Below are 230,686 nucleotides of genomic sequence, written 5' to 3' on the forward strand. Positions count from 1 at the left end.
GAATTGCAACCTTTATTTACAGAAAAAACTGAATTCCTTCTAGATTTTAATTTGAAATGTTTTGATGTAATTTCTGATTGTTTACAATTAGAATTAAATACATCAAAAACTGAGACTTATGAAAAAATCATAGAAGATAAAACAGATTACAGACATTTGGTAAATGCTAAAAAAGAAGTCGCTTTTAACTTTGAAAACTATACACAAGTTTTTAACAATAAACATGGCTATATTTCTAATTTAAGTATTTTGGACTTACTTTTTAATGAAGGCCCAAATGCTTTAAATTATTTAGAATCTCAAACCTTAACAGCAAAATAATGTTACAAACTTTTGCACATTATGAGTGTCACTTTTTATTGCCGCTAGTTGTTGCCTTACTATTTTTTAAATCGAATTGGAAGCGTGCATACCTAATTATGCTTGCTGGTATGCTGATTGATTTAGACCATTTATTGGCTACTCCTATATTTGATCCTAACCGCTGTAGTATTGGTTTTCATCCGCTACACTCCTACTTTGCAATTTTAGTTTATTTCTTTTTATGTTTCCCTAAGAAATCTAGATTGGTTGGTTTGGGGTTGGTAATTCATATTATTTCTGATGTAGTGGATTGTTCTTTTATGTAAATCTTATTACACAGAAATGTACAGAGGTTTTCGTCTAAAAAAGAAAACTATTTTTTTATCGCTAAGGCACTAACACGCTAATTTTAAGCTGAATACCGCGAATAAAAACTACAACCGCTTACTGTTTACCACCTACTGAAAAAGTTGACATGATAGGATAATGATCGGAATAGCGTTCGTTAAACGTTTTGTATCCATTAACATCAAGAACTTCATCAGAAAGTATAAAATCAATTCTTATTGGGAAGAATTTAAAATCGTAAGTACGCCCAAAACCATTTCCTGCTTCTTTAAAACTATCATTTAAATCGCCTTTAATTTGTCTGTAGACATAAGAGAATGCAGTATTATTAAAGTCGCCACAGATTATCATTTTATAGTTGCATCGTTCTTTATGTAATAAAAACAATTCTGCTTGAAATTGCTGCATTTTAAATGTAGTACCAATACGTTTAAACAAACGCTCAGAATCTTCTGTTTTCAAATTTTCTACTTTGGTATCAATTCGCATCGATTCTAAATGAATATTATATACACGTAGAGTATCTTTTTGAATGACAACATCAGCAAAAATCGCATTATTTGAAGTTTCAGGAAATTCAATTGAACCCGAATTTATAATTGGAAACTTAGAAAAAATAGCTTGTCCATATTTCATTTTTTTCCCTGAAAGCTTTTCATATTTATACTCAAAAAAAGACAAATCTACACCCTTATGCGGATGGTACTCTTGTAAGCTTATAATATCTGGAGCTTCGGTTTTAATAAGGTCTACCATTTTGGTTTCTATACCGTCTTCTGGAATCCATTTATAAAGATTAAATAAACGAACATTATAATTCATCACTTTAAAATTATTAGGACTTTCGACTTGTTTTGAAGAAGAAAACTTATATAGTGAACCAAAAGAAAAGTATCCAATAGCAAGCACAACCAAAGAAAGCATAAACTGTTTTCTGAGTTTCACTAACCAATACAAGAACAACAGTACATTCACTAAAATTAAAAGTGCAACACCCAGGCTTAAAACGGATAAAACAGAAAACGTTTTTGGCGGCAAAAAAGGAAGTACAAAAGACAGCAACAATAAAACAGCTAATATTCTATTGACCAACCAGAGTATTTTATCAATAAAACTTAATTTCTTCATATTACTTTCCTGCTCTAAACAAAAAATCTTTTTCTTCTGAAGTTAAACTATCATAGCCGCTTTTACTTATTTTGTCGAGAATAACATCAATCTTCTTCTGATTATTAAACTCGCTAAAATCTGCTTTAGTATAGCCGCCAACTTTACTTTTATTTTTATGAACAGTTTTTAAAGGCCCTTTCTTTTTAAATTTAAATAACCCGATAAATCCATCCATAAACTTCTCAAAACCTTTACCTATATCTTGGCCTTTGGCTAATTGTTTTGCATAAACATAACCTAATAATGCGCCTCCTAAATGTGCCAGATACCCACCTCCATTATCTCCAAAAAGTCTTAATACATCTAAACCAACAAAAGCAGCACCTATATACCATAATTTTATACTAAAGGTAAAAATTCTAACCTCTTGATTTGGCATATATGCACATAAAAAAATAAGTAGTGCTACAACAGAAGCAGAGGCACCTACTAATGGCGTTCCCATTTGACTTTTTGGTAAAAAATCATAAAATAGCAAGTAAAATATACCGCCACAAATTGCTCCCAAAAAATAAACATTCAATGCCATTTTGGGAGAAAATAAATTTGCAAACATACGCCCCACAAAGTATAACATAACCATATTGAAAAGTAGATGCAAAAAATCGTAATGCACAAAAGCATAGGTAATTATAGACCAAGGTTTTAAAATGAATTTACCAAACTCACTAGGTAATTCAAACCAACTTAATACAGAAGAAATGATTGCACCTAAAACAAAAACGATAATGTTGATTACAATAAGTTTTTCAAGAACATTTAGTCTTGACAACTTATCTTTTATGTCTTGGTTGAGCGATGTCATTAATTCCAACGGTTTCTATTAAACTGTGTTTTCTTCCAGTACCACATGATGATGGCACCAGTAATTGCGCCACCAACATGAGCGAAATGTGCAATATTTACACCACCAAAAATTGATTGTCCAGAAAGCCCTAGTATAGTTTCTAAACCTATCATTACTGGGATAAAATACTTAGCTTTTACAGGAATAGGCAAAAAAATTAACATTAATTCTGCATTTGGATTCATCATACCAAAAGCCGCCAAAACTCCCATAATACAACCAGATGCACCAACCATTGACGCATAATAAAGTTGATTAAATTCTTCCCCAATAGCAGTAAAAACTTTTCCCTCTTTAAAAATTTCTACTATCTGTTCAGTAGTAGCACCAAGGTTCATAGCTTGTGCTTCCATAGGAAGGTATCTAAAATAATATTCTCCAAGTTGAAGTGCCACAGCTCCTAAACCTGCTGAAAAATATATGAATAAAAAACGTTTAGAGCCCAATGCTTGCTCAACTGGTGTTCCGAACATCCAAAGCGCAAACATGTTTAATATTAAATGCATTGGGCCACCATGCATAAACATATGAGTTAATATTTGCCATGGCTTAAAGGCTTCATTTTTTGGAAAATGCATTGCAAACCAATCGTAAAACAAATCTTCACCAACTGCCATAGTACCAACAAACATTATCACATTAATAATAATCAAATGCTTTACTGTATCTGTAATCCTCATCATAATTTAAATAAACTTTTTATCCAATTCATCTACACCAACAGTAATAAATGTTACGCGATTAGTAGGCGACACATTGGGTTCTTTACAGGCAAACAACTTATTTACAATATGTTCTTGCTCATCTTTTTGTAACGATTGTCCTGTTTTAATCGCTAAGCTTTTCGCCATAGATTTTGCTAATAAATCTGTGGCACTAAAATTAGCTTCAGGCACTTCGTTTTGCACATCACTAATTAACTGTTCTAAAATGATAGAAATTTCGCTTTCGGGAACTATTACAGGAACACCTTTTATTTCAAGTGACTCCTTAGTAACGTTTGAAAACACAAAACCAGTATGTTCTAAATCCTCTTGCACCTGTTTTATAATCTCTAGTTCTTGTGCTGAAAAATGTAATTCTAACGGAAACAATAATTGCTGACTTACACCAACCTTAACTGTAATATCTTGTAGAAAATCTTCATATAAAATACGTTGGTGCGCTCTGTGTTGATCGATAACCAACATGCCAGATTTAATGGCACTTATGATGTATTTATTATGTAATTGATAGGTAGAACTTGTAGTTTCTGATGTGTCTTTTTCTTCAAAAAGGGAGCTAACAGATTGCTCGCTTTCAAACTGAACTTCACTAAAATTACTTTGTGATATTGTACTTTTTGATTCTAAACCAACATATAAACTTTCCCAATTATCTGTTGTTTGCTTTTTAAAAGTAGGTGTATGGTTTCCGCTTGACGATTTTGATTCTTGAAATGGATTAAAACTACTATCTACATCTATTTTTGGCGCTGGCGTTCTTGCGTTATTTTGCGTGTAAGGTGTATCTAAAGTTGCATCACGTTCAAAATCTAAAACAGGTGCAATATTAAATTGTCCTAAACTATGTTTTACTGCCGAACGCAACAATGCATACAATGTATGTTCATCATCAAACTTTATTTCGGTTTTTGTAGGATGAATATTTATATCAATGGTTTGTGGATTTACCGTTAAGTTTAAAAAGTAACCTGGGTGTGTCCCATTTTTCAATAAACCTTCAAATGCAGATAAAATGGCATGGTTGAGATAAGCGCTTTTTATAAAACGATTATTGACAAAAAAATACTGTTCGCCTCTAGTTTTTTTAGAGAATTCAGGCTTGCCAACAAATCCAGAAATTTTTAAAACTTCAGTATCTTCTTCAACTGGCACTAATTTTTCATTGGTTTTAGTCCCAAAGATGTTTACAATCCGCTGCCTGTAATTACTAACTGGCAAATTAAAACTTTCGCTGCCATTATTATATAACGCAAAACTTATATTTGGATGTGCCAATGCTACACGATGAAATTCATCAATAACATGCCGTAATTCTACCGTATCTGATTTTAAAAAATTGCGTCTCGCAGGAATATTAAAAAATAAATTTTTAACTGAAAGTGATGTTCCTTTTGGTGTTACAACCACATCTTGAGATGTAATATTACTGCCTTCAATTACGATGCAAGTGCCAACATCATCATCCTCTTGCTTAGTTTTTAGCTCCACATGAGCAATGGCAGCAATACTTGCCAAAGCCTCTCCACGAAACCCTTTTGTGTTAAGTTTAAATAAATCGTCGGCATTTCTAATTTTAGAGGTTGCATGACGCTCAAAACTTAAACGTGCATCGGTAACGCTCATTCCCTTTCCGTTATCAATTACTTGAATAAGGGTTTTACCAGCATCTTTTATAATTAATTTGATGGTATCTGCACCAGCATCAATAGCATTTTCAAGTAATTCTTTAACTACTGAGGCTGGACGTTGTACAACTTCCCCAGCGGCTATTTGATTTGCTACATGATCTGGTAAAAGTTGAATGATGTCTGCCATATATTATTTACGAAAAGAAGATAGATAAATCAAAACCAATGATAAACAAGAAAATAAGTACCAGAATAGCAACTACTATTAAAACACGACGGTTAGCGTCATGGTTTTTGTTTGTTTTATAATCGTCAATTGCATTAATAAACTTAGATTTTATACCATTATTATTTCCAACCGTAACTCTATGCTCATCAAACTTGTGTTTTATTTCAAACGGATTACCTTCCCCTTTGTAGTATTGTGGTTTGTAATCAAACTTCTTGTTTTTTCTTGTACTTAATATTCCCATGATTTCTAGCTTTTAAAAGGTTACATGTATTTCTTTTCTAATAGATACATGCAAATCAATAATAATACCAAAGCTATAATTAAGAAGCGCATAGATTTACCACCTCTCAATTTTCTTTTGCTCCCTTTTTGTTCGTTTCTCCATTTTGAAACAAATTCCTTTCTATCATTATCTGTTAGATTTCCATCACTATCTCTAGGAAGTCTAGATTTATAATCAAAGGTTTTATGTTTTCGCTGTCCGAACAAAATACAAAAGTTGTTATCTCTCAAAAATACTTAAAAATGCCTAGAAATAAGGAGTTGAACTGCTAAAAATTGTTAACAAAACGCGCAGTAAATTCTAATATTCAAAAACTAAATTCTAAATAAAAGGCACTATCACACATAGTTAAGCTGAGACTCACAGAGGATCTCTGAGAAAAGACACGAATTTTATGGGTTTTTACGCAGATTAAAAACTAAACTGAGACTGAAACTAACTATTCTCTCTTAGATTAGCCATTTTTATAGCAGCAACGGCAGCTTCTGTACCTTTATTACCGTGTTTTCCACCCGAACGTTCTTGGGCTTGTTGCATATTATTATCAGTAAGTACACAGAAAATTACTGGTGTTTCATGTATAACATTAAGGTCTTTAATACCTTGAGAAACGGCTTCACATACAAAATCAAAATGTTTGGTTTCGCCTTGAATTACGCTTCCAATAGCAATCACAGCATTTACCATCTGTTCCTGCATTTTTTTACTACCGTAAATTAATTCATAACTTCCTGGAACATCCCAACGGATAATGTTTGAAGGTTCAACGCCATTTTCAATTAGTGTATTGTAAGCACCATCATAAAGTCCCTCAGTAATGGTACCATTCCACTCTGAAACAACAATCCCAAACCGAAATTTAGTCGCGTTTGGGATTGTTGTCTTATCGTAATCGGATAAATTATTATTTACAGTTGCCATATTTACTTGCTTGCCAATACTTCTGCTTTTCCAATAAACACATCAACTGTAGATGCTTCACTAGATTTTGGATAACCTTCTTTTATGCGTTTAAAGTAAGATAACGCTTTATCGGCTTTTCCTAATTCTAAAGCTAATGCACCAGCTTTGTATAAGTACATTGGCGTAGTATAACCATTATCACGTAATGCGATTGCTTTTTCGTAATATTCTAATGCATCTTCTGGTTGATTTAATTGTACAAATGCATCTCCAATATTTCCTTTTGCTAAAGGTGCTAACACCTGATCATCGCTTTTAAATTCTCCTAAATAAGCTATTGCATTTTTGTAATCCTTCAATCTTAAATATGCAGTTCCGGCATAATAGTTTGCTAAGTTAGCAGCTGGAGTACCTCCATATTCATCAATAATATCAAGCATCCCGAATTTACCTTCGCCACCATTTAATGCTAAGTTGAATAAAGAATCTTTAGCAGTTCCGTTTACAGCTTCATTAAAGAATTTTTGTGCTTGAAACATATCGTTCATAGCATTAAGTTGCTTTGGTTTTGCAACATATTCTTTATATGCAAGCGATCCTAAAACCACCGCAGCTACAAGCCCGATGATCACAAAAATGTATTTTTGATTTTTGGCTACAAATTCTTCCGTTTTAGATGCAGTTTCATCTAGCGTATTAAAAACCTCTGCTGTAGTAGAACCTTCTTCAATATTCTGCTCCTTCTCTACTTTGTTTTTTGGTTTGTATCCTCTTTTATTATAAGTTGCCATAGCTTCAAAATTAATATCGCGCAAAAATATAATTTTTCTTCTGATTTAAAAGGCTATTTATTTGTTATTTTTCAATAATTTGCACTTCTTTTTGGTATATTTTTGAATTAAACCCGCTTTGAGTTCCTGTCTGCATGATTTTAAAATCGCTTTCGTTAGTAAACTATAAAAATTTTGAAAGTCAATCATTTGATTTCAACGAAAAAATAAATTGTTTTGTTGGGAATAATGGTGTAGGAAAAACAAATGTGCTAGATGCTATTTATCATTTATCCTTCGGAAAAAGTTATTTCAACCCAGTAGCGACTCAAAATATAAAGCATAATGAAGATTTTTTTGTTGTAAATGGCGATTATGAAAAGGATACTAAAAATGAAAAAATAATAGTAAGCCTAAAACGCGGACAAAAAAAGTAATAAAACGCAACGGAAAAGCTTACGAGAAATTTAGCGAACATATTGGGTTTTTGCCACTAGTCATTATTTCGCCAGCCGATAGAGATTTAATTATTGAAGGTAGCAGCACCCGCCGAAAGTTTATAGATAGCGTAATTTCACAAAGTGATAAAGGCTATTTATCGCAACTTATAAACTACAATAAGGTACTCGCCCAACGGAATGCATTGTTAAAATATTTTGCATTAAATCACACCTTTAATAAAGACACTTTAGAGGTTTACAACACCCAATTAACAGAATACGGTACTGTTATTTTTGAAAAACGTGATACGTTTTTAAAAGAGTTTATCCCAATTTTTAAGTCGCGTTATGAAGCCATAAGCAATGGCAATGAGGTTGTAGATTTGGTGTATGAAAGTCATTTATTTGAAGACGATTTAAATACACTTTTAAACAGAAGCATTAATAAAGATAAAGCCTTACAATACACCAGCGTTGGAATACATAAAGATGATTTGGTGTTTAATATTGAAAGCCATCCTGTTAAAAAATTTGGAAGTCAAGGGCAGCAAAAATCATTTTTAATTGCTTTAAAATTAGCACAGTTTGATTTTATAAAAGCACAATGTGGTGTGAATCCTATTTTATTGTTAGATGATATTTTTGACAAACTAGACGAACAACGTGTCGCACAAATTATTAAATTGGTTGATGATGAAAACTTCGGACAATTATTTATTAGCGATACCCATGCCGATAGAACTGAAGATGCTGTAAAGCAGGTGCATCAAAGTTATGAGGTTTTTAAGTTGTAGAGAAATAAAAGTAAAATGACAGAAAAGTTTTTAAAAGCTAAACATTGGCAACTCTTTATCTTAATGTTTGGAATTCCTTTGGTGTTTCAGTTTTTTATGATGGTTTATATGTTTTCTAATCTTAATGTGGAATCAAACCCAGATCCAAAAATCATGTTTAATATCTTAAAAATTTTTCCTGTTATCATGATGCTTAATACATCTATCTTTTTTGGATGGTTTTGGGCGATTGGTATTGGGCTTCAAAAAAAGTTCCTGAGAATATAATAATGAAGGTTAAAAAATTTAAAATATTCTTTTTTATCCCTCTCATATACATCACAGCACTTTCAATATTTATAGGACTGAGTTTTAATGGATATAGAGTTAGCAATAGTATTTTCCCAAATAAACTTGGGTTTTTAATTCCAATTATAATTCTACCGATGCATTTATTTTCGATGTTTTGCATGTTTTACATACTATATTTTTGTTCAAAAACAATAAAAACGATAGAACTACAAAGAGAAGTTAAATTTGGAGAATTTATAGGAGAGTTTTTTGGTTTATGGTTTTATCCCATAGGAATATGGTTTATACAACCCAAAATCAATAAACTAATCATAAGAGAAGTTGAAACAATAAATGATATTGGAACAACTTAACATTTAACTTTTCAAACATTCTTTCTATTTATAGGTTGAATTACTAAAAAACACAAACTAACCCGCGTTAGGGATAGCAGAGGAAAGCCCACAGCCCGACGAAGGAGCTGCGAGGACTTGTAACGCATAGCCCGACCCCTTTTCGGGGTAACGCCCAAATAATTTTTATTTTAATTGCGCTTACTTTTATACTTTTACATAAATAATTTTCACGAAAGTTAAATTTACCTCATGGCAAAACGCAACAACGAACATTTAAGCATAAGCGACGCATTAAAAGAGTTTGTAGAAACCAATAAATTAGAAAAGGGTTTAAACAAAGTTAATGTTACCGATGCTTGGGTAAAGCTTATGGGTAATGGCGTTAACAACTACACTACTGCTATAAAATTAGAGCGTGAAACACTTTTTGTACAACTAAGTTCTAGTGTGCTGAGAGAGGAATTAAGCTATGGTAAACAAAAAATTATAGCCCTACTTAATGAAGAACTTGGAAAAGAAATTGTTAAGAAATTGGTTTTAAGATAATTAAGCACTACTACTTTAGATAAAAATTTTAATAAATAATTACATTGTATTATTATTTATAGTATCTTTGTGGCTTAATTATTTTAATACAAATTACAATGAGTAAAGGTACCGTAAAATTTTTCAATGATTCTAAAGGATTTGGATTTATCGTTGAAGATGACAACAACAAAGAACATTTCGTACACATTTCAGGACTTATCGATGAAATTCGTGAAGGTGATGCAGTTGAATTCGATCTACAAGAAGGTAGAAAAGGATTAAACGCCGTAAACGTAAAAGTAATCTAAGATATATACTTTAACAATTACAATTAAAAGTCTATCATTCATTTGATAGACTTTTTTTGTGGCATAAACTTTGCTTACTATAAAGTATATTAATTTAATAATACAAATACAATGAGTACAGGAACAGTAAAATTCTTCAACGATTCTAAAGGATTCGGTTTTATAACAGAAGAAGGTTCAAACAAGGAACATTTCGTTCACATTTCAGGATTAATTGACGAAATTCGCGAAGGCGATAATGTTGAATTTGATCTTCAAGAAGGTAGAAAAGGATTAAATGCGGTTAACGTAAAAGTAATCTAAGATATAATATCATATTTTCTAAAATACAAAAAGCCCACAACTAAGTTGTGGGCTTTTTTATTCCTATCCTATAAATTTTTAAAACCTTGTAGGTATTATTTAATCAAACCTATAAGGTCAAAAAAGACCTCGCAGGTTGATAACCTTATCTAAAATTGTTCTCTACCTGAAAAGTGAAATGCACCTTCAATAGCCGCATTATCATCACTATCACTTCCGTGTACTGCATTTTCACTAATTGAATCTGCGTATAGTTTGCGGATAGTGCCTTCGGCAGCATCAGCAGGATTTGTAGCGCCAATTAATGTTCTAAAATCTGCAACTGCATTATCTTTTTCTAAGATTGCTGCTACAATTGGTCCGCGTGTCATATATTCTACTAAGTCTGCAAAAAACGGACGTTCGTTATGTATCGCATAAAACGTTTCAGCATCTGCCGTTGTCATCTGCGTTAATTTCATTGCTACAATCCTAAACCCTGAAGCTGAAATTTTTTCTAATATTGCACCAATATGCCCTTTTTCAACTGCATCTGGTTTAAGCATTGTAAATGTTCTATTTGTTGCCATTTTATTTTTTAATTTGCTGCAAAAGTAAGTCATTTCTAATTAAAAACAAGTCTATTCAATTTTAAAAAATTGTATCTTCGTTTCCTATGAATAAAAACGAAATTACGGCTATAAAACAGCTTTTAAATAGCCCAAAAAACATTGTAATTGTACCTCATAAAAATCCAGACGGCGATGCTATTGGCTCTACTCTAGGGCTTTATCATTATCTAAAAAAGTACAACCACAATGTTAGAGTCATTACACCTAACGATTACCCTAACTTCTTAAAATGGCCTCCTGGAGAGAATACCATTCTAAAATTTGATACTCAAACTCAAGAGAGCAATACGCTTATTTCTGAAGCTGATATTATTTTTACTTTAGATTTTAATGCATTTCATCGCGCAGGAAAAATGCAACCAAGTTTGGAAGCGAGTAATGCCATTAAAATTTTAATAGATCATCATCAAGAACCAGACGATTACGCTACTTATATGTATAGTGATGTAAGTATGAGTTCTACTTGTGAAATGATATATCACTTTATTGATATGTTGAACGATACTGATAAAATTGATGAGGCCATTGCAACATGTTTATACTTAGGTATCATGACAGATACAGGCTCATTTCGATTTGCTGCAACTACAAGCACAACACACCGCATAGTTGCTAAGTTAATTGATAAAGGCGCAAAAAATGCTGATGTACATAACAATGTTTATGACACTAATAGTTACAATCGTTTACAGTTATTGGGTTGCGCACTAACCAATTTAAAAGTGATTCCAAAACTTAGAACTGCATACATTACACTATCTCAAAAAGAATTACAAAAATTCGATTATAAAAAAGGAGACACTGAAGGTATAGTGAATTATGCGCTGTCTCTAAACAACATTATTTTTGCAGCCATTTTTATTGAAGATAGACAAGAAGGTATTATAAAAATATCATTACGCTCAAAAGGCAACTTTTCTGTAAATGAATTTTCTAGAACTCATTTTAATGGTGGTGGCCATAATAACGCCGCAGGTGGAAGAAGCGAAGTGTCTCTAAATAAAACAGTTGAAAAATTTATTAGTATCTTACCAAGCTACAAAGCCCCCCTAAATAATGAATAAATTACTTACTTTATTAGTTTTACTTCTCGCTTGTTTGGCTTGTAAAACTCCCGAAGCACGCAAACCAGAATCGGTAAGAACTGGTTCTTTTATTGATGCTTCTATTGAAAGAAACAAAAAATTGAATGCTAAAGAGCAGACATTACTATCAAATATAATGTCTAAGAATAGTACCAACGATTATATAGCTTCTGAAAGTGGGTTTTGGTACCATTACAATACTAAAACTGATGACGCCGCAGGTTTTACTCCTGATTATGGGGATATTGTAAACTTCTCTTATAATTTAAAAGATTTAAATGATAACTTAATATATCCTGAAACTAATTTTAAAAACCTTGATTATGCCATGGATAGACAAGAACTGTTTACTGGTTTAAGAGAAGGTTTAAAATTGATGAAATCTGGAGAAACCGTTACTTTTTTATTCCCATCTCAAAAAGCTTATGGCTACTATGGAGACGAAAATAAAATTGGTACAAATGTGCCATTAATATGTGAAGTTACAGTTAACTCAATTACCAAATCTCAAGAAAATTAATATGTCTAGATTAAATTTTTTAACTGCTAGTTTACTAGTGGTTTTAACGTTATGCCTTTTCAATTGTAAATCGCAATACCCTGACCTAGAAGATGGTATTTATGCCGAAATCATGACCACCAAAGGTACTATGGTTGCCAAATTACATTACAAAAAAGTACCCGTTACTTCTGCAAACTTCATTTCTTTAGCTGAAGGTACCAATACACTAGTTGATGATAAGTATAAAAAGAAACCATTTTATGATGGCTTAATTTTCCATCGTGTTATGGATAAATTTATGATTCAAGGTGGCGACCCAATAGGTGTTGGAACAGGAAATCCGGGATATCGTTTTATGGACGAATTCCATCCAGATTTAAAACATGATAAACCTGGAATTTTATCAATGGCAAATGGTGGTCCAGACTCAAATGGAAGTCAATTTTTTATAACTGAAGTTCCAAAACCAAACCTGGATAATGTACATAGTGTTTTTGGGGAATTGGTTATGGGTATTGATATCCAAGATTCTATTTCTAACGTTAAAACTGATGCTAGAGATAAGCCTTTAGATAGTGTCATCATCAATAAATTAAACATTATTAGAAAAGGGAAAGATGCTAAAAAATTTGACGCCCCAGAAATCTTTAAAAATCATTTTGCGATTGAGGAACAACGAAAAAAGATAAAAAAGAACGAAAAGAACGTATCTTAAAAGAGACAAAAGCAAAACATGAAACCCAAAAGAAAAATGCTACTGCACTTGCCTCTGGTTTAAAATATTACGTTTCAGAAAAAGGAGATGGAGAAGAACTCAAGGAATTCTCTCGTGTAATGACGCATTATGCTTTGTTTTTTGAAGATGGTAAACTTTTAGACACTAGCAATTTGAGTTTAGCAGAAGCATTAGAAGCTGTAAACAAACGCAAAAAAGCTGCAAATGCCTACAAGCCTATTAAAGCAGATTTAAGTCCTGATGCAAGTATGATAGCTGGCTTCAAAGAAGGCTTAAAAGAATTACGAGTTGGGGACAAGGCAACATTGTTTATTCCTTATCATTTGGGTTATGGTGAAGCGGGAAACAGAGGTATTCCTCCTAAAACTGACCTTATTTTTGAAGTTGAAATTTTAAGCCTAGCGAAATAGGTAAACAAAACTTTAACACTTAAATAGTTCTAAACGATTATATTTACACGGTAAAAATAACTTTCATGCACGCATTAAAATTCGACTGGAACCCTATTACGGGAATAGATATTGTTGGAAATTTCAAAATACACTTCTATAGCCTTATGTGGGTTGTTGCCTTTATTTTAGGTTGGTACATTATGAAGCGTATTTACACCAAAGAAAAAGTATCTCTAGACCACTTAGATCCTATGTTTATTTATGTTGTACTATCTACAATGTTAGGAGCACGTTTAGGGCATGTTTTGTTCTATCAATCTGAATTAATTAAGCAAGATTTCTGGAGTATCTTTTTGCCATTTAGTTTTAAAAATGGTGTTGAATTCACGGGTTTTCAAGGACTAGCTAGTCATGGTGCTGCTATTGGAATTATTATTGGGATGTATTTATACCGAAGAAAATATAAATACAAATCAGTATTATGGATTCTAGACCGCATTGTTATTACAGTAGCATCTGGTGCTGTTTTTATAAGAATTGGTAATTTTATTAATTCTGAAATTATAGGGAAACCATCAGGAGATTTTTCTTTGGGTGTTCGGTTTATTCAAGATTATTATAATAAGTATGAAGTAGTAAGGCAAACAGGAATTAAAAATGTGCAAGACGCTTATAATTCAGTTGCGAATAATCCTGAATTACTAGAAGCTGTTCCTTATAGGCACCCAGCGCAATTGTACGAATCTTTTTGTTACATTTTTGTATTTCTTATTCTTCTCTATTTCTATTTAAAAACTGAAAAACAAAACCAAACAGGTTTTCTTTTTGGGTTATTTTTAGTACTGCTTTGGACGATTAGATTTTTCGTTGAAAGATTTAAAGAACCTCAAGGAGACGAATACATTAACTGGTTTGGTTTAAATACAGGACAATGGCTAAGTATTCCATTCATACTCATCGGGCTGTATTTTATGTTTGTGTATAAACCTAAAACACCAATAGTGTAAATCATGAAACTGAAGTTTGGTATATTTCTTTTAAGCATTGCATTTCTTAATTTTGGTGCTGTTTCCTGTAAAAAGGAAAAGCAATCTATCAAGCAAACCGAAGTTAAGTTTAAAAAAGAAGGCGAACTTAAGATTTATAATACTGCAAACGATTCTATAAAAGTAGTATTTGATATTGAAATTGCAGATACAGATTTTGATATTCAAACAGGATTGATGTACCGTAACAGTATGGCTTCTAAAAGAGGAATGTTATTTGTTTTTGAAAATGAAACTGAACGTTTTTTCTATATGAAGAACACAAGAATCCCTTTAGATTTGGTATACATTAATGCTAATAAATCCATTGTTAGCTTTCAGAAAAATGCAAAGCCTTTTGATGAAACTTCATTACCTTCTGGTGCTCCGGCAAAATATGTCTTAGAAATTAATGCTGGTTTAGTGGATAATTTAGGGTTAACGGTTGGTGATACTGTTGCTTGGTAAACTCTTATCTATTTGGAAATATAAATTATCATGAACTCATACCCCATTATTGAATTTAATAAAGATACTTCCACAGAGCATTGGACTACTATTGATGATGGTGTTATGGGTGGAAAATCTTTAGGGAATTTTCAGATTAATTCTGATGGTACTGGTGTGTTTTCTGGAGTTGTTTCTCTCGAAAATAATGGTGGATTTTCTTCTGTTAGGTATCGTTCTAAACCCATAACTATAAATGGGTTTTCCAAAATAGTTTTACATCTAAAAGGAGATGGGCAGCGTTATCAATTTAGGATTAAACAGAATTCTGAAGACAGGCACTCATATATAACTTACTTTACTACTTCTGGTGCTTGGGAAACTATCACGATTTTATTAAAAGATTTACAACCAAAATTTAGAGGCAGGTATTTAGATTTACCAAATTTTTCTAAAAACAGCATTGAAGAATTAGGGTTTTTATTTGGGAATAAAAAAGCCGAACCGTTCAAATTAATACTAGATAGTATTTCATTACAGTAAGTAAACAAATAAGATGCTTTTTGAGAGTAATTAGGTATATACTTATCGTCTTTTACCACCAGAATATTCCATAGCCTCGCCTTTACCAAAACCATAACTAAAACCAATGGCTACAAATCTGCCACGTCTGCTCCAGCTATATGCTTCAGTATCTCCCTGAGATATAAAGCTTTCGAAAAATCTGGATTGAAAAACGTCTCTAATACTTAAATTAATAACACCTTTATCTTTTAATATTTTTTTGCGAACACCTATATCAAGAAAGGTGTTAGCACTTCTTACACCTTGCACAGTTTTAACTTTTGAGTTGTGATTTCCAACAGCCTCTAAATCGATATCCGCTGGTAAATCAAACTTTGCCATAAGCTTAGAACCCCATTGATAACCGTTAAAATCAAAAACTGCCGACTCAAAAGTACCTTTTCTATCAAATTGATTGTAGTTGAAATCAACATTGAATGTTAACCAATTAGCAGGACTATATTTTGTATTAAATTCAATACCCAAAGTGCTGTTTGTTCCAATATTTTCGGGCATACTTATATTTACATTATTTTCAAAAACTGAAATACGCTCTACGACATCTGTTGTATACCTATGAAAAACTCCAAAATTTAAAGACGTTTTTCCAATATCAAAAATACTTGTCAACTCATAAGAATCTGTAAACTCAGGCATAAGATTTGGGTTACCTTGGCGAATGTTAAAATTATTTCTAATATTAAAAAAAGGGTTTAATGAACGCATTCCGGGTCTGTTTATTCGGGCTGAATATCCTGCTTGTAATGAAACAGCATCTGATAATTTATAAGACGTATGAATGCTTGGAAAAACATTGGTGTAACGTTGATCATTAGATTCATTTGTAGTAACAAGCCTTGTTGTTAAATCTGTTTGCTCTAATCTTAAACCTGCCTTTACTCCCCAATTCTCATATTCATATCCACCAATCAAATACGCGCCTAATACTTTTTGATCAAACTCAAAATTATTGGTTAATCCTAAATCTGTTACAAACTCCCCATTAACTAAATCTTGAACTTCAAAATCATTACCAATATCGTTTATTACATATTGAGCACCAGTTTCCATGGTCCAAACCTCCGAAAATGGTTTTGTGTAATCTAGTTTAAAGGTATATGTGTTATCCGAGTAATCAGTTCTAGTATTTTGAGTATCATCTCTATCTGCACCAGAAATAGTAGTATCTTGAAATAATGATGTTAAATCTTTTCCAAAAGAATTTCCTGTGGCACTTAATAATAAATCGTGATCTTCGTGATCTGTAAAGTCACGTTTATACACAAGCTCATACTGCCATTTAGGATTAGTAGCTTCGGTTGTTTCAGTTCGATTCCATTCCGAAGTTATAACCTTATTTGCATCAAGAGCTTGAAAATTTATGTTTGAAGGTTGATCTTCAATTTCATAAGCAAAATTCCCTGATAACGTAAGAACATTATTGGCATTAATATAATAGTCTGTCCCTAAGGCAATATTATAAAATTTTTCAACTCTTAAATCTCTACCTTCACTTAATATGGATGTTCCTGTTTCTAAATCTTCATTAATATTTTCTGAATCTCGAGGGTATACGCGTCTTCCTAAACCTAGTTGGGTAAATAAATTAAACTTTTCTGAACGTCTATTTAGACTTATACCAACACTATTATTATCAGGAACTCCTGCATTTACACTTATTGCACCATTAATACCTTTGCGTTCGTCCTTTTTTATAACGATATTTATGATCCCTGAGGTACCAGCTGCATCGTATTTAGCAGAGGGGTTTGTGATGACCTCAATTCTATCAATCATATCTGCAGTAATACTTCCTAAAGCACCGCCATCATCAGTTAAAATGGATGGTTTTCCGTTAATTAGAACTTGCACACCTGAGCTGCCACGCAAACTAATAGCTCCTTCAATATCTACGTTTACTGATGGTACATTGTTTAATACTTCTAAAGCGCTTGCGCCTGTACTACTTATATCTTTGCCAATATTAAATACACGTTTATCTAGCTTAAATTGAGATGATGACACTTCCGCTTGTACCAACACTTCTCCTAATTGTGCTGCATCTTCTTTTAGAATGATAGTACCTAAATTGATTTTTTTCGGGTAACATCAAATTCTTTTATGGTTTTTGTAACAAACCCCATAAAACTGATTTGGATATAAAATTGTGATGAGTCGGTAGCTATTTTAAAAGTACCATCGTCTTTAGTAATTACACCAGTAATAGTTGATTTTGTAACACTATCAAATAATGCTACCGTAGCGTATGCCAATGGTTGCTTACTTACACCTTCAACAACTTTGCCTTTGATTTCAATGGTTTGTGCCGATAGAAGTTGCCCTAGACTAAAAATTACAGTTATAAAAAAATTTAAAGAGATATTTTAGGTTCATTCTTCTAAAATGCATTAAAATTTTATAGGACCTGTTATTGGACTTGGCTTTTATGCGAAGTTAATAAGTATTAGAAGGTTATTGTCTACCTAACCTCTTAAAGATTTCTTAAATTATTTGGCGGATGAATGTAATATGGATTTAAGTGGCATCCTTGTGTATGATTATGAAAATACTGATATCTGATAATGATACTTAAATAACTTGTGAATTCTTACATACACATGAGTGACAAAGCAAAAATATAACTGAAAACTCAACCCTAACTTAGAAGGCTAACGTCAATAAAAAAGCATAAAAAAAGGCTGCTAAATTTAATTTAGCAGCCTTTATAAAGGCATCTTAGTCAACTAACCTACAAACCGTGTAATTAAGATGTCCCTTTATCAACCAAAAGCAATATTATTTCCATATTTCGAATACAAGTATTCTTTCAATACCTCCATTAGCATTGTATTCTTTTAATTCAATTCTTTCTTGATTTATTTCTTTTACTTTCCATCTGAAATTTAGGATACTTAAAAGGTCTTCATCTTGATATTTAAGACCAAGGAATAATCCTTCTGATCTGTAGCTTAACCAAGAACCATATACGTTTCTACCATCTCCTTCTGCAAATGCTTTTCCGTTTTCATTGAAACCAAAGGCCCAATTTTTAAATGTTTCAGTCTTATCTTCATTTCCGTCTTTGTACAATGCTACTTTCCAAGTATTTTGTATGAGGATACGATCGATGTATTTCAAATCTTCATCTGTATTTGGGCAATGTCTTGCTAAAATCATTTGACTATTAGCATTAGAAAGCTTTATTAAATCTTCTTTTAAGAATGTAATTAACCATTGTAATTTTAAGTCTGGACGTCCTTCAAGATTAATTTCTAATCCAATTCCTGCGTTTCTTACTAATACTTCGTAAGTTCCTTCAACTGACTCCCCATTAATTCTAAGTTTAACTACATTGTTTGCGAAGAATTTTAAAGGAGTACCTATGTATTGTTTTTCGTTTTCGGCACCTTCAATATTTAATCGTGCAATTCTCCATAAACATTCTTTCAAGAAATTCTCAACACGTTCTTTGGTATGGTCAACAATAACTTCACAGTTTCTTTTCAAAATAATTCTATTACCGCCTTCTTGGTAAATTTTAATTTTTCCTTCTTCAAAATCGTATACAAACCATTCTAAAGTGAAATCTGCAAGAGATTCAAATTCCATTTTTAATAATGCACCACGTCTAGATATTCTAGCACTCCAAGATCCAGTTAAAATATCTCCATTTCTAGCTTTCATAATTACAACACCATCTTCTTTAAAGTTGATTGCGTATTGTCCATATTTTTCTGTGTTTACTTGATTCTCTCTTTTGAATTCAAAAACAACCCATGGACACTTAATTAAGTATTCTTCTAAACGTTCTTTTGTGAAATCATCATCATTATGATCGTTATCATCATCTTCATCACAAGCATCTTTTGCATCTTCAATTATAGCTTGTAATTCTTCATTATTATTTGCATCAAGAGTTGTTCCATCTGCTAACACCATAGTTACAGGAAAATTAAGGCTAGCAAAAACTTCAGCATTTCTTACACGTTTAATAAATTTGTGTAATTGTCTGTCGTTTTCAATTTCAACAACGTTTATTACTTGAAAGTCTCCGTTATAAACTGAAAAAGAAATTGGGTATTGAAAATCGATACATTCTATATCATCATCTTCTTCATCTTCGCCTTTACATTCGGAAACAAAAGCTGCTAATTCCTCAGCATTATTTATGACGATTTCATCATGTTCTGAATTGATGATTGTAATTGGAAAAATGATATCCAGTTTATCAATGTCATCATCAAATTCATCATAAATCTTTTCAATTAATTTGTAATCGGCTACTGAGTTGATTCTAATTTCAAGTCCGCGAACTTTTACAACTACAGGTAATTTGACTGACAAACAACTTGCGCGATCAATAATGTTGTCTTTAGAACCGTCCATTTTAGAGGCAGCACTAATAAAAGTTGTTAGTTCAGAATCTGCTACAAGAGTTTCAGCCTCATTAGGAGGAGTAATGTCTATTCTCTCCTCCTGACACGAGGTAAATACTAATAAGGCAAAAAAAGGTAATAATACTAATGTTTTAATTCTAGTTTTCATGGTATTGTATTTTTGGGTTAAACAAAGCAATTTTATTATAAAACAGTTTAACTTTAAAAACCCCTACCCCTGATTTAAAAAAAATCAAAAAATAAAGTTACATCTCGATAGTTATCAGGACTAAAAAATGCTATTTTAGTGGCACCAACTGCTAATACTTATGAGCAAACCGCTACATGAAAATATTTGTGAAGAGCGTATATTTTCTTCTATATTTAATAAACACTCTAAAGATCTACACAATTTTCTGTACTATAAATTTGGCGATTTATTAAATCCGAAGGACAAAGTACAGGAGGCTTTTGTGAAGTTATGGCAGAATTGTGCAAAAGTTTCTCCAGATAAAGCAAAGAGTTTTGTATTTACTACAGCCAATAATTTGATGTTAAATGAAGTGGCCCATCAAAAGGTAGTTTTAAAACACCAACAAACCAAGCCGAAACATTATACTAATGAAAGTCCTGAGTTTTTAATGCAGGAATCTGAGTATAATGATAAGTTACAAAAAGCATTATCTAATTTAACTGAAGCACAACGTGTTGCTTTTATGATGAACCGCGTTGAAGGCAAACGTTTTAAAGAAATTGCTGAATTGCTAGGTATTTCTACTAAAGCGGTTGAAAAACGAATTTATGGGGCTTTGGCGAAGTTGAGGAAGGATATTAAGGAGTTGTGAAAAAGTTGACTGATTATGTTTATATTTTAAAAAAGAATCAAATTGATATTTAAACCTTTAAAGTATAAAAAATACGCAAACAAAGCTTGCGAAAATTTACAAGATTATCAAGAAGTATTTAGAAATAAATACGACATTGATAATTATGATAATTGGTTTTATAATCAATCAAGTGGAATATTGAGATTTTATAGTGACAATAAAGAAATTTACTTTGAATATATTCCTATTGGAACTTTTTCATTGAATACAAGCACATGGATGTGGGCTTGGGCAAATGAAGATTCAGTTGAAACGAAAAAATTTATAACATTAAAGATTAAGGAATTTGGAGAAAAAAGAATTATGAAAATCTGACAAATGCTCACTTTAGTGGAAACAAATATACAGGTTGGGAATTAACATCTATTACATTTTATTTATTGGGTGGGGTTGGAACATATCGTGTTATTTCCAATAATCATGAAATATATTTTTTATTAACAGAACAAATATCAAAAGAAGAAGTAGAAATAATTGAAAGTGATTTAATAGAATGTAGCGTTCATGGTAAAACAAGAAAAGCATTTATTTGTCAACACTTGAACGAACAACATAAAACTGGTTTTGAAGAAGCTTTTGAAACCTATCGAGGAATGGAATTAGATGGCAATGATGATTTTCAAGCTTGGTGTAGTGAATGCGAAAAAGAGAGATTAAATACTAACGGATGGAATAATGTATCTATGGAATTTGCAAAAATAAAGTTAGTTTGTGAAATGTGCTATTATGATATAAAAGAATTGAATTCAAATTGAGAAACACAATAGTTGTTTTAAATGACCTTATTTCTAAGTGAACCTCAGCGAAACATTTTGGAATTTAGTTTTTGGAATTTGAAATTTTTATTAGGTTAAGGTAGGAAAAAACAAACTCACTTGTTATATAATTGAATAACGACATGATGAACAGAGAAGCACTCATATTAAAATGGTTAAATAACGATCTAAATGATCAAGAATTCGAGGCATTTAAAAACCTTGAAGACTATGATGATTTAGTAAAGTTAAATAAGAGCTTGCAAGGTTTTAAGGCTGGTAATTACGACACTTCTAAAGGATTAGAAAACGTTTTATCTACCATTAAAAATGAAAAAGCACAACCTAAAACACATTGGTTTAAGCCATTAATGCGTGTTGCTGCTATACTTGCTATTTGTTTTAGTGTATATTATTACACTACTACTCTAGATACTACTGTTACTACTCAGTTAGCACAAAAAACCACTATTGAGTTGCCAGATGCATCTACCGTTTCCCTCAACGCGAAGTCGTTGTTAGCTTACAATAAAAATGATTGGAAAAAAGAACGTGAAGTAGAGTTACATGGTGAAGCCTTTTTTAAAGTTGCTAAGGGCTCTACATTCAACGTTATAACAACATCAGGAACCGTAACGGTTTATGGTACTCAATTTAATGTAAAACAACGGGACAATTATTTTGAGGTTATTTGCTACGAAGGATTAGTTGGAGTAAAGCACAATACCCAAGAAACTAAATTAAAACCTGGAGACAGCTTTTTAATTATTAATGGGAAACTAATTGCTAAAGAAAAAGAAAACAGCTCCGTACCTTCGTGGTTAAATAACGAAAGTGAATTTAAAAGTATTCCGTTTAAAGAAGTTGTTTCAGAATTTGAAAGACAATATAATGTAGATATCACTTTGATTGATATTGATGCTACAAAACTATTTACAGGTTCGTTTACACACAAAAATATTGATGTTGCATTAAAATCTATTGCTGTACCTTTACAAGTAACGTACAGTAAACAAAATAATTCGATTATTTTAAAGCGTGAATAGAAAAGGACTCCTTTTTCTAATTAGTCTCCTATTTTTTTTGAATGGTATAGAAGGTTTTTCGCAAGCCAATCAAAAAACACAACCGCTTATTTCTATTTTAAAAATACTTACGGAACGCTATAACGTGAGTTTTTCATACGTTGATGAAACCATTGCAGATATCAAAACGAATATTCCCAATGCCGATTTAAGCCTAATTGATGCCCTTGTAGAAATTGAAATTGACACCAATTTAGAATTCAATGTTTTAGATATACGTTTCATTACTATAATAAGGCGAAAAGAAGCTGATAAAACAATTGTTAGGGAACAACTCAAAGAAGTGGTGGTCAGTAATTATTTAACTACTGGTATCACAAAATTAAATGATGGATCGCTTACTGTAAAACCTGAAAAATTTGGAATTCTCCCAGGTTTAATTGAACCCGATGTTTTACAAACTATTCAAGCACTTCCTGGAGTTTTCAGTATTGACGAAACAGTTTCAAACATAAATATTAGAGGCGGCACACACGATCAAAACCTCATACTTTGGGATGGTATTAAAATGTATCAATCTGGACATTTTTTCGGATTGATTTCTGCTTTTAATCCCTACACTACAAAGAATATAAATGTTTCTAAAAACGGAACACGAGCAAGATTTGGCGATGGTATTTCTAGTGTTATTGATATGCAATTATCTGATAACATTGATAATACGTTTAATGCTGGTATGGGTTTTAATTTAATTAATGCACATGGCTATGCTAAAATTCCACTAACCCATAATACAGAATTACAATTATCTACACGACGCTCTATTACCGATTTAATTGTAACACCTACTTACGACCAGTATTTTAAACGTGTGTTTCAAGATTCTGATTTTTCTAATCATCAAAAAAACGAGAACACAATTTCACAAAATGAAGACTTTTCATTTTACGATATTACTGCTAAATTTCTCTATGACATTTCAAAAAAAGATAAGCTAAGATTGCATTTTTTAAATGTAAATAATAGTTTAAAATATGAAGAACGCTTTTCTAATAACGAAAGAAGCGAAGCTTTAAATAGTAGTTTGTCTCAACAAAATTCAGCTTATGGCATTTCTTATACAAGAGATTGGAATACCGATTTCTCAACTACAGTACAAGCCTATGTTACCAATTATGATTTGGATGCTACTAACTTTGACATTATAAACAATCAGCGTTTAATTCAAAAAAATGAAGTATTTGATGGCTCTGGACGTTTAGATATAAATTACAGGATGAACCCAAATTTAAAACTAAATATTGGCTATCAATTTACAGAAGTTGGCATCAGTAATTTGGAGGATGTTAACAATCCATCTTTCAGAAGTTTTATACGAGATGTGATTAGAAGCAACTCTGCTTTTGGAGAAATTGGTTTTCTTTCAAACGATGTAAAAACAAAACTAAAAATTGGAGCAAGAGTTAATCACTTTGATAAATTTGATGATGTTTTAATTGAACCACGTTTTAATTTTAGCCAGCGTTTTTTAAATGTTTTTAGATTGGAATTGTTAGGCGAATTTAAAAGTCAGACCACCACACAGATTATCGATTTACAAAATGATTTTTTAGGTATTGAAAAACGCCGCTGGGTGCTTTCAAACGATCTTGAAGAAGTTGAAGTTATTGATGGGAAATCTTTTTATCCTGTTCCTATTTTAAAAAGCAAACAAGCCTCAGCTGGTATTCATTTTAATAAGAATAAATTACTGATTAGTGCTGAAGCATTCATAAAAAAAGTAGATGGTATTACAACAAGAAGTCAGGGTTTTCAAAACCAATTTCAATTTACTAACGCTATTGGAAGCTATCAAATAAAAGGTATTGATGTATTAATAAACAAACAGTTTCAAGATGTTTTTAGCACATGGTTAGGGTATTCATATAGTAAAAATGAGTACGTATTTCCAACACTAAATAATGGCATACCGTTTCCAAACAATGCAGATATTAGGCATGCTTTAACTTTTGCCAGTACTTATACATACAGAGATTTTAAATTAGCCATGGGCTTAAATTGGCATACTGGAAGACCTACGACTTTGCCAGATTTTGATGCTAATACTGATGAAAATAGTATTATATACAACAAACCAAATGATTCTAATTTAGATGATTATTTACGTGCCGATTGTTCTGCAACTTATTCCTTCAATATCTCAGAAGGTACAAATGCAATTATTGGTGCTTCGCTTTGGAATGTTTTAAATAAAAAAAATATACTTAATGTATACTACACTTTAGATGATGAAAACAACATCAATAAAGTAGAAAATCAGTCTTTAGGTATTACTCCAAATGTGAGTTTTAGAGTTGTTTTTTAAGAAATGAATATCTTTTCTCACAGGAGTTTACCAATCGTCTAATAAATTTTATTTTTAATGCATAAATAGTTAATTTACAGAAAAATAGAAAAAGGAATGGCATCACTAAACCCACTAAATGAAACTTTAGGTTTAAGAAGAGCAAAACATTTATTAAGAAGAGCTACTTTTAACTATACTAAAGAGCAACTTGATATTTTTGCAGCGATGAATTCAACCGCTGCTATTAATAGTATCGCAACTAGCCCTAGCAATGTACTCTCAGAACCTTTTGACCCTTTGCCAACCGCTACTCCCGATGGGTTTTGGTTGTCTTCTACAGCACACCCAAATACTTTTAGCGGACAAGGTAGAAAAAGAGCTCACATTACAGCTTGGTGGTGGTACAACGCAATAAACCAAACATCATTAAAACATAAACTATCATTCTTTTTGCATACTAGTTTTACCGTTGGAAAAGATTCTGGTGTAGGACTGTCACCTTTTTTTACGACCATATTCGGCTGCTTGATTTTTACGCACTTGGAAATATTAAAACCCTTGCAAAAAAAATAACGTTAGACAATGGAATGTTGGATTATTTAGATAACACCCAAAACAACAAAAATAATCCTAACGAAAACTATGCTAGAGAATATTTAGAATTGTTTACGATTTTAAAAGGCGAACAAATTGGAGCAGACAATTATACCAATTATACAGAATTGGATATTCAACAAGCAGCAAAAGTATTTTCAGGATTTAAAAAGAAGTATGACAGAAATGGAGATATAGATTCTGACACTAACTTACCAATTGGATATATTAATGTAAATCAACATGACACCAGTAACAAAACATTTAGTAGCGCTTTTGGAAATCAAGTTATTACTGGCAGAAATACTGTTTCGGGGATATTAGATGAGCTAGATGATTTTGTTGAAATGGTCTTTGCGCAACCAGAAACAGCAAAAGCCTATTGTAGAAAATTATATCGCTATTTTGTTAAAAGTTCTTGGGATGACACTATTGAAACTGATATTATAACTCCCTTAGCACAACAATTAATTGTTAATAATTACGAAATTTTACCAGTAGTAAAGACATTGCTTTCAAGTCAGCACTTTTATGATGCTGATGATGGCGATGCTACAGATAATATTATAGGTGCAATTATTAAAAGTCCACTTCAATTACTATCTGAAGTGTGTACCATATTTGATGTAACATTTCCTAATCCATCTACAGATGCTTACCGTTTTTATAACAATTTCTATTTAAAATTCTTACATAACACTTATTATAAATCTGCAGGAATGGAAATTTACAACCCAGATTCTGTAGCGGGATATCCTGCTTATTATCAAGAACCTAGCTTTGATAGAATTTGGTTTTCATCCAATACACTAATAGGTAGATACAAACTTGTAGAAAGCCTAATTATTGGAAGAAATACTATTACTCCCAATGCAAATATATACGCTACTTTAGATACCGTTGCCTTTGTAGAAAATAAAATTGACCCTAGTGACGCACAAAATCCCAACAAATTGGTATTTAAAATTGCTGAATTATTATATCCAGAAGCTATAGCTGATGACCGAAAAGACTATTTTAAAACATTTTTAATCGAAGATTCCAATGATTATTATTGGACGGGAGCTTGGTTACAATATATAAACACATCTAGTCAAGCTGATAAAACTGTTGTAAAACTTAGATTAGATGCATTAATTATAGGTATGGTAAACGCTGCCGAATTTCAATTAATGTAATGCCAATTATCTAGATGAAACATAAAAAAATGAACAGATGAAAAGAAGAAATTTTTTAAAACTCTCTGCTACAGCATCGGTAATTGGTTTAACACCTTTTGAATTACAAGCTGCGTTAAAATCAATATTACCCTATGCCGCATGTCCAGATATTTCTAACAGAAAACTAGTACTCATCAATCTAGCGGGTGCTAATGATGGTTTAAATACAATTATTCCAATAAGCGAATATGATACCTACAGCAATTTAAGACCTAATATTAAAATACCAAATACTGGTGCTAATAAATACATTACCCTAGATGCTGGACTATCAAGCAATCAACAAATAGGACTTAACCCTGCACTTACTGGGTTTAAATCGCTTTACGATTCTGGTTTACTTCGTATTATGCAATCTGTTGGGTATCCATCACAAAATAAAAGTCATTTTAAGTCTACCGATTTATACCATAGCGGAAATGATGGTAATAGCACATTAAATGGTGCTGAAACTGGATGGATAGGTCGCTTCATGGAGCAATTCTACGCAGATTTTCTGTTAGAAACGTATCCTTTAGCAGTTGAAATTGGTTCTAACAAAACCTCTCTTGGTTTTCATGGAGAAGAAGCTCACGGTATGTCTCTAAACATAACAGGACAAGACCCTTCTGGGTTTTATAATATATTAAATGGCTTGGGTGGTGAGCCACCTACCAATATTCCAAATTCAGATTTTGGAGATCAATTACGATTTATAAATGATACAGATGCGTTGTCTAACACTTATGCTGAAGCTATTTCAAATGCCTTTAATGGAGGACAGAACGATGTAACTTACCCAGATACAGATTTAGCAAATCAATTAAAAACCGTGGCACGATTAATTAGTGGTGACTTAGGTTCTAAAGTATATATGGTACGCATTTCTGGTTTCGATACGCATAACGCTCAAGTACAAGGCACAGGTGATGTTCTTGGAAAGCATTACAATTTACTAGACCAATTATCCGGTGCAGTTAAAGCTTTTGTAGATGATATGCAAAGTCAAAATTTAGCAGATGATGTTGTTGGATTAACCTTTTCTGAGTTTGGTAGAAAAGCTGCGGAAAACGGCAATCTAGGTACAGATCACGGAGAAATTGCTCCTATGTTTTTATTTGGGACTCCTGTTGCTGGTGGTGTTTCTGGAACAAATCCTGATTTAACAGAGGCTACAAGTGCCAACAATTGGCAAATACAAACGGTACAATATGATTACCGACAAACATTTTCCACGTTGTTACAAGACTTTTTAGGAGCCGAAAACTCTATAATTGACAATACATTCTTTAATCACAGTTTAAATGATAGTTTCACGAATTTAAAACTCCCTGAAATTTTAAAGAATCCTTTAACCAGCGATTGCTATCAAGCTCTAAGCACCGAGGAACAATTAAAAGCTGAAAGAGATTGGTTGGTATACCCAAATCCGTTTACCGATACTATTAATTTTGCGAGTATCAACGCGTATACTGATATCAGTTATAAACTATTTAATGCTTCTGGTGTTGAAATTATGAACAGAACAGATGTCATGACTAATGGAAAACTCTCATTAAATTTAATGCATTTAAGCAGCGGTGTTTATTTTTGTGCTATTAAAATTGGGAATTCACAGGAGATTCATAAACTCATAAAATTGTAGTTAAATATTCATATTTCATTTGTTCTAAAGTTGTTTCTATTTAAAGTGAATATTTTAATATCTTGGTTTTCTTTATCCAATCATTTGAAATGAAAACCAACACCTTTAAATCAATTTTTCTTATTTCTACTTTTTTGCTTGGTTTTTTATGCTGTAAAAATCCGACTAAAAATCAAAATACTAATCGCATCATAAACTATTCTAATCCTGAAATAATGTATTCTGGAAGGATAGACAGTTCCAATCAAAAAAGCGCAAAACTTTATTGGCCTGGGAGTTCAATATCTATAAATTTTGAGGGTAGCGCTATAGATGCTTTGCTAAAAGATGATTCTGGTAACAGCTATTATAACGTTATTTTAGATAAAGACAGTATTTTTATTTTACGTCCAAACAAACTAAAATCGTATCATACATTAGCAAAAAACCTAAAAAAAGGAAAACATACAATTGAAGTTTTTAAACGCACAGAACCTCACTATGGAATTACTGATTTTTATGGTTTTAAAATTAAAGGCAATAGTAAAGTTTTAGAAAAATCAGCCCAGAAAAAGAGAAAAATAGAATTTTATGGTAATTCAATTACTGCTGGTTATGCCGTGGAAGACTTGTCTGGTGCTGATTCTCCAGATGGCACATACACCAATAATTATTTGAGTTATTCAGCTATAACTGCAAGACATTTTGATGCGGAATATCGCGCTATATGTAAAAGTGGTATTGGCATTATGGTAAGTTGGCACGGAATGATTATGCCTGAAATGTATGATAAATTAAACCCGTATAACTCTGAAAGTGAATGGGATTTTTCATTGTATCAACCAGATATTGTTGTAATTAATTTATTTCAAAACGATTCTTGGTTAGTTGAACAACCAGATAATGAAAACTTCAAATTAAGATTTAAAGACAAAGAACCAACAATATCAGAGATTATCGATGCGTATAAAAGCTTTGTTAGTACTATTAGAGGCCATTATCCCGATACGAATATAATTTGCATTTTGGGTAATATGGATGTTACAAAAAATGGTTCTGAATGGCCAGGATATGTTAAAACTGCTGTAAACCAATTAAATGACACAAAAATATTTACATATTTTGCACCATATAAAAATACTGGTGGTCATCCATCAATAAAAGAACAGCAAGTTATTGCTAATGGATTGATTGAGTTTATAGAACAAAAAATTGATTGGTAGTTTAATTACATTCGCTCTGGAACTTCAATGCCTAAAACACTAAACGCATTTTTAATAGTTTGTGCTACCGTTTTTGACAACTGAACTCTAAACACTTTTTCATTCTCATTATCTGCTCCTAAAATAGATACGTTTTGATAAAATGAATTAAACTCCTTAACCAAATCATATGTATAATTAGCAATTAACGCAGGACTGTGTTGTTCTGCAGCGTTTTGAACCACTTCTGGAAATAGCTGGAGTTGTTTTATCAGTTCTTTTTCTTTATAATGAAGTTGCATTTCAACTCCACTCAACGTGACATTGGATGGCAATTCAGCTTTTCTTAAAATAGATTGAATTCTGGCATAAGTATATTGAATAAAAGGCCCTGTATTCCCTTGAAAATCTATGGAATCTTTAGGGTCAAATAAAATACGTTTTTTAGGGTCTACTTTTAAAATGTGGTACTTTAATGCACCTAAACCTATTGTTATGTATAATGCTTTTTTCTCGTCTTCAGAATAGCCATCAAGTTTTCCTAATTCTTCTGAAATTTCTTCGGCTGTTGCTGCCATTTCATCAATTAAATCGTCTGCATCAACAACAGTTCCTTCTCTACTTTTCATTTTTCCGCTAGGTAAATCTACCATACCGTAACTTAAATGAAATAAGTTTTCCGCCCAATCAAAACCAAGTTTTTTTAGAATTAAAAACAAGACTTGAAAGTGGTAATCTTGCTCATTTCCAACGGTATATACCATTCCTCCAACATCTGGATAATCCTTAATACGTTGTATTGCCGTACCAATATCTTGCGTCATATAAACAGCAGTTCCATCGGCACGTTGTACTATTTTCTTATCTAAACCTTCATCAGTTAAATCACACCAAACCGAACCATCTTCTTCTTTAAAAAACACGCCAGATTTTAAACCTTCGGTAACAAATTCCTTTCCTAATAAGTAGGTGTCACTTTCATAATATAACACATCAAAATCAACACCTAGGTTTTTATAAGTTTCATCAAAACCTTTATACACCCAACCGTTCATTGTTTCCCAAAGTGCTACAACTTCTTCATCACCTGCCTCCCATTTTAAAAGCATGTCTTGAGCTTCCAATAAAAGTGGCGCATTCTTTTTTGCGTCTTCTTCGGTCTTACCTTCAGAAACTAAATTTGCAATATCTTTTTTATACTCTTGGTCGAACTTCACATAATAATTACCAACCAATTTATCGCCTTTTAAACCAGTATTTTCAGGTGTTTCACCATTACCAAACTTCTCCCAAGCCAACATACTTTTACAAATATGAATCCCTCTGTCATTAATAATTTGAGTTTTATACACTTTCTTACCAGAAGCTTTCAAAATTTCAGCAACACTATACCCTAATAAATTATTTCTAACATGACCTAAATGCAAGGGTTTATTAGTATTTGGCGACGAATACTCGACCATAATAGCTTTTTCTCCTTCCTTTGGAATTTCAAATCCATAGGTGTTTTCATCCTTAATTTTAGAAAAAAATCTAAATAATACCCATCATTAATTTCAACATTTAAAAAACCTTTTACAACATTAAATGCTTTTACCTCAGCTACATTTTCAACTAAATAGTTACCAATGGTCTCTCCTATTTGAACAGGATTCCCTTTTATAAAACGTAACATCGGGAAAATAACCACAGTAATATCTCCAGCAAATTCTTTTCTAGTAGCCTGGAATTCAACAGATTCTAATGCAACCTTATAATGTTCAAAAACTGCCTGTTTTACGTAATTTGATATGATACTCTGAAGATTCATTTATTATGATATTATAGCTCGCAAATATAGTAAGATTTTAATCTTTTTCTAGTAATATAAAAATGTAAGATTCCTTATTTCTACTCTACAGAAAATCTTTTTACAAACATCTTAATATGACGAATTAAACCCTAAAAAAATATTTACGTTCAACCCATAAAACATACCGTTTTTCTATGTTTTATGCCGTTAATCTATTCGTCGATTTTTTCAAAAAAACCAACTCGCTTTTTATCTAATTTTTTGGTAGAAAAACCCATAAATTAGAATATAAAAAGGCTTTTGCAACTTTTGTTGACCAAAGCTATTATCAGAACATAAAAGTGGACATTTTTTTTAACCCAACCAAAGACATCTTGACTTCCCTCAACCAAGCATCTTTAAGTAATAGTTTGGTGAAAGCTATAATTTAAACATCCTATGAGGAGAATTATTACGTTAGTTATATTCTTATCTCTCTCTTTCGGTTTTTCTCAAACCAAAGAGCTGGATAGTCTCTCCATAAAATTAGCTTTTGAAACTAGTGATTCTCTCAAAGTAGACACCTCTCTAAAAATTATTGAACATCTTTTTGAGATTAAAGATTTTAATCGAGCTCTACAATACATCAAGGCTAGTGAACAATTATCTTTCAATATCGATTACCAACCTGGTAAAGCCAAAACTACGTATTACAAAGCTTTGATATATGCTGAAAAGAGCGATTATATCAATGCTATGGATGGCTACACAAAAGCAAAAGCCATGTTTAATCAATTAAGTGATACACTTAACATTGCCAAGGTTAACAATAGTATTGGTTTAATTGAAATTGAACGTGGTAATTACAGTAAAGGACTTCAGTACTCGCTGTCAGCTATTAAAGAATTAGAAAAGCGTGGTTTACAACATGAGTTAAAATCTGCTTATGCTAGTTTGGGTAAAGCATATTATAAAATTAAAAATGTTGATAAAGCTATTGAATACAATTTAAAAGCCTTAGACGTTCAAGAACAGTTAAAAGATGACATAGGAATTAGCACTTCTAGCTTGCAGTTGGCTGAATTATATTCTCAAGTGAAAGAACATAGAAAGGCTATTGAGTTTTATGAAAAAGTACTTTCTAGTGCTAAAGGAAAAACAGATTCCATTCAAAGTGAAATTTTACCAAAATTAGGTGGGGAGTATTTAAACTTCAACGATTATGAGAATGCCACAAAATACTTAATTCAAGGATTAAATTTAAATAGAAAAACTAAAAACCAAGAAAATTTATTAGTTACTCTTAACAATTTAGGAGGTTTAAATTTAAATCAGAATTACCTAAGAACTGCAGAACAACAATTACTAGAAGCTGGAAATATTGCAAGAAAACTTAAGAACCAAAACGAACTTTTGAAGAATTATGGTTTGATGAAATCTCTAGATTCATCAAAAAGAAATTTTGCTGGTGCTTTTATCTGGCAACGGCGCTATTACACACTTAAAGATAGTTTAGATAGAGAGGTTTCTAATTCCATTGTAAAAAGTATTTCTATTTCAGAAAATGATTTAGATCTAAATTTCGACAAGATTAAACCTGCAGAAAACAATAATATATCTGCAAGTTCAGAACAGAATGCACTTAATATTGAAAGTGAAGACAAACTGAAAAAATTTAAATTGTTCTTCTTTATATTGTTAGGCATTTTAGCTTTAGTTTGTGTTTTTCTGGTCCTAATTTATTTAAAACGAAACAACAGTTTAAGATACGCTCAGGAACTTGAAGAGAAAAATCTTAAAATACAACTCCAAAATGAAGCGTTTGTTGAGCAAACAAAACATTTAGAAAATATAAATAGTGTAAAAGATAAATTGTTTTCAATTATTTCTCATGATTTAAAGGACTCTTTATCTTCTATTAATGGCTTTATAGATTTATTGAGAGACGGTTCTTTATCAAGAGAAGAGTTCGATAATTTGATTCCAGAATTGAGTGAAAATGCCAATAATGCATCACTTCTTTTATTCAATTTATTGAATTGGTCTAAATCTCAAATGCAATCACTTAAACCAAGTCCAAGTTTATTTGATGTTCAAGAGGTTTTTGAGGAAAAAGCAAAACTTGTAGACCAACGCCTTGAAAGTAAAGGAATTGAATTGATAGATCACTCCCTACGTGATTTTGCTTATGCTGATAGAAGTATGATTGAAATTGTGATTCAAAACCTTTTAGCAAATGCCTTAAAATTTTCTAGAAAAGGAGATACTATTACTATTTCAAATCATATTAGTAATGGTAGTTGTATTATTAGTATTGCCGATACTGGTATTGGTATATCAAAGCACAACATCGAGAAACTTTTTAAGAGTAGTACTTACACTACTATGGGAACCAATAATGAAAAAGGTACTGGTTTAGGGCTTTCAATATGTAAAGAATTGGTAGAACTCAACGGTGGTAAAATTTGGGTAGAAAGTACCGTTAATGTTGGTAGTACTTTTTATGTTCAATTACCAAAATCTAAACCAAACGAATAAGCACTAAGCTTTTGGCAAAAATACTTCTGCCATCATACAACGGGCACTTCCGCCTCCACAAGTTTCTATAGTTTCTAATGAACTAGAAACTATTTTACAATGGGTTTCAATAGTTTGTATTTGAGATTTGGTTAATGCATCATAAGCTGCTTGACTCATAATTAAATAACGTGCTTCATTAGTTCCTTTTAGCTGCAACATGTTGCCAGCAAAACTGTTAACTTGAGCTTCGGTAATATCAATAATTTCCTTACCGTCTTCTTTTAATTGTTTGATGACATGTTTGCGCTCTTTTTTATCGTCTATACTACTCAAACAAATTACAGCAAAAGTTTCGGCAATACACATCATAACATTAGTATGGTAAATAGCTTTACGCTCGCCATTTACAGTTTGGTTTGCGGTAAAAATTACTGGTGTATATTCAAAATCCTCACAGAATTCGATGAATAAATCCTCGTCAGCTCTGGGAGATAAAGCGCAATAGGCCTTTCTATTTCTGCGATCTAAAATAACACTTCCAGTACCTTCTAGAAAAACACTTTCTTCCTCGGCACTTGTATAATCAATAATATTATGAATTTGAAAACCTTCAGCCTCTAAAGTTTCTAAAACATCCTCACGGCGTTCTAAACGTCTGTTTTCTGCAAACATGGGATACAAACCAACATCCCCATTTTCATGAAATGACACCCAGTTATTTGGAAAAATGGAATCTGGCGTATCAGTTTCTTTTCTATCATCAATCACAACAACGTTAACGCCAATACCTCTCAATTTTTCCACGTAAGCATCAAACTCTTTTTGTGCCTTGGTGTTTATGGTTTCTGGCAAAACACCATCAATTGCTTCTTGATAATAGTTATTTACCGCAGTTTGCTCGTTCATCCTGAAATTTACAGGGCGTACCATTAAAATTGTGTTTGTGGTTTGTTGCATTTTAATTGAAATTATAGTGCAAAAGTATAACTATTTGGGGTAATAGCTAGTGGCTATTTTCATTATAACTTAACGGAATCGCACTTGACTTTGTCAGAAAAAAATGATAACTTCGTCTAACAATCGATAAACTCAATTAATAACAGAGTTTATCTTTGTAGTTAAACGAACCACTAAAATCAATCCCTAACTAAAGGCATCGTAGTACATCTTAACAAGCCTTCCTGCTTGCCAATTTCGGCATAAGGCACTTCTTCAACAGTAAAGCCTTGTGCTCTTAACCAAGTATTTAATCTGGTAAAGTTTTGTTCAGAAATAATTATATCTTCAGAAATTGAAAATACATTGCTATACATCTGGTACATTTCGTCTTTAGTAATCTCAAACACATTTCCTTTTCCAAAGAAATTTACCAGCCATTCATATTCGCTCTCCACTAAAAACCCGTTTTTATGGATAATGGCTTTTCCTTTTCCTAAGGGATTAAAACAACAATCTAAATGCAATGCGTTTTCTTTAGGGTTTGTATTAGATTTTCTGAGTTCAAAAGCTTTTACTTTTTTCTTCGAAAACAACTCTTGAATCGCTTTTACAGCCTGAACATTAGTACGTGCTGTAATTAATTCTGGATAATCATCTCCTGAATAGGTTCCAATAAAAATATAATCATTCCATGGCATCACGTCTCCACCCTCTACATGACAATCTTCTGGTAAAATAATGCGTTTATCTTTTGCTACTTGATGCCATATATAATCTATAGCATGCACTTCTTTTTCTCGATGCGGTAAAATATTGGCTTCAATCATGATATCGTCAATCACAAAAGCTATGTCCCTTGAAAATATTTGATTACAATCTTTTATAACCTCTGGTCTAAAAACTTTAACATCGTACTTTTTAAAAACTCTTAATACAGCATTCATCTCTTGAATCATATCAGCTTCAGTAGGATATGTACCTGCTTTAATATGTTCAATACTTTTAGGGTCATAACAATCTTCTATTTTAGGAATTGGCCCATTACTTTCGGCTGTTCCCAAAACAACAGATCTTAACCTAGAAGTTTCGTTTTGGATATTTAATCTTAGTATGTTTTTTGACATCTTTCAGTTTAATTCAGACTCATCAAATCTAAGTATATTTTATAGTATTCTTATAAAAATAGCACAAAAAAGAAAAGCTTCATGAAAAATTCATGAAGCTTAACAATAATTTAAAAATGTATATTTGATTATCTCTTTTCTATGGATTTAAATGACCTTTGGGTTTCTCCTGTATACAATTGTCTTGGACGACCTATTGGCTCTTTATTCAAACGCATTTCACGCCATTGGGCAATCCAACCTGGTAAACGCCCTAAAGCAAACATTACGGTAAACATTTCTACTGGAATCCCCATAGCTCTGTAAATAATCCCTGAATAAAAATCTACATTAGGATACAATTTCCTATCCACAAAATATTGATCCTCCAACGCTTCTTTTTCTAAGCCTTTTGCAATATCTAAAATAGGATCTTCAACACCTAAATCTCCCAACACTTCATCAGCAGCTACTTTTATAATTTTAGCTCGAGGGTCGAAGTTTTTATAAACTCTATGTCCAAAACCCATTAAACGGAAAGGATCATTTTTATCCTTTGCTTTTGCCATATATTTTTTGGTGTCTCCACCATCTTCTTTTATAGCTTCAAGCATTTCTAAAACAGCTTGATTAGCACCACCATGTAAAGGTCCCCATAAAGCAGAAATTCCAGCAGCGATAGAAACAAATAAGCCTGCGTGAGATGATCCTGTAATTCTTACTGTAGAAGTAGAACAGTTTTGCTCATGATCTGCATGTAATATTAGCAATTTGTCTAATGCATCAACTAAAATAGGATTCTGAGTATAAACTTCCTCGTTAGGTTGTTTAAACATCATTTTCAAAAGGTTCTCTACATATCCTAACGAAGAATCTCCATAATACAATGGTAATCCTTTTTTCTTACGCATAGACCACGCTACCAAAATAGGTAGTTTTCCCATTAAACGTACAATGGCGTTGTACATATCTTCCTCAGAATCAACATTAACTGACTCTGGATTAAATGCAGTAAGCGCACTAGTTAGTGAAGACAATACTCCCATAGGGTGTGCAGACTTTGGAAAAGCATCTAAAATCTTTTTAACATCATCATCAACAACAGAGTGTTTTTTAATATCAGAATGGAATTTGTCTAATTGTTCTTGATTTGGTAAATCTCCAAAAATCAATAAATAGGCTACTTCCAAAAAATCTGCTTTTTCAGCCAATTCCTCAATTGTATATCCTCTATATCTTAAAATTCCCTTCTCACCATCTAAAAATGTAATAGCACTTTTACATGATCCTGTATTTTTATAACCAGAATCTAGAGTTATAACACCTTTAGTAGCGCCTCTTAATGTTTTTATATCTATTGCAACTTCATTCTCTGTCCCTGTGATTACAGGAAACTCATATTTTTCTCCATTTATTTCTAGAGTAGCGGTGTCTGACATGTGATGTGTATTTTATTTTTAGAAACGCTAATTTACGAAATATCTCATGATTTTGGAAGCACACAAGTAAAGGTTTTGTTAATTTATATATTGGTAAAATTGATACCATAAAAAAAGCGATTACTAAAAAAGTAACCGCTTTTTAATACTAAAATTATATAATTCTTATTACTTCACTTTAAAAGCATTTTCTCCAGGAAAATAAGCTACAGAACCTAACTCTTCTTCTATACGAAGTAATTGGTTATATTTTGCCATACGGTCACTACGAGATGCAGAACCCGTTTTAATTTGCCCAGTATTTAAAGCAACAGCTAAATCAGCGATAGTATTATCTTCAGTTTCTCCAGAACGATGAGACATTACAGAAGTATAACCAGCATTATGGGCCATGTTTACAGCAGCAATAGTTTCCGTTAAGGAACCAATTTGATTTACTTTAATTAAAATTGAATTTGCAATACCTTCCTTAATACCTCTTGCTAAGCGCTCAACATTAGTAACAAACAAATCGTCACCTACTAATTGTACTTTATCTCCAATTAACTCAGTAAGATACTTAGTACCATCCCAGTCATTTTCATCCATTCCATCTTCAATAGAAATAATTGGATACTTAGAAGCCAATTCAGCTAAATATTCAGCCTGTTCTTTTGAAGTTCTAATCATACCCTTATCACCTTCAAACTTGGTATAATCATATTTTCCGTCAACAAAAAATTCAGCAGAAGCGCAATCTAAAGCAATCTTAACTTCATCACCAAATTTATAGCCTGCGTTTTCAACAGCTTTCGCAATAGTATCTAAAGCATCTTCTGTACCACCTTCTAAGTTTGGAGCAAAACCTCCTTCATCACCTACAGCTGTACTTAAGTTTCTGTCATGTAGCACTTTCTTTAGATTATGAAAAATCTCTGTACCCATTTGCATTGCATGCGTAAAGTTTTTAGCTTTAACAGGCATAATCATAAATTCTTGAAACGCAATTGGCGCATCACTATGTGAACCTCCATTGATGATATTCATCATTGGCAATGGTAACGTATTTGCAGAAACACCTCCTACATAACGATACAAGGGCATATTTAATTCATTAGCTGCCGCTTTTGCAGCTGCCAAAGACACTCCTAAAATTGCATTAGCGCCTAATTTCGATTTATTTGGAGTCCCATCTAAATCAATCATCATTTGGTCAATCAAATTTTGTTCAAAAACTGAAACACCTAATAATTCTTCAGCTATAATTGTATTTACATTCTCAACCGCTTTTAAAACACCTTTCCCCATGTATGTATCTCCTCCATCACGTAACTCTACAGCTTCGTGTTCTCCTGTTGATGCTCCTGATGGTACAGCAGCCCTTCCTAATACACCATTTTCTGTAACTACATCTACTTCAACAGTAGGGTTACCTCTAGAATCTAGAATTTGTCTTGCGTGGATATTAATTATTATACTCATAATTGGTTTGTTTTTAATCTTTTATCAAATTTACGTTTTAATCTCTTCTTATTTACTGGCTTCTGTCATAAAATCTCAAAATAAAAGCTATAACGTTTTAGTAAGTCAGCTCAAGTATTAAGGCGTTACCCTAAAAAGGGTCGAGCTTTCACTACTCGCTCCCTCCTATCGTCGGGGAGCTTAAACATACCGTTCAATCTCTAACGCACTTATCCGGAAAATTCACTACATTTTATAAGCTAAGCCCTATTCTGAAAACACTATTCTTAAGCAGTAGTAAGCTTACTTTTCTTAATATTCTCAACAAATTGATCAAACAAATAAGAAGAATCGTGTGGTCCTGGACTTGCTTCAGGGTGGTATTGCACCGAAAAACAGTTTTTAGACTTCATAGCCAAACCTGCAACCGTATCATCATTCAAGTGAATATGTGATATTTGTAAATCTTCATTCGCTTCGGCCTCTTCTCTATTTACAGCAAAACCATGGTTTTGAGATGTAATTTCACCTTTTCCAGTAATTAAGTTTTTTACAGGATGGTTAATACCTCTGTGCCCGTTATGCATTTTATAAGTTGAAACACCATTAGCAATAGCAATTACTTGGTGTCCTAAACAAATACCGAATAATGGTAAATCACGCTTAATAATTTCTTTAGCAATAGCTTGCGCTTCTACCAAAGGCTCTGGATCTCCTGGACCGTTAGATAAAAAGTATCCATCTGGATTAAACGCCTCTAAATCTTCAAATTTAGAATTGTATGGAAATACTTTTATATAACAATCTCTACTCGCAATATTTCTAAGAATATTCTTTTTAATACCAATATCTAATGCAGCCACTTTAAAAGTTGCATTTTCGTCTCCAAAATAATAAGGTTCTGTACACGATACTTTAGATGCCAATTCCAAACCATTCATTGGCGGTACTTCAGCTAATTGCTTCTTTAAGCCTTCAATATTTTCAACCTCAGTAGAAATTACAGCATTCATAGCACCATGATCTCTAATATAACTTACCAAAGCTCTTGTATCAACATCTGAAATTGCTAAAAGATTATTTTGTTCTAAAAAATCTTCTAATGAACCATCAGCATCATCTCTAGAATACTCATAACTGAAGTTTTTTACAATTAAACCCGCTATTTTAATAGAATCAGATTCAACTTCTTCATCATTAACACCGTAGTTTCCAATGTGTGCATTAGTTGCAACCATCAGTTGTCCGTAATACGAAGGGTCAGTAAAAATCTCCTGATACCCGGTCATACCGGTGTTAAAACATACTTCTCCAAACGAAGTTCCTTGTTTGTTACCTACTGCCTTACCATAAAAAATTGTACCATCTGCAAGTAGAATAATGGCGTTTTGTCTCTTTTGATATTTCATCTAATTCATTTTGGTTTAAGTGCGCTATCTTTTCTAGAATCTCTAGTAAATATGAAAACGCTAAAAGTTTTACAAAAATTCAAAAAAAAGGATAAACTAAAAATAGTTTATCCTTTTTATATTAAATGCTTATTAACATTTATTCTTCTTCGTTTGTTGCTTGAGTTTCTACTGGAGGAGTAGCTGGTTTAGAACCACCTCTTCTACTTCTTCTAGTTGTTTTCTTCTCTTTCTTACCTGCATTGTAGATTTCGTTGTAATCAACTAATTCTATCATTGCCATATCAGCATTATCACCTAAACGATTACCCAATTTAATAATTCTTGTGTAACCTCCTGGTCTATCTCCAATTTTAGTAGCAACTTCTCTGAATAACTCAGTAACTGCTTCTTTTTGTCTTAAACGCGCCATCACAATACGTCTGTTGTGAGTAGTATCTGTTTTAGACTTAGTAATCATTGGCTCAACAAATTGCTTTAAAGCTTTTGCTTTTGCAACAGTTGTGTTAATACGTTTGTGCTCTATTAAAGAACAAGCCATATTGGCCAACATTGCTTTTCTGTGGGCAGTTTTTCTACCTAAGTGATTGATTTTTTTTCCGTGTCTCATGACATTTGTGTTATCATCTTGCTACCAAACTCGTTTATCGAGGAGCAAAATATGATTAATTAATCTTTGTCTAATTTATATTTACTTAAATCCATTCCGAAATTTAAACCTTTAACATGTACAAGCTCTTCAAGCTCAGTTAAAGATTTTTTACCAAAGTTACGGAACTTCATTAAATCGTTTTTATTGAATGATACTAAGTCTCCTAAAGTATCAACCTCTGCCGCTTTTAAACAGTTTAATGCACGTACTGATAAATCCATATCAATAAGCTTAGTTTTAAGCAACTGACGCATGTGAAGTGATTCTTCATCATAAGTTTCAGTTTGTGCAATTTCATCAGCTTCTAAAGTGATACGCTCATCAGAGAATAACATGAAGTGGTGAATTAATGTTTTAGCTGCTTCAGTTAAAGCATCCTGTGGTGTTATAGAACCATCAGTAATGATTTCGAAAACTAATTTTTCGTAATCGGTTTTTTGCTCAACACGGTAATTTTCAATGCTATACTTAACATTTTTTATTGGTGTGTAAATAGAATCTGTAAAGATAGTTCCCATTGGTGCAGAAGCTTTTTTATTCTCCTCTGCTGGCACATATCCTCTACCTTTTTCTATTGTGATTTCCATATTGAAACTTACCTTAGGATCTAAATTACAGATTACTAATTCTGAATTTAATACTTGGAATCCTGAGATAAACTTTTGAAAATCTCCAGCTAATATTTGTTCTTGTCCCGAAATAGAAATTGAGATAGACTCATTGTCTATATCTTCAATTTGTCTCTTGAAACGAACTTGTTTTAAGTTTAAAATGATTTCAGTTACATCTTCTACCACGCCAGCTATTGCTGAAAATTCGTGATCTACACCTTCTATTCTTACCGATGTGATTGCAAATCCTTCTAAAGAAGATAATAATACTCTTCTTAATGCATTTCCTACTGTTAAACCATAACCAGGTTCTAGTGGTCTGAATTCGAATTTACCTTCGAAATCAGTAGAATCTATCATGATTACTTTATCGGGTTTCTGAAAATTAAATACTGCCATGTTTTTCTTCGTTTTAATTGTTATTTAGTTGCGCGATTTAAAAGTTTGAAGAACACTAATAAATCCTTTGGCCAAATACCAATATGATTAATTTATTATTTAGAGTATAATTCTACGATGAATTGCTCGTTGATATTTTCTGGAATTTGAATTCTAGCAGGAACAGAAACATAAGTTCCTTGCTTTGTATCATTATTCCATGTAATCCATTCGTAAACTTGACTTGAGTTTGATAATGATCTCTCAATAGCTTCAAGTGATTTTGATTTTTCTCTTACAGCAACAACATCTCCTGCCTTTAAAGAATAAGAAGGAATGTTTACGATTTCACCGTTAACAGTAATATGTCTGTGAGATACTAATTGACGAGCTCCACTTCTAGAAGGAGAAACCCCCATTCTGTATACTACATTGTCTAATCTAGACTCGCAAAGTTGTAATAAAACTTCACCTGTAATACCTTGAGCAGCTCTTGCTTTTTTAAATAAACCTCTAAATTGACGCTCTAAAATACCATAAGTGTACTTTGCCTTTTGCTTTTCAGCTAATTGGATTGCGTATTCAGATTTTTTTCCACGTCGTCTAGCGTTTCCGTGTTGACCTGGAGGGTAATTTCTTTTTCAAAAGATTTATCTTCTCCGAAGATAGCTTCGCCAAATTTACGAGCTATTTTAGTTTTAGGACCAGTATATCTTGCCATTTCTTGTTGTTTTTAAGAGTGATTATGAATTAAGGTCTTAATCTTATCCTTCGATAATCGTTGATCTCTCGTTGATACTTGTTAATAATTGATTTTTTTCAGTTTGCAAATTTATGCAAAAAATTAATACCATCTAATAAACAGACGATATTAATTTTTTATTTAAAACACGTTAAAAAACGTGATTAAACTCTTCTACGTTTTGGAGGACGACATCCATTATGTGGTAGTGGTGTAACATCAACAATTTCTGTTACTTCTATACCTGCATTGTGGATAGAACGAATAGCAGATTCTCTACCATTACCTGGTCCTTTAACATATACTTTTACTTTTTTCAATCCAGCTTCTGATGCAACTCCTGCAGCATCTTCCGCAGCTAATTGAGCAGCATAAGGTGTGTTTTTCTTAGAACCTCTAAATCCCATTTTACCAGCAGAAGACCATGAAATCACATCTCCTTTTTTGTTGGTTAATGAAATGATAATGTTATTGAATGAAGCAGTTACGTGAGCTTCTCCAACAGCATCTACTATTACTTTACGTTTTTTAGTACTTGACTTTGCCATATTATTTTGTTCTAGTTGTCAGCTTTAGTTGTTAGAATCCTAAACATTGCTATTTCAAACAGATTCATCTAACGTCTAAACACTAATGACTAATGTCTAATTATTATTTAGTTGCTTTCTTTTTGTTAGCAACAGTTTTTCTTCTACCTTTTCTTGTTCTAGAGTTGTTTTTAGTACGTTGACCTCTTAAAGGTAAACCAGCTCTATGACGAATACCTCTGTAACATCCAATATCCATCAAACGTTTGATGTTTAATTGTGTTTCAGAACGTAATTCACCTTCAATAGTATAAGCTCCAACAGCGTCACGGATTGCTCCAATTTCGTCATCTGTCCAATCTTGTACTTTAGTGTTTTCGTCTACTTTAGCTGTTGCTAAAATCTCTTTTGCTCTACTTTGACCTATTCCGAAGATATAAGTTAAAGATACTGCGCCTCTCTTTTGTTTTGGTATGTCTACACCTGCAATTCTTGCCATAATTTACCCTTGTCTTTGTTTAAATCTAGGATTCTTTTTGTTTATCACGTAAAGTCTACCTTTTCTACGTACGATTTTACAATCCGCACTTCTTTTTTTAACTGATGCTCTTACTTTCATCTTTAATAGTTTAAAGTTCAAAGTTTAAAGTTTAAAGTTGAATAAACCTTCAACTTATCACTTATAACTTGTAACTTATTTTAGTATCTATAAGTTATGCGAGCCTTAGTCAAATCATAAGGACTCATTTCTAATTTTACTTTATCCCCTGGTAATAATTTAATATAATGCATACGCATTTTACCAGAAATATGTGCTGTCACAATGTGACCGTTTTCTAATTCTACACGAAACATGGCATTTGATAATGCTTCTATAATTGTTCCGTCTTGTTCTATCGCTGCTTGTTTTGCCATATATAGTGTTTTTGAATCTATAAGCAATTACCTTGCCTAATTTTCTAAACGTTATTTACATTAAGCTACTGCTTTTCTGTTTTTACCTGTTTTCATCAAGCCGTCGTAATGTCTATTTAACAAATAAGAATTTATTTGTTGCATAGTGTCAATTGCAACTCCAACCATAATTAATAGTGATGTTCCTCCAAAAAACAATGCCCATCCTGCTTGCACATTCATCAACTTCACAATAAAAGCTGGAAAAATAGCGATTAATGCTAAAAAGATAGAACCCGGTAAGGTAATCTGAGACATTATTTTATCTAAATATTCAGAAGTTTCAGAACCTGGACGAATACCAGGAATAAAACCACCACTACGTTTTAAATCGTCTGCCATTTTATTGGTAGGTACTGTAATTGCAGTATAAAAATATGTGAAAATAATAATCAACAAAGCAAATATTAAATTGTACCAAAAGCCAAACATATCAGCAAAATTAGTTTGCATCCATTGCCCTGCTGAAGTATCTTTCAAGAAAGACGAACCACCTATTAAACCAGGAACAAACATAATTGCTTGAGCAAATATAATTGGCATTACACCTGATGCATTTAACTTTAAAGGGATGTATTGTCTAGACCCACCTGCTGCGGCTTTTTCATAACCTCCAGATGCTGTTCTTCTTGCATACTGTACCGCTATTTTTCTCACAGCCATTACTAACATTATTGATAATAGAATAATTACAAACCAAACTACAAGTTCAATTAAAATCATAATTAAACCACCATTAGATTGTGTTACTCTGGCAGCATACTCTTGCACAAAAGATTGCGGAAGTGTAGCGATAATACCAACCATAATTAATAATGAAATACCATTACCTATTCCCTTATCAGTAATCTTCTCACCTAACCACATTGCGAATATACATCCAGTTACTAAGATGATTACAGAAGAAAAGTAAAATAACCCTCCAGTTCCTAATAAAAATGCTGATTGCGGAATACCTAATGCTGGTAAACTAGCTAGATAACCTGGCGCTTGCACTAAACAAATACCAATAGTTAACCAACGTGTAATTTGAGTGATTTTCTTTTGTCCACTAGCTCCTTCTTTTTGTAACTTCTGTAAATAAGGAATAGCAATACCCATTAACTGTACAACAATAGAAGCTGAAATGTAAGGCATGATACCAAGCGCAAAAACCGAAGCATTTGCAAAAGCTCCACCAGCTGAAGGCATTAAGCAAACCTAATAAACCTCCATCAGTTTTATCTGCAAGACCACCTAATTGTGAGGCGTCAATACCTGGTAAAACAACTTGAGCACCAAATCGATACACTAATAACAGACTCAAAGTAACAATGATTCTGTTTCTTAGTTCCTCAATTTTCCAAACATTTTTTATTGATTCTATAAATTTCATAAGTTAATGTAATCTTATAAAGTTATTGCTTCTCCACCAGCAGCTTCTATTGCAGCTTTTGCTGAAGCAGAAAACTTGTGAGCAGATACTTTCAATTTTGATTTTAATTCTCCTCTACCTAATACTTTAACTAAGTCATTTTTCCCAGCTAATCCATTAGAAAACAAAGATTCAAAATCTACAGTATCTTTTACTTTTTTATCATCTACTAACGCTTGTAAAGTATCTAAGTTTATAGCTTGATATTCTACACGGTTAATATTTGTAAAACCAAATTTAGGAACACGTCTTTGAAGTGGCATTTGACCACCTTCAAATCCTAATTTCTTAGAATAACCAGAACGTGACTTAGCTCCTTTGTGACCACGTGTTGCAGTACCACCTTTACCAGAACCTTGTCCTCTACCTATTCTTTTTCCTTGGTTTTTATTTGAACCTTCTGCAGGTTTTAAATTACTTAAATCCATTTTCAGTTTATATTTTAAGCTTCTTCAACAGAAACTAAATGTGAAACTTTAGCAACCATACCAAGAATATTTGGTGTAGCCTCGTGCTCTTTTACTTGTCCAATCTTTTTAAGACCTAAAGATTCTAAAACTCTTTTTTGTCTTTGCGTGCGATTGATTGCGCTTTTAACTTTTTTACTTTAATTTTTCCCATCGTTGATAGTTATTAAGCGTTAAAAACTTTTTCAAGTGAAATACCTCTATCTCTTGCAATAGCGTTTGCATCTCTTAATTGTAATAAAGCATCAAAAGTTGCTTTTACTACATTATGAGGGTTAGATGATCCTTGAGATTTTGATAATACATCATGTACACCAACTGCTTCAAGCACTGTTCTAACAGCACCACCAGCAATAACACCGGTACCAGGAGCTGCAGGAATAATATTTACTCTTGCACCACCGTATTTACCTTTTTGCTCGTGAGGTAAGGTTCCTTTTCTGATAGGGATACGTACAAGGTTTTTCTTAGCATCTTCAACAGCTTTTGCAATTGCACTAGCTACATCTTTAGATTTTCCTAAACCTTGACCTACAACACCAGCTTCATCTCCAACAACAACTATTGCTGAAAAGCCAAATGCTCTACCACCTTTTGTTACTTTAGTAACTCTTTGCACACCAACTAAACGATCTTTAAGATCTAATCCACCTGGTTTTACTAATTCTGCGCTTTTATATTTTTGATACATAATTTCTTAGAATTTAAGTCCTGCTTCTCTAGCACCTTCGGCTAATGATTTTACTCTACCATGGTATAAATAACCACCTCTATCAAAAGCTATAGTTTCAACGCCAGCTTTTAGAGCCTTTTCTGCAACAGCTTTACCTACTAAAGCAGCAACTTCACTTTTGTTACCTTTAGCTTTAGCGATAGCTTTATCTCTAGAAGATGCAGCGCTAATGGTTTTACCACTAACATCATCAACTATTTGAGCATAGATCTCTTTATTACTTCTAAAAACAGTTAATCTTGGTCTAGCTTCTGTTCCAGAAACTATCTTTCTAATTCTGCTTTTTATTCTTAATCTTCTTTGATTCTTTGTTAATACTGCCATAACTCAATTATTAAGCTGATTTACCTGCTTTTCTTCTTAATTCTTCTCCTACAAACTTAATTCCTTTTCCTTTGTAAGGTTCTGGCTTACGGAAACCACGAATTTTAGCTGCTACTTGACCAACTAATTGCTTATCAAACGAAGTTAATTTTACAATCGGGTTTTTACCTTTCTCTGATATTGTTTCAATTTTAACTTCTGGAGCTACATTTAAAACAATATTATGAGAAAATCCTAAGGCCAAATCTAATTTTTGTCCTTGGTTTGATGCTCTATAACCTACACCAACCAATTCTAATTCTTTAGTCCATCCTTTAGATACACCTTCAATCATGTTATTCATTAAAGATCTGTATAAACCATGCTTAGCTTTTTGATCTTTAGTGTCAGAAGAACGAGTAACTAAAACATTACCATCTTCTACTTTTATCTCAACAGAGTCGTAATTTTGTGTTAACTCCCCTAATTTACCTTTTACAGTTACAACGCCATCTTTAACATCTACTGTTACACCTTCTGGAATGGCTACTGGATTATTTCCTATTCTTGACATTTCTTTCTGGCTTTAATATTAGTAAACGTAACATAATACTTCACCACCTACATTGTCTCTTGTAGCTTGTTTACCAGTCATTACGCCATGAGACGTAGAAACGATGGCAATACCAAGACCATTAAGTACTCTAGGTAGTTCTTTAGCTCCAGCATACTTACGTAAACCTGGTGTACTAATACGTTGAATTTTTTTGATTACAGGTTCTTTAGTTTCTTTGTTGTACTTAAGAGCTATTTTAATAGTTCCTTGTACAGAAGAATTGTCGAACTTGTAGCTTAAAATATATCCTTGTTCGAATAATATTTTAGTGATGTCTTTCTTTAAGTTAGATGCAGGAATCTCAACCACTCTGTGGTTAGCTCTAATTGCATTTCTAACTCTAGTTAGATAATCCGCTATTGGATCTGAATACATATTTATTAATTTGCGGTGGTGGTTTTCAATACCGTCTTTCGGATTAAACCTTCTACCAATTTATAATTCTTTTTAATGCGATAAACGCTGGTCTACCAAGATGCCTTTTTTACACCTGGGATTAACCCTTGGTTTGCCATTTCTCTAAACATTACACGAGAGATACCAAATGTTCTCATATAACCTTTTGGTCTACCTGTAAGCTTACATCTGTTATGCTGACGGATAGGAGAAGCATTTTTTGGTAACTTTTGTAATGCTTCATAATCTCCAGCTTCTTTTAAAGCTTTGCGTTTTTCTGCATATTTAGCTACTGTTTTAGCTCTCTTTACCTCACGGGCTTTCATTGATTCTTTAGCCATATCTTAGTTCTTTTGAAAAGGTAACCCTAATTCAGTTAATAATGATTTTGCTTCTTTATCTGTATCAGCAGATGTTACAAATGTAATATCCATACCTGAGATTTTATTCACTTTATCAATGTTAATCTCTGGAAAGATGATTTGCTCAGTAATTCCTAAGTTATAATTACCTCTTCCATCAAAACCTTTAGCTTTAATTCCGCTAAAATCTCTAACACGTGGTAATGCTGAAGTTACTAAACGGTCTAAAAACTCATACATTTTTTCGCCACGTAAAGTTACTTTAACACCAATTGGCATTCCTTTACGTAATTTAAAAGTTGCAACATCTTTTTTAGACATAGTTGCGATAGCTTTTTGTCCAGATATAGTAGTTACTTCCTCCAATGCGTAGTCAATTAACTTCTTGTCTGCAACTGCTGCTCCAACACCTTTAGATATTATTATCTTTTGTAGTTTAGGAACTTGCATTACATTTTTATATCCAAATTCTTCTGTAAGAGCTGCAATTACTTTGCTTTTATACTCTTCTTTAAGTCTAGGTGAATATGCCATAACTATATTACTTCATTAGATTTTACTGAAAATCTTACTTTCTTATCGCCTTCTACTCTATACCCAACTCTTGTTGTTTCTCCGTTTGAAGTTAACAATGATAAGTTAGACACATGAATAGGCGCTTCTTTTTCTACGATTCCTCCTTGAGGATTTTGTGCACTTGGTTTAGTATGTTTCTTAACCATGTTTACACCCTCAACAATCGCTTTGTTCTTTTCTAATAATACCTTTTGTACCTTACCTTCAGATCCCTTATGATCTCCAGCAATTACTTTTACAGTATCTCCAGTTTTTATTTTAAGCTTTCCCATCTTAATTATTCTGTATTAAAGCACCTCTGGTGCTAATGATACAATCTTCATGAATGATTTATCACGAAGCTCTCTAGCAACAGGTCCAAATACACGTGTACCTCTCATTTCACCCGTAGGGTTTAATAAAACACAAGCATTATCGTCAAATCTTATATAAGATCCATCAGGACGTCTTACTTCTTTCTTAGTACGAACAACTACTGCTGTAGATACTGCACCTTTTTTAATGTTTCCATTAGGTGTAGCATCTTTTACAGAAACAACTATTTTGTCTCCTACAGAAGCGTATCTTCTTTTAGTACCACCTAATACACGGATAGTTAAAACTTCCTTTGCACCGGTGTTATCAGCTACTTTTAATCTTGATTCTTGTTGTACCATAATTATTTAGCTCTTTCAATTATTTCAACTAATCTCCAACATTTAGATTTACTTAAAGGTCGTGTTTCCATGATTCTTACAGTATCTCCTTCGTTACAGTCGTTTTGTTCGTCGTGTGCAACATATTTTTTTGTTTTTAACACGAACTTACCATACATAGGGTGTTTTACTTTTTTTACTTCAGCAACTACAATTGATTTTTGCATTTTGTTACTAGTAACAACTCCTATACGTTCTTTTCTTAAATTTCTTGTTTCCATTTTAAGCAGAATTATTGTAGTTCTCTTTTAGTTAATTCTGTCGCAATTCTTGCTACAGAGCGTCTTAAGCTACGTAACTGAATTGGATTTTCTAAAGGAGATATTGCGTGAGACAATTTAAGGTCTGAATAGCTCTTTTTAGTTTCACCAAGTTTTTCTTGTAACTCAGCTACAGATAATTCTTTAATTTCTGATTGTTTCATCATCTTAAATTATTATGCTTCGTAATCTCTAGCAATTATAAACTTAGTTTTAACTGGTAATTTCTGAGCTGCTAAACGTAATGCTTCTTGTGCAACGTCTAATGGTACTCCACCAACTTCAAATAAAACACGTCCTGGTTTTACTACCGCTGCCCAATATTCTACAGCACCTTTACCTTTACCCATACGTACTTCAAGAGGTTTCTTTGTAATAGGCTTGTCTGGAAATATTTTAATCCAAAGTTGTCCTTCTCTTTTCATGTAACGAGTAGCAGCAATACGTGCAGCTTCTATTTGACGCGATGTTAAAAAGTTCGAGTCTAATGATTTTATACCAAAAGTTCCACTTGAAAGTTGATGCCCTCTTCCGGCATTACCTTTCATACGTCCTTTTTGCTGTTTACGAAATTTTGTTCTTTTAGGCTGTAACATTTTTCTTTTACTTTAAAAAATTACTTTCTACGACGAGATTGATTCTTATTATCTCTTCCGCCTCTTCCACCTTTTCCTTTTTGTTTGGATAAACCAACAAGTGGAGAAAGCTCTCTTTTACCATATACTTCACCTTTCATGATCCATACTTTTACACCCAATCTACCATAAGTAGTGTGTGCCTCAACTAAAGCATAATCAATATCGGCTCTAAAGGTTGATAAAGGAATACGTCCTTCTTTGTAGTGTTCACTACGTGCCATTTCAGCACCATTTAAACGACCACTAATTTGGATTTTAATTCCTTCAGCATTCATACGCATTGTAGCAGCAATAGCCATCTTGATTGCACGACGGTATGAAATTCTATTTTCAATTTGGCGAGCAATACTTGATCCTACTAAAAATGCATCCAATTCAGGTCTCTTAATTTCAAAGATGTTAATCTGAACTTCTTTTCCAGTAAGCTTTTTAAGTTCTTCTTTTAACTTGTCTACCTCTTGACCACCTTTCCCGATAATGATACCAGGTCTAGCAGTAGTGATAGTAACGGTTACAAGTTTAAGAGTTCTCTCAATGATTACTCTACTAACACTAGCTTTAGCTAAACGTACATGAACGTACTTTCTAATTTTATCGTCTTCGGCTAGCTTATCGCCATAATCGTTTCCTCCGTACCAGTTAGATTCCCATCCTCTGATAATTCCTAAGCGATTTCCGATTGGATTTGTTTTTTGTCCCATACTTTTATTAAGCTTGTGTGTTATTGTTAGCTCCAACCACTAATGTTACGTGGTTTGAACGTTTTCTAATTCTGTGTGCACGACCTTGAGGTGCAGGACGTAATCTCTTTAACATAGATCCGCCATCAACTCTTATCTCTTTTACAATCAATTCAGCCGATTCAATATCAGCATCTTCGTTTTTAGCTTGCCAGTTTGCAATTGCAGACAATAACAATTTTTCTAAACGACCAGAAGCTTCCTTTTGGTTGAATTTTAAGATATTTAGTGCATGTTCTACTTTTTCGCCTCTTACTAAATCGGCTACTAAACGCATTTTTCTTGGTGATGTAGGACAATTATTAAGTTTAGCAAAAGCAACTTGCTTTTTAGCTTCCTTAATAGCGTCTGCCATTTGTTTTTTACGACTTCCCATAGCTTACTACTTTTTACCTTTATTTTTAGCACCTGCATGTCCACGGAATGAACGTGTTGGTGAAAATTCTCCTAACTTATGACCTACCATGTTTTCAGTTACATAAACTGGTACAAATTGACGGCCATTATGTACTGCTATAGTTTGTCCAACAAAATCTGGAGTAATCATACTTGCTCTAGACCAAGTTTTAATTACTGTTTTTTTATTAGCTTCAACATTTACAGCTACTTTTTTCTCTAATTTATAATGAACGTAAGGTCCTTTTTTTAATGATCTTGCCATGTCTTATTTCTTTCTACGTTCTACAATATATTTATTACTTGCTTTAGTCTTAGAACGGGTTCTGTAACCTTTAGCTGGAATACCGTTTCTAGAACGAGGATGTCCACCTGCAGACTTACCTTCACCTCCACCCATTGGATGATCAACAGGATTCATTACTACTGGTCTAGTACGTGGTCTTCTTCCTAACCATCTAGTTCTACCTGCTTTACCACCAACTAATAATTGGTGATCAGAGTTAGAAACAACACCTATAGTAGCCATACAGTTAGCAAGAATTAATCTTGTTTCACCTGAAGGTAATTTTACTGTAGCAAACTTACCATCTCTTGCCATTAATTGAGCAAAAGCGCCAGCACTACGCGCCATAACAGCACCTTGACCTGGACGTAACTCTACACAAGAAATAATAGTTCCTAATGGAATTTCACTTAATGGCATTGAGTTTCCAATTTCTGGAGCAATACCTGTTGTACCAGACACTACATTTTGCCCAACCTGAAGTCCATTTTGTGCAATAATGTATCTTTTCTCTCCATCTTGATAGTTCAATAATGCGATAAAAGCTGTTCTGTTTGGATCGTATTGAATAGAAGCAACTTCACCAGGAATACCTGCTTTGTCTCTTTTAAAATCGATAATACGATACTTTTTCTTATGACCTCCACCTATATAGCGCATGGTCATTTTTCCTTGACTGTTTCTACCACCAGACCTTTTGTTCGGAACGAGTAAACTCTTTTCCGGCTTATCAGTAGTAATGGCGTCATAACCATTTACTACTCTAAATCGCTGTCCTGGTGTGATTGGTTTTAATTTTCTTACTGACATTAGTCTTTAATTACATGTTACTGTATAAATCAATCATTTCACCTTCCGCCAGTTGTACAATTGCTTTTTTAACAGCATTTGTTTTACCATGTTGTATACCAGTTTTTGTAAACTTGGTACTACGATCTGGACGGACATTTATAGTACGAACTTTTTCAACAGAAACACCATAAGCAGCTTCCACCGCTTTTTTGATTTCTACCTTGTTCGCCTTTGTGTTCACCGCGAAAGTATAGCAGTTTCTCAACTCGCTATCCGCTGTCGCTTTTTCTGTGATTATAGGTTTAATTAAGATACTCATCTGTTTCTTATTTACTTAAGTTTGATTCAATTCCCTCTAGTGCTCCTTCTAAAAGCACTACTTGGTTTGCATTTAAAATTTTGTAAGTACTTATTTCTGAGCTAGTTACAACTTCAGAGCTTTTTAAATTGCGCGATGACAAATATACGTTATTATTTGACCCACCCAACACAAACAAAGATTTTTTGTTTTCTAAATCTAAAGCCTTTAAAACAGCAGTAAAGTTTTTAGTTTTTGGAGACTCAAAATTGAAATCTTCTAATACTACAATTGACTTTTCACTAGCTTTAATACTTAATGCTGATTTACGTGCTAAACGCTTCAAGTTTTTATTTAATTTGAAGCTATAGTTTCTTGGTCTTGGACCAAACATACGCCCACCACCTTTAAAAACACCAGACTTAATAGATCCTGCTCTTGCAGTACCAGTTCCTTTTTGCTTTTTAATCTTACGTGTACTTCCAGAAATCTCAGCTCTTTCTTTCGATTTATGAGTTCCTTGACGTTGGTTTGCTAAATATTGTTTAACATCCAAATATACTGCATGATTATTAGGCTCAATAGCAAACACATCTTTAGAAAGGTCTGCCTTTCTACCTGTGTCTTTTCCGTTTATATCTAAAACTGCTACTTTCATTACTTCTGAATTGTTACATAAGCGTTTTTGTGTCCAGGTACACACCCTTTAACCACAAGTAGATTCTTATCAGCAACTACTTTTAAAACCCTTAAATTTTGAACTTTCACTTTTTCACCACCCATTCTTCCGGCCATTTTCATGCCTTTAAATACGCGTGCAGGATAAGATGCAGCTCCAATAGAACCTGGCGCTCTTAAACGGTTATGTTGACCGTGAGTAGCTTGACCTACACCACCGAAACCATGACGTTTTACAACACCTTGAAATCCTTTTCCTTTAGATGTTCCTGCTACATCAACAAATTCACCCTCTGTGAAATGTTCAACAGTTATTGCATCTCCTAATTTGTACTCCTCATCAAAACTTTTGAATTCAACAACTTTGCGTTTTACAGAAGTACCCGCTTTTTTAGCATGACCTAAGTCTGCTTTAGTAGCGCTTTTTTCTGTCGCGTCATCGAAACCAAGTTGAATAGCTGAATAGCCATCAACATCTTCAGTTCTGACTTGGGTAACGATACATGGTCCAGCTTCGATTACTGTACAAGGAATATTCTTCCCGTTTTCATCAAAGATGCTGGTCATACCGATTTTCTTTCCAATTAACCCAGACATAATTATTTATTTAATTTATTACTATTTGTTATTTAAAACTCAAGGCCGAAATACATTTCAGCCTTGAATTGTATCTTTCCGTTTTTCCCGCGACCGCATCGGTGGGACATGTTATATTCCTGGACTTCACAGGAATGTCTAACTATACTTTAATCTCTACTTCTACACCACTTGGTAATTCAAGTTTCATCAAGGCATCAATTGTTTTTGATGATGAAGAGTAAATATCTAACAATCTTTTATAAGAAGATAATTGAAATTGCTCTCTTGATTTCTTGTTTACGTGTGGAGAACGTAATACAGTAAAAATTTTCTTGTGCGTTGGCAATGGAATTGGCCCAGTTACTACAGCACCAGTACTTTTTACTGTTTTTACAATCTTATCAGCAGACTTATCTACTAAGTTGTGATCGTAAGACTTAAGTTTTATTCTGATTTTTTGACTCATTTTCTTAAATTTTAAGCTTCAACGCCTTTAGCTGCTTTAATTACCTCTTCAGATATATTTGAAGGTGTTTGAGCATAGTGTGAAAATTCCATTGTTGATGTTGCACGACCAGAAGATAATGTTCTTAATGTTGTTACATATCCAAACATTTCTGATAATGGTACAGTAGCCTTTACAGTTTTTGCACCTGCTCTGTCACCCATATCACTTACTTGACCTCTTCTTCTATTTAAATCACCAACTATATCACCCATGTTTTCTTCAGGAGTAATAACTTCAAGTTTCATAATAGGCTCCATAATAACAGCTTTGGCTGCTTTTGCAACGTTTTTAAAACCTAATTTAGCTGCTAATTCGAAAGACAATTGATCCGAATCGACATCGTGATAAGAACCATCTCTTAAAGTAACTTTCATAGCGTCAACTTCAAAACCTGCTAGTGGTCCATTAACCATAGCCATTTTAAATCCTTTTTCAATTGACGGGATAAATTCTTTAGGAACATTACCACCTTTAATTACAGATTCAAACTGCAGTCCTACTTGACCTTCATCTGCAGGCTCAATAGTAAATACAATATCTGCGAATTTACCACGACCACCAGATTGCTTTTTATAAACTTCTCTATGATCTGCTGAAGCTGTAATAGCTTCTTTGTATTCAACTTGTGGTTGACCTTGATTTACTTCAACTTTGAATTCACGTTTTAAACGATCGACAATAACGTCTAAGTGAAGCTCTCCCATTCCAGAAATAATAGTCTGTCCTGAAGCTTCATCTGAACGTACTGTAAATGTAGGATCTTCTTCAGCTAATTTAGCTAAGCCCATTCCTAGTTTATCAACGTCTGCTTTAGTTTTTGGTTCAACCGCAATACCAATTACTGGATCAGGGAAGTCCATAGATTCTAAAACAATAGGATGTTTTTCAGCTGAAAGTGTATCTCCTGTTTTGATAGATTTAAATCCAACAGCAGCTCCAATATCTCCAGCTTCTATAAAATCAATTGCATTTTGTTTGTTAGCATGCATTTGATAAATACGAGAAATACGCTCTTTTTTACCTGAACGATTATTCAATACATAAGAACCAGCATCTAAACGACCAGAATACGCTCTAAAGAATGCTAAACGACCCACAAAAGGATCTGTAGCAATTTTAAACGCTAAAGCAGCGAATGGCTCCTTTACATCTGGCTTACGCAATTCTTCTTGTTCAGTCTCAGGATTAACACCTACAATACCTTCCTTATCTGTTGGAGAAGGCAAATAACGACATACAGCATCTAACAAGAACTGAACACCTTTGTTTTTAAATGCAGAACCACAAATCATTGGAATGATAGCCATATCCATTACAGCAGCTCTAAGTGCAGCATGTACCTCTTCTTCTGTAATAGAATCTTCATCTTCCATGAATTTCTCTAAAAGATCCTCATCATAGCCAGCAACTTCTTCAATAAGTAGTGCACGGTATTTACGAGCTTCTTCTTTTAAATCATCTGGAATTTCAATAACATCAAAAGTTGCCCCTTGAGTTTCATCATGCCATACAATAGCACGATTTTTTACTAAATCGATAATTCCTTTAAAATCTTCTTCGTCACCAATGTTTAAAACGATTGGCACCGCATTAGATTTTAACATATCTTTTACTTGTTGACAAACACCTAAAAAGTCAGATCCTTGACGGTCCATTTTATTAACAAAACCAATTCTAGGTACTTTATAGTTGTCAGCTAATCTCCAGTTAGTTTCAGATTGTGGTTCAACACCATCAACTGCACTAAATAAAAATACTAAACCATCCAATACACGTAACGAACGATTTACTTCTACTGTAAAATCAACGTGACCTGGTGTGTCAATTATATTAAAGTGATATCCTTTAGTTTCAGATGTTGGCTCTCCATTTTCAATAGGAAACTTCCATGTACAAGTTGTAGCAGCCGAAGTAATTGTAATACCTCTTTCTTGCTCTTGCTCCATCCAGTCCATTGTTGCAGCACCATCATGTACCTCTCCAATTTTATGAGAAACACCTGTATAATATAGAATACGCTCTGTAGTTGTAGTTTTTCCTGCATCAATATGTGCAGCAATACCTATATTTCTAGTAAATTTTAAATCTCTTGCCATTTCTTAAAATCTAAAGTGAGAGAATGCTTTATTAGCCTCTGCCATTTTATGAGTATCTACTCTTTTCTTAACCGCTGCACCTTCTTCTTTAGCTGCTGCTAAAATTTCAGAAGCTAAACGTTGTGCCATAGATTTTTCATTACGCTTTCTAGCATAACCAATTAACCATTTCATGGCTGTTGAAATCTTACGATCTGGACGAATTTGCATTGGAATTTGAAATGTTGCACCACCAACACGACGACTACGTACTTCTACGTGAGGCATTACGTTTGATAAAGCATCTTTCCATGTTTCTAAAGCTGTTTTTTCTTCGTCAGTTTTTTTAGCATCTACAATATCAATTGCATCGTAGAATACTTTAAAAGCTACAGACTTCTTACCGTCCCACATCATGTTGTTCACAAAACGTGTTACCAATTGATCGTTAAATCTTGGATCTGGTAAAAGTGGTCTTTTTTTCGCTGCTCTTTTTCTCATGTCTTCTTCTTAAAGTTTAATTACTTCTTAGGGCGTTTTGCACCGTACTTAGATCTACGTTGAGTTCTTCCAGCAACACCTGCTGTATCTAACGCACCACGAACAACGTGATATCTAACACCTGGCAAATCTTTTACCCTTCCACCTCTAACCAATACTATCGAGTGCTCTTGTAGATTGTGTCCCTCTCCACCAATGTATGCATTAACCTCGTTACCGTTTGTTAAACGAACCCTTGCTACCTTTCGCATTGCTGAGTTAGGTTTTTTAGGAGTTGTTGTGTAAACACGAGTACATACACCACGTCTTTGCGGACAAGAATCTAAAGCAGCCGATTTACTCTTCTTGGTTATTTTGGCTCTTCCTTTTCTTACTAATTGTGAAATTGTTGGCATATATTTCTATATAAAATTTTATTAACCTCTATTTAGAGGGCTGCAAAGGTAGAAATTAAAATCAATTATTCAAACCCTAATTCATTAATTTTGAAGAGTTTTTGAAATTAAATTTTTAGAGCATATTAAAAGTGCGCTTTTTCCGTTAGATTTACATGAAAAATGATGGATGATAGATGACTGAATACAGAAGAAGTAAACATGAGTTTCAAAAATAAAAAAGCAATCTTTAAGCGTGCAGAAATCTTATTTTTTAATCCTTATTATATATATACTTTTTTCTTCTGAAGTATTTAGCCAAAATTTATTATTAAATATTGAAGGGAAAACAACTCCTGAAACTGATGTGATTGACTCTCTGGGTTACACAAAGAGTCATCAAAATTATTTATCCGTTAAAAATGAAGTTGATTCTTTAAGAGTGCTTCTTAATTCAATAGGGTTTATTGAAAATAGATTGATTGAAATTAAAAAGAAAAACGATTCCCTGTTCACCGCAAACATTCATTTGAATAAAAAATTCAACACCTTATATATATACTATAATATATCTGAGATAAATGAAGCTCTTATAAATTCAATTTCAAAAGAAACATATGACGGTTATTTTACCATTAATATTAACAACCTTGAAACTACTTTAAACTATTTAAATTCTGAATTGGCAAATAATGGCTTTCCTTTTTCAAAATTAAAATTATCTAATATTGAAAAAAAGACAAAAACAATCTTAAAGCTAATTTGATAATCGTTTCAAACGATAAGAAAAGAACCATAGATGCCATTAAAATTGTTGGATACGAAAAGTTCCCGAAATCTTACCTAAAACATTATCTCAAATTAAAAACATCCCAAGTTTTTGATTTAGCAACCATAAAAAATAAAACCGAACAACTAAATAATTTAAGATTTGCAAACCAAGTAAAGTCTCCCGAAGTGTTATTTCAAAAAGATTCCACGTCCTTATATATATATGTAGAAAAATCTAAAAGCAATAACTTTGATGGATTTTTAGGTTTTGGGACAAATGAAGACACCAATAAATTAGAGTTTGATGGTTTTTTAAACTTAAAGCTTAATAATAATTTGAATTTTGGAGAAACTTTTGGCCTACTTTACAAAAGTGACGAAAATGATCAAGATACTTTTGATGCCAGTTTAAACCTTCCCTATTTATTTAACACCCCTATTGGTATTGATTTAAATCTAAGAATTTTTAAAAAAGATTCTTCCTTTACAACTATTGATCAAAAGGCAAAGATTAATTATCAAATAAATGCATTACATAAAGTTTCTGCTGGAGTTTCTGGTATTGAATCTAATAATTTGCTTTCTACAAATACAGTTACCTCACTTCAGGATTACAAATCAAATTACTTTTCAATCTCCTATGAATATTTAAAACCTCAATATTTTGATGTATTATTTCCAATAAAATCAAACTTTTACTTAGAAACCAATTTTGGAAATAGAAATACTGATACTAAGAAAACAAAACAATCGCTTTTAACCCTAAAGACATTTAATAGTTTCAACCTTAACAGAAAAAACAGCATTTTTATCAATATTGATGCTACAACTTTGACTTCAGATAATTATTTTGACAATGAACTATTACGTTTTGGAGGCATTAATTCTATCAGAGGATTTGAAGAAAATAGCCTATTTGCTTCATTATTTGGAGTTCTTAACACAGAGTATCGCTACAGGCTAAGCAATTCTATTTATATACACTCTATTATTGATTTAGCTTATTTTGAAAATAAATCTACAAACATTAAAGAAAAACTATTTGGTTATGGTTTCGGATTCGGGATTCTCACTAATTCTGGATTATTGAAGTTTAATTATGCTAATGGTAAAAATGAAAACCAGACGTTTAAGCTCTCTAACTCCAAAATACACATTAGTTTAGTAGCTAGATTTTAATGTTTATATAATTACATCTTTTAATATGAGTAAATGAATTATATTTTTTTAAAACACTCGAAGAGTAATACCAAAATTACGCTCAAAAACCCCTATTTCAAGGTGCTATGCATGCATAATTAAATAAACCTTAAATAAAAGGATTCCTAGAAAATCCAAAAAATCACTAAATTTTATTGTAACATTTTATCCTTTTTTTGCAAAAAACACAATCAATTTCGAATTAAAAAGTAAAATTTAACGAGAAATTATTGTTTAATTAACTTTATTTTATGATTTTTGACGTGACTAATTCAAATAATTATAAAATGAAAACAAAGTTTAGTGGAATTCTAACGCTACTACTAGCGTTTGTCGTGCAACTAACATTTGCACAAGAAAAGACAATTTCAGGTACGGTATCTGACCAAAGTGGTTTACCATTACCAGGAACAACTGTCTTAGTAAAAGGTACAAGTAATGGTACATCAACAGATTTTGATGGAAAGTATTCAATAAAGACTGCACAGGGGGCTACTCTTGTTTTTAGTTTTGTTGGTTACACCTCACAGCAAATAACTGTGGGTAGTTCGAACACAATTGATGTATCCATGAAAGAAGATGCTTCAGCACTTGAAGAAGTTGTTGTTGTTGCTTATGGTACTACAACCAAAGAAGCTTTTACTGGTTCAGCAAGTGTTATCAGTTCTGATGATCTTGCTCTAAGGCCTGCAACCTCTCCAATTGCTGCAATTGAAGGTAAAACTACAGGTGTTCAATTTATTTCGGCTAACGGGGCCCCAGGTTCATCACCTAGCATTGTTATTAGAGGTGTAGGAACACTTAATGGGTCTACAGATCCATTATATATTGTGGATGGTGTTCAATTTGAAGGAGCTTTAACATTATTAAATCAGGATGACATCGAGTCAATGACTGTTTTAAAAGATGCTGCATCTACTTCCTTATATGGAAATAGAGCTGCAAATGGTGTTATCATCATTACTACTAAATCTGGAAAAAAAGGTGCACTTAGAGTTAATGCAAGAAGTCAGTATGGTCTTATAGACAATGCTATTCCTGCATACAAAACTGTAAACGCTGGTCAATATTATGAATTGATGTGGGAAGGTTACAAAAACACACTAAGTGGTCCAAACGCAGCAGCAGAAGCTTCTGCTTCTATATACAACAGGCTTGGATACAACCCTTTTAATGTTCCTAATGATCAAATTGTAGATACAAATGGTAATATAAATCCAAATGCAGAATTTATTTATCAAACAACTGATTGGAGAGATTACATAGAAAGAACTGGTACTCGAACTAATCATTCTGTTAACGTTGCTGGTGGTGGTGAAAATCATAATATATTCTTTTCAACATCTTACCTTGGAGAAGATGGTTACGTAATTGATAGTAAATTTGATCGTGTTACTACAAGATTGAATGGTGATTTTCAAATTACAGACTGGTTAGAAGTTGGTGGTAATGCCAATTTTGTAACTTCTAAATCTGATGGACCTGCTAGTACTGGTACAAATAGTATTGTGAATGTTTTTAGCTGGGCAAGAGATTTAGCGCCAATTTACCCTGTAAACCAATTAGATGCAAACGGAAATTTTGTTCTAGATGCTGCTGGCCAAAGACAATGGGATTTTGGTACAGGTAATTTAGATTATAATCAATTATCTAGACCATACAATCCTGACAGACATGGTATTGCGGAGTTGGTTCTTAATCAAGATATTGTGAAACAAAACAATTACGGCTTTAGAAACTATGCAAACATGCAAATTATTGATGGTTTAAAACTTAAATTAGATTATAATTTACAAGTTCAAGATTACATTGAGAAAAATTATGAAAATAATATTGTTGGTGATGGTGCTCCAGGTGGTAGATACCAAGAGACACGATTTAGAAGAAATGTAGAGAATTTTAATCAAATTATCTCATATAACAAATCATTCAATGATGTTCACAATTTTGATGTAACGCTTGGTCACGAAAGCCTTAAACGTAATTATTCAGAATTAAACGGTATTGCAAATACTCAAACTGCTACAGGAATTTCTGAGTTTGACAACTTTTCTGCTGGTGATAATGTAGGTGGTTTTAGTACAGATTATAAGTTAGAAGGTTATTTTGCAAGGCTAAACTACAACTTCAATAATAAATATTACTTAAGTGGTTCTATAAGAAGAGATGGAACATCTGTTTTTAGCTCTGATGTACGCTGGGGTAATTTTTATTCTGTAGGTGCATCTTGGAGAATCGACCAAGAAGGCTTTATGGAAAATGTTTCATTTATTAACAGATTAAAATTAAGAGGATCTTATGGTGAGGTAGGTAATGACAACTTACTAAACGATGATTTAACTCGAAATTTCTACATATCGCAAGCATTATATACCATCCATCCTAATGCTGGAGCTCCAGGAATTGTTTGGACGAGTACTGGTAATACACTATTAACATGGGAAAACCAAGTAAGCTGGGATTTAGCTCTAGAGTTTGGTCTGTTTAATAATGTTATTGATGGTACTGTAGAGTATTTTAAAAAGTCTACTAATGGATTACTTTTTAACAGACCTATCCCAATATCTGAAGGTTTAAACGAAGCTCCTGAAAACATTGGAGACATGTATAACTCTGGTTTTGAAGTCTCATTAAACGCTAATATAGTAAATAATGACACTTTCAGATGGAATTTAGGTTTGCAGTTTACCACACTTAAAAATGAAATAACGGAATTATTAGAACCAGCTGATAACGGTACTAAACGTTGGGAAGAAGGTCGCTCAAGATATGATTATTATATTTATCATTATGCTGGTGTTGATCCTGGAACTGGAGATGCATTGTATTACATGTGGGAAGATGGTACTGATGAGTTTGAAGGGCAAAGACTTCCTGTTTTAAATGCTAATGGCACACAAGCGACTTCTAATGATTTTCAAGAAGCAGGTGAAGCTTTTACAGGCGACAGTAGTTTACCAGACTTTATTGGATCTATTTCAAACTCTTTCAAATACAAAAATGTATCTTTAGACTTTCTATTTGTTTATGGTATTGGAGGTAAAGTCTTAGATAGAGGTTATGCTACATTAATGCACGAAGGAGAGTATGGTACAAATTTACATGTTGATGCTCTAAATGCATGGCGTTCTCCAGGAGATATTACTAATGTGCCTAGACTTGAAAACGGAAACCCAAATCAAACGGTTCAAAATTCAACTAGATTCTTGACAGATGCTTCTTATTTAGCATTAAGAAATGTGAATTTATCATACAGCTTAAATGACACTATTACTGAAAAAATAGGAGCTAACAATTTAAGCATCTTTGTATCTGCTGAAAACTTAGCATTATTTTCTAAAAGAAAAGGAATGAATCCACAGTATGGTTTATCAGGGGTACAGGACGGTGATGACTTTAATCCTGGAAGAGTTATTTCTATAGGAGTAAACGCATCTTTTTAAAAAAATTGAAATAAAAAATAAAAATTATGTTACAAAAAATTAACAAAATAATTGTTGTGCTATTTCTGGCAGCTTTTACAGTTACCAGTTGTACAGAAGATTTTCTTGAAACAACACCTACGGATGCAATTTCAGAAGCAGCAGCTTTTGCAAGTCCAGATAATATGTTTTTGGTGTTAAATGGAATGCATAGAAATATGTATGGTCATGGAGATGTTTTACCTGGAGGTTCTTTCCAAAGAACAGGTGAAAGCCATTATTTACCATCACTAGATGCCATAGGTGGAAATATTATTCATTCTTCGCCTGGTAATGGTTGGATGAGAGCTGACTTACAATGGTTGATGCATACTAATGCTAATGCCACAACTGTAAGAAACCACTGGTACCAACGCTATAATTTAATAGCAACGGCGAATAACTTAATTAATAAAGTTGATGAAGGTGGTTACCCTAAAGCTGACCCACAAATAGCAAATATTTTAGCACAAGCTTATACTTACAGAGCTTGGGCTTACTGGAGATTAGTTACTACTTATGCTAAAGGTTACCTTATTGGCAGTCCTAGTACTGATCCTGGCGTACCACTTAGTACTGTTGCTGGTGCTCCATACACAAGTAGTGCTAGAGCTACCGTACAAGAAGTTTACGATCAAATTCAAAGTGATATTAACGCATCTTTTGGGCATTTCGCAAATGCTTCTGCTCCAGCTGATAAGTCTCACTTATCTGTAAATACTGCTCATGGTATTAATGCTAGAATAGCATTATCTAAAGGAGATTGGTCTACTGCTGCTACAGAAGCTGCATTAGCAAGAGATGGTTACCCATTAATGGATGAATCGAAATGGTTATCTGGGTTTAATGATGCTGAAGGGAATAGTGAAGTTATTTGGGGTGCTACTATGATTGAATCCGAAACGAATTTCTTTGCTTCTTATTTTTACTATGTTTCTCCTACATTTAATGGTAGTCAAAACAGAACGAATCCAAAACTAATTAGCACAACGCTATATGATGCGCTTCCTGATACTGACTTCCGTACAAAAGCATGGTTACCAGACGCACCAAATACATATTCGTCTGCTGCCAATGATCTAGGTGGAGATTGGGAAGCTCAAGGTTATGCTAGTGAAGATGAGTTTGATGATGCTAAAGCTGCAGTAATTACTGAGTATGGAATGACTTCAGGTCATAATACACACCAATACATGAACGTTAAGTTTTTACAAAAAAACCCTGGAACTATAGACGTTGACGATTTAATATTTATGCGTTCATCAGAAATGTACTTAATTGAGGCTGAAGCAAAAGCAATGATGCCCGATGTTACAGGAGCACAAACTGTGTTACAAGAATTTGGAAGTGCAAGAGATTCTGCTTATGATTCTAGTGTATATACTACAAAAGAAGCCTTAATGGCACATATTAAATGGCAAAGAAGAGTTGAACTACATGGTGAAGGTTTTAGCTACCATGATCAAATAAGATGGGATGAAGGTCTTGACCAATCTAATTCTGGAGCTTCGTTCTCATTGTACAGAAATGGTTTTATGGTAGACAAACCTAGTATAAATGACGATTGGGTTTGGAAAATACCTCAGGATGAGATTAATGCGAATCCAAATATAAATGAGGCTGACCAAAACTAATCGGTCAATGTTTAATTAATAATATTATAAATTATGAAAAAAATAATAAATATCTTTTTGATATTATTCTCAGTTATACTTTTACAAAATTGTGATGAAGAACAATTTGAGCCTTCTCTTAATTATGTAGCTTTTGGTGGGTCAACCTACTCTACTGGTGTAGATGAAAATGGTAGTGCTACACTTGATGTAGAAGTTTTTACATCTACTATAGCTAGTTCAGATATTACTTTCAATATTGGAGTAGATTCTGATGGTGCGGCAGCTGGTTCTTTTACAGTCCCTACAACTGTAACTATTCCTAGTGGTTCTAATAAAGGAACAGTAAGTGTTGCATTAACAGATACTAACTTAGGCATAGGAATAAACAAACTTGTTTTAAGTTTTACTGATGTTGCTACTGGTTTTGATAATGGTGCTGCTACAACTGTAGAGTATTTTCAAAATTGTACTGAAGTTAATGCAACTGTTAGTTTAACTTTTGATAGATGGGGTAGTGAAGTAAGTTGGAACATAAAAGATGCTTTAGGAGGCGTAGTTGCTTCTGGTGGTGGTTATTCGGATACTGGTGCCGGTACTTCTACCTCAGACACTATAATGTTTACTTTATGTTCTGGTAGGTCATACACCTTTACCGCTGTAGATGCCTTTGGTGATGGATGGGGAGCAGTTGGAAATTTTTCATTAGAAGTTGGAGGAACTGTTAAAGCTTCTGGACCAGAAGCTACATTTGAATCTAGTGAATCAATTGAATTTGATACAAATTAAAATAATTGATTAATAATACTTAATTTCTAAAGAGGCTATATAACTTATATAGCCTCTTTTTACTATTATGCAAGACCAAACCCAAATATTCGGTATTAGAGCCATTATAGAAGCTATAAGTTCAGGAGAAACTATAGATAAAGTTTTTTTACAAAAAGGGCTTAAAGGTGAACTTTTTACGGAATTAGAATCTGTTTTGAGAAAGAATTCTATCAACTCGTCCTATGTACCTGTTGAAAAATTGAATCGGTTAACTAAAAAGAATCATCAAGGAGCAGTAGCACAAATATCGCCAATTGCTTTTCATGATATGGAAACTCTGATTTTGAATGTTATTGAATCTGGCAAAACGCCTTTGTTTTTATTACTAGACCAATTAAGCGATGTTAGAAACTTTGGTGCTATAATTAGAACTGCAGAATGTACGGGTGTAGATGGTATTATTATTCAAAAAAAGGTGGTGCTCCTGTTAATGGAGATACTATAAAAACAAGTGCTGGTGCGGTTTTTAAAATACCAATTTGTAAAGTAGACCATATTAAGGATGCTGTGTTTTATATGCAAGCTTCTGGTATAAAAGTTATTGCTGCTACTGAAAAAACAGATAACAATCTATATGATGTTTCGTTTGCAGCACCTTGTGCAATTATAATGGGGTCTGAAGGTAGAGGTATTAATCCTTCTACATTAAAAGTTGTGGACGAAAAAGCCAAACTACCTTTATTAGGTGATATTGAATCTTTAAATGTTTCTGTGGCTTGTGGTGCTTTTCTATATGAAGTTGTTAGACAAAGGCTGTAGATTGATGATTTCAGATTAACGAATTTGGAATTTAAATATATTGTATTAATCGTTCCCTTTTTCCCCTCCTTTATAGGTATAGTTTATTGAGGGTTGTTCCTCCTCTATGTCGGGTTCAATAGTTTCTATAAAATTTCCGTTTTCATCAAAATGTTTGAGGAATGGGTCATCATCTTCATTGAAGTTTTCTTGTTCCCAGACGTACTTTTTAGGTTTTGCGACTTGTTTTTTAAAGATTAACGCAAACAATAATCCTGTTATTAAACCTGACAAATGGCCTTCCCAAGAAATACCTTTTTCTATGGGTAAGGTGTACCAAATCATACTTCCGTAAAGAAAAACTACCAATAAGGATAGTGCTATTAATCTGAAATGTTTTGCAAACACACCCTTAAAAAAAGTAAAACTTACCAAAACATAAATGAGTCCGCTTGATCCTATATGATATGAGGGTCGGCCAATACACCAAGTTAAAAAACCAGAGAGTAAAATTCCAAAAAATAATACTTTCCAAGCTATTGGTTTATAGAAATAAAAAAGTGCTGATGATAATACAAATAACGGAATACTATTATGATATATGTGCTTAATATCGCCATGTAAAAACGGACTTAACACCACACCCCTTAGTCCTTTTAATGTTTGGGGAAATACACCAAACTTTGAGAAATTAAAACCAAAACGTACTTCAAACCAAAATACTAGCCAAATTATTAGCAGAAATATTAATGGATAAGCAATAACTCCTGTTGAGTATTTAAACTGTTCTTGTGATTTCATTGTGTACTAAATATAGCAAATAGTTAACCAATCTAGGTTTAGTGCTAAATTGGCAGATAGGTGCTTGAGGGATTGGAGAGGAAAGCCCACAGCGAAGCACGAGCGAGGACTTGCAACGCAAAGCCCGACCCCTTTTTGGTGGCACGCCCAAAAAATAAAATTCTATTTTAACATATTATTTTATGAATTACTTAATTTTACATTTATGAATGCCAATGTACCTTTAGCGGAACGATTACGCCCAAAAACCTTAAACGATTATGTGAGTCAATCACATTTGGTTGGGGAAAATGGTGCTTTGACGCAGCAATTAAAACTGGGATTAATAGCATCAATGATATTTTGGGGACCGCCAGGAACAGGAAAAACCACGTTGGCAAACATTATTGCTTCAGAATCTGGTAGGCCATTTTACACCTTGAGTGCCATAAATTCTGGAGTGAAAGACATACGAGATGTTATTGAAAAAGCAAAACAAAGCGGCGGTTTGTTTACTACTAAAAACCCTATTTTGTTTATTGACGAAATACATAGATTTAGTAAATCGCAACAAGACTCCTTGTTACAGGCTGTTGAAAAAGGTTGGATTACATTGATTGGTGCTACTACCGAAAATCCTAGTTTTGAAGTTATTTCTGCACTTTTATCGCGTTGCCAAGTTTATATTTTGAATGCTTTCTCAAAAAGTGATTTAGAGACACTTTTAACGCGTGCTATTGAGAAAGACAATATTATTTCTCAAAAAAATGTAAAACTTAAAGAAACCGATGCCCTTTTGCGACTTTCTGGTGGAGATGCCAGAAAATTGTTAAATATTTTTGAGTTACTTGTAAATTCTACAACTGAAGATAAAATTACAATTACCAACGATTTCGTTCTTGATAAAATACAAAACAATACCGTAAGGTATGATAAAACTGGAGAGCAGCATTATGATATTATTTCGGCGTTTATTAAATCTATTCGTGGTAGTGACCCAAATGGCGCGGTGTATTGGTTAGCCAGAATGATTGAAGGCGGCGAGGATGTAAAATTTATTGCGAGACGCTTATTAATTTCGGCAAGCGAAGATATTGGCAATGCAAACCCCACAGCTTTAGTAATTGCAAACAACACATTTCAAGCGGTGTCTACCATTGGGTTTCCAGAGTCTAGAATTATTTTGAGTCAATGTGCCACGTATTTAGCCTGTTCCCCAAAAAGTAATGCGGCCTATTCGGCTATTAATAGTGCACAACAATTGGTTAAGGAAACTGGTGATTTATCGGTGCCTTTAGAAATTAGAAATGCGCCAACCAAATTAATGAAAGAGTTAGGTTATGGCGAAAACTACAAGTACGCCCATAATTATAAAAATAATTTTGCTGCTCAAGAGTTTCTACCTGACGAGATTAATGGCACTAAATTATACGACCCAAGCAATAATACTAGAGAAAATGCCCAACGCGATTTTTTGAAACAACGTTGGAAGGATAAATATAATTATTGATTTTTGGGGGGTTACCCGAAAAGGGGTCGGGCTTTCAATACTCAATCCCTAACGCAAAGTCAATTTTGGATTAAACACTAATTATTTAGAATTTTATATTTAATTCTTCGAGTTTTTTAGTATTGTTATCATAATACTCTAAAAACCAAATATCACCGTTTTTATAAATTATAGCACTTTTGCCTTCTACTAAATATAAATCTTTTAATCCTGTATTTTTTAGCCTATACACTACTTTTGGAGTGCTATCAACCAATTGAAACCCATTATCGATTGCTTGAGCATATAAAACACTTGACGGTATTTCAGTTGATTTTTTTGCTATGTTCTTAACTTCAGTTTTAACTTCTTTAACTGATTCCTGAATTGATTCTTTTACAGCGGTTGGTTCTTTTACTTGAGCTACTTCTTTTTGCTCCTTCGCTTTAAGTGATTGAATTTCTTCTTTTAATTTTTGAATTTCTTGTGACACTTCATTTTTTGCTTCTCCTACCTTTTGAGTTTTAATTACCATTATTTCAGTAGGTTCATATTTGTAGTTTAGAGTTGCAAAAGATTTAAAAGTCTCACGTAAAGCAGCTGTATATGCTGATTTATATTCTTTTTCTCTACTCTCTCCAGTTTGAGAAGTATACACTACTTTATCATTACAGTCTTTTAATTGAGCATGAAGCTTGGTTTTAAACATCCCAGATTCTCTGTATACATCTGAACGTAATGCTAGACATCTATTAAGTTTTAAATCTTCTGGGTATTCGCTGCCTGCCATAACTGTTTCAAATCCATACTTTTTAAATAAAAATTGAGCTAGTTCATTTAAACGGTATTCATTTTCATTTTTTAAAAAATCAAATTTTTTGGGAACTATGACGTATTTGTAATTGTTTAGATTTGCTTGTGCAAAAACACTAGAAACTATAAAAAAAGCTACAAGAGCGGTAAATATTTTAGTCTTCATTTTTAAAGATATAATTTAATCCTAATTGTAAAGATACACTTTGTGCATCATATATGTTTTTATATTGTAAAAAATTATCTGCCATGATATACATATTTACACCACCTATATGGGCAGAAACTCCTAGTCCAATATTATTAAAAGAATAAGAATCTACAGTATATGTTGCTTTGGCTCTCAATCCTTTAAAGAGACGTCTATAATAGTATGCAGTTAATGCCAGTTGTGGCCCTCTAGGCCTATTTATTGCATATAACTGACCCCCTACTGCATTTAGGTATCCACCTTCATCAAATAAACAATCACAATCTTTACTTTTTTTCTTTCCAAAGGCATAGTTAAGAGATGCATTAAATTTTGCAGGACGCCAAGTGGTGTATTTGGCAGTTGTTGTATCCAAAGTAAAAAGTTCTTCGAAGTCTTCTTCTATTTCACTCCAATATTCATCGGCTGTTTGATTGCCATTAGATTCTGGAAAAATGGGGTCTACACCCTCAAAAACAAAATCATTCTTCAATTCGTAATTTTCAATATCTTTTGTGTGCCGTATAAAACCAATATCAATTAGACTAGCATCAAAAGTCCATTGATCAGTTATTTTATAGGTAATTCCAAAATCAATACCTAAACCAAGATTTCCACCAAATAAAACCCGCTTACGCAATGTTTTTATGTCTTTATCAAAATCTGAATTATCATCATTAATTAAACTAGCAATTCCTGAAGTTCGCGCACTTAAATTCAAATCAAAAACATGTTGATATATATTATTACCTCCGCGAATAGTTGTAAATCGTCCTTCGTTTTTTGTAGAATTAATATTTGCAATACTGGAATAAATTTTTCCTCGAAATCCATAAGTAAACTTTGAGTTTACTTTTTTATTATAGCCAACATGAAAAACGGAAATTACTTCGGTACTAAAATTTAAATGGTTTAGTTTAAAAGGTCTACCAATATTACTTTGATTACCTTCTAAAGCCAAAATAGCATAATCCTTAGGAAAATATCCAATAAAATCAAGCTCTTGATATAATCCAAAACTTAAATATTCATTTTGTTCATAAGTTTTTCCAAATCTAAAACCTCCAGAAAATAGTTCTAACTGTTGCGTAACAGTCATAAAATCGTTAGGCTTTAAATTATTTACTGCTAGTCTGATTTTCGCATTAAAATCTACGCCATCATCAGCAAACAAATCATAAGCAGAAATACCTGATGAACCTGCATTAATGTGAAAATGAGATAGTAATGGAATTCCAAAGTAACCTTTGTTATGTACTTTCCCTCCGGGGTTCAACATTAAAGATTGAGGTATTTCTGAAAACCCATAAAGAATCTGCTTGTTTTGAGAAAAGCATATCCCAACCATGAAAACTAATAAATAAGGTGTTTTTTTTAGATTCATTCCCCTAAACTTAAATGAAATATCCCTTTAGACTTTAAATCTATTTCTCCAGGGGAATTTGGATTAATTGGAGATCCAGGAAGCATTGCCAAAGTAAATACCAATATTCTTGATTGTTTTATATTATCTAGAGCTTCGCCCTCAAAAATTTCAGAATGTTCTGTAGTAATAACTTCGTTATTTGGCGATGCCGAGGAACGTATGTTAAACGACTCTAATAACACACTACTGTCATCTAAAAAATCTAATTGTAAATTATATGCTCTATTTATTGAGTTTTTGGTTTCAAATACAAATTCTGCTTTTACTAAATTATCTTGAACAAAACTGTTATTAAAAACATCAATAAAAACAAAATCTTGAGCAAGGTTTTCTTCTACACCGCCAACAAAAAAATCTCCTGCGCTTGCATTGTAAAAAATAATACTAGACTCTATAACTGGCAACAAGGTTAAATCTTCAATTTGATTAAAATCTATAGGTTTTGTACATCCAATTATTAAAAGTAGTATTACTCCATAACTTAAATATTTTAATATTTTTTGAATCATAGTTTAATAAAAACGTATTGATTTTAATTCTTATTGCTTTATAGTAATTCCTTAAGTTGGATTAAACTTGATATTCTTTTTACCTCAGTTTCTATTTCAGATGGTTTGGGTTCATAAAAAATAGCATCCATTCCAATGTTTATTGCACCTTGTATATCAGCTTCAAAACTATCTCCAATCATTATACTATTTTTAGCTTCTACATTAGCTTGAGTTAATGCAAAATGAAAAATTTTAGGGTTTGGTTTTTTAACACCAGCAATTTCAGAATTTGTAACAGTTTTAAAATATTTTGAAATATTTGACTTATCTAACTTTCCTTGTTGTACCTCATCAAATCCGTTAGTAACAATATGTAATCTATACTTCTGATTTAAATACTCTAAAACTTCAATAGTATGCTCAATTAAAAAATTAGAAACCGTTAAATGAGCAATATAATCTTCTGAAAGTTTGTTTATTATTTCCTTTGAAATTGATTGATTTAATGCTGTAAACGTTTCATTTAATCTTGCAAATCTCAACGCTTCTTTTTCAATACGTTCTTCACGATATAACTTCCAATATTCAAAGTTAATGGGAATATAGTACTCTAAAAACTCATCCAAATCAACATCAACTTGGTTAATTTTAAAAATATACTTAAAAGTCAATGCTGAGTTTTTCTCAAAATCCCAAAGTGTATGGTCTAAATCAAAAAACACATCGGTTATCCCGTTAATTTTCTTCATTTGTTGAGTCTAAAATAATATTAAAAAGTTCTTTGAATCCTTTCCATAGAGAATTACTACTAAATGTATAATTATGAAATATTGGGACAAATGTGCCATTTACATTCTTAATTTCATGTATAATAGTATTTAGGGCTTTCTTTTTATCTAATAATGATGTGTGTTTTAATAAAGTAAAATCCATCATATGAAACGGACAAATCTTTAGTGGAGTTTGCACTTCATAATCCAAATCATAGAATAAAAAAGGGGTACAAGAACCTGCTCTAAAACCTATATGATTCACATATCCCATTGTATAATCCTCCATGATTTCAAGTTGTACCATATTCCGATAAGATTCTGGCAGGTTAAATTTTGAAAAAGAATAACGTGAAGCTTTTAATGATGTATTAATAACCTCTTCCATTTGGCGTTTTTCTTTTTTTAAAAGTTCTACGTCGTTAACAGAAAAATAAGAAGCTTTAAGGCCTACATCACAATAATCAGCAATGTGTTTTATAAGAGATGTAAAACCTCGCTTATTGATGTTTATACCTTTATCAAATGTTGAATATGCACCAATATAAAAGAATACTAAAAACTTAAATTCGGAATGTTTTTGTCTGTTAATAATATATTTAAACGTATCGTAAGGGTCATGTTTAAAACCAAAAAGCACAACAAATCTAATATAAAATTGTTTTAGTCTAAGCCTAAAAAAGTCCTTAGTTAACCCCCTAAAGTTCTCATAACACCTTTCATTTTATAGGCATACGGACTTGGAACATCAATTATAGGCTTGATACTAAAGCTTCTTTCTGGAAAAATAAAATCGGGAAATTGTTTCTGTAAAGCGTCCTTAAATTTATAAGCCCAAATATCAACTACTGGTTGGTGCAAAAAATCATGTTTAAAGCCTAAACTTTGGGTTGCTAAAAACCGTCCATACTCGTCTTTTACCTGTGGCAAATACTCTTCATATCTAGACAGCATATAAAATGATGCCGCAAAAATATCAAAAGACATTGCGCTCTTATCTCCATTGAAAAAAAGCATTTGGTATTTTCCCATTTTTGAATGCTAATTTCTACATCAGACAATCCTTGTTCAAATAAAATTTCATGACTTTTGATAAAAAACTCATTACCCAAATGCTGTTTGGTGTAAGACATTTTTAAACTATCGTGGGCAATAAATTCTTCTATTTTTGTGGTAAACTCAACTTTAATTCCTAGTACACGAGTGCAAATATGCTTAAAAACATATTTTATTCTTGGTGATATTTTATGAGTATATACTAGTAACATCTTAAAAATAAATTCCAATATAAAAATTCCAAATTCCAATATGGACCATTTTGGAATTTAGTTTCTAATTTTTGGAATTTTATAATAATGATTCATCTGCAAAACTAAAATAAGCCTTTTCGGTAATTATGAGATGATCTAGCACCTTTATATCTAAACTTTGTGCTGCAGTTTTTAATTTTTGAGTAATTTGTTTATCGGCTTCACTTGGTTTTAAAGTACCTGACGGATGATTATGCGCTAATACTAAACCTACTGCTCCAACTTCTAAGGCATTTTTTAAAACCAGCCTAACATCTACTAAAGTTCCAGTAATACCTCCTTTACTTAATTGATTTTTTTGAATGATTTTATTGGAATTATTTAAATAAATAATCCAAAACTCCTCATGTGCTAACTCCCCTATTACCGGTTGCATCAATTCAAAAACCGAAGTACTAGAAGTGATTTTTTTCTTTTCGAGAGCTGCTTCTCCTCTTCGTCTTCGTCCCAATTCCATGGCAGCTGCTATAGTAATCGCTTTAGCTTCACCAATACCTTTAAACTCCATTAATTGCTTAATAGAAAGTTTACCTAAATCGTTTAAGTTATTATCTGCACTAGCAAGAATACGTTTACATAAAGCTACTGCACTTTCATTTCTATTCCCTGAACCTATTAAAATAGCTACCAATTCAGCATCACTTAAAGCTGCTTTACCTTTATATAACAACTTTTCACGAGGTTGATCGTCTTGACTCCAATTTTTTATTGAAAACGAGGTGGATTTTTCTTGCATTGGCTAAAGATAAATATTGTAATCAGAAAAAAGAACAGATTTATCATTCAAAATCTTAATTCTAAAAAAAGAAAACGATCCAAGCCATAATTTATCTCAATTACTTTTTAGGATATTGTTGCCTTATATTTCGAATTAATTCTTCTAAGCCATTCAATTTTAACTCATAAACTTGGGTAAGCATATCTCCCAATTTACCTTTTGGAAAACCCTTATTATGATACCAAACCACATAATATTCTGGTAAATCAATCAAGTATCGATCTTTATATTTACCATACGGCATTTTAGTATGAGCCAAGTCTATCAAAAATTGTTTATCTGGAAGCATTCGTTTAATCAACTGATTTAAAAGCATCGAGTTTATTGAGTTCTTCCTCGATATACAATTGCCATTTTAATTGCGCTTCTGCTTGTCTAGAAAAATCTGTTTCGGAATCGTACTTATTCTGAAAGGCAGCCAATTCTTTGTTAATCGTTTTATGCAAACTATTTAATTCTTTTTTGATTTGCTGTGATACTTTTAATTGACTAATTCTCTTTCTGAATTTCCGGACATGCAATTCGGTAATATCAAAATGCAATTGTTCGTGCCCTAAAATATGGTTATCGGCTCTTTCTATTTTATACCACGATTGCTCTGGATAAAAATGAGCATAAATTTCAGTAGTAAAACTAACAATACGTGTATCACTTTGCCGTATCGAAAACCCAAATGTTATTCCTGATGCTGTGGTTGCTACTGCATTTACATTTTGTCTAGGCTTTCCTTTAAAGTCATTCCAAGATAATTTATACGATTGGTTCCAAGAAATTACTGGTTCATTAGAATTCTGAACACATAAAAATAGACATAATAACCCTAAGTAAATTTTAAGCACTCTTTCTATTAATTTGAAATTTATTCGGTAAAACTATAGAACGCTCAGATATTATGCTTATTACTCAATTTCAACAATTTTTAAATCATCGTATTTGACAAGATAAACAGCATCATTAAAATATCCGCCAAAAAGCTTCTTCTTGTAAGCAAATTTATTTTCTACATACGCTGTTAAAGGCGCATTGTTTACAGACATAAATAAATCATCAGAAGTTACCATACGTAACACTACATCCATTGTTAAATCAAAACCTTTTACGGCGCGTCTGCTTGGAGTTACATTATAAATTCGGTCATAGTTTTTAACAAAAATATTGTTATCGTCTTCGCTATAGCTCTTAGTAGATGTTGCAAAATGAAACTGTAATTTAGAAAGGTGCGTATTATTAATTTCATCTCCTTCAAATGCACCATTAAATCTTGTAGTGGCTAAAACAATATTAATTTCTTCCTCTTCTTCTTCTTTATTTTCTTTTTGAATTGAAGATGCTAAAATACTTGTTGCGTTAGATGCAAAACCTTCATTTTGAGTTTCTAGAAACACGATATTATCTCCTGGTTTTAAAGCAGCTTCTATATCTTCTTTTGTAACAAAATACTCATCTTTGCCTTCTTTATTTTTTCTAGAATACACAATTGTGCTTGAATTAAATTCTCTTTTTAACTCATTTGCAATAGTCATATTCTTAGAGTCAGCTATAATAACTATGTTTTTTTGTAAACTGTCTTGCTTCACAAAATTGATGATTTTACTTTTCAATAAACCATCTGATGGTCTAGACTGAAATACATTTTCATGCAATTTCAATTTCGTTCCAATTGGAGATACTACTGGAATATTAAACTTTCTTAATTCACTAGAAACTACATCAAAATTCTTAGTAGTCAATGGTCCGATAACAGCATCAAGATTCTCAAAATCGTTATCAGTTAAAATTCTTGATACAGCTGTGGTTTGATATTTTGTATCGTAAACATCTAGTTTAAGAGATACTCCTAATTTTTTTAAAGAATCTACCGCCATAAGTACACCTGAATAAAAATCAAGAGATGCGTCTAGATATGGATCTTTTTCAATGCTTTTTTTAGTTGCCGAAATCGTATCAAACTCTACACGATTTAATCTAAATGGTAACATTAATGCGATGTGCTTTGTCTCAGAATTATTAATTTTACTGCTAAGATTTGTGAGTTCAATTTCTTCATCAATAACTCCTTCAGCTTCAGTAAAAGGTATTTTTAAAATCATACCAACTTTTAAACCACTCTCTTTTAAATCAGGGTTTAAAGTTTCTAATTCGTTTTGCTCTAATCCTAATTTTAACTTCAGCCTATAAAAACCTTCTTTTGGTAAAACCTTATAATAACTATATTGTTCGTCTACTTGTTTCTCTTCTGCTTTATCAATATTTGGCACATTAATTTGTTGTCCTTCTTGTAAAACGTCTCCCATTTTTGGGTTTAGTGCTTCTAATTCTTCAACAGTAATTCCAAATTTATAGGCTACTCGCCATTTTCCTTCTTTTGGTTGAACAATGTATATTTGATTCTCATCAACTTCTTCAACTTTAGTAATCTTAAAAACCGGAATTTGTAGCTTATCTCCTTTTCGAAGATTATTGGCATATAAAAACGTATTGTATTTTTTAATATCATCTTCTTTAACGCCATACTTTTTTGAAATACCATATAAAGTTTCTTTGCGTTTGGTTTTATGTTTCTTAAAGCCTTGTAGTTCCTTAACCTCTGTAACCTTTGGCTTATTAGCTTTAGAAATAGGAATTATTAAAATAGTATTTGGCTTTAGCTCCTTTTTAGCATCAGGATTTAAACTGTAAATATCAAACGGCGTCACAAAATAACGTTTAGCAATCTGTTCAATTGTTTCTCCCTTTTTAACCTGATGTGTACTGTAGTTTTGTGCATTAACTGATGTTAAACCAAACATTAATGTAATGACAAGGACTAAAAAAATCTATTCATTCTTGTTGTTGTTTTATTACTAAACTACTATTAAATAGTCTATATACGTCGCTTTTTAGTGTTTAGGATGTACTATTCGGTTACAATACAGCAAACATTCAAAATGTTAAGTACACATAACATGCCAAAATCTAACTATATAACTAAATAGACACGTTTTTATTCTAAAAAACACATACGTTTATTCCCACTCAATTGTTGCAGGTGGTTTGGAGCTAATATCGTAAACTACTCTATTAACGCCTTTTACTTTGTTTATGATATCGTTTGATGTTTTTTGTAAGAATTCATAGGGTAAGTTTACCCAATCCGCAGTCATACCATCAGTACTTTCAACAGCTCTAAGCGCGACACATTTTTCGTAAGTACGCTCATCTCCCATAACACCCACACTATTTACAGGTAGTAACATAGCACCCGCTTGCCAAACCTTATCGTAAAGTCCCCATTCTTTTAATCCATTAATAAAAATAGCGTCAACATCTTGAAGCATACTTACTTTTTCAGCAGTAATATCTCCTAAAATACGAATTCCTAAACCTGGACCTGGAAATGGATGGCGTCCTAATAACTCTGGATCAATCCCTAATGTTGCACCAACACGTCTTACCTCATCTTTAAAAATAGCACGCAATGGTTCTACAATTTTCAATTTCATGAAATCAGGCAATCCTCCAACATTATGATGACTTTTAATAGTTGCCGATGGTCCCCCAGTTGCCGAAACACTTTCAATCACATCTGGATAAATAGTACCCTGTGCTAACCACTTTACATCATCAAGTTTATGTGCTTCATCATCAAAAACTTCAATAAACGCATTACCAATAGCTTTCCGTTTTTTCTCTGGGTCTTCAACACCTTTTAAAGCTTCTAAAAATCTATCAGAAGCATCAACGCCTTTTACATTAAGTCCCATGCCTTCATATTGATTCAAAACACTTTCAAATTCATTTTTACGAAGCAAACCATTATTCACAAAAATACAATAGAGATTTTTGCCTATGGCTTTATTTAACAAAACCGCTGCTACTGTAGAATCTACACCTCCAGAAAGCCCTAAAACAACTTTATCGTTTCCAACTTTTTCTTGAATAGCTTCAACAGTTTCCTCAACAAAAGATTGTGGTGTCCAGTCTTGTTTTAAACCAGCAATGTCTACCAAAAAGTTTTCTAAAACCTGCTTCCCATCTGTGGAATGATATACCTCAGGATGAAATTGAATAGCGTAAGTCTCTTCTCCATCTATTCGGTAAGCAGCATTTTCAACATCATGTGTGCTTGCAATTAATACGCCATTTTCTGGTAATGCTTTAATAGTATCACTATGACTCATCCAAACCTGACTTCCAGTATGGATATGTGCTAAAAATGGTTCGTTACCCTTAATAAAAGACAAATTAGCACGACCATATTCACGTGTATTGGATGGTGCAACTTCTCCTCCTGAAAAATGTGCTAAATACTGGGCACCGTAACAAACAGCCAGCATTGGAAGTGTACCTCTAATCTCTGACAAATCAGGATGCAAAGCATCTTCTCCTCTCACAGAATTTGGACTCCCAGATAAAATTACAGCTTTGTAATCTTCTATGTTTTTTGGAATTTTATTGAATGGATATATCTCGGAATATATGTTGAGTTCCCTAACTCTACGCCCAATAAGTTGTGTATATTGAGATCCGAAGTCTAAAATAAGTACCTTGTCATGTTGCATGCGCAAAAATAGGAATTGATTTTTATTGACACATGTAGATTAACTGTTTTTTAGACACTTTTTTAAACATTTTTTGTGAATAACTAATAACACAATATTCAAATCATTTTATGCGCTATAGACTTGATTCACAAATAATAATGAACTATTTTTAACAGCAATCAACCACATTTTCAAAATGAAACGCTTTTACTTGTTCCTTTTAACCCTATTTACTGCCAGTATTTTATGTTTTCAAAATGACAAAAAAGCTGATAGTTTAATTCAAGTTTATAATACACAACCTGAAAGTATTGAAAAAGCAAAAACAAGTCAAAAACTATTTCATATTTACAAACATAAAAATCCTGACGAAGCATTTAAACACGCAAAATTAGGTTTAGCGCTTTCAAAAAAAATAAAATATGAAACTGGTATTGGTTTAGGCTATCTCAATCTGGCATATTATTATAGATATCTTCCAAACCTAGATTCTACAAGGCATTATTTTAAAAAATCAGTTAGCAAGCTTTCTAAAATTAAAAATAAAAAAATGCAATGGGTGGCGCTTAATGAGTATGCAATTTTCGAAACCATTCAAGGTGATTTTGAAAAAGCTTTAAATTTAGCCGATGATGGTATAAAAGTAGCCATTGCCCTAAAAAACGGCGCACATTTAGTTGATAATATTCAGCGAAAATCAACCATTTACATGGATATTGGTAACTTTAAGTTGGCCATGAAAGAAGCATTAAATGCATCCAGAATTTTAGACACAATAGTCCCAGAAAATAAAGTAGGTAAAGCTATTGCGTTAGGAGACATTGGCAGAATTGAAATGCTAAGAGGAAATTATGATGAAGCTATAAAACCTCTACAAGAATCTTTACAAAAGTTTAAAGATTTAAAAAATGATTTTTGGATCGCCACCATGGATATTGAACTTGGTAATTTGTATTGGTATCTCAAAAATTATGATACTTCTTTAGAATATTACCAACATAGTTTAGCTATTGCAAAAACTATGAAACGTGATGATTTTATTGCTTCTAACTTATCTAATATGGCTGGTATATTTTCTAAAAGAGGTAACCATAAAAAAGCCTTGGAGTTGCTATTAGAAAGCCATGAAATAACTTCGAGAATAGGCTCTACCAACAATGTAATTATTAGTTATAATGAAATTGGAGATGCGCTTTACAGAAATAGTAAATTCAAAAAAGCCATTCCAAATCACACTCAAGCAATTAAAATGGCAGATTCAATGGGCTTATTAGACCTTTTAGAAGATGGTTATAGAAAAAGATCTTATGCTTATGAGAAAACGGGCAATTATGCAAAAGCATTAGAAGACCAAAGACAATATCAAATTATTCATGACAGTATTTACAATGAAAACATTGCAAAACAAATAGATGAATTAAAAACCCAATACGAAACAGAAAAGAAAGAGCAACAAATTTTATTGCAAAAAAATGAAATTGATATTTTAGAACAAAAAGGAGAAATAGATACACTCTATAAAATTCTATTAGGCTTAGGTTTAATAGCATCTCTGATAGGTTTTTATGCATTACGCCAAAAATTAAAAAGCAGTAAAGCTGAAAAAGAAAAACTAAACCTAGAGTTAGATTTCAAGAAAAAAGAACTTACCACCCATGCTTTACATTTGGCTAAAAAAAATGAAGTGTTGGAAAACTTAAAACAGCAAGCCAAAGAATTTAAGACCTCAGAAAATTCTCAAAAAGGATATAACCAATTAATTAGGACTATTAATTTTGATTTAAAAGACGATAATAATTGGGAAAACTTTAGTCGTTACTTTGAGCAAGTTCATAAAGATTTTAATTCTAATGTAAAACAGAAATTCCCTGAAGTTACTTCTAATGAGTTACGATTAATGGCGCTATTAAAAATGAATTTATCTTCTAAGGAAATTGCCAATATTTTAAATATTTCTCCTGAAGGCATTAAGAAAGCCCGTTACAGGTTACGAAAAAAATTAGGGATTACAACTGAGGATTCTTTACAAGACTTGGTTTTAAATTTATAAAGTCAAAACAGAAAACTCTTGATGTAATGGTTTTAAACTTTTAATGAGACAAGGAATAAGAGCATCTCCATATTCCAAATAAAACTCTGAGAAATTAGCATTTCGTTCTTGTAAGCTACCATTAGGGAATAGCTCATTTTGAATACCTGTCATTCGTTTAACCTCATCAGATAATTTCTTTTTTTGAGCGCGCAACAATCGCTTTTCAAGATTTTTGAGTCCTTTTAACTGTTTAACTTCTTGAGCTTTCACAGAACCTCTAAAAGATTTATCGGTTTGTTCTGCGAGTTTGTACAAATCTTCAAATTGTAGTTGTAAATGTTTTTCTTGAGAAGAAAAATCAATATCAATATTAGATATTTCTCTAACTTTTTTATTAATAAAAGAATGCTGTTTTAAAAACAAATCTTCATTTGAAATATTTAGATTTTGAAGTTTTTTATATTGCTTTTCACTTTTAATCAGTACTGAATTTCGAAGTAGCAACATAGGAAAAGTTACATTTACAGCATCAAAATAATCTTTAAGTTGCATCCAATACGCTAATTCTCCTCCACCTCCAATGTAACATAAATTAGGTAAAATCACTTCTTGATACAACGGACGCATAATTACATTAGGTGAAAATCGCTCAGGCAACTCTTTGAGGTGTTTTAGTATCTCACTCTTACTCCAAGTTATATCTGTATTTACAACTTTATAAATGGCGTCTTCATAAACTATACGTTCTCTTAAACCTTCCTTTATGTAAAAAAGATTAATCTCTCTTGGGTTTACTTGAATTTTATAATCTTCAGAAATATGTGATAATGCTTCATTAGTTTTCGAAACTGAATTATATGATAATTGCTTAAGCAATTCTGTTTCAACATAAGGGATAAACAATCGTTTTAAACCTACATCATTGGCATCAACAATTACTAACCCATAATCTGTAAATAATGCATTAGCCAAAAATCGAGTTGCATCAGCAAGATTTTCATGATTTAAGTAAGCATTTTTAAATAGTGTTTTTAAAGTATCTGCATTATTTCCAATTCCCAAATCTTTATTAAAAAACTCTAAAACCTCATCTAAACCTTTGGTTGATAACTCTCCAACGGCTCCACTTGCAGTTCTATTCCATTGAAATTTTTTGCCTTTAAAATTGAAATAATTAATCTCATCAAAATCATGATCTTCGGTCGCCATCCAATATACTGGCACAAAATTGTACTCTGGATATTTTTCTTTTAACTCTTCAGAAAGGTTTATTGTAGATACTATTTTATATAAAAAATAAAGTGGCCCTGTGAATAAATTTAGCTGATGTCCAGTAGTAATTGTAAATGTATTTTTAGAACTTAAACTTTTAATATGCTGAAGCGTTAATTCTGAGGTATCAATATTTTGATATTGTTTTTTTAATGCTGAAACTAAAACTTCTCTAGAAGCTTCAGGAAATGAAGATTGTTTCTCCACAATCTGTGCTTTAAAATTTTCTAACTTAGGAAACCGATTATAAAACTGTTCCAAATCAGATTTCTGATCTAAATAATCACAAATTAAAGCTGAAAAGTATCCTGTATTTTGAAACGGTAAATATTCTTGCTGCATATTTTAATTAAAAACACGTAAATATACAGTTATTCAAATTTTTAAAATCTAAAAATTAAGTTAACTATTTCCTAAAGCACTCGAAACTGAAAAATGCCCGATTCTGAAGTATTACCAATTGCATCTTTGGTTACTATTTTCCAATAATAAATAGTACCTGATGTTATTGCTACACTCAATTCATTTGTGGTAAGATTGTTTGCATGACTATTTGGATTATTAGAAGTCCCAAAATATACATCATAACCTACAATATCATTATCAACATCACTACCAGTCCATTGTAGCATAACATTTGTTCCACTTACCGTTGCTGCCATAGTTGGCGCATTAATTGTTGCTGGAAATGGCGCATAAGTTTCAACTCCCGGGCCAGCATTGTAAAATTTCCAAGTTTCACTTTGCTCTGTTTTTGTTCCCGCAGTAGATTCTACATACCAAGAATATGGTGTTGCTCTATTTATAACTACACCTATTTTACTTCCAGTTGTACTTTCTTGGATGGAAGTGCCATCTACTAAATTTGTAACGTAAATAGTATAACTTTCTGCAATTTTACTAGCTTCCCATTCAAAAAATACGGTGCTTTGAGTTGGTGTCATATTTGCCCCTAAATTACATAAACCATCTTCATGTGGAAACTGTAAATTAACCATTAAAGGCGAATTTGGATTTCCGTTTTCATCTGGATTTTCTTCTGAATTTATATCATCAGAAGCATTTCCCCCACAACCAAAACAGCACAAAACAAAACCTATTATATATATTAGCTTTTTCATTTTTTAACGATTTTAAAGGTAGATATTGATGTTTTTGAGCTTATATAAAGTGTATATAAACCAGATGCAAACCTCTCCGTTTTAATATTTAAAGTCCTAATCTCATTTTCAAAAATAGTTTTAGAATATACCAACTGCCCTAAATATGAATACATATTAATTTCAATTTTTTCATCATCAATATTTCCTATATAAATATTGACTTCATTTTGAAAAGGATTAGGATAAACAAACATTTCATCTGATATCAAAATAGTTTCTTCATGAGTACCTTGACATGGTAAATCAGTTGAAAATTTGATAGTATTCTTACCGTTTTCTAGCTGCAACGTAATCTGAGAGTCTGAAGTTGTAAATTCTAAACCATTGAAATTTATAGTGTAATTGGAGCTTCCATTCATTTCAAAACTTACTTCTTTTCTAGTATTGCGCTTTCCCGTAATGACTTCTAAATTTTCTGGATGATTAATGACTATATCAAAACAACGTTGAAAATTTGGCAAATCATCAGAAGTGATACATAACCTGTAAGTTCCTGCTAGAAGATTTAAAATATTTATGCCGTTAGTAAAAATATAATCTCTGCTAAAATCATCTCCCACTAAGCTAGCTTTGTACTGATAAAGCTCTTTTGTGGTAATATTGATTTTTCCATCATTATTATTTAAACAGGTTTCTCCTGTAATTAAAATGGTAAAATTATCTTCTGGCAAAACAGAAAAAGGACATCCAAATAAATCTACAGCCTCTCCAAATGGTGTTCCTGGACATGCATCATCTGCATTAGCAACACCATCGTTATCTGCATCATCACAAATAGTTTGATAACTCGCAGAAACATCTTTAAACCAATTATCATAATCGCCATTTGTGTTGGAAATAATTTCAACTGGATTATCTACCAAAATACAACCTAAATTTGGATTGTTGGTTGCATTAAACGACCTTAATATGCTGTTTGCTCCGTTTTGTAAATTCAAATTATCTTGAGTAAATGCATTAGACGAACATAATAATTCAGTCAACTTATTATTTACCGTTACATCAAGAGCTGTAATTTGATTAGTTGAACAGTTTAATCTTTGCAAATTACCCAAGAGCATCACATCTAAGGTAGTAAACATATTACCAGATATATTTAATTCGATAAGCTCTAAATTTGAATCTAAATTGATTTGTGTGAGACTATTATTTGAAACATCTAACACCCGTAAATCAGTTTGGTTTGAAACATCAAGTATAGTTAATTGATTTCCTGAGGCATTTAGGTTACTTAATAAAACATTATCACTTAAATCTACTACTGCAATGGTATTATTTTCAAAGTTTAAACTTGTAAGTGCTACAAAATCCTCTATTCCTGTTAAATCTGTTATTTCACTCTCCTTCACACTTAAAAACGAAACTCTTTCAATATTTGAGGTTAGCACGTAATCATCAAGAGGTGCAACATCGTATCCTAGGTTAATTAAGGCTTGTTCAAAATTATCATCTGGCACATAGGTTTCTCCAAAATGACATTCAACAGCATATTGAGCAGTTGCATCTTTTACCCATGTAACTCCTCCTGGTGCTGCACCATTATCAGTTTGTATACAACTTAAAGTTGGATTATTTTGAGCATCTAAATTTAAAAGGCTAGGGTTCTGACCGTTCTGTAAATCTAAAACCTCTAAAAGATTAGATGCACAACTTAAACTGGTAAGTGCAGTATTGGTTGTAAAATCCAAATTCTCTAGACTATTACTATCACAATTAAATGTTTGAAGCGTAGGTATAGTACTTGGTATAAATTCTAAAAAATTATTATTCGAAATATCTAGGTTAATAAGACTTGTATTTGCTGTTAAATCTAATTCAGACAACATGTTTCCCGAAGAATCTAAAATAGTTAAACTAGTATTGTTTGAAATATCCAATTCAGTTAAATCGTTATTTGAAATATTTAACTGAGTTAAATTTTGAGTTTGACTTAAATCAACTTCAGTTAAGGTGTTATTTGAAACATTTAAAATTTGAAGTGCATCAAAATCCTTAATACCTGTTAAGTCTGCAATAGCATTCCCACTTACATTTAAGTCTGTTATTACTTCAATTATTGCAGTTGGCACATAATCATTTAAAGGACCAACATCATAATTCAAATCAATTAAGGCTTGTTCAAAATTATCATCGGGCACATATGTTTCACCAAATCTACAATCTATACTATACGATGCTGTAACATCTTTAATCCAATTTAAACCAATATTATTTTCATCATCAACTTGAATACAGGTTAAATTTGAATTTGAAGTAGCATTGAATGTTAGTATGCCACCGTTATTTCCGTTCTGAATGTTAAGAAACTCTAAGTTATTGTTTGACACATCTACTAACAAATTATCTGGACAGACTTCTTGCGAATTATCATGTGGACTAGGACATACTCCTGTTCCCATAGTACTTAAATCGAAATCTCCAGTAATCATATTATTACTACAATTAAAAGTTCTTAATTGGTTTAAATCGTTTGCCAATGTTAAATCTGTAATAGTATTGAAACCTACATTTAATTCTATTAAATCAGAATACATACTAACATCTAAAGTTGCGAGTTCATTATTAGAACATGATAAAAATCGCAACGGCATAATAGTATTTAAATCTAGTTGAGTAATTTGATTAAAATCGCAATTCAAATTCTGAACATTTGTATTACTTAAGAGATTTAATTGTGTTAATTCATTTTGAGATACATAAATCTGCACTAGATTGGTATTTGCAGAAAAATCTAAAGCTGTAATTTCATTATTACCTAAATCGATAAAATTAAGATTAGTGTTAGAATTTGTATTTAATTGAGTTAATGTATTAGACTTCGCATTTAAATATTCTAAGCTTTGATAATTCCCAATCTGTAGTGTTCCTAATTCGTTACTAGCACATCTTAGAGTTGTTAAACTGGTATTATTTACAGCAATGGTTATTAGGTTATTGATTTTATTACTATCACAATTTAGCATCTCCAAATTTCCGTTTGAACTAATATTTAAATTAACCAGATTATTATTGGAGCAATTAAGCTCCAGAAGCATCGTATTTCCTATAACATTTAACACATCTAAATTATTATCTGCACAATCAAGTTCTTCTAAATTAGGATTTATTGAAGTATCTAAATCAGCTAAATTATTATTAGCACAAAACAGTTTTTGCAAACTTACTGTCCCCGTTGTATTCAAAAGGCCATTAGCATTTGCTGTATTATTTGTTAAAAAATAATTTGAACTACAGTAAAGCTCTTCTAGATTTACCATGTTACTCACATCCAAATCGTTTAGGTAGTTATTGCTACAATCTAAACTTTGCAAAAGGGAAAAACTCTGAATACCTTCTAAATTTTCAATTTGCCTATTACTAACATTTAAGGTTTGCACATGCTCAATATTAGCAGTTAAAACTTGATTATCTAATGCCCCAAAATCTAAGCCTAAATCAATTAAAGCTTGTTCGAAATTATTATCAGGAATTACCGTAAAACGATTTCCGAGACAGTTCCCATTATATGCTGCAATGGCATCTTTTAGCCATCCTGCAGGTATGTTTCCAACCGTAGCATCATCAACATTGATACAAAATAAACTAGGATTATTTGTTGCATTTAAAGTAACTAGATTTACATTATTTGTATTTTTTAAATCTAAACTCTGTAAGCTATTATCATTACAAACAACTGAAATTAAATTTGTGTTTAAAACTAGAGATATATTCTCAATTAGGTTATTGGAACAATTTAAAGTTTGAAGTGCCAAATTATTTTCTAACTCTAATAATTCTATGACATTGTTAGAACAATTAAAATCTTGTAATAAGGCAAAATCTTGAATTCCAGTTAAATCTTGAATACCTTGTCCAGAAACATCTAAAACTAACAAACCATTAATATCTCCAGTAGGCACAAAATTATTTAGGGTATTATCAGAATCTATTCCTTGATTAATCAAAGCTTGTTCAAAATTATCATCAGGCACATAAGTTCCACAAGCCATATTATAATTAGCCATTGCATCTTTTTGCCACCCAACTGCAGCATTAGCGTTAGCCACATTATCTACTTCAATACAAAAAAGATTTGGATTATTTATAGCATTAAAAGCAGTAATAGCCACATTGTTTGTATTCTTTATATTTAAAGTAAACAAATTATTATCGTTACAGATAATACCTGTCAATAGGGTATTGGAAGTAAGATTTAAGCTTTCAATTGAGTTATTTGCGCAATTAAGATTCGTTAATTGCACATTACCATTTAAAATAAGTTCAACTAAATTATTGTTAGAACAATTTAAATCCAGCAACCCTGTATTTGCCAAAAGACTTATTTTATCCAAATCATTTTGAGAACAATTCAGTACAGTTAAAGCTGTATTAGCATCAATATCTAAATTAGCTAAATCATTATTAGATATATCTAAATCGTTCAAATTTAAATTAGTACTAAAATCAACTTCAGTTAAATTGTTTTGAGATACGTTTAGATTAATTACTGCACTAAAATCTTGAATTCCTTCCAAATCATTTATACCAATATTCTGAACATCTAAATCGGTAACCGTCTCAATTTTCAAGGTAGTTACCAAATTATTATTAGCAATACCATCACCTAAACTAGAAGCATCTCCTAACGGAACTAATCCTCCAGCAGCATTATGAGTCTCTAAATAGTCTTCGAAATTATCATCCGGAACATAAGTAAAATCATCAGCACATCCTGTTTCTCCAAAGTAGGTCCAATCGTCTTTTATCCATTCAGACGGAGCAGAAAAACCTGCATCTAACTGAATACAAAACAGATCTGGATTGTCTTGAGAGTTAAAGGTTGTTATTAAATTATTAAACCCGTTAACAAGATTCAAACTAGACAATCGGTTTCTTGAAACATCAACAGAACCCAATCCTTGACAAATTGTAAGCGGATCGGTTTGCGGATCTGGACAAGCCAAAGTGTTGCTATTTGTTAAATCTAATGCAGTAATTAAATTATTAGAAACATCAATCGTTTTTAAAGAAGTATTAACACTCAAATCTAAAGTTGAAATTTGATTTGAAGCACAAAAAAGACTCTCTATAAGCGGATTACTATTAACATCTAAAACACTCAATCTATTATTTGAAACTGCAAGCAACGTTAAATCTGTATCTTGACTTACATCTAGAGTTAAAATTTGATTATTAGAACACGTTAATTTTTGCAATTGAGGATTATGAGCTATGTTACCGCTTTGAAGCTCTAAAACCGTAAGTAAATTTCCAGAACAATCTAAGGTTTTTAGATTAGAATTTGAACTTACATCTAAATCACTCAATTGATTTAAACCACATAAAAGTGATGTTAAATTTACATTTGCAGATACATCAAGTAAAGACAACTTATTGTTACTACAAATAAGAGTCTCTAAGTTAACAAATGCCTCAACCCCTGAAAGATCACTAATATTTTGGTTATTTACATCTAATGAAATGACATCTGAAATTCTGTTGGTAAACACCAAACCATTATTGGCTATACCATCTCCCATACTTGTATCATCACCAACATTTACCTGTGTACCATCTTCAGCATGTGTTTCCAAATAGTTTTCGAAATTACCATCAGGAATTGCCGTGGTTTGAGACCAAGTGTAAGATATTGATAATGCAAATATTAAAAAGTAGACTAACGCATTTTGTTTCATAGTACTAATATTTGATGTGTTACAATCTGCTTATTAATGCTTTTTAGCTGAAACTTCTTTGTGGTAATGCATTTGTTGACTAAACTTCTTTTGAAGTTTTTCAATAATTGTGTTTTTAAAGTTAGGGTCGTTTTTAATTTTCTTCCAGAAGGCATTTTCTTCTAAATCGATACCGCTATCTGCTAATTGTTTTTCGGCAAATTCGAAACCAGCTTCAAAATCCGCGCGTTCTAACTTAAAATAAATAGCTTCTCCATGTTTTGTGTCTACAATTTCGTATGGTCTTTCTTCGTGGTTTTTTATCTCTGCTTTGGCAACTTGCTGTTTAGAAACCATAGATCCGCTTTCAATATTAGAAAGCTTAAGTAGTATTTGCGATATTTGGCCCTTTAACTCAGATATTTGAGCCTCTTGTACATCCACTTTTTGTTCTAACTTTTTTATAATTGGGTTATGATCGTTATTATTTAAACCTACGGCCACGTTGATAGTATTAAACCCAGATACATTAGGGTTAGCTTCCCAAGCTATACCAACTATTTTTTTAACGTTTGATGATGTAACATTAGATGGTTTTAGAGCGATTCCTATACCATCATTTTTACCACTTGGTATAATATAATCTCCTATATCAACCTTACCAAAAACCTTTACAGGTACTTGTCCCATAAAAGCAACTTTCTCATAATAGCTTATATTTTTTTCTGGCATATTACCTAAAACAATAGGTTTTAATGAAACCACCATAGCTTTTTCAGCATGCATAGTCCTTTTAGAAATTTTTCCTCCTTTTACACCCACAATATCACCGTAGGTCATCTCATCACTCGGGTTTTCTCTTTCTAAATATTCAGCATAATCTCCTGCACCTGAGGCGTAAGTCACACCCTGATAAGTATCTTTATTATTATTGTAAACCACCTTATTGTTAATAGAATTTGCAACGGCAATTGAAGCACTAACACCTTTACCCAATGCTAAAATAGAATTACCAATAGCCGCAGCAATTGGACCAGGACCAGGACTTACAACACAAGCTCCTAAACCTGCACAAGGCCTTACATCAGCTAATGCCGCACCAAGGGTTGCACCAGCAATAGCTGCATCAATAAGCGCAAAAGCATAATCTGAAGCACCATCAAAAATATCATAGTTTAAGGATCTTTGATCAAACCTATAATCGGCATTGTTTTCGAATTCTGATGGAATTTCTCCTTCAATACGCCCCCACATATTATTATCATCCCAAAACGAAACAAAATTATTACCATTTCTTCTATTGCCATTAATTTTTATAGCAATTCCCTGCGTACTCCCTTCTACTAAAACTGGATAATTCCCTCTAATTAAACCTGGATCGTTTTGCGCTTGCGGCACTCCATCTGCATTATTTGCATAGGCAATAGCAGCTGTATGTACCGTAGATTTTAGTACAATTTGTTGATTAGAATCTACATTAAACTGTCCTATTAAATTTGTAGTGCTATTAACTTGCAATGAATTAGCCTCTAAAGCATCAAATGTTGCTTGCCCCTTAGCTTCAAAATCTTGAACTGTAGTTTTACCAATAACATCTAAAGTACCATTAAGTAGAGTTGGTGCATCAATATCAATTCCAGAAGCACCATTCCCAACAGTTAATGAACGCCCTAAATTTGTTTCTCCATCCACAGTTAAATCTCCAGTTAAGTTAGCAGCATTACCGCCATCAACCAGTAACGTACTATTCAATTGAGTAGGCCCACCAACAGTTAACTCTCTATTCAAAAATGTATCATCATCTACATCCAAAGTACCTGTTGCTGTTATGTTTCTATGGGCAACGTAAGGAACATAAGTCAGTTTTTCAATATTCATGAAGACAAATCCATCTCCATTTTTAAAGTCAATTTCTACTTTTAAAGACTTTGGATCTCCATTCCAATCAATCTTCTCAAACTTATCGTAATTCCCAGCTCCAATAATTAGGTTAATTCTACCAAACTCATCTGTAGTTGTCGATTGTATTTCTGTAAACTCCACCGCACCACTCCCAGGTGCAATAATCGAGAATTGAATATCTACTTCTGCACTTGGCAAATAGTTACCTTCAGAATCCACTCCAGGTAATTCTAAAACATCAGGCGCTATAATTACTGCTTGGTAAGAAATACCTTCTGTTTGTGCAAATGATTGTATTGTAATAAAAAGAAATAAAATTAAGGTAGTTATACGTTTCATAACAGGTTGGTTTTTATGGGTACTATATTTTAATGAGTTTTGAATTAAAAGTTTTCCGTTTGAAATAGCTTTTAATATGTAAGAGCCCGTTGAGAGGTGTTTAAGATTAAGTATGATATACTTTTCTGGTGAAAATAATTTTGAATAGATTAATTTCCCACTAACATCAAATAACGATATTGTAACTTGTTTTTCTAAAACTTTATCGAAAGAAACAGTAACAGATTCTCCAAATGGATTTGGATAAACACTAGTATTTAAACTATTATTTATTGAACTTTTTACAACCTCAATAGTTTTATGAGGTTGTTGAAATCCTTGTCGTAGATAGTAGCCATTTCTTGAAGAAGTGCCTATAACACTAGATTGTCCAATGCTTTGATTTACTCTATATTGCCCTTTAGAAGTATTTATCGTTATTGAAGAACCTCCGACACCTATATTAGAGCGTATTATTCTATAAGCCTTTTCATCATTTTCATTTTGAGCCTGAACTGCAGTTCCAATACTGAAACCGAGCATTACAAACACTACTATTTTCATTTGTATTATTTTCATTTCTTTCAAATTCAAGCACTAATTTTTAACTAAACTAAATTAATTAAGAGTAATATACTAGAGTGTCCATTGTTTGTCCACCCTTAAAATTCACTAAAAATCGCAATAGCACGTTGGCAAGTTTATAATAAAACCTATACCAAATTGATGCGCGTTTAACTTCAATTTTTCAGCACTTTCACCGCTATTAATTAAAACCGATTTCCCGTAATTGTAACCCGCAATTATCGCTGTACTGTTAGATATTGGGTATTGCATGCTTACACCTGCTCTTAAAAACAAAATATTATTATTGAATTCTTCTTCCCCAACAAGATTAAAAACATCATTATTTATGGTTTGATTACCACGTATCATAAATTCTGAAGCCACATAACCATTTGCAAAAATATAAGATCTCTTAACTTAAATAATTTTACATCTACTCCTGCCTTCACACCTAAATAACTCACATCCCAAGCAAAATAATTGTCAACGCTAGATTCACTTCCAATGGCGCCATAATTATTATATGATAATCCAGCATTTAAAAATAAAGTTTTAGCTGAATTAAGCGTATGCCTATAACCCATTCCAAAATAAGATTGAGATTTAGATAATAAATTGTCCAAAGACTGTCCATTAGAGTTTTCATAATCAAATGATGAAATTGTAGAACCATATTCCATATACAGCTGCTGGCTAAAACAATAATTACAGGTTGTAAAAAACAGAAAAATGAGTAGTTGATTCTTCATATGATTAGAGAGCGTTTAGTCTTTAAGAAAATAGGTTTGTAATAAGTAGCGGTAATAGCAAAAGTATTGCAAATGCAATGGATTATGGTTGGCATATTTAAAAAGTTAGGCAATACTAATGTATTGATACCTAAGTTATAAAAAAATAATTCTGTTAATGTCCACCTTTTGTCCATTAAAAAACATTGTTATATTGACAAATTTATTTTGTATGGAGATAGAAAAATATGAGTATTACAATATTCTCCATGTAATTGAAAGTTAATTTTTATGTTAAAAACAGCTTGACTATTAAGTAACTACGTTTTTTTGTAAATTAACTAATGAAATTTTAATCCTTATAATTATGAAAAAGATAGCTACATCAACATTTAAGTGCTTCTTTCTATTTCTTGCTTGTTTTTCATTTGTTTTAAATGCACAAGATTCACAAGCCATCAAAGAAATAAGCGGTAAAATAATTGATCAAAAATCAAAAAAAGCTTTAATATTTACAGATTTAGCTGTAAGCGGATCTAATATCAGCACAGTAACCAATTCTAATGGAGAATTTTTACTTAAAATACCTTACAGCCATTTAGGAGAAAAGCTAATAATAACTCATTTAGGATACGAAAAAAAGGAACTTAGTATTGTTGATTTAGAAAAAAATGAAAAGATACTATTAACACCTAGCTATACAGAGCTGAATACTATAAGTATTTCTGGTCCTCAATTTGATGCAAGAACTTTAGTTATTAAAACCTTAGCAAATAAAAGTACTGCTTACCATAATAAAAATGCTTTGATGACAGCATTTTATAGAGAAACAATTAAAAAAGGAGAAAAAATGCTTCACTATCTGAAGCCGTTGTTAAAATACACAAACAACCCTATTCAAATATTAGAAATGACCGTATTGAGTTGATTAAGTCACGAAAAAATACTGATTACACCAAATTAGATACACTTGCCTTAAAATTGCAAGGTGGTCCTTTTAGTAATTTATACACAGATTTAGTTAAATATCCTGAATTTATATTTACCGATGAAGATGTAGAGCTTTATGATTTTAAATATGATACTTCAACCAACATCAATAAAAATTTAGTGTATGTTATTAATTTCAAACAAAAGCAAAACGTTAAAACTCCTATGTATTTTGGAAAACTTTACATTGACGCAAATACTTTAGCACTTACTAGTGCCGAATATAGTTTGAATGTAAAAAACAGAGAATTATCTAGCAGAATGTTTGTTAGAAAAAAGCCTAGAAAAGTTGATGTATATCCAACCGAAGCTACTTACAAAGTCAAATACCGCACTCAAAATGGTAAATGGCATTATGCTTACAGTAATATAGGATTAACTTTTAAAGTGAATTGGAAAGGTAAAATATTCAATAGCATTTACACATTAAATAGTGAAATGGCAATTACAGATTGGGAAATCCCTGAAACTAAAATTGCCAAAGTAAGGAGTAAAATGTTGCGCCCATCTTCCATATTAACAGAACAGACTTCAGGGTTTTCTGATCCTGAATTTTGGGGAGCATATAATATAATTGAACCAGAAAAGTCAATCGAAAACGCTATCAAAAAATTCAAAAACAATTGAAGCGTACTTAAATTTTTAAATAAGTGTTGTTAAGAGGCAATCCTTAGACGTAAAAACCGATACAGTAAATCTAGACTGTATCGGTTTTTTTTGATTAATTTTTAACGAAACTTAATAAAATGTTATAATTTCATATTATTTAAAACAACCTTATCTATTTTATCAAATCCTCAAAAAACAACTATTAAAATTTCATATATTGCCGACTTTCTAGAAAAAAACAAACTATAATAAACTAACCAAAAATTATTTTTTATGCAAGAAGTCGCAACCGCAGCAATAGAACAAACCGAATTAATTTCAGCAATTGATACTGTTTGGGTTTCAATTTGTGCTGCAATTATCTTTTTAATGGAAGGAGGGTTCGCCCTACTGGAAGCCGGATTTGTAAGAGCTAAAAACACCATGAGCATCATCGCAAAAGTTATGATAGATATTGTGTTTGGTGGTATCGCTTTTTATGCCGTAGGCTTTGGAATTGCCTATGGAGCTTCAAACGGATGGTTTGCTTTTGAGAACTGGAATTACTGATGGCGATTTAGGATTGGGGTTAACCGTTTCAAATAAATTATTCTGGTTTATCCAACTAGGATTTGCAATAGCAGCTATTTCAATTGTATCTGGTGCTGTTGCAGAACGTATGAAAGTATGGCCTTATGTACTTTTTGTAGTTGTATTTTGTGCCGTAATGTATCCTTTGGCAGCCAATTGGGTATGGAATCCTAATGGATGGCTTGCAACCCGTGGTTTTAATGATTTTGCAGGATCTGCAGCTGTGCATGCTATGGGAGGTTTTGCTGCTTTAGCAGCAGCCATTGTTTTAGGACCTCGGCTTGGAAAATACGACCAAGAAGGAAAACCTGTCGCAATTCCTGGTCATAATTTACCACTTGCAGCTGTTGGTGGTTTTATTCTTTGGTTTGGATGGTTTGGCTTCAATCCAGGCTCAACTTTAGGAGCTGTAGGGAATTGGGAACTTATTGGTACAATTGCTACAAATACCTTTTTAGCTTCTGCTGCAGGTGGAATTGCTACAATGGTTTATACGTATTTTAAATACGGACAAATTGATATTACCATGACCATTAATGGTGTTTTAGCAGGATTAGTTGCTGTAACCGCTGGTTGTAATGTAGTTGAATCCGGGTCAGCAATAATTATTGGTCTTGTTGCAGGTGTTTTAGTAGACGTAGCAGTAATATATATTGATAAGTTAAAAATAGACGACCCAGTAGGTGCTATAGCAGTCCATGGTATAAATGGTCTTTTCGGAACTATAGCAGTAGGATTATTTGCTGCAGATGGTGGTTTGTTTTTTGGAGGTGGTGCAAGTTTGCTAGGCACACAAGCTATAGGTGTATTAGTTATTGGAACTTTTTCTTTTGTAGTTACATTTATAATTATGAAGCTAATGCAAAAAACTATTGGAATTCGTGTAAATCCTTCGGAAGAACGTGCAGGAATAGATGCTGTTACCTTTGGAGCTGAAGCTTACACCACTTTCGAATAAATTAATTTGACGTTTAAAATTTAAAAAGACACTCATGAAAAAAGTAGAAGCAATAATAAGACCTTCAAAATTAAAAGCTGTTCAAAAAGGTTTGAAAGAAGCAGAAATACCTTGTATCACAGTACTTCCCGTAAAAGGAACTGGCTTACAAAAAAGTTATTCTGAACGCTACAGAGGTACAGAGCAATCTATGATTTTACAATCACGCATTATGATAATGTGCATTGTTAGCGATTCTAATTTAGAAACATGCATAGATGTTATTTTAGACAATGCATCAGAAGGTCAAGTAGGCGATGGTAAAATATTTGTTTACCCTGTTGAAGAAGCTATCAGAATTAGAACTCGAACTAGAGGAAAAGAGGCTATTATATAAGAATTCAAGAGTAAATAACAAACGTAAAAAGGCTCGTATTTTAATAGAATACGAGCCTTTTTTATTTATGAAGTAGTTCTGAAAAATTATTGAACAACTTCCCCATAAAGATCAAAATCTTCTGCTTCAATAATTTTTATAGTAGCAAATTCTCCAGTTTTTAAATATGTTTTAGAGGCATCAATTAAAACTTCATTATCCACATCGGGAGAATCATATTCTGTTCGTCCAACAAAATAATTACCTTCTTTTCTATCGATAATTACTTTAAAGTTCTTACCTATTTTTGCTTGGTTCAATTCCCATGATATTTGAGATTGAATTTCCATAATTTGATTTGCACGATCCATTTTTATTTCCTCTGGCACATCATCTTCTAAATTATAAGCATGTGTGTTTTCTTCATGAGAATATGTAAAACAGCCCAAGCGTTCAAAACGCATGTCTTGAACCCATTGTTTTAGGGTTTGAAAATCTTCTTCAGTTTCTCCAGGGTAGCCTACAATCAAAGTAGTACGAATCGTCATATCTGGAACTTTAGCTCTAAAGTCTTGTAATAACTTTGTAGTTTTTTCTTTTGTAGTACCACGGCGCATACTTTTCAAAATAGAATCTGATATATGCTGTAGTGGAATATCTAAATAATTACAAATTTTAGCTTCACGATTCATCACGTCTAAAACATCCATGGGGAAACCTGTCGGAAATGCATAATGCAAACGTATCCACTCTATACCTTCAACTTTTACTAACGCCTCCAATAATTCAGCTAAATTCCGCTTCTTGTATAAATCCAGTCCATAATAGGTTAAATCCTGTGCTATTAAAATCAATTCTTTAACACCATTAGTTGCTAGTTTCTCAGCTTCAGTAATTAAATTTTCAATTGGAGTACTTCTGTGCTTTCCTCTCATGATAGGAATTGCACAAAACGAACAAGGTCTATCACAACCTTCTGCAATTTTTAAATATGCGTAATTCTTAGGTGTTGTTGTCAAACGTTCTCCTATCAATTCATGCTTATAATCTGCACCTAAAGCTTTCAATAAACCTGGTAATTCTGTAGTTCCAAAATACTGGTCTACGTTTGGTATTTCTTTTTGTAAGTCTGGTTTATAGCGTTCACTTAAACAGCCAGTAACAAATACTTTATCAACATCTCCAGCTTCTTTCTTTTGCATAAACTCCAAAATGGTATTTACACTTTCTTCTTTGGCATTGTTAATAAATCCACAGGTATTAATCACAACGATATTGCCTTCTTCTTCATGCACAACATCTTTTCCGCTGGCTTTTAATTGCCCCATAAGCACCTCGCTATCGTAAATATTTTTACTGCATCCAAGGGTTACTACATTAATCTTGTTTTTCTTAAGAGTTTTAGTGCGCATACTATCTATAAATCAGGGCGCAAAGATACGTAATGATTTATGATTAACGATTGCTGATTTTTGAATATCATTAAACCTTTTATATATTAGAGTGTCCTAAATTGAAACCTATCTTATGAAAAAGCTACCTTATTTTATTTTTTTAGTTCTTGTATCATGCTTTAATTGTGCATCAAATGATGATACTGTAAATATGATACCTTATAACGATGAGTTATATTTCCTCCGGTTAATTCAAATACTTGGGAAACATTAAGCATTTCTGAGTTAGGTTGGAATGAAAGTGAACTACAACCACTTTTAAATTATGTTGAAAGTAAAGGCACGAAAGCGTTTTTAATTTTGAAAAATGGTAAGATGGTTGTGGAATGGTACGGCAATGGCGAAAATGCTAGCTCTAATTTACCATGGAATTCTGCCGCTAAAACTCTTGTTGCTTTTACTACTGGAATTGCACAAAAAGAAGGTTTTTTAAATATAAATGAACCTTCCAATACCTACCTGGGTAAAGGTTGGACCAGTTTATCAGCAGCACAAGAAGACAATATTTCCATTTGGAATCATTTAACCATGACAACTGGTTTAGATTACACCGTGCCAAATAATAATTGTTCAGATCCTGAATGTCTTATTTACAAAGAAGACCCTAATACTTTTTGGTATTACCATAATGCTACTTACACCTCTATTCACAATATTGTAGCTGATGCAGTTGGTAATGATTTTGATATTTATTTTAATGATAAACTAAAAAGTAAAATTGGGATGCAAGGTTCTTGGATTCCGTTTGGTTATTTTAAATTATACTTTAGTAATGCAAGAAGTATGGCTAGATTCGGATTATTGAATTTAAATAAAGGTGTTTGGAATGGTACTACTATTTTAGATGATATTGATTATTTTAATGCGATGACAAACACTTCTCAAAACCACAACAAAGCCTATGGTTATTTATGGTGGTTAAACGGAAAAGACAGTTATAGAGGTCCAGGTTTAACAATAGAATTTCAGGGCAAATTGATTACAAATGCACCCGATGATTTAATTGCTGGCTTGGGGAAAAATGACCAAAAGATGTACGTGGTGCCTAGTAAAAAATTAGTTATTATTAGAATGGGAGATGATGCTGGAGAATCTCTACTTGGTCCTAGTAGTTTTGATAATGAACTTTGGGGAGAGATTAATAAGTTGATTGATTAGACACATCATATGGGCTAAATGAAATAATGAACGACTCTAAATAACCACTAAATAAATAATGTAAAACTGATAGAATAAAACAGATTGATATAAGGTTTACATTTAGCATTTTATTTTTAAAATCTTTATAAACCATAACAATCATTGTAAGAAAAAAAGGAACTATGAAATACATAGGAAATGCCATGTAATTAATCAAGCATTTAGGTATTAGCGGATTTTTACTTAGGTTTATATAATTAATAATTAACCCAACTAAATTACTACCAATTACAATGAAAGCATAAAAAAGAATAATTATTGCTATTACCCTTAAATTTTTCTGAGATAAAAAATCTTTCAATATTTATTTAAAATAGATTCCTAACTTGGCAAGAATAACAAAAGATTTACTTAAAAAAGAATCCACAAACTCATATTTATTAAATACTTGTAAATCGTCAATACCTTCTCCTACCCCAATGTATTTTACTGGAATTTGAAATTGGTCTGAGATTCCAATTACAACCCCACCTTTTGCAGTACCATCAAGTTTTGTAACTGCTAATGATGTTACTTCGGTTGCTGCTGTAAATTGTTTGGCTTGTTCGAATGCATTTTGACCTGTTGAACCGTCTAAAACTAACAACACATCATGTGGAGCATCATCAACCACTTTTTGCATCACACGTTTTACTTTAGTCAACTCGTTCATTAAGTTTACTTTATTGTGTAAGCGTCCTGCAGTATCAATTATAATAACATCGGCGTCTTGATTTACGCCAGATTCTAAAGCATCAAAAGCTACTGATGCGGGATCACTCCCCATTTCTTGACGAATCATTGGCACATCTACTCTATCTGCCCAAACTTGTAATTGATCTATTGCTGCTGCTCTAAATGTATCGGCAGCCCCAAGCACTACTTTTAAGCCTTGCTTTTTAAACTGACTTGCTAGTTTACCAATTGTGGTTGTTTTACCAACACCATTAACACCAACTACCATAATTACACAAGGCTTTTTTCCTTCTGGAATAGTAAATTCTGTTTCTTCGCCAGAATTTGTTTCAGAAAGCAAGCCTGCTATTTCCTCGCGTAGAATTTGATTTAATTCGTCTGTTCCTAAATATTTATCTTTTGAAACACGTTCTTCAATGCGCTCTATTATTTTAAGTGTGGTGTTTACACCAACATCACTAGTCACAAGTATTTCCTCTAAATTATCTAGAACCTCATCATCTACCTTAGATTTTCCTGCTACTGCTTTACTTAATTTACCAAAGAAACTGGATTTAGATTTTTCTAAGCCTTTATCTAATGTTTCCTTTTTTTCTGAAGAGAATATTTTTTTGAAAAAACTCATTCTTTACATTGTTGTTAGTTATTGAGTTGTAAAGCTCAAAAACGGGTTATTGGTTTTAAAAATAGCGCACAAATTGGTTATTCATTACCGCCAAATGCGAACTAGTGCGTTAGGGATTGAAGCGGCATCCTTTTTTGTTTTTCTCAAAAAAGATAAAGCGAAAAGCCCGACCCGTTAGGGAAACGCCCAAATTATACATAACAACTTTCTTGCCTGATAGTTAAACCTGAAACATTGTCATAAAAATTTGAATTGTAAATATAAAAAAAGCTGCTCTCTTAAAAGAAAGCAGCTTTATATATTGTAAAAAATAAACGTTTATTTCTTGTTTAAGAAGTCGTTTACTTTATCTGGACTCATTACTGATTCTACAAACATGTAGGCTCCTGTTTTTGGAGATTTAACCATTTTTATAGCTTTGGTTAACCTTTTAGATCCTGTTTGTAACGATGCTACTGATTTTTTTGCCATGGCTTTTTATACTTTATGAGCTTTACGAGTGTAAAACTGTATTACTTAATTTCTTTGTGAACTGTCATACGCTTTAAGATTGGGTTAAATTTCTTTAACTCCATTCTATCTGGTGTATTTTTTTATTTTTTGTAGTAATGTATCTTGAAGTTCCTGGTTTTCCAGTTGCTTTATGCTCTGTACATTCTAAAATTACCTGTATTCTATTACCTCTTTTTGCCATTTTATACTACTTAACTATGACTATTATTTTAAAAATCCTTTAGACTTAGCTTCTTTAATAGCAGCCGAAATCCCTATTTTATTAATCGTTTTTAAAGCAGAAGATGATACTTTTAAAGTTATCCACTTATCTTCTTCTGGAATGTAAAAACGTTTTTTCAATAAATTCGCATGAAATTTGCGCTTTGTTTTATTCATTGCATGAGACACGTTGTTTCCAACCATTGCCTTCTTTCCTGTAAGTTCACAAACTCTTGACATTCTTTTATAACTTTAAATTTGTTGTTGCTTAAAAACGAGGTGCAAATATACTAAAACTTTGAATTATGACAATTAAAAATAAATCAATTTTTTAAAATTTCTTTTTCGAGCATTTCTAGTGCTTTATTTACTGCTTTTTTAATGACGCGTTTGCGCGCAGAACCCAACATAAAACACTCTGAAACTACACCATTTTTTGTAGCAATAGCAATGTAAACCGTGCCAACCTCAGCATCAGAATCTCCTTTAGATGGCCCTGCATTTCCTGTGGTTGCTACTCCATAATCTGACTTAAACAATTTACGTACTTGTTGTGCCATAGCCTCCACAACTTCGGCACTAACTACTGAATATGCTTTAATAAGCTGCTCAGAAACTCCCAAAACATCTATTTTAGACTCAGTTGCATAAGTCACAACCCCTCCATTAAAATAAGCTGAAGCTCCAGAGTTTTGGGTAAATTGTTCTGCAACATTGCCTCCTGTACAACTCTCTGCAATGGCCAAAGTTTTGCCATTTTCAGTTAATCGTTTTGCGATGATGGCTTCAAGCGACTTTTCTTCATCTTCAAAACCTACAAAAGCATCTTCTATTAATGGTAACACTTTCTCAATTTCAGCTTCAACGCCATTTTTAATGGCATCTGCATCAAAACCTTTTGAGGATAAACGTAATCTTACACTTCCTAAGTTTGGCAAATAGGCTAATTTAATATCAGCCGGTAGCGCATCTTCCCAATCCTCTATCCGTTTAGCCAAAGTACTTTCACCCAAACCATAGGTTAAAAGTGTTTTATGATATATAAATGGGCACTTGTATTTTTCTTTTATTCTAGGAATGACTTTATTAAGAATAAGTTGTTTCATTTCAAATGGCACTCCTGGAAGTGAAACAAATGTTTTTTCTCCTTTTCGAGCCACATACCTGGAGCAGTCCCCAACTCATTCATTAAAACAGTAGCCTTAGAAGGCACCAAAGCTTGATCTTTATTAACCTGTAACAAAGTTTGGCGCACATAGCGTTTCCAGATATCTTCTATATTTTTTAATACAGAAGCATCTCTTACCAATGTGTCATTAAAATATTCAGCAATGGTTTTTTTGGTAATATCATCTTTTGTGGGACCTAAACCTCCTGTAATGATTACAATATCTACACGACGTTCTGCATCAGTAAAAGCTTGTAGAATATGAGTTTTATCATCTTGAACAGACGTAATTTGGTATATAGAAACACCTATTTTATTCAATTCCTGTGCAATAAATGCAGAATTGGTGTCAATTACCTGACCAATAAGTAGCTCGTCGCCAATAGTTATAATTTCTGCGAGCATTACAAATCAAAATCAGACTTAATTTCAGTTACGGTGTTCTCCACGGCTGTAATTACAATATCCAATTCATTTGTAACATCAAGGTCGGTTTTTGTAAACTTTCCCCAGTCTTGTATCACAATTAAAGTATCTAATACACCCAACTCAAATAAATCTATAGTTGGTTTCATTTTATGTGCCGCTTGGTAAGCCTCCTGATAATTTTTTTCGGCTACTGCCTTTTTTAAACGCTCTGCATCTTCTGGTACTTCCTCTAAAAAAGTTGCTGCCAAAGCCATAACAAAATCCTCATCGTTATCGGCCAATTCTCTTACTCTAAATAATTTATAATGTTGTTCCATTTATTTAACTGTTATGGAAAATAGTTCTTTATTTCCTATAAATCCACTTAATTTATCATTAGCAACTACCCTGCCAACTCCAGCAGGCGTGCCTGTAAATATAATATCTCCAATCTTTAAAGTAAAATATTTTGACACATATTCTATTAATTCATCAATTTTCCATAACATGTGGCTTGTATTTCCATTTTGTACAATGTCGTCGTTCTTTTTTAAAGAAAATTCAATTTGGTTTATGTCGGCAACCTCTTTTTTAGACATCCATTGTCCTACAACAGCAGCACCATCAAATGCTTTTGCTTTTTCCCAAGGCAAACCTTTTGCTTTTAACTGCGCCTGTAAATCGCGTGCTGTAAAGTCAATTCCAAGTCCTATTTCTTCATAATATTTATGTGCAAATTTCTTATCAATGTGCTTACCTACTCTATTTATTTTTACCAAAACCTCAACCTCATGATGCACATCGTCCGAAAAATCTGGAATAAAAAACGGTTGTTTTTTTAATAGAATTGAAGTATCAGGCTTTAAAAACACAACAGGGTCTGTTGGTTTTTCGTTTTCTAGTTCTTTAATGTGTTCTGTGTAATTTCTACCTATGCAGATTAATTTCATATGAGCCTCCCTAGCCCCTCCAAAAAGAGGGGGATTTTTATGGTTACTATTATTATTTTAAACTATTACTTTTTTCTCTCGCGAAGTCGCAAAGACGCGAAGAGTTTTGTCTATTTATTTTTATTTGGCAGTTACCACTAGGGGCGGGCGAGTTTGCAATTGTCAGTATCCAACCCAAAACTATTCTTTTTTAGTCTTGTTTTTAGACTTCTAAAAAGTCAAAATATTTGCCCATTTTAAAAGAAAAATTATCGCAACTGTAACTCCACCACTAATAAAAAATGCACCACTCCAATAAAAAGTTTTTGTTCCCCATTGTTTCCACATCTTTTTACCATATTCCTTTTCAGCATAACCACTAGTCATTTTCCAATAAAAAAAGTGATGATTACAAAAAGTGCTATTGCTATTACTATTATATAGATTTTTTCCATTTGTTGCGCTTTTAGTTAATGTGTTTTTAATCTATTTTTTTGTAATGTCTATCTAAATCTAGGTTATATATTAATTTAATAGTACCAAAATCCTTAGCTTTTACTAGAGAATAATACATCAATACTTTTGTGTAATCTGCATTAGGATATATTTTGGCATCATCATTAAGATGAAAATCTAAAAAATCAACATGAGATGCTCCACTAAACTTCCATTCATTAGCACTTTCATATACTAATTTCTTATTCAAATCATATAGTTTTTGACTGTACGTCCCATCCTTAAACACAAACAATGTATCGTAAGCATTTAAACTATTGTTATAAACAAAACACCCTTCGAGTTCTCCTTTTGTAATTGATGAATCACATGTTTTAAACAAAAACAGGATTATTAAACCTAAAATAGAAAACGTAATTACGGCTTGTTTATCTAATTTCAAAATATACCTATCCCAACTTATTATTAAAACTTCTCAATTTAATAGCAGTTAATACCTTTTTAGTATACAACGGAAAATCTGCATTTAACAACCATCCAAAATAGCCAGGTTCTTTTTCTAAAATTTCAGTAACCAATTTACCTTTATGCTTTCCAAAAGAAAAACATTCTTCTCCTTTTTTATTATATGCTATAAAGCCTGCAAAGTCTGCAAATTTCTTTCTTGAACTAAACTCTGCCAAAAACTTGGTATCGTTTTCCAGCTCTTCGTATCGAGATAATTGTGCTTTTAAAACTTCGTAAGTAGCTTTTGTATCGGCTGCTGCACTATGCGCATTATCTAAACTTTCATTGCAATAAAACTTGTAAGCAGCACTTAATGTACGCTGTTCCATTTTATGGAAAATAGTCTGCACATCGACAGATTGTGTGCTTTTCATATCAAAATCTATTTCGGCTCGCAACATTTCTTCTGCTAAAAGTGGAATATCAAATCGGTTAGAGTTAAAACCTCCCAAATCTGAATCTTTTATCAAATTATAAATTTCCTTTGCTATTTCTTTAAAAGTTGGTTTGTCTGCCACATCTTCATCAGAAATACCATGAATTTCAGTAACCTCCTTTGGGATTGGTCTTTCAGGGTTTACAAGCCAAGTATGGCTTTCTTCCTTACCATTAGGATGTACTTTCAGAATTGAAATTTCTACAATTCTATCGCTTGTGATACTAATTCCTGTGGTTTCTAAATCGAAAAAACAGATAGGTTTTGTGAGGTTTAATTGCATTACTATATTTTGATTGATTCTTATTTTTTGTAAAAATAAAAAAACCCAACCGTTCCAGGTTAGGCTTAACTTTATAATTATTTAATTTAATTGAATTTAAACCTCTCTATCACTATCCCATGCCTCCAAATAATCTTTAACAGCTTTTACAAACATACCACCTAAAGCCCCATTTACCACTCTATGATCATAAGAATGTGATAAAAACATACGGTAACGGATACCTATAAAATCGCCTTCTGAAGTTTCAATAACGGCAGGTACTTTTCGAATAGCACCTAAAGCTAAAATCCCAACTTGTGGCTGATTAATAATTGGAGTTCCCATAATACTTCCAAAAGAACCTACGTTTGTAACCGTGTATGTTCCTCCTTGAATATCATCAGGGTTTAATTGATTTATTCGCGCACGATTTGCTAAATCGTTTACTTTTTTTGTCATGCCTACCAAATTCAATTGGTCTGCATCTTTTATTACAGGTACTATTAAATTACCATCACCAAGTGCGGTAGCCATACCCAAGTTTATATGTTTCTTTTTGATGATTTTGTCTCCATCAACTGAAATATTTAGCATAGGGTAATCCCGTAACGCTTTTGCAACAGCCTCCATAAAAATTGGCGTAAACGTCAGTTTTTCGCCTTCTCTTTTTTCGAAACCATCCTTAACTTTTAAACGCCAATTCCAGATGTTAGTAACATCGGCTTCTATAAAACTTTGTACATGTGCCGAAGTTTGCAGAGAATCTGTCATGTGATGAGAAATGAGTTTCCCCATTCTCGTCATTTCAACAATTTCATCCTCGCCACTTACAACAACTGGTTTTGGATCTTGCTTTTTAGGTAATTCAGTAGATGTAACTGGAGCTAATTGAACTTCTTTTTTAGAAGTATTTGCTTGTGCACTCGACTTCCCTCTTGTTTCAATGTAACCTAGAATATCATTTTTTGTAACACGACCTTCTTTTCCAGTTCCAGGTATAGTATCTAATTCCTCTTGAGCAATCCCTTCTTGTTTTGCAATATTTTTAACCAAAGGCGAATAAAAACGTTCTCCACTTAAAATCGCAGGCGTAGAAGCAGATGCTGTTTCTTTAGCTTTTTCAATACCTTCGGTTAACTGACTAACAGCTTCTGTTTCAGTAGAATCATTTAAAACTTCTTCAGGAGTACTAGATAATTGATCCACATCGCCTTCAATTTCAATAACCGCCAAAACTTGGCCAACTTGAACAACATCATCTACATTAAATCGCTTTTCAACTAAAACACCCTCAACTTCACTTGGCACTTCACTATCTACTTTGTCTGTAGCAATTTCTAAAACTGCTTCGTCTAACTCGATAGTATCACCAACTTCTTTCAACCAAGACGTTATAGTTGCCTCAGCAACACTCTCTCCCATTTTCGGTAATGTCAATTCAAACTTTGCCATTTCTTTAATTAAAGCCTTTATTTTTTATTCCGATTGCAAAATTAACTAAAAATCATCAATTCTGTTAAATTATCTACAACAAAACCCCTTAAAAACTAATTACTCCCCCTTTACCATTAGCGCTATTACTTCCTAATATGAAATTAGAATTTTTTGGCAATATCTTAAAAGTCAATGTTCTTTGTTTTGAATGCTCTTCTATATGACTAATTATTTCATTGAAAGTCAATATATTATTATCAAATATTAATTCAGTTCCATTTTCAAAATTGCCAACTTTATTTTTAACCAAAAGTTGTTTTGGTAACACAGACTCTAAATTTTCAAACTTAGTATTAGAGATTAAAACATATTGAAAAACAGACTTTGTGTTATGTTTTTTATTTTTTTAATGAGTGGTATTATTTTAATCCCGAACCAAACTAGCGTATCAAAAAACAGACTTTTTTTAAAATGCTTTTTGTAGAATATTTGCATTGCGCCATAAAAACGTTCAGCATATTTTTTGTCTTTTAATGTGCTCTCCCCTTTAAAATGAATCACACTAGTTACTCCAAAATAATAGTTTTGATAACCAGCATTCGTTATTTTATAGGATAAGTCTATATCTTCCCCGTACATAAAATAATCTTCATCAAAACCGCCAACATGAAGGTACACTTGCCTTTTCAAAAACATAAAAGCACCAACTAAAACCTCTATTTTACCAGATTCATTTTCAGTTAAATGATTTGCATAATAGCGTTTTGAGTTCCCTATAATCTTTTTTAAAGCGACACTTACAACAGGTACATTGCGTTTACTTTCAGGCAAAAAATTGCCTGTCCCATCTATCAGTTTACACCCTACTGCTCCAAGTTTCTTTTTGTCCTTACAAAACTCAAGTAGCTTTATAAACGTATCTTCAGCAACAACTGTATCTGGATTTAAAATACACAAATACTCGCCTTTAGATTGTGCTACGCCAATATTATTTCCCTTGGAAAACCCTGAGTTTTCTTTATTTTCAATGAGGTTGACTTCTGGAAATAAATCCTTTACCATTTGACAACTTTCATCTCCAGAATTATTATCAACAACTATAATTTCAGCATCTATATCAGTAATAGCAGCTTGCACACTTTTTAGACAGAGTTCTAAAAAATAACGCACATTATAATTTAATATGACAACTGAAAGCTTCAAATAAAGTTGTTATAATTTTAAAGAGGATTCAAATGGTACACGGTTCAAAATACTTCTGCCTAAGGTAATTTCATCTGTATATTCTAACTCATCACCTACCGAAATTCCTCTAGCAATGGTTGATGTTGTAATGTTATATTCTTGAATTTGTTTGAAAATATAAAAATTGGTGGTATCACCTTCCATGGTAGAACTTAATGCAAAAATAAGTTCATCTACAGCTCCAGATTTTACTTTATCCACTAAAGACACAATGTTTAAATCGTGAGGACCGATACCATCAATAGGGGAAATTTTACCTCCCAAAACGTGGTATAAGCCTTTAAATGACCCTGTGCTTTCAATCGCCATAACATCTCTAATATCTTCAACAACGCAAATTAATTTTTCGTTTCTATTTGGGTTTGCACATATTTCACACAACTCTACATCGCTAATATTATGGCAAGATTTACAGAACTTAATTGTATTTCTCATGCTAACCAATGCTTCTGATAATGCAGTAGTTTGCTCCTTTGGCTGTCGTAACATATGCAGTACCAAACGTAATGCTGTACGTTTGCCTATGCCTGGTAATTGCGACATTTCGTTGACTGCATTCTCTAACAATTTTGAAGAAAATTCCATAGTTGCGAAATTACTGCTTCGTCACGAATTTCGCTAATTTTCATCAATTCTTTTAAATATTCAATTTAAATATAGCTTGCTTTACTTGGATTTTGAAATTTAATAATTGTATTTTCAAAACTTGAAAAAAATAATTTATGAGTGCTACACAAATTCTGCTTTTAATAGTTGCCTACTTTGTAGTTTTAATTTTGATATCTTACTTCACAGGAAAGGAGGATTCTAACGAAGCTTTTTTAAAGCGAATAAAACTGCTCCATGGTATTTAGTAGCTTTTGGGATGATTGGGGCTTCGCTTTCTGGGGTTACTTTTATTTCGGTTCCAGGAATGATTGGCGGTCAGCAATTTGCCTATATGCAAGGTGTTTTTGGCTTTTTTGTGGGCTACTTATTTATTTTAATCGTTTTATTACCATTGTATTATAAACTTAATGTCACCTCCATCTATGAATATTTAGAACAGCGTTTTGGAAAAGTGAGTTATAAAACTGGAGCGTTTTTCTTTTTATTATCTAGAGTTACAGGTGCTTCTTTTAGGTTGTTTTTAGTTGCTCTAGCAATGCAATACATTGTTTTTGAAAGAATAGGAATTCCGTTTTGGACTACGGTTGTTATATCAATTTTACTTATTTGGTTGTACACTTACAGAGGCGGTATAAAAACTATTATTTGGACAGACACCATACAAACTTTAGCAATGTTAACTGCTGTTTTAGTGGCTATTTATTTAATTAATGAAAAATTAGAATGGACATTTTTTGAAGCGTTACAGTCAGAAACGTTTACTCAAAAGAGTCAAATCTTCTTTTTTGACGACCCAAATTCTAAAACCTATTTCTGGAAGTATTTTATTGGAGGCATATTTATTGCTATTGCAATGACTGGTTTAGACCAAGATATGATGCAAAAAAACCTAACCTGTAAAAATCAAAAAGAAGCTCAAAAGAATATGTTTTCCATGGCTGCCTTACTTGTAATAGTAAACTTTATATTTTTATCTCTAGGTGCACTTTTATTTATTTATTCTGAAAAATTTGGGATAAATATTCCCGTTGTTGATGGCAGAACAAGAACAGACTTATTATTTCCTGAAATCGCCATGAATCAAGGTCTTGGACAAGCATTATCGGTTACATTTATCATTGGACTAATTGCTGCAGCTTATTCTAGCGCCGATAGTGCTTTAACATCACTTACTACCTCTTTTTCTGTAGATTTTTTAAACATCCATCAAAAGTCAAAAGAAACCCAAAAACCTTTGCGTAAAAAAGTCCATATTGGGGTTTCAATCTTATTGATAATTGTTGTAATTATTTTTAATAATTTAGAAGGAAATGTGGTTGGCAATCTATTTAAATTCGCCACTTTTACTTATGGTCCATTGTTAGGATTGTTCGCTTTTGGTATTCTTACTAAATATCAAATTATAGACAAATATGCATGGATAATTGCACTATTATCAATAGTGATTAGTTTTGCCTTAACATCTTTACCAGAAACTATTATTGGGAAATATCAATTCCATTGGGAAATATTACCGCTTAATGGATTAATAACCTTCCTTGGATTAATACTGATTCGTAGAAAGCAACACTAAAGTACAAGCGGCTTCAAACTCAATATTATTCTTTTTTAAAACCTCGTAAAATTCAGGGTTTTCTGTTCCAGGGTTAAAGATTACGCGTTCTGGATTTAGCGACACTACATAATCATAATATTCCTTTTGACGTCTTGGGTTTAAATATAAAGTTACAGTATGGATAGCTGTATAATTAACCAATTCAGTATCTATGGGTATACCTGAAATCTCTCCTTCTCTTAAACCAAACGCTACTACATCAACAGCATTTACAACTAACCTTTGAATGGCATAATTAGAATATCTATTTGGCTTTAGTGAGGCGCCAAGAACCAATGTTTTCTTATTCATAAATGTTAAAAAAATTAATTTTTTGTTAAATGTAGTAACATAATTATAAAAGAGACGTCTATTTGTTAACAACAATCATCATCAATCAAAATAATCACTACAAATGAGAAAAGCTATTTTCTTTGGCTTGCTATGTATCACTTTATTTTCAACATCAGCTTATGCCAATATACCAGAACCAAACGAAGCCAAAACAGGTACTATCTCCGGTAAAGTTTTAGACGCAAAATTACGGCAACCCTTACCTTATGTAAACATTATTGTTAAAGATTCTAATGGCGTAACTCTAACAGGAGGTATTACTTTAGATGATGGAACCTTTAAAATTGAAAAAATTGAAGAAGGTGATGTTACTGTAAGTATTCTATATATTGGCTACAAAACATATAATAAGAATATTACTTTAAAAAGAGGGAGTTATAACGTAAATCTTGGGGATATTTTTCTTGAAGAAGACATTGAAGGGTTAGATGAAGTTACAGTAATTGCTGAAGTTTCAACCATCCAACAAAAAGTTGATAGAAAAGTAATTAATGTAGGTAAAGATTTAGCAAATATGGGAACCGCTACAGAAATTATGACGGTTGTCCCTTCTATTAATGTAGATGCACAAACTGGAGATATTAGCTTACGAGGCAATCAAAATGTTCAAGTTATGGTTGACGGGAAACTATCAAACATTCCAACAGCTCAACTTCTTCAACAATTACCCTCTTCTTCTATTAAACAAATAGAACTAATTACTAATCCATCAGCCAAATATAATCCTGAAGGTATGAGTGGACTAATTAACATTATTCTGCACAAAAACATAAACATTGGTTTTAATGGTGGTCTTAATCTTGGTGTAAGACATCAAAAAGAAGCCAAGTTTAATAGCTCTATAAATATGAACTACCGTAATGGAAAATTAAATTTATTTGGGAATTACGGTAATAATATTAATAAAGGGGTCAATAATGGTAGAATTGCTCAAATAGAAAACAATTCTTTTCAAATGATTAATTTATTAAACAACAATAAGTCTCATTTGTACAAGGTAGGTGTAGATTATTATTTAAACGACAAGAATACTATTTCCTTTTTCACAGGACAAAATAGCTTTGATGGATTAAATGATTCGAATGCCGATTTGATATTTAACGATAATATGGGTAATAATCAAGGTCAGCGTACAAATTCTATAAATGAAAATTCATCTAGGCAATATAATTTTGATTATAAATTAGACTTCAATAAAGACGGACAGAATATTGAGTTAGAAATTGATCATAATCAGTTTGATAATAATACTGATACCGATAATAATCAAATTGGAAATATCACCCGCCCAGATTTCATAGAATTCACCGATACAGACAGAAAGCGAACTACCATAAATCTTGATTATATTGACCCTGTATCTGATAATTCAAAATTAGAAATTGGTTTACAAGCAAGATTATTTGATAATGAAATCATCTATGAATCTGACGCCCGTACAAGAAATGAAGATGGAGATTACATTCCTAGTATTACTGATTACACCTATAAAAGAAATATTTATTCTGCTTATGGAAATTATAATAAAAAATTAGAAAAGTGGTCTTATCAATTAGGATTAAGAGTAGAAAGTGTAAATGTTGATGCCATTGCTATTGAAACCGATTTATCAGTAAACGATGAGACTATTATTCCTTTTGAAAACGACTATTTTCAAGTCTACCCATCAATTTTTTTAACATTTAATCCTTCTGAAAAAAACTCATATCAAGTAAGCTATAGTAGAAGGATTGACAGACCTGGTGTTGGTCAAGTAAACCCTATCCCGCAATGGAATACACCATTGGTGTCAAATTTTGGTAATCAATCACTTGAACCGCAATTTACAAATTCAGTAGAGTTAAATTACACAAAAAATCTCAAAAAAGGAAGTATTACTGGAGGTGTATTTTACAGGCTTATTGAAGATGAGATTAATAGAGCGGTTAAAGTTGATAGATCTGATTTATCATCAAATAGATTCATTTTAACTTTTGACAATTTTAGTAATACTAGTGCTTATGGTTTAGAATTATCAAGTAATTATCGTCCCACAAAATGGTGGAGTTTAAATGCTAGTTTCGATTTATATTCTCAAACCCAAAAAGGTATCGCTGAAAGTATAGATCCTACACTAACAAATCCAACTGAAAATGACATCGTTCAAGAAACCGTACAGGTGGATAATGTAATCTGGAACTTTAGAGTTTTTAATAATTTTAGTGTAAGTAAAAAATTATCATTTACTGCTTTTGGTATGTACCGTGGAAAAAATACTGGACTAAATTTTGAAGTAGACCCTATGTATTTTGTTAATCTTGGAGCTAGATATTCCTTTCTTCCAAATAACAAGGCTACTTTGAGTCTTAGCTTTAATGACGTATTTGATACTCAAAGAATCTCTATAGTTAGTGAAAGGCCTTTTGATCAAGAAGCTATGTTTTTTCCAGAGTTTAGAACATTCTCCCTTGGATTATCCTATAAATTTGGAGGTGGAAAATATCGTGCTAAATCACGTAAAAGAAGAGATAATGACGAAAAATCGGCCGGTGGTGGCGGTTTTTAAAACATAAATTTAGTAACCTTATAATAGTTGATGGTTAGTGTTATATAAAGGTTATTGAATAAAACTCCAAAGTGTAAGCTTTGGAGTTTTGCTTTTGCAAAAAACATTAAAACGTTAAAAACGTTAAAATCAACGAGTTTAAGCAATATTTATAAATCAAAATCGTTAACTTACTATAACCAAAAACCGTATTAATAATTATTTGAGTTAGTCGCTTTTAAAAACAATTGATTAAACGGTTAGTGTGTTTACACATTAAAACTCGAAATCTTGTATTTCGAGTTTTGTTTAGTATTAACTAGATGACAATACCGTAAAATACATTTATTTTTTGCTATTATCATCTAACTATTTATAGAGGCTTCTCTTTCAAAATTTGTGTTAATTGAAGTTAGTTGGTAAATAGCATAAAAAAATCCGAAACTGTATCAAAATACCAGTTTCGGATTTTTGATTTTTATTCTATTTCTAAATCAAAAAATAGATTTCTGCCTAAATAAGATTTACCACTTTATAATTACACTTCCCCAAGTAAAGCCGCTTCCAAAGGCTGCCAATACAACCGTATCGCCATCTTTTATTTTCCTTCTTCCCAAGCTTCAGTTAGGGCTATAATAACAGATGCAGCAGTTGTATTTCCGTATTTTTGAATGTTATTAAAAACTTGATTGTCTCGCAAACCAAATTTCTTTTGAATAAATTGAGAAATTCTCAAATTCGCTTGATGCGGAATTAATATGTCAATATCTTCTTTTTGTAAATTATTTTTTTGAAGTCCTTCAACTATAGCCTCGCTAAAACGTACAACCGCATGCTTAAACACAAAAGTTCCGTTCATGTAAGGATAATAAGAAGTATCATTAGGATCGTTAGCTTCTAAAATTTCTGGCACCCAATGCTTAATACTTGGTCCTTCAACCACTAATTCTTCAGCATATTTTCCTTCAGAATGTAAATGCGATGATAATACACCTTTAGTATTATCATCAGTTCTAGTTAAAACTGCTGCTCCTGCACCATCACCAAAAATAACAGTGACTCCTCTTCCTCTGGTAGACTTTTCTAATCCTCCAGAATGAAATTCGGCTCCTATAACCAACACATTTTTATACATACCAGTTTTTATAAATTGGTCTGCTACAGCAACCGCATATACAAAACCTGTACATTGATTTCGAATATCTAAAGCACCTACAGTTGGCATCTCCAACATATCTTGAATTTGCACACCACAACCTGGGAAATAATAATCTGGACTTAGAGTTGCGAATACTATAAAATCAATATCATTTTTAGTTAAACCAGCACGCTCAATAGCAATTCTAGCCGCTTTTGCTCCCATAACTGCTGATGTATCCTCAGAACCTTCTTTTATCCATCGGCGTTCTTTAATACCAGTACGCTCTTGAATCCATTCATCATTAGTGTCCATCATTTTTGATAAATCATCGTTTGTTACCACATTTTCTGGAACATATTTACCTAGTCCTATTATTTTTGAATTGTACATAATGTCACTACTTAGTTAGAATATCTAAAGTACAAAATAATACCATCAAATTTCAATAATTAAAAATCCAAATTCCAAACGTTTCATTTCAAAAATTCAAAAATCGTTATTCAACAATCACAAATCCTTAATGTCAGTTTGTCATATTTCATCAATTGGCATTTTTGTTGTCTATTACTGAATCATAATAACAAATTGAATAAAACATATATATTATGACAAAAGGAAACATTAATGTATCGGTAGAAAACATCTTCCCACTCATTAAAAAATTCTTGTATAGCGACCACGAAATCTTTTTACGTGAGTTAATAAGTAACGCTACTGATGCCACTTTAAAGCTAAAACATTTAACTAATGTTGGTGATGCCAAAGTGGAATATGGCAACCCTCAAATAGAAGTTAAAATTGATAAAGATGGAAAGAAGCTTCATATCTCTGACCAAGGTTTAGGTATGACAGCTGATGAAGTTGAAAAATACATCAATCAAGTGGCTTTTTCTGGAGCTGAAGAGTTTTTAGATAAGTATAAAGATTCGGCTAAAGACTCTGGAATTATTGGTCATTTTGGGCTAGGTTTCTACTCAGCATTTATGGTTGCTGATAAAGTAGAAATTATTACAAAATCTTTTAAAGATGAACCTGCTGCACATTGGACATGTGACGGTTCTCCTGAGTTTACTTTAGAAGCTTCAGACAAAACAGAAAGAGGTACAGAAATTATACTTCATATTGCTGAAGATTCAACTGAATTTCTTGAAAAGTCTCGTATTCGCGAGTTGTTAAACAAGTACAACAAGTTTATGCCTATTCCAATTAAATTTGGAACTAAGGAAGTTAACGACCCAGAGCATGAGCCAAAAACTACTAAAGATAAAGACGGTAAGGAAACTACAGAACCGCACAAACAAATTACTGTTGATGACATAATTAATAATCCAAATCCAGCTTGGACAAAACAACCAGCTGATTTAAAAGATGAAGATTATAGTGGTTTCTACAGAGAATTGTATCCAATGCAATTTGAAGAGCCGTTATTCAACATTCACTTAAACGTAGATTACCCGTTTAACTTAACAGGTATTTTATACTTCCCAAAAATGTCTAACGACATACAAATGCAGAAGGATAAAATCCAGCTATACCAAACCAAGTTTTTGTAACTGATAATGTTGAAGGTATTGTTCCTGAGTTTTTAACCATGCTTCGTGGAGTTATTGATTCTCCAGATATTCCATTAAACGTATCGCGTTCATATTTACAAGCAGATGGTGCAGTTAAAAAGATATCATCTTACATCACAAGAAAAGTTGCAGATAAATTAAAATCGTTATTCAATAATAACCGTGAAGATTTTGAAGCAAAGTGGAACGATATTAAAATCGTGATTGAATACGGTATGCTTTCTGAAGAAAAATTCTTTGAAAAAGCAGATGCCTTTGCTTTATACCCTTCAGTTGATGGTAAATACTATACTTACGAGGAGTTATTCAACAAGATAAAAGCAAATCAAACGGATAAAGATGGTAAATTAGTAATTCTTTATGCTTCAGATAAAGATGCACAACACAGTTACATAGAATCTGCTAAAGCTAAAGACTACGAGGTGTTGTTATTAGATTCTCCAATTGTTTCACATCTTATCCAAAAATTAGAAAGCACTAAAGAAAACATTACGTTTGCTCGAGTTGATGGCGACCATGTGAATAATTTAATTAAGAAAGATGAAAACACCATTTCTAAATTAGATGAAGATCAAACTAAAGCTTTAGATGAATTGTTAAAAGAAGTCATTCCTTCTGAAAAATTCACAGTGCAATTGGAAGCCATGGATAGTAACGAATCGCCTTTTACTATAACGCAACCAGAATTTATGCGTAGAATGAAAGAAATGCAAGCTACAGGCGGCGGAGGCGGTATGAACATGTTTGGTAGTATGCCCGAAATGTACAACCTAGTAGTTAACACAAACTCTGAATTAGTCGGTGAAATTTTAGGTACTAAAACTAAAAAGAAACAAGAAAGACTAATTACGCAGAGTTTAGACTTGGCAAGATTATCTCAAGGTTTATTAAAAGGTGAAGAGCTTACAAACTTCATTAAACGAAGCTACGAGATGATTAAATAAGTTTACACGCTGAAACTGTTCAGCATCCTATATAAATCAAAACCACTTTGTGAAAACAAGGTGGTTTTTTTGCTTTTTAAGTAAATTGACTAATTTATTTTATAGAACAACGATTATTAGATAATTTTTAAGCGATTTTTCGTACTTTAATGTTCCTAATAAACTTTAAGGTGAATGCTAATACATCAATAGCAACAGAAATCTTTAATAATCTTACTTTTTCAAATGAAGAAGTAATGATTATAGATTCTGTATTCCATAAAGAAACCTACAAAAAAGGTTCAATTCTACTTAAAGCTGGAGATATTGTTGATGTTCAATATTATATCCAAGATGGATGTCTTCGCTCATTTCATATCGATTCTCATGGAAGAGAATATACGGTTCAGTTTGGTTTTAATGATTGGTGGGTTAGTGATTTTACAGCATTTTTTTCCAAATCAAAATCAATAATGACTATAGAAGTTCTGCAAGATGCTACATTGTACAAGATTTCTAGAGAAGACAAAGAGTTGTTATATTCTAAAATACCCAAGATAGAATCATTTTTTAGAGTTAAGTTAGAACGTGCATTTGCAGGATTTCAAAAACGGATTTTAGAAAACTTATCGCAATCTGCAACTGAGCGCTATATCAACTTTATTAAGGCATTTCATAATGTTGAGCAATATCTAAAAAACTACCACATAGCATCTTATTTAGGCATTACCACAGAGAGTCTGAGTAGAATTAGAAAAGAAATATCAAACAATTGATATTTATTACCATACATCATTTTTTTATTACTGCATCATCATATATTTGATATATAACTGATATTTAGACGTATACATTTCGTAAATCCTTATTGGTTAATAGCAAAAGTAGAAGCGCATACATTGTATGCGCTTTTTTTATTTTGTTCTAGCCTACAAATATAAAAGGCATATCCTCATCCATCTCAGAGTGGACGTGAGTAATCTCATAAATTAAAAACTATAAGTCGTTTCACTTTAATGGAAATCTATTAGACGCTAATTTACTTTATGAAAAACAATATCTTTATTTTTTGCAAAACAATAAGCTCTCGTTATATTTGTGTTCTAAAAAACAAACTATGAAAAAATATACATATATTACTTTAATGATGATCTTATTCATCTCTTGTAAATCTGATAATGATATAACCATTACCGATTTTAGAGTCGAAAATGAAAAAGAAATTACTGATTATATTGCCGCTAATAATTTAACTGCCCAAAAAAGCACCTCAGGTTTACATTATGTTATAAACCAACCTGGAACAGGTTTACAACCTACAACTACAGACAACGTAACTGTTGCATACAAAGGCTATTTCACAAACGGAAATGTGTTTGACGAAAGTGATGCCTCTGGAATTTCATTTGGTTTACAACGTGTAATTGCTGGTTGGACAGAAGGTATCACCTATTTTAAAGAAGGAGGCAGCGGCATCTTATTGGTTCCTGCACACCTTGGTTACGGCAGCTCTGGTAGAGGGAGTATTCCTGGAGGAGCTGTACTTATTTTTGATGTAGAGCTTATTTCTGTAAATTAAATCATTTGTTTTTTCGTTTTAAAAAAAAGATTATGAATACAGAGTGTTTTCTTATGAAATTTAAAGCTTGAGTTTGCATAAAAAATTAGTTATTTTAGTTAAAACATATTGAAAAACTTTCCATCAAAAACAAAAAGCTAAAATGCAAGTGACTCCTTACAACCTAAACACCTTCAGAATTTTATTCCTCATTAAAGGCATTTTAACCTTATGCTTTTCATTATTTTTTGTGTTTTACGCCTGTATGGGATTATTTTTTAGTGCTGCCATAGAACACTCAGAAGCAAACAATGAATTACCATTTAATTTTGGTTGGATTTTTATAATAATTGGCAGTATTGGTTTTATAATCTCTATTGCTTTTGGCATATTAACGCTATTAGCTTCTAAATATCTAAAAGAGGTTAAAAACTACAATTTTATATTTGCTATTGCTGTTGTAAACTGCCTTACAGGAATTCTTGGAATTCTATTAGGTGTTTTTACTTTAGTAGAATTAACAAAACCTGAGGTTAAAAACCTTTTTAACAAAGTGTAATTTTTTATATATAAAACTAGTATTAAAAAATAGCTAAACTAAAGTTTACCCCTGACACATTATGACTTAAACCCGAATACTTTTGCATGTAAGTTTAACAAACAAATCAATTTAAAAAATGAAACATGCAATTAGCTGGTTTGAAATCCCAGTAAAAAATTACCAAAGAGCTAAACAATTTTACAACACAGTTATGGATCTTGAAATAAAAGATCACCATATGCCAGAACAAAACATAAAATATGGCATGTTCCCTTATGATAATGACAACAATGGTGTTGGTGGTGGACTTATTGAAAGTACTGAGATAAAGCCTACAACTGATGGACCAACTATTTACTTAAATGCAGGAGAAGATTTAAACATTGCATTAGGTAAAATAGAATCTTCTGGAGGTAAAGTAATTATGCCCAAGACGGACATAGGTGAAAATGGTTTTATGGCACAATTTATAGATACAGAGGGTAACAGAATTGCATTCCATTCTTGGATGTAACTAAAAAACTAATAGGATAGCGAATTTTATAAGGTTCGCTATCTTTGTTATTATGCCTCAATTATCAAGACTCATAGCAACACTTACACTATTAAAATCTAAACGCATTTTAACAGCCCCTGAACTTTCTAAAAAGTTTGACGTAAGTGTAAGAACAATATATAGAGACATAAGAAAATTAGAAGAAGCGGGAATACCTATAACTACCATCGAAGGCAAAGGCTACTCATTAATGGACGGCTATACAGTACCTCCAGTACAATTTACCGAGAGAGAAGCTAATGCTATAATTACTGCACAACACTTGGTTAATCAAACTAAAGATGAGTCATTTGTTAATGATTTTAAAGAAGCTATCATTAAAATTAAATCTGTTTTTAGAACATCTGTTCAAGAAAAAAGTGAACGTCTAGAAAGTAATATTCATGTATTTAACAACAATTATGAGAATATATCTAGTAATGCTCTTTCTGAAATTCAATTAGCTATTACCAATTTAAATTTTGTTGAACTCAACTACCAAAAGGCAAACGAAAACAATAGTTCATTCAGAAAAATAGAACCTTACGCATTTTATGCTACTAATCATAAATGGATTCTTATTGCTTGGTGTCATTTACGTGATGATTATCGAGCTTTTCGAATTGATAGAATTAAGAACTATAAAATTTTAAACGATATGTTTAAAGATAGGAATTTTAATCTCCAAAATTATTTTCAATCTTGTTCCTATGATGATAAGTAAATAATTTGAGTTCTATACAACCACAAACATGATCAAGAATTAATCAAAATTAATTTTTAATATCAGGATGAATACAGTCAATTTTTTTAAATCTATTGGTTTTATAGACGATCCAAATTTAATTACTTAAAAAAAGAATATCCCTAAATTGAACTCAAGTTAAATAATGATTTTACTTATTTTTATTACATGAAAATAACCTCAACCAACATAGCAAAACCAACCACCATCATTTGGAATGGTAAAGAAGAAACAACAGGTATTTATAAAAAACCAGTAAATCATCCAATTTTACTAGGAAATCAAGGTGTACAAAATGATGAAATTTCAGATAGAAACGTACATGGTGGACAATTTAAAGCATGTTATTTGTTTTCTGAAAATCAATATAATTACTGGAAAGATTTATATCCAAATTTAGATTGGGAATTCGGTATGTTTGGAGAAAACCTTACTATCTCTGGATTAAATGAAAAAGAGATTCATATTGGTGATATTTATGAAATTGGGAATACCTTAGTTCAAGTAACACAACCCGCGAACCCTGCTTTAAGTTTGGCGTGAAGCTTGGAAATCAACGTGCTTTAAAACAATTTATAGATCATGGTTATTCTGGAACATATATTCGTATTCTAGAAGAAGGCTATGTAAAAACTGGCGACACCTTAGAGTTGGTTGAAAAAGCCAAGAACAGCATTAGTACATGGCAATTATTTGATTTGTTTTATAACAAAGAAAAAATCAAAACCACATTAAATTAATAATGCATAACAATGCTTTACCAAAACGAAAAAGAGATAAACTGAAATCTTTTAAAGTAGCTTTGGACTTGTTTGTTATATCTTTGCGGCAAATTACAAATAAATGTCTTTTAAAGATTTAAAAATAAGTAAACCCATTTTACGTGCTGTTGCTGAAGCTGGATATGATAATCCTACTCTAGTTCAAGAAAAAACTATTCCGCTGGTTTTAGATAAAAAAGATGTAATTGTTTCTGCTCAAACCGGAACTGGTAAAACTGCAGCTTTTGCACTTCCTATTTTACAATCATTATTAGATCAACAAGATGCACCAAAAAAAGGTAAGACAATAAAAGCTTTAATTGTTAGTCCAACCAGAGAATTGGCTATTCAAATTGAAACTAATTTTAAAACTTACAACACTTACACTAATTTAAGAACTACTGTTGTAAATGGTGGCACTTCAATAGAACCCCAAAAAGATGTTTTAAAAAAGGGGTTGATATTTTAATTGCAACTCCAGGTCGTTTATTGGATTTACATAAACAAGATATAGTTAATTTAGATTATGTTGAAACGCTTGTTTTAGACGAAGCTGATTTAATGCTGGATATGGGTTTTATAGATGATGTAAGGAAAATTGAACGCTTATGCACAAGAGAAAAGCAGATACTTTTATTTTCGGCAACTATTCCTTATAAAGTTGAGCAATTAGCTAATTCTATTTTGAATACTCCTGAGCGTGTTGAAGTAGCTCAAAATTCTTCAACTTCAAAAAATGTAGCACAACTTTTATATTATGTTCCAAAAAGAAATAAAATTGAATTGTGTTTGCATCTGCTAAGAAATACTATTAAAGGTAATATCATCATATTTAGACGTACAAAATTTGGTGTTGATAAATTAGAAAAAACACTTTTAAAAAATGGTTATAAGGTAGATTGTATTCACGGGGATAAGAGTCAAACTGCAAGACAAGAGGCTTTAAATAGATTCAAAAAAGCAGACGTGAATATTTTAGTTGCTACCGATGTTGCAGCGCGTGGTATTGATATAAATGATTTAGATGCAGTAGTGAATTTTGATTTACCAAACATCCCAGAAACTTATGTGCATCGCATTGGCAGAACTGCAAGAGCAGGGAATTCGGGAATTGCTCATTCATTTTGTTCTGCTGATGAGAAGAATTATATAAAAATCATTCAACAACTTATTCAATTGCAGTTGGATATTATTGAAGATCATCCTTACCCTCTAGATCCAAAAGTAAAACCAATTATTCATACATCTAAAAAAACAGGAAGCAAACATAAAAAAGGTCGAAAAAGTGCTGCTTCTAAAAAGAAAAAGAAACGTTGGTACTAATTCATTCAAAACTCTGTTATATATTATATATCTTTCCAAAAAAAAACATCCAAGCTTAAACATTAATAAATTACTCTCAATTACAATAAATGGATTTTACAAACCCTTTAGTTTATGGTGTTCCTTGTTTTTTAGGGCTCATTCTAGTAGAACTTACTTACAGTAAAACCCATGATCATAAAGATTTATACGATTGGAAAGATTTAGGCTCTAGCCTATTTATGGGTATTGGCTCTGTGGTAATAGCACCTTTAATCAAAACAATTTCTGCCATCATCATTTTTAATTATATGTATGATTTGTTTAACCCTATGGTTGATGGTGTAAGAATGAATATTATGGGGTGGGAATCTTTTAGTTACAGTTTACCTGTTTGGTTTGCATGTCAATTTTTGGATGATTTTACTTATTATTGGTTTCATAGAGAAAATCATATGATTCGTTTTTTATGGGCTGCACACATTGTGCATCACTCATCAGATAATTTTAATTTGGGTACAGCTGTTAGAAACGGCTGGTTTACCATTTTATACAAACCTCTATTTTATATGTGGCTTCCTGCTATTGGGTTTCCACCAGAAATGGTAGTGGTTTGTTTAGGTATTGAGGCATTGTGGCAATTTCAGTTACATTCTACATATGTTCCTAAATTAGGAATCATAGAGAAAATATTTAATACGCATACCATGCACCAAGTACATCATGCCAAAAATTTAGAGTATATGGATAAAAATCATGGTGGATTTTTAAATATGTTTGATAAAATTTTTGGTACATGGAGAAAGAATTAGATGATGATATTGAAATTCAGTACGGTGTTACTAAACCACCAAACTCTTACAATCCTTTAATTATTCTAACACATGAGTATAAAGATATTTGGAATGACATGAAGAAAAGTAAGAACTTATATCATAAATTTATGTATGCTTTTGGACCTCCAGGATGGAGTCATGATGGAAGTACGCTTACCATAAAACAAATGAGAGATCAAATGGAGTTGGAGAAAAATGCCCTTAAAAATAATCGTTTTAAACTTAAACACTCAATCGTTTATTAAAATAGTGTTTCAATAAAGGCACTTGAATACAAATCATCAAACATAAAAGTACTATAGTATACATTAAAGTTTTTGATAATTTAAAATCTGAAACTGTATAGTTAGGTATTAAACTAAAATCTATAGTATTAAACCAACTCACAGAACCTTCTGGTGTTTCAGAATATAGCGCATAAAATATTATAGTAAAAAAACCCACTAATATTAAAACCCATGCTGTTTTAGATATTAAAGGTTTATAAACTATAGCTTGGCTTTCATTTATAGCCTTTACTTGAGACATTACAGTATCAGTAAAATTCAAAAAAGGACTTTCGATTCCTACTTCTTTTACCACTTTTTTGTAAAATCATATAAATATTTATCTCCGGTCTCTTTCATAATATTCAATTAATTCTGGTTCTAGTCTTTGTTTTAAAATAGTTGCCAATTTTTTTCTACTTCTGAACAACTTTACTTTTACGTTGTTAGGAGTTAATCCAATAATTTGCGATATTTCCTCTAAAGAATGTTCTTCAAAATAATATAGAGTTAATAAAACCCCATCAATACTTGGTAACTTATTAATACAACTTTTTATAACCTCTTCGCGTTCTTGATTCACCAAATTATCTAAAGCATTATCAATTGTTTTCACTTGGTGTTCTGTAAAATCATCAATAGCTACATCATTAATATATTTTCTATTCTTTTTTAATCTATCTAAACTTGTATTGTATGCTATTTTATAAATCCAAGTAGAAAATTTAGAATTACCTTTAAATTTATTTAAAGATTTATATGCCTTTATAAAAGTATCTTGTGCTACTTCTTCGGCTTCTTCTCTATTTTTAAGCATTCTAAGAGTTAGAGTGAATACTAAATCTTTATAACGATTTACTAATACAGAAAATGCATTTGTATCACCTTCAATGATTAAATTAATATAATGTTGGTCGTTAGTGGTCATTTTAAAAGTAAGACGAATATATTTTGTTATTGGTTACATTTAAAATGAAAAAACATTAAAAGGAGTGTAACCAAAATTAAAAGTACATCGTCATAAACTATAAACACATTAAAAATAATCAATTAAAAACAAACAATTATGGAAGGAACATTAATACCAATTAGCTTATTTTTAGCAATTTTCGGAATGGTTTATCTTTATTTATCAACAAGAAACAAAGAACGCTTAGCCCTTATCGAAAAAGGCGCAGACGCTAGTATTTTCATAAAAGGTAAAAGCCATGCCTCTCCTATTTGGAAGGTAATCCTTTTAAACCTCTCACTATTATTAATGGGTATTGGAATAGGAGTTTTTATTGCAAGTATTCTAGATAATTATACAAGCTTGGATGAAGATGCTGTATATCCAGCTACTATTTTCTTTATGGCTGGTATTGGCTTATTTATAGGGTTTAATATGACTAAGAATTTGGATAAAGAATAATTCTATAATTCTATTTCATATTAATTAAACTAAACTTTAAAAACTGCTTTCACTATTCTGAAAGTAGTTTTTTATTCAATAGGAAAATCAAAATAAGTATTTGGAAAAGGTTGGTTTCGTAATGTAAAATGCCACCATTCTCTTGGGTAATTTCTAAAACCATTTCTCAACATTATATTTTGAAGTAATTTTCTATTATGACTTTGTGCTTTTGAAATATACTGATAATTTACCCAAGATTGTATCCCAAAAAGTCATAAATACTTCCCATATCCAATTCCTTATTAGTTTTTAAATCTACTAAAGTAAGATCTACGGTACTTCCCTTTGTATGTCCAGATCGAGTGGCAATATATTCTTCTTTGAATAAATATCTCTTTTTAACATCTGGATAAAACCTAGATTTATTTATGGTATCGTTTAAATCTCTTGCCCATTTTATGAAATGATTTACAGCACGTTGAGGACGATAACCATCATAAACCTTTAATCCTAAATTTTGTTTTTTCAATTTAAGTTGAATTACTTTCAAGGCTTCAACGGTTTCTTCAGTTAAAATAAGACAATTATTATTGTACCCTTCAATAGGCTTACCTACAAAGTTATTTGTTCCAAAATAGCGTAGCTCAATTTCTAAATCCGGAATTTTGTCATTAGCATACACAAAACCTTTTGGTAATTGGCCAAAGGCAACTAACGAAATAAAAAAATAAAATTACTAAATGGTACTTCATTTATGTTTTGATTTGTGCTAAATTAGAAAATAAAAAAGTTATGCAACTCTCCAATTCTGTTAATTTAAAATTGAAAGATGCTGATATTATCTATTATCCAACATTTTTTAATAAAAAAGAAGCGAACAATTACTTTAATAATTTATTAGATAAAATTAATTGGCAACAAGATAAAATTACTGTTTTTGGAAAAATATATAATCAACCCAGATTAACCGCTTTTTTTGGGAATAATGGCAAGATTTACAAGTACAGTAATATTGTAATGCATCCCAAACCATTTGTCGGCAAATTACTAGAAATCAAGTCTTTAATTGAAACAGAATTAGATATAGAATTTACAAGCTGTTTAGCCAATTTATACAGAGATGGAAATGATAGTAATGGTTGGCATGCAGACAATGAAAAAGCACTAGAAAAAACCCTATAATTGCATCTATAAGTTTAGGAGAAGATCGTGTTTTTCATTTAAAACATAAAGATGATAAAAACCTAAAAACTAAACTTGTTTTAAATCATGGCAGTTTACTGCTAATGCAAGGTTCCACGCAGGATAACTGGCTACACCAAATACCAAAAACAAAAAAAAATATAGGACAAAGAATTAACCTAACATTTCGCATTATTCCACAAAAAAACCGAGTTCCCTCAAACTCGGTTCTTTCTTAATTTGCTTTTTATATTATGTGCTAGATTTGGGGTCTCCACATCGACAACATAATGCAAATATTAATTAATTAATCCATTGAACTAAAAAGTATGTTATTTAGTACGGGGCAAATATAAAAATGCATTTTAGTTATAACGATAAAAAACATAAATAATCGTTGAAATACACTTTTTTTTAACACAGATAGTCGATGTAATACATATTATCGACGAACGACATACTTTATTAAAAATTAATCTACAAAAAAAGCACTCCAAGTAGAGTGCTTTTTTACTAACTAACCAACCAAAATATGAAATTACATTTCTAAAAGTTTAAAGTAACCACTCAATAAACTATTGCTATGAATTGTAATTACTTTTTATAACACAATCTTTGTGCCAAACTAAAATATTTCCTTTATATATTTTGATTATCTTAGAATTTCAAAAAATAAAATGATAAATAAACCAATTTTTACTGGAGATACCATCGTATTCGGATTATTAATGCTCACGTTAGGTTTTGTGTTTTACACTTCATCTAGCCCTAATTCCTTTTGGAAAAAGTTTTACAAATATATTCCTGCACTATTAATGGCGTATATGCTTCCTGGAACTTTAACAACTCTAGGCATAATTGCCCCAGAGTGGACAACTAGTGATGAAGCTGGTAATATTATTGAACACAAATCTCAAGTGTATTATATTGCCAGTCGGTTTTTATTACCCGCAGCATTGGTATTAATGACTCTAAGTATTGACTTAAAAGCCATTTATAATTTAGGTCCAAAAGCGCTCATTATGTTTTTAACTGGTACATTAGGCGTTGTTATTGGTGGACCTTTGGCTATTTTATTGATATCTATGATATCTCCTGAGACCGTTGGAGGTGCTGGTCCTGATGCTGTATGGCGAGGTTTGGCAACATTAGCTGGTAGTTGGATTGGTGGTGGTGCAAATCAAGCTGCTATGCTAGAAATTTATGGCTATAATACCGATAATTATGCAGGAATGGTTATAGTAGATATTGTTGTGGCTAATATATGGATGGCGATTTTACTTTTAGGAATCGGGAAATCTGAAAAAATTGATAAATGGTTAAAAGCAGATAATAGCGCCATTGAAGCTTTAAAGGAACGTGTGTCTACTTATGCTTCTAAAATTTCAAGAAACCCAACATTAACAGATTTTATGATTATACTTGGTATCGCTTTTACAGTAGTAGGTTTAGCTCATTTTGGAGCTAATAATGTTTCTGATTTTTTAACCTCTAATTTTGAATCAGTTAGAGATAAATCTTCAGCCATGTCTTCATTTGGCTCACAATTCTTTTGGATGATTACTATTGCTACCGCTCTTGGCATTATGCTTTCATTCACTAAATTAAAAGAATATGAAGGTGCTGGGGCAAGTAAAATTGGAAGTGTATTCATTTATATTCTTGTTGCAACAATTGGAATGAAAATGGACTTAACTAAAATTTTAGAAAATCCAGGTTTAATTTTTGTTGGACTAGTTTGGATGGCCATCCATGTGGTATTATTAATATTGGTTGCTAAACTTATCAAAGCTCCTTATTTCTTTCTTGCTGTTGGTAGTAAAGCCAATATTGGTGGTGCAGCTTCTGCCCCGGTTGTAGCGGCAGCATTCCATCCTTCTTTAGCAACAGTAGGTGTGCTTTTAGCTGTTTTTGGTTATGTTGTTGGCACCTATGGAGCAATGCTTTGCGCAGAGCTAATGAAAATTGCTTCCGTAGGCTAGTATATCTTTAATAATTATAAGATATTTGCTCAATAAATTCTTATAATTCTATGAAAAAATATATTCTCTTAATTTTAGTTGCCTTAACATTTTCTTGTTCAAAAAAAGAAAGTGATTTAATTGTGAAAACAAATATTAAAGGTCTAAAAAAAGGAACTGTTTACTTAAAACACGTTGTTGATACTGCTTTAGTTACAGTAGATTCTGTGGTTGTAAATGGTAATCCTCAATTTGAATTGCATAGCAACTTAGAAGAAGCTGATTTATTCTATCTGTATCTTAATAAAAATTCCAAGGAAGAAGATAGAATTACTTTTTTTGCTGATAAAGGTATTACAGAAGTAAATACTACATTAAAAAATTTTGTTGGCGATGCTAAAATTAATGGTTCTGAGCAACAGAAAGTTTTAGAAGAATATCAAAAATTAATGACTCGTCTTAGAGATAGGAACCTAGACCTTATTAAAGAAAGTTTTGAAGCAAAAAAATCGAAAGACTCTGGTGCCTTAACTACTATTTTAAAGAAACAAAACAGTATTGTAAAAAGTAGATACCTGCAAACAGTAAATTTTGCTTTAAATCACAAGAATAGTGAAGTTGCTGCTTATATAGCACTTTCTGAGATTTATGATGCTAATTTTAATCTATTAGATACCATACACAAATCTTTAACTCCAAAAATTCAAGCATCAAAATACGGTAAAGAATTACAAAAATTTTTAGAAGAACGAAAGCAAAAAGATTAAAACTAATCTTGAATTCTAATAAATTAAAAAAGCCTCAAAACATTTGTTTTGAGGCTTTTTTGAGCCGATGGAGGGACTCGAACCCACGACCTGCTGATTACAAATCAGCTGCTCTAGCCAGCTGAGCTACATCGGCTTTTTACGGCTGCAAATATAATTTTAGTAATTAAGTTTGCAAGCTATTTATCAAATAAAGTTAACCTAATTTGTTAATTTTTTCGATAAGTGCTCTACCCTTGTCCTCAAGTTCTTGATTGATTGCTTTAAAATGTGCTTTTTTGTTTTCAGCACTTTTATCATTCACCTTAGCTATTAATTCATCAAACGTAGCTATAGCTTCATCTATGATAGCTTCACTTTTTTTGGTATCTTTATCTGTATTCGATAACTCCCAATTACAAACTACACCAATAATGTCTCCTAAAACGTAGTTAATATCTTTTTTTAAATCTCTAATATTTGCCATAATACTAATTTTATTTTGCTGTAAAACTAAACATAAACTTCTAATAATATCACATTTTTAGACATAATATTATATGATCCTATTCCTACTGGCAACAATACTGTTTCGCCTTGTTTTTAGCTTTTAAGATACCTATTTACTGAAATTCACACTTTTTACTTCTACGTGTATATAAATGAAGAAAGAATCTTTATTATTTACTTTAGAAAGTGTATCTATAACTTTTAAATAGCTCGTAGTAAAGTAAGAACAAGTCATCATTTTATTTGATAAATTCTCTTTTTAGAATAGTTAACTCTAAAACTGTCGACATATTAAAATCAATCGCATCAATTCCTAAATCGTTAAACAAATCTCTTTAGTTACTAGGATTATCTACTCTCTTCTAATCGAAAACTCTGTGAGTTATATCGCAGATTTGTTGTGTTTTTTTAACTATAAAATCTACGCCAATAGCATCAAAACTGACCAATTCAACGCAATAGGTATCCCTTTTTGATACTTTATAAAATTTAAAATAGTGTTTTATTATCTAAATGTTCTGGAAAAAAATCTAGAGTTACTTTTCTATTGTCCTGAATATGTTACAAAATTTCGTGGTGTTTCATATAGTGTAATTTCAAGTTTCAAAGCACCAGATAATTTAGGCTTCATTTTATTATAAATCACAACGGCAATGTTTTCTGCTGTAGGGTTCAAATCTTTAAATTCAGGAACTTCAACATTTAAGTTTTTATGATCGAAAGCGTCTTCAACCTCACTTTTAATGATATCTTTTAAAACCTTCATATCGATTACATAACCCGTTTCTTTTTCAATCTCTCCTGTTACACTCACTATAAGTTCATAGTTATGACCGTGAAAATTTGGGTTATTACATTTTCCAAAAATGACATCGTTTTTTTCAAAACTCCAATCTTTTCTATATAATCTATGCGCTGCATTAAAATGAGCTTTTCTACTTACGGTTACCTTCATTGATTGATATTTATGTGTTCGTAGAATTTGTCGAAAATAATTTTAAACCATTCAGTATAATGTTCTGGACGTAATGAAATATCGTCTTTTACTTCTTCTAATGGCATCCATTTCCAACTTTCAACTTCATCTTTATTAATAAACGGTAATCCATCATATACTCCCAGTAATACATGGTCATATTCATGCTCAGTTAACCCATTATCAAAAGGTGCTTTATAGATAAATGAAATAGACTCTTGCAAATCTACCACAAACCCCATTTCTTCATGTAATCGTCTTTTTCCTGCTTCAATATTAGATTCTCCATCTCTTTGATGGCTACAGCATGTATTCGTCCATAGTCCAGGTGAATGATATTTACTTAATGCACGTTGTTGAAGCATTAATTCATTTTTAGCATTAAAAATAAATACTGAAAATGCACGATGCAAAACTGCTTTTTCATGAGCTTCCATCTTGGGCATTAGCCCTATTTGTTCATTTTGTTCATTAACAAGAATTACTTTTTCTTCTATCATAGTTCAACAAAAATACAAACAAAATATTACTTGTTTTATGCCTAAGTTATGAAATAAAAAAAGCACCTAAATAAATTTAGATGCTTTTAGTGAATAGTTAGTTTAAATTAATTTGCAACAACTATAAACTCACTACGTCTATTAGCTTGATGTGACTCTTTAGAACATTTAACACCGTTAGAACAGTTATTAGTTAATTGTGTTTCTCCGTAGCCTTTACCAGATAATCTATCGGAAGATAGACCTCCCTTATTTATGATGTATGCTTTGGTTGACTTATTTCTTCTATTGGATAATGCAAAATTATATGCGTCTCTTCCTCTTGAATCTGTATGAGATCTTACATCAACCTTCACATTTGGATATTCTTTCATGTAATTGATAATCTTTGCCAATTCGATCTCTGCGTCTGGTCTAATAAATGATTTATCATAATCAAAATAAATAGGATTTAAATTCAATAATTTAAATAAATCAGTTCCTACAGCAGCAGCTTTAGGTTCTAATTTTAATTCTAAATTCTGACTATTACTTTTATTTCCTTCTACCGAAAAATCTATAAAATCGTCACTATATTTTTCCTTCTTAGCCTCTACTATGTAGGTTTCCACATTACAACCTAAAGTAAATTGAAACTTTCCATTAGCATCACTTTTTACAGTTTGTAATATGCTACTACTAGCATCTGATAAAACAACTGAAGCATTGGCTAAAACTGCTCTAGTTCTCTTATCTGCAACTATTCCATTAACTACATAAGTACATTCTGGGATTTCGAAACTATAAATATCATCATCTCCTTTTCCTCCTTTTCTGTTTGATGATATATAGCCTTTTTTTGAAGTTTCATTAATAATGTATCCAAAATCATCTTTAGGACTGTTAATAGGTTTACCTAAATTTTCTATTTTGACTGCATTAATTTTATCTATTTCAATTTTAAAAACATCTAATCCACCAAGACCTACATGACCATCTGAAGAAAAATAAAGTATACCTTTTTCACTTACAAAAGGAAAATTCTCTTTACCCTCAGTATTAATATTTGAACCCAGATTTACAGGCTCTCCATAAGTTCCATCTTCATTAATATCAACAACAAAAATATCAGATGCACCTTTAGTTCCAGGCATATCTGAAGCGAAATATAATTTCTTTTCATCAGTACTTAATGCTGGATGCGCCACATTATACTCATCATTATTAAATGGCATAGATTCTATATTAGTCCATACACTATCAATTAAAGTTGCTTTATAAATTTTTAATCCATGAATGTTTTTACTATTCTTTTTAAACTTTCCTTTGAAAAAATTATTTCGAGTAAAATATGCTGTTTTCCCATCTTTTGAAAAAGTAGTTGAAGATTCATGATATTTAGTATTTACACCACCTTTTACTTCTTTAACACTTCCATTTTCATTTAATTCAAATAAATCTAAAAATGGTTGTGCATTCCATTTGTAAACATTTTCATTTTCATCTCTTGATGAAGCAAAAATCAAATGCCCCTCATAGGTTGATGTTCCAAAGTCTGAAAATCTGGTGTTGATATCTAAATTCTCCAACTCATAATCTTTAGAAATAGCATCTATGTTTGTTAAATAATTAAGGTTATCGAAAAATGCTTTAGTTCTAGAATCTTCAGGTTGTTTATGAGCAAAAATCTTAAACACTTCATTGGAAGCTTTATACTTTTCTTGAGCTTTTAAAGCTTGAGCATATCTAAAATAGTTTTCAGGATTAATCTCAACATTCATTTTAAGTAATTTTTCAAACCAAATGGAAGCATCTTCCATTTCATTATTAAAATAAAATGCATTTGCTAATTTTTCAATAACTTCTGGAGAAGTGCCCTCTTGGTTCGCTAATTCTAAAAGTTGATCTCTTGACTCTACATAAGATAAGTTTTCGTATTTCTTAATAGCCCTAGAAGCTTTTGCTTTTTGCGCAAAAGAACTATTAAAAACCAAAGTAACTAATATAGATAGTATATATATTCTTTTTTTCATGTTTATAGTCTTTTAGAAGAATCTTGGTGATAAAATTTTACCTATTTGCTGTAATTCAAATCGCAACATAATTTCGTGAGTTCCACTATTATAATTATTTAACGCTGTAGTTGTAGCATCATAAGCATAACCTACAAATAGTCCTTGGTTAATTTGAAACCCTAATAAACCACTTACAGAATCATCCCATCTGTAGGCTAATCCCAAAGTGAATTTATCATTGAATAATGCATTAACCGATAAATCGGCAATGAGTGGTGCGCCTGAAACACCTTTTACTAAAAAGGCAGGTTTTAACTTGGTACGTTCACTTAAATCAAACACATAGCCACCAATTAAAAAATAATGCAATCGTTCAGTAGCTATAGATTCTTGAAAATCATCATAGTGTTCAGTATTCAAAATATTTGGTACTGCTAAACCTAAATACCATTTTTGTGAATGTAAATACAAACCAGCTCCAAGGGTTGGTGATATTAAATTAATATTCTCATTAAATAATCTATCCGCATTTTGAAAACGACCTTTACTCCAATCTGTATCCAAAATATGTAAACCTCCTTTAAGACCAAATGATAATTCTAAATCTCCTGCTTCATCAACTGGGATTGTATAAGATACATTGGCATCAATGCTCGTTTCTTCAGCTGGTCCTAATTGATCACTAACTATATTTAAACCTAAACCTATTCTTTCGTTTCTTAGCGGTGAATGAATACCAAACGTCATTGTTTTTGGTGCGCCGTCAATACCAACCCATTGCGTTCTATAAAGTGCTGTAGCACTTAACACATTTCGCTGACCTGCATAAGCTGCATTTACACTCATGGTGTTATACATATATTGTGTATACTGAGGATCTTGTTGAGCCTTAGTTTCGATGCTTAATAGTGTAGTAAATACTACTAAAATTAATCCTTTAATGAATGATGATTTTTGTATCATTTTTAATTTTTTTAGTCGTTTACTTTATATTATCTGTTTATGTATAACCATCCCACTTTTGGTTCTGAACCATCGCCAAAATCTAAAACATAATAATATGTTCCTACTGGTAGTTTATCAGAACTGTTAACTGTAACTCTACCATTTGATGTTCCATCCCAATCATTATTATATGCCCTTTTTTCATAAACCTTGTTACCCCAACGGTTATATACTTCTAATTTATTGTTAGGGAAGTTTTCAATACAATTAATAATTAAAGTATCATTAATTCCATCTCCATCTGGTGAAAATTCATTAAATACAATTAAACAACCTAACTGAGTTACAGTAGGATCATCTGATGTATTACCATCTACATCATCGCCATCATCACTCGTATCACTAACAACTCCTAAAGATTTAGTAGATGCAGTAGCTACAACACTATTACTAACTCCTCCAGCATTTATAGCTTCTTGAGTAATTGTAAAGCTAGCAATATAAGTAGCAGTTTCTCCAACAAGAAGTGTTCCTTTGTCACTTCCTTGATTTGCATTATCAAACATTGGTTCCTGAGTTAAAGAAATTGTTTTTCCATTTACATCTAAGAAAGTATCTACTAAAGTTACATCTGTTAAAACAACATCTCCTGTATTTGTAACTTCGATAGTATACTCAATTTCGTCACCTAATGATGTCCCGAAAACTTGAGCTCTTTTAGTTACTTCTATAGTAGCTTGGCAACCTGATGTTATTGGATCACATGGATCGTTTGGATCACTTGTTGGGCCACCTGGATAGCTTGTTGGATCTTCCGGGGTACTCGGATCATCGATGCCTGTAGTTTCCTCACAATCTGTTAAGCCATCACCATCTGTATCTGTCGTGTTGATGCCTATTGGACTACATGGATCGTTTGGATCACTTGTTGGGCCACCTGGGTAGCTTGTTGGATCTTCCGGGGTACTCGGATCATCAATGCCTGTAGTTTCCTCACAATCTGTTAAGCCATCACCATCTGTATCTGTCGTGTTGATACCGATTGGACTACATAGATCGTTTGGATCACTTGTTGGGCCACCTGGATAGCTTGTTGGATCTTCCGGGGTGCTCGGATCATCGATGCCTGTAGTTTCCTCACAATCTGTTAAGCCATCACCATCTGTATCTGTCGTGTTGATGCCTATTGGACTACATGGATCGTTTGGATCACTTGTTGGGCCACCTGGATAGCTTGTTGGATCTTCTGGGGTACTCGGATCATCGATACCTGTTGTTTCCTCACAATCTGTTAAGCCATCACCATCTGTATCTGTCGTGTTGATGCCTATTGGACTACATGGATCGTTTGGATCACTTGTTGGGCCACCTGGGTAGCTTGTTGGATCTTCTGGGGTACTCGGATCATCGATGCCTGTTGTTTCCTCACAATCTGTTAAGCCATCACCATCTGTATCTGTCGTGTTGATACCGATTGGACTACATAGATCGTTTGGATCACTTGTTGGGCCACCTGGATAGCTTGTTGGATCTTCCGGGGTGCTCGGATCATCGATGCCTGTAGTTTCCTCACAATCTGTTAAGCCATCACCATCTGTATCTGTCGTGTTGATGCCTATTGGACTACATGGATCGTTTGGATCACTTGTTGGGCCACCTGGATAGCTTGTTGGATCTTCTGGGGTACTCGGATCATCGATGCCTGTAGTTTCCTCACAATCTGTTAAGCCATCACCATCTGTATCTGTCGTGTTGATGCCTATTGGACTACATGGATCGTTTGGATCACTTGTTGGGCCACCTGGATAGCTTGTTGGATCTTCCGGGGTACTCGGATCATCGATGCCTGTTGTTTCCTCACAATCTGTTAAGCCATCACCATCTGTATCTGTCGTGTTGATGCCTATTGGACTACATGGATCGTTTGGATCACTTGTTGGGCCACCTGGATAGCTTGTTGGATCTTCTGGGGTACTCGGATCATCGATGCCTGTAGTTTCCTCACAATCTGTTAAGCCATCACCATCTGTATCTGTCGTGTTGATGCCTATTGGACTACATGGATCGTTTGGATCACTTGTTGGGCCACCTGGATAGCTTGTTGGATCTTCTGGGGTACTCGGATCATCGATGCCTGTTGTTTCCTCACAATCTGTTAAGCCATCACCATCTGTATCTGTCGTGTTGATGCCTATTGGACTACATGGATCGTTTGGATCACTTGTTGGGCCACCTGGATAGCTTGTTGGATCTTCCGGGGTGCTCGGATCATCGATGCCTGTAGTTTCCTCACAATCTGTTAAGCCATCACCATCTGTATCTGTCGTGTTGATGCCTATTGGACTACATGGATCGTTTGGATCACTTGTTGGGCCACCTGGATAGCTTGTTGGATCTTCCGGGGTACTCGGATCATCGATGCCTGTTGTTTCCTCACAATCTGTTAAGCCATCACCATCTGTATCTGTTGTGTTGATGCCTATTGGACTACATGGATCGTTTGGATCACTTGTTGGGCCACCTGGATAGCTTGTTGGATCTTCTGGGGTACTCGGATCATCGATGCCTGTAGTTTCCTCACAATCTGTTAAGCCATCACCATCTGTATCTGTCGTGTTGATGCCTATTGGACTACATGGATCGTTTGGATCACTTGTTGGGCCACCTGGATAGCTTGTTGGATCTTCTGGGGTACTCGGATCATCGATGCCTGTTGTTTCCTCACAATCTGTTAAGCCATCACCATCTGTATCTGTCGTGTTGATGCCTATTGGACTACATGGATCGTTTGGATCACTTGTTGGGCCACCTGGATAGCTTGTTGGATCTTCTGGGGTGCTCGGATCATCGATGCCTGTAGTTTCCTCACAATCTGTTAAACCATCACCATCTGTATCTGTTGTGTTGATGCCTATTGGACTACATGGATCGTTTGGATCACTTGTTGGGCCACCTGGATAGCTTGTTGGATCTTCCGGGGTGCTCGGATCATCGATGCCTGTAGTTTCCTCACAATCTGTTAAACCATCACCATCTGTATCTGTTGTGTTGATGCCTATTGGACTACATGGATCGTTTGGATCACTTGTTGGGCCACCTGGATAGCTTGTTGGATCTTCTGGGGTACTCGGATCATCGATGCCTGTTGTTTCCTCACAATCTGTTAAGCCATCACCATCTGTATCTGTCGTGTTGATACCGATTGGACTACATGGATCGTTTGGATCACTTGTTGGGCCACCTGGATAGCTTGTTGGATCTTCTGGGGTACTCGGATCATCGATGCCTGTTGTTTCCTCACAATCTGTTAAGCCATCACCATCTGTATCTGTCGTGTTGATACCGATTGGACTACATGGATCGTTTGGATCACTTGTTGGGCCACCTGGATAGCTTGTTGGATCTTCTGGGGTACTCGGATCATCGATGCCTGTAGTTTCCTCACAATCTGTTAAGCCATCACCATCTGTATCTGTCGTGTTGATGCCTATTGGACTACATGGATCGTTTGGATCACTTGTTGGGCCACCTGGATAGCTTGTTGGATCTTCTGGGGTACTCGGATCATCGATGCCTGTAGTTTCCTCACAATCTGTTAAACCATCACCATCTGTATCTGTTGTGTTGATACCGATTGGACTACATGGATCGTTTGGATCACTTGTTGGGCCGCCTGGATAGCTTGTTGGATCTTCTGGGGTACTCGGATCATCAATGCCTGTGGTTTCCTCACAATCTGTTAAGCCATCACCATCTGTATCTGTTGTATTGATGCCTATTGGACTACATGGATCGTTTGGATCACTTGTTGGGCCACCTGGGTAGCTTGTTGGATCTTCCGGGGTACTCGGATCATCAATGCCTGTAGTTTCCTCACAATCTGTTAAACCATCACCATCTGAATCAACTGTTGACGTACATAATGGAACCACTACTGTTATTGTAGCTATGTTTGAAGTATTACCATCATTATCATTTACTGTATATGTAATCGTTGTGATTCCATTATTATATCCTGGTGCTGGACTAAATGTAACTGTTCCATCTCCATTATCAGTAAACGTACCTTCTCCCGGTACAGTAAATGTACTTTGTTGCCCTGGAGTATTTGGATCTAAATCAATAGTTAAATCATCAATTGTTCCATCTGGGTCTGTATCATTACCAGTAATATTTATTATAATAGCCATTCCTGGATCAGTAGTTCCTCCATCATCATTAGCTATTGGAAAACAATTTGCTATAATTGGACTACATGGATCGTTTGGATTACTTGTTGGGCCACCTGGATAGCTTGTTGGATCTTCTGGGGTACTCGGATCATCAATGCCTGTGGTTTCCTCACAATCTGTTAAGCCATCACCATCTGTATCTGTCGTGTTGATGCCTATTGGACTACATGGATCGTTTGGATCACTTGTTGGGCCACCTGGATAGCTTGTTGGATCTTCCGGGGTACTCGGATCATCAATGCCTGTAGTTTCCTCACAATCTGTTAAGCCATCACCATCTGTATCTGTTGTGTTGATACCGATTGGACTACATGGATCGTTTGGATCACTTGTTGGGCCACCTGGGTAGCTTGTTGGATCTTCCGGGGTACTCGGATCATCGATGCCTGTGGTTTCCTCACAATCTGTTAAACCATCACCATCTGTATCTGTTGTGTTGATACCGATTGGACTACATGGATCGTTTGGATCACTTGTTGGGCCACCTGGATAGCTTGTTGGATCTTCTGGGGTACTCGGATCATCGATGCCTGTTGTTTCCTCACAATCTGTTAAGCCATCACCATCTGTATCTGTCGTGTTGATACCGATTGGACTACATGGATCGTTTGGATCACTTGTTGGGCCACCTGGGTAGCTTGTTGGATCTTCCGGGGTACTCGGATCATCAATGCCTGTAGTTTCCTCACAATCTGTTAAACCATCACCATCTGAATCAACTGTTGACGTACATAATGGAACCACTACTGTTATTGTAGCTATGTTTGAAGTATTACCATCATTATCATTTACTGTATATGTAATCGTTGTGATTCCATTATTATATCCTGGTGCTGGACTAAATGTAACTGTTCCATCTCCATTATCAGTAAACGTACCTTCTCCCGGTACAGTAAATGTACTTTGTTGCCCTGGAGTATTTGGATCTAAATCAATAGTTAAATCATCAATTGTTCCATCTGGGTCTGTATCATTACCAGTAATATTTATTATAATAGCCATTCCTGGATCAGTAGTTCCTCCATCATCATTAGCTATTGGAAAACAATTTGCTATAATTGGACTACATGGATCGTTTGGATTACTTGTTGGGCCACCTGGATAGCTTGTTGGATCTTCTGGGGTACTCGGATCATCAATGCCTGTGGTTTCCTCACAATCTGTTAAGCCATCACCATCTGTATCTGTCGTGTTGATGCCTATTGGACTACATGGATCGTTTGGATCACTTGTTGGGCCACCTGGATAGCTTGTTGGATCTTCCGGGGTACTCGGATCATCAATGCCTGTAGTTTCCTCACAATCTGTTAAGCCATCACCATCTGTATCTGTTGTGTTGATACCGATTGGACTACATGGATCGTTTGGATCACTTGTTGGGCCACCTGGGTAGCTTGTTGGATCTTCCGGGGTACTCGGATCATCGATGCCTGTGGTTTCCTCACAATCTGTTAAACCATCACCATCTGTATCTGTTGTGTTGATACCGATTGGACTACATGGATCGTTTGGATCACTTGTTGGGCCACCTGGATAGCTTGTTGGATCTTCTGGGGTACTCGGATCATCAATGCCTGTGGTTTCCTCACAATCTGTTAAGCCATCACCATCTGTATCTGTCGTGTTGATGCCTATTGGACTACATGGATCGTTTGGATCACTTGTTGGGCCACCTGGGTAGCTTGTTGGATCTTCTGGGGTACTCGGATCATCAATGCCTGTAGTTTCCTCACAATCTGTTAAACCATCACCATCTGAATCGGTAGCCGGTATAGTTATAATTATTGTCGATGTAGCATTACCAATACATGGAGCTGTGGCAACTACAGTATAAGTAATAGTTGTTGTACCTGATCTAACTGCTACTAAATTTCCTGAGGCATTTATGGTAGCAACACTTGCATCTGAACTAGTCCAAGTTCCTGTAGCATCACCATCACTAGAAATAGAAGTTGTCTCACCGACACATAAAGATTGAGTTCCTGAAAGAACACCTGCATCTGGCCCTGCCGTTACTGTTACTGATATTGTTAAAGCTTCGCCACATTGACTCGCATTATCGGGTGTAAACACATAATCCGTAGCGCCCGTGATACTCGTGTCGATTGCTGTGGCTGCCCATGTTCCTGTAATGCCATTATCTGAAGTGCTTGGTAAAGCATCTGCTGTGGCACCTTCACAATAGGTTGTTGTAAAACTAAAGGTTGGTGTTACCGTAGCCGTTACTGTTACTGATACTGTTAAAGCTTCGCCACATTGACTCGCATTATCGGGTGTAAACACATAATCCGTAGCGCCCGTGATACTCGTGTCGATTGCTGTGGCTGCCCATGTTCCTGTAATGCCATTATCTGAAGTGCTTGGTAAAGCATCTGCTGTGGCACCTTCACAATAGGTTGTTGTAAAACTAAAGGTTGGCGTTACCGTAGCCGTTACTGTTACTGATACTGTTAAAGCTTCGCCACATTGACTCGCATTATCGGGTGTAAACACATAATCCGTAGCGCCCGTGATACTCGTGTCGATTGCTGTGGCTGCCCATGTTCCTGTAATGCCATTATCTGAAGTGCTTGGTAAAGCATCTGCTGTGGCACCTTCACAATAGGTTGTTGTAAAACTAAAGGTTGGTGTTACCGTAGCCGTTACTGTTACTGATACTGTTAAAGCTTCGCCACATTGACTCGCATTATCGGGTGTAAACACATAATCCGTAGCGCCCGTGATACTCGTGTCGATTGCTGTGGCTGCCCATGTTCCTGTAATGCCATTATCTGAAGTGCTTGGTAAAGCATCTGCTGTGGCACCTTCACAATAGGTTGTTGTAAAACTAAAGGTTGGTGTTACCGTAGCCGTTACTGTTACTGATACTGTTAAAGCTTCGCCACATTGACTCGCATTATCGGGTGTAAACACATAATCCGTAGCGCCCGTGATACTCGTGTCGATTGCTGTGGCTGCCCATGTTCCTGTAATGCCATTATCTGAAGTGCTTGGTAAAGCATCTGCTGTGGCACCTTCACAATAGGTTGTTGTAAAACTAAAGGTTGGCGTTACCGTAGCCGTTACTGTTACTGATACTGTTAAAGCTTCGCCACATTGACTCGCATTATCGGGTGTAAACACATAATCCGTAGCGCCCGTGATACTCGTGTCGATTGCTGTGGCTGCCCATGTTCCTGTAATGCCATTATCTGAAGTGCTTGGTAAAGCATCTGCTGTGGCACCTTCACAATAGGTTGTTGTAAAACTAAAGGTTGGTGTTACCGTAGCCGTTACTGTTACTGATACTGTTAAAGCTTCGCCACATTGACTCGCATTATCGGGTGTAAACACATAATCCGTAGCGCCCGTGATACTCGTGTCGATTGCTGTGGCTGCCCATGTTCCTGTAATGCCATTATCTGAAGTGCTTGGTAAAGCATCTGCTGTGGCACCTTCACAATAGGTTGTTGTAAAACTAAAGGTTGGTGTTACCGTAGCCGTTACTGTTACTGATACTGTTAAAGCTTCGCCACATTGACTCGCATTATCGGGTGTAAACACATAATCCGTAGCGCCCGTGATACTCGTGTCGATTGCTGTGGCTGCCCATGTTCCTGTAATGCCATTATCTGAAGTGCTTGGTAAAGCATCTGCTGTGGCACCTTCACAATAGGTTGTTGTAAAACTAAAGGTTGGCGTTACCGTAGCCGTTACTGTTACTGATACTGTTAAAGCTTCGCCACATTGACTCGCATTATCGGGTGTAAACACATAATCCGTAGCGCCCGTGATACTCGTGTCGATTGCTGTGGCTGCCCATGTTCCTGTAATGCCATTATCTGAAGTGCTTGGTAAAGCATCTGCTGTGGCACCTTCACAATAGGTTGTTGTAAAACTAAAGGTTGGCGTTACCGTAGCCGTTACTGTTACTGATACTGTTAAAGCTTCGCCACATTGACTCGCATTATCGGGTGTAAACACATAATCCGTAGCGCCCGTGATACTCGTGTCGATTGCTGTGGCTGCCCATGTTCCTGTAATGCCATTATCTGAAGTGCTTGGTAAAGCATCTGCTGTGGCACCTTCACAATAGGTTGTTGTAAAACTAAAGGTTGGCGTTACCGTAGCCGTTACTGTTACTGATACTGTTAAAGCTTCGCCACATTGACTCGCATTATCGGGTGTAAACACATAATCCGTAGCGCCCGTGATACTCGTGTCGATTGCTGTGGCTGCCCATGTTCCTGTAATGCCATTATCTGAAGTGCTTGGTAAAGCATCTGCTGTGGCACCTTCACAATAGGTTGTTGTAAAACTAAAGGTTGGTGTTACCGTAGCCGTTACTGTTACTGATACTGTTAAAGCTTCGCCACATTGACTCGCATTATCGGGTGTAAACACATAATCCGTAGCGCCCGTGATACTCGTGTCGATTGCTGTGGCTGCCCATGTTCCTGTAATGCCATTATCTGAAGTGCTTGGTAAAGCATCTGCTGTGGCACCTTCACAATAGGTTGTTGTAAAACTAAAGGTTGGCGTTACCGTAGCCGTTACTGTTACTGATACTGTTAAAGCTTCGCCACATTGACTCGCATTATCGGGTGTAAACACATAATCCGTAGCGCCCGTGATACTCGTGTCGATTGCTGTGGCTGCCCATGTTCCTGTAATGCCATTATCTGAAGTGCTTGGTAAAGCATCTGCTGTGGCACCTTCACAATAGGTTGTTGTAAAACTAAAGGTTGGCGTTACCGTAGCCGTTACTGTTACTGATACTGTTAAAGCTTCGCCACATTGACTCGCATTATCGGGTGTAAACACATAATCCGTAGCGCCCGTGATACTCGTGTCGATTGCTGTGGCTGCCCATGTTCCTGTAATGCCATTATCTGAAGTGCTTGGTAAAGCATCTGCTGTGGCACCTTCACAATAGGTTGTTGTAAAACTAAAGGTTGGCGTTACCGTAGCCGTTACTGTTACTGATACTGTTAAAGCTTCGCCACATTGACTCGCATTATCGGGTGTAAACACATAATCCGTAGCGCCCGTGATACTCGTGTCGATTGCTGTGGCTGCCCATGTTCCTGTAATGCCATTATCTGAAGTGCTTGGTAAAGCATCTGCTGTGGCACCTTCACAATAGGTTGTTGTAAAACTAAAGGTTGGCGTTACCGTAGCCGTTACTGTTAAAGCTGCACTATCTTCTTCAGGACAACTATTATTAATTGTTGTAACCTCAACTCTATAATTATTTCCGTTTAACCCTATTGGGGTATTTGTAATAGTTAAACTTGCTGAACTTGTACCACTATAGGGAGCCACATCTGTTAATGGTGTTGTGCTTGCGCCAATAAACCAAGCATATCTATAATCTGCCGAAGGTATCGGAATAGTAGTATCATCACCTGTAGCTCCTGTTGTACCAAAATTTGTAACTCTTAATCCTGTGGGCGTAGCTGTTAAGGTTATGTTAGTTCCTTCACATACTGTAACTGGATTAGGTGCTACAACAACTGAAGATATTACATCACTAGTCGTTACACTTGAGTTTGTTCCTGTATAAGCTGTAGCAAAACCTGTTACTCTACCACTAGTATTGTAACCTGTACCATCTACCTCACCATCATTATTATCATCTAAATGACCTGCTTCTACGGCATCTTTACAACCATCATTATCACTGTCATCATCCAAAGAATTTACAATACCATCTTTATCTATATCATTTAAACTTGATGGACAATCTAATACACCAAAAACAATATTATCAACCCCAACATCATTACCAGCAGACCCATTAGGTTGATCATTAAAAATCACAATATCTACTGAATTAGTAGTAGCTGTGAAATTTAATATTACTCTTTTCCAAATATCATCGTTAACTACTCCTAATGTAGCTGAAGAAATAGATTCTAAAGTAGTACCTGCACTATTTTGTACTTCAAGTCTAAATATAGGTAAGTCAGTACACCCCCCACATAAGCCTGCTAAATCTAATCTATACCTGTAATCTGCACCGATATTCAAACCAGTTAATGATTGACGATAAAATTCAATATTCCCAGTATTAATCATATTGATAGATAAAAACCTACCATTATTGGAACCTCCTGCTGGTCCTGAAAACTGATCTATATTTGCATCTATATCTCCATTAGTATCTGTGCGGTTATAAAATGCAAGCCCCGGAGTAAGAGAAGATACAACCGCATAAGAACCATCAGGTATAGCACCTGCAGTATCGTATGTGTGATTTAGTACGTTACCGTTTGTAGCTCTTGCAGTACCTGTACCAAAATCTTCACTAAACAATACATGTATTTCTTCTTTTAATGCAATATCACAACTAACATTTTCTATGCTGTCCAAAATACCATCATTATCATCATCTTCATCACAGCCATCTGGTACATTATCTCCATCTGAATTAACATTATCATCATAACCATTGCATATATCACTACTATCAGGCACACCATCACTATCAGAATCAATTTCTCCAAATAAAAGCACTTTACCATCTCCGTGATCATTAGTTGCTGCAGTAATTTGAACACTTGTAACAGTAGATCCTGCATTCACAGGGTCTATAATATCTGCTATATAAAATATAGCAATACCAATCGTCCCTCCATTCTCTTGTAATCGATCTGATAGCCAATAATCTGAATTAGCATTTGGTGGATTTGTTGTACCCGGAGTACCAGGGTTACTACCATTAGTTCCGGTTCCTCCATACCCCCATTGTGTGGAAGTTTGATTAACAAAAGTTTCCCCTAAATACTGCCCCGTTAAACCACCTGGAGTTGTACCATAAAGTTCTATATGCAAACAGTTATTCGCATTTCTTTCAGAAATTGCTATAATAGCGTTTTCTGATGCTTCCACTCCAGAAAACGTAAAAGTTTGTCGTTGGGCATCTGTTGTTTCTTCATTTGGAGTTCCGTCTGCTGCAGTAAAATTATCGCAAATATTAGCTCCATTACTATTAGTTTCGAAATAATGATTTAAATTTAAATCCCCTCCAGCTGCTAAAGCTGAAGCATCCCAAGTTCCACTTGAACTATCAGTCTCAGATAAACCACCATTAAGCCTGATATTATTATTTGCATGTGCAGTAGCAGGAACACCAGGTCCTAATTGAGTAAGAGCATAGGCTGTTGGAGTTGCGAATTCACTATACACCACACCATTAATAGTAATACTTTGCAATGTAGCAGGGTCTGAATTAACAGTTTGAGTATCCTTCCATTGAAAAGAAGCACCAGCCTGTATGCTAGCTGTATTAGTTTGAGCAACTATAGTTGCTGCAGAAAATAAAACAAAAACTAAAGTTATATAAATTAATTTTGCATTCGAGAATCGAGTAAAGATTTTCATATTATATTAAGTTGGTGTGTATTTTAATTTTATAGAAACGTATATCGTTTCTTAAAGGGTAAGTCAAAATATCATTAAACATCAAAACAATAATTGACTGACATATATTTCTAATGAAATAAATTAATATTAAAAAAGAGTACTTTTTATACATACTAGTTATTTAGGGACAACAATATTTTTGAGAGGTTTTGAGAGGTTTTGAGAGGTTTTGAGAGGTTTTGAGAGGTTTTAGAAATCACACTTATTTTACCAAAATTAACATTTGTTAACAAATAAGCAAATTTTATTCATAAAAAATCAAGTTTCATTTAAATATTTCAAACAATAATGGTGTTTTAAAGAATTCTCCAAAATAAAACATTTCAATTTCAAAAGTTTCTTAAATAATACTCAACAACTACTCAAAACAATTAAACTTAATAATAAAATGTAGTTTTTTAAATTTTAGACACAGCACAAGATTAAAAAGTCACTTTCTAACTTGATTACGAAAAAGTGTTTGTATTTATAAATATTAAGTGTTCAATAACATTTATCTTTGCCAAAATTTAATTTTCATGTCATTTTTAAAAGAAATACAACGCAGACGTACTTTTGGAATTATTTCGCATCCTGATGCTGGTAAAACCACGCTAACCGAAAAATTATTACTCTTTGGTGGTGCAATACAGGAAGCTGGTGCTGTAAAAAGCAATAAAATAAAAAAAGGGGCTACTAGTGATTTTATGGAAATTGAACGTCAGCGTGGAATTTCGGTAGCGACATCTGTTTTAGCTTTTGAATATGATGGAATTAAAATAAATATTCTTGATACTCCTGGACATAAAGATTTTGCCGAAGACACATTTAGGACCTTAACTGCAGTTGATAGTGTTATTGTTGTTATTGACGTAGCAAAAGGTGTTGAGGAGCAAACTGAAAAATTAGTTGAAGTTTGCCGCATGCGAAATATTCCCATGATAGTATTCATTAACAAAATGGATAGAGAAGGTAAAGATGCTTTTGATTTATTAGATGAAGTTGAACAAAAATTAGGATTAAAAGTTGTGCCTTTAAGTTTTCCAATAGGAATGGGTTATGATTTTAAAGGTATTTATAATATTTGGGAGAAAAACATCAATCTCTTTAGTGGTGATAGTCGAAAAGATATTGAAGAAACTGTAGAAGTTTCAGATTTATCATCTCCTGAACTAGACAAGTCGGTTGGAGAAAAAGCAGCTAATACACTTAGGGAAGAAATAGAATTAGTTGAAGGTATCTATCCTGATTTTGACAAAAACGCCTATTTGGAAGGTAACTTACAGCCTGTGTTTTTTGGCTCGGCTTTAAATAATTTTGGAGTTAGAGAATTACTAGATTGTTTTGTGGAAATTGCGCCAAAGCCAAGACCAAAACAAAGTGAAGAGCGCTTGATTAAACCAGATGAGAAAAAATTTACTGGTTTTGTGTTTAAGATACATGCAAATATGGATCCAAACCATAGAAACCGCTTGGCTTTTGTAAAAATTGTATCTGGAGAGTTTAAACGAAATACACCTTACTTACATGTAAGACATAACAAAAAAGTAAAATTCTCAAGTCCAAATGCTTTCTTTGCAGAGAAGAAAGAAATTGTTGATATTTCATATCCAGGGGATATTGTTGGTTTACAAGATACTGGAACTTTTAAAATTGGAGACACCTTAACTGAAGGAGAAGTTTTAAATTATAAAGGAGTTCCTAGTTTTTCTCCTGAACATTTTAGATATATTAATAATGCTGACCCTTTAAAATCAAAGCAACTTTTTAAAGGTATTGATCAATTGATGGATGAGGGTGTAGCACAATTATTTACTCTAGAATTAAACGGCAGAAAAGTAATAGGTACTGTTGGAGCACTTCAATATGAAGTTATACAATACCGATTAGAACATGAATATGGTGCAAAATGTACTTATGAAAATTTAAATGTTCACAAAGCATGTTGGGTCGATCCAAAAAACTCAGATGCTAATGAGTTTAAAGAATTCTCAAGAGTTAAGCAACGTTTTCTTGCAAAAGACAAACAAAATCAATTAGTATTTTTAGCTGACTCAATGTTTTCTTTACAAATGACACAACAAAAATACCCGAATATTAAGTTTCATTTTACTTCTGAATTCGAGTAAATCATAATTGTATTTCGTCGAATAAAAGACTTTAATCTTATTTTTATAGACATTGAACGAATTTTTAACCATTGATAATCATCTATTTATACATTTAGCAACCCATCAACCCCAAATTGATAAGACCATGAAAATTGAATCAAAAGAATTTAGTAATAAAGATATTACAGTAACTTACGACCCCTGTATATGCACATTGTCTGGTACCTGTGCAAAAGGATTATCTAATGTTTTTAGTGATAAGATTATTCCTTGGATAAATTTAGATGATGGTAAAAACGAAGATATTATTAAGCAAATAAAAAAATGTCCTTCTGGTGCTTTAGAATACCAGCTAAGGAATGAAAAGCAAGCTAGTTAAATTCAAATAACAGAAAATCTGTTAAAGCAAAAATCCTTCAAAAATTATGAAGGATTTTTTTGTTTTTATGCTTGACCCGTCGGTCCGAAATTAAGTGGAATTGGAGGTTGCTCGTAATCTTTAATTTCACCATGAGCATTTTCAAATCTAACAATATTATCACCTAAAGCTTTCAATAAACGCTTAGCATGTTGTGGTGTTAAAATGATTCTTGATTTCACTTTATTCTTAGGAACACCGGGCATAATGTTTACAAAATCTACCACAAATTCTGAAACTGAATGATTGATTATTGCAAGGTTTGAGTAAGTCCCCTCTGCAACTTTCTCATCCAATTCAATATTTATTTGTCCTTGTTTTTGTTTATCGTTTTCGTCTGCCATAATTATTTATTTAAATTTAAAAAGCCTTCAGGTATAAATACATGAAGGCTTTAGTTTTATAGATTCCTGCCTTCGCAGGAATGATGAATTATTAATTAAAATTCATCTCTTGCTTTACTTGCATCATTTCGTCAAACTCTTCTTTAGAACCTACAATAATGTCAGTATAACTTCTCATACCTGTACCAGCCGGAATTCTATGTCCAACAATTACATTTTCTTTAAGTCCTTCAAGAGTATCAACTTTTCCAGCTACAGCTGCTTCATTCAACACTTTAGTAGTTTCTTGGAACGATGCTGCAGAAATAAATGATTTAGTTTGAAGCGAAGCTCTGGTAATACCTTGTAATATAGGTGTTGCAGTTGCTGGCTTCGCATCTCTTGCTTCAACAAGCTTTTTATCTTCTCTACGTAAAATAGAGTTTTCGTCTCTTAACTCGCGAGGTGAAATAATCTGACCTGCTTTTAAGTTTGTAGACTCACCAGCATCTTCAATAACTTTCATTCCGAAAATTTCATCATTTTCTTTAATAAAGTCATCTTTATGTGCCAATTGATCTTCTAAGAAAATAGTATCACCAGAATCAATAATTCTAACTTTACGCATCATCTGTCTCACTACAACCTCAAAGTGTTTATCGTTAATTTTCACACCTTGTAAACGATATACTTCTTGTACTTCATTTACTAAATATTGCTGAACCGCTGAAGGTCCTTTGATATTTAAGATATCATTTGGTGTAATAGAACCATCAGATAAAGGCATACCAGCTTTTACATAATCATTTTCTTGAACAAGAATTTGATTAGATAATTTCACTAAGTATTTCTTAATATCACCCGTTTTAGATTCTACAATGATCTCACGATTACCTCTCTTAATTTTCCCAAACGAAACAACACCATCAATAGCACTAACTACTGCTGGATTAGATGGATTACGCGCTTCGAACAACTCAGTTACACGAGGCAAACCACCAGTAATATCACCCGCTTTAGCAGACTTACGAGGTATTTTAACTAAAATTTTACCAACTTTTATATCTTCATTATCATCAATCATTAAGTGGGCCCCAACTGGTAGGTTGTAAGAACGAATTGTTTCACCTTTACCATCTTCAATATGAAGTGTTGGAATTAATTTCTTGTTTCTAGATTCTGAAATTACTTTCTCTTGGAAACCAGTTTGTTCATCAATTTCTACTTGATAAGTAACACCTTGTTCAATGTTTTCATACTTCACTTTACCAGCAAATTCTGAAATAATTACACCATTATATGGATCCCATGAACAAACTACATCACCTTTCTTAAGTTCTTGACCACTCTTGATAAGGATAGTAGAACCATAAGGAATATTATTTGTACTTAACGTGATACCCGTTTTCTTATCAACCAATTTGATCTCAGAAGTACGAGATATTACGATATCTGCAATATTTCCGTCACTATCTTCTCCCTTTACAGTTTTAAGATCCTCAATCTCAGCAATACCATCAAACTTAACAGCTAATTTGTTATCTTCAGAAATGTTACCTGCAATACCACCAACGTGGAATGTACGTAACGTTAACTGTGTACCAGGTTCTCCAATAGACTGTGCAGCAACAACTCCAACAGCTTCTCCACGTTGTACCATTTTACCTGTAGCAAGGTTACGTCCGTAACACTTAGCACAAATTCCTTTGGTTGCTTCACAACTTAAAGCTGAACGTACTTCTAAACTATCAATTGGAGAATCTTGAATTGATTTTGCTATCTTATCATTAATTAATTCTCCAGAAGCAACTAATAATTCGTCTGTAAGTGGATTGTACGTGTCATTTAAAGCAACACGTCCAACTATTCTTTCTTCTAAAGTTTCAACAACTTCATCATTCTTCTTTAATGGCTCTACTTCAACACCTCTTAATGTACCACAATCTTCAGTATTAATAATAACATCTTGAGATACATCAACTAAACGACGCGTTAAGTAACCTGCATCGGCAGTTTTAAGTGCTGTATCGGCAAGTCCTTTACGTGCACCGTGAGTAGAAATAAAGTATTCTAAAATTGAAAGTCCTTCTTTAAAGTTAGAAAGAATCGGGTTTTCAATAATCTCTCCACCACCTGCATTAGATTTTTTTGGTTTCGCCATTAATCCACGCATGCCTGTTAACTGACGAATCTGTTCTTTAGATCCACGAGCTCCAGAATCAAGCATCATAAATACCGAGTTAAACCCTTGTTGGTCTTCACGAATACGCTTCATTGACAACTCAGTTAACTCTGCATTGGTAGATGTCCAGATATCAATAACTTGGTTATAACGCTCATTATTTGTTATAAGTCCCATATTATAGTTACCCATAATACCATCAACTTGCTTATTAGCAGAGTCTATCATACCTTGCTTTTCTGGTGGAATAATAATATCACCTAAACTAAATGATAAACCACCTTTAAATGCGAAATTAAACCCTTGAGTTCTAATCGCATCTAAGAAATCTGCAGTTTCAGGAACTGATGTTACTTTTAGAATTTGACCGATAATATCTCTTAAAGATTTTTTAGTCAATACTTGATTGATATACCCTGCAGCTTGCGGTACGTGCTGATTAAACAGTACTCGACCAACAGTAGTATCAACAATCATCCTATCAAGTTTACCGTCTTCATTTATATCGATAGTTCTAACTTTTATACCAGCATTCAGGTCTACTCTCTTCTCGTTAAAAGCAATTTCTACTTCTTCTGGAGAGTAAAAAGTTAAACCTTCACCTTTAATAGGTACTTCTGGTGTGGATTTACGCAACTTGGTCATATAATATAAACCAAGTACCATATCCTGAGAAGGTACTGTTACCGGCGAACCATTTGCAGGATTTAAGATATTATGAGACGCCAACATTAATAACTGACATTCTAAAATAGCCTCTGGTCCAAGTGGTAAATGTACCGCCATTTGGTCACCATCAAAATCGGCATTAAATGCAGTACACACTAATGGGTGTAACTGGATTGCTTTCCCTTCAATTAATTTTGGTTGGAATGCTTGAATACCTAAACGGTGTAACGTAGGTGCACGGTTCAGTAATACTGGATGTCCTTTAAGAACGTTCTCCAAAATATCCCAAACCACAGGCTCTCTTTTATCTATAATTTTCTTTGCAGATTTTACTGTTTTTACAATCCCTCTTTCAATTAATTTTCTAATTACAAAAGGTTTATATAACTCAGCTGCCATATTTTTTGGCAATCCACATTCAAATAATTTTAATTCTGGGCCAACAACAATTACAGAACGTGCAGAATAATCAACACGCTTACCTAGTAAGTTTTGACGGAAGCGTCCTTGCTTACCTTTAAGTGAATCTGATAATGATTTTAATGGTCTGTTAGAATCTGTTTTTACTGCTGATGATTTACGTGTGTTGTCAAACAATGAATCTACAGATTCTTGTAACATACGTTTTTCATTACGCAAAATAACTTCTGGTGCTTTTATCTCAACCAATCTTTTTAGACGGTTATTACGGATAATTACACGACGGTATAAATCATTTAAATCTGATGTTGCAAAACGTCCACCATCTAACGGCACTAATGGTCTCAATTCTGGCGGAATAATTGGCACAACTTTCATAATCATCCACTCAGGACGATTTTCTCTGTTATTGTTAGATTCACGTAAAGCTCCAACAACTTGTAAACGTTTTAACGCTTCAGTTTTACGTTGCTTAGACGTTTCAGTATTTGCTTTGTGACGTAATTGATAAGACAATGCTGCTAAATCAATTCTAGCTAATAAATCTATTAAACACTCAGCTCCCATTTTAGCGATAAACTTGTTTGGGTCTGTGTCGTCTAAATATTGGTTTTCTTGAGGTATTTCTTCAAGTATATTCAAGTACTCTTCTTCAGTCAAGAAGTCCATTTTTTGAATTGGCTCTCCTTCTTCATTTTTAGCAATACCTGGTTGAATTACTACGTAACGTTCGTAGTAAATAATCATATCTAATTTCTTAGATGGTAAACCTAATAAATAACCAATTTTGTTTGGTAACGAACGGAAATACCAAATGTGAGCAACAGGAACAACCAAGTTGATGTGTCCTACTCTATCTCTACGTACTTTCTTTTCAGTTACTTCAACACCACAACGGTCACAAACAATACCCTTGTAACGAATTCTTTTATACTTACCACAAGCACACTCATAATCCTTTACAGGACCAAAAATACGCTCACAGAACAAACCATCACGTTCAGGTTTGTGCGTACGATAATTGATAGTTTCTGGTTTTAAAACCTCACCTCTAGATTCTGCTAAAATAGATTCTGGTGATGCTAAACCAATTGAGATTTTATTAAACCTCTTAACTGTATTTTTATCTTGTTTTCTTGCCATAATAAATGGTTGAAATGAATTTAATTAATTAACTACTCTTCTAATCTGATATCCAAACCTAAACCTTTCAATTCGTGCATAAGTACGTTGAATGATTCTGGCAATCCTGGATCTGGCATTGGTTCTCCTTTAACAATACTTTCGTATGTTTTAGCTCTACCAATAACATCATCAGATTTCACAGTTAAAATTTCTCGTAAAGTACTTGATGCTCCATAAGCCTCAAGTGCCCAAACTTCCATCTCACCAAAACGCTGACCACCAAATTGTGCTTTACCACCTAATGGTTGTTGCGTAATTAATGAGTAAGGTCCAATAGAACGTGCGTGCATTTTATCGTCAACCATGTGTCCTAGTTTCAACATGTAAATCACACCAACAGTTGCTGGTTGATCGAAACGCTGCCCTGTTCCTCCATCGTATAAATAAGTATGTCCGTATCTTGGAATTCCAGCTTCATCTGTAAATCCGTTAATTTGATCTATAGTTGCACCATCAAAAATTGGAGTTGCATATTTACGATCTAATTTTTGACCTGCCCAACCTAAAACAGTTTCATAAATCTGCCCGATGTTCATACGAGATGGTACACCAAGTGGATTAAGAACAATATCAACAGGTGTTCCGTCTTCTAAGAATGGCATATCTTCTTGACGAACGATACGTGCAACAATACCTTTATTACCGTGACGGCCTGCCATTTTATCACCTACTTTAAGTTTACGTTTCTTAGCAATGTAAACTTTAGCTAATTTGATAATACCTGCTGGTAATTCATCACCTACAGAAATTGTAAACTTCTCACGACGTAAAGAACCTTGCAAGTCGTTTTCTTTAATCTTGTAGTTGTGAATTAAATCTGCTACTAATTGATTTGTATAATCATCAGTAGTCCATTTTCCAGAAACTAAATGCGCATAATCATCAACTGCGTTTAACATTTTAAGTGTGAATTTTTTACCTTTTGGTAATACTTCTTCACCTAAATCATTAAAAATACCTTGAGCTGTTTTTCCGTTTACAATTGCAAACAGTTTTTCAACTAAAACATCTTTTAACTCATCAAATTTTCTATCATATTGAGCCTCTAAAGCCATGATATCATCCTTGTCTTGAGCTCTCTTGCGCTTATCTTTTACCGCTCTTGCGAATAATTTCTTTTTCAATTACAACACCATGTAATGAAGGCGAAGCTTTTAAAGATGCATCTTTAACATCTCCAGCTTTATCTCCAAAAATGGCACGTAATAGTTTTTCTTCAGGTGTAGGATCAGATTCACCTTTTGGAGTAATCTTACCAATTAAGATATCACCAGGCTTAACTTCAGCACCAACTCGAATCATTCCGTGCTCATCCAAGTCTTTTGTAGCCTCTTCCGATACATTTGGAATATCATTTGTTAATTCCTCATTACCTAATTTAGTATCTCTAACATCCAAAGAATATTCATCTATATGAATAGAAGTAAATATATCTTCACGAACTACTTTTTCTGAAATTACAATCGCATCCTCAAAGTTATACCCTTTCCAAGGCATAAATGCAACTTTCATATTTCTACCAAGAGCTAATTCGCCTTGTTGAGTTGCATAACCTTCACATAAAACTTGACCTTTAGTTACCTTATCTCCTTTAACCACAATTGGCTTTAAATTGATAGAAGTACCTTGGTTTGTTTTTCTGAATTTGATTAATGGGTATGTTTTAACATCACTATCAAAACTTACTTTAGCTTCATCTTCAGTACGGTCATATCTTATTTTAATTTCATTGGCATCAACATAAAGTACCTCTCCTGTTCCTTCTGCATTAATTAATACTCTGGAATCTGAAGCTACTTGACGTTCTAAACCTGTACCAACAATTGGTGCATCTACTCTTAGTAAAGGTACTGCTTGACGCATCATATTAGACCCCATCAAGGCTCTATTCGCATCATCATGCTCCAAAAATGGAATTAAAGATGCCGATATAGATGAAATTTGATTTGGTGCAACATCCGTATAATGTAAATCATTTGGATTAATTACAGGGAAATCACCCTCCATTCTTGCAATTACTTTATCATGCAAAATTTTACCATCTCCATCAACTTCTACAGTTGCTTGAGCGATTAATTTCTCTTCCTCTTCTTCAGCACTTAAATATGTTGGTGCGTTTTTAATATCTACAACACCATCAGTTACTTTTCTATATGGAGTTTCAATGAATCCCATAGAATTTACTTTCGCAAATACTGAAAGTGAAGAAATCAAACCAATGTTTGGTCCCTCTGGTGTTTCAATAGGACAAAGTCTTCCGTAGTGTGTGTAGTGCACATCACGAACCTCAAACCCTGCTCTTTCTCTTGATAAACCTCCTGGTCCAAGAGCTGATAAACGACGCTTATGCGTAATTTCAGCTAATGGATTCGTTTGATCCATAAATTGAGACAACTGGTTTGTTCCAAAGAATGAATTAATTACAGAAGATAATGTCTTCGCATTAATTAAATCAATTGGTGTAAAGACCTCGTTATCACGAACGTTCATACGCTCACGAATTGTACGCGCCATACGTGCTAAACCAACACCAAATTGAGAAGATAATTGCTCACCTACTGTACGTACACGACGGTTAGATAAGTGGTCAATATCATCAATCTCTGCTTTAGAGTTAATAAGCTCGATTAAGTATTTAATGATTGTTATAATATCTTCTTTAGTAAGCACTTGCTTATCCATTCCGATATCTAAACCTAATTTTTTGTTCATTCTATAACGACCTACTTCTCCTAAAGAGTAACGCTGGTCTGAGAAGAATAACTTATCTATAATACCACGAGCAGTTTCCTCATCTGGTGGCTCTGCATTTCGTAATTGTCTATAGATATGTTCAACAGCTTCTTTTTCAGAGTTTGTTGGATCTTTTTGAAGCGTATTATGAATAATTGCGTAATCACCTTGTTCAGTACTTTCTTTGTGTAAAAGAATAGTTTTAACATCAGCCTCAAGAATTTCTTCTATATTTTCTTTATCGATAATAGTATCACGATCAAGCACAATTTCATTACGCTCAATAGATACTACTTCACCTGTATCTTCATCAACAAAATCCTCATGCCATGTGTTTAATACACGAGCTGCTAATTTTCTTCCTAAGTATTTCTTTAATCCAGATTTTGAAACTTTAACTTCTTCAGCTAAGTCGAAAATCTCTAAAATATCTTTATCACGCTCAAAACCGATAGCACGGAAAAGCGTAGTAACAGGTAATTTTTTCTTTCTATCAATGTATGCATACATTACCTGGTTGATGTCTGTTGCAAACTCAATCCAAGATCCTTTGAATGGAATAACCCTAGCTGAATATAATTTTGTTCCATTTGCATGGAAAGATTGACCGAAGAAAACTCCTGGAGAACGGTGTAATTGAGACACCACAACACGTTCTGCACCATTGATACAAAATGTACCAGAAGGCGTCATGTAAGGTATAGTTCCTAAGTATACATCTTGAACAATGGTCTCGAAATCCTCATGTTCAGGATCTGTACAATATAACTTTAACCTAGCTTTTAGCGGAACGCTGTACGTCAATCCTCTTTCAATACACTCTTCAATAGCATATCTTGGTGGATCTACGAAGTAATCTAAAAATTCTAATACGAATTGATTACGAGAATCTGTAATTGGAAAGTTTTCCATGAAGGTGTTGTATAACCCTTCATCACCTCTTTCTTCAGACTTTGTCTCTAATTGGAAAAAATCCTGGAAGGATTTTATCTGAATATCCAAGAAATCTGGATATTCCGTCTTATTTACAATAGACGAGAAATTTAATCTTTCAGCTTGTGTTGATAACATCAATGGACGGAATTTTGATTAAAAAATATTTTGATAGTGCTTTTAAACACTAGTAAAACAGCACTAAATCTAACCTACTTAGAATTCTGTTTTTGCAATTTATTTGAGTATACGTTTATATACGCAAAATGGTTTAGGTGTTATCCCGCCATATTGCGGGATATACCTAAACCCTTGTATTGTTGAGTTGTAAAGATTACTTAAGCTCAACCTCAGCTCCAGCCTCTTCTAAAGATGCTTTTAAAGCTTCAGCTTCATCTTTAGCTATACCTTCTTTGATTGCGCTTGGTGCATCATCAACTAAACCTTTAGCTTCTTTTAACCCTAAACCAGTTAATTCTTTAACTAATTTTACAACAGCTAGTTTAGAACCACCTGCTGCTTTTAAGATAACATCAAATTCAGTTTGCTCTTCTGCAGCGTCTCCACCAGCAGCAGCTCCACCAGCAGCAACAGCTACAGCTGCAGCAGCAGGCTCGATACCATACTCATCTTTTAATATAGTTGCTAACTCATTTACTTCTTTTACAGTAAGGTTAACTAATTGTTCTGCGAAATCTTTTAAATCTGCCATTTTTCTATCGTTTTAATAATTTTGTAATAAATAATATAATTGTAATAAAGTGCGTACTTTTTTGTTTATCCTTCTTTCTCGGATAAAGTTTTAATGATACCTGCTATTGTTCCACCACCTGATTTAAGTGCAGAAATAACATTTTTAGCAGGAGATTGAAGTAATGTTACAATCTCACCTATCAATTCTTCTTTAGACTTGATATCTACTAACATATCTAACTGGTCATCACCAAGGTAAATAGCTTCCTCAATAAAAGCTCCTTTTAACAAAGGCTTCTCTGATTTTTTTCTGAAAGCTTTAATTACTTTAGCTGGTGCATTACCAGTTTCAGAATACATCACAGATGTATTTCCTTTTAAAACCGTAGGAAGATCTCCAAACTCTTTATTTGAAGCTTCCATTGCTTTTTCAAGTAATGTGTTTTTAACAACTGCCATTTGCACGTTTGCTTTAAAAGCAGCACGACGCAAATCTGAAGTAGTACCTGCATTTAATCCTGAAATATCTGTTAAATAGATATTTGCATTATCAGTTAATTGTGCAGTTAAGTCTTGAATTACTTGCGATTTTTCTTCTCTTGTCATAATTTAAAGTTTTAACTTAATTAACCAATTTTAGGATCAATCGCTAAACTTGGGCTCATTGTAGAAGACATGAAAATGCTTTTTACGTAAACACCTTTAGCGGTTGTCGGTTTTAGTTTCATTAATGTTGTTAATAATTCATTTGCGTTACCCGCAATTTTATCAGCACTAAATGATGCTTTCCCTATAGCAGCGTGAACAATACCAGTTTTATCAACTTTAAAGTCAATTTTACCAGCTTTCACTTCTGTTACAGCTTTAGCAACATCCATAGTAACAGTACCAGTTTTTGGGTTAGGCATTAAACCACGAGGACCTAATACACGTCCTAAAGGACCTAATTTACCCATTACACTTGGCATAGTAATAATTACATCAACGTCTGTCCAACCACTCTTGATTTTATCAAGGTACTCATCTAAACCTACGTAATCTGCTCCAGCTTCTTTAGCTTCCGCTTCTTTGTCTGGTGTTACTAATGCTAATACTTTCATATCCTTACCAGTTCCGTGTGGTAAAGAAACCACACCTCGTACCATTTGGTTAGCTTTACGAGGATCTACTCCTAAACGTACTGCTAAATCAATTGATGCATCAAACTTAGTATTGGTAATTTCTTTTATTAATGCTGATGCTTCATCAACAGAATAAATTTTACCTTTTTCTATTTTCGCTAAAGCTTCTTTTGCTTTTTTGTTAATCTTGCCATTTTCTAATGTCTTTAATAGATTAAGAAGGGAATTTCCCTGTTACAGTTATTCCCATTGATCTTGCTGTTCCAGCAACCATTTTCATTGCAGATTGAACAGTAAATGCATTTAGATCAACCATTTTGTCTTCTGCGATGGTTTTAACCTGATCCCAAGATACTTTAGCTACTTTTTTTCGGTTTGGTTCTCCTGAACCTTTTTTTACTTTGGCCGCTTCTAATAATTGTACTGCAGCTGGAGGTGTTTTAATAACGAAGTCGAAAGACTTGTCTTTGTATACAGAGATAACAACAGGTAAAACCTTACCTGGTTTATCTTGGGTTCTAGCATTAAATTGCTTACAGAACTCCATTATGTTCACCCCAGCAGCACCTAGAGCGGGTCCAACCGGTGGCGACGGATTCGCTGCACCTCCCCTTACTTGTAGCTTAACTACTTTACCTAACTCTTTTGCCATTTTTTAAAATTTAAATTTGATAAGATTAGTTTTGGAAGCTCTAATACCTATCTTTTTTAATGTAACAATTATTAAATTTTTTCAACTTGCATATAGCTTAACTCTAATGGTGTTTTTCTTCCAAAAATCTTAACCATTACTTCTAGCTTACGCTTTTCTTCATTTATGTTTTCTATAGTACCATCAAATCCATTAAATGGACCGTCAATTACTTTTACAGTTTCTCCTTTTGTGAATGGAATAGCTACGTTTACATTTTCATCTACTGCTAATTCATCTACTTTACCTAACATTCTGTTTACTTCAGATTGTCTTAACGGCACAGGATCTCCACCTTTTGTTTCACCTAAAAAACCAATAACATTAGTTACAGATCTTATAATGTGCGGTACTTCTCCAGTTAAATTCGCCTGAATCATGATATATCCTGGAAAAAACGTTTTTTCTTTTTGAATCTTTTTTCCGTTACGAATTTGAATCACTTTTTCTGTTGGAACTAATACCTGATCAACATAATCTTGTAAACCTAAACGAGAAATTTCATTCTCTATGTAAGTTTTAATTTTATTTTCCTGACCACTTACAGCCCTAACAACGTACCATTTTTTTTCACTTACTTCAGACATAAAATCTTTGTTTTAACCGTTAATATATTTAAAGTAAAGTGTTATAACTTTGCTGAAAACTGTATCTACTCCCCAAATTGCAAGAGAGAATATAATTGAAAACACAGCTACTAAAACTGTTAAACTTTGTGCTTCTGCCCATGTAGGCCATGACACATTATTCTTTAGTTCTTCAAAAGATTCTTTTACGTATGTTACAATTCCAGCCATTTAAATTTCTTTTTTATAGGATATTACTCCTAATTTCAAACTTTTGAACAAATTGTTTGTTCTATATTTTTTGCACGGATTGAGGGACTCGAACCCCCGACACCTGGTTTTGGAGACCAGTGCTCTACCAACTGAGCTAAACCCGTAACTATAAGTCAAAAGGCATCACGCTTTTAAGCGTGATACCTTGAGTCTTTATTTATGTTAAACTAGTGTTTAGTCTAAAATCTCAGTTACCTGACCAGCACCTACTGTTCTACCTCCTTCACGGATAGCGAAACGTAAACCAATATTCATTGCAATTGGCTGAATTAACTCAACAGTAATGGTTAAGTTATCTCCAGGCATAACCATTTCAACTCCACTTGGAAGTGCAATGTTTCCTGTTACGTCAGTTGTACGAACGTAGAACTGTGGACGGTAGTTATTATGGAAAGGCGTGTGACGTCCACCTTCTTCTTTTTTCAAGATATAAACCTCAGCTTTAAATTTAGCGTGTGGTGTTACAGAACCTGGTTTAGTAATTACCATACCTCTAGAGATTTGAGATTTCTCAATACCTCTTAATAAGATACCAGCGTTATCACCAGCTTCACCTCTATCCAATATTTGACGGAACATTTCGATACCAGTAATAGTAGAAGTTAATTTCTCAGCTCCCATACCAATAATCTCTACTGGATCTCCAGTATTTGCTACACCAGTTTCAATTCTACCAGTTGCAACAGTACCACGACCTGTAATAGAGAATACGTCTTCGATAGGCATTAAGAAAGGCTTATCCATATCACGTACTGGCTCTTCAATCCACTCATCACAAGCTTTCATTAATTCCATTACTGTATCAACCCATTTTTGCTCACCGTTAAGTGCTCCTAAAGCAGAACCTGAAATTACAGGACCATTATCTCCATCGTACTCATAGAAAGATAATAAATCTCTGATTTCCATATCTACTAATTCTAATAATTCTTCATCATCAACCATATCCACTTTATTCATGAATACAACGATACGAGGAATTCCTACTTGACGTCCTAATAAGATGTGCTCACGAGTTTGTGGCATAGGACCATCAGTTGCAGCAACAACTAAAATAGCACCGTCCATTTGAGCAGCACCAGTTACCATGTTCTTTACGTAATCCGCGTGACCTGGACAGTCAACGTGAGCGTAGTGACGGTTAGCTGTTTGATATTCTACGTGAGATGTATTAATTGTAATACCTCTTTCTTTTTCTTCTGGAGCGTTATCGATTTGGTCGAAATCTTTTGCTTCTGATAAACCTGCATCAGCTAATACTTTAGTAATAGCAGCAGTTAAAGTTGTTTTACCGTGATCTACGTGTCCAATTGTACCAATATTTAAGTGTGGTTTTGAACGATCGAAAGTTGCCTTTGCCATGTTTTTAATAATTTAATCTTAGTTATATAATAATATTAGTGTATTCTAATCAATTTCTTTAGAGCCAATGACGAGATTTGAACTCGTGACCTCTTCCTTACCAAGGAAACGCTCTACCCCTGAGCTACACCGGCAATTCATTTACGATTGCCGATTTTTGATTTACGATTTGCACTCGTACATCGTAACTCGTAAATGGTTAGAGCGGGAGACCAGGTTCGAACTGGCGACATTCAGCTTGGAAGGCTGACGCTCTACCAACTGAGCTACTCCCGCGTTTTGCAAACTTTCGCTTGCTTGGTTTTAATTTGGATTATCTTACTACACTTGATGATCCAGTAATTTTAAAACGTAGTTTAAAATCAATTTGTGGGGAGAGCAGGATTCGAACCTGCGAAGGTAAAAACCAACAGATTTACAGTCTGTCCTCGTTGGCCGCTTGAGTATCTCCCCAAATCACTTGAAATTTTCAATATACATTCAAAACTCCAAACGTTAATTCAATATTTAAAAGAACTTTACTTTTTGAATTTTATCGATTCAAAAAGCTCTGTTTTTTAGAGCCGATGGAGGGACTCGAACCCACGACCTGCTGATTACAAATCAGCTGCTCTAGCCAGCTGAGCTACATCGGCGTTTTCTACACTTTTTACGCATAAAAAAAGCCCGTTATTTCTAACGGACTGCAAATGTATATATTTATTTAGTTATTCAAAACATTTTTTTGAAAAATTTATCATGAATGTGCTCTTAATTTTTCTTTTCGCTTTTTCAACTGCCTTTCTAGAGACGAAACTGCCACATCTACACCTTCTTCAAAACTTTTACATTGCTTTTTAACTATTAAGCTATCTCCAGGAACACTTACTCTTGCTTCAAATATTTTATTGGCTTTATCACTTGTGTTCTCAACTTTCAAATACACATCAGATTTTATAACCTTATCGTAAAACATATCTAACTTATCCATTCGCTTTTGAATAAAGTCAATTAATTTTTGATCTGCATTAAAATTAACGGATTGCGTGTTTACTTTCATACTCTTATATTTTGGTTAGACAAAAATTTAAAAACACTATTTTTTACTTCTAGGGTGCGCCTTTAAATGTACTTTTTTAAGTTCGGCTATACTATTGTGAGTATAAACCTGAGTTGCTGCTAAACTTGTATGACCAAGAAGCTCTTTAACAGCATTTAAATCTGCCCCCTGATTTAGTAAATGAGTTGCAAATGAGTGTCTGAGAATATGCGGACTCTTTTTTACTTTTGAAGAAGCCTGACTAAAATAATCATTTATTACTCTGTAAACAAGTGTTTCGTAAATTTTAACGCCTTTTTTAGTTAAAAACAAATGCTCTGAATCTTTAATTTCTTCTAGATTATTTCTGGCTTCTATATAGGTGCTTAAGGTTTCGTTTACTGATTTTAATAACGGAACAACCCGTTCCTTATTTCTCTTACCTAATACTTTTACAGTTTTATTACCAAAATCAATATGCGATAATTTTAAGTTTACCAATTCAATTCTACGAATTCCTGTGGAATAAAATAACTCAATAACGAGCTTATTTCTGGAACCTTCAAACGTTTCATCAAAATTTAATTCGTCCAATACTATTCGTATTTCTTCTTGTGAAAAAGGAATCTGAACTTTTTTACTCGTTTTTAAAGCTTTGTGCTTTGATAATGGATTTTCAACAACATCCCCTACTTTCAACAAAAATTTATAATAGGTATTTAATGAAGATATTTTTCTGTTGATACTTCTATTTGTTATCCCTGATTCCACCAAACTCACTATCCACGTTCTTATTTGTGAATAGTTCATGTCTTTCGCTGTAGCAGAACCATACTCATCATTTATAAAATCTTTAAACGATTCTAAATCTGATTGATAGGCCTGCACAGTTAGCTTAGAGTAGTTTTTCTCTAATAGTAGATAATCTGTAAAGGGTTGAAAAGACAAGATTTGGATTATTAGAAAATTAGATAGTTAGTTTTCTCTATTGTTCTAGATAAATGTACAACCTTTTATTTAATGATAAAGCAAAAAAATCCTGCTATAGCTGAAACAAGTTCAGCACATGAAAAGCAGGATTTAAAATATGTATTGAGAAGAACTAAACTTCTTCTGCATCTCTTAATGCTTGAATATATTGTGCTTTCTGAATTTGTCTTCTTCGAGCAACTGAAGGTTTTGTAAACTGCTTACGCTCGTTCAACTGATTTTTAACAGTTGTTTTCACAAACTTACGCTTATAACGCTTTAGTGCTCTTTCTATATTTTCTCCTTCTTTAATTGGAATTATTAACATAGTATCTTAACCTCCTCTCTTTTAGAATTTTCAGGGCGCAAATATAAAAAGTTATTTAGAGTTTGCAATTGTTTGGGTTGGTAATTTTTGAGTGATGTTTTTAGGAGAGCTATACTTTAAAATGACAGAAAAAATTTGCTAGATTTGTTTAACATTGATACGAAAAATAAAACTATAAATGAAAATCGAAAAATATAATCAAAAGTTATTAGCTGTTTTAGGAACAGTTGGTGTAATATTTTTAACAGTTGCTTTAATAGCATTTATTTCAATTACAATTATGGAGCATCGTAGATTTAATGATTACGATACCGAAACTGGAATATTATCTGATGAAAAAATTGAAAAGCTACAAAAAGAGAATAAACGAGAACAGGTAATTTCATACGAAACGCCAAAACTAATTGATACACTTAACTCGGTTTATATTATTCCTGTTTCACATAAAACTTTAAATGAAAAAGAAGATTTAAACGGACTTTTAAGAGCAGTTTCCTCCTCAGATAGTTACGTAAAATCTGATAATAGGTATTCAGGTGGGTTTTATGGAGCTTACAATAATGTAATTATTTATAATCCAAATGGTGGAATGAACAAAAAACTATTTGTTAATCGAGTAAATTTCAATAAAATAAATACTGAGTATTTTAACAAAGAAATTCTTTTATTGATAGAGGCTTCTGAAAAAGACACATATAAAGATGGAGTTATAAACCTAAAGGATTTTAAATCATTATATATCTATTCCTTTAGTAAAAATGAAATGGAAAAAATCGGAATTGAAGGAATGGATGTTTACAATTATAAGTTCATAAATAATAGTAAAGACTTAGTTATCAGGTTCGGAGTTGACAAAAATAATGATGGACAATATGAAGAATATAATGAACCGACTTTAATCAAAAAATATGATTTTAAAACTGGGAAATTAACAGACATTATTGACCCAAAAATAAGTTCTGAATTACAGAATATGTTAGAAGGAACGCTGCAATAACAAAAGTAAAATATAAAACAACTTTCAAATTAAAAACAAAAACATAGCAAGCAAGCGCGTTAGGGATTGCAACGGCATCCTTTTTTAAGACTAATAAGCATTAAACTTAGTACAGAAAATAGATTAAACAGATTGCCACAGTCGTTCCTCCTTCGCAAAGACGCTTAAAAAAGATATAGTGTAAAGCCCGACCCCTTTTCGGGGTAACGCCCAAATAAATAATTCGGTGCAAGCACCTCGTTATTAAAATTCCAAAAAAATAAAAAAATTAAATTCCAAAAGCGCAACTTATAAATAACACGTGTTTAAGTCGCTGGCTTGTACTCCTTTTTATCAATAAGTATTTTTGCAATAATCTCACGAAGAATCTCCGAAGTGCCCCCTCCAATTGGCCCTAGCCTACTATCTCTAAACAGCCGCGCCATTGGGTAGTCTTCCATATAGCCATAACCGCCTAAAAACTGAAGACATTGGTAAACAACATCATCGGCCATTTTAGTGGACTTTAATTTTGAAATTGTAGCTTCTTTTACCACGTATTCGCCTCTGTTGAGAGCGTTGGCTACTGCATAATTGTAGTTTTTGCAAACTTCTAAATCGGCATACAATTCTGAAATAGTGTGGCGTAATGCTTGAAATTTATCTATGGTTTTTCCGAAAGCTTGACGTTCACTCATATATTGTAATGCATAATCTAAAGCAAATTCAGCTCTAGCGTGAGCATTTATCCCCATAATTAAACGCTCTAATGCAAAATGTTGCATGATGTAATTGAAGCCCTTATTTTCGTCGCCCATTAAATTACTTGCGGGAATGGTAACGTCATCAAACGCAATTTCGCCAGTATCGGATGCGCGCCAACCTAGTTTATCTAATTTGGTTGCTGATACTCCTGGAGTTTCTCTATCGATAATAAATATACTGATGCCTTTATTACCTAATTCTGGCGTGGTTTTGGCGGCTATTATTAAATAATCACTACTTACACCATTGGTTATAAATGTTTTGGATCCGTTGATAATGTATTTACCACCTTGTTTTACGGCAGTAGTGCGCATACCAGCAACATCACTTCCTCCAAAAGGTTCTGTGATGCATAAACAGCCTATTTTTTCTCCAGAAATACTTGGTGTAAGGTAATTTTGTTTTATAGTTTCATCTCCTTCGGCATTTAGATGTGTCATGGCCAAATATACATGTGCCCAAACTGCAGCTGCAAAACCTCCCGAATTAATTTTTTGTAATTCTTCTAAAAGAATTACGGTATAGAATAAATCTAGATTTAGGCCTCCATAGGCTTCTGGATAGTTAATTCCGAAAAAGCCCATTTCGCCAAACTTTAACCAAACAGATTTATCAATTTCTCCAGATTTTTCCCAATCATCAATATTTGGGACTACTTCTTTTTTAAAAAATCTTGTAAACTTTTTCTAAAGAGATGATGCTCTTCAGTAAAATACATACTTGTCATACTGTAATTTTTAGATACACATTAAAATCCAGTTTGGTTTGTTTGGATGGAAAATTTTAACGTACTCTTTTATTGAATGTGCAAAGATAATTGAATTATATCTATTTTGCTTACGGGAAAGTCTTTTACTTTTATTAATTCGTCTAAATCACTAAAGCCTTCATGCAACTGGCGGTATTCTATGATTTGATGCGCAATTTCGTAGTCTATGTATTGAATAGTAACTAGCTGGTCTACTGTTGCTGTATTCAAGTTTATTTTATTGATTATTCGTGGTGTTTTTACCGTAAAATCTTTAGTGATATTTACAATCACTTCATGGGTTAAACCATAAACCTCTTGAAGTTGAACATCTGCTATGAAACCGCCTTTAAATTTCTCACGATATTTTATGATGCGTTTTGATAGCACTTCGCCAATACCATTAACACGTTGTAATTCTGTCGCTGATGCTTTATTTAAATCTCTTTTTTGAGCAAATGTTTTTGGTTTGTTATTATATGAATTAGAAAATACTTGTTTTGGTTTAGGGTTTGTAACCCATTCTGGAAATTTAAAATAGGGACTTATTATAGCAAGTAATGAATCTGAAACCCCTGTAACTTGTTGAAATTGTTTTGTGGAATTAATCCATTTGTCAGCTTTTCGGAATGCAAGCAATTTATCAATTTCGGTGTTGCTCATTCCTAAGGTTGCACCTTTATAATCTGTGATAAAGTTTGGATTGAAAGGGTAGATTTTAGGTTTTCTTGCTTCAATTTCAATCCGCCTTAGCGAATCTATTTCAGCTTCATATTGTTTTAATTCGGTTTCGTTAATGGAGATTTCTTCGGAACTAAAATCAACAAAGAAGTAAATGCATTGAAGGACTACAATGATTAATAACAATAAAAAAATCCCATTTCGTTGTTCTTTAGTGAATACAAAATGGGATTTCATAACTTATTTGTTTTTTATGCTTTAGCCTCTTTTATGGCATCAAGATATCTCTTCAATTGCTTCTTAACTACTGGGAATAAAAAGAACAAGCCTATCATGTTTGGGAAAATCATAGCAAAAATCATAGCATCTGAGAATTGCCAAATTGAACCCATACTTGCAGCTGCCCCTATAATTACAAATAACAAAAACAATAATTTATAGGCTAAATCCGCAGCTCTACCTCTTCCGAATAAATATTTCCAAGATTGTAGCCCGTAATAAGACCAAGAAATCATTGTAGATACAGCAAATAGAACTACCGCAATTGTTAAAAATACATTTGAATAAGGAATATATTCTGCAAAGGCTTGAGATGTAATTCCAGCACCTTCATATCTTATACCATCAATCAATACACCACCTGTACCATCTCCTCCATAATCGAAAACTCCTCCAAAATTAAATATAATAATTACTAGAGCTGTCATTGTACATATTACAACAGTATCTATAAATGGTTCTAGTAAAGCTACCAATCCTTCCGATGCTGAATAATTCGTTTTAACAGCTGAATGCGCTATAGATGCAGAACCAGCACCAGCTTCATTAGAAAAAGCAGCACGCTTAAATCCAACTAGCAATACTCCTATTAAACTACCAACACCAATAGCTGTTGGGTTAAAAGCTTCAGTAATTATTAAACCAATAGCATCATCTACCAGAGAAAAATTACTAAAAATAATATATAAACATGCCAATAAATAAAAGACTGCCATAAAAGGCACTACTTTTTCGGTAACTGATGCTATTCTTTTAATACCACCAATAATAATGATACCAACAAGAATTGCTAATATTACACCAATCCAAAAACCTGCACCAGCGTTATTTAAATCCAATAAGTTTTTTAAAACAATGGTAGCTTGATTTGATTGTGCTGCATTTCCACCGCCAAAAGAACCTCCAATACAAAAAACAGCAAAACATGCAGCAGCAATTTTTCCAAGAGTTTTAAACCCTTTTTCTTTGAGACCTCTGCTTATGTAGTACATTGGCCCTCCATATACAGTACCGTCTTCGTCTACATCTCTATACTGAACACCTAATGTACACTCAACAAATTTTGACGACATACCAAGCAAACCACAAATTATCATCCAGAAGGTTGCCCCAGGGCCTCCCAATGCAATAGCTAAAGCAACACCAGCTATATTCCCATTACCTACTGTTCCTGAAACTGCGGTAGCTAAAGCTTGAAAATGACTTACTTCTCCTTCTTTACTTTCATCACGAATTGTATCACGAATATCTCCATCTATAGTCATTGAAGTATCAGATGCATGGTGCCCGCCTTCAATTTCATCATACTTTCCTCTTACGGTATTAATGGCTTTTCCAAAGTATCTAATATTAGGAAATCCAAAATAAATAGTAAAAAACAAAGCACTAAACACCAGTAATATTAACACGAAAGGAATCCCAAACACAGGAAAAAATACAGTGTTAAAAACTGCATCAGAAAATGGTTTAAAACCTTCGTCTATTCGTTGATCTAAACCTTTTTCGGCTGTCTCTTGGGCAAATGTAAGTAGTGGTAAAATTAAAGTGAATATTGAAAGAAGATATTTCTTCATAGTAAAAATCTGTTAGTTATTTATTGAAAAATATACATAGGAAGTTAGCAAGATGCTAAAAAAATCATTTTTTAAAACATATAGTCTTAAATATTAAGAATCTTCAATTTCAATATCGTATTCTGAATTTAAATCCTCTATTTGTTCTGGTCTGCCTAAAACAATAATTTTAGAATTTGGAGCAAGTACTAATTCTGGCTCTGGATTTAAAGTGTATTCTCCATTTTCATCTTTATAACCAATAACCGTACAACCCGTTTTTTTCTTAAATCTAAATCTTTAATTGTACGTTGTTTTTTTGAATTGAACAGCTTTTCGACCGCAACTTCTTCCAGATTAATATTATCTTTTCCGACTATAGAAAGGTTATCAATAAACTCCATTAAACCCGGCACTACAACCAAAGACGCCATATGATCTCCACCAATTTTATCTGGTAGAATAACATTGTTTGCTCCTGCAAATTTTAATTTTTCATAGGATGATTCTTGAGAAGCTCTACTTATAATATTAATTTTTTTATTTAACTGCCTTGTTGATAACACTACAAACACATTATCGGCATCATTTGGAAGCGCTGTTATAAAATTTGAAGCCCTATCAACACCAGCCAAAAGCAATGTTTCATCTTCATTGGCATTACCAATTACATAAGGAACTTCATCATGTTTTAGGCGTTCTTCTACTTCCTTATCACGTTCAATTATTACAAAAGATTTATTGTGCGCCTGTAATTTTCTTGCTGCTTGCTTTCCATTTCTGCCATAGCCACAAATGATAACATGATCGTTAAAACTATCTATTTTCTTCTGCATCTTTTTATGTTTTAATTCTTCAATATCATTTTTACTTAAAATGTATTCGGTAATAATAGACAATGCATAACCTACAATTATTACACTAGCTAAAATTAAAAATATAGTAAATATTTTAGATTGATCATCTAAAGGAACAACCTCTCCAAAACCAACAGTAGTCATAGTTATTACCGTCATATACAGAGCATCTACCCACGAATAATCTGAAATAAATCGATACCCAATTACACCAATTAACAAAATAAGCACTAATAAGGCTAATGCTGTATAAATTCTAGATCTAAAAAGTCTAACTATCGGATTCATTGATTATAAGTCGAATACTGATGAACGTTTTGTGTATACTAAATCTTTTATACGCATCCAAAATGCTAGAAACATATAGAGCGCAAAACCAAAACCTACTGTTACAAAAGTGATATACATAAACGAAGTTCGCACTACTTTAGCACGAATTCCTAATCTATCTGCAATACGTTGGCAAACATGGTAACCATGTTTTTGCAAATACAACAAGATTCTGTAAAAAACATTCATAAGCGCAAGTTAATCTTTAGTTTATTCTTTTAAAAGTTTAGAGGTTGAAAAGTTTAATCGTTTAGTAGTTTACTTCCAATGGCACATTTTAAACAATTGTTTTTATCACAATAGTCGTTTTTAAGTTGTAAAAATGCCTGAGATTTCAATGCGTTATTAGAAATCCCTTTTTTAAGTGTATTAAATTTATCAATAATGCTATTTTTTTCTGAAGGCATTTGTTCCATAATTCCAATAATTTTTTCTTCGGAAGATTTACCTTGATATTTGGCATAACTGAACCTTATTGGAATGATAGTATTTATGATTAAAAGCTGAATGAATGATTTAGTTAAACACTTATTTGATGCTTTTGATGCTTTTGAAAACGTATAATGTGTTTTCCAGAAATCTGAAGTACTGACGGATAACACCTCAGTTATCTCTTCCATTGATTCAGCTTCTATTAATTTTGAAAACAGATTTTGATGCCTATGATACAAATTCGCCAATTGTGATAACCTGATGGTTGGGAAATTATTAGGTCTCAGCCTAAAGAATGAAGGTGCTACAACCAGACTATTATCAAGACTAAACTTTTGAGTTAAAAACGTGTATTCGTTTTGCAAGTTTTTATAATAAGGTTCTTCAATGGTTTCACTTAATAAACCCGATTGACCAAATAGCAATGCTTCTATACTTTCAATTTTAGATTGTGTTTTTCTTGAAATCGAAAAATCAAAAGAACTCGCTATACTTAAAAATGCTTCGCCATTTACCTTCAATCCAAAATTTTTAGCTAACATTTTAAATAACACAGCTTCCCAATCGTTTTTTGAATGTTCCAAAAGTTTTAAAACTTCAACAGATTTTCGTTCTAAACGTTCAAAATATAAGCGCTCCAACCAATTGTTAATGGTAAAATTATCAATAGCTCCAAAATCGTTTTCACAATTAATCCAGTTTTGAGTTGAATTAAACAATTTGGTATAATTTTTTAAAGCAGAAGACGACACATAATCTTTAATTTCTAAAGTTGGAATTACTGTATTATCTTTTCTAAACACCTCGGAATCGTGCTCCCAAACCACATGCAAAATAACGTTATCATAGGCCTTGTCTTGCTCGTGATTATGTACAAACCAATCGGAAGATTTTAAGTGAATCTCAATATTTCCCGCCCAAAGTTGGTCGTTAATTCTAACTTGGCCGTTAAAAAAATCAGGACCTGCGTTTAAATTATGTTGTCCATTGGAGACCACAACAACTTCTTCCCCATTGGTAGTTTTTAAATTTGTTTGATGAAACTTTTTATGTTTCCAGATGTAATGTAGAAAGTCTTCTTGCACCACCCGAAAATATAAAAAGTTGCCTAACTTTGACTACACCTTTTTAAAAAATTATGGAAGAATTGACACTTACCACGCCAGCCTTACTATTTTCAGCTATTTCTTTGATTATGCTAGCTTACACCAATAGGTTTTTAGCATATGCAGCTACCATAAGAAGTTTACACGATAAATACATCCAAAATAAAGACAGCGTTTTAATGGCCCAAATACAAAACATTAAAAGGCGATTGTATCTTACCAGATCTATGCAAATTCTCGGTATTAGCAGTTTGCTCCTTTGTGTGTTAACCATGTTTTTAATTTATGTGCAACAACAAACTATTGCTATTTGGGTATTTGGAGCTGCTTTATTGTTATTGATTGCTTCTTTAGCTTATTTGATTTTAGAAATCCAAATTTCTGTAAAGGCTTTAGAACATCATATTAGTGATATTGAGAATAGTTAAAAACTTTTTAAGATGAAAAAACACGCAACTTTAATTCTGCTCACAACATTAGTTTTTATTGGATTAACTCACTTTTTGCAAGCTCAAAACTCTGGAACACCAAACGTAATTGTAATATTTATTGATGATGAAGGCTATGGCGATGTGGGATGTTACGGCGCAACAGGTTTTGAAACACCCAACCTAGACCAAATGGCAAGCAAAGGCATGCGGTTTACTAATTTTTATGCGGCTCAGCCTGTATGTAGTTCTTCGCGAGCAGGGCTTTTAACAGGATGCTACCCAAATAGAATTGGATTTTCAGGGGCTTTATTTCCACATCATAACATTGGGATTAATTCAAAAGAACTCACTATTGCAGAACTGTTTAAAGCACAAGGTTATGCAACAGCTTGCTTCGGAAAATGGCATTTGGGTTGGCAAAAGAAGTTTTTACCATTACAACACGGTTTTGACGAATATGTTGGCTTGCCCTATTCTAATGATATGTGGCCACATAGCAATATTACGGGGAGAAACTACCAGATAAAAAAGGACGTTCTAATTTCCCAGAATTGCCTTTAATAGAAGGAAATGAAGTTATCGAGAACATTACAAGCCTGAAAGATCAAGATAAACTAACGACACTTTTTACAGAAAAGGCGGTTGATTTTATTAATAGAAATGCAAAAAAACCATTCTTTTTGTACGTGCCACATTCTATGGGACATATTCCTCTGGGAGTTTCTGACAAGTTTAGAGGTAAAAGTGAGCAAGGGTTGTATGGCGACGTGATGATGGAAATCGACTGGTCTGTTGGAGAAATAAGCAAAGCTTTAGAGCAAAATAATATAACAAATAATACAATTTTAATTTTTACATCAGATAATGGGCCTTGGCTGAATTTTGGAAATCATGCGGGTTCTTCGGGAGGTTTACGCGAAGGGAAAACCACGAGTTGGGAAGGCGGTCAGCGAGTACCATTCATCATCCGATGGCCAGGTAAAACTCCCGAAGGTACTATTTGTAATAAACTGGCATGTGCTATTGATTTGCTACCAACATTTTCTGCGATTTCTAACGGTAAATTATCGAATAATAAGATTGATGGTGTAGATATTTCATCACTTTGGAAAGGTGATTTTAAATCGGAACCCAGAGAAACAATATTGTATTATCATGGTAAGAACAATTTAAATGGTGTACGAAAAGGCAATTGGAAACTAGTATTACCCCATACTTGGAGGTCTTACAACACTAAACCTGGCAATGATGGATTTGGTGGTAAAAGGATAAAAATGAGTATTGATAAACCAGAACTTTATAATATGATGCGTGACCCTGGGGAACAATATAATGTTTATGACAATTACCCAGAAAAAGTAAAAGAACTTATGGAAGTTGTAGAACTGTCTCGTAAAGAACTTGGGGATTTAAATGTGGGTATTGAAAAAGGGAGTGGTAATAGGGCTATTGGGAGGGTTGAAGATTAGGAGAAAAACGCTGGTAAGCAACAAAATTTCTACAATACCAAAACTTAGCAAACAGGTGCGTTAGGGATTGCAGAGGAAAGCCCATAGCGAGGCACGAGCGAGGACTTGGAACGGAAAGCCCGACCCCTTTTCGGGGTAACGCCCAAATAAAAAATTATTCGAACCTTATGGCTTTTACTGGTGATATTTTAGTTATGATGTACGAGGGCACCAAAAGCATGATGAGACATAGCGCTAATGTCCCAAGGTTTAACCCTAAAATATAACTTAAACTGATGTAAACAGGTGCTTCGGTAACGTAATACACATCTGGGTTCATTTCGAAAATCTTGAAGCGTTTTTGTGCAAATAAAATGCCTAAACCAATGATGTTCCCCCAGAATAAACCAAGTAGTATTAAATAGGAAGCGTTGTATAGAAATAGTTTCCGGATGCTCCAATTGGAACTGCCTAGGGCTTTTAAAATCCCAATCATTTGTGTGCGTTCCAAAATTAAAACCAAGAGTGCAGTTATCATGTTGATACCTGCTACCAATATCATAATCCCGATGATACCGTAAATATTTTTATCGAAAATTTTAATCCATTCTATAATGGAATAGAATTTTTCGTTTACTGTAGAAGTATTTAGGGTTGATGGGGTGTTTTGAAAAATTTCTACGCCCATGCGGTCTAAATCATCATAATCGTCAATAAAAACTTCGAAGTTACCTATTTGATCTTCATCCCACTTATTAATACGTTGTATATGCCCTAAGGTTGCCTATTAAGTAAGTTGCATCAAAATCTTGAAATCCAGAATTGTAAATGCCAACTATTTTAAAACTGATGATGTTTGGTGGTTTTTCGGTATCGTCCTTTAGGAAATACATTTGGAACTTGTCGTTGACTTTAAAGCCCAACCTGTTGGCTAAATATTTAGAGATTAAAACTTCTTCGCTCCACTTGGTATCGAAACTTGGTATGCGCCCTTCTACTAAATATTCTTTAAAATAATCCCAATTATAATCTGAACCTACGCCTTTTAAAACCGTACCCTCAAAATCTGTTTCGGTTCGTATTACCCCGAATTTGGTGGCCACAGCCTGAATGTGCTTTACACCTTCTATAGCTTTAAATTCTGGATAAAAGTCTTGTACCTTAGAAATAGGCATTACACTTTCTTGGGATGCGTTGCTATCGTAATTTGTAATGGTTGCATGCCCATTAAACGCCACTACTTTATCACGTATTTTTTCTTGTAGCCCAATGCCTGTTGCAATAGCAATCATCATCACAACCAAACCAATAGCAATTGCAGCAATTCCAATTTTTATTATTGGTGCCGAAATACTACTTTTATACGCTTTACTACCAATAATGCGTTTAGCTATAAAATACTCGTAATTCAAAATTATACTATGGGTTTTAATGTTTTCAAAAATACAGTTTTCTCGATAATTACTGGGATTGTTTTAGTAATGATTTCTTGTGCTTCTAAAGGGAAAAATGAGAATGTAGCAAAGGATGAGGTTCTGAAACAAGTTCGGGATGATAAAGCCATTATCGTGGGTGCCAATCGAACAGAGTTATATTTACCTTTATTAAAAGGTAAACGCGTTGGGATTGTGGCAAATCAGACTTCGGTTGTTACACTTAGTTTACCGAATTTGGACAATCCTGAATTAAAGACAGATACAAGTTATCATTTAGTAGATTTTCTGCATAGTGATAAGCGCATAAACGCTGTTAAAGTATTTGCCCCAGAACATGGCTTTCGTGGAAAAGCAGATGCTGGAGAACATGTTGAGGATGGCATTGATATTAAAACGCAACTTCCATTAGTTTCTCTTCATGGAAAACATAGAAAACCAACACCAGAATCATTAAAAGATTTAGACATTATTATATTTGATATTCAGGATGTTGGCGTTCGTTTTTATACTTATATTTCTACATTACATTACGTTATGGAAGCTTGTGCCGAAGCGGGAATTCCTGTGCTAATTTTGGACAGACCAAACCCTAACGGACATTATATTGACGGCCCTACTTTAGAAATTGAAAACAAAAGTTTCTTGGGAATGCACCCTATACCATTGGTTCACGGCATGACTATTGGCGAATATGCGCAAATGATTAATGGCGAAAAATGGTTGAAAGATGGACTTCAATGTAATATATCTATTATTCCTATAAAAAATTATACGCACGATACTTTTTATAGTTTACCAATTAGACCTTCTCCTAATTTACCAAACGATCAATCCATAAAACTATACCCTAGTCTTGGACTTTTTGAAGGTACTAATATAAATGCTGGTCGTGGTACTGAATTTCAATTTCAGAGATTTGGTGCTCCGTTTTTAGATAAAGAAACTATGACGTTTACATACACACCAATCCCTAATTTTGGTGCAAAACATCCTAAGCATAAAAATGTAATGTGTTACGGTAAGGATTTAAAAGATGAAGAATTACATGGTGTTATGACACTTAAATGGGTAATTGAAGCGTATCAAAATTCAACAGATAAATCAAAGTTTTTTAATACGAAGAATTTCACGACACATGCTGGAACTGATAAATTACAACAACAAATTGAAGCCGGTTTATCTGAAAAAGAGATTAAAGCAACTTGGGAAAATGATTTAAATGTTTTTAAAAAAATGCGAGAACAATATTTAATTTATCCTTAGTTTCTTTTACGTTAAGGATTGATGCGGCATCCTTTTTAAAACTTTGAAGAAAAATAATATATAAATAAGCTTTTAGCTTAGTTGATTGCCACAGTTATTGCAACTCTGCAATGACTTTTTTAAAAAGATATAGCGGAAAGCCCGACCCTTTTCGGGTAACGCCCGAATACAAAAAATCAACTATCTGAATGCATTGTTGGTTTGTCGTATTTCTGAAATGGTTGTTTTAATAGTTCTGCAATATTTCCATTCTTTTTTTCATTAGGGAAAACATCTACGCCATATACTATTTTACTTGCATCTAGTTTCATGTAGGTACCAAATAATCTGTCCCAAACGGAAAAGATATTGCCATAATTAGAATCAGTATATGGTAAACGGTAATGGTGGTGTACTTTGTGCATGTCTGGAGAGACAATAACGTAGCTTAAAATAGTATCTACCTGCTTTGGTAACTTTATATTGGCATGATTGAATTGTGTTGCTACTGCAGATAAAGACTGATATAATAATACCAGCGCTATGGGTGTTCCAATAATAAATATACCTATTAGGGTAAATACATACCTAATAACGCTTTCTAGTGGGTGATGGCGATTTGCTGTTGTAGTATCTACGTTATGATCTGTATGATGTACTAAATGCACCATCCAAAGAGGTTTTACTTTATGCTCTATTAAATGAGGTAAATAAGAGCCTATAAAGTCCATGAGTAAAAGCCCTAGAACTGCATAGAGCCACAGCGGCATTTCTGGAAGCCAATTTATAATTCCGAAACTGTTTGAAAAAACCCAATCTGATGATTTCAGTAGTAAGAACGCTAATGGTAAATTGACTAAAATGGTAGTTAATGTAAAAAATATATTAGGTATTGCATGTTTCCATTTTTTATATGGTTTACCAAAAAGCGGCATTACACCTTCTAGTAACCAAAAAAAGGTTAAACCACCTACTAAAATAATAACACGATGATGGGATGGAATGGTTTCGAAGTAGTTTAATAGTTGCTCCATTTGCAATTTATTTTTCAATAAATATACAATACTAATACAAATTATTGACGCATAGTTATCGTTAACTACTATACTTTTTTTAATCCATCTTCGTGTTGGTGTTTCAATGTATTTAAATGAAAGGTAGCCAATAATACTGGTAAAAATTAAAAATAAAACCAGCAATAACTTTGTGGGATAATTGCTCAATGGCCTCAATAAGGCTTTAATAGGTTCAATTCTATCATATATAAAAAACAACATTATAATATGAATGAGTACCATATGCCAGATGTAGATTGAAAATGACCAATCTCCTAATTTTCTTAATAGTTTAATGGCAAAAAACTTATTAATATTATTACTACCATATGCTGAAGATAATATTATAAGAGAAAAAATTATTACTGTTGCTGTGTCATAAAACTCAATATACATAAAAGTAATTGCTACAACTACTAGTAAAAACAAAGTCCATCCATTACCAAATAAATTCGTTACTTTTTTCTGGTAAATACTTGCCAAATAGCCATACCAGCAATGAATCCAAAAATTCCTCTTAGGGTTCCATAATGCCAATTTACATCTAATGTTTTTTTGTTTGGATCTGGAGGATAGTTCATAAAGGGCTCCGTTGAGGATAACATAAATTCAATACAAACCCAGCCTGATACTGCTATTAAAAAAGCAACAATCCAATTTTTATAACCTAATTTTTTAAATAAGACAAAAAGAAACGGAAACAATACATAGGCCCACCATTCTGCACTTAAACTCCATGCGGGAGCATTAAATGTATCAAAATCAAATATTCCAACTGTTTGTAAAAAAGCTAACTGAACTGGTATAGCATCTAAGCGGTAAAGATGCTGGTTATGAGCTGGTAAAATTTCAAATTTACCTATTGAAAAAATGAATAAAAAAATTAAAACCTCAGCTATAAATGTTAAAAAATGAAGCGGATATATTCTGGCTAACCTCGCTATCAAAAAAATTTTATAGTTGGATTTTACCACACCAGTTTTAAAAGTATTTTCATAGACATAACACATGATAAAACCGCTCAAAATAAAAAACAAGTCTACCATGAGATAAAACTTATCGATAACAACTGCTTCTTTATAGGGTACTATTGGGCCTAAAAAAATGAAAGTGTAAAACAGCAACTAGAATAGCTGCTATTCCTCGAAGCGCCGTTAAATTGTGTAAATAGGGTTTGGTAGTCATCTTTAGGTTTTGGTATTGGTATTGGTTTACACCAAATTACCTTCAAAAACATCACTAAGAAGAACAAATGAACTTTTTATAACAACTAATTGAATATGAGCATATTGTATTATAATTTGAAACTATAACACCAAGATTTTCATGTCTTTATTCGATCTTTCATAGCCTCAACAATATTAAAAGCGGCTGGACAAATGGCAACATTCTTTAATGTTAAGTTTGAAATTTGTTGAAACTTTTTTCTATCTGTATGTGGAAATTCTCTACAGGCTTTTGGGCGAACCTCATAAATAGAGCAATAATTATCTGCTCCTAAAAAGGTGCATGGTACACTTTGTAAAACATAATCGTCATCCTCATCAATTCGCAAATATTGCTCTATAAATTGTTGTGACTTCATTCTAAAATGTTTTGCTATTCTATCTACATCTTTATCTGTAAATAGTGGTCCTGTGGTTTTACAACAATTGGCACATTGCAAACAATCGGTACGTTCAAACTCCTGTTCATGCAATTCTTGCATGGTATAATCCAAATTTTTGGGAGGTTTCTTTTTAAGCTTTGCTAAAAATTTCTTGTTTTCGTTATGCTTATCTTTGGCGAGCTTTGGGAGATTATTGATACTATCTTGCATGGTGTAAAAATAACATATTTCGTCTTTACAAGGACGCTCAATATTAAATTAATGAAAGACCTTTTCGGACAAGCCTTATTAGATTACCAAAATGGAAATTACACCGAAGACATTATAACTTCTACAAGTATTTCAGATGAAGATGTGCTGCCACTACCCTATTTGTTTCGTGGTTTTAAAGACATGCCGAAAATAGAACAAAAAGCTTTAAAATTATCCAAAGGAAAAATTTTGGATGTTGGTTGTGGTGCTGGCAATCATAGTTTGTGTTTACAAGAAAAGGGGTTGCAAGTTACAGCTATTGATATTTCTAAAGGTGCTATTGAAGTGGCTCAAAAACGAGGTGTTTTGAATACCAAAGTTTTAAGTCTTCTAGATGAAACCGAAACTTTTGACACAATTTTACTGTTGATGAATGGCACAGGAATTTTTCAAGAATTAATTCAGGTTTCTAAATATTTGACACACTTAAAAAGTCTGCTAAACCCAAACGGACAAATTTTAATTGATTCTTCGGATATTAAATATATGTACCAAGATGAAGATGGTGGTTTATGGATAGATACCAACGCTAATTATTATGGCGAACTCGATTATTTTTTAAGTTATAAAGGCGAAAAGGAATTACCTATGAAATGGTTGTATTTAGATTTTGACACTTTGAAATTGGTTTGTAAAACTGTGGGTTTGAAATGTGAGTTGGTTTTAGAAGGGGAGCATTTTGATTATTTGGCGCGGTTGAGTTAGTTTTTAAGAGTTTCCTTGATATACTTTCTCAATAATTTCTTGTAGTATTTTCTTAATTCTTTTTTTAACTCATCTTCTTTAATTTCCTTAGAAATATTCATTCCATTTAAAAATATTTTAGTTTTTGCTCCTTTTTTAGGCATCATTGAAAACTGTAAATCTCGAATCGTATCATTATCAAATACAATTTGGTCAACTTTATAATAATTTAGTTTTAGTCGAGATGCAACAACGTAATCAGGATTTTCAAATATAGTGTCCAAATAAGCTTCAATTTTATATTGCTCCATTTTGATTAAAACATCTTCTTTACTCATATTTACTTTTAGTCCAGATTTAAAAAATCTTAAGTTTCCATTTGATTTATTATAATAATATCTGGCTGGAGGAGATGTTGCCATAAAAACAATTATTACTGGCAGTAATATAAAAATTGGATGGATACTTATCTTTTCAATTCTTAGTTTTTCATAATCTTTTACCCTTTTCATATAATAATACGAAAGTGGTAAAACCGATAAGGCAATCAAATCAGAATAATCGACAACTCTTGTTATTTTTATAAACGTTATAGAATTATATACATCAATGAATCCTTGCGAATAAGGAGATTTCCATAACACAAAAAACAAGCCTGTAAAAATCACGTTCCATTTAATCGCTTTTGGAAATAAAAAGTCAAAAAGAATGGAAAAATTAATAAACCAACAAAATCAGAAAGTTTACCAGTAACCCAATTAGAAAACTCCCATTTAAAAATATGGTCATTTAGCAATAGTAAAACTAATCCAATTATAAAAATGTAGTTTAATAAGTAGTATTTACGATAAGACATATTATTTAATTATGGATTATTCTTGCCTTAGTAGAAATGACAAAAAAACTAGACCCTGAAACAAGTTCAGGGTAACACTAGTGTCAAAAATCAAACTTAAAAGTAGCCCCAGCCAAAAACTGAATGCTCTGAACAGGCGTATTTTGCCAACGCTGATAAGCGTTATTTGCAATATTATTCGCTTTTGCAAATACTGATATTTGGTCGTTAATATGATACCCTACATGAGCATTCGCATCAAAAAAGCTATCTAAAGTTACCGTAAATGGAGAGGTAACAGTTACCCCATCATTTAAAAAGAATTGATCTTTACGCTCTCCTGTATAAATTAAATTTGCGCCTGCAAACCAATGTTCGTCTATTTGATAATCTAAAAACAACGAGCCTTTTACGTCTGGTAAATTCCAAGCTTCAGCTTCATCATCGGTATTGTAACTAAAATATTCTGCTTTTATACCTAGTTTAAAGTTTCTGTTTACATCAACATTTAATTCCCCTGCAACTCCAAAAGTAGAAACATCGTCATATACAATCCCGAATGAATTTCCGTAGGAATACGACTGGTCTGTCATTAAAGTAATGTCATTATTTCTAAATAAAGCCCTATTTCTATCTGCTTTATACAATCCGTTTACGCTATAACTCATGTTACTGGATAATTTTCCTTTTAAACCTATATAAGCATTGTATTGTTGATCTGTTGGTGCAATAAAAAGTGTTGGGGAAACGAATGGATTTTCGGATGCAAAACCATGGTATGAATTCTGAATTAAGCCACCTTCAATCCCTCCAAAAGCAATCAATACATCATCAACTAATCGGTAAGATGCGGTAACGTTCGGATAAATATATATTGTATTATCTCCCGATTCTCTATCGTTTAAATAATTAATAGTAGCACCCAAATTCACAGTTAAATCATCTTCTTTTAATTGATAGGTTGGTGTAACACCAATAATAAAATTACCATAATTTAACTCGTTATTTACAGTATAACTTCTATCAAATGTCCCGCCTAAATAATCAACTATAAAATCTGTTGAAATCTCTTCTCCATTTACAGGAATATCAACTTTGGCTTTGGCTATAAATCGATTTTCCCCTGAGCCTTGATTGTCAGAAAATCTTCTAAAAAAGAAACTTCCAGAATTGATATAGGTGTCTTCAAAATTAATATCTCCGCCAAAATGCACACTCGAAAATGCATGATCTGTATCTATTCCATCTGTTTGCGCTGCCATAATTTGAGATGTTGGCACACCATACCAATTATATAGTTGATGCTGAAAACCAGCTTCAACATTCCAAGCTAAATCTCGTAAACGTGATCCGTAATTCACATTAATTTTTGAATTCGAAAAATTATCATCAAACTGAACGCCTTCAATACCTCCTGCCGATGAATGATGACTGAAATATCCGCCAACACTTTCGGTGCGACTAATAGCATGATTTAAATACACCTCTCCTAAAATAGTGGTGTAAGTACCAACACCAAGCGTTGCGTAATTATCGAAAAGTTTTACTGGTTTTGCTTTCTCTACCGTCGCCGCTTTTCCTTTTGCTGGTGTAAATGTTGAAGCTACCGGAAATGAAAAGATATTGTATTGAATTTCTTTTTTCTGAAGCGTTTCTTCATCTTCGGCATTAGGAACTTCTTTTACTTTAAACGCATCAGATATTGATGGTGTGTATGGTTTTACAACGTCTATAACTCCTGTTTTAATAGTATCTTTTACTTTGTCTTGTGAAAAGAAAAGAGAAGTATTACATGTAATTAGTGCGACTAGAATATATTTAATTTGCTTTCGCATATGATTTAGATTTACAATTTTTGATTTACGATTGACGATTTATTTTTTTACTGAATACTGAGACTGAAAACTTTTTTAATCTTCTGGTACAATTGATGAATTTGTTTTTGCTTCTTCTCGTTTAATTCTACTTAATTCTACTTTAGCTTCATCAACAACATCATCAAACTGCTTAAAGTTTTCAATAACACTTTCTAAAATATAGGTTGCTTGGTATGCATCTTTTAAAGCATAAAAGTTTTTCGCCATAACAACTAATCCTTTAGCGCCATAATATTTATAACCCGAATAATCTTTGGCTAATTTTTGAGCCGACGTGTTTGATGCTTTATAGTTTCCATCTTTATGTTTAAAGTAAGCATCATAATACAATGCTTCGGCAGCAGTTTCGCCCGTGGCAACTTTTTGAACTTTTTTATAAGCAGATTTTGCTTTTGCTTCATCTCCTGTTTTTATGGCAGAACGTGCAATAATTATATGTGCGTCACTTTTAATTTTATTATCAATTTTTGAGCTTTTCAATACTTTTTCAGCATAAGCAACTGCATCATTATAATCATCCAATTGATAATATGCTTTCATTAAATTAGACTGGGCAAATACAACATTCTGCGGAAAATTAGCTTCTTCTTCCAATCGTTTTAGCAACGGAATTGCTGCATTCCAATTTTTATTTCCCAAATGATATTGTGATAAACGCGATAACGCTTCCTCGGTAAATTCACTTCTTGAGGCATCCACCACATGTTTATAATGTGGTGCGGCATTTTCGATTAAATCTTTCTTAAAATATAATTGTGCCACATAAAAATGAGACTGCAAGCTGTGAATACCGTTTGGAAAACTATTTAAATAGCCATTAAATTGTTTGATGGCAGCATCAGTATTATTTTCTAAATATTGTTTTTCTGCGGCTTCGTAAGTAGCATTATCTAAATCGGCATCGGTAACCTCAACATAATCTAGTTTTTTAACCCAAGCGGCATACTCATCTACACGACCTAAATCGATATAAATTAAACGCGCTGTTGAAACTGCTTGAACAGCTTCTGGTGTACCAGGATAATTACTTGCTACATTTTTGAATTTTACTAAAGCTGACTCGTTTTGACTAGCATTATATTTTATTAAGCCTTGACGTAATAACGCTTTTGGCACGAAAGAACTCATTCTGTATTCTGAACTCAAACGATCGTAAATTGCCATGGCATCACTTACTTTATTTGCTTTTACATAAGAATTTCCTAGTTCATACATCGCATCATCACGCAACTTAGATTTTGGATATTCACTAATAAAAGTTTCTAATTCTTTGATTTTCTTTGAAGTATTTCCGGCATAACCTGTGCTTATGGCTTTTTGAAAAAATGCATAATCAGATTCTACTTCATTCAATTTAATAGCCTTATTGTAAGCATCAATAGCATTATTGTAATTACTTGATACAAAATAGCCATCGCCTAAACGTAAGTAAGCATCATTCAACCTTACCTTATCTTCTTTACGTTTTGATATAAATTGATTAAAATAATTAGAGGCTTGATCATAGTTTTTCAACTTAAAATATGTGTAAGCCAAATTGTAATCTAGGTTTTCTAATTCTGGTAAAGTCATACCAACAGATTGTTGTTTAAACTGTTTAAAACCAACTAATGCATCATCATAATTTGTAAGATTATAATCTGCTTCGGCTTTCCAGAATGTAGCTCTTGCAGTAAATTTTTCGTCTCTTTGTTCATCTAGAGATTTATCAAAAAGAGATTCTGCCTCCAGATATTGATTGTCATTATACAGTTCTAACCCTCTAAAAAATGCCACTTTTTGATATGCAACTTTGTTTTCAAAACTGTTTTTACCTTTTAAAAGATTAAGTGCTTCTTCATAATTTTTTGAAGTGATATACGAATCAATCAATAACGTTTCAATCTCTTCTTTGTAACTTGTTTTTGGATATTTATCTAAATAACCTGCTAAAACCTGAGGTACCGATTGGTATGGATTCCCTATTTCGTAACTAATCTTCGCATAATTTAACCACCCATCTTCTTGAATTTTCAAATCGAAATCCATTTCTGATGCATTTCTAAAGGCATTTAAAGCTTCTTGTTTTTTATCTAGTTTGATATAGCTTTCTCCTAAATGATAGTAAGCGTTTTGTGCAATACTATTTGTACCTCCAATAATTTTATTGAATTCTGAAATTGCACTCTCATAATCGCCTTGTTTATAATGTGCATATCCAAGTTGATAAAAGTCTGTATTATTCCATTTTGCTGTTCTATCTCGTTTTCCTTTTTTCCTTTGTAAGCTTGCAAAAACGGGATTGCCTCTGTGTATTTTTCTAAGTTGAAATAACTTTCTCCTATAATTTTAGATAATTCTGACACTTCTTCTTCTTCACTAGAATCTAGTCTTTCTTTTGCCAATTTAATAGCCTCTTCAAATTTCCCCAGCTTAAAATTTAAATCTGCTTGATAATAAGATAATTTTTCTTTGTAGCGTTCTTTATCATTTACTTGCTCAAAATATTCATTGGCTTTATCGTAGTCATCTCCCTCATAAGCCATAAAACCAATATAATATTTTGCCTGAGAGCCATATTCTGGAGAACTTTCAACCTTACTTAAATACTTTTTGGCATCTTTATATTGTTTAGTAACAAAAGCGGTATAGCCATTATTGAAGTAAAATTTTTGACGTTCTTTTCTTGATAATGCATTTTCGTCAACTCTATCATACCATTTTCTGGCATAAGCATATTTTCCGTTGGCGAAATAATAATCTGCTACATCCACAAAAGCAGTATTTCGCTTTGTGCTGGTTGGGTATTCTTCTACAAAATCGTTAATAAGTTGATCTGCATTTTGTTGATTTAAACGTACTGCACAGTTAGCAATATAGTAGGTGCATTCGCCTTTTAAACCTTCTTTAGTAGCCGATTTTCTAATTTGAGAAAAGAGCGATTGTGCTGCTTGGTATTGCTGATTATTATAAAGGCTCAATGCCTTTTGATAATCTACCAAACTATTTGTATAAACCGCTGATTGTTGTGCTATGACTTGAAAACTAAAGCTAATAGCTATGATTATAGAAATACTATTTTTAAAGTTCATTTAGTATTTGATTTTGTTTGATGAATTCAAAGATAAATTAATATCAAATCTATAACGCAACAATCGTGCTAGAATTATAAACGGAGTTATTAAATGTTAAAACATTGAATGAATACGCAAGATAAAAGGCTAAATAGGAATGTCATATTCTCCAATAATAAAATAAATAAAATACAGTTATGGTTTGCGCCGTTAAACATTTAACTTTAAACTTGTACTTTGAAACTCATTTTCCATGTCTGAAACCATTTTACAACTTAAGGATGCCTCTATTTATCAAGGAGAAAGCTTGGTGCTTTCTAATGTGAATGTTGAAATAAACAAAGGCGAATTTGTGTATTTAATTGGTAAAACAGGTACGGGAAAAAGTAGTTTTATGAAAACGCTTTATGGGGATTTACCTTTAACAGAAGGACAAGGCTCTATTGTAGATTATAATTTAAAGACTTTAAAAGAAAAGGAAATTCCATTTTTAAGGCGAAAACTGGGTGTTGTTTTTCAAGATTTTAAATTATTGATTGATAGAACTATAAACGACAATTTATTGTTTGTTTTGAAAGCTACTGGTTGGAGAGAAAAAGACAAAATGAATACTCGTGTTGAAGAAGTTTTAACAAAAGTAGGTATGAAAACTAAAGGATTTAAATTCCCTCATGAATTATCTGGTGGAGAGCAACAACGTGTTGCTATTGCTAGAGCTTTATTAAACAATCCTGAACTTATTTTGGCAGATGAACCAACAGGAAATCTAGATCCGCAAACTAGTGTTGAAGTTATGGAAGTATTACAAGACATTAATAAAAATGGCAATACAATACTTATGGCTACTCACGATTACGCCCTACTTTTAAAATACCCTAGCAAGACTTTGAAATGTGATGAGAATCAGGTTTATGAGGTAGTGCAACGGAAAGGTTAATCACTATCAATTAAGGTTTCCCATTGTTTTCCTATATTATTAAAGGACAAATGTTCTACTGATGCTTTAGCATTATTCTTACAATGCTGAAAAAGCACATTATTTGTTGCCAACTCATTTATCGCTTTAGTAAGTTTGTCTTTATTTTGAGCAGGCACTAAAATTCCATTTTCATTTTGGGTAATAATTTCACTAGGCCCTGTAAGGCAATCATAGGATACAACCGGTGTTCCACATGCCAAAGATTCTAAAATAACCATTGGAAAACCTTCAAATTCACTAGACAGTACAAAAAACTCTGCTTCACTCATAAATTGAAATGGGTTTTTTTGAAACCCTTCAAAATGAATTTTTTCATTATGAAACAATTCTTGTCTGTAAGCTTCAAGTGCTGGCTGATAAGCCCCTTGACCAAGAATCACTAAATGAATATTATTTTCTGGTAGTACAGATTTTGAATACGCATACATCAAATGGTCAAACTGCTTGATATTATCATCCATTCTACCTACACCAATAATAAATTTAAAATCATATGTTTTTTTGTTCTCAATTTTACTGGCTATAAAATCGAAATCTAATGGATTTAATATTACTTCTGTATTACTTAAACCTATTTTATTTGCTTTTTCCTGAATACCTTCAGAAACACAAACAATCTTTTTTGAAAGATTATAAGTTTTCCTAAACAATCCCCAAGGTTTAGGAATGTATTTATCCAATAAGGGTAGATGAAATGTGTAAATGATGCTTTCAAATTTCGGTAAAACAAAATAAGTAAATAATAATTCTGTGGGTAATAATCGCCTTGACCTAAAATCGATTATGATGTCAATTTCTTGTTCTTTAATATATTTTCTAAGTTTAAAAAAACCCTTTATTTGATGAATTTTACTAAGCGGAGACCCTTTTGGTATATTGAGCGTGTAATAATTTCCGCCTACTTTAAAATCTTTTGTGGGATATGCGGCAATAAAATGGACATTGTAATCTAATTTCTCTAAAATCAAAGACAACAACGTAGACACCTTTTCGGCACCACCGCTTCCTGCAGAAGGTGTAATAATTGCTATTTTTTTGATTTCATATTTTAATCTGAAAGTAAATTAAGCCATTCTTTACCAATTTTTTCAAGTGAAAATTTACTAACACTTTTAGCAGCATTATTTTTACAATTAGAATACAAAGCGTTATCCATTTCAAATAAATTAATCGCTTCTATTAGTTCTTCAATATTTTGATGCTCTACAAGTAATCCATTCTCATTATCAGAAATAATTTCTCTTGGACCAGTTTCACAATCAAAAGAGACAACTGGAGTTCCACAAGCCAATGATTCAATTAACACCATTGGCATCCCCTCAAGCATACTGGATAATATATAAAATTTAGCCTGTTTATAGTACTTGTAAGGATTGTTTTTAAATCCTAAGAAGTGTACTAAATTTAATACTCCTTGTTCTCTTGCTACTTCAATGAGTTGATTTTTCATTGTTCCAACTCCCAAAATTACTAGATGTATACCTTTTTTTGGTAATATCGATTTAGCGTAGGCATAAATAAGTTTATCAAATTGTTTCACATTAGAATCGAACCTACCTGCGCTAATAACATAATCATAATCTAAATCGACATTATCTTGAGCCAATTTATTAATCTCTTCTAAATTAATTGGGTTATAAATAGTTGTTACATTTTTCAAGTTATGTTTAACTTCAATCATTTTTTGCATAGCCTTAGTTATAGCTACAACTTTATACGCATTGGCATACATTAAACGAGTTAAAAATGATTGATTAGGCATATAAACATCCAACTCAGAGCTATGTACTGTAAATATAGATTTAGTATTATAAAACAACCTAGCAATAAGTAATTCTTGTATAGGCTTTGTTCTAAATCTAAAATCAATTATAAAATCAAATTGATGTTGATTTAAATACTTTTTAAGAGCTGTTAACCTGTTTAACTTGTTAAATAATCCGTTAGTTTTATTTTTCAACTTGCCTAAATTGTAAACAGTCCCGGAGTATGAGTATGCAATATCATCAAGTACAATGATGTGATGCACTTCAATATTATGATTGTAAAAAAAATGAGATAAGGTAGCTGCAACTCTTTCTGCACCTCCGCCGTTTAACCTAAAACCTATTAAAGCTATTTTTTTCTGCAACCGAAAATTATTTATATCTCCAACCAAAAATAACTTTTTTTGAGTTGCCCTTTATATATTACCTATATTTATTCAATATTTGTCTGTATGCCTATTCTATCTGTCCACCTTATTACGTTCAACAACGAAAAGCATATTGAAGAAACCCTTCAATCCATTCTCAGGCAAAAGGTAAATTTTGATTATGAAATTGTTGTTGGGGATGATTGTTCTTCTGATAGAACTCTCGAAATTATTACTAATTACAGTAAAAGACATCCTGCTATATTCAAAGTTTTAAAAAACGAATCTCAATTAGGAATTCTTAAAAATTTTAAAGCAACACTTGATAGATGTAATGGAAAATATGTATTTGATATTGCTGGAGATGACCTGCTTAAAACCGAGGATGCGCTGCAAAAAATGGTAAATGCTCTAAGGAGTGATGATAGCTTAGGCTTTGTAGATTCTGGATTTGATGAATATATAGAAGACACTAATAACACCAACCAGTATAAAAACAAACCTCTTCTAGAAAGTAAAAAAAATGAATACAAAAATGCCATATTATTAGGCACTTTCACGCCTATAGGCATTTGTTTTAATAGAGAAAAACTATATCAATATGTAGATTTTGACACATATTTTAAAATGAATATTGCCGTTGATGATTATCCTATATTAGTAGATTTGATAATGAACACTAAGGTTTCAACCATAAAAGAATCGTTACACATTTATCGCGTACATAAAACCTCTTATACCCATTTAAGAAAAATTAAAGATTTACTTTTTCAAAAGCAACAGATGTTGAAGTTGTTTGATTATTTCACAAATAAATATAATTTCAATGTATCTGTAGTAAACAGGTATTATCAAAATCATTATAAACACTCCCTCTTTTTGGCTGGTTATTTTGAAGATAAAAAATTAGGAAAAGCGATGATTTCTAAAATTACGTCGAAAAATTTAAAAGATTATATTCATTACTGGGCGAGCCAAAATAAACTTTTCAGAAAACTGATTTCTTGGTTTTAAAATTAAGAGTTATAGACTAAGTATTCTTGGAAATCCTCGATATAATCATCTGCTTTATAAACATCAGAAGCTACAACCAAACATACCGCTCCAGAAGAGAAATTTTCTAATTCACGCCAAATACCGGGTGTAATTAATAAGCCTTTAGAAGGATTGTTTAATATTACTCTTTTTTCATCTACACCATCTTTTAATATCACATCAAAGCTTCCACTTAAAGGAATTATAAATTGACTTAGCGCTTTGTGAGCATGACCTCCTCTTGTAGAACCACTTGGAACATCAAATAAATAATAAACACGTTGCATTTTAAATGGAATGACTTCTTTTTCTACCACAGCAAGATTACCCCTTGGGTCTTTAACAATTGGGATGCTAAGAATTTGGATATTTGTAACGCTAGCTTTCATTTAATTTTTCTTTACTTTTAAAAGTACTTGGCAACACTAAAACAATTATTATTAAATATAACACATATCTCACAAAATGAGCAAATACAATACCCTCTACTCCCATTTGTTGCACAAAATATACTCCAAAAATATAGAATAAAACATAAGAAATAACTTCTGTTATTATAAAATGTTTCCATAAACTTTTAGCAATAAACTGATAAGCCATGATTACTGCTACAATTTTTACCAAATCCCCAAGTAGTTGCCACTTGAATAATTTTTCCATGGGTAAAAATTCGCTTGTATACAAAAGTTGTATTACTAAATCTCGAAAAATGTATAAACCAATAAACATGAGTACAAAAACGGGAATTACTATTCTGTAGATTCTTGAAACTTCTATTTTGAACAATTTCAAACTATTTATTTTAGCATACTTTGGAAGTACATATAATGAATAAACGCCTGCTAAAAAGGACAAATAGTAGTTAGATAAACTCAACATAGACGTCCAATACCCAGCTTCATCAACACTTAACTTTTCAATCAAATGGTTTCTCAATTGAAGCTCTACCAAATTACTTAAAACAACAGCTGCAATTGCCATTATAATAAATGAGAATAGTTTAGTTCTAAAAAATTTGTGAAACTTTAAACTTATATTAAAGAATAATTTCATCTCTTTTCTAGCAAATAGTATCAAAACCAAAATTTGAGATAAGGGCGTTAATGTTACCGCCAAAAGCGCACCAGAAAGACCGTATATAACGACTAAAACAATAATTAAAAGTGTAATAACAGTATAAACTGTGAAAGAAATTAAAGTAGCTTTTTTATAATTAGATTTTCCATTTATGATTGCAAAAACAAAATTGTAAAATGCAGTAAATGGCAGCGTAAAAGACAATACAATAAACAGATAATCAAAGTCTGTAGTTTTAAATAAATAAGTACTCCAAAAATCTGCGCCAAAAAATAAAATCAAAAAAGCTAAGCTAGAACCCAGTAAGCCGTAAGCCATGGAAGTACTGTAGAGTTTCTTTAATTTTACAGCATCTGTATCAAACTCTGATTGGTATTTTAGAACACCTTGATCTATACCAGTTGTAGCTCCTAAACTAAATAAAGCCAATGCATTTCTTAAATTACCAATAAGTGCAATTCCGTTAGGCCCCAAATAAATTGCAATCAATTTTTGAGATATAAGCCCCAAAAAAGTACGAAGCACAACACCTAGCGAATTTATCGAAAATAGTTTCAACAAAAACGCGTCTTTATGCTCTCTGATAAACTTCACTAAAATTTATTTATTAGTGAAATTATATTCATAATATCATCTTTAGTTAATGCCGAATTTAGAGGTAAACTTAAAATTGTGTTACTCAGCTTTTCTGTAATAGGTAATTTTAAATTTGAGAGCTCGCAATATGCTTCTTGCTTGTGAATAGGTATTGGGTAATGTATTAAAGTTTCAACACCGTTTTCAAGTAAATAAGATTTTAATTGGTCTCGTTCATTGCACTTTATAACAAATTGATGAAAAACATGTTGCTCTATATTATTGACTACTGGGAGTATTATTTTATCAGAATTAATATTTTCTAGATAAATTTTAGCAAGTTCTTTTTGTATTTGATTTTCATTGTCTAAATGTTTCAATTTCACATTTAAAAATGCAGCTTGTAATTCGTCTAATCTGCAATTAAACCCTTTAAGTTTATTTTCATAAGAACTTTTACGACCATAATCTCTCAATTTAGTAATGGTATTGTAAAGTTTTTTATCGTTAGTAGTAATCGCTCCAGCATCACCAAAAGCACCTAAATTCTTAGTAGGATAAAAACTAAAAGCTGCAACTTTTGAAATATTACCAGCTTTTCTACCATCTTTATAAACCACGCCGTGAGCTTGAGCTGCGTCTTCAATTAAAATTAAATTATTATGTGCTGCAAGCTGTTCTAAAACTTTAACGTCATACAATTTCCCATACAAATGCACCCCAAGTATCGCCTTAGTTTTTGATGAAATTGTAGCTTCAATTTTTGACACATCAATATTAAATGAGTTGTAATCGGGCTCAACCAAAACCGGTCTTAATCCTGCGTTGCTTATTGCCAAAACAGATGCTATGTATGTGTTTGCAGGCACAATAACCTCATCTCCTAAATGCATTACACCTAGTGTTTTATAGGCTTCAAAAATTAAAGAAATTGCATCTAATCCATTACTTACCCCGACACAATAACTTGTACCACAGTAATTCGCAAAAGCTTGTTCAAACTCTAAAACTTGTTGCCCTAAAATATACTGCCCGTTATCCAAGAAATTGCCAAAAGCATTTTTTAGATCGTCTTCAAAACGTTGGTTAACAGATTTTAAGTCTAAAAATTTTATCATATGAGTATATCTTCCAGTAATGTACTATTTTCAAGATCTATTTCATAAAAATCATGACTAACAGCAGTACTTCCAAAACCTTGTTTCCAATTTACTAAACCTAAGTTTAGTTTTGTGCCTTGAATTTCATTACTAATGCCAAAATCAAAATATGATTTATCATTAAAAGTATCAGTAATTAAATGGTTTATCAAATAATCTAATGCTCCTTTTTTATCATTCTTCTTTGTAGCGATATATTGTAAATGCACTACTGAGGCTGTTACAAAAACTGTACATCCAGCCAATACTTCAGAGTCATCAAAAACATTAAATTGTCTGATGCTATTAGGAAGTTTCTGATGTAACATATTTATTTCAGAAACTGAATGAACGGGTTGCACGTTGTAAGTAGCTTTTAAATTGGGTGCTAAAACTTCGTTCCAAAATTCTGAAAAACCACCTTCTTCTATACTTAATTTAGAATTTTTAGCTTTGTTTATTTTGCGTTTTCGTAATGTTGCATACTTAAAATCACGCTTTAAATTAATTGCCATAGACATATCTCTACGGAATAATTTTGCCTTTAAAAGAAAACATATATAATCAATTTCATCAGAAGGTATTTCACAATATATTCTTGGAATTTGTTTTAGAACAAGTGTTCTTATACTGTTCTCTTTCAAAAATAGAAGAAGCACTTTAACAGCTTCCAAAACTGTTTCAAAATTTATAATCTTTGGCAAAAGGAGACCACCGTAGCTTAAACCCTGATGTGAATATACAGTATTTTCAACCTTATTTGCTGGTAAAATTGAAATGAGTTTATTGTCTCTATAGAGTAATAACGAAAAATCGTCAAATCTATCTTGATGATACTCCAAAAAATCTCTATGAAACAAAAAAGTTCCATTTTTTGAATTTTCAACAAATCTATTCCATAAGTTATAATGAGATTTATTATACTTTTCAACTCGATAAACACTTTGTTTACTTGATATTTTCAATTTCCTACACGAACTTTATTTAAAAAAATGGAATGATTTTTATATTACTTTCTCATTCTTATCAACACCAAAAAGTGAGCTTCCAAATATTAGCAATATAACACCATAATACATTATGTAACTTACAAAATGACCAATTACAGCACCTTCAACTCCATGAATTTTTATAAAATAAACACTTGTGATGTACAACATGGTTACTAAAAACGCTTCAGTAATTACATAATGCCAAAACATTTTTTTAGCCAAAAACTGATAGGCAATAATCATGGAAAGCACCTTTACAAAATCGCCTAATAATTGCCATAAAAACAAATCTTCAACAGGCTCAAATTCATCTGTAAATACAACTTTTATGATTACAGATTTTAGTAAATATATAATTAAAAGTCCAATAGCTAAAATGGGTACAATTGTTTTGTACAGAGATAATACTTCCTTTTTAAATTCCTTAATATCATGAATCTCTGAAAACCTAGGAATTATATATAGGGCCATCATAGAGCTAATGAACATTAAGTAGTATTTAGAAATTCGCATCATAGCTTCCCAAAAACCAGCTTCCTTATAACCTATTGTATCTATAATATAGGTACGAATAGTCAAAATAACTAAGGGTAAAATAACTGCTGTAAATAATGCCATACCACTATAAGAACCCAGTTTTTTCAAATAGTTCACACTTACCTGATCTGCGTTTATTAGTGGAACTAAACTCCGCCTATTTATTATACCTACTAGTGTAATTAAAAATATAAGAGATTCTGAAATAGCAACAGAAATAAGAGCACCATCCAAATTACGTTGATAAATTAAAAGTAACGCTATACTTAAACTTAACACTTGCCCAATGATGTTAATAATAATGAGGATTTTATACTTAGAAAACCCATTCATAATTGAAAAAGCAAACATATTTAAAGCATAAAATGGGAGTACAATAGCAAATATTTTTATAACATATACGTAATTATTATAACTGGGAAAAATCAGGTAATTAATATAGTCTGCCTTGAAATAACAAAAAATTGAAACCAAAACTGTAGTTACAAAACCAACATAGTAAACTGTTGAAAGTAATTTACTTAAACGCACTAAATCATCCTTAAATTGATCTACATACTTGACGATGCCTTTGTAAAAACCAAGAGTAGCAACCGTTTGCGCTGAAGCAACAAAATTCCTTAAGTTTCCTATTAGCGCTAAACCTTCAGCTCCAATAAATACAGCAATAGCTTTTGAAGTTAACAAGCCAGCTATTATTCGAGCAAAAACAGCAGCAGATTTTAAAGACGTAATCTTAACCAAAACATGCTTGTTAATATATGTTATTAATTTTTTCAAAAGATGAGATATGTTGCAGTTATAAACTAAAGAATGAGGCTTTTAGTATATTTCTTTAGGCATCAAATATACAAAATCAATCAAAAGAACATTATAAAGAATAACTATTAAGCATGTGTTTTTTAATACTTAAAAGTAAATACAATTCTCACATACTTATTTCTTCAAAACATGAAATAAATTTATGACTAAAATTGCAATGTTAGTGATAATGATGGGTTTTGAAATTGGATTTAAAAAACACCCATAAGCAATAAAAAGTAGACAACCTATTGCATTAATCAATCGTAATTTAATAACCGATTTCATTAAAAAAGAAATTAAAACTGTTGCCATGGCTATATAACCCAACCATTCAACAGTTTCAATCCCTAAAAAAGTCATTATATAGATTTATTTCGTTTACGCTCTACTTCTGTTAAATAGATTTTACGTAAACGTAAATGATTTGGAGTTACCTCAACATACTCATCTTTCTGAATATATTCTAAAGCTTCTTCTAAAGAAAATTTAATTGCAGGTACAATTTTTGCTTTATCATCAGCTCCAGAGGAACGTACATTACTCAACTTTTTAGTTTTTGTAACATTAACCGTCATATCATCACCACGAGAGTTTTCTCCAATTACTTGTCCTTCGTAGATATCCTCACCTGGGTCTACAAAAAATTTCCCTCTGTCTTGTAATTTGTCAATAGAATAAGGAATTGCTTGTCCTTTTTCCATAGATACCAAAGATCCGTTTTGACGTTCAGGAATTCCTCCTTTTAGTGGTTGATATTCTTTAAAACGGTGTGCCATAATAGCTTCTCCAGCTGTAGCCGTCAATAGTTGATTACGTAAACCAATAATTCCTCTAGATGGAATAATAAATTCACAAACCATACGATCTCCTTTGGCTTCCATACTTAACATTTCTCCCTTACGCATTGTTACCATTTCTATGGCTTTACCAGAAACTGTTTCTGGTAAATCAATGGTCATTTCTTCTACAGGCTCACATTTTACACCATCAATTGTTTTAATGATTACTTGTGGCTGACCTATTTGAAGTTCATATCCTTCACGACGCATAGTCTCTATTAATACAGATAAGTGTAATACACCACGACCAAAAACCATAAATTTATCAGCACTATCAGTTTCTTCAACTCTAAGCGCTAAGTTTTTTTCTAATTCTTTGGTTAAACGTTCTTTAATATGACGAGAAGTAACATATTTTCCATCTTTTCCAAAGAAAGGAGAATCGTTAATTGTAAACAACATACTCATTGTAGGCTCATCGATAGCAATGGTTTTTAATCCTTCTGGATTTTCCCAATCTGCAACTGTATCTCCAATTTCAAAACCTTCTAATCCAACTATAGCACAAATATCGCCTGCTTGAACAGCTTCAACTTTTTTACGCCCCAAGCCTTCAAACGTATGTAATTCTTTTATTTTAGACTTTACAATACTTTTATCTCTTTTTACTAAAGAAATATTTTGTCCAACTTTTAATTCGCCTCTTGTTAAACGTCCAATTGCAATTCTACCAGTAAAAGAAGAGAAATCTAAGGATGTAATTAACATTTGGGTAGTACCTTCTTCAATTTTTGGTGCAGGAATATGCTCGATTACCATATCTAATAATGGCTCAATATTATCCGTTTCATCTTGCCAATCATCACTCATCCAATTATTTTTTGCCGAACCATAAACGGTTGGAAAATCTAATTGCCATTCTTCAGCACCTAATTCAAACATTAAATCGAAAACTTTTTCATGAACTTCATCAGGTGTACAGTTTTCTTTATCAACTTTATTGATAACAACACATGGTTTTAAACCCAAGTCGATAGCTTTTTGCAACACAAAACGTGTTTGAGGCATTGGCCCTTCAAAAGCATCCACTAACAATAATACTCCGTCGGCCATGTTTAATACGCGCTCCACTTCCCCACCAAAATCGGCGTGACCAGGAGTGTCAATAATATTAATTTTAGTATCCTTGTAGATTACCGAAACGTTTTTAGAAGTAATCGTTATACCACGTTCACGCTCTAAATCGTTGTTATCCAGAATTAAGTCTCCTGTGTTTTCATTTTCACGAAATAGCTGACAATGATACATTATTTTATCTACCAAAGTTGTTTTACCATGATCTACGTGAGCAATAATTGCAATGTTTTTTATGTTGTTCATAACGAAAGCCTTATTTGAGCGTGCAAAGGTACTCCATATTTTAACATAACTCACATATTAATATAATATTTAGTTAATTATATGTTATAATCTCACTTAAAAAAACTTTTTTCGTGTTTCTGTCGTTATATAATTCTAGAGTAACAAAAATTATAAAATTATGAAGACCTCTCAAATCTTACAATCTTTATACTTAGCAGGAGTTGTATTGCTATCTTATATTGTATTAGAAATAGCTACAAATATTTTTCAAGTTCCAAATCAAACTAAGCAGTTAATTATGTTTGTTGGTATTTTAGTTTCTGTAAATTTATCTGTAATGGTTGAAGCCATAAGAAAATATAGAAAAGAACGCATTTAATATGTAACTTTGTGGCTTAAATTTAAGCAGATGCATCTTAACGAGATTCCGAAGTTAAAACACACCAATTCTAACAATTTCTTTTTACTATGTGGTCCATGTGCTATTGAAGGCGAAGACATGGCACTACGTATTGCTGAAAAAGTAATAAACATTACGAATAAATTGGAAATCCCTTATGTATTCAAGGGCAGTTTTAAAAAAGCTAACCGAAGTAGAATTGATAGTTTTACAGGCATAGGCGATAACAAAGCTTTAAAAATTCTTAGGAAAGTTTCTGAAACTTTTGATGTACCAACAGTTACTGACATTCATGAAGTTACAGACGCAAAAAAAGCTGCTGAATATGTTGATATTCTGCAAATTCCTGCATTTTTAGTACGCCAAACTGATTTGGTTGTAGCTGCTGCGGAAACAGGTAAAGTGGTTAATTTAAAAAAAGGACAATTTATGAGTCCTGAGGCGATGAAGCACGCCGTACAAAAAGTTAAGGACGTTGGAAGTGATAAAGCTTGGATTACCGACAGAGGTAGCATGTTTGGTTATCAAGATATGATTGTGGATTTTAGAGGCATTCCTACCATGCGAAAATTTGCACCCACGGTTTTAGATGTTACCCATTCCTTACAACAACCTAACCAATCTGCCGGAGTTACTGGCGGAAGACCAGATATGATTGAAACTATTGCCCGTGCTGGAATAGTAAACAAAGTTGATGGATTATTTATTGAAACACATTTTGATCCAGCGAATGCTAAAAGTGATGGTGCAAATATGTTACACTTAGATAATTTAGAAGGATTGCTAACTAATTTAGTAGCAATTAGAAAAACTGTAAATAGTTTTAGTTAAATAAACCAAGCCTTCTTACTCTTTTTTAGCTGTTCTGATGCGGTGTGTAATAACTTTACAAAATTTTCGTGATCTAAATCTTCAATAGATTTTAATTGAATAGAACGCACTTGCTTACGTTTATTGTCATTTCTCAAAACAGGAAACGCTTCTTCAAATAAAATACCTTGCACAAAAGCAACATCAACATAATCTTTTCCTTTAAGGATATTTAAATAAATCATTGGTTTTTTTCCAATATTGTAAAATGGTATACGATAACTATATCGCTCAACTATTTCGGGGAGTGTATTTAAAATAACACTTCTAACATAAAGCATTATAGATTGAAACGGTTCTTTCTGATTTATAAAATACTCGTCTACGGGTTTCATTTTTTTGAAATAATAATTACTTCTTCTGAAAGAAATCTTTAGAAGCATCTAATATATAGCCCAAGCTATTACTATCATGCATAGAATGTCCTTCGTTTTGTAAAATTTCTAATTTAACTTCAGAATTATATTTTTTAAGTTCTTTAATCATCTCTTCGGCTTGTTCAACTGAAATTATTCCGTCCTTTTTACCATGGAAAATTAAAATTGGTTTTTTCAAATCTTCAACATGATTAATAGGAGAAATCTCGTTTAAATATTTTGAACTGTTTGAACCTAATGCGGTATTCCAAAATTCATAAGCAAAATAATTTTTCTCTTTTTTTTGTGTTTTCATCCAATCCTTTAAATCAGATGGTGCAGAAAGCGCAACACCTTTTGCATAAATTTCCGGATATTTAATTAAACTCATATAAGTAGCATAGCCACCATAACTGTGTCCAAAGAGAAATACTTTATCACTATCAATATTCATTTTATTGATTACAAATTTTGTAGCGTCTGCAATATCATTTATCATCACTCCATCAATACTTTCAACACCTGATAACAAATGTTTTTTACCATACCCTGTTGAACCTCTAAAATTAGGCCTAAGTACTGCAAAACCTCTGTTAGAAAAATATTGTGAGAATTCATCTAATCTCCAATAATCTCTTGCCCATGGCCCTCCATGTGGAATTACCACAAGCGGTATAGACCCATCATCTGTATAGTTATTTGGAAGGTTTAAATAACATGGGATATCTTGATTATCTCTTGACTTAATTTTAAAACTTCTTGTTTTTGTTAATTTATACTTATCAAGTTCTTCATTAAAATGAAACATTATAGAATACTCATCCCTATCTACATCATACACCCCAATGTTACCTTCGCTTGTATCACTCCATTGATGTACCAAAAACCTGTTATTTGATGAATCATGATCTATAATTTCATTAAAAAATAGAGAATACTTTGACATCAGTTTTTCATGTGTAGTTTTAAAATCATCAGAAAACCATTTATACTTTGGAATATAACTTTGGTACAATACACCACCTAAATTAGCAATTGAAGGATCGAATAATAAATTAAATCCCTCCCCATGTGGGTCGCTAACATCACAATTTACATCTTCTAATAATACATTTTCTACTTTAGAATTTTCTAAATTGTAAGACAATAACTTTCTTGTGTCTGAATTGTAATTAGTAGTCAAGTAAGCAATATTTGGAGTGTAGCCAAAACCTTCAAAACTTAAATTTTGATTTAAGTATGAATTCGCATCAACCTTTAAAGGTATGCTATCATCATTCAGGTTAACATATAATTGTTCCCATTTATCTGTTTCTTCATTCTTTAACAGATATGTATAACTACCCTTATCATCATATCTAATTCCTAACTTAATATTGCCCTCAAAATCTACAATATGTTTATTGATTTTATCTTTTTTTCCACTAGCTACTGTAATTTTTTGTCCTGTAAAAACATTAACCTTTTTAATTGTTGAATAAGCATTATAATCATAAGTCTCAATTAATATTTCATTCTTATTTTCATGCAAAAGGTTTACAACTCTATTAAACCTTATATTCTTATAAAGGTTATAAAAATTAGTAGTTTGTTTTTCAGACAACCTACCAACAATTAACGCAGCATTAGTACCATCTATATCTATAGCGTTTATTTCTCCCAAAGATTCATATATCAACCTATTATCATTTAACCAATATACATTTTGAATTGACATTTTTCCTAGAGGAATTTGTTTATAAACTTTATAGTTATCTATATCTATTACTACGATATCATTTTCAATATTATTTGTAATTACCTCAACAAAGTATTTTCCATTAGGAGATATAGAAAAATTGTGCTGCGTCCTTTTTTTAATAAAACTTTAATGGGTACTTCAACATAAGTAGAATCTTGACTGTTCCCTTTGAAATTTAAAAAATGATTAAAATGAATATAATAAACCTCATAAATGTAGAAAAATTAGCACTAATCAAATCTAACCAAAAATTTGTATAAATGGAATAATTTATTTTACTTTGCAATTCAAAGTACTTTTATATGGAATCAAAAGATTATCTAAAAGACATTAGCGAGATTAAAAATATGATGAATAAATCATCTCGCTTTATTTCGTTGAGTGGTTTATCTGGAATTTTAGCTGGTGTTTATGCTTTAATTGGCGCAGCAATTGCATATTATCTGGTAACCCAACACAGTTATGGGCGTTTAACTCTAGATGGATGGGTGTATGAAACTTGCTTATTTACTCTTTTTATGGTGGCTTTTTTAAGTGTTTTAACTGGTATATTTTTAACCACAAGAAAAGCCAAAAAGAATGGTGCTAAAATTTGGGACACCACATCAAGACGATTAGTTTTCAATTTTTTAATTCCGTTAATTTCTGGCGGTGCATACATTTTAATTATTTTGAGTCAAGGTAAATATGGTCAATCTGGTGGGTTAATGCTCATATTTTATGGTTTAGCTTTAGTTAACGCTTCAAAATATAGTATTGGAGATATTCAGTATTTAGGATATATTCAAATAGTTTTAGGACTTATTGGTGCTTATCAGCCTGGTTATGGTTTTTGGCTTTGGGTGTTAGGTTTTGGCATTATGCATATAGTGTATGGTACTTGGATGCATTTAAAATATGACGTAAAAAAGTAAGTAGTATTCAGTCTCAGTATACAGTCGAAATATTCAATAACTTTGAACTTTAAATTAAAAATGAGATTCCTGCCTTCGCAGGAATGACAAAAATGAGCATCATAACCAACATAAATAAAGCATTCGATCATCGCATTAGATTAGGTATCATGTCTATTCTGATGGTAAATGAATATGCCGATTTCAATATGTTGAAAGAACTCTTAGGTGCAACAGATGGTAATTTAGCGAGCCACACCAAAGCCTTAGAAAAAGCAGAATATATAAAAGTAGAAAAACAATTTATAGGTCGAAAACCAAACACCCGCTACTCTACTACAAAATTAGGTAGAACAGAATTTAAAAAGCACATTAGCGCCCTTGAAAAATTAATTAACAAATAGTAGCAAAAAAATTTATCAACTTACTTTGAAAAACAAAGTACTTTAAAATAATCAAAATGAAATACATACCATTAGTAATCGGAGCCCTTTTATTTAGCACACTTTTTCACAAACAAGGTATTGGGCTAAACCTTTCAATTTTCAGTATCATGTCAATACTAATTCTGGCGCTTTATAACGTTTCGGCTTTTAAACAAAAAAGCACGATAGCTTTTAGTTTACTTTATGTAATTACTGCTATTACTGTTTTTATTTACAATAATAGTCTATCAATTATTGCAAATACAGTTGCATTTTTCACTTTAGTTGGCCAGGTGTCCGAGCAAAATTCATCTATTTATGTTAATTGGCTAAACGGACTATATTCATTTACTGCAGGTATCTTTCATAGAAATTTCAATGTAAAAGAAGATGGACAAAAAGTAGTCCAAAAAAAGGAAGTCGATTATTTACATCTCACAAAAATTATTGGGATTCCTGTGGCGGTAGTCATCATTTTTATGCTGCTCTATAAAAATGGAAACCCTGTATTTAATGACATCATTAATAGCATAAATTTCAGCTTTATCAATTTTCAATGGGTATTGGTTGCAATTTGCGGTTACTATTTATTGAGTAATATTTCAAAACCTGTAATTGTAGATCCTGCAACTACAAAAGATACGCTAACTGGGAACGACCTAGAGAAGCATAACACCATAATTAGCGAAGATTTACAGAAAGAACATCAATTTGGATTCATCTTAATTACAGCTTTAAATGCATTAATCATCTTCTTTTTAATTACAGATATTACCTATCTATTAACATCTGATGATTTAAGAGCATCTTCATTTTCAAATCAAGTGCATAGTGGCATTAACGCTTTAATAGCATCAATTATCATCGCCATCATAATTATACTTTACTTTTTTCGAGGCGATTTAAATTTCTATACCAAAAATAAAAACCTAAAAATTGTAGCTTATTTATGGATTGCCCTAAACGCAATACTTGTTATTAATATCGTTATAAAAGATTTTCAATACATCTACTATTTTGGTTTAACCTATAAGCGTATTGGAGTTTTAATCTATTTATTATTAACCGTAGTTGGGTTAGTGACCACTTTTATTAAAGTAAAAAACATTAAAAATTTCTGGTATTTATTCAGAATGAATACACTAACTGCATTTACCATTTTAGTAGTGTCTTGCACCATAAACTGGGACAGCTACATTACAATTTACAACCTCAATTATGCCAAATCAATGGATTTTAAATACCTCGTTGAGCTTTCAAACAATAACACTTTTATTCTTAAAAACTATTTAGATAAAAACACTTTAGACGATAATAAAACATTCGCTATCAAGCAAAAATATAAAACGTATGTCAACGAATTGAATGAAAATTCATGGCAAGAAATTCAGTTTGATAATTTTAAAATTAAGTAGAACATGAAGTATCTAAAAATTATAATGAGACTGACAGTAGTTCTCATAATTCTAATACTATTAATAGATATATCTATAACTCACAAAGCAAAAAACTTAGTTTATGACAATGTAGAAACTATAAAAAACAATAAAGTTGGACTCGTTCTTGGTGCTGGAAAACACACATCGCACGGCAGCATTAACTTGTATTACAAATATAGACTAGAAGCTGCTGTACTTTTATTTAAATCGGGGAAAATAGAATTTATTTTGGTTAGCGGCGATAATGGAAGAAAAGACTATGATGAACCCTCCGATTTTAAAAACGACCTCATAAAACGTGGAATTCCAGCCAATAAAATAGTATTGGACTATGCAGGTTTTAGAACATTAGATTCCGTTGTAAGAGCTAAAAAAATATTCGGTTTAACTGAGGTTACCATTATTTCTCAAAAGTTTCATAATGAACGTGCTTTGTTTCTTGCCAAACATTTTGATATAGATGCCATTGCTTTTAATGCAAAAGATATAAAAGGCCGTTTTGGTTGGAAAACTAATCTCCGAGAATATTTGGCAAGAACAAAAGCTGCTGTTGATATTCTGTTTGGTGTGAAGCCTAAATATTTGGGTAAAAAAATTGATATCGTTTAAAATAAAAAACATGAAGTACTTGTTAGCCTTTTTTTGATAACTCTTACCGTACAAGGCGTATTCTGCCAAGACACAACTAAAATCGAACAAAAACACTACACAAAAGTTTTGATTAAGAAGGTGCCAAACAAAAGAGTATTTAAAGTACTTTCTAGTAATGATAAAAAACTTCAAAAAGAAAGTATTGAAAAAAACAAAAGGAGTATAGCAAAACTGCCAGATTCAATAATTAAAAAATACGGTAGGACTGAATTAAAAATCAGATATAAACAGTTTGAATATCTTAATAACAGAAGTCGAATCTATTTCAATCCAGAAAGGAAAAAAGGGATAAGTCTACCTTGTCATTGCCTTATGAAGAATGACACATTAACAATTGGAAGTGCTATTAGATTTTTTGGCGGTTATGGTTTTGTTAGTCAATTACACAAAGATAAATTCACAAATTATTTTATAGAATACTCTGATGATGACGATTTAAAGTTAAAGAAGGAGGATTCTATCTTCAAAAGGTCAATACATATTGACGGTAGTTATCAGAAATTAATACTTGAAAGCAAACCTAAAATAGGTAAGACTTTAACTGGCTTTTTTAGTATACAAACTAAGCCATATTACAGATATGACAGAAAAACCAAAGTTTATGGCGAGGTGTATTTTAAATGCCTTGTAATAAAAGAACCAATTTCAAAAAAACTAAACGAAAATGACATACAACCTAAATAAAACTTATTTGGTTTTAACTATACTACTGTTTCTAATTGAAGCACTAATAGCCATATTTCTAAAAACAGGATTTATTAGGCATACATTTGGCGATTTTTTATGTGTTATTCTATTGTATTGTTTTTTTAAAACCTTCATAGAAAGCCATCACTTCAAAATTGCTATTTCCGTTTTAGTAATTGCTTTTACTGTTGAGTTTTTACAACTCACAAACTATCTAGAATTATTCAATTTGCACAATAATCATTTAGCAAAAGTAATTTTAGGAAGCACCTTTCAGTTTTCCGATTTAGTTGCTTACACGCTCGGTATTATTACCACAATAACTATTGATTTCAAAATTTACAAACTATGGACTCCATAAAAAAGCTCTTTTTGTCCCAATTTAAAACGTTCGCTTTAGTTAGCGTTTCCATGCTATTTAGTATCGTTTTATTAATGATTAGAATGAAATTAACACATTCTTTTTTTTATCTGTTTTTGGTTTGGAATTTGTTTTTGGCAGTCATTCCCTTTGCAATAACTTCTTATTTATCAAGTCTCCCCAATCTTAATAAATTATGGTTAGTGTTTTGGTTTGGGGTTTGGCTGCTTTTTTTACCAAACGCACCTTATATCGTAACAGATTTGTTGCATCTTAAAATAAGTAACACATCACTTTTATGGTTAGATATTTTGGTAGTATTATCGTTTGCTTTTAATGGTTTAATCTTATTTTTCGTTTCACTAAAAGATATGAAAGCGCTTCTTTTAGGGGCAATAGGTAAAACAAAAACTAATTACGTCATTGCAATTACTTTATTGCTCTCAGGTTTTGGAGTTTATTTAGGACGATTTTTACGTTACAACTCTTGGGAAATTATTAGCAATCCAAAATACTTATGTGTTGATATTGTGAATATTCTGCTTCAACCATTCTCAAATAAAGAAGCTTGGTTATTTACACTACTTTTCGGTGCATTTTTAAGTGTTGGGTTTTGGATGTTTAACAATTTTAGAACTATTAATTAAAATGAAGCTAACAAAACATCACACATATTACCTCTTAGGAATTCTAACATTTATTGTGTTAAAACTATTATATGCTAGCGCTGGTAACGATCAGGTTTTTATGTTATTGAAACCTTTGGATAAAATCGTCGGTTTTATTCTAGATTCAAACTCTGATTATAATAGTGATATCGGCTTTTACCATAAAAAACTAAATATCACTATAGATAAATCTTGCTCTGGTTTCAATTTTTTAATGCTCTCTTTTATGCTCTTATATTTTTCATTTTTGAAACATATAAAGTCTCATTTTTATAAAATTATTGCAATTCCGTTAGCCCTATTTATTGCTTATATCTTTACACTATTTGTTAATGCTTCACGTATTTTAATAGCAATATTTATTGAAAAATCTACCAACTTCAATTACGATTGGTTACATGAAGCTGAGGGTGTTTTTGTTTACCTATCCTTTCTTATTACACTATATATTTCAATCAATTACGTTCAAAATAAAATAATCTGTCATTATGAAAAATTTGCTTAATCCTAAATGGTTAATCGTTATTAATACCATTCCCGTAGTACTCTTGTTTTTCATCTACTACAGCGAATTTAATGTTATAAAAACGCTTTTAGATGAAGAAAGCATTCAACTTTGGTTCAATTTTGGAGGCATCCTTTTAGGATTAACAGTACTTCTATTTGGTTATGTAATTTTTTGTATTCAACAGAAAAAAGAAATTTCTATTTATTATGGGATTTCAGCTTTAGTGATATACACAATTTACCTTTACACTTATAGCATATATAGCTCAGATATTATTCCTTGGCGTATCCCGAGATGGATGCTTTCCAGAGACACCGTTTTATATCCAGGAACGTTTTTAATGCCAACTTTAGCACATGCATTATTTTTAATTGTCATAAAAATGACTTCTAAAGTAAAAAACCATAAAGCTTGGAAAAGTTTTTTATTGGCAATTGCAATTCCACTTGTAACCTACCTGTTCGCTCTAGTAATCATGCCTTTATGGCGCCCTGTTGATTATCGTTTTAGAGAACATATATTTATTATTTTCGCTGTAATTGGAGTCATTGTTTTTCTATTCTTTTTAATTAGAGGCATTTATATTCTATCATTAAAAAGAGGCGAAAGCAGCAAAGAACTCTATCTTTTCGCAAAACTCATCATCGGCATAATTTTTCCTTTATTAGGTTTAACAATTAACAACAATTTTGGCGGTGTATTTGGAGATTTCAATACCGCATGGTTTTACTTAATAGCAGTAATTAATGGTATTTTAATTGGTATTTCTCCACTTGAAAATTCCCGTAGCAGGCTTATAGTATTTGCTGCAAGGTGTATTACGTTTTCATATACATTCTATTTTTTTATAGTCTTTTTACCTTATTTACCTTTATCGGTCATAGCAATTATAGCTATAGGCTCAGGTTTTTTAATGCTTACGCCATTGGTGCTTTTTGTAATTCATGCTCAAGAGTTATCACGTGATTTTAAATTTCTGAAATCATTTTACAAAAAACCCATTTTAATTGCTATTGCTATTATTGGGTTTCTAGTCTTTCCATCTGCAATAGCTATATCCTACACAAAAGACAGGTATGTTCTGCACGAAACTTTAGATTTTGTTTACGCTCCAGATTACGAGAAAAATTATGATATAAATAAAGCTTCTCTTGAAAACACACTAGATGTTGTAAAACATAATAAATCCAGAAATTCAGATTTCTTTATGAGTTCGCAAACACCATATTTGTCTAGTTTTTTCAACTGGATAGTATTGGATAATTTAACACTATCTGATGCTAAAATTAAAGCCATTGAAAAAATATTTTTTAATACACAGCCTTTCAATTTAAGAACTGAAAGATTGAGAAATCAAAATGTTGAAATCTCAAATATCAATTCTAATAGTATTTACAATGAAACCGATAATACATGGACAAGTTGGATAGATATAGAAATCACAAACGCTAATACAAATAACTTTACTTCGGAATATGCTACAACTATTGATTTACCTGATGGCTGCTGGATAAACGACTATTATTTATACGTAGGCGACAAAAAAGAAATGGGAATTTTAGCCGAAAAGAAGTCGGCAATGTGGATTTTTTCTCAAATTAGAAACATCAATAGAGATCCTGGATTGTTACATTACTTAACTGGGAATAAAGTATCGTTTAGAGTGTTTCCATTTGCTAAAAATGAAGTTAGAAAAACTGGGATTAAATTTATCCATAAAGATCCTGTTACTATAACAATTGACAACCACAAACTTAATTTAGGAGAAGCGAAGGAAACTTTGATAAGCCACACCGATAATGAAAAAGTGGTTTACATATCTTCAAAAGAAAAAGAAACGCTTGAAAAGATAAAACGAACGCCATACTATCATTTCATTATTGATACTTCTGAGAAAAAAGATTCCTTAACAACTAACTATACGAATAGCATCAATAACTTTATAAACACAAATAACTTAGATACATCAAAAGCCAAAATAAGTTTTGTAAATACGTTTACTAAAACTGATGATTTTGATACATATTGGAAAGAAAATTTGAAAAGCCAAACCTTTGAAGGTGGATTTTATTTAGAGCGTGCTATCAAAAAAGTACTTTTTGATTCTTATATAAATTTAGATAACCTCTACCCAATTATTGTTGTAGTTACAGATAATATGTTGGATGCAGTAGTTCATAAAAACTTTGCAGATTTTAAAATAGCTTATCCCGAAAGTAATTTATTTTACCATTTAAATACTCTGGGGTATTTGGCATCTCATGATTTAACAGCTAACCCCAAACAGTTTATAAATGACAATGCAAAAATTAAAAATAACAATTCCGTTTTAGCATGGCCAAACTCTGACAAACCTTTGGCTTATTTACCTGATACTAATTTACCAAGTATAATAATGAAGCAACCTAACTTTAATTTAAATGATGAAACTTTAAATACATCTAATTGGAATACTGGTTTACAATTACAGGGCAAATGGATATCTGATGTGTTTTATCCAAAAAAAGCTGAAAAAGATTGGATTGCATCTGTTAAAAATAGTTTTTCGTCTAAAATAATGACGCCCTTAACCTCTTATATTGTTGTTGAAACCGAAGCTCAAAAAGCTGCTTTACTGAGAAAACAAAAACAGGTTTTAGAGGGTAAAAAATCATTGGATTTAAACGAACGTGCACAACGCATGTCTGAACCTGGACTACTAATCTTACTTGCACTTTTGATTGGGTTTCTCTTAATAAAAAGATTTTACTTTGAACGAAGACCTACTTTTTAGAAACAAAAGTTCAAAATATAAACCCAATCGATAAAACGCATAAAAAACCCTTAAATAACCGTATCACGTTACGACTAGTCTGCTTTTATCGTATTTAATCTAAATCTAGATTGAAATTAATTTTATACAAAACAATAAGTGTATATTTAAGATGAATGGGATTATTGACCTAATGTAAAAATAATGAATCTTCCTATAGCACTATAATAAGCCAAAAAATCTACTTACCTAAATTTAGCTGAGTTTTGTTATGTTAATGTTTATACAAACAATAACTAAAACAAACCATATGATGAAATTTTTACTTTAAGTCCTTCAAATTAATTGTTGGCATTAAAAAAAGTAAAATGAAATTTATAAATAAGCACAGACTAGAGTTGTTTCTGCTGGTATTATATACTGCTATTTTCAGCTTTTCTTTTTGGCTTATCAATATACTTTAATAAATAAAGTATAGGATAGTGCTACGTTACTTATTTACCTTCAACATAATCTTGAAGGTATTCAAACCTTATAGTGAGTTTTCCATTTTCGGTTATTTTTGCACGTTGTAAAATACCGTCCGTATCATTATTAAAAAAAGCGGGAATTACATGCTTTAAAAATTGCTCCCCAAATCCTTCGCTGGCGTCTTGTGGTAATTCGCATGGCAAATTATCAACTGCCATTACGGTTATTGCTTTTTCATCTTTATAATCTATTTCACACTCAGTTTGTGGGTCGTAGCCATAAATAGGATCTGCAATGGTTGATGCACGTATTGTAGTAGCCACAGGCCCATCAACATCGCAACTAACATCTGCTACAACTTTAATATTAAAATCTGGAGATTTCACATCATCTCTTGTGTATAAATATGGTGCACCATCACCGTAAAAATGACCAGCAATATAGTAATCAGTAACTTTAGCGAAGCGCATAAAATTGGATTCGTAATCTTCTGGGTTATTAAAAAAATTTTGGTTTTTTAATACTTGTCCATCTATACGTTTGTTATAATCTAACACATCTATTTTACAATACACAGGTTCATCAAAACTTTGATTTAAATACGTATCAACTGAAACTGATTTGATATTCATAGCATCCAACATTTCTTGAGAACCTTTTGCTACTTTACCACTACCCGTTAGCAATATTTTAATGTTTGGTAACTTAATTTGATTTAGCTCATCTATTAATGCAGCTTGATTAGGTAGTGGGCCAGCTTTTTGGCAATTTCCATGAATTGTATTTTAATCCCCATGTTCTAAATCCGTTGTAAGCACCAACAATTCCAGCATAGCGCCCAAAACCTATTAATCGGAATCCTTTTTCATTCACAATAGTTTCGTGATCATAAAGTTCAATATTTTTTTCTAAAATAGCTTGCAACAGTTTCCTATTATAAGGCTGCTTTTTTATTGTATGCGAAAAGAAAAAATATTTTTTATTTGGAATTAATGCATCAATTGGCACTTCTTTTACACCAATCATGACATCGCAATCTGATACATCTTCTGACACTTCAAAGCCTTTAGATATGTATGCTTCATCTGGAAACACCCGAATATCAGAAGTTTCTACTTTGAAAGTGGCTTCTGGATATTTTTCTCTAGCTTCTGTTAATTTTGAAGGGGAGAACACTACACGACGGTCTGGTGGGGTTTTACGTTCTTTGATGATTGCGAATTTCATGTGTATTTGGAATAATTTTTGCTCTAAATTAGTTGGATTTGTCTTGATTTACAAAGATTTTGGTAAATTTGCCGTCCGCGTTAGGGATTGAACGGTATGTTTGAGCTCCTCGCAGAGAGCGAGTAGTGAAAGCCCGACCCCTTGTGGGTAACGCCCTAACACTTAATACTATTTCATTAATAACGGGGTCGACTGGTTTTGACAGCGAGATTAATTGAACGGTAAGCACGTCGTGTAATGGCATTGAAACACGTTAAAGGCTAGACCAAATTTTAAACGGCGAGAATAACTACGCTTTAGCTGCATAATTCGAATTATAGTAGAATTAGCCTAGGTACACAAGGTGTACAAGCTTTATGTCTCCGGAAAGCCTTGGTTGACGGCGTTCCATTTTGAGGCATCGTAAATGTCAATATAGATTGGGTAGCGCTTTGATGCCCTTTTGAAACTAAAAAAGATAAGTTGTAAGTAGGTTGTCTTTAACCAGTTTACAATCGAAAACCTAAGAATAGACTAAACGTGTAGAAAGCTCTTTGGTTACTTGTTTGGACGAGAGTTCGATTCTCTCCGACTCCACTAAAAACCCTGTAAATATTTTATTTACAGGGTTTTATTAATATTATCAACATCGAAACCAGTTTCAATGAAGTGATACTGTTAATCTCTATTTTGCAAATTTAGAATTAAATTCCTAAACCTTGACCTCCGCCAATTTGAACCGTTTCGGCAGTCATAAAAGAAGCATCTTTACTTACTAAAAAAGAAATAACACTAGCAACTTCTTCTGGTTGCCCTAACCGTCCTAACATAATATTATTTTTCCAAGTAGCAAACACTTCTGGCTTTGTTGACTTAATTTGTTTGTGGAAATCTGTATCAATAGTACCTGGCGATACAGCATTTACTCTAATACCATATTCAGCTAAATCTTTAGCTAATGCTCTTGTTATTGTATGCACAGCCGCTTTTGATGTTCCATAAATTCCTGCTCCAGGACCGCCTGCATTCCAACCTGCATTAGATGTATAGTTAATTATCGAAGCATTATCACTCTTTTTAAGAAATGGTATAGCTGCTCTTGATGCGAAAAAAGTTGAATCTAAATTTAGCGCCATAACGAATCTGTAAAATTCAGTAGTCATGTCTTCAAATCTAGATCTACCTCCTAAACCTCCAGCATTGTTTATTAAAACATCTATTTTTCCGTATTTCTCGCCAATTTTATTAATGTTTGACGTTACTTCATCTTCATTAGTAACATCAAATCCATAATATTCTGAAGTTATGCCTTCAGCTGCTAATTGTTGAACTCTATCAGCTCCTGCTTTATCTTCAATACCGTTTAAAATTACAGTATACCCATCTTGTCCCAGTCTTTTGGCTACTTGAAAACCAATACCTCCTGTGGCACCAGTTATTACTGCTATTTTTTCATTTGAATTGCTCATATTCTTTAAATTTATTTTTATTTATTGTTTTTATTAAAATTTATTTTTCTTTCAACGGTTCAATTTTTGGGCATAATAACCAAACAGCCATAAGTGCTATTATAGCTAAAGCTCCACCTATTAAAAAAGCTGGTGTATAATTCCCGCCTGTAGTTATGAATGTAACTAAGATGGTAAGTCCCGCTGCACCAAGTTTGGCTGCCATACCTGCAAAACCAGATAGCGTACCAACAATTTTTCCGCTAAAAAGATCACTTGGAAGCGTCTGAATATTTCCGATTGCCACTTGAAATCCAAAAAGTAAAACTGCCATAATTATTACTGCATTTATAGCAGATCCAGGTGCTTTTAATAGGAAGAAACAAGGGATCATAATTAAACAACCTAAGGTAATAGTCATCTTTCGTGTTTTATCAACAGACCACCCTGCTGTAAGTCTATTTTTGGCAAGTAAACCACCAAATATAGCTCCAATCATAGCTCCAACATAAGGTACCCATGCTGAGAATGCTATTTGTTTGATATCCATTCCAAAAACCTCTGATAAGTAGATTGGTATCCAAACAATAAAAAGCCACCAAATAGGATCAATTGCCGCAGAGGCTATTATCACCCCCCAACTCTCTTTATGTTTGAATAATTGACCAGTATCAGGTGCATATCCTTCATCATAATTACCATCTTGGTCTATATCTTGATTTTTTTGTCCTGATAGAATATATTTTTTTTCATCATCTGTCAACCAAGGATGCGACTTTGGCGGAGCTTTTACTACGAACAACCAAGGTAACAACCATAAGAATCCAAGTACTGCTACAACAATAAAAATTGCCTTCCAATCGAAATAAACAGATAACAACCCAATTACTGGATAAGCTACTATACCACCTATAGCAGCTCCTGAATTAAATATTCCTTGAGCAAGAGCTCTTTCTTTAGTTGGAAACCATTCTGCATTAGCTTTGGCAGCACCAGGCCAGTTTCCAGCCTCTGCAATCCCTAATATAGATCTAAAAATTGAAAAACTTAACATTCCTTGAGCAAAAGCGTGTAACAAAGTAGCAATAGACCATACACCTATCGAAAGTGCAAAACCTATTCTGGTTCCTATCCAATCGAAAATTTTACCAAAAAGAGCTTGACCTCCAGCATATGAAAGTATGAATACTGTTGATATGGTACCATAGATAGCCTTATGCCCATCTTTATCCATTTCTGGAAATAAGTCTTTAGCAATGTCTGGCCATAAAGCTCCAAAAGCTTGTCTATCTATATAATTTATAACAGCAGCCAAAGCTACAAATCCAACTACCCACCAACGCAAACCCTTTATTTTCATAATTGCTAATTTTATTCAATAATATCCAAGCACAACTACTTAAAGCCATGTTACAAGACACTAAAACGTTTAACTTATTTTATTAAAAATTGATGAAGAATTCTCTATACTGAGGCTTCTTCCCTCCTAAATTATTTTAAACTGAAAACAAAAGCGTGCAATTTTGTTTTCATATATATTTATGCCGATTTACTATTATAACAATACTGATACAAAACACTAAAATGATCTTTCATTTTTTGTTTAGCTAAATCCGGATTTTGAACCTTTATAGCCTCATATATTTCCGTATGCTCTTTAATACCTAAAACCGCTTGATTCTTATCACAAACGTGATACTTTTCAAAATCAATAATTATTTGCGGCGTTATAGTAAGCATAAAAGTGTTCATTGTACTATTACCACTAGCCTTTGCTATAGCTAAATGGAACAACAAATCTTCTTGAACAGCATCCTCGCCTGATAAAGCTTTCTTTTCATAAGCATCTAGAGCTTCTTTGATACGCAATAAATCTTCGTCTGTACGCCTAAGAGATGCCAGCCTAACTGTTTTTAATTCGAGTAAAATTCTAGTTTCAACTAAAGATTTAAAACTAGGTGACTCCAATCTTAAAATATCATCAATCATTCCATTCATAGCCACAACTCCAATGTTTGCTACAAAAGTTCCACTTTGCGGAATGGATTTTAATATACCATAGAACTCTAGTTTTTGTATAGTTTCTCTAATATTACTCCTGCTTACTTCAAATTTATCTGACAACATCCTTTCTGATGGAAGTTTATCACCTGGCTCAAGATTCTTGTAGTTTATTAATTCTTTAATCTTTCTGATTATTGAATTTTGAATTTCCTGATTATCTCTTATCGTAAGTCCTTCTAATTTCATATACTAAAATTTATTGCTCAAACTACTTGTTATTGTAATTCTATACAATGATTCCTCTAATTATTAATCTATTTCCTTTTATTGTCAATCTCATAATTCTAACAAATTGGTTAACCAAACAATAGGGATAAATTTAAACAAAACAACGAAAACTTCTTTGCTTTTTTTATCAAATTTCACTAAAGCTGTATATAACCGCTAATATTTAACCTAAATTATAAACTAAAACCACACTCTATTTAATATCAATGCATTACTTCTAAGTTATAATACTTAAATCTTGCAAATGCCCCTTCATCAATAGTTGTCAAATAATTTCCTGCTTTGAAATAATTCTCAAAAACACTCCACTATTGAATATGATCATCATTTTATTGTTGACATTATAATTTACCATCTAATGACTTACTTCTAATTCGTAAAACCTAACTTTTGAAAAAGCACCTTTATCTCTAGTTTGAAAGTAATTGCCAGCTTTAAAATAGTTTTCGAAAATGCCCCATCTTTTCATGTGGATACTTTCATAAACTTTAAATTCATTACCATTTAAAACAATAACCATTTTACCTTCAGAGACTTTCACTTCAAGAGTAAACTTTCTAAACCCAACTTCTTGTTTAAAATTAAAACCTTCATCATTATCCCATGCATCTTCATGCAATAATTCCTCATCAGTTGCACTTAAGTTTTTAAGTACCTTGGTTTTCACTCTAATTTTACCTTTATCCCAATAAATTTTTAATATGGGTGGCGCATTATTATCATCTTCTCCAATTAAATCTCTTTGTGCATTGGTTAAACGGCCATGAATTTGCATAATAATTGTTCTATGGTATTTACCATCAGAATCTCTTGTTGTAGCTTCCATTGCCAATTTACCTTTCATGTAAGCTCCATCTTTAAAGGTCCAATTCACATTATTATCACCAGGTACCATTTGTTCTCTCAGCTCCGATCTTGTGTACTTTGTATTCCTGGTCTTAGAGTCTGTGGGCATAGCATGAAATACTATGGCTCCTCGTGTTGAATCTATATACATATAGGGTTTTGCAACTTCAATATTTGCAAAATCTAGTATTTCTGGCGGACTAATTTCAATAGGTTTTCCCTCTTCGTTTGCTACTGGTAAGGTTACTTTCCAATGGCTTAAATCGATATTGGGTAGCTTTACTTTTTTCTTTTTTTCTTCTTCTTTTTTTGTCTTTTTTTTCAATTTTTGAATCCGATTCTGCAACGCTACTTCTCTTATTTTGAGAAGTAACGCTAACAGATAAAAATGCTATTAATAATATACTTAGTATTTCTTTTCGGAAATTTTTCATAATAATAATTATTCAGCTGGATATACTTTAACATTATCTATATATGCATCTACATCAGTTACTGCGTATATCAGTATTGACACTTCACCTAAATAATTAGACGTAAACGGAAGTTTAATTGTTGTGCCACCTGAACAAGAATTATCTGAAAATTTCCCTTTGGCCTCAGTCCCAACATGCTGTACCAAAGCATTACTAGTAACAGCAGAAGCGCTATCACTATAATGTCCATTTAATATTGCCGCAACTATACTGTTAGTTTCAGCACCTCCTGTTTTTATAGCATATTCATACTCGAATATATAATCCGTATTAGGGCTTAATGTAACTGATTGGTATGCGTATCTAGTATTTCCAGCCACAGCTGTACCATTAGGATTAGCACTCTGGCTACCTGACCATTTTGCGCCTCTTGTTTTAGAACCAACTGTCCCTTCATAATCTGCACAAGAACCGTCTGAACTAGTCCCAAAAGGATTTGAGTTTCCTGTTGTAGCTATTTTCCAAGCAGCTCTAATATTACCGTCATCTGAAGAATCACCATTTAGTCGCTCAAAGTCACCTTTTACAATTTCAGGGTTAATAGGACCAGATGGTCCACCTACAATAACTTCTTTCGTAATAGAGGTTGGTTTATTAAGAGAATTTGTTGTTGTTAACGTTACCATATACGCCTTTTCTAAACCATCATTAATATAACTATGTGTTGGGTTTACCTCTGTTGAGCTATTACCATCTCCAAAATCCCAACTATGACTGGTTGCAAGCTCGGAAGCATCTGTAAAGGTAACATCATAATCACTAGCCACATCATCAAAAGTAAACTCAGGAACTGAAAGTGGATCTCTATACAGATAAATGTTATCTACATTAAGAGTTGCCTCATTACTTGCAGTACCGTCTGTTCCCAATTCTAATATTATGTCGTCAATTTGAGTAATGCCTTCAGAAGCAAAATCAATATCTACTCCTATCCACACATCATTTGCTAAAGTTTGTTCAAAAGTTTTACCTCCCATTGTTATTTTCACTTTATTAACACCTATACCATGAACAGAATGTAGGTCTAAGTGAATATAATCTGCAGAAGCACCTGTACCAAAAACGTCTGCAATAATAATAGCAGGGTTAAAAGTAATAGATGCAGTAATATTATCATGAAGCCTAGAATACCGAATTACTTTATTTTTCTCATCTCCAACTTCTACTTCATTATACTCAGCATCACCATCATCAAACTTAGAACTTGATAACTGGTTAGTATAAGGAACAATAACACCATCAATTTCAGTACCATTACTAAAAATAGCAAATACATTTTCATCAAGTATAGTTGGCGATAAAGGCACAGAAGAAAGTGAAGTAAGTTGATGAGCTACTGTTACATTTCTGGTTTGAACTACATCAGGAAAACCCTTATCAGATTTTGCTGTTACCGTTATTGTATAAGTTCCTTCTTCAATATTATTAGGGTAATCGTAAGTAGCAGTACCTGCATCTTCTGTAATTATTACTACATCTGATGTACTGTTTGGGTCTCCAAAATCTACGACATAAGAAGTAACCCCTAGACCTTGCGGACGAACAGTAACTATAGTTCCGTCTCCATCCTCTATTTTGACAGTTATAGCATGACTTGGAAATGTAATCTCCGTTAGTCCTTTACCTCCGTTGCCTTCATTAGGAGGAACGATAGTATCATCTTCTTCACATGAAACGAGAAGACCAGCTATAAGTAAGGCAAATATTCCTTTTTTTAATAAATTCATAATTTATATTTGTTTATTATTTTATTTAGTTATGGTTTAGGATACACTTTTACATTATCTATATATGCATCTTGAGTTGTTTCTCCTGAAATCCAGATAGAAACTAAACCACTTGCATTAGAAGTAAATTCCTTTTTAACCGTTGTAAAAACACCTTTTCCTAAAAGTTCATCAGCTACAGATGTTACTAAAATATTAGCTGCTAAAGCATCTTTTCCATCATCAAAATGACCATCTAATATTTGCACAGTTATGTTACTTCCTGCAGCAGCAGCAACTTTTATAGCATATTCATACTCAATAATATACTTAACAGTACGATCTGCTGTTGTCTCAGACACCCTTATTGGTTGATAAGCGTATCTCCTATTTCCTGGATCTGCAGGATTAGAAGCGCCAGCAGCAAATTTCATACCTTTTGTTTTTGAACCAGTATTAACACCGTCATAATCTAAAAAGGATCCATCACTAGAAGTATTAGGAGGTGTTGTTTTTCCATCTGTAAACTTTTCCATATTCCAACTAGGCGTAAAACCTGTTGACATATCTCCATTTTCAATTATTGGGTTAATTGGTACAAATACATCCCTTATTGCTACCATTTGTGTATTAGTTCCTGATGCTTGATTTGCATCAAGAGCTGTTAATGTTACTTCATAATCCCCTTCACCAGCATCAAATCTTACAAACGCTACATCTTTATCTGTTGAAGTAGACTCGGTACCACAAATAATATTACCATCAGTATCTTCTTCACAAACTACACCTTCACCAAAATTCCATAGATAGTTTGTAGATTCATTAGATTCATTGGTAAATGAAACTATTTTAAAATTCTCTGGATTTGGAGTATAGCTAAAATTTGCTTCTGGCAGAGTGAGATCAGGTATAGAACCAGTATCTGGTAAATCAAACTCAAAAGCTTCTTCACAGCTTACCACGAAAATTATAGCTAATAGAGCTAACACTAAACTACTCATAGTGTTTTTTAAAGCATTCAATTTCTGTTTCATGTTTTCTAATTTTATATTATTATTGAGGGTTTTGATTTAAAAGCCCTCCACTTAAATTAATTTCTCTTGACGGAATTGGCAACAGTAATTTTCTAGCATTATAACTAGGATATACTGATATATCTTCATCATTATCTTCTGACGAATGAGCCTGCAATACAGCATCAGCAACTCCAAATCTTAACAAATCGAAGAAACGCTGATTTTCAAAAGCTAATTCTACTCTTCTCTCTAACAATAATTCATCTTGTGTTATAACTCCATCTTCATCATCGGCTAAACCAGCACGATTTCTAACAGCGTTAAATGAGTTTAGCGCAGCTGTAGTATTAGCAGCTCCCGTACCTGCCATAATTGCTTCTACATGCATCAACAACACATCAGCATAACGTAATACAATCCAATCATTACCTGCAAGACGCGCATTAGTACCATAAGGAAAATCAGGATTTGAAAAGTCAGTTCCTTGAGGTAAAAATTTTGCCACTTCTGCCTCTTGTGGTGCAGGTAGACCATTCTCATCCTCTAACTCTGCATCATCACCAAAAGCAATATAAGAAACGGCTGTTCTATTCCCACCATTTGCATTAAAAGCTGCCACTAAATTAGGGTTAACTATGTTTAGCCCATCTTGCCTACCTTGGCGTATAAAAGAAGTAAATTCAGACGTAAATCCTTGACTTTCATTTGGTTCTGCAAACTCATATCGAATAACAAACATAACTTCGTTGTTCATTTCATTGTAAAACACATCGTTAAAATTAGTTTGTAAATTAAAACTTCCATCTGCTATAATAGCCTCACATAAATCTTTAGCTCCAGTATAGTTAGGTGTTGGTTGCGACAAATAGACTTTTGCTAAAATACCTTGAGCTGCTGCTTTTGAAGCTCTAGCTTTATAGCTATTGTCTAAATTAGCAACGGCTTCTTTTAGGTCTTCAACAATTTGTGCATATACAACTGATTTAGCCACTCTAGTATAAAGCAGGTCATCTTGACTGGACTCTGCCACGGCAGTTACTAATGGCACTCCACCTATAGCATCATTATCACTTCCATAAAGTCTAACTAAATTAAAATAAGCATAAGCTCTTAAAAATTTAGCTTCAGCTGTATATCTTGCTATGTTTGCTGGATCTGCAGCATCAATATAACTAATAATACTATTAGCTCTAAAAATAATTTCATACATAGACTGATAATAATCTTCTGATTGTATGTTGTTTGCATCTGTTACATATCTATGAAAGTCAGCTCTTGACCCTTCAAGTGTAGCACTTCTTGTATTGTCTGAGCGATGCTCTGTCAAAAGATATTCAAACTGTATCCCTCTATTGAAAGTTGAGTTATTAGTTGAATTAGGTCTATTTTCATTAACCCCTTGTATAGCATCGTAAATTCCGTAAATACCAGCCAATACATCTTCGTCTGATTGAAAGAAACCATCAGCAGCAATAGCTGTATCTGGTAGTGGGTTTAAAAACTCATCTCCATCACAAGAAATAAGCATCATTCCTGTTAATGCAACAATTAAATATTTTATATTTTTTAAATATTTCATGATTATTTCTTTTTGTATTAAAAATTAAGATTCAAACCTACTGAATACGTACTAAACAAAGGTGTACCAGCTCTTTGAGAGCCATATGTTATAGGTGTATTATTATTGTCAATAAACTCTGGGTTAAAACCGTGATAATCATCAGAAGTAATGTAAATTAAATTCTGACCAGAAGCATATAATCTTAATGATGAAAGTCCTAATTTTGATATAGCATCCTGTGGTACGTTATAACCAATATTTACATTACGTAAAGAAAAGTATCCTGAATTTTGAACAATATCATCTGTAAAAATCTTTGGTTGAAGGAAAGAGACATCAGGAATTGTTCCATTAGCAACTAACGCTTCTGGAGCTCCATCAATAGTAGCACCACTAAAATGATAGAAATACTGATCTCCAACGTTTCTTATTTGCCCCCCTTGACTTCCTTGAATCATAAAAGAAAAATCTAAATTTCCATATTTAAATTCGTTTGTAAAACTCCAAACGATATCTGGATAAGGATCTCCTAAAATGGTCTTATCATCATCTGTAATTAAACCATCTCCATTTAAATCTTTAACAATAATATCTTCAGCTTGTCCATTAATTCTGTTATAAGGCGTATCCCAATATTCAGTTGATATTTCTTTATCTGCAACAAAACCATAAAAAGAAGAAATTGGATTGCCAACCAAGTTTATCCATTGGGTATTTCTATCAAATCCATCTACTCCAAGGTTTCCATTATCGTTACCAAAATCAATTAACTCATTTTTATTAGTCGATGCTATTAATGTTGTTGACCATCTAAATTTCTCTGTAGATATATTATTAGTTCTTAACTCCAATTCCCATCCACTATTTTCTACTTTACCTTTATTTACAATTCCTGCACCGAATCCGGTAACATAAGAAACATCTTGATTTAACAATAAGTTATCACTAGTCTTTACATAGTAATCTAATGACCCAGATATTCTATTGTTAAAAAACCCAAAATCTACACCAGGGTTAAGTTGCTCTGAAGCTTCCCATTGTAATAATGCATTGGCAATATTTCTTGGAGAAAAACCTGAAGCAATAGCACCACTATCAGTTATAGCATTAGTACTTTGCAAAAGCGCCAAATAAGGCCAAGTATTAGTTAAACCATCGCCTACATTAAAGTTTTCAGAACCTGTAAGACCCCAACTAGCTCTAAACTTTAATTTACTTAGTACATTACTATCACTTAAAAAACCTTCATTGTGCGCATTCCACCCTACAGATAATGACGGGAAATTACCCCACTTAGAATCTATACCAAAAACCGAACTACCATCTCGCCTAATTGAAGCATTAAATAAGTATTTATCTGCATAAGCATAAGTAAACCTCCCAAAGTAACCAATCTTTCTAATTTTAAGATTGATTTCACTATCTGCTGGTTTGGTAATAGTTGTTGCTCCTTGTAAGTTTTTAAGTAAATCACTAGAATATCCAGAACCATTAACAGTACTAATTTCATCATTTCTCTTTTGAAAAGTAGCACCTGCTAAAAAGCCAATTTCATGATTACCTATTTGTTTATTGTAAGACAAAGTGTTATCTGAAATCAACCTAGATCTATATCTATTTCTTAACTCATAATCTGCAGGGTTTGAATGATGATACTCTGTACCATTCCATCTTGTTCTTTTACTATCTTCTAAAGTAACACCAAAACTTGTTTTAGCTATTAAACCATCTAAAATTTTATAACTCAAATAAGTAGAACCTAATATTTTCGTCTTAAACTCATAATGTTCTCTTTCTACATATTGTGCATAAGGGTTTTGATCACCTGAGGTACGAGGTGTTGTATTACTACCATCTCCATTTATGTCCAATTCATCTAAATGATCTTCTCTAAAATAATCTCCTATACCAACATTTGGATATGCATCTCTATCTATAAACTGAAGCGTTTCTGCTGTATGATAAATAGGTAGCCAAGGCGATTGTCTTATAGGATTATGTATAGATGTAGGTAATCTTCTTTGTTTTGAATAAGAAGGTGTAGCACTCAATCCAAATTTAAGCTTATCGGTTAATTTAGAATCTACTTTCATTTTTGCAGAATATACCTTGTAGTCATCAGTTATCACAACCCCCTCATCATGAAGATATCTTAAAGCTACACTATATTTTGTATCTTTAGTACCTCCTCTTGCAGAAAGCGAATGACTTGAAATAAAGCCTCCATTAAAGAAAACATCTTGCCAATCTCTATCAATACCAGTTACCTCTATTAGTTTAAGTGCGTATAAGTTACTATTAGAATTGGAACCCGTCTCAGCCAATTCTTTAGCTGCCCATTCGGTAGCATTTCTCCTATAATCATCACTCCCGAAAGCTGATTTATAACCCGTAAATGCATCATAATTAAATTTTGTTTTTCCTTCTTTCCCTGTCTTGGTAGTAATTAAAATAACCCCATTAGCCCCTTCACTACCATATATAGCAGCAGATGCTGCATCTTTTAAAATCTCAAAAGATTCTACATCGTTCATATCTAAATTACCAAGAAAATCAGAATCTACTATTATACCATCAACTACAATGGCTGGACCTGCTGTCCCTGTAATAGAACCTACTCCTCTAATAGTAATAGTAGGAGCTCCACCAGCTTCTGCATTGGTGGATTGAATATTTACACCAGATACTTGACCAATAAGTGCATCATCTACCCTTGCTACTGCTATTTGATCTAAACTTTCATTCACAACTTTAGAAATAGCTCCAGTAAGATGAGATTTTTTCTGAGTACCATAACCAATTACTACAACCTCATCAAGTTGAGATACATCTTCGTTTAATGAAACATTTATTTTAGATTCATTTTCTACAATTACGGTCTTAGATGTATACCCAAGATAAGAGAATTGAAGTACATCTCCAGTTTTTGCTTTAATTTGATACTTACCATCAAAATCTGTTGTAGTTCCATTACTTGTTCCAACTACAATTACATTTACACCAGGAATAGGAATATTGTCTCCTGCAGAAACTACAGTTCCACTAACTGCCCTATCTTGTGCAATAACTGAAATACTGAAAAGCAATATTACAATTAGCGTTATTTTGTTTTTTAAATTCATAATTAGTTTTTTTATGTTTTAAATTGTAAAGTTTAATTAGCATTTATAATTAATGAAATAATTAGTAACACCTAATTATAATAATGCTTTACAAAACATAATGTTCCCTTAAATTTTTGTAATTTTGAGGAGCACATGTTTTTTAGAATACTCATGTGTTTACTTTACTTCCCTCCTAAAAGAAGTAAATCATTTTTAAAAAAGGATAGGCGTGCACCTGTCCTTTTTTCTTTTCTACTTTACTTTATCATAGTAAATTGGTTTTGGAGAAGTGTTATACATTTAGTTTAGCTTTATTTGGTTTTCCAAATTGGTTAACCAGATTGGAAAACCAAATATATGCTATTTTTTTATTAAAAACAATTAAATTTTAATTTTAACAGTTCTATGAATGAATATCAAATAAAGAATGTAAAAAATAGTAACTATATAAAATTCTCATTTTAAATTAGATAAGAACCTAAAATATATAAAAAAGAATACAAAAAAATAATAAGTCAACTACATTATTAAAATAACAAACAATTATTTAACGGTTTTTTGATCTCATTATAACTAATAAGATTTATTTGAAAAATTTGGAGCAAAAACCTTGAAATCTTTGCTTATTTCTTCTTAACCTTTTTATGTGTTTTTAACCACTCTTCACCTTTATTATCTAAAAAAAAGTCCATCCAAACGTAGTACATTTTATTCCCTTCTTTTACTTCAACAGAATGACTTGATCCTAATGGTATATGTAAAATCGAATAGGCTGGAAAATCTATTTTGGCATCATCTGCAAAAACAATAACTTGGTTATCTGTAAGACCTAGAAATAATTGCTCCAACATGCCATGTTCATGAGCTCCTACTTTATCTGGCCCAATTGTTTCAACTGTCCCCATAGCAATTCGCGGTATGTATTTATTAGGTAAGATTGTTCGACTTACAGTATTAGGGCTTTTAATTGGTTCGGTATAAGCTTCACAATCTGTAAATTTTGAAAAATATACTTTTTGAGTTTTTTCTTTTGGAAACTCTTTCAAATCTAAAATATCCTGTTTGGTTAATTTACTAGATATTTTAAGAAAATGAAGTGTATCATTTTTCGTGGATTTAATCAAGATATTTTGAATTGCATTGGGTAATAAAATAGTTTCTGGCAGAACATCATAACTTTTTTTATTTGCAACTACTTGTCCCTGCCCTTTAATAAAAAGGTATATGAATTTATAACCTTTCTCTAGATTTTCTTTTTTAAATACGCCTTCTGTTAAAGCAATATGAGTTACCGTTATTCCACTAATTTGATTTTTTAGTATGGTTTTACTATATTCTTGCTTACTTATTTGAAGCTTCTTCATAGCAAGATATTCAATTGGAATGTCTTGGGCATTTATAACTATGGATGATAGTAACGCCATAATAAATATTAAAGAAGTTAATTTAATTTTCATCTTTTTTGTTATTAGGTACATATATTTTATTATGGTGTAAGTATAACCTTGGATTGAGCCTACAACGAATAAAACTTTATTTAAAATAAAATATCCTTGCATTTGTATTAATTTTCATAATATAAACACAAGGATATTGACTATATTGAATATTCTAAACCTTAATGTTTAGTTTGCAATATTAGGATTTCTATCAATCTCATCCTGAGGTATAGGTGTATCATAATCTACAGAACTATTCCAGTCTGCTTTTGCTCCTTCGTAACCGGAAGCACCAAACACCTGATCTCCTAACTGTCTTCTCTTGATATCATACCATCTTTTGCACTCAAAAGCTAATTCTATTCTACGTTCTTCTAACACATCAGCAACAGTTATAGATGCAAGGTCTGCAGGAACTGCGTTTGGCGCAATAGTTTCAGGAACATATCCTCCGTTTGTAGATTCACCACCATTACGTGCTCTTCCTCTTACTTCATTCAAAAAGCCTAAAGCGTCCGCAGCACCTATTTCTACACCTGCCTCAGCAGCAATTAATAACACCTCTGCATAACGTATCATAGAGTAATTATGGCTAGTTGCTCTTTTATTTCCTCTAGCATACTCTCCAGGAAAACGTAAATATTTAGCTATGTAAGGTGCATTTTGAGCATGCTCGTGTCCACTACTTTGAAAATCAGTATAATCCACAGTAGAATTATTAATTAATGCTTCTGTTTGGAAACTAACACGCGTTCTATAATCGTCCTGATCAAAAGAATTGTATACAGCTATAGTAGGAGTTGCAACTGACCAACCTCCATTTCCGCCATCATTATCACCTCTAATTCCTGTCATAGGCGCTATTTGGTCATAAGCATTGTCAGGAGCTTCATTATTATTGTAATCTAACGCAAAGATTGGTTCTTTAGAAGTATCTATTTTATTAGCATTAAATAAAGTCTGAAAATCAGGATCTAAATCTATATCATAAGTTCCTTTATTGGTAATTACTTCTTTAGCTTTATCATAAGCCATTTGAAAGTCGGCAGTACCATTTGTTCCTGCTCTTGTTAAATACACCAAAGCTAAATAAGACTTAGCCGCCGCTTTAGAAGGTGTTGCTCTTGTAGCTACTGTATTTGGCAACCATTGCTCAGCATATTCCAAATCAGAAATAATTTTTTCATAAACTTCAGCTTCAAAAGTATTACTTATATTGGTAGCTGCAGCTATATCAGAAACAGGCGCATCTATATAAGGAACATCTCCAAATAATCTTACTAAATGAAAATAGTAAAATGCTCTTGCAAAATAGGCTTGTGCAGTAACTGGGTTTTTAACCGCATCATCGGCATCTACTTGTTCTGCTCCTGCAATAGCGTTATTTGCAGCAGCAATACCTAGATAAATTCTTGTCCATGGATCAAACACCATTTCATTATCTCCAGTAATGGTGTGCATATTCATCTCTACCCTTCTTGTTTGCGTAGAATTAAGATTTACCATATCTGAACGTAACATTAATGCCACAGATCAGCTTTCTTCCCCAAACCTCTTCATTTATTGCATGAGTTAACGAAGCATTTACCGCTAATTGTATATCTCCTGGAGTTGAGAAGAATCCTTCAGGAGACAATAAGCCTACTGGCTCTTCTTCCAAATCTGAACATCCCATTATTGATAATCCTATCAATAACAATAAAAATTTGTGTGCTTTCATAATTTTTTTCTTTTAAAATTAAAATATTTTTTTAGATAATTAACGGTTAAAATTTTACATTTAAGCTGAAATTCACGGATTGAACCGTTGGGTAATTACCAAAATCAAAACCTCTAACGAGTGTTTCTCGCAGTATTATTATTTCCAGCAGAACCATAGTAATTCACTTCAGGATCTAAACCAGAATAATTTGTAATTGTCAATAAATTTTGCGCACTAACTGACAATCTGAGTCCCTCTATACCAAATTTTTCAATAACCTCAGAAGGAAAATTGTAACCTATTGCTATATTTTTTAACCTAATATAACTACCATCTTCAACAAAACGAGAAGACACTTCTCTAAAACTATTGTTTCCTACGCGAGGTTCGTTTGTGTTTGTGTTTGAAGGTGTCCAAGCATTATTAAAATACCCATAAGTAGTATTAGCATCACCATTGTTTAATTGTACTTCGGTCATATTAAAGATATCTCCACCTTGAGAACCTTGAAAAAAGATATTTGCATCAAAGTTTTTATACCTAAAGCTATTTGTAATACCCCAAGTAAAATCTGGGTTAGGGTTACCAATAATTTTTCTATCATCATTAGTAATATCGCCACTATCATTTAAATCTAAAAACAATGGATCACCAGCTACACCTCCTGAAATAGTAGCAGTACCAGCTGGTAAAGCACCACCTTGATAAACACCTGCATAATCAAAGCCAAAAAACTGACCTACTTCTTCGCCTTCTCTTAAAATGGCATTATTCCCAACACTAAAATAACTTGGTGCTCCGTTTTGAAAATAATCATCACCGTTTATTAATTTCTCTACGGTATTCTTATTTCTTGAGAATACTAAATCAGTAGTCCAACTAAAATCATCGTTTGTAATATTTCTTGTATTTAGAGAAATTTCAAATCCTTTATTGTTAATCTCTCCTACATTCTTTAATATTTCATCATTATAGAAACCTAAATACCAAGGCAATCCTCTATCTATCATAATTAAATCTTTAGTGTCGATATTATAATAATCTAGCGACAAAGAAATTTTATTATTTAGTAAACCTAAATCAATACCAATATTTGTTTGATAACTCGATTCCCATTTTAAATCAGGGTTAGCAGGTTGATTTGGCGTTACAGCTGCCACGGTTGAACCATTGTTAGACGCATAAATACTTGCTAAACTCGCTAAAGATTCGTAAGCTCCAATTGATGGGTTACCAGTAACACCATAACTAGCTCTTAATTTTAAGTTAGAAATCGTTTCATGATCTTTTAAAAAATCTTCATTAGAAATTTTCCAACCTAAAGCTGCTGATGGAAAAATTGCATATTTTTCATTTTCAGCAAAGTTAGAAGCGCCATCACGTCTTACTGTAGCAGTAAACAAATATTTATCATTCCAATCGTAATTCACCCTTCGAATTGAGATTGAATTTCTGTTTCAGTTATACCCACGTCACCTGATCCGCCATTTATTAAATTTGTAGCAGTCCATAAACCATAGTAAGAAAAAGAATCTGAAATGGTTCCAGTACCTTGCACTGTAAAATCCTTTGTTAGTGCTTTTTGATAAAGAATAACCAGCCATTAATGTTAAATTCCGTTCCCTATTTCTTTGTTATAAGTTAGGTAATTCTCACTCAAAATATTTTTAGTTTTATATTCTGTCATAATAGCTCTTCCGCCAACACCTCCAGCTGTAACCTGCAAAGTACGAGGCAAATAAAGCCCTCTAAAATCATTACGATTACTTAAACCAAAAGTGGTTCGAAAAGTAAGACCTTCAATAATTTCATAATTTGCATAAAAATTCGCTCTGAATCTTTCCGTTTCTGTGTCATCATCCCTTTGAGTAGCTACTGCCCATGGATTATCAACTTGATCCCCAATTCTATCGTTTATTGAAAAGGTTCCATCATCATTATATATGCCTTGATCTGGAGCAAAACGCATTGCTAAAGCTACCACATCATCACCACCTGCACCAACACCGTTTTCACCAGTTGATTGCGTAGCTACACCTTCCTTCTTACTAAAAGACCCCATTAAATTGAGTCCTAATTTTAATTTATCAGTTACTTGTGCATCTAAAATTTGATAAGAATACCGCTCTTTCAAAACCAGAATTAACCAATATACCATCTTGCTGAAAATAAGTACCAGAAGCATAATAATTTACTTTTTCAGAACCTCCTGAAAAGAAGCTGGATTATTAGAAGTATTACCTGATCTATATATTTCATCTTGCCAATCTGTATCTGCTGTTCCTTGAGGAAAGGGAGTAGTATTACCCTGATTTGCTCGTATCTGGTTTTGATAATCTGCAAAATCGTTTGCATTCAATAAATCTAAACTGTTTGAAGTATTTTGAATAGCATAAGTAGATTGAATTCAACATTTAGTTTACCCGTTCTACCTTTTTTAGTAGTTACCAAAATAACACCGTTTGAACCTCTGGAACCATAAATAGCAGTTGCAGATGCATCTTTCAAAACCTGTAAAGAGGCAATGTCACCTGGCTGGGGCATAGTAGCACCAACAAAACCATCTACAACAATAAGAGGGGAACTACTTGCATTAATAGACGTATTACCTCTAATAGAAATACTAATAGGAGCACCTGGTTCACCACCATTATTAGATTGTACGTTTACACCTGCTGCACGACCTTGAAGCGCTTGTTCAGCGTCCAATACAGGAAATGCCGTTAATTCTTCTGTTTTAACTGCGGATACTGACCCCGTTAAATCACTCTTTCTACGAGCACCATATCCTACAACAACAACTTCATCTAACTGCCCTGCATCTTCAACCAAAACAACATCTAGTGATGTTTGATTAGTAATGGTTATGGATTGTGATGAGTATCCTAAATAAGTAAATTGAAGAACATCTCCACTACTTACTTCTATTTGAAACTTTCCATCGAAGTCAGTAGTTGTTCCTTTATTAGAATTAGTGATTATAATATTAACACCAGGTAAGGGTACATTACTCTTATCTGATACAGTACCGGATAATTGATATCCGTCTTGTGCAAATAATGATATATTAAATATCAAAATCAGCATTAAAGCTAGCTTAATTTTTAAATTCATAATTAGTTTTTTAATGTTTAAAAAGATAGTTTGTAGTATTTTTTAAATACTGTTTTAGATACTACCAGACTTAAACACGATTTTTCAAACTAATTTTGTAGTTTAGCAGAATACCGTATGTTAAACGACTAGTAGCATACAATTTTTTACTTCCCTCCTAAAAGAAGTAAACAAGTTTAAAAAGGATAGGCATGCACCTGTCCTTTTTTATTTCATGAAATTATTTAACGAATTGGTTTTGAAGAATTAGACATTAGTTTAGTTTTTAGTGGTTTTCCAATCTGGTTTACCAGTTTGGTTTTCCAAATATATGTTATTTTTTTGTTAAATCAAATAAAATTTTAATTTTAACAAAATCATTCAATGAACCTCACCAAATTAGTCTAGGTAATTTTTTTCTTAGGACTCTTTATCTCCAAAATAAGACACCCCATCACCACTTAAAAAATCCTCTCTAACAGGGCTAAATGTGTCAATTAACACCCCTTCTTCTAAACAAACTGCACTATGTAACAAATTAGGTTCAATATATACACCATCTCCAGCTTCAACAATCTGCTTTACGCCATCAATTTCAAATTCAAATTTACCTGAAACAACATAGGTAGTTTGCGTGTGGAAATGTTGATGTGGAGAGCCTAATGCACCTTTTTTAAATTTCACTTTTACCATCATTATTTGGTTATCATAACCCAAGAATTTTCTTGATACTCCACCACCAAGTTCCTCCCATTGCATTTCTTTTGTGATTAAATACTTGTCACTAAATCTTTTCATCTTTTAAAATATTTACTGGTTTATCAATGTATGTGATCCTCTCCAATTGTATGAGTTACCATTTATGGAAAGGGTATGTTCTTTTTTTGAATTATTGTTGTTGTTCGACATGATAAATAGATTTTCTTTACCATTCTTCATCTTTATTACAATTGCGGTATAATTTTTTTGAGTTAAACGCCACAATTATTTTTCCACATTACTATACGCATTTACTGCTAATTCGGACACAGGGCTATATGTTCCATGAGATTCTATAACAGATGTAAACACCGAGTTTTTTTTATTCTTTTTTCTTAAAATAAGTGTTGGTTCTTGACGTAAATTAAATTCTGGATCATTTGCGCCAATTCTACCTAAAATAATTTCATCAGTATTGGATGTTATGGCAGAATAGGTATAAAATTGATTGTTTAGCAACCATGTTAGTTTGATATTTTCTCCATTAGCATTTGCACTCGCTTCTTTATATAAATGTTGATAGCCATCAGATTTACCTAAAACTTGTGGAGATTGATACTTGTTATATTCGAAACTAGTTTGCATGATTTGCCCTAAATAATACAAAGGCAAATCGTATTGATTTAATTCTCAGATGCAACGTTCATAATATCTAATATGTAAGGTTTATCAGAATCGGAATTCTTTATAGCTACTAATGTTCGATGTAATTTAGTACCTGGATATGCGTTTTCTTCTTTTGCACTTGCTATTTGCAAACTATCATTATCCACACTAAAAATATACTTATTTGAATGGTGCTTACTTCCTATATCATATTTACCCTGAAATTGAGACGTTTCATTTTGCACAATTGTATTATGTGCTATAGTTTGTTTTGCCCGAGGTTTTGTTCTCTTTTAAATAATTCCCCCTCCTTTTTTGCTCGATATTTACAAAACGTGCCATTCCGTAATCTTGTAAAACCTCTTTCCCTTCTTCAAATAAAGCAAAAGACAATTTATCGTAATGTCCATGACTTAACCCATGTGCCGTATATTTAAAGACCAATTCTAAATCGTCACTACGCAAAATTCCAACTGCTCCTTCATCTCCTTTTGCGCCATCAGATAATTCAATAGATTTTTTGACAAAAGGTTTATCTTTACCTTCTTTTATTCCCAAAGCCACCGCTAAACCTGCATCATCAAGCGTAACTTCATCTTGCTTCTTAGCAATACTTAATAATTCTGGATTGTTACCTCCAAAATGGTATCCTATATCTACAGTTGAAATTAAAGACGCATTAAAATACGACATCCCTTTTTGAGCATCATTCAGCAAAAAGAATTCTCCATCTGCATCAGTTAAGTTCAATAAAGCATTGATACTTTTTAAAAGCACTCCGTCTTTATACTCAAACACCTTATGTTCTGGTTTTTTGTTTTGAAGAGCTTGCGCGAAAATTAAAAATGGATATGATGCGTAACGTTGATAGTAAGGGCCTTCAGTAAAATATCCATCTGGAGAAAAAGGTTCGTCGACATTAGCATAAAATCCTATTTTCTGACCATCTTTTCTAATATAACCTCCGTCATTATCTTTTTCATCTGGGTTAAAATTTTCATCTTTAACTCCATTTAAAGCACGATCTAAAAGTTCATCATCATCCATAGCTAACGCAATCATCCCAACAGCCGCATTACCCCAAGTAGCATGGTTATGAACTCGGTTAAAAAATTGCGGATTATCTTTTGATATGTGATCTGCAAAAGGTCTGAATAAATCGGCTTCTAAAGTGTTTCGTTCTTCATCGGATAAGAAATCATAAATACAATCATAAGCTTGACTCGTATAAACCAACCAATTTGAGTCGTTTAAGCATTGCCAAAACAACTTACCTCTAGCATACGATCTTGGTTTTGGGTGAATAGGCCATGTTGGATATAGCTTTGCATACTCAAACAACATGTCTTTTACAAATTTGGCATATGTATCATCTTGAAGAATTTGATATAACACACCTGCTTTTTGCATTAATACATAATTCTTCTTATGTGTTTCGTGTGTATATCCACCCGAATAATCTTTAGGAATTGGTACATCAAAGCCCTTTTCAATT

Annotated in this window: 206 protein-coding genes, 6 tRNA genes, 1 other RNA gene and 21 pseudogenes (2 of these 234 cut by a window edge); 76 read left to right on the forward strand and 158 right to left on the reverse strand. The window is 32.7% G+C overall.

Going from position 1 to position 230,686, the window contains the following annotated elements; all coding sequences use genetic code 11:
- Window positions 1–321, forward strand: partial view of a WbqC family protein gene (locus AC0L5U_RS07870; RefSeq protein ID WP_473415706.1) — the 3' portion only. 303 nt of this gene lie to the left of the window's left edge; 321 of the gene's 624 nt are visible here — the last part of the coding sequence; its start codon lies beyond the left edge, outside the window; its stop codon occupies window positions 319–321.
- Window positions 321–629: a DUF6122 family protein gene (locus AC0L5U_RS07875; RefSeq protein WP_473415707.1), complete on the forward strand. Its 309-nt coding sequence runs from the start codon at window positions 321–323 to the stop codon at window positions 627–629. The genes AC0L5U_RS07870 and AC0L5U_RS07875 overlap by 1 nt, the downstream gene beginning before the upstream one ends.
- Window positions 630–747: 118 nt before the next feature.
- Here the strand turns inward: AC0L5U_RS07875 and AC0L5U_RS07880 are convergent, their stop codons facing one another.
- From AC0L5U_RS07880 to AC0L5U_RS07915, 8 genes are all read right to left on the reverse strand, one after another.
- On the reverse strand, window positions 748–1,779 hold the full coding sequence (locus tag AC0L5U_RS07880; RefSeq protein ID WP_473415708.1) for an endonuclease/exonuclease/phosphatase family protein: 1,032 nt from the start codon (window positions 1,777–1,779) through the stop codon (window positions 748–750).
- Between the two features lies 1 nt (window position 1,780).
- Entirely contained in the window at window positions 1,781–2,626 is an 846-nt protein-coding gene (locus AC0L5U_RS07885) for a rhomboid family intramembrane serine protease (protein WP_473415709.1), read from the reverse strand.
- On the reverse strand, window positions 2,626–3,351 hold the full coding sequence (locus tag AC0L5U_RS07890) for a rhomboid family intramembrane serine protease (RefSeq protein ID WP_473415710.1): 726 nt from the start codon (window positions 3,349–3,351) through the stop codon (window positions 2,626–2,628). Before AC0L5U_RS07890 ends, AC0L5U_RS07885 begins: the two co-directional genes overlap by 1 nt.
- A 3-nt stretch (window positions 3,352–3,354) precedes the next feature.
- The gene (gene mutL / locus AC0L5U_RS07895) at window positions 3,355–5,208 is read right to left on the reverse strand and encodes a DNA mismatch repair endonuclease MutL (protein WP_473415711.1); all 1,854 of its coding nucleotides are present in this window, start codon (window positions 5,206–5,208) and stop codon (window positions 3,355–3,357) included.
- 7 nt (window positions 5,209–5,215) lie between these two features.
- Window positions 5,216–5,494, reverse strand: coding sequence for a riboflavin synthase subunit beta (locus AC0L5U_RS07900; RefSeq protein ID WP_473415712.1), 279 nt, complete (start codon window positions 5,492–5,494; stop codon window positions 5,216–5,218).
- A gap of 20 nt (window positions 5,495–5,514) precedes the next feature.
- Complete coding sequence (locus tag AC0L5U_RS07905) at window positions 5,515–5,766, reverse strand: hypothetical protein (protein ID WP_473415713.1); 252 nt, start codon at window positions 5,764–5,766, stop codon at window positions 5,515–5,517.
- 205 nt (window positions 5,767–5,971) lie between these two features.
- Entirely contained in the window at window positions 5,972–6,457 is a 486-nt protein-coding gene (gene ribH / locus AC0L5U_RS07910) for a 6,7-dimethyl-8-ribityllumazine synthase (RefSeq protein WP_473415714.1), read from the reverse strand.
- 2 nt (window positions 6,458–6,459) lie between these two features.
- Window positions 6,460–7,230, reverse strand: coding sequence for a tetratricopeptide repeat protein (locus tag AC0L5U_RS07915; protein WP_473416216.1), 771 nt, complete (start codon window positions 7,228–7,230; stop codon window positions 6,460–6,462).
- Between the two features lie 134 nt (window positions 7,231–7,364).
- On the opposite strand from AC0L5U_RS07915, the pseudogene recF reads away from it, so the two are divergent.
- The 5 genes and pseudogenes from recF to AC0L5U_RS07940 all read left to right on the forward strand — a co-directional run bounded on the left by recF (window position 7,365) and on the right by AC0L5U_RS07940 (window position 10,208).
- A pseudogene (recF, locus tag AC0L5U_RS07920) lies at window positions 7,365–8,443 on the forward strand (DNA replication/repair protein RecF).
- Between the two features lie 15 nt (window positions 8,444–8,458).
- The gene (locus AC0L5U_RS07925) at window positions 8,459–8,710 is read left to right on the forward strand and encodes a hypothetical protein (RefSeq protein ID WP_473415715.1); all 252 of its coding nucleotides are present in this window, start codon (window positions 8,459–8,461) and stop codon (window positions 8,708–8,710) included.
- Between the two features lie 608 nt (window positions 8,711–9,318).
- Entirely contained in the window at window positions 9,319–9,615 is a 297-nt protein-coding gene (locus AC0L5U_RS07930) for a DciA family protein (RefSeq protein ID WP_473415716.1), read from the forward strand.
- A gap of 98 nt (window positions 9,616–9,713) precedes the next feature.
- Entirely contained in the window at window positions 9,714–9,905 is a 192-nt protein-coding gene (locus AC0L5U_RS07935; RefSeq protein WP_042242688.1) for a cold-shock protein, read from the forward strand.
- Window positions 9,906–10,016: 111 nt separating this feature from the next.
- The gene (locus tag AC0L5U_RS07940) at window positions 10,017–10,208 is read left to right on the forward strand and encodes a cold-shock protein (protein WP_367061170.1); all 192 of its coding nucleotides are present in this window, start codon (window positions 10,017–10,019) and stop codon (window positions 10,206–10,208) included.
- 149 nt (window positions 10,209–10,357) lie between these two features.
- On the opposite strand, the gene AC0L5U_RS07945 is transcribed toward AC0L5U_RS07940, so the two are convergent.
- The gene (locus AC0L5U_RS07945) at window positions 10,358–10,777 is read right to left on the reverse strand and encodes a nucleoside-diphosphate kinase (RefSeq protein WP_473415718.1); all 420 of its coding nucleotides are present in this window, start codon (window positions 10,775–10,777) and stop codon (window positions 10,358–10,360) included.
- Between the two features lie 86 nt (window positions 10,778–10,863).
- Between AC0L5U_RS07945 and AC0L5U_RS07950 the strand changes: the two genes are divergently transcribed.
- The 7 genes from AC0L5U_RS07950 to AC0L5U_RS07980 all read left to right on the forward strand — a co-directional run bounded on the left by AC0L5U_RS07950 (window position 10,864) and on the right by AC0L5U_RS07980 (window position 15,549).
- Window positions 10,864–11,883, forward strand: coding sequence for a DHH family phosphoesterase (locus tag AC0L5U_RS07950; RefSeq protein ID WP_473415719.1), 1,020 nt, complete (start codon window positions 10,864–10,866; stop codon window positions 11,881–11,883).
- Entirely contained in the window at window positions 11,876–12,424 is a 549-nt protein-coding gene (gene gldI / locus AC0L5U_RS07955) for a gliding motility-associated peptidyl-prolyl isomerase GldI (protein WP_473415720.1), read from the forward strand. Before AC0L5U_RS07950 ends, gldI begins: the two co-directional genes overlap by 8 nt.
- 1 nt (window position 12,425) lies before the next feature.
- Complete coding sequence (locus AC0L5U_RS07960) at window positions 12,426–13,121, forward strand: peptidylprolyl isomerase (RefSeq protein WP_473415722.1); 696 nt, start codon at window positions 12,426–12,428, stop codon at window positions 13,119–13,121.
- A gap of 119 nt (window positions 13,122–13,240) precedes the next feature.
- Complete coding sequence (locus AC0L5U_RS07965) at window positions 13,241–13,552, forward strand: FKBP-type peptidyl-prolyl cis-trans isomerase (protein WP_473415723.1); 312 nt, start codon at window positions 13,241–13,243, stop codon at window positions 13,550–13,552.
- A gap of 65 nt (window positions 13,553–13,617) precedes the next feature.
- Window positions 13,618–14,541 (forward strand): prolipoprotein diacylglyceryl transferase, encoded by a 924-nt coding sequence (lgt, locus tag AC0L5U_RS07970; protein ID WP_473415724.1) that lies wholly within the window; start codon window positions 13,618–13,620, stop codon window positions 14,539–14,541.
- 3 nt (window positions 14,542–14,544) lie between these two features.
- A complete protein-coding gene (locus AC0L5U_RS07975) occupies window positions 14,545–15,027 on the forward strand; it encodes a DUF192 domain-containing protein (protein WP_473415725.1) in 483 nt (160 codons plus the stop codon).
- A gap of 30 nt (window positions 15,028–15,057) precedes the next feature.
- Entirely contained in the window at window positions 15,058–15,549 is a 492-nt protein-coding gene (locus AC0L5U_RS07980; RefSeq protein WP_473415726.1) for a CIA30 family protein, read from the forward strand.
- 42 nt (window positions 15,550–15,591) lie between these two features.
- On the opposite strand, the gene AC0L5U_RS07985 is transcribed toward AC0L5U_RS07980, so the two are convergent.
- The 3 genes from AC0L5U_RS07985 to AC0L5U_RS07995 all read right to left on the reverse strand — a co-directional run bounded on the left by AC0L5U_RS07985 (window position 15,592) and on the right by AC0L5U_RS07995 (window position 20,115).
- The gene (locus AC0L5U_RS07985) at window positions 15,592–17,613 is read right to left on the reverse strand and encodes a TonB-dependent receptor domain-containing protein (protein ID WP_473415727.1); all 2,022 of its coding nucleotides are present in this window, start codon (window positions 17,611–17,613) and stop codon (window positions 15,592–15,594) included.
- Window positions 17,614–17,654: 41 nt separating this feature from the next.
- Window positions 17,655–17,843: a peptidase associated/transthyretin-like domain-containing protein gene (locus AC0L5U_RS07990; RefSeq protein ID WP_473415728.1), complete on the reverse strand. Its 189-nt coding sequence runs from the start codon at window positions 17,841–17,843 to the stop codon at window positions 17,655–17,657.
- Between the two features lie 523 nt (window positions 17,844–18,366).
- Window positions 18,367–20,115, reverse strand: coding sequence for a hypothetical protein (locus AC0L5U_RS07995; protein ID WP_473415729.1), 1,749 nt, complete (start codon window positions 20,113–20,115; stop codon window positions 18,367–18,369).
- A 160-nt stretch (window positions 20,116–20,275) separates the two neighbouring features.
- On the opposite strand from AC0L5U_RS07995, the gene AC0L5U_RS08000 reads away from it, so the two are divergent.
- The 9 genes from AC0L5U_RS08000 (at window position 20,276) to AC0L5U_RS08040 (ending at window position 29,600) form a co-directional block, all read left to right on the forward strand.
- Window positions 20,276–20,791, forward strand: coding sequence for an RNA polymerase sigma factor (locus tag AC0L5U_RS08000; RefSeq protein WP_473415730.1), 516 nt, complete (start codon window positions 20,276–20,278; stop codon window positions 20,789–20,791).
- Window positions 20,792–20,833: 42 nt separating this feature from the next.
- On the forward strand, window positions 20,834–21,148 hold the full coding sequence (locus tag AC0L5U_RS08005; RefSeq protein ID WP_473415731.1) for a DUF6882 domain-containing protein: 315 nt from the start codon (window positions 20,834–20,836) through the stop codon (window positions 21,146–21,148).
- A 65-nt stretch (window positions 21,149–21,213) separates the two neighbouring features.
- Entirely contained in the window at window positions 21,214–21,588 is a 375-nt protein-coding gene (locus AC0L5U_RS08010) for a hypothetical protein (RefSeq protein ID WP_473415733.1), read from the forward strand.
- Between the two features lie 143 nt (window positions 21,589–21,731).
- Window positions 21,732–22,634, forward strand: coding sequence for a FecR family protein (locus AC0L5U_RS08015; protein WP_473415735.1), 903 nt, complete (start codon window positions 21,732–21,734; stop codon window positions 22,632–22,634).
- A gap of 37 nt (window positions 22,635–22,671) precedes the next feature.
- The gene (locus tag AC0L5U_RS08020; RefSeq protein ID WP_473415736.1) at window positions 22,672–24,978 is read left to right on the forward strand and encodes a TonB-dependent receptor plug domain-containing protein; all 2,307 of its coding nucleotides are present in this window, start codon (window positions 22,672–22,674) and stop codon (window positions 24,976–24,978) included.
- A gap of 96 nt (window positions 24,979–25,074) precedes the next feature.
- Window positions 25,075–25,533 (forward strand): DUF1800 family protein, encoded by a 459-nt coding sequence (locus AC0L5U_RS08025; RefSeq protein ID WP_473415738.1) that lies wholly within the window; start codon window positions 25,075–25,077, stop codon window positions 25,531–25,533.
- Window positions 25,530–26,732, forward strand: a complete 1,203-nt coding sequence (locus tag AC0L5U_RS08030; RefSeq protein ID WP_473416218.1) for a DUF1800 family protein — start codon at window positions 25,530–25,532, stop codon at window positions 26,730–26,732. Before AC0L5U_RS08025 ends, AC0L5U_RS08030 begins: the two co-directional genes overlap by 4 nt.
- Window positions 26,733–26,769: 37 nt before the next feature.
- Window positions 26,770–28,398 carry a DUF1501 domain-containing protein gene (locus tag AC0L5U_RS08035; RefSeq protein ID WP_473415739.1) on the forward strand — a complete coding sequence of 543 codons (1,629 nt, stop codon included), beginning with the start codon at window positions 26,770–26,772 and terminating at the stop codon, window positions 28,396–28,398.
- An 89-nt stretch (window positions 28,399–28,487) separates the two neighbouring features.
- Window positions 28,488–29,600, forward strand: a complete 1,113-nt coding sequence (locus AC0L5U_RS08040; RefSeq protein WP_473415740.1) for an SGNH/GDSL hydrolase family protein — start codon at window positions 28,488–28,490, stop codon at window positions 29,598–29,600.
- Between the two features lie 5 nt (window positions 29,601–29,605).
- Here the strand turns inward: AC0L5U_RS08040 and argS are convergent.
- A pseudogene (gene argS / locus AC0L5U_RS08045) lies at window positions 29,606–31,389 on the reverse strand (arginine--tRNA ligase).
- Window positions 31,390–31,809: 420 nt separating this feature from the next.
- On the opposite strand from argS, the gene AC0L5U_RS08050 reads away from it, so the two are divergent.
- Window positions 31,810–33,888 (forward strand): tetratricopeptide repeat-containing sensor histidine kinase, encoded by a 2,079-nt coding sequence (locus AC0L5U_RS08050; protein ID WP_473415741.1) that lies wholly within the window; start codon window positions 31,810–31,812, stop codon window positions 33,886–33,888.
- A 3-nt stretch (window positions 33,889–33,891) separates the two neighbouring features.
- On the opposite strand, the gene ctlX is transcribed toward AC0L5U_RS08050, so the two are convergent.
- The 37 genes and pseudogenes from ctlX to rpsL all read right to left on the reverse strand — a co-directional run bounded on the left by ctlX (window position 33,892) and on the right by rpsL (window position 57,772).
- Window positions 33,892–34,827 (reverse strand): citrulline utilization hydrolase CtlX, encoded by a 936-nt coding sequence (gene ctlX / locus AC0L5U_RS08055; protein ID WP_473415742.1) that lies wholly within the window; start codon window positions 34,825–34,827, stop codon window positions 33,892–33,894.
- A 179-nt stretch (window positions 34,828–35,006) separates the two neighbouring features.
- Window positions 35,007–35,921, reverse strand: a complete 915-nt coding sequence (locus tag AC0L5U_RS08060) for a dimethylarginine dimethylaminohydrolase family protein (RefSeq protein ID WP_473416219.1) — start codon at window positions 35,919–35,921, stop codon at window positions 35,007–35,009.
- Between the two features lie 140 nt (window positions 35,922–36,061).
- Entirely contained in the window at window positions 36,062–37,351 is a 1,290-nt protein-coding gene (locus AC0L5U_RS08065) for a citrate synthase (protein ID WP_473415743.1), read from the reverse strand.
- Window positions 37,352–37,519: 168 nt separating this feature from the next.
- The gene (gene eno, locus AC0L5U_RS08070) at window positions 37,520–38,812 is read right to left on the reverse strand and encodes a phosphopyruvate hydratase (protein ID WP_473415744.1); all 1,293 of its coding nucleotides are present in this window, start codon (window positions 38,810–38,812) and stop codon (window positions 37,520–37,522) included.
- A gap of 266 nt (window positions 38,813–39,078) precedes the next feature.
- Window positions 39,079–40,200 (reverse strand): glutamine-hydrolyzing carbamoyl-phosphate synthase small subunit, encoded by a 1,122-nt coding sequence (gene carA / locus AC0L5U_RS08075; protein WP_473415745.1) that lies wholly within the window; start codon window positions 40,198–40,200, stop codon window positions 39,079–39,081.
- A 139-nt stretch (window positions 40,201–40,339) separates the two neighbouring features.
- On the reverse strand, window positions 40,340–40,810 hold the full coding sequence (rplQ, locus tag AC0L5U_RS08080; RefSeq protein WP_473415746.1) for a 50S ribosomal protein L17: 471 nt from the start codon (window positions 40,808–40,810) through the stop codon (window positions 40,340–40,342).
- Between the two features lie 59 nt (window positions 40,811–40,869).
- Window positions 40,870–41,862, reverse strand: a complete 993-nt coding sequence (locus AC0L5U_RS08085) for a DNA-directed RNA polymerase subunit alpha (RefSeq protein WP_473415747.1) — start codon at window positions 41,860–41,862, stop codon at window positions 40,870–40,872.
- A 95-nt stretch (window positions 41,863–41,957) separates the two neighbouring features.
- Window positions 41,958–42,562, reverse strand: a pseudogene (rpsD, locus tag AC0L5U_RS08090) (30S ribosomal protein S4).
- Window positions 42,563–42,747: 185 nt separating this feature from the next.
- Window positions 42,748–43,131, reverse strand: a complete 384-nt coding sequence (gene rpsK, locus AC0L5U_RS08095) for a 30S ribosomal protein S11 (RefSeq protein WP_473415748.1) — start codon at window positions 43,129–43,131, stop codon at window positions 42,748–42,750.
- A 103-nt stretch (window positions 43,132–43,234) separates the two neighbouring features.
- On the reverse strand, window positions 43,235–43,609 hold the full coding sequence (gene rpsM / locus AC0L5U_RS08100) for a 30S ribosomal protein S13 (RefSeq protein ID WP_473415750.1): 375 nt from the start codon (window positions 43,607–43,609) through the stop codon (window positions 43,235–43,237).
- 3 nt (window positions 43,610–43,612) lie between these two features.
- Entirely contained in the window at window positions 43,613–43,729 is a 117-nt protein-coding gene (gene ykgO, locus AC0L5U_RS08105) for a type B 50S ribosomal protein L36 (RefSeq protein WP_013305171.1), read from the reverse strand.
- Between the two features lie 80 nt (window positions 43,730–43,809).
- Window positions 43,810–44,025 (reverse strand): translation initiation factor IF-1, encoded by a 216-nt coding sequence (gene infA / locus AC0L5U_RS08110; protein WP_007094967.1) that lies wholly within the window; start codon window positions 44,023–44,025, stop codon window positions 43,810–43,812.
- A gap of 60 nt (window positions 44,026–44,085) precedes the next feature.
- Window positions 44,086–45,439 (reverse strand): annotated as a pseudogene (gene secY, locus AC0L5U_RS08115) (preprotein translocase subunit SecY).
- A gap of 14 nt (window positions 45,440–45,453) precedes the next feature.
- Window positions 45,454–45,906 (reverse strand): 50S ribosomal protein L15, encoded by a 453-nt coding sequence (rplO, locus tag AC0L5U_RS08120; RefSeq protein WP_473415751.1) that lies wholly within the window; start codon window positions 45,904–45,906, stop codon window positions 45,454–45,456.
- 14 nt (window positions 45,907–45,920) lie between these two features.
- Window positions 45,921–46,099 (reverse strand): annotated as a pseudogene (gene rpmD / locus AC0L5U_RS08125) (50S ribosomal protein L30).
- Window positions 46,100–46,111: 12 nt separating this feature from the next.
- Window positions 46,112–46,636 carry a 30S ribosomal protein S5 gene (rpsE, locus tag AC0L5U_RS08130; RefSeq protein ID WP_042245238.1) on the reverse strand — a complete coding sequence of 175 codons (525 nt, stop codon included), beginning with the start codon at window positions 46,634–46,636 and terminating at the stop codon, window positions 46,112–46,114.
- 6 nt (window positions 46,637–46,642) lie between these two features.
- The gene (gene rplR / locus AC0L5U_RS08135; protein WP_473415753.1) at window positions 46,643–47,002 is read right to left on the reverse strand and encodes a 50S ribosomal protein L18; all 360 of its coding nucleotides are present in this window, start codon (window positions 47,000–47,002) and stop codon (window positions 46,643–46,645) included.
- A 10-nt stretch (window positions 47,003–47,012) separates the two neighbouring features.
- Window positions 47,013–47,555 (reverse strand): 50S ribosomal protein L6, encoded by a 543-nt coding sequence (gene rplF, locus AC0L5U_RS08140; protein WP_473415754.1) that lies wholly within the window; start codon window positions 47,553–47,555, stop codon window positions 47,013–47,015.
- Between the two features lie 18 nt (window positions 47,556–47,573).
- Window positions 47,574–47,972 carry a 30S ribosomal protein S8 gene (gene rpsH / locus AC0L5U_RS08145; RefSeq protein WP_473415755.1) on the reverse strand — a complete coding sequence of 133 codons (399 nt, stop codon included), beginning with the start codon at window positions 47,970–47,972 and terminating at the stop codon, window positions 47,574–47,576.
- Window positions 47,973–48,064: 92 nt separating this feature from the next.
- Window positions 48,065–48,334 carry a 30S ribosomal protein S14 gene (gene rpsN / locus AC0L5U_RS08150; RefSeq protein WP_013869031.1) on the reverse strand — a complete coding sequence of 90 codons (270 nt, stop codon included), beginning with the start codon at window positions 48,332–48,334 and terminating at the stop codon, window positions 48,065–48,067.
- Window positions 48,335–48,337: 3 nt separating this feature from the next.
- On the reverse strand, window positions 48,338–48,889 hold the full coding sequence (rplE, locus tag AC0L5U_RS08155) for a 50S ribosomal protein L5 (protein ID WP_473415756.1): 552 nt from the start codon (window positions 48,887–48,889) through the stop codon (window positions 48,338–48,340).
- 2 nt (window positions 48,890–48,891) lie between these two features.
- Window positions 48,892–49,203, reverse strand: a complete 312-nt coding sequence (gene rplX, locus AC0L5U_RS08160) for a 50S ribosomal protein L24 (protein WP_473415758.1) — start codon at window positions 49,201–49,203, stop codon at window positions 48,892–48,894.
- 15 nt (window positions 49,204–49,218) lie between these two features.
- Complete coding sequence (gene rplN / locus AC0L5U_RS08165; RefSeq protein ID WP_367055525.1) at window positions 49,219–49,587, reverse strand: 50S ribosomal protein L14; 369 nt, start codon at window positions 49,585–49,587, stop codon at window positions 49,219–49,221.
- A gap of 2 nt (window positions 49,588–49,589) precedes the next feature.
- Window positions 49,590–49,847, reverse strand: coding sequence for a 30S ribosomal protein S17 (rpsQ, locus tag AC0L5U_RS08170; protein ID WP_367055522.1), 258 nt, complete (start codon window positions 49,845–49,847; stop codon window positions 49,590–49,592).
- An 11-nt stretch (window positions 49,848–49,858) separates the two neighbouring features.
- Window positions 49,859–50,050, reverse strand: a complete 192-nt coding sequence (rpmC, locus tag AC0L5U_RS08175; RefSeq protein WP_473416220.1) for a 50S ribosomal protein L29 — start codon at window positions 50,048–50,050, stop codon at window positions 49,859–49,861.
- Window positions 50,051–50,062: 12 nt separating this feature from the next.
- Window positions 50,063–50,482, reverse strand: coding sequence for a 50S ribosomal protein L16 (gene rplP, locus AC0L5U_RS08180; RefSeq protein WP_473415759.1), 420 nt, complete (start codon window positions 50,480–50,482; stop codon window positions 50,063–50,065).
- A gap of 20 nt (window positions 50,483–50,502) precedes the next feature.
- A complete protein-coding gene (gene rpsC, locus AC0L5U_RS08185) occupies window positions 50,503–51,225 on the reverse strand; it encodes a 30S ribosomal protein S3 (RefSeq protein ID WP_473415760.1) in 723 nt (240 codons plus the stop codon).
- A gap of 7 nt (window positions 51,226–51,232) precedes the next feature.
- The gene (rplV, locus tag AC0L5U_RS08190) at window positions 51,233–51,640 is read right to left on the reverse strand and encodes a 50S ribosomal protein L22 (protein WP_473415761.1); all 408 of its coding nucleotides are present in this window, start codon (window positions 51,638–51,640) and stop codon (window positions 51,233–51,235) included.
- Between the two features lie 6 nt (window positions 51,641–51,646).
- Window positions 51,647–51,925: a 30S ribosomal protein S19 gene (gene rpsS / locus AC0L5U_RS08195; RefSeq protein WP_044399704.1), complete on the reverse strand. Its 279-nt coding sequence runs from the start codon at window positions 51,923–51,925 to the stop codon at window positions 51,647–51,649.
- 3 nt (window positions 51,926–51,928) lie between these two features.
- Entirely contained in the window at window positions 51,929–52,756 is an 828-nt protein-coding gene (gene rplB / locus AC0L5U_RS08200; RefSeq protein WP_473415763.1) for a 50S ribosomal protein L2, read from the reverse strand.
- 10 nt (window positions 52,757–52,766) lie between these two features.
- Entirely contained in the window at window positions 52,767–53,057 is a 291-nt protein-coding gene (gene rplW, locus AC0L5U_RS08205; RefSeq protein ID WP_019386269.1) for a 50S ribosomal protein L23, read from the reverse strand.
- Between the two features lie 7 nt (window positions 53,058–53,064).
- On the reverse strand, window positions 53,065–53,694 hold the full coding sequence (gene rplD / locus AC0L5U_RS08210; protein WP_473415764.1) for a 50S ribosomal protein L4: 630 nt from the start codon (window positions 53,692–53,694) through the stop codon (window positions 53,065–53,067).
- Window positions 53,694–54,311 (reverse strand): 50S ribosomal protein L3, encoded by a 618-nt coding sequence (rplC, locus tag AC0L5U_RS08215; protein ID WP_473415766.1) that lies wholly within the window; start codon window positions 54,309–54,311, stop codon window positions 53,694–53,696. Before rplC ends, rplD begins: the two co-directional genes overlap by 1 nt.
- 142 nt (window positions 54,312–54,453) lie before the next feature.
- Window positions 54,454–54,759, reverse strand: coding sequence for a 30S ribosomal protein S10 (rpsJ, locus tag AC0L5U_RS08220; protein WP_007650482.1), 306 nt, complete (start codon window positions 54,757–54,759; stop codon window positions 54,454–54,456).
- 11 nt (window positions 54,760–54,770) lie between these two features.
- Window positions 54,771–56,897: an elongation factor G gene (gene fusA / locus AC0L5U_RS08225; protein WP_473415767.1), complete on the reverse strand. Its 2,127-nt coding sequence runs from the start codon at window positions 56,895–56,897 to the stop codon at window positions 54,771–54,773.
- 3 nt (window positions 56,898–56,900) lie between these two features.
- Window positions 56,901–57,377, reverse strand: coding sequence for a 30S ribosomal protein S7 (gene rpsG, locus AC0L5U_RS08230; protein WP_473415768.1), 477 nt, complete (start codon window positions 57,375–57,377; stop codon window positions 56,901–56,903).
- A gap of 20 nt (window positions 57,378–57,397) precedes the next feature.
- On the reverse strand, window positions 57,398–57,772 hold the full coding sequence (gene rpsL, locus AC0L5U_RS08235) for a 30S ribosomal protein S12 (protein WP_042245171.1): 375 nt from the start codon (window positions 57,770–57,772) through the stop codon (window positions 57,398–57,400).
- Window positions 57,773–58,007: 235 nt separating this feature from the next.
- On the opposite strand from rpsL, the gene AC0L5U_RS08240 reads away from it, so the two are divergent.
- The 6 genes and pseudogenes from AC0L5U_RS08240 to rlmB all read left to right on the forward strand — a co-directional run bounded on the left by AC0L5U_RS08240 (window position 58,008) and on the right by rlmB (window position 66,386).
- A complete protein-coding gene (locus AC0L5U_RS08240) occupies window positions 58,008–58,517 on the forward strand; it encodes a hypothetical protein (protein WP_473415769.1) in 510 nt (169 codons plus the stop codon).
- Complete coding sequence (locus AC0L5U_RS08245; RefSeq protein WP_473415770.1) at window positions 58,514–59,701, forward strand: POTRA domain-containing protein; 1,188 nt, start codon at window positions 58,514–58,516, stop codon at window positions 59,699–59,701. The genes AC0L5U_RS08240 and AC0L5U_RS08245 overlap by 4 nt, the downstream gene beginning before the upstream one ends.
- Before the next feature lie 308 nt (window positions 59,702–60,009).
- A complete protein-coding gene (locus AC0L5U_RS08250) occupies window positions 60,010–63,165 on the forward strand; it encodes a SusC/RagA family TonB-linked outer membrane protein (RefSeq protein ID WP_473415771.1) in 3,156 nt (1,051 codons plus the stop codon).
- 26 nt (window positions 63,166–63,191) lie between these two features.
- Complete coding sequence (locus tag AC0L5U_RS08255; protein ID WP_473415772.1) at window positions 63,192–64,817, forward strand: RagB/SusD family nutrient uptake outer membrane protein; 1,626 nt, start codon at window positions 63,192–63,194, stop codon at window positions 64,815–64,817.
- Window positions 64,818–64,850: 33 nt separating this feature from the next.
- Window positions 64,851–65,585, forward strand: a complete 735-nt coding sequence (locus AC0L5U_RS08260; RefSeq protein ID WP_473415773.1) for a hypothetical protein — start codon at window positions 64,851–64,853, stop codon at window positions 65,583–65,585.
- A 67-nt stretch (window positions 65,586–65,652) separates the two neighbouring features.
- Window positions 65,653–66,386 (forward strand): annotated as a pseudogene (gene rlmB / locus AC0L5U_RS08265) (23S rRNA (guanosine(2251)-2'-O)-methyltransferase RlmB).
- Between the two features lie 45 nt (window positions 66,387–66,431).
- Here the strand turns inward: rlmB and AC0L5U_RS08270 are convergent.
- On the reverse strand, window positions 66,432–67,166 hold the full coding sequence (locus AC0L5U_RS08270) for a rhomboid family intramembrane serine protease (RefSeq protein ID WP_473415774.1): 735 nt from the start codon (window positions 67,164–67,166) through the stop codon (window positions 66,432–66,434).
- A 205-nt stretch (window positions 67,167–67,371) separates the two neighbouring features.
- On the opposite strand from AC0L5U_RS08270, the gene AC0L5U_RS08275 reads away from it, so the two are divergent.
- Window positions 67,372–68,655 (forward strand): replication-associated recombination protein A, encoded by a 1,284-nt coding sequence (locus tag AC0L5U_RS08275; protein WP_473415775.1) that lies wholly within the window; start codon window positions 67,372–67,374, stop codon window positions 68,653–68,655.
- 85 nt (window positions 68,656–68,740) lie between these two features.
- Here AC0L5U_RS08275 and AC0L5U_RS08280 read toward each other — a convergent pair whose 3' ends face one another.
- The 10 genes and pseudogenes from AC0L5U_RS08280 to guaA all read right to left on the reverse strand — a co-directional run bounded on the left by AC0L5U_RS08280 (window position 68,741) and on the right by guaA (window position 78,953).
- Window positions 68,741–69,613 carry a hypothetical protein gene (locus AC0L5U_RS08280; protein WP_473415776.1) on the reverse strand — a complete coding sequence of 291 codons (873 nt, stop codon included), beginning with the start codon at window positions 69,611–69,613 and terminating at the stop codon, window positions 68,741–68,743.
- The gene (locus AC0L5U_RS08285) at window positions 69,603–71,021 is read right to left on the reverse strand and encodes a DUF5723 family protein (protein WP_473415777.1); all 1,419 of its coding nucleotides are present in this window, start codon (window positions 71,019–71,021) and stop codon (window positions 69,603–69,605) included. Before AC0L5U_RS08285 ends, AC0L5U_RS08280 begins: the two co-directional genes overlap by 11 nt.
- Window positions 71,018–71,572: a hypothetical protein gene (locus AC0L5U_RS08290; protein ID WP_473415779.1), complete on the reverse strand. Its 555-nt coding sequence runs from the start codon at window positions 71,570–71,572 to the stop codon at window positions 71,018–71,020. Before AC0L5U_RS08290 ends, AC0L5U_RS08285 begins: the two co-directional genes overlap by 4 nt.
- A 38-nt stretch (window positions 71,573–71,610) precedes the next feature.
- Window positions 71,611–72,303, reverse strand: a complete 693-nt coding sequence (locus tag AC0L5U_RS08295; RefSeq protein WP_473415781.1) for a YjjG family noncanonical pyrimidine nucleotidase — start codon at window positions 72,301–72,303, stop codon at window positions 71,611–71,613.
- Window positions 72,290–73,592 (reverse strand): annotated as a pseudogene (locus AC0L5U_RS08300) (polysaccharide deacetylase family protein). Before AC0L5U_RS08300 ends, AC0L5U_RS08295 begins: the two are co-directional and overlap by 14 nt.
- A 79-nt stretch (window positions 73,593–73,671) precedes the next feature.
- Window positions 73,672–74,370, reverse strand: coding sequence for a RadC family protein (gene radC / locus AC0L5U_RS08305; RefSeq protein ID WP_473415783.1), 699 nt, complete (start codon window positions 74,368–74,370; stop codon window positions 73,672–73,674).
- A 100-nt stretch (window positions 74,371–74,470) separates the two neighbouring features.
- A complete protein-coding gene (locus AC0L5U_RS08310) occupies window positions 74,471–74,701 on the reverse strand; it encodes a DUF3820 family protein (RefSeq protein WP_473415784.1) in 231 nt (76 codons plus the stop codon).
- A 4-nt stretch (window positions 74,702–74,705) separates the two neighbouring features.
- A complete protein-coding gene (locus AC0L5U_RS08315; RefSeq protein ID WP_473415785.1) occupies window positions 74,706–75,251 on the reverse strand; it encodes a DUF922 domain-containing protein in 546 nt (181 codons plus the stop codon).
- 60 nt (window positions 75,252–75,311) lie between these two features.
- Complete coding sequence (locus tag AC0L5U_RS08320) at window positions 75,312–77,201, reverse strand: PBP1 and LysM peptidoglycan-binding domain-containing protein (RefSeq protein WP_473415786.1); 1,890 nt, start codon at window positions 77,199–77,201, stop codon at window positions 75,312–75,314.
- Between the two features lie 216 nt (window positions 77,202–77,417).
- A complete protein-coding gene (guaA, locus tag AC0L5U_RS08325) occupies window positions 77,418–78,953 on the reverse strand; it encodes a glutamine-hydrolyzing GMP synthase (RefSeq protein ID WP_473415787.1) in 1,536 nt (511 codons plus the stop codon).
- 178 nt (window positions 78,954–79,131) lie between these two features.
- Between guaA and AC0L5U_RS08330 the strand changes: the two genes are divergently transcribed.
- Window positions 79,132–80,985, forward strand: a complete 1,854-nt coding sequence (locus AC0L5U_RS08330; RefSeq protein ID WP_473415788.1) for a tetratricopeptide repeat protein — start codon at window positions 79,132–79,134, stop codon at window positions 80,983–80,985.
- Here AC0L5U_RS08330 and bshC read toward each other — a convergent pair.
- The 6 genes from bshC to AC0L5U_RS08360 form a co-directional block, all read right to left on the reverse strand.
- Entirely contained in the window at window positions 80,980–82,581 is a 1,602-nt protein-coding gene (gene bshC / locus AC0L5U_RS08335) for a bacillithiol biosynthesis cysteine-adding enzyme BshC (protein ID WP_473415790.1), read from the reverse strand. The two genes, AC0L5U_RS08330 and bshC, sit on opposite strands and share 6 nt — an antisense overlap.
- A 71-nt stretch (window positions 82,582–82,652) precedes the next feature.
- A complete protein-coding gene (locus tag AC0L5U_RS08340; protein ID WP_473415791.1) occupies window positions 82,653–83,360 on the reverse strand; it encodes a hypothetical protein in 708 nt (235 codons plus the stop codon).
- Window positions 83,357–89,077, reverse strand: a complete 5,721-nt coding sequence (locus tag AC0L5U_RS08345) for a T9SS type A sorting domain-containing protein (RefSeq protein ID WP_473415792.1) — start codon at window positions 89,075–89,077, stop codon at window positions 83,357–83,359. The genes AC0L5U_RS08340 and AC0L5U_RS08345 overlap by 4 nt, the downstream gene beginning before the upstream one ends.
- Window positions 89,078–89,110: 33 nt before the next feature.
- Window positions 89,111–91,840 carry a T9SS type A sorting domain-containing protein gene (locus AC0L5U_RS08350; RefSeq protein ID WP_473415795.1) on the reverse strand — a complete coding sequence of 910 codons (2,730 nt, stop codon included), beginning with the start codon at window positions 91,838–91,840 and terminating at the stop codon, window positions 89,111–89,113.
- Window positions 91,841–91,948: 108 nt separating this feature from the next.
- A complete protein-coding gene (locus tag AC0L5U_RS08355) occupies window positions 91,949–92,212 on the reverse strand; it encodes a hypothetical protein (protein WP_473415796.1) in 264 nt (87 codons plus the stop codon).
- The gene (locus AC0L5U_RS08360; protein WP_473415797.1) at window positions 92,209–92,592 is read right to left on the reverse strand and encodes a hypothetical protein; all 384 of its coding nucleotides are present in this window, start codon (window positions 92,590–92,592) and stop codon (window positions 92,209–92,211) included. The genes AC0L5U_RS08355 and AC0L5U_RS08360 overlap by 4 nt, the downstream gene beginning before the upstream one ends.
- A 346-nt stretch (window positions 92,593–92,938) precedes the next feature.
- Between AC0L5U_RS08360 and AC0L5U_RS08365 the strand changes: the two genes are divergently transcribed.
- From AC0L5U_RS08365 to AC0L5U_RS08385, 5 genes are all read left to right on the forward strand, one after another.
- Entirely contained in the window at window positions 92,939–93,499 is a 561-nt protein-coding gene (locus AC0L5U_RS08365) for a carboxypeptidase-like regulatory domain-containing protein (protein WP_473415798.1), read from the forward strand.
- Window positions 93,496–94,188, forward strand: coding sequence for a hypothetical protein (locus AC0L5U_RS08370; protein WP_473415799.1), 693 nt, complete (start codon window positions 93,496–93,498; stop codon window positions 94,186–94,188). The genes AC0L5U_RS08365 and AC0L5U_RS08370 overlap by 4 nt, the downstream gene beginning before the upstream one ends.
- A gap of 255 nt (window positions 94,189–94,443) precedes the next feature.
- Window positions 94,444–94,719, forward strand: a complete 276-nt coding sequence (locus tag AC0L5U_RS08375) for a hypothetical protein (RefSeq protein ID WP_473415800.1) — start codon at window positions 94,444–94,446, stop codon at window positions 94,717–94,719.
- On the forward strand, window positions 94,673–95,698 hold the full coding sequence (locus AC0L5U_RS08380) for an ammonium transporter (protein WP_473415801.1): 1,026 nt from the start codon (window positions 94,673–94,675) through the stop codon (window positions 95,696–95,698). Before AC0L5U_RS08375 ends, AC0L5U_RS08380 begins: the two co-directional genes overlap by 47 nt.
- Before the next feature lie 34 nt (window positions 95,699–95,732).
- Window positions 95,733–96,074 carry a P-II family nitrogen regulator gene (locus AC0L5U_RS08385; protein WP_473415802.1) on the forward strand — a complete coding sequence of 114 codons (342 nt, stop codon included), beginning with the start codon at window positions 95,733–95,735 and terminating at the stop codon, window positions 96,072–96,074.
- Window positions 96,075–96,160: 86 nt separating this feature from the next.
- Here AC0L5U_RS08385 and rimO read toward each other — a convergent pair whose 3' ends face one another.
- Window positions 96,161–97,465, reverse strand: coding sequence for a 30S ribosomal protein S12 methylthiotransferase RimO (rimO, locus tag AC0L5U_RS08390; protein ID WP_473415803.1), 1,305 nt, complete (start codon window positions 97,463–97,465; stop codon window positions 96,161–96,163).
- A gap of 342 nt (window positions 97,466–97,807) precedes the next feature.
- Between rimO and AC0L5U_RS08395 the strand changes: the two genes are divergently transcribed.
- Window positions 97,808–98,665 carry a serine hydrolase domain-containing protein gene (locus AC0L5U_RS08395; protein ID WP_473415805.1) on the forward strand — a complete coding sequence of 286 codons (858 nt, stop codon included), beginning with the start codon at window positions 97,808–97,810 and terminating at the stop codon, window positions 98,663–98,665.
- Between the two features lie 346 nt (window positions 98,666–99,011).
- Here AC0L5U_RS08395 and ftsY read toward each other — a convergent pair whose 3' ends face one another.
- From ftsY to recR, 14 genes and pseudogenes are all read right to left on the reverse strand, one after another.
- A complete protein-coding gene (gene ftsY / locus AC0L5U_RS08400) occupies window positions 99,012–100,007 on the reverse strand; it encodes a signal recognition particle-docking protein FtsY (RefSeq protein ID WP_473415806.1) in 996 nt (331 codons plus the stop codon).
- 318 nt (window positions 100,008–100,325) lie between these two features.
- Window positions 100,326–100,478 (reverse strand): DUF4295 domain-containing protein, encoded by a 153-nt coding sequence (locus AC0L5U_RS08405; protein WP_473415808.1) that lies wholly within the window; start codon window positions 100,476–100,478, stop codon window positions 100,326–100,328.
- A 41-nt stretch (window positions 100,479–100,519) separates the two neighbouring features.
- Window positions 100,520–100,701 (reverse strand): annotated as a pseudogene (gene rpmG, locus AC0L5U_RS08410) (50S ribosomal protein L33).
- Between the two features lie 23 nt (window positions 100,702–100,724).
- Window positions 100,725–100,961, reverse strand: coding sequence for a 50S ribosomal protein L28 (gene rpmB / locus AC0L5U_RS08415; RefSeq protein ID WP_473415810.1), 237 nt, complete (start codon window positions 100,959–100,961; stop codon window positions 100,725–100,727).
- Between the two features lie 83 nt (window positions 100,962–101,044).
- Window positions 101,045–102,294: pseudogene (locus AC0L5U_RS08420) on the reverse strand (competence/damage-inducible protein A).
- Complete coding sequence (locus AC0L5U_RS08425; protein WP_473415811.1) at window positions 102,294–102,635, reverse strand: Hpt domain-containing protein; 342 nt, start codon at window positions 102,633–102,635, stop codon at window positions 102,294–102,296. The pseudogene AC0L5U_RS08420 and the gene AC0L5U_RS08425 overlap by 1 nt, the downstream one beginning before the upstream one ends.
- A complete protein-coding gene (locus AC0L5U_RS08430) occupies window positions 102,636–103,247 on the reverse strand; it encodes a fumarylacetoacetate hydrolase family protein (protein ID WP_473415813.1) in 612 nt (203 codons plus the stop codon). It abuts the gene before it with no gap.
- A 210-nt stretch (window positions 103,248–103,457) separates the two neighbouring features.
- Entirely contained in the window at window positions 103,458–103,613 is a 156-nt protein-coding gene (locus AC0L5U_RS08435) for a hypothetical protein (protein ID WP_473415814.1), read from the reverse strand.
- 94 nt (window positions 103,614–103,707) lie between these two features.
- Window positions 103,708–104,124: a hypothetical protein gene (locus tag AC0L5U_RS08440; protein WP_473415815.1), complete on the reverse strand. Its 417-nt coding sequence runs from the start codon at window positions 104,122–104,124 to the stop codon at window positions 103,708–103,710.
- Window positions 104,125–104,131: 7 nt separating this feature from the next.
- A complete protein-coding gene (locus tag AC0L5U_RS08445) occupies window positions 104,132–104,908 on the reverse strand; it encodes an exonuclease domain-containing protein (RefSeq protein WP_473415816.1) in 777 nt (258 codons plus the stop codon).
- Between the two features lie 96 nt (window positions 104,909–105,004).
- Entirely contained in the window at window positions 105,005–106,342 is a 1,338-nt protein-coding gene (locus AC0L5U_RS08450; RefSeq protein WP_473415817.1) for a dihydrolipoamide acetyltransferase family protein, read from the reverse strand.
- Between the two features lie 88 nt (window positions 106,343–106,430).
- The gene (locus tag AC0L5U_RS08455; RefSeq protein ID WP_473415818.1) at window positions 106,431–106,652 is read right to left on the reverse strand and encodes a hypothetical protein; all 222 of its coding nucleotides are present in this window, start codon (window positions 106,650–106,652) and stop codon (window positions 106,431–106,433) included.
- Between the two features lie 32 nt (window positions 106,653–106,684).
- Window positions 106,685–107,527, reverse strand: coding sequence for a glycosyltransferase family 2 protein (locus AC0L5U_RS08460; RefSeq protein WP_473415819.1), 843 nt, complete (start codon window positions 107,525–107,527; stop codon window positions 106,685–106,687).
- A gap of 9 nt (window positions 107,528–107,536) precedes the next feature.
- Window positions 107,537–108,154 carry a recombination mediator RecR gene (gene recR / locus AC0L5U_RS08465; protein WP_473415820.1) on the reverse strand — a complete coding sequence of 206 codons (618 nt, stop codon included), beginning with the start codon at window positions 108,152–108,154 and terminating at the stop codon, window positions 107,537–107,539.
- A 137-nt stretch (window positions 108,155–108,291) separates the two neighbouring features.
- Here recR and AC0L5U_RS08470 point away from each other — a divergent pair.
- Window positions 108,292–109,751 (forward strand): annotated as a pseudogene (locus AC0L5U_RS08470) (sodium:solute symporter).
- On the opposite strand, the gene AC0L5U_RS08475 reads toward AC0L5U_RS08470, so the two are convergent.
- Window positions 109,722–110,084 carry a CoA-binding protein gene (locus AC0L5U_RS08475; RefSeq protein ID WP_473415821.1) on the reverse strand — a complete coding sequence of 121 codons (363 nt, stop codon included), beginning with the start codon at window positions 110,082–110,084 and terminating at the stop codon, window positions 109,722–109,724. The pseudogene AC0L5U_RS08470 and the gene AC0L5U_RS08475 overlap by 30 nt on opposite strands.
- Before the next feature lie 103 nt (window positions 110,085–110,187).
- Here AC0L5U_RS08475 and AC0L5U_RS08480 point away from each other — a divergent pair, with 103 nt between their 5' ends.
- Entirely contained in the window at window positions 110,188–112,671 is a 2,484-nt protein-coding gene (locus AC0L5U_RS08480) for a TonB-dependent receptor domain-containing protein (RefSeq protein ID WP_473415822.1), read from the forward strand.
- A gap of 503 nt (window positions 112,672–113,174) precedes the next feature.
- On the opposite strand, the pseudogene AC0L5U_RS08485 reads toward AC0L5U_RS08480, so the two are convergent.
- Window positions 113,175–114,181: pseudogene (locus tag AC0L5U_RS08485) on the reverse strand (3-oxoacyl-ACP synthase III family protein).
- Between the two features lie 215 nt (window positions 114,182–114,396).
- On the opposite strand from AC0L5U_RS08485, the pseudogene htpG reads away from it, so the two are divergent.
- The 9 genes and pseudogenes from htpG (at window position 114,397) to AC0L5U_RS08530 (ending at window position 122,811) form a co-directional block, all read left to right on the forward strand.
- Window positions 114,397–116,309, forward strand: a pseudogene (gene htpG, locus AC0L5U_RS08490) (molecular chaperone HtpG).
- Between the two features lie 170 nt (window positions 116,310–116,479).
- On the forward strand, window positions 116,480–117,064 hold the full coding sequence (locus AC0L5U_RS08495) for a Crp/Fnr family transcriptional regulator (protein ID WP_473415823.1): 585 nt from the start codon (window positions 116,480–116,482) through the stop codon (window positions 117,062–117,064).
- Between the two features lie 341 nt (window positions 117,065–117,405).
- Window positions 117,406–117,867, forward strand: a complete 462-nt coding sequence (locus AC0L5U_RS08500; protein WP_473415824.1) for an FKBP-type peptidyl-prolyl cis-trans isomerase — start codon at window positions 117,406–117,408, stop codon at window positions 117,865–117,867.
- A gap of 142 nt (window positions 117,868–118,009) precedes the next feature.
- Window positions 118,010–118,405, forward strand: coding sequence for a hypothetical protein (locus AC0L5U_RS08505; RefSeq protein WP_473415825.1), 396 nt, complete (start codon window positions 118,010–118,012; stop codon window positions 118,403–118,405).
- Window positions 118,406–118,523: 118 nt separating this feature from the next.
- Window positions 118,524–118,901 (forward strand): VOC family protein, encoded by a 378-nt coding sequence (locus AC0L5U_RS08510; protein WP_473415826.1) that lies wholly within the window; start codon window positions 118,524–118,526, stop codon window positions 118,899–118,901.
- A gap of 52 nt (window positions 118,902–118,953) precedes the next feature.
- Window positions 118,954–119,646 carry a helix-turn-helix transcriptional regulator gene (locus AC0L5U_RS08515; RefSeq protein WP_473415827.1) on the forward strand — a complete coding sequence of 231 codons (693 nt, stop codon included), beginning with the start codon at window positions 118,954–118,956 and terminating at the stop codon, window positions 119,644–119,646.
- A gap of 189 nt (window positions 119,647–119,835) precedes the next feature.
- Window positions 119,836–120,407: pseudogene (locus AC0L5U_RS08520) on the forward strand (MOSC domain-containing protein).
- 103 nt (window positions 120,408–120,510) lie between these two features.
- A pseudogene (locus AC0L5U_RS08525) lies at window positions 120,511–121,751 on the forward strand (DEAD/DEAH box helicase).
- An 89-nt stretch (window positions 121,752–121,840) separates the two neighbouring features.
- Window positions 121,841–122,811 (forward strand): annotated as a pseudogene (locus AC0L5U_RS08530) (sterol desaturase family protein).
- Here the strand turns inward: AC0L5U_RS08530 and AC0L5U_RS08535 are convergent.
- Window positions 122,789–123,148, reverse strand: a complete 360-nt coding sequence (locus tag AC0L5U_RS08535; RefSeq protein WP_473415828.1) for a hypothetical protein — start codon at window positions 123,146–123,148, stop codon at window positions 122,789–122,791. The pseudogene AC0L5U_RS08530 and the gene AC0L5U_RS08535 sit on opposite strands and share 23 nt — an antisense overlap.
- A 24-nt stretch (window positions 123,149–123,172) precedes the next feature.
- A complete protein-coding gene (locus AC0L5U_RS08540; protein WP_473415829.1) occupies window positions 123,173–123,760 on the reverse strand; it encodes an RNA polymerase sigma factor in 588 nt (195 codons plus the stop codon).
- A gap of 138 nt (window positions 123,761–123,898) precedes the next feature.
- Between AC0L5U_RS08540 and AC0L5U_RS08545 the strand changes: the two genes are divergently transcribed.
- Window positions 123,899–124,243, forward strand: a complete 345-nt coding sequence (locus AC0L5U_RS08545; RefSeq protein WP_473415830.1) for a DUF6249 domain-containing protein — start codon at window positions 123,899–123,901, stop codon at window positions 124,241–124,243.
- Between the two features lie 71 nt (window positions 124,244–124,314).
- Here AC0L5U_RS08545 and AC0L5U_RS08550 read toward each other — a convergent pair whose 3' ends face one another.
- Complete coding sequence (locus AC0L5U_RS08550) at window positions 124,315–124,416, reverse strand: M15 family metallopeptidase (protein WP_473415831.1); 102 nt, start codon at window positions 124,414–124,416, stop codon at window positions 124,315–124,317.
- A gap of 56 nt (window positions 124,417–124,472) precedes the next feature.
- Window positions 124,473–124,907, reverse strand: coding sequence for a M15 family metallopeptidase (locus tag AC0L5U_RS08555; protein ID WP_473415832.1), 435 nt, complete (start codon window positions 124,905–124,907; stop codon window positions 124,473–124,475).
- A gap of 110 nt (window positions 124,908–125,017) precedes the next feature.
- On the opposite strand from AC0L5U_RS08555, the gene AC0L5U_RS08560 reads away from it, so the two are divergent.
- From AC0L5U_RS08560 to AC0L5U_RS08575, 4 genes are all read left to right on the forward strand, one after another.
- Window positions 125,018–125,407, forward strand: coding sequence for an alpha-ketoglutarate-dependent dioxygenase AlkB family protein (locus AC0L5U_RS08560; protein WP_473415833.1), 390 nt, complete (start codon window positions 125,018–125,020; stop codon window positions 125,405–125,407).
- 8 nt (window positions 125,408–125,415) lie between these two features.
- Window positions 125,416–125,646 (forward strand): alpha-ketoglutarate-dependent dioxygenase AlkB, encoded by a 231-nt coding sequence (locus AC0L5U_RS08565; protein ID WP_473416222.1) that lies wholly within the window; start codon window positions 125,416–125,418, stop codon window positions 125,644–125,646.
- A 438-nt stretch (window positions 125,647–126,084) separates the two neighbouring features.
- Window positions 126,085–127,389 (forward strand): DUF819 family protein, encoded by a 1,305-nt coding sequence (locus tag AC0L5U_RS08570; protein WP_473415834.1) that lies wholly within the window; start codon window positions 126,085–126,087, stop codon window positions 127,387–127,389.
- 50 nt (window positions 127,390–127,439) lie between these two features.
- Window positions 127,440–128,135 (forward strand): DUF4369 domain-containing protein, encoded by a 696-nt coding sequence (locus AC0L5U_RS08575; protein ID WP_473415836.1) that lies wholly within the window; start codon window positions 127,440–127,442, stop codon window positions 128,133–128,135.
- Between the two features lie 62 nt (window positions 128,136–128,197).
- On the opposite strand, the gene AC0L5U_RS08580 is transcribed toward AC0L5U_RS08575, so the two are convergent.
- From AC0L5U_RS08580 to AC0L5U_RS08610, 7 genes are all read right to left on the reverse strand, one after another.
- Window positions 128,198–128,271: transfer RNA gene (locus AC0L5U_RS08580), tRNA-Thr, on the reverse strand.
- Window positions 128,272–128,331: 60 nt separating this feature from the next.
- Complete coding sequence (locus tag AC0L5U_RS08585; protein WP_473415837.1) at window positions 128,332–128,601, reverse strand: hypothetical protein; 270 nt, start codon at window positions 128,599–128,601, stop codon at window positions 128,332–128,334.
- A 567-nt stretch (window positions 128,602–129,168) separates the two neighbouring features.
- On the reverse strand, window positions 129,169–129,579 hold the full coding sequence (locus AC0L5U_RS08590; RefSeq protein WP_473415838.1) for a 6-pyruvoyl trahydropterin synthase family protein: 411 nt from the start codon (window positions 129,577–129,579) through the stop codon (window positions 129,169–129,171).
- Window positions 129,576–130,100 (reverse strand): isopentenyl-diphosphate Delta-isomerase, encoded by a 525-nt coding sequence (gene idi / locus AC0L5U_RS08595; RefSeq protein ID WP_473415839.1) that lies wholly within the window; start codon window positions 130,098–130,100, stop codon window positions 129,576–129,578. Before idi ends, AC0L5U_RS08590 begins: the two co-directional genes overlap by 4 nt.
- Window positions 130,101–130,207: 107 nt before the next feature.
- Window positions 130,208–132,112 (reverse strand): OmpA family protein, encoded by a 1,905-nt coding sequence (locus tag AC0L5U_RS08600; RefSeq protein WP_473415840.1) that lies wholly within the window; start codon window positions 132,110–132,112, stop codon window positions 130,208–130,210.
- Window positions 132,113–132,124: 12 nt separating this feature from the next.
- Window positions 132,125–133,057, reverse strand: coding sequence for a PorP/SprF family type IX secretion system membrane protein (locus AC0L5U_RS08605; RefSeq protein ID WP_473415841.1), 933 nt, complete (start codon window positions 133,055–133,057; stop codon window positions 132,125–132,127).
- Window positions 133,058–133,086: 29 nt separating this feature from the next.
- On the reverse strand, window positions 133,087–144,636 hold the full coding sequence (locus AC0L5U_RS08610; protein ID WP_473415842.1) for a T9SS type B sorting domain-containing protein: 11,550 nt from the start codon (window positions 144,634–144,636) through the stop codon (window positions 133,087–133,089).
- A gap of 560 nt (window positions 144,637–145,196) precedes the next feature.
- On the opposite strand from AC0L5U_RS08610, the gene AC0L5U_RS08615 reads away from it, so the two are divergent.
- Together AC0L5U_RS08615 and AC0L5U_RS08620 are read left to right on the forward strand one after the other, a co-directional pair.
- Window positions 145,197–146,786, forward strand: coding sequence for a peptide chain release factor 3 (locus AC0L5U_RS08615; protein ID WP_473415843.1), 1,590 nt, complete (start codon window positions 145,197–145,199; stop codon window positions 146,784–146,786).
- A gap of 127 nt (window positions 146,787–146,913) precedes the next feature.
- Window positions 146,914–147,147, forward strand: a complete 234-nt coding sequence (locus tag AC0L5U_RS08620; protein WP_473415844.1) for a (4Fe-4S)-binding protein — start codon at window positions 146,914–146,916, stop codon at window positions 147,145–147,147.
- Between the two features lie 65 nt (window positions 147,148–147,212).
- On the opposite strand, the gene AC0L5U_RS08625 is transcribed toward AC0L5U_RS08620, so the two are convergent.
- From AC0L5U_RS08625 to rpsU, 18 genes and pseudogenes are all read right to left on the reverse strand, one after another.
- Window positions 147,213–147,530, reverse strand: a complete 318-nt coding sequence (locus AC0L5U_RS08625; protein WP_473415845.1) for a DUF3467 domain-containing protein — start codon at window positions 147,528–147,530, stop codon at window positions 147,213–147,215.
- Window positions 147,531–147,621: 91 nt separating this feature from the next.
- Window positions 147,622–151,923 (reverse strand): DNA-directed RNA polymerase subunit beta', encoded by a 4,302-nt coding sequence (rpoC, locus tag AC0L5U_RS08630; RefSeq protein WP_473415847.1) that lies wholly within the window; start codon window positions 151,921–151,923, stop codon window positions 147,622–147,624.
- 32 nt (window positions 151,924–151,955) lie between these two features.
- A pseudogene (gene rpoB, locus AC0L5U_RS08635) lies at window positions 151,956–155,769 on the reverse strand (DNA-directed RNA polymerase subunit beta).
- A gap of 196 nt (window positions 155,770–155,965) precedes the next feature.
- Entirely contained in the window at window positions 155,966–156,343 is a 378-nt protein-coding gene (gene rplL, locus AC0L5U_RS08640; protein WP_473415848.1) for a 50S ribosomal protein L7/L12, read from the reverse strand.
- 65 nt (window positions 156,344–156,408) lie between these two features.
- Window positions 156,409–156,930 (reverse strand): 50S ribosomal protein L10, encoded by a 522-nt coding sequence (rplJ, locus tag AC0L5U_RS08645; RefSeq protein WP_473415849.1) that lies wholly within the window; start codon window positions 156,928–156,930, stop codon window positions 156,409–156,411.
- Between the two features lie 20 nt (window positions 156,931–156,950).
- Entirely contained in the window at window positions 156,951–157,631 is a 681-nt protein-coding gene (gene rplA / locus AC0L5U_RS08650; RefSeq protein WP_473416223.1) for a 50S ribosomal protein L1, read from the reverse strand.
- 28 nt (window positions 157,632–157,659) lie between these two features.
- The gene (gene rplK, locus AC0L5U_RS08655) at window positions 157,660–158,097 is read right to left on the reverse strand and encodes a 50S ribosomal protein L11 (RefSeq protein ID WP_473415850.1); all 438 of its coding nucleotides are present in this window, start codon (window positions 158,095–158,097) and stop codon (window positions 157,660–157,662) included.
- Window positions 158,098–158,168: 71 nt separating this feature from the next.
- Window positions 158,169–158,723 (reverse strand): transcription termination/antitermination protein NusG, encoded by a 555-nt coding sequence (nusG, locus tag AC0L5U_RS08660; RefSeq protein ID WP_473415851.1) that lies wholly within the window; start codon window positions 158,721–158,723, stop codon window positions 158,169–158,171.
- A 12-nt stretch (window positions 158,724–158,735) separates the two neighbouring features.
- A complete protein-coding gene (secE, locus tag AC0L5U_RS08665; RefSeq protein ID WP_473415852.1) occupies window positions 158,736–158,933 on the reverse strand; it encodes a preprotein translocase subunit SecE in 198 nt (65 codons plus the stop codon).
- A gap of 73 nt (window positions 158,934–159,006) precedes the next feature.
- Window positions 159,007–159,079 (reverse strand) — tRNA-Trp (locus tag AC0L5U_RS08670).
- 70 nt (window positions 159,080–159,149) lie between these two features.
- Entirely contained in the window at window positions 159,150–160,337 is a 1,188-nt protein-coding gene (tuf, locus tag AC0L5U_RS08675) for an elongation factor Tu (RefSeq protein WP_473415853.1), read from the reverse strand.
- A gap of 62 nt (window positions 160,338–160,399) precedes the next feature.
- Window positions 160,400–160,471 (reverse strand) — tRNA-Thr (locus AC0L5U_RS08680).
- A gap of 69 nt (window positions 160,472–160,540) precedes the next feature.
- Window positions 160,541–160,613: transfer RNA gene (locus tag AC0L5U_RS08685), tRNA-Gly, on the reverse strand.
- Between the two features lie 94 nt (window positions 160,614–160,707).
- Window positions 160,708–160,790 (reverse strand) — tRNA-Tyr (locus AC0L5U_RS08690).
- A 108-nt stretch (window positions 160,791–160,898) separates the two neighbouring features.
- Window positions 160,899–160,972: transfer RNA gene (locus tag AC0L5U_RS08695), tRNA-Thr, on the reverse strand.
- Between the two features lie 101 nt (window positions 160,973–161,073).
- Window positions 161,074–161,376 carry a ribosome hibernation-promoting factor, HPF/YfiA family gene (hpf, locus tag AC0L5U_RS08700; RefSeq protein ID WP_473415854.1) on the reverse strand — a complete coding sequence of 101 codons (303 nt, stop codon included), beginning with the start codon at window positions 161,374–161,376 and terminating at the stop codon, window positions 161,074–161,076.
- A gap of 36 nt (window positions 161,377–161,412) precedes the next feature.
- Window positions 161,413–162,303 carry a tyrosine-type recombinase/integrase gene (locus AC0L5U_RS08705; protein WP_473415855.1) on the reverse strand — a complete coding sequence of 297 codons (891 nt, stop codon included), beginning with the start codon at window positions 162,301–162,303 and terminating at the stop codon, window positions 161,413–161,415.
- Window positions 162,304–162,457: 154 nt separating this feature from the next.
- Window positions 162,458–162,652, reverse strand: coding sequence for a 30S ribosomal protein S21 (gene rpsU, locus AC0L5U_RS08710; RefSeq protein WP_473415856.1), 195 nt, complete (start codon window positions 162,650–162,652; stop codon window positions 162,458–162,460).
- Between the two features lie 178 nt (window positions 162,653–162,830).
- On the opposite strand from rpsU, the gene AC0L5U_RS08715 reads away from it, so the two are divergent.
- A complete protein-coding gene (locus AC0L5U_RS08715) occupies window positions 162,831–163,649 on the forward strand; it encodes a hypothetical protein (RefSeq protein ID WP_473415857.1) in 819 nt (272 codons plus the stop codon).
- A 305-nt stretch (window positions 163,650–163,954) separates the two neighbouring features.
- Here AC0L5U_RS08715 and AC0L5U_RS08720 read toward each other — a convergent pair.
- The 6 genes and pseudogenes from AC0L5U_RS08720 to AC0L5U_RS08745 all read right to left on the reverse strand — a co-directional run bounded on the left by AC0L5U_RS08720 (window position 163,955) and on the right by AC0L5U_RS08745 (window position 170,358).
- Window positions 163,955–165,120: pseudogene (locus tag AC0L5U_RS08720) on the reverse strand (acyl-CoA dehydrogenase family protein).
- A gap of 69 nt (window positions 165,121–165,189) precedes the next feature.
- Window positions 165,190–166,059, reverse strand: coding sequence for a ComEA family DNA-binding protein (locus AC0L5U_RS08725; RefSeq protein WP_473415858.1), 870 nt, complete (start codon window positions 166,057–166,059; stop codon window positions 165,190–165,192).
- Between the two features lie 14 nt (window positions 166,060–166,073).
- Entirely contained in the window at window positions 166,074–167,675 is a 1,602-nt protein-coding gene (locus tag AC0L5U_RS08730) for an alanine/glycine:cation symporter family protein (RefSeq protein ID WP_473415859.1), read from the reverse strand.
- Window positions 167,676–167,768: 93 nt separating this feature from the next.
- A pseudogene (locus AC0L5U_RS08735) lies at window positions 167,769–168,799 on the reverse strand (potassium channel family protein).
- A gap of 3 nt (window positions 168,800–168,802) precedes the next feature.
- On the reverse strand, window positions 168,803–169,030 hold the full coding sequence (locus tag AC0L5U_RS08740; RefSeq protein ID WP_473415860.1) for a PspC domain-containing protein: 228 nt from the start codon (window positions 169,028–169,030) through the stop codon (window positions 168,803–168,805).
- A 53-nt stretch (window positions 169,031–169,083) separates the two neighbouring features.
- On the reverse strand, window positions 169,084–170,358 hold the full coding sequence (locus AC0L5U_RS08745) for a DUF2851 family protein (protein ID WP_473415861.1): 1,275 nt from the start codon (window positions 170,356–170,358) through the stop codon (window positions 169,084–169,086).
- A gap of 53 nt (window positions 170,359–170,411) precedes the next feature.
- Between AC0L5U_RS08745 and AC0L5U_RS08750 the strand changes: the two genes are divergently transcribed.
- From AC0L5U_RS08750 to AC0L5U_RS08760, 3 genes are read left to right on the forward strand one after another with little or no spacing between them, the layout of a single operon-like run.
- Entirely contained in the window at window positions 170,412–170,807 is a 396-nt protein-coding gene (locus AC0L5U_RS08750) for a DUF2721 domain-containing protein (RefSeq protein WP_473415862.1), read from the forward strand.
- Window positions 170,808–170,819: 12 nt separating this feature from the next.
- Window positions 170,820–171,371, forward strand: a complete 552-nt coding sequence (locus AC0L5U_RS08755) for a sulfatase-like hydrolase/transferase (protein ID WP_473415863.1) — start codon at window positions 170,820–170,822, stop codon at window positions 171,369–171,371.
- Window positions 171,362–172,279 carry a sulfatase-like hydrolase/transferase gene (locus AC0L5U_RS08760; RefSeq protein WP_473415864.1) on the forward strand — a complete coding sequence of 306 codons (918 nt, stop codon included), beginning with the start codon at window positions 171,362–171,364 and terminating at the stop codon, window positions 172,277–172,279. The genes AC0L5U_RS08755 and AC0L5U_RS08760 overlap by 10 nt, the downstream gene beginning before the upstream one ends.
- A 154-nt stretch (window positions 172,280–172,433) precedes the next feature.
- Here AC0L5U_RS08760 and AC0L5U_RS08765 read toward each other — a convergent pair.
- Window positions 172,434–173,670, reverse strand: a pseudogene (locus tag AC0L5U_RS08765) (ABC transporter permease).
- Window positions 173,671–173,679: 9 nt separating this feature from the next.
- Between AC0L5U_RS08765 and AC0L5U_RS08770 the strand changes: the two are divergent.
- On the forward strand, window positions 173,680–174,957 hold the full coding sequence (locus AC0L5U_RS08770) for an exo-beta-N-acetylmuramidase NamZ family protein (RefSeq protein WP_473415865.1): 1,278 nt from the start codon (window positions 173,680–173,682) through the stop codon (window positions 174,955–174,957).
- Window positions 174,958–175,133: 176 nt separating this feature from the next.
- Here AC0L5U_RS08770 and AC0L5U_RS08775 read toward each other — a convergent pair whose 3' ends face one another.
- From AC0L5U_RS08775 to AC0L5U_RS08785, 3 genes are all read right to left on the reverse strand, one after another.
- Window positions 175,134–175,970, reverse strand: coding sequence for a sterol desaturase family protein (locus AC0L5U_RS08775; protein ID WP_473416224.1), 837 nt, complete (start codon window positions 175,968–175,970; stop codon window positions 175,134–175,136).
- 476 nt (window positions 175,971–176,446) lie between these two features.
- Window positions 176,447–177,037 carry an acyltransferase family protein gene (locus tag AC0L5U_RS08780; protein WP_473415866.1) on the reverse strand — a complete coding sequence of 197 codons (591 nt, stop codon included), beginning with the start codon at window positions 177,035–177,037 and terminating at the stop codon, window positions 176,447–176,449.
- Between the two features lie 278 nt (window positions 177,038–177,315).
- Window positions 177,316–177,810 carry a YkgJ family cysteine cluster protein gene (locus AC0L5U_RS08785; RefSeq protein WP_473415867.1) on the reverse strand — a complete coding sequence of 165 codons (495 nt, stop codon included), beginning with the start codon at window positions 177,808–177,810 and terminating at the stop codon, window positions 177,316–177,318.
- A 51-nt stretch (window positions 177,811–177,861) separates the two neighbouring features.
- On the opposite strand from AC0L5U_RS08785, the gene AC0L5U_RS08790 reads away from it, so the two are divergent.
- Entirely contained in the window at window positions 177,862–178,557 is a 696-nt protein-coding gene (locus tag AC0L5U_RS08790) for a class I SAM-dependent methyltransferase (RefSeq protein ID WP_473415868.1), read from the forward strand.
- Here the strand turns inward: AC0L5U_RS08790 and AC0L5U_RS08795 are convergent.
- From AC0L5U_RS08795 to AC0L5U_RS08805, 3 genes and pseudogenes are all read right to left on the reverse strand, one after another.
- The gene (locus tag AC0L5U_RS08795; RefSeq protein WP_473415869.1) at window positions 178,554–179,204 is read right to left on the reverse strand and encodes a hypothetical protein; all 651 of its coding nucleotides are present in this window, start codon (window positions 179,202–179,204) and stop codon (window positions 178,554–178,556) included. The two genes, AC0L5U_RS08790 and AC0L5U_RS08795, sit on opposite strands and share 4 nt — an antisense overlap.
- Window positions 179,205–179,475: 271 nt before the next feature.
- Window positions 179,476–181,206, reverse strand: coding sequence for a TonB-dependent receptor (locus AC0L5U_RS08800; protein WP_473415870.1), 1,731 nt, complete (start codon window positions 181,204–181,206; stop codon window positions 179,476–179,478).
- Between the two features lie 75 nt (window positions 181,207–181,281).
- A pseudogene (locus AC0L5U_RS08805) lies at window positions 181,282–184,319 on the reverse strand (tetratricopeptide repeat protein).
- A 235-nt stretch (window positions 184,320–184,554) separates the two neighbouring features.
- Here AC0L5U_RS08805 and AC0L5U_RS08810 point away from each other — a divergent pair.
- Window positions 184,555–185,238 carry a cell division ATP-binding protein FtsE gene (locus tag AC0L5U_RS08810; protein ID WP_473415871.1) on the forward strand — a complete coding sequence of 228 codons (684 nt, stop codon included), beginning with the start codon at window positions 184,555–184,557 and terminating at the stop codon, window positions 185,236–185,238.
- Here AC0L5U_RS08810 and AC0L5U_RS08815 read toward each other — a convergent pair.
- Complete coding sequence (locus AC0L5U_RS08815; RefSeq protein ID WP_473416225.1) at window positions 185,235–186,320, reverse strand: glycosyltransferase; 1,086 nt, start codon at window positions 186,318–186,320, stop codon at window positions 185,235–185,237. The genes AC0L5U_RS08810 and AC0L5U_RS08815 overlap by 4 nt on opposite strands.
- A gap of 8 nt (window positions 186,321–186,328) precedes the next feature.
- Window positions 186,329–187,411, reverse strand: coding sequence for a glycosyltransferase (locus AC0L5U_RS08820; RefSeq protein ID WP_473415872.1), 1,083 nt, complete (start codon window positions 187,409–187,411; stop codon window positions 186,329–186,331).
- Window positions 187,412–187,498: 87 nt separating this feature from the next.
- Here AC0L5U_RS08820 and AC0L5U_RS08825 point away from each other — a divergent pair, with 87 nt between their 5' ends.
- On the forward strand, window positions 187,499–188,428 hold the full coding sequence (locus AC0L5U_RS08825) for a glycosyltransferase family 2 protein (RefSeq protein ID WP_473415873.1): 930 nt from the start codon (window positions 187,499–187,501) through the stop codon (window positions 188,426–188,428).
- Between the two features lie 2 nt (window positions 188,429–188,430).
- Here the strand turns inward: AC0L5U_RS08825 and AC0L5U_RS08830 are convergent, their stop codons facing one another.
- From AC0L5U_RS08830 to typA, 7 genes are all read right to left on the reverse strand, one after another.
- The gene (locus AC0L5U_RS08830; protein WP_473415875.1) at window positions 188,431–188,838 is read right to left on the reverse strand and encodes a sugar 3,4-ketoisomerase; all 408 of its coding nucleotides are present in this window, start codon (window positions 188,836–188,838) and stop codon (window positions 188,431–188,433) included.
- Complete coding sequence (locus tag AC0L5U_RS08835; protein WP_473415876.1) at window positions 188,828–190,120, reverse strand: O-antigen translocase; 1,293 nt, start codon at window positions 190,118–190,120, stop codon at window positions 188,828–188,830. Before AC0L5U_RS08835 ends, AC0L5U_RS08830 begins: the two co-directional genes overlap by 11 nt.
- Window positions 190,120–191,220 carry a DegT/DnrJ/EryC1/StrS family aminotransferase gene (locus AC0L5U_RS08840; protein WP_473415877.1) on the reverse strand — a complete coding sequence of 367 codons (1,101 nt, stop codon included), beginning with the start codon at window positions 191,218–191,220 and terminating at the stop codon, window positions 190,120–190,122. The genes AC0L5U_RS08835 and AC0L5U_RS08840 overlap by 1 nt, the downstream gene beginning before the upstream one ends.
- The gene (locus tag AC0L5U_RS08845; RefSeq protein ID WP_473415878.1) at window positions 191,217–192,206 is read right to left on the reverse strand and encodes a GNAT family N-acetyltransferase; all 990 of its coding nucleotides are present in this window, start codon (window positions 192,204–192,206) and stop codon (window positions 191,217–191,219) included. Before AC0L5U_RS08845 ends, AC0L5U_RS08840 begins: the two co-directional genes overlap by 4 nt.
- A gap of 39 nt (window positions 192,207–192,245) precedes the next feature.
- Complete coding sequence (locus AC0L5U_RS08850) at window positions 192,246–193,550, reverse strand: O-antigen translocase (RefSeq protein ID WP_473415879.1); 1,305 nt, start codon at window positions 193,548–193,550, stop codon at window positions 192,246–192,248.
- A 156-nt stretch (window positions 193,551–193,706) separates the two neighbouring features.
- Window positions 193,707–193,934: a uroporphyrinogen decarboxylase gene (locus AC0L5U_RS08855; RefSeq protein ID WP_473415881.1), complete on the reverse strand. Its 228-nt coding sequence runs from the start codon at window positions 193,932–193,934 to the stop codon at window positions 193,707–193,709.
- Complete coding sequence (gene typA, locus AC0L5U_RS08860; RefSeq protein WP_473415882.1) at window positions 193,934–195,733, reverse strand: translational GTPase TypA; 1,800 nt, start codon at window positions 195,731–195,733, stop codon at window positions 193,934–193,936. The genes AC0L5U_RS08855 and typA overlap by 1 nt, the downstream gene beginning before the upstream one ends.
- Before the next feature lie 160 nt (window positions 195,734–195,893).
- On the opposite strand from typA, the gene AC0L5U_RS08865 reads away from it, so the two are divergent.
- Together AC0L5U_RS08865 and kdsA are read left to right on the forward strand one after the other, a co-directional pair.
- Window positions 195,894–196,094 carry a hypothetical protein gene (locus AC0L5U_RS08865; RefSeq protein WP_473415883.1) on the forward strand — a complete coding sequence of 67 codons (201 nt, stop codon included), beginning with the start codon at window positions 195,894–195,896 and terminating at the stop codon, window positions 196,092–196,094.
- 30 nt (window positions 196,095–196,124) lie between these two features.
- Window positions 196,125–196,946 (forward strand): 3-deoxy-8-phosphooctulonate synthase, encoded by an 822-nt coding sequence (kdsA, locus tag AC0L5U_RS08870; RefSeq protein ID WP_473415884.1) that lies wholly within the window; start codon window positions 196,125–196,127, stop codon window positions 196,944–196,946.
- On the opposite strand, the gene AC0L5U_RS08875 is transcribed toward kdsA, so the two are convergent.
- Together AC0L5U_RS08875 and AC0L5U_RS08880 are read right to left on the reverse strand one after the other, a co-directional pair.
- Window positions 196,943–197,320 carry a DUF1801 domain-containing protein gene (locus tag AC0L5U_RS08875; RefSeq protein ID WP_473415885.1) on the reverse strand — a complete coding sequence of 126 codons (378 nt, stop codon included), beginning with the start codon at window positions 197,318–197,320 and terminating at the stop codon, window positions 196,943–196,945. The two genes, kdsA and AC0L5U_RS08875, sit on opposite strands and share 4 nt — an antisense overlap.
- Before the next feature lie 16 nt (window positions 197,321–197,336).
- On the reverse strand, window positions 197,337–199,058 hold the full coding sequence (locus tag AC0L5U_RS08880; RefSeq protein WP_473415886.1) for an alpha/beta hydrolase family protein: 1,722 nt from the start codon (window positions 199,056–199,058) through the stop codon (window positions 197,337–197,339).
- A 326-nt stretch (window positions 199,059–199,384) separates the two neighbouring features.
- Here AC0L5U_RS08880 and AC0L5U_RS08885 point away from each other — a divergent pair, with 326 nt between their 5' ends.
- The 9 genes from AC0L5U_RS08885 to AC0L5U_RS08925 all read left to right on the forward strand — a co-directional run bounded on the left by AC0L5U_RS08885 (window position 199,385) and on the right by AC0L5U_RS08925 (window position 207,487).
- Window positions 199,385–199,996: a hypothetical protein gene (locus AC0L5U_RS08885; RefSeq protein ID WP_473415887.1), complete on the forward strand. Its 612-nt coding sequence runs from the start codon at window positions 199,385–199,387 to the stop codon at window positions 199,994–199,996.
- Window positions 199,997–200,088: 92 nt separating this feature from the next.
- Complete coding sequence (locus AC0L5U_RS08890; protein ID WP_473415888.1) at window positions 200,089–200,379, forward strand: winged helix-turn-helix domain-containing protein; 291 nt, start codon at window positions 200,089–200,091, stop codon at window positions 200,377–200,379.
- 56 nt (window positions 200,380–200,435) lie between these two features.
- A complete protein-coding gene (locus tag AC0L5U_RS08895; RefSeq protein ID WP_473415889.1) occupies window positions 200,436–201,815 on the forward strand; it encodes a DUF4153 domain-containing protein in 1,380 nt (459 codons plus the stop codon).
- A gap of 24 nt (window positions 201,816–201,839) precedes the next feature.
- On the forward strand, window positions 201,840–202,448 hold the full coding sequence (locus AC0L5U_RS08900; protein ID WP_473415890.1) for a SanA/YdcF family protein: 609 nt from the start codon (window positions 201,840–201,842) through the stop codon (window positions 202,446–202,448).
- Window positions 202,449–202,556: 108 nt separating this feature from the next.
- Window positions 202,557–203,174, forward strand: a complete 618-nt coding sequence (locus tag AC0L5U_RS08905; RefSeq protein WP_473415891.1) for a hypothetical protein — start codon at window positions 202,557–202,559, stop codon at window positions 203,172–203,174.
- Complete coding sequence (locus tag AC0L5U_RS08910) at window positions 203,155–203,538, forward strand: ribosomal maturation YjgA family protein (protein ID WP_473415892.1); 384 nt, start codon at window positions 203,155–203,157, stop codon at window positions 203,536–203,538. The genes AC0L5U_RS08905 and AC0L5U_RS08910 overlap by 20 nt, the downstream gene beginning before the upstream one ends.
- Complete coding sequence (locus AC0L5U_RS08915; RefSeq protein WP_473415893.1) at window positions 203,526–204,185, forward strand: DUF1361 domain-containing protein; 660 nt, start codon at window positions 203,526–203,528, stop codon at window positions 204,183–204,185. Before AC0L5U_RS08910 ends, AC0L5U_RS08915 begins: the two co-directional genes overlap by 13 nt.
- Before the next feature lies 1 nt (window position 204,186).
- Entirely contained in the window at window positions 204,187–204,711 is a 525-nt protein-coding gene (gene xrtK / locus AC0L5U_RS08920) for an exosortase K (protein WP_473415895.1), read from the forward strand.
- A complete protein-coding gene (locus tag AC0L5U_RS08925) occupies window positions 204,695–207,487 on the forward strand; it encodes an MSEP-CTERM sorting domain-containing protein (RefSeq protein ID WP_473415896.1) in 2,793 nt (930 codons plus the stop codon). The genes xrtK and AC0L5U_RS08925 overlap by 17 nt, the downstream gene beginning before the upstream one ends.
- 473 nt (window positions 207,488–207,960) lie before the next feature.
- Here the strand turns inward: AC0L5U_RS08925 and AC0L5U_RS08930 are convergent.
- Window positions 207,961–209,164, reverse strand: a pseudogene (locus tag AC0L5U_RS08930) (NAD(P)-dependent oxidoreductase).
- A gap of 184 nt (window positions 209,165–209,348) precedes the next feature.
- On the opposite strand from AC0L5U_RS08930, the gene ssrA reads away from it, so the two are divergent.
- Window positions 209,349–209,743, forward strand: a transfer-messenger RNA (tmRNA) gene (gene ssrA / locus AC0L5U_RS08935).
- A 104-nt stretch (window positions 209,744–209,847) separates the two neighbouring features.
- Here the strand turns inward: ssrA and AC0L5U_RS08940 are convergent.
- The 20 genes from AC0L5U_RS08940 to AC0L5U_RS09035 form a co-directional block, all read right to left on the reverse strand.
- Window positions 209,848–210,612 (reverse strand): SDR family NAD(P)-dependent oxidoreductase, encoded by a 765-nt coding sequence (locus tag AC0L5U_RS08940; RefSeq protein WP_473415898.1) that lies wholly within the window; start codon window positions 210,610–210,612, stop codon window positions 209,848–209,850.
- Between the two features lie 40 nt (window positions 210,613–210,652).
- Entirely contained in the window at window positions 210,653–211,951 is a 1,299-nt protein-coding gene (locus tag AC0L5U_RS08945; protein WP_473415899.1) for an MFS transporter, read from the reverse strand.
- A 179-nt stretch (window positions 211,952–212,130) separates the two neighbouring features.
- On the reverse strand, window positions 212,131–212,841 hold the full coding sequence (locus AC0L5U_RS08950) for a FadR/GntR family transcriptional regulator (protein ID WP_473415900.1): 711 nt from the start codon (window positions 212,839–212,841) through the stop codon (window positions 212,131–212,133).
- Window positions 212,842–213,238: 397 nt separating this feature from the next.
- Window positions 213,239–214,054, reverse strand: a complete 816-nt coding sequence (locus AC0L5U_RS08955; RefSeq protein WP_473415901.1) for a polysaccharide lyase family 7 protein — start codon at window positions 214,052–214,054, stop codon at window positions 213,239–213,241.
- Window positions 214,055–214,171: 117 nt separating this feature from the next.
- A complete protein-coding gene (locus AC0L5U_RS08960) occupies window positions 214,172–215,932 on the reverse strand; it encodes a PKD domain-containing protein (RefSeq protein WP_473415902.1) in 1,761 nt (586 codons plus the stop codon).
- Window positions 215,933–215,961: 29 nt separating this feature from the next.
- Window positions 215,962–216,945: a hypothetical protein gene (locus tag AC0L5U_RS08965; protein WP_473415903.1), complete on the reverse strand. Its 984-nt coding sequence runs from the start codon at window positions 216,943–216,945 to the stop codon at window positions 215,962–215,964.
- A gap of 19 nt (window positions 216,946–216,964) precedes the next feature.
- Complete coding sequence (locus AC0L5U_RS08970; protein ID WP_473415904.1) at window positions 216,965–218,506, reverse strand: RagB/SusD family nutrient uptake outer membrane protein; 1,542 nt, start codon at window positions 218,504–218,506, stop codon at window positions 216,965–216,967.
- A gap of 17 nt (window positions 218,507–218,523) precedes the next feature.
- Window positions 218,524–221,610 (reverse strand): SusC/RagA family TonB-linked outer membrane protein, encoded by a 3,087-nt coding sequence (locus AC0L5U_RS08975; protein ID WP_473415905.1) that lies wholly within the window; start codon window positions 221,608–221,610, stop codon window positions 218,524–218,526.
- 605 nt (window positions 221,611–222,215) lie between these two features.
- On the reverse strand, window positions 222,216–223,049 hold the full coding sequence (locus AC0L5U_RS08980; protein WP_473415906.1) for a cupin domain-containing protein: 834 nt from the start codon (window positions 223,047–223,049) through the stop codon (window positions 222,216–222,218).
- 168 nt (window positions 223,050–223,217) lie between these two features.
- A complete protein-coding gene (locus AC0L5U_RS08985; protein WP_473416228.1) occupies window positions 223,218–224,552 on the reverse strand; it encodes a RagB/SusD family nutrient uptake outer membrane protein in 1,335 nt (444 codons plus the stop codon).
- Window positions 224,524–224,751 (reverse strand): hypothetical protein, encoded by a 228-nt coding sequence (locus AC0L5U_RS08990; protein ID WP_473415907.1) that lies wholly within the window; start codon window positions 224,749–224,751, stop codon window positions 224,524–224,526. Before AC0L5U_RS08990 ends, AC0L5U_RS08985 begins: the two co-directional genes overlap by 29 nt.
- Before the next feature lie 113 nt (window positions 224,752–224,864).
- On the reverse strand, window positions 224,865–226,163 hold the full coding sequence (locus AC0L5U_RS08995; protein ID WP_473415908.1) for a SusC/RagA family TonB-linked outer membrane protein: 1,299 nt from the start codon (window positions 226,161–226,163) through the stop codon (window positions 224,865–224,867).
- Complete coding sequence (locus AC0L5U_RS09000) at window positions 226,160–226,291, reverse strand: hypothetical protein (RefSeq protein ID WP_473415909.1); 132 nt, start codon at window positions 226,289–226,291, stop codon at window positions 226,160–226,162. The genes AC0L5U_RS08995 and AC0L5U_RS09000 overlap by 4 nt, the downstream gene beginning before the upstream one ends.
- 51 nt (window positions 226,292–226,342) lie before the next feature.
- Window positions 226,343–226,918 (reverse strand): hypothetical protein, encoded by a 576-nt coding sequence (locus tag AC0L5U_RS09005; protein WP_473415910.1) that lies wholly within the window; start codon window positions 226,916–226,918, stop codon window positions 226,343–226,345.
- Window positions 226,919–226,924: 6 nt separating this feature from the next.
- Window positions 226,925–227,092: a hypothetical protein gene (locus AC0L5U_RS09010; RefSeq protein ID WP_473415911.1), complete on the reverse strand. Its 168-nt coding sequence runs from the start codon at window positions 227,090–227,092 to the stop codon at window positions 226,925–226,927.
- A 5-nt stretch (window positions 227,093–227,097) separates the two neighbouring features.
- Window positions 227,098–227,847 (reverse strand): carboxypeptidase-like regulatory domain-containing protein, encoded by a 750-nt coding sequence (locus tag AC0L5U_RS09015; RefSeq protein WP_473415912.1) that lies wholly within the window; start codon window positions 227,845–227,847, stop codon window positions 227,098–227,100.
- 399 nt (window positions 227,848–228,246) lie between these two features.
- Window positions 228,247–228,624 carry a cupin domain-containing protein gene (locus AC0L5U_RS09020; protein ID WP_473415913.1) on the reverse strand — a complete coding sequence of 126 codons (378 nt, stop codon included), beginning with the start codon at window positions 228,622–228,624 and terminating at the stop codon, window positions 228,247–228,249.
- A gap of 186 nt (window positions 228,625–228,810) precedes the next feature.
- Window positions 228,811–229,170: a hypothetical protein gene (locus AC0L5U_RS09025; protein WP_473415914.1), complete on the reverse strand. Its 360-nt coding sequence runs from the start codon at window positions 229,168–229,170 to the stop codon at window positions 228,811–228,813.
- A gap of 38 nt (window positions 229,171–229,208) precedes the next feature.
- Window positions 229,209–229,436: a hypothetical protein gene (locus AC0L5U_RS09030; protein WP_473415915.1), complete on the reverse strand. Its 228-nt coding sequence runs from the start codon at window positions 229,434–229,436 to the stop codon at window positions 229,209–229,211.
- A 7-nt stretch (window positions 229,437–229,443) separates the two neighbouring features.
- Window positions 229,444–230,686 carry the 3' portion of an alginate lyase family protein gene (locus AC0L5U_RS09035; protein WP_473415916.1) on the reverse strand. 221 nt of this gene lie beyond the right edge of the window, so only the last 1,243 of its 1,464 coding nucleotides appear in the window; its start codon lies off the right edge, out of view; it ends in the stop codon at window positions 229,444–229,446.

The sequence above is a fragment of the Jejuia sp. G7-7 genome, from assembly GCF_055808955.1.

What these genes read in the sequence shown, in the direction of transcription:
- AC0L5U_RS08925 (WP_473415896.1), top strand. Translation starts at nt 204,695, where the DNA reads ATGAAAAATTTGCTTAATCCTAAATGGTTAATCGTTATTAATACCATT.
- AC0L5U_RS08550 (WP_473415831.1), bottom strand. Translation starts at nt 124,416, where the DNA reads ATGTTGAGAAATGGTTTTAGAAATTACCCAAGAGAATGGTGGCATTTT.
- AC0L5U_RS08320 (WP_473415786.1), bottom strand. Translation starts at nt 77,201, where the DNA reads ATGTTTGGTTTAACATCAGTTAATGCACAAAACTACAGTACACATCAG.
- AC0L5U_RS08040 (WP_473415740.1), top strand. Translation starts at nt 28,488, where the DNA reads ATGAAAACCAACACCTTTAAATCAATTTTTCTTATTTCTACTTTTTTG.
- AC0L5U_RS08480 (WP_473415822.1), top strand. Translation starts at nt 110,188, where the DNA reads ATGAGAAAAGCTATTTTCTTTGGCTTGCTATGTATCACTTTATTTTCA.
- AC0L5U_RS08575 (WP_473415836.1), top strand. Translation starts at nt 127,440, where the DNA reads ATGAAAAAATATATTCTCTTAATTTTAGTTGCCTTAACATTTTCTTGT.
- AC0L5U_RS08560 (WP_473415833.1), top strand. Translation starts at nt 125,018, where the DNA reads ATGCAACTCTCCAATTCTGTTAATTTAAAATTGAAAGATGCTGATATT.
- AC0L5U_RS08965 (WP_473415903.1), bottom strand. Translation starts at nt 216,945, where the DNA reads ATGAAACAGAAATTGAATGCTTTAAAAAACACTATGAGTAGTTTAGTG.
- AC0L5U_RS08540 (WP_473415829.1), bottom strand. Translation starts at nt 123,760, where the DNA reads ATGACCACTAACGACCAACATTATATTAATTTAATCATTGAAGGTGAT.
- rpsE (WP_042245238.1), bottom strand. Translation starts at nt 46,636, where the DNA reads ATGTATCAAAAATATAAAAGCGCAGAATTAGTAAAACCAGGTGGATTA.
- AC0L5U_RS08500 (WP_473415824.1), top strand. Translation starts at nt 117,406, where the DNA reads ATGAAAAAATATACATATATTACTTTAATGATGATCTTATTCATCTCT.
- rplP (WP_473415759.1), bottom strand. Translation starts at nt 50,482, where the DNA reads ATGTTACAGCCTAAAAGAACAAAATTTCGTAAACAGCAAAAAGGACGT.
- AC0L5U_RS08360 (WP_473415797.1), bottom strand. Translation starts at nt 92,592, where the DNA reads ATGAAGAATCAACTACTCATTTTTCTGTTTTTTACAACCTGTAATTAT.
- rpsJ (WP_007650482.1), bottom strand. Translation starts at nt 54,759, where the DNA reads ATGAGTCAAAAAATCAGAATAAAACTTAAGTCTTACGATCACAACTTA.
- AC0L5U_RS09015 (WP_473415912.1), bottom strand. Translation starts at nt 227,847, where the DNA reads ATGAATTTAAAAATTAAGCTAGCTTTAATGCTGATTTTGATATTTAAT.
- AC0L5U_RS08380 (WP_473415801.1), top strand. Translation starts at nt 94,673, where the DNA reads ATGGAGCTTCAAACGGATGGTTTGCTTTTGAGAACTGGAATTACTGAT.
- rpsG (WP_473415768.1), bottom strand. Translation starts at nt 57,377, where the DNA reads ATGAGAAAAAGAGCAGCGAAAAAAAGACCACTTTTACCAGATCCAAGA.
- ykgO (WP_013305171.1), bottom strand. Translation starts at nt 43,729, where the DNA reads ATGAAAGTAAGAGCATCAGTTAAAAAAAGAAGTGCGGATTGTAAAATC.
- AC0L5U_RS08375 (WP_473415800.1), top strand. Translation starts at nt 94,444, where the DNA reads ATGCAAGAAGTCGCAACCGCAGCAATAGAACAAACCGAATTAATTTCA.
- nusG (WP_473415851.1), bottom strand. Translation starts at nt 158,723, where the DNA reads ATGTCTGAAGTAAGTGAAAAAAAATGGTACGTTGTTAGGGCTGTAAGT.
- carA (WP_473415745.1), bottom strand. Translation starts at nt 40,200, where the DNA reads ATGAAATATCAAAAGAGACAAAACGCCATTATTCTACTTGCAGATGGT.
- AC0L5U_RS08990 (WP_473415907.1), bottom strand. Translation starts at nt 224,751, where the DNA reads ATGAAAGCACACAAATTTTTATTGTTATTGATAGGATTATCAATAATG.
- AC0L5U_RS08855 (WP_473415881.1), bottom strand. Translation starts at nt 193,934, where the DNA reads ATGACTTTTTTAGGGATTGAAACTGTTGAATGGTTGGGTTATATAGCC.
- AC0L5U_RS07975 (WP_473415725.1), top strand. Translation starts at nt 14,545, where the DNA reads ATGAAACTGAAGTTTGGTATATTTCTTTTAAGCATTGCATTTCTTAAT.
- AC0L5U_RS08355 (WP_473415796.1), bottom strand. Translation starts at nt 92,212, where the DNA reads ATGATACGTGGTAATCAAACCATAAATAATGATGTTTTTAATCTTGTT.
- AC0L5U_RS08510 (WP_473415826.1), top strand. Translation starts at nt 118,524, where the DNA reads ATGAAACATGCAATTAGCTGGTTTGAAATCCCAGTAAAAAATTACCAA.
- rplV (WP_473415761.1), bottom strand. Translation starts at nt 51,640, where the DNA reads ATGGGAAGTCGTAAAAAACAAATGGCAGACGCTATTAAGGAAGCTAAA.
- AC0L5U_RS08065 (WP_473415743.1), bottom strand. Translation starts at nt 37,351, where the DNA reads ATGTCAGACACCGCTACTCTAGAAATAAATGGAGAAAAATATGAGTTT.
- AC0L5U_RS08915 (WP_473415893.1), top strand. Translation starts at nt 203,526, where the DNA reads ATGGACTCCATAAAAAAGCTCTTTTTGTCCCAATTTAAAACGTTCGCT.
- AC0L5U_RS08970 (WP_473415904.1), bottom strand. Translation starts at nt 218,506, where the DNA reads ATGAAATATTTAAAAAATATAAAATATTTAATTGTTGCATTAACAGGA.
- AC0L5U_RS08750 (WP_473415862.1), top strand. Translation starts at nt 170,412, where the DNA reads ATGGAAGAATTGACACTTACCACGCCAGCCTTACTATTTTCAGCTATT.
- AC0L5U_RS08605 (WP_473415841.1), bottom strand. Translation starts at nt 133,057, where the DNA reads ATGATACAAAAATCATCATTCATTAAAGGATTAATTTTAGTAGTATTT.
- AC0L5U_RS07995 (WP_473415729.1), bottom strand. Translation starts at nt 20,115, where the DNA reads ATGAAAACTAGAATTAAAACATTAGTATTATTACCTTTTTTTGCCTTA.
- rplK (WP_473415850.1), bottom strand. Translation starts at nt 158,097, where the DNA reads ATGGCAAAAGAGTTAGGTAAAGTAGTTAAGCTACAAGTAAGGGGAGGT.
- AC0L5U_RS08405 (WP_473415808.1), bottom strand. Translation starts at nt 100,478, where the DNA reads ATGGCAAAAAAATCAGTAGCATCGTTACAAACAGGATCTAAAAGGTTA.
- AC0L5U_RS07890 (WP_473415710.1), bottom strand. Translation starts at nt 3,351, where the DNA reads ATGATGAGGATTACAGATACAGTAAAGCATTTGATTATTATTAATGTG.
- AC0L5U_RS07935 (WP_042242688.1), top strand. Translation starts at nt 9,714, where the DNA reads ATGAGTAAAGGTACCGTAAAATTTTTCAATGATTCTAAAGGATTTGGA.
- AC0L5U_RS08280 (WP_473415776.1), bottom strand. Translation starts at nt 69,613, where the DNA reads ATGAAGACTAAAATATTTACCGCTCTTGTAGCTTTTTTTATAGTTTCT.
- AC0L5U_RS07960 (WP_473415722.1), top strand. Translation starts at nt 12,426, where the DNA reads ATGTCTAGATTAAATTTTTTAACTGCTAGTTTACTAGTGGTTTTAACG.
- AC0L5U_RS08625 (WP_473415845.1), bottom strand. Translation starts at nt 147,530, where the DNA reads ATGGCAGACGAAAACGATAAACAAAAACAAGGACAAATAAATATTGAA.
- AC0L5U_RS08730 (WP_473415859.1), bottom strand. Translation starts at nt 167,675, where the DNA reads ATGAAGAAATATCTTCTTTCAATATTCACTTTAATTTTACCACTACTT.
- AC0L5U_RS08255 (WP_473415772.1), top strand. Translation starts at nt 63,192, where the DNA reads ATGTTACAAAAAATTAACAAAATAATTGTTGTGCTATTTCTGGCAGCT.
- AC0L5U_RS08740 (WP_473415860.1), bottom strand. Translation starts at nt 169,030, where the DNA reads ATGAATGTTTTTTACAGAATCTTGTTGTATTTGCAAAAACATGGTTAC.
- rpsL (WP_042245171.1), bottom strand. Translation starts at nt 57,772, where the DNA reads ATGCCAACAATTTCACAATTAGTAAGAAAAGGAAGAGCCAAAATAACC.
- AC0L5U_RS08000 (WP_473415730.1), top strand. Translation starts at nt 20,276, where the DNA reads ATGAGCAAACCGCTACATGAAAATATTTGTGAAGAGCGTATATTTTCT.
- AC0L5U_RS08585 (WP_473415837.1), bottom strand. Translation starts at nt 128,601, where the DNA reads ATGGCAAATATTAGAGATTTAAAAAAAGATATTAACTACGTTTTAGGA.
- AC0L5U_RS08810 (WP_473415871.1), top strand. Translation starts at nt 184,555, where the DNA reads ATGTCTGAAACCATTTTACAACTTAAGGATGCCTCTATTTATCAAGGA.
- AC0L5U_RS08950 (WP_473415900.1), bottom strand. Translation starts at nt 212,841, where the DNA reads ATGAAATTAGAAGGACTTACGATAAGAGATAATCAGGAAATTCAAAAT.
- AC0L5U_RS07950 (WP_473415719.1), top strand. Translation starts at nt 10,864, where the DNA reads ATGAATAAAAACGAAATTACGGCTATAAAACAGCTTTTAAATAGCCCA.
- AC0L5U_RS08275 (WP_473415775.1), top strand. Translation starts at nt 67,372, where the DNA reads ATGAATGCCAATGTACCTTTAGCGGAACGATTACGCCCAAAAACCTTA.
- AC0L5U_RS07965 (WP_473415723.1), top strand. Translation starts at nt 13,241, where the DNA reads ATGACGCATTATGCTTTGTTTTTTGAAGATGGTAAACTTTTAGACACT.
- AC0L5U_RS08715 (WP_473415857.1), top strand. Translation starts at nt 162,831, where the DNA reads ATGAAAATCGAAAAATATAATCAAAAGTTATTAGCTGTTTTAGGAACA.
- AC0L5U_RS08450 (WP_473415817.1), bottom strand. Translation starts at nt 106,342, where the DNA reads ATGGCAAAGTTTGAATTGACATTACCGAAAATGGGAGAGAGTGTTGCT.
- AC0L5U_RS08425 (WP_473415811.1), bottom strand. Translation starts at nt 102,635, where the DNA reads ATGGAACAACATTATAAATTATTTAGAGTAAGAGAATTGGCCGATAAC.
- AC0L5U_RS07925 (WP_473415715.1), top strand. Translation starts at nt 8,459, where the DNA reads ATGACAGAAAAGTTTTTAAAAGCTAAACATTGGCAACTCTTTATCTTA.
- AC0L5U_RS08365 (WP_473415798.1), top strand. Translation starts at nt 92,939, where the DNA reads ATGAAAAAGATAGCTACATCAACATTTAAGTGCTTCTTTCTATTTCTT.
- AC0L5U_RS08875 (WP_473415885.1), bottom strand. Translation starts at nt 197,320, where the DNA reads ATGAAACCCGTAGACGAGTATTTTATAAATCAGAAAGAACCGTTTCAA.
- AC0L5U_RS08545 (WP_473415830.1), top strand. Translation starts at nt 123,899, where the DNA reads ATGGAAGGAACATTAATACCAATTAGCTTATTTTTAGCAATTTTCGGA.
- tuf (WP_473415853.1), bottom strand. Translation starts at nt 160,337, where the DNA reads ATGGCAAAGGCAACTTTCGATCGTTCAAAACCACACTTAAATATTGGT.
- AC0L5U_RS08775 (WP_473416224.1), bottom strand. Translation starts at nt 175,970, where the DNA reads ATGGAGCAACTATTAAACTACTTCGAAACCATTCCATCCCATCATCGT.
- AC0L5U_RS08830 (WP_473415875.1), bottom strand. Translation starts at nt 188,838, where the DNA reads ATGAAAGCTAGCGTTACAAATATCCAAATTCTTAGCATCCCAATTGTT.
- rimO (WP_473415803.1), bottom strand. Translation starts at nt 97,465, where the DNA reads ATGCGCACTAAAACTCTTAAGAAAAACAAGATTAATGTAGTAACCCTT.
- AC0L5U_RS08600 (WP_473415840.1), bottom strand. Translation starts at nt 132,112, where the DNA reads ATGAAAAAAAGAATATATATACTATCTATATTAGTTACTTTGGTTTTT.
- AC0L5U_RS08960 (WP_473415902.1), bottom strand. Translation starts at nt 215,932, where the DNA reads ATGAATTTATTAAAAAAAGGAATATTTGCCTTACTTATAGCTGGTCTT.
- AC0L5U_RS08865 (WP_473415883.1), top strand. Translation starts at nt 195,894, where the DNA reads ATGAAGACCTCTCAAATCTTACAATCTTTATACTTAGCAGGAGTTGTA.
- AC0L5U_RS08755 (WP_473415863.1), top strand. Translation starts at nt 170,820, where the DNA reads ATGAAAAAACACGCAACTTTAATTCTGCTCACAACATTAGTTTTTATT.
- rplF (WP_473415754.1), bottom strand. Translation starts at nt 47,555, where the DNA reads ATGTCAAGAATAGGAAATAATCCAGTAGCCATTCCAGAAGGTGTAACA.
- AC0L5U_RS08940 (WP_473415898.1), bottom strand. Translation starts at nt 210,612, where the DNA reads ATGAGCAATTCAAATGAAAAAATAGCAGTAATAACTGGTGCCACAGGA.
- AC0L5U_RS08790 (WP_473415868.1), top strand. Translation starts at nt 177,862, where the DNA reads ATGAAAGACCTTTTCGGACAAGCCTTATTAGATTACCAAAATGGAAAT.
- AC0L5U_RS08340 (WP_473415791.1), bottom strand. Translation starts at nt 83,360, where the DNA reads ATGAAAAAGCTAATATATATAATAGGTTTTGTTTTGTGCTGTTTTGGT.
- rplX (WP_473415758.1), bottom strand. Translation starts at nt 49,203, where the DNA reads ATGGGAAAGCTTAAAATAAAAACTGGAGATACTGTAAAAGTAATTGCT.
- AC0L5U_RS08270 (WP_473415774.1), bottom strand. Translation starts at nt 67,166, where the DNA reads ATGAAATCACAAGAACAGTTTAAATACTCAACAGGAGTTATTGCTTAT.
- rpsK (WP_473415748.1), bottom strand. Translation starts at nt 43,131, where the DNA reads ATGGCAAAGTCAAGTACTAAAAAACGTAAAGTAATAGTAGATGCTGTT.
- AC0L5U_RS08345 (WP_473415792.1), bottom strand. Translation starts at nt 89,077, where the DNA reads ATGAAACAAAATGCGTTAGTCTACTTTTTAATATTTGCATTATCAATA.
- infA (WP_007094967.1), bottom strand. Translation starts at nt 44,025, where the DNA reads ATGGCAAAACAAGCAGCGATAGAACAAGACGGAACAATTATAGAAGCA.
- AC0L5U_RS07875 (WP_473415707.1), top strand. Translation starts at nt 321, where the DNA reads ATGTTACAAACTTTTGCACATTATGAGTGTCACTTTTTATTGCCGCTA.
- AC0L5U_RS08015 (WP_473415735.1), top strand. Translation starts at nt 21,732, where the DNA reads ATGATGAACAGAGAAGCACTCATATTAAAATGGTTAAATAACGATCTA.
- AC0L5U_RS08825 (WP_473415873.1), top strand. Translation starts at nt 187,499, where the DNA reads ATGCCTATTCTATCTGTCCACCTTATTACGTTCAACAACGAAAAGCAT.
- AC0L5U_RS08025 (WP_473415738.1), top strand. Translation starts at nt 25,075, where the DNA reads ATGGCATCACTAAACCCACTAAATGAAACTTTAGGTTTAAGAAGAGCA.
- recR (WP_473415820.1), bottom strand. Translation starts at nt 108,154, where the DNA reads ATGGAATTTTCTTCAAAATTGTTAGAGAATGCAGTCAACGAAATGTCG.
- rplC (WP_473415766.1), bottom strand. Translation starts at nt 54,311, where the DNA reads ATGTCTGGGTTAATTGGAAAGAAAATCGGTATGACCAGCATCTTTGAT.
- AC0L5U_RS07940 (WP_367061170.1), top strand. Translation starts at nt 10,017, where the DNA reads ATGAGTACAGGAACAGTAAAATTCTTCAACGATTCTAAAGGATTCGGT.
- rplJ (WP_473415849.1), bottom strand. Translation starts at nt 156,930, where the DNA reads ATGACAAGAGAAGAAAAATCGCAAGTAATTCAAGACTTAACTGCACAA.
- rpmC (WP_473416220.1), bottom strand. Translation starts at nt 50,050, where the DNA reads ATGAAACAATCAGAAATTAAAGAATTATCTGTAGCTGAGTTACAAGAA.
- AC0L5U_RS08980 (WP_473415906.1), bottom strand. Translation starts at nt 223,049, where the DNA reads ATGAAAATTAAATTAACTTCTTTAATATTTATTATGGCGTTACTATCA.
- AC0L5U_RS08035 (WP_473415739.1), top strand. Translation starts at nt 26,770, where the DNA reads ATGAAAAGAAGAAATTTTTTAAAACTCTCTGCTACAGCATCGGTAATT.
- AC0L5U_RS08840 (WP_473415877.1), bottom strand. Translation starts at nt 191,220, where the DNA reads ATGATAAAATTTTTAGACTTAAAATCTGTTAACCAACGTTTTGAAGAC.
- AC0L5U_RS08800 (WP_473415870.1), bottom strand. Translation starts at nt 181,206, where the DNA reads ATGCGAAAGCAAATTAAATATATTCTAGTCGCACTAATTACATGTAAT.
- AC0L5U_RS08445 (WP_473415816.1), bottom strand. Translation starts at nt 104,908, where the DNA reads ATGCAATTAAACCTCACAAAACCTATCTGTTTTTTCGATTTAGAAACC.
- AC0L5U_RS08385 (WP_473415802.1), top strand. Translation starts at nt 95,733, where the DNA reads ATGAAAAAAGTAGAAGCAATAATAAGACCTTCAAAATTAAAAGCTGTT.
- rpmB (WP_473415810.1), bottom strand. Translation starts at nt 100,961, where the DNA reads ATGTCAAGAGTTTGTGAACTTACAGGAAAGAAGGCAATGGTTGGAAAC.
- rpoC (WP_473415847.1), bottom strand. Translation starts at nt 151,923, where the DNA reads ATGGCAAGAAAACAAGATAAAAATACAGTTAAGAGGTTTAATAAAATC.
- rpsC (WP_473415760.1), bottom strand. Translation starts at nt 51,225, where the DNA reads ATGGGACAAAAAACAAATCCAATCGGAAATCGCTTAGGAATTATCAGA.
- AC0L5U_RS08330 (WP_473415788.1), top strand. Translation starts at nt 79,132, where the DNA reads ATGAAACGCTTTTACTTGTTCCTTTTAACCCTATTTACTGCCAGTATT.
- AC0L5U_RS08610 (WP_473415842.1), bottom strand. Translation starts at nt 144,636, where the DNA reads ATGAAAATCTTTACTCGATTCTCGAATGCAAAATTAATTTATATAACT.
- rplR (WP_473415753.1), bottom strand. Translation starts at nt 47,002, where the DNA reads ATGGCAGTATTAACAAAGAATCAAAGAAGATTAAGAATAAAAAGCAGA.
- AC0L5U_RS08780 (WP_473415866.1), bottom strand. Translation starts at nt 177,037, where the DNA reads ATGGTAGACTTGTTTTTTATTTTGAGCGGTTTTATCATGTGTTATGTC.
- AC0L5U_RS08350 (WP_473415795.1), bottom strand. Translation starts at nt 91,840, where the DNA reads ATGAAAATAGTAGTGTTTGTAATGCTCGGTTTCAGTATTGGAACTGCA.
- mutL (WP_473415711.1), bottom strand. Translation starts at nt 5,208, where the DNA reads ATGGCAGACATCATTCAACTTTTACCAGATCATGTAGCAAATCAAATA.
- rpsN (WP_013869031.1), bottom strand. Translation starts at nt 48,334, where the DNA reads ATGGCTAAAGAATCAATGAAAGCCCGTGAGGTAAAGAGAGCTAAAACA.
- AC0L5U_RS08085 (WP_473415747.1), bottom strand. Translation starts at nt 41,862, where the DNA reads ATGGCAGTATTTAATTTTCAGAAACCCGATAAAGTAATCATGATAGAT.
- AC0L5U_RS08620 (WP_473415844.1), top strand. Translation starts at nt 146,914, where the DNA reads ATGAAAATTGAATCAAAAGAATTTAGTAATAAAGATATTACAGTAACT.
- AC0L5U_RS07930 (WP_473415716.1), top strand. Translation starts at nt 9,319, where the DNA reads ATGGCAAAACGCAACAACGAACATTTAAGCATAAGCGACGCATTAAAA.
- AC0L5U_RS08260 (WP_473415773.1), top strand. Translation starts at nt 64,851, where the DNA reads ATGAAAAAAATAATAAATATCTTTTTGATATTATTCTCAGTTATACTT.
- AC0L5U_RS07980 (WP_473415726.1), top strand. Translation starts at nt 15,058, where the DNA reads ATGAACTCATACCCCATTATTGAATTTAATAAAGATACTTCCACAGAG.
- rpsQ (WP_367055522.1), bottom strand. Translation starts at nt 49,847, where the DNA reads ATGGAAACAAGAAATTTAAGAAAAGAACGTATAGGAGTTGTTACTAGT.
- ctlX (WP_473415742.1), bottom strand. Translation starts at nt 34,827, where the DNA reads ATGCAACAAACCACAAACACAATTTTAATGGTACGCCCTGTAAATTTC.
- AC0L5U_RS08435 (WP_473415814.1), bottom strand. Translation starts at nt 103,613, where the DNA reads ATGACTAGTGGTTATGCTGAAAAGGAATATGGTAAAAAGATGTGGAAA.
- rplD (WP_473415764.1), bottom strand. Translation starts at nt 53,694, where the DNA reads ATGAAAGTAGCAGTTTTAGATATAAACGGAAAAGACACAGGTAGAAAG.
- idi (WP_473415839.1), bottom strand. Translation starts at nt 130,100, where the DNA reads ATGATAGAAGAAAAAGTAATTCTTGTTAATGAACAAAATGAACAAATA.
- AC0L5U_RS08515 (WP_473415827.1), top strand. Translation starts at nt 118,954, where the DNA reads ATGCCTCAATTATCAAGACTCATAGCAACACTTACACTATTAAAATCT.
- AC0L5U_RS08430 (WP_473415813.1), bottom strand. Translation starts at nt 103,247, where the DNA reads ATGAAATTAATCTGCATAGGTAGAAATTACACAGAACACATTAAAGAA.
- rpsH (WP_473415755.1), bottom strand. Translation starts at nt 47,972, where the DNA reads ATGTATTCAGATCCAATAGCGGATTATCTAACTAGAGTTAGAAATGCA.
- rplW (WP_019386269.1), bottom strand. Translation starts at nt 53,057, where the DNA reads ATGAGTATCTTAATTAAACCTATAATCACAGAAAAAGCGACAGCGGAT.
- rplL (WP_473415848.1), bottom strand. Translation starts at nt 156,343, where the DNA reads ATGGCAGATTTAAAAGATTTCGCAGAACAATTAGTTAACCTTACTGTA.
- bshC (WP_473415790.1), bottom strand. Translation starts at nt 82,581, where the DNA reads ATGCAGCAAGAATATTTACCGTTTCAAAATACAGGATACTTTTCAGCT.
- AC0L5U_RS08615 (WP_473415843.1), top strand. Translation starts at nt 145,197, where the DNA reads ATGTCATTTTTAAAAGAAATACAACGCAGACGTACTTTTGGAATTATT.
- AC0L5U_RS07945 (WP_473415718.1), bottom strand. Translation starts at nt 10,777, where the DNA reads ATGGCAACAAATAGAACATTTACAATGCTTAAACCAGATGCAGTTGAA.
- AC0L5U_RS09025 (WP_473415914.1), bottom strand. Translation starts at nt 229,170, where the DNA reads ATGCAAACTAGTTTCGAATATAACAAGTATCAATCTCCACAAGTTTTA.
- AC0L5U_RS07915 (WP_473416216.1), bottom strand. Translation starts at nt 7,230, where the DNA reads ATGGCAACTTATAATAAAAGAGGATACAAACCAAAAAACAAAGTAGAG.
- gldI (WP_473415720.1), top strand. Translation starts at nt 11,876, where the DNA reads ATGAATAAATTACTTACTTTATTAGTTTTACTTCTCGCTTGTTTGGCT.
- AC0L5U_RS08770 (WP_473415865.1), top strand. Translation starts at nt 173,680, where the DNA reads ATGGGTTTTAATGTTTTCAAAAATACAGTTTTCTCGATAATTACTGGG.
- AC0L5U_RS08505 (WP_473415825.1), top strand. Translation starts at nt 118,010, where the DNA reads ATGCAAGTGACTCCTTACAACCTAAACACCTTCAGAATTTTATTCCTC.
- AC0L5U_RS08895 (WP_473415889.1), top strand. Translation starts at nt 200,436, where the DNA reads ATGAAATACATACCATTAGTAATCGGAGCCCTTTTATTTAGCACACTT.
- rplB (WP_473415763.1), bottom strand. Translation starts at nt 52,756, where the DNA reads ATGTCAGTAAGAAAATTAAAACCAATCACACCAGGACAGCGATTTAGA.
- AC0L5U_RS08310 (WP_473415784.1), bottom strand. Translation starts at nt 74,701, where the DNA reads ATGCTTCCAGATAAACAATTTTTGATAGACTTGGCTCATACTAAAATG.
- AC0L5U_RS08285 (WP_473415777.1), bottom strand. Translation starts at nt 71,021, where the DNA reads ATGAATCTAAAAAAAACACCTTATTTATTAGTTTTCATGGTTGGGATA.
- fusA (WP_473415767.1), bottom strand. Translation starts at nt 56,897, where the DNA reads ATGGCAAGAGATTTAAAATTTACTAGAAATATAGGTATTGCTGCACAT.
- ftsY (WP_473415806.1), bottom strand. Translation starts at nt 100,007, where the DNA reads ATGAGTTTTTTCAAAAAAATATTCTCTTCAGAAAAAAAGGAAACATTA.
- kdsA (WP_473415884.1), top strand. Translation starts at nt 196,125, where the DNA reads ATGCATCTTAACGAGATTCCGAAGTTAAAACACACCAATTCTAACAAT.
- lgt (WP_473415724.1), top strand. Translation starts at nt 13,618, where the DNA reads ATGCACGCATTAAAATTCGACTGGAACCCTATTACGGGAATAGATATT.
- AC0L5U_RS07885 (WP_473415709.1), bottom strand. Translation starts at nt 2,626, where the DNA reads ATGACATCGCTCAACCAAGACATAAAAGATAAGTTGTCAAGACTAAAT.
- rplO (WP_473415751.1), bottom strand. Translation starts at nt 45,906, where the DNA reads ATGGATTTAAGTAATTTAAAACCTGCAGAAGGTTCAAATAAAAACCAA.
- AC0L5U_RS08910 (WP_473415892.1), top strand. Translation starts at nt 203,155, where the DNA reads ATGACATACAACCTAAATAAAACTTATTTGGTTTTAACTATACTACTG.
- AC0L5U_RS07900 (WP_473415712.1), bottom strand. Translation starts at nt 5,494, where the DNA reads ATGGGAATATTAAGTACAAGAAAAAACAAGAAGTTTGATTACAAACCA.
- xrtK (WP_473415895.1), top strand. Translation starts at nt 204,187, where the DNA reads ATGAAGCTAACAAAACATCACACATATTACCTCTTAGGAATTCTAACA.
- AC0L5U_RS08725 (WP_473415858.1), bottom strand. Translation starts at nt 166,059, where the DNA reads ATGAAATCCCATTTTGTATTCACTAAAGAACAACGAAATGGGATTTTT.
- AC0L5U_RS08885 (WP_473415887.1), top strand. Translation starts at nt 199,385, where the DNA reads ATGGAATCAAAAGATTATCTAAAAGACATTAGCGAGATTAAAAATATG.
- eno (WP_473415744.1), bottom strand. Translation starts at nt 38,812, where the DNA reads ATGAGTATAATAATTAATATCCACGCAAGACAAATTCTAGATTCTAGA.
- rplQ (WP_473415746.1), bottom strand. Translation starts at nt 40,810, where the DNA reads ATGAGACACGGAAAAAAAATCAATCACTTAGGTAGAAAAACTGCCCAC.
- secE (WP_473415852.1), bottom strand. Translation starts at nt 158,933, where the DNA reads ATGGCTGGAATTGTAACATACGTAAAAGAATCTTTTGAAGAACTAAAG.
- hpf (WP_473415854.1), bottom strand. Translation starts at nt 161,376, where the DNA reads ATGAAAGTAAACACGCAATCCGTTAATTTTAATGCAGATCAAAAATTA.
- radC (WP_473415783.1), bottom strand. Translation starts at nt 74,370, where the DNA reads ATGCAAGAAAAATCCACCTCGTTTTCAATAAAAAATTGGAGTCAAGAC.
- rpsS (WP_044399704.1), bottom strand. Translation starts at nt 51,925, where the DNA reads ATGGCAAGATCATTAAAAAAAGGACCTTACGTTCATTATAAATTAGAG.
- AC0L5U_RS08880 (WP_473415886.1), bottom strand. Translation starts at nt 199,058, where the DNA reads ATGTCAATTCAAAATGTATATTGGTTAAATGATAATAGGTTGATATAT.
- AC0L5U_RS09005 (WP_473415910.1), bottom strand. Translation starts at nt 226,918, where the DNA reads ATGCTTCTGGTACTTATTTTCAGCAAGATGGTATATTGGTTAATTCTG.
- AC0L5U_RS08475 (WP_473415821.1), bottom strand. Translation starts at nt 110,084, where the DNA reads ATGAATAAGAAAACATTGGTTCTTGGCGCCTCACTAAAGCCAAATAGA.
- typA (WP_473415882.1), bottom strand. Translation starts at nt 195,733, where the DNA reads ATGAACAACATAAAAAACATTGCAATTATTGCTCACGTAGATCATGGT.
- AC0L5U_RS08250 (WP_473415771.1), top strand. Translation starts at nt 60,010, where the DNA reads ATGAAAACAAAGTTTAGTGGAATTCTAACGCTACTACTAGCGTTTGTC.
- AC0L5U_RS08975 (WP_473415905.1), bottom strand. Translation starts at nt 221,610, where the DNA reads ATGAATTTAAAAAACAAAATAACGCTAATTGTAATATTGCTTTTCAGT.
- AC0L5U_RS07880 (WP_473415708.1), bottom strand. Translation starts at nt 1,779, where the DNA reads ATGAAGAAATTAAGTTTTATTGATAAAATACTCTGGTTGGTCAATAGA.
- AC0L5U_RS08985 (WP_473416228.1), bottom strand. Translation starts at nt 224,552, where the DNA reads ATGTTACGTTCAGATATGGTAAATCTTAATTCTACGCAAACAAGAAGG.
- AC0L5U_RS08295 (WP_473415781.1), bottom strand. Translation starts at nt 72,303, where the DNA reads ATGAAGAAAATTAACGGGATAACCGATGTGTTTTTTGATTTAGACCAT.
- AC0L5U_RS08290 (WP_473415779.1), bottom strand. Translation starts at nt 71,572, where the DNA reads ATGATTCAAAAAATATTAAAATATTTAAGTTATGGAGTAATACTACTT.
- rpsU (WP_473415856.1), bottom strand. Translation starts at nt 162,652, where the DNA reads ATGTTAATAATTCCAATTAAAGAAGGAGAAAATATAGAAAGAGCACTA.
- AC0L5U_RS09020 (WP_473415913.1), bottom strand. Translation starts at nt 228,624, where the DNA reads ATGAAAAGATTTAGTGACAAGTATTTAATCACAAAAGAAATGCAATGG.
- ribH (WP_473415714.1), bottom strand. Translation starts at nt 6,457, where the DNA reads ATGGCAACTGTAAATAATAATTTATCCGATTACGATAAGACAACAATC.
- AC0L5U_RS08785 (WP_473415867.1), bottom strand. Translation starts at nt 177,810, where the DNA reads ATGCAAGATAGTATCAATAATCTCCCAAAGCTCGCCAAAGATAAGCAT.
- rpsM (WP_473415750.1), bottom strand. Translation starts at nt 43,609, where the DNA reads ATGGCAAGAATTGCAGGTGTAGACATACCAAAACAAAAGAGAGGCGCA.
- AC0L5U_RS08050 (WP_473415741.1), top strand. Translation starts at nt 31,810, where the DNA reads ATGAGGAGAATTATTACGTTAGTTATATTCTTATCTCTCTCTTTCGGT.
- AC0L5U_RS08900 (WP_473415890.1), top strand. Translation starts at nt 201,840, where the DNA reads ATGAGACTGACAGTAGTTCTCATAATTCTAATACTATTAATAGATATA.
- AC0L5U_RS08890 (WP_473415888.1), top strand. Translation starts at nt 200,089, where the DNA reads ATGAGCATCATAACCAACATAAATAAAGCATTCGATCATCGCATTAGA.
- AC0L5U_RS08945 (WP_473415899.1), bottom strand. Translation starts at nt 211,951, where the DNA reads ATGAAAATAAAGGGTTTGCGTTGGTGGGTAGTTGGATTTGTAGCTTTG.
- guaA (WP_473415787.1), bottom strand. Translation starts at nt 78,953, where the DNA reads ATGCAACATGACAAGGTACTTATTTTAGACTTCGGATCTCAATATACA.
- AC0L5U_RS08570 (WP_473415834.1), top strand. Translation starts at nt 126,085, where the DNA reads ATGATAAATAAACCAATTTTTACTGGAGATACCATCGTATTCGGATTA.
- rplN (WP_367055525.1), bottom strand. Translation starts at nt 49,587, where the DNA reads ATGGTACAACAAGAATCAAGATTAAAAGTAGCTGATAACACCGGTGCA.
- AC0L5U_RS08590 (WP_473415838.1), bottom strand. Translation starts at nt 129,579, where the DNA reads ATGAAGGTAACCGTAAGTAGAAAAGCTCATTTTAATGCAGCGCATAGA.
- rplE (WP_473415756.1), bottom strand. Translation starts at nt 48,889, where the DNA reads ATGGCATATTCACCTAGACTTAAAGAAGAGTATAAAAGCAAAGTAATT.